At 67.2% G+C, this 227,178-nt stretch carries 209 protein-coding genes, 4 tRNA genes and 2 pseudogenes (2 of these 215 cut by a window edge); 140 read left to right on the top strand and 75 right to left on the bottom strand.

The genetic code is table 11. The annotated features are described in order from the left end of the window. A protein-coding gene (gene paaZ, locus ACZYZE_RS04930; protein WP_463906536.1) for a phenylacetic acid degradation bifunctional protein PaaZ crosses the window boundary here: on the top strand, nt 1–1,138 show its 3' portion. Its footprint begins 974 nt before the window's first position; only the last 1,138 of its 2,112 coding nucleotides appear in the window; the start codon falls outside the window, past its left edge; the stop codon is at nt 1,136–1,138. 900 nt (nt 1,139–2,038) lie between these two features. Next, the gene (locus tag ACZYZE_RS04925; RefSeq protein WP_459317462.1) at nt 2,039–2,446 is read left to right on the top strand and encodes a VOC family protein; all 408 of its coding nucleotides are present in this window, start codon (nt 2,039–2,041) and stop codon (nt 2,444–2,446) included. A 141-nt stretch (nt 2,447–2,587) separates the two neighbouring features. Here ACZYZE_RS04925 and ACZYZE_RS04920 read toward each other — a convergent pair whose 3' ends face one another. The 4 genes from ACZYZE_RS04920 to ACZYZE_RS04905 form a co-directional block, all read right to left on the bottom strand. Continuing rightward, complete coding sequence (locus ACZYZE_RS04920) at nt 2,588–3,436, bottom strand: DUF427 domain-containing protein (protein ID WP_463906533.1); 849 nt, start codon at nt 3,434–3,436, stop codon at nt 2,588–2,590. Nucleotides 3,437–3,500: 64 nt separating this feature from the next. Beyond that, complete coding sequence (locus ACZYZE_RS04915; RefSeq protein WP_459317464.1) at nt 3,501–4,106, bottom strand: TetR/AcrR family transcriptional regulator; 606 nt, start codon at nt 4,104–4,106, stop codon at nt 3,501–3,503. An 86-nt stretch (nt 4,107–4,192) separates the two neighbouring features. Continuing rightward, on the bottom strand, nt 4,193–5,521 hold the full coding sequence (gene paaK, locus ACZYZE_RS04910; RefSeq protein WP_463906530.1) for a phenylacetate--CoA ligase PaaK: 1,329 nt from the start codon (nt 5,519–5,521) through the stop codon (nt 4,193–4,195). Nucleotides 5,522–5,537: 16 nt separating this feature from the next. Then, nucleotides 5,538–6,056: a hotdog fold thioesterase gene (locus ACZYZE_RS04905; RefSeq protein WP_459317466.1), complete on the bottom strand. Its 519-nt coding sequence runs from the start codon at nt 6,054–6,056 to the stop codon at nt 5,538–5,540. Between the two features lie 219 nt (nt 6,057–6,275). Between ACZYZE_RS04905 and pta the strand changes: the two genes are divergently transcribed. Further along, a complete protein-coding gene (pta, locus tag ACZYZE_RS04900) occupies nt 6,276–8,402 on the top strand; it encodes a phosphate acetyltransferase (RefSeq protein ID WP_459317467.1) in 2,127 nt (708 codons plus the stop codon). Here pta and ACZYZE_RS04895 read toward each other — a convergent pair whose 3' ends face one another. Next, nucleotides 8,403–8,681 carry a hypothetical protein gene (locus tag ACZYZE_RS04895; RefSeq protein WP_463906528.1) on the bottom strand — a complete coding sequence of 93 codons (279 nt, stop codon included), beginning with the start codon at nt 8,679–8,681 and terminating at the stop codon, nt 8,403–8,405. A 194-nt stretch (nt 8,682–8,875) separates the two neighbouring features. Here ACZYZE_RS04895 and ACZYZE_RS04890 point away from each other — a divergent pair, with 194 nt between their 5' ends. Then, a complete protein-coding gene (locus ACZYZE_RS04890) occupies nt 8,876–10,045 on the top strand; it encodes an acetate kinase (protein ID WP_459317469.1) in 1,170 nt (389 codons plus the stop codon). A 90-nt stretch (nt 10,046–10,135) separates the two neighbouring features. Then, nucleotides 10,136–10,705, top strand: coding sequence for a GNAT family N-acetyltransferase (locus ACZYZE_RS04885; RefSeq protein WP_459317470.1), 570 nt, complete (start codon nt 10,136–10,138; stop codon nt 10,703–10,705). Between the two features lie 451 nt (nt 10,706–11,156). On the opposite strand, the gene ACZYZE_RS04880 is transcribed toward ACZYZE_RS04885, so the two are convergent. From ACZYZE_RS04880 to ACZYZE_RS04865, 4 genes are read right to left on the bottom strand one after another with little or no spacing between them, the layout of a single operon-like run. Next, nucleotides 11,157–13,361 (bottom strand): S9 family peptidase, encoded by a 2,205-nt coding sequence (locus ACZYZE_RS04880; protein WP_463906524.1) that lies wholly within the window; start codon nt 13,359–13,361, stop codon nt 11,157–11,159. Nucleotides 13,362–13,420: 59 nt separating this feature from the next. After that, nucleotides 13,421–14,503, bottom strand: a complete 1,083-nt coding sequence (locus ACZYZE_RS04875) for an LCP family protein (RefSeq protein WP_463906521.1) — start codon at nt 14,501–14,503, stop codon at nt 13,421–13,423. A gap of 53 nt (nt 14,504–14,556) precedes the next feature. After that, entirely contained in the window at nt 14,557–15,150 is a 594-nt protein-coding gene (locus ACZYZE_RS04870) for an arsenate reductase/protein-tyrosine-phosphatase family protein (protein WP_459317473.1), read from the bottom strand. 6 nt (nt 15,151–15,156) lie between these two features. Then, nucleotides 15,157–16,278: an LCP family protein gene (locus ACZYZE_RS04865; RefSeq protein ID WP_459317474.1), complete on the bottom strand. Its 1,122-nt coding sequence runs from the start codon at nt 16,276–16,278 to the stop codon at nt 15,157–15,159. 217 nt (nt 16,279–16,495) lie between these two features. On the opposite strand from ACZYZE_RS04865, the gene paaA reads away from it, so the two are divergent. The 7 genes from paaA (at nt 16,496) to galU (ending at nt 22,381) form a co-directional block, all read left to right on the top strand. Continuing rightward, nucleotides 16,496–17,527, top strand: a complete 1,032-nt coding sequence (gene paaA / locus ACZYZE_RS04860) for a 1,2-phenylacetyl-CoA epoxidase subunit PaaA (protein WP_463906518.1) — start codon at nt 16,496–16,498, stop codon at nt 17,525–17,527. Then, entirely contained in the window at nt 17,524–17,841 is a 318-nt protein-coding gene (gene paaB / locus ACZYZE_RS04855) for a 1,2-phenylacetyl-CoA epoxidase subunit PaaB (RefSeq protein ID WP_459317476.1), read from the top strand. Before paaA ends, paaB begins: the two co-directional genes overlap by 4 nt. After that, the gene (gene paaC / locus ACZYZE_RS04850) at nt 17,838–18,779 is read left to right on the top strand and encodes a 1,2-phenylacetyl-CoA epoxidase subunit PaaC (RefSeq protein WP_463906515.1); all 942 of its coding nucleotides are present in this window, start codon (nt 17,838–17,840) and stop codon (nt 18,777–18,779) included. The genes paaB and paaC overlap by 4 nt, the downstream gene beginning before the upstream one ends. A 2-nt stretch (nt 18,780–18,781) precedes the next feature. Beyond that, nucleotides 18,782–19,324 carry a 1,2-phenylacetyl-CoA epoxidase subunit PaaD gene (gene paaD, locus ACZYZE_RS04845; RefSeq protein ID WP_463906513.1) on the top strand — a complete coding sequence of 181 codons (543 nt, stop codon included), beginning with the start codon at nt 18,782–18,784 and terminating at the stop codon, nt 19,322–19,324. 10 nt (nt 19,325–19,334) lie between these two features. After that, a complete protein-coding gene (gene paaE / locus ACZYZE_RS04840) occupies nt 19,335–20,555 on the top strand; it encodes a 1,2-phenylacetyl-CoA epoxidase subunit PaaE (protein ID WP_463906511.1) in 1,221 nt (406 codons plus the stop codon). 58 nt (nt 20,556–20,613) lie between these two features. After that, a complete protein-coding gene (locus tag ACZYZE_RS04835) occupies nt 20,614–21,393 on the top strand; it encodes an enoyl-CoA hydratase/isomerase family protein (protein ID WP_463906508.1) in 780 nt (259 codons plus the stop codon). Between the two features lie 97 nt (nt 21,394–21,490). Next, nucleotides 21,491–22,381 carry a UTP--glucose-1-phosphate uridylyltransferase GalU gene (gene galU, locus ACZYZE_RS04830; RefSeq protein WP_463906506.1) on the top strand — a complete coding sequence of 297 codons (891 nt, stop codon included), beginning with the start codon at nt 21,491–21,493 and terminating at the stop codon, nt 22,379–22,381. Here the strand turns inward: galU and ACZYZE_RS04825 are convergent. Further along, nucleotides 22,374–23,480 carry an acyltransferase family protein gene (locus ACZYZE_RS04825; protein ID WP_459317482.1) on the bottom strand — a complete coding sequence of 369 codons (1,107 nt, stop codon included), beginning with the start codon at nt 23,478–23,480 and terminating at the stop codon, nt 22,374–22,376. The two genes, galU and ACZYZE_RS04825, sit on opposite strands and share 8 nt — an antisense overlap. A gap of 192 nt (nt 23,481–23,672) precedes the next feature. Next, nucleotides 23,673–24,137, bottom strand: a complete 465-nt coding sequence (locus tag ACZYZE_RS04820; protein ID WP_459317483.1) for an Lrp/AsnC family transcriptional regulator — start codon at nt 24,135–24,137, stop codon at nt 23,673–23,675. Between the two features lie 159 nt (nt 24,138–24,296). On the opposite strand from ACZYZE_RS04820, the gene pdhA reads away from it, so the two are divergent. The 7 genes from pdhA (at nt 24,297) to ACZYZE_RS04785 (ending at nt 34,135) form a co-directional block, all read left to right on the top strand. After that, nucleotides 24,297–25,490, top strand: a complete 1,194-nt coding sequence (gene pdhA, locus ACZYZE_RS04815) for a pyruvate dehydrogenase (acetyl-transferring) E1 component subunit alpha (protein ID WP_459317484.1) — start codon at nt 24,297–24,299, stop codon at nt 25,488–25,490. After that, the gene (locus tag ACZYZE_RS04810; RefSeq protein ID WP_459317485.1) at nt 25,487–26,599 is read left to right on the top strand and encodes an alpha-ketoacid dehydrogenase subunit beta; all 1,113 of its coding nucleotides are present in this window, start codon (nt 25,487–25,489) and stop codon (nt 26,597–26,599) included. Before pdhA ends, ACZYZE_RS04810 begins: the two co-directional genes overlap by 4 nt. 2 nt (nt 26,600–26,601) lie before the next feature. Next, nucleotides 26,602–28,077 carry a dihydrolipoamide acetyltransferase family protein gene (locus ACZYZE_RS04805; RefSeq protein WP_463906504.1) on the top strand — a complete coding sequence of 492 codons (1,476 nt, stop codon included), beginning with the start codon at nt 26,602–26,604 and terminating at the stop codon, nt 28,075–28,077. A 230-nt stretch (nt 28,078–28,307) separates the two neighbouring features. Then, nucleotides 28,308–29,123: an MBL fold metallo-hydrolase gene (locus ACZYZE_RS04800; RefSeq protein ID WP_459317487.1), complete on the top strand. Its 816-nt coding sequence runs from the start codon at nt 28,308–28,310 to the stop codon at nt 29,121–29,123. 569 nt (nt 29,124–29,692) lie between these two features. Further along, the gene (locus ACZYZE_RS04795) at nt 29,693–31,399 is read left to right on the top strand and encodes an alkaline phosphatase D family protein (RefSeq protein WP_459317488.1); all 1,707 of its coding nucleotides are present in this window, start codon (nt 29,693–29,695) and stop codon (nt 31,397–31,399) included. A 178-nt stretch (nt 31,400–31,577) separates the two neighbouring features. Continuing rightward, nucleotides 31,578–32,885 (top strand): MinD/ParA family ATP-binding protein, encoded by a 1,308-nt coding sequence (locus ACZYZE_RS04790; RefSeq protein ID WP_459317489.1) that lies wholly within the window; start codon nt 31,578–31,580, stop codon nt 32,883–32,885. A 35-nt stretch (nt 32,886–32,920) separates the two neighbouring features. Continuing rightward, the gene (locus tag ACZYZE_RS04785; RefSeq protein WP_459317490.1) at nt 32,921–34,135 is read left to right on the top strand and encodes an MFS transporter; all 1,215 of its coding nucleotides are present in this window, start codon (nt 32,921–32,923) and stop codon (nt 34,133–34,135) included. A 201-nt stretch (nt 34,136–34,336) separates the two neighbouring features. Here the strand turns inward: ACZYZE_RS04785 and ACZYZE_RS04780 are convergent, their stop codons facing one another. Beyond that, nucleotides 34,337–35,341 carry a phosphatase PAP2 family protein gene (locus ACZYZE_RS04780; RefSeq protein ID WP_459317491.1) on the bottom strand — a complete coding sequence of 335 codons (1,005 nt, stop codon included), beginning with the start codon at nt 35,339–35,341 and terminating at the stop codon, nt 34,337–34,339. A gap of 60 nt (nt 35,342–35,401) precedes the next feature. On the opposite strand from ACZYZE_RS04780, the gene ACZYZE_RS04775 reads away from it, so the two are divergent. From ACZYZE_RS04775 to ACZYZE_RS04735, 9 genes are all read left to right on the top strand, one after another. Further along, nucleotides 35,402–36,757: a glycoside hydrolase family 32 protein gene (locus ACZYZE_RS04775; RefSeq protein WP_459317492.1), complete on the top strand. Its 1,356-nt coding sequence runs from the start codon at nt 35,402–35,404 to the stop codon at nt 36,755–36,757. A gap of 247 nt (nt 36,758–37,004) precedes the next feature. After that, entirely contained in the window at nt 37,005–38,084 is a 1,080-nt protein-coding gene (locus ACZYZE_RS04770; protein WP_463906500.1) for an o-succinylbenzoate synthase, read from the top strand. After that, on the top strand, nt 37,993–38,619 hold the full coding sequence (locus tag ACZYZE_RS04765; protein WP_463906499.1) for a DUF6993 domain-containing protein: 627 nt from the start codon (nt 37,993–37,995) through the stop codon (nt 38,617–38,619). The genes ACZYZE_RS04770 and ACZYZE_RS04765 overlap by 92 nt, the downstream gene beginning before the upstream one ends. Before the next feature lie 76 nt (nt 38,620–38,695). Further along, nucleotides 38,696–39,433 carry a class E sortase gene (locus ACZYZE_RS04760; RefSeq protein ID WP_463906498.1) on the top strand — a complete coding sequence of 246 codons (738 nt, stop codon included), beginning with the start codon at nt 38,696–38,698 and terminating at the stop codon, nt 39,431–39,433. Further along, the gene (locus ACZYZE_RS04755) at nt 39,434–39,589 is read left to right on the top strand and encodes a hypothetical protein (protein ID WP_459317494.1); all 156 of its coding nucleotides are present in this window, start codon (nt 39,434–39,436) and stop codon (nt 39,587–39,589) included. 150 nt (nt 39,590–39,739) lie between these two features. Then, nucleotides 39,740–41,824: a PhoX family protein gene (locus ACZYZE_RS04750; RefSeq protein WP_463906496.1), complete on the top strand. Its 2,085-nt coding sequence runs from the start codon at nt 39,740–39,742 to the stop codon at nt 41,822–41,824. Between the two features lie 154 nt (nt 41,825–41,978). After that, a complete protein-coding gene (argS, locus tag ACZYZE_RS04745) occupies nt 41,979–43,775 on the top strand; it encodes an arginine--tRNA ligase (RefSeq protein WP_459317496.1) in 1,797 nt (598 codons plus the stop codon). Beyond that, the gene (gene menD, locus ACZYZE_RS04740; RefSeq protein WP_463906494.1) at nt 43,772–45,490 is read left to right on the top strand and encodes a 2-succinyl-5-enolpyruvyl-6-hydroxy-3-cyclohexene-1-carboxylic-acid synthase; all 1,719 of its coding nucleotides are present in this window, start codon (nt 43,772–43,774) and stop codon (nt 45,488–45,490) included. Before argS ends, menD begins: the two co-directional genes overlap by 4 nt. Before the next feature lie 409 nt (nt 45,491–45,899). Next, the gene (locus ACZYZE_RS04735) at nt 45,900–46,853 is read left to right on the top strand and encodes a hypothetical protein (RefSeq protein WP_463906493.1); all 954 of its coding nucleotides are present in this window, start codon (nt 45,900–45,902) and stop codon (nt 46,851–46,853) included. Nucleotides 46,854–46,975: 122 nt separating this feature from the next. On the opposite strand, the gene ACZYZE_RS04730 is transcribed toward ACZYZE_RS04735, so the two are convergent. From ACZYZE_RS04730 to ACZYZE_RS04715, 4 genes are all read right to left on the bottom strand, one after another. Further along, entirely contained in the window at nt 46,976–47,773 is a 798-nt protein-coding gene (locus tag ACZYZE_RS04730) for an amino acid ABC transporter ATP-binding protein (RefSeq protein ID WP_459317499.1), read from the bottom strand. Between the two features lie 8 nt (nt 47,774–47,781). Then, on the bottom strand, nt 47,782–48,573 hold the full coding sequence (locus ACZYZE_RS04725) for an amino acid ABC transporter permease (RefSeq protein WP_463906492.1): 792 nt from the start codon (nt 48,571–48,573) through the stop codon (nt 47,782–47,784). A 116-nt stretch (nt 48,574–48,689) separates the two neighbouring features. Beyond that, entirely contained in the window at nt 48,690–49,496 is an 807-nt protein-coding gene (locus ACZYZE_RS04720) for an ABC transporter substrate-binding protein (RefSeq protein WP_463906491.1), read from the bottom strand. Between the two features lie 223 nt (nt 49,497–49,719). Then, nucleotides 49,720–51,180, bottom strand: coding sequence for an isochorismate synthase (locus ACZYZE_RS04715; protein ID WP_463906490.1), 1,461 nt, complete (start codon nt 51,178–51,180; stop codon nt 49,720–49,722). Nucleotides 51,181–51,303: 123 nt separating this feature from the next. On the opposite strand from ACZYZE_RS04715, the gene ACZYZE_RS04710 reads away from it, so the two are divergent. From ACZYZE_RS04710 to ACZYZE_RS04695, 4 genes are all read left to right on the top strand, one after another. Next, complete coding sequence (locus tag ACZYZE_RS04710; RefSeq protein WP_459317503.1) at nt 51,304–52,089, top strand: demethylmenaquinone methyltransferase; 786 nt, start codon at nt 51,304–51,306, stop codon at nt 52,087–52,089. A 13-nt stretch (nt 52,090–52,102) separates the two neighbouring features. Next, on the top strand, nt 52,103–53,518 hold the full coding sequence (locus ACZYZE_RS04705) for a geranylgeranyl reductase family protein (protein WP_463906488.1): 1,416 nt from the start codon (nt 52,103–52,105) through the stop codon (nt 53,516–53,518). Beyond that, nucleotides 53,515–54,615 carry a polyprenyl synthetase family protein gene (locus ACZYZE_RS04700; protein ID WP_459317505.1) on the top strand — a complete coding sequence of 367 codons (1,101 nt, stop codon included), beginning with the start codon at nt 53,515–53,517 and terminating at the stop codon, nt 54,613–54,615. Before ACZYZE_RS04705 ends, ACZYZE_RS04700 begins: the two co-directional genes overlap by 4 nt. Before the next feature lie 365 nt (nt 54,616–54,980). Then, complete coding sequence (locus ACZYZE_RS04695) at nt 54,981–55,817, top strand: DUF559 domain-containing protein (protein WP_463906487.1); 837 nt, start codon at nt 54,981–54,983, stop codon at nt 55,815–55,817. Between the two features lie 137 nt (nt 55,818–55,954). On the opposite strand, the gene ACZYZE_RS04690 is transcribed toward ACZYZE_RS04695, so the two are convergent. Together ACZYZE_RS04690 and ACZYZE_RS04685 are read right to left on the bottom strand one after the other, a co-directional pair. After that, nucleotides 55,955–56,383: a hypothetical protein gene (locus ACZYZE_RS04690; protein WP_463906485.1), complete on the bottom strand. Its 429-nt coding sequence runs from the start codon at nt 56,381–56,383 to the stop codon at nt 55,955–55,957. 14 nt (nt 56,384–56,397) lie between these two features. Beyond that, a complete protein-coding gene (locus ACZYZE_RS04685; protein ID WP_463906483.1) occupies nt 56,398–57,069 on the bottom strand; it encodes a trimeric intracellular cation channel family protein in 672 nt (223 codons plus the stop codon). A gap of 62 nt (nt 57,070–57,131) precedes the next feature. Here ACZYZE_RS04685 and ACZYZE_RS04680 point away from each other — a divergent pair, with 62 nt between their 5' ends. The 8 genes from ACZYZE_RS04680 to ACZYZE_RS04645 all read left to right on the top strand — a co-directional run bounded on the left by ACZYZE_RS04680 (nt 57,132) and on the right by ACZYZE_RS04645 (nt 66,127). After that, a complete protein-coding gene (locus ACZYZE_RS04680; RefSeq protein ID WP_463906482.1) occupies nt 57,132–57,842 on the top strand; it encodes a sirohydrochlorin chelatase in 711 nt (236 codons plus the stop codon). A gap of 154 nt (nt 57,843–57,996) precedes the next feature. Beyond that, on the top strand, nt 57,997–59,745 hold the full coding sequence (locus ACZYZE_RS04675) for a nitrite/sulfite reductase (protein ID WP_463906480.1): 1,749 nt from the start codon (nt 57,997–57,999) through the stop codon (nt 59,743–59,745). Beyond that, on the top strand, nt 59,742–60,452 hold the full coding sequence (locus ACZYZE_RS04670; RefSeq protein WP_463906478.1) for a phosphoadenylyl-sulfate reductase: 711 nt from the start codon (nt 59,742–59,744) through the stop codon (nt 60,450–60,452). Before ACZYZE_RS04675 ends, ACZYZE_RS04670 begins: the two co-directional genes overlap by 4 nt. An 89-nt stretch (nt 60,453–60,541) precedes the next feature. Next, entirely contained in the window at nt 60,542–61,504 is a 963-nt protein-coding gene (gene cysD, locus ACZYZE_RS04665; protein ID WP_463906707.1) for a sulfate adenylyltransferase subunit CysD, read from the top strand. Further along, the gene (locus tag ACZYZE_RS04660; protein ID WP_463906476.1) at nt 61,504–62,958 is read left to right on the top strand and encodes a sulfate adenylyltransferase subunit 1; all 1,455 of its coding nucleotides are present in this window, start codon (nt 61,504–61,506) and stop codon (nt 62,956–62,958) included. Before cysD ends, ACZYZE_RS04660 begins: the two co-directional genes overlap by 1 nt. A 315-nt stretch (nt 62,959–63,273) precedes the next feature. After that, nucleotides 63,274–64,431, top strand: coding sequence for an ABC transporter substrate-binding protein (locus ACZYZE_RS04655; RefSeq protein ID WP_459319706.1), 1,158 nt, complete (start codon nt 63,274–63,276; stop codon nt 64,429–64,431). Nucleotides 64,432–64,476: 45 nt separating this feature from the next. Continuing rightward, nucleotides 64,477–65,202: an ABC transporter ATP-binding protein gene (locus ACZYZE_RS04650; RefSeq protein WP_459319705.1), complete on the top strand. Its 726-nt coding sequence runs from the start codon at nt 64,477–64,479 to the stop codon at nt 65,200–65,202. Beyond that, complete coding sequence (locus tag ACZYZE_RS04645) at nt 65,192–66,127, top strand: ABC transporter permease (RefSeq protein WP_459319704.1); 936 nt, start codon at nt 65,192–65,194, stop codon at nt 66,125–66,127. Before ACZYZE_RS04650 ends, ACZYZE_RS04645 begins: the two co-directional genes overlap by 11 nt. Before the next feature lie 114 nt (nt 66,128–66,241). Here ACZYZE_RS04645 and ACZYZE_RS04640 read toward each other — a convergent pair whose 3' ends face one another. Continuing rightward, the gene (locus ACZYZE_RS04640; protein ID WP_459319703.1) at nt 66,242–67,183 is read right to left on the bottom strand and encodes an IclR family transcriptional regulator; all 942 of its coding nucleotides are present in this window, start codon (nt 67,181–67,183) and stop codon (nt 66,242–66,244) included. A gap of 140 nt (nt 67,184–67,323) precedes the next feature. Here ACZYZE_RS04640 and ACZYZE_RS04635 point away from each other — a divergent pair, with 140 nt between their 5' ends. The 17 genes and pseudogenes from ACZYZE_RS04635 (at nt 67,324) to ACZYZE_RS04555 (ending at nt 83,943) form a co-directional block, all read left to right on the top strand. Continuing rightward, nucleotides 67,324–67,989 (top strand): ABC transporter permease, encoded by a 666-nt coding sequence (locus tag ACZYZE_RS04635; RefSeq protein ID WP_459319702.1) that lies wholly within the window; start codon nt 67,324–67,326, stop codon nt 67,987–67,989. Next, nucleotides 67,982–69,091: an ABC transporter ATP-binding protein gene (locus tag ACZYZE_RS04630; RefSeq protein ID WP_463906474.1), complete on the top strand. Its 1,110-nt coding sequence runs from the start codon at nt 67,982–67,984 to the stop codon at nt 69,089–69,091. The genes ACZYZE_RS04635 and ACZYZE_RS04630 overlap by 8 nt, the downstream gene beginning before the upstream one ends. Continuing rightward, entirely contained in the window at nt 69,088–69,873 is a 786-nt protein-coding gene (locus ACZYZE_RS04625) for an ABC transporter permease (protein ID WP_459319700.1), read from the top strand. Before ACZYZE_RS04630 ends, ACZYZE_RS04625 begins: the two co-directional genes overlap by 4 nt. Nucleotides 69,874–69,954: 81 nt before the next feature. Then, a complete protein-coding gene (locus tag ACZYZE_RS04620; protein ID WP_459319699.1) occupies nt 69,955–70,890 on the top strand; it encodes a glycine betaine ABC transporter substrate-binding protein in 936 nt (311 codons plus the stop codon). A 2-nt stretch (nt 70,891–70,892) separates the two neighbouring features. Beyond that, nucleotides 70,893–71,447, top strand: a complete 555-nt coding sequence (fae, locus tag ACZYZE_RS04615) for a formaldehyde-activating enzyme (protein ID WP_459319698.1) — start codon at nt 70,893–70,895, stop codon at nt 71,445–71,447. 5 nt (nt 71,448–71,452) lie between these two features. After that, a complete protein-coding gene (locus tag ACZYZE_RS04610) occupies nt 71,453–72,556 on the top strand; it encodes a mandelate racemase/muconate lactonizing enzyme family protein (protein WP_459319697.1) in 1,104 nt (367 codons plus the stop codon). Between the two features lie 10 nt (nt 72,557–72,566). Beyond that, nucleotides 72,567–74,087: an aldehyde dehydrogenase gene (locus ACZYZE_RS04605; protein WP_459319696.1), complete on the top strand. Its 1,521-nt coding sequence runs from the start codon at nt 72,567–72,569 to the stop codon at nt 74,085–74,087. Nucleotides 74,088–74,112: 25 nt separating this feature from the next. Continuing rightward, complete coding sequence (locus ACZYZE_RS04600; RefSeq protein WP_459319695.1) at nt 74,113–75,093, top strand: NAD(P)-dependent oxidoreductase; 981 nt, start codon at nt 74,113–74,115, stop codon at nt 75,091–75,093. A gap of 1 nt (nt 75,094) precedes the next feature. Continuing rightward, the gene (locus tag ACZYZE_RS04595) at nt 75,095–76,282 is read left to right on the top strand and encodes an iron-containing alcohol dehydrogenase family protein (RefSeq protein WP_463906470.1); all 1,188 of its coding nucleotides are present in this window, start codon (nt 75,095–75,097) and stop codon (nt 76,280–76,282) included. A gap of 12 nt (nt 76,283–76,294) precedes the next feature. Next, entirely contained in the window at nt 76,295–77,779 is a 1,485-nt protein-coding gene (locus ACZYZE_RS04590; RefSeq protein WP_459319708.1) for an NAD-dependent succinate-semialdehyde dehydrogenase, read from the top strand. After that, nucleotides 77,779–78,456 (top strand): SDR family oxidoreductase, encoded by a 678-nt coding sequence (locus ACZYZE_RS04585; RefSeq protein ID WP_463906467.1) that lies wholly within the window; start codon nt 77,779–77,781, stop codon nt 78,454–78,456. The genes ACZYZE_RS04590 and ACZYZE_RS04585 overlap by 1 nt, the downstream gene beginning before the upstream one ends. Before the next feature lie 211 nt (nt 78,457–78,667). After that, nucleotides 78,668–78,964, top strand: a complete 297-nt coding sequence (locus ACZYZE_RS04580) for a putative quinol monooxygenase (protein WP_459319692.1) — start codon at nt 78,668–78,670, stop codon at nt 78,962–78,964. A gap of 71 nt (nt 78,965–79,035) precedes the next feature. After that, a pseudogene (locus tag ACZYZE_RS04575) lies at nt 79,036–79,392 on the top strand (DNA alkylation repair protein); the annotation flags it as partial. 133 nt (nt 79,393–79,525) lie between these two features. Beyond that, a complete protein-coding gene (locus ACZYZE_RS04570; protein ID WP_459319691.1) occupies nt 79,526–79,807 on the top strand; it encodes a DNA alkylation repair protein in 282 nt (93 codons plus the stop codon). 91 nt (nt 79,808–79,898) lie between these two features. Continuing rightward, nucleotides 79,899–81,185: a uroporphyrinogen-III C-methyltransferase gene (gene cobA, locus ACZYZE_RS04565; RefSeq protein ID WP_463906465.1), complete on the top strand. Its 1,287-nt coding sequence runs from the start codon at nt 79,899–79,901 to the stop codon at nt 81,183–81,185. Nucleotides 81,186–81,283: 98 nt separating this feature from the next. Continuing rightward, on the top strand, nt 81,284–82,738 hold the full coding sequence (locus ACZYZE_RS04560) for an FAD-dependent oxidoreductase (protein ID WP_459319689.1): 1,455 nt from the start codon (nt 81,284–81,286) through the stop codon (nt 82,736–82,738). A 158-nt stretch (nt 82,739–82,896) separates the two neighbouring features. Continuing rightward, complete coding sequence (locus ACZYZE_RS04555; RefSeq protein ID WP_459319688.1) at nt 82,897–83,943, top strand: DNA topoisomerase IB; 1,047 nt, start codon at nt 82,897–82,899, stop codon at nt 83,941–83,943. Here the strand turns inward: ACZYZE_RS04555 and ACZYZE_RS04550 are convergent. Continuing rightward, nucleotides 83,923–84,765 carry a DUF1206 domain-containing protein gene (locus ACZYZE_RS04550; RefSeq protein ID WP_459319687.1) on the bottom strand — a complete coding sequence of 281 codons (843 nt, stop codon included), beginning with the start codon at nt 84,763–84,765 and terminating at the stop codon, nt 83,923–83,925. The genes ACZYZE_RS04555 and ACZYZE_RS04550 overlap by 21 nt on opposite strands. Nucleotides 84,766–84,901: 136 nt before the next feature. Here ACZYZE_RS04550 and ACZYZE_RS04545 point away from each other — a divergent pair, with 136 nt between their 5' ends. Beyond that, nucleotides 84,902–85,438, top strand: coding sequence for a hypothetical protein (locus ACZYZE_RS04545; protein WP_459319686.1), 537 nt, complete (start codon nt 84,902–84,904; stop codon nt 85,436–85,438). Nucleotides 85,439–85,566: 128 nt separating this feature from the next. On the opposite strand, the gene ACZYZE_RS04540 is transcribed toward ACZYZE_RS04545, so the two are convergent. The 10 genes from ACZYZE_RS04540 to ACZYZE_RS04495 all read right to left on the bottom strand — a co-directional run bounded on the left by ACZYZE_RS04540 (nt 85,567) and on the right by ACZYZE_RS04495 (nt 103,802). After that, nucleotides 85,567–86,142, bottom strand: coding sequence for a hypothetical protein (locus ACZYZE_RS04540; RefSeq protein WP_459319685.1), 576 nt, complete (start codon nt 86,140–86,142; stop codon nt 85,567–85,569). A gap of 160 nt (nt 86,143–86,302) precedes the next feature. Further along, on the bottom strand, nt 86,303–86,983 hold the full coding sequence (locus ACZYZE_RS04535; protein ID WP_459319684.1) for a FadR/GntR family transcriptional regulator: 681 nt from the start codon (nt 86,981–86,983) through the stop codon (nt 86,303–86,305). Next, on the bottom strand, nt 86,980–88,239 hold the full coding sequence (locus ACZYZE_RS04530) for an MFS transporter (RefSeq protein WP_459319683.1): 1,260 nt from the start codon (nt 88,237–88,239) through the stop codon (nt 86,980–86,982). Before ACZYZE_RS04530 ends, ACZYZE_RS04535 begins: the two co-directional genes overlap by 4 nt. Next, nucleotides 88,232–89,050, bottom strand: a complete 819-nt coding sequence (locus ACZYZE_RS04525; protein ID WP_459319682.1) for a 4'-phosphopantetheinyl transferase family protein — start codon at nt 89,048–89,050, stop codon at nt 88,232–88,234. Before ACZYZE_RS04525 ends, ACZYZE_RS04530 begins: the two co-directional genes overlap by 8 nt. Then, the gene (locus ACZYZE_RS04520; RefSeq protein ID WP_463906461.1) at nt 89,047–89,847 is read right to left on the bottom strand and encodes an ABC transporter permease; all 801 of its coding nucleotides are present in this window, start codon (nt 89,845–89,847) and stop codon (nt 89,047–89,049) included. The genes ACZYZE_RS04525 and ACZYZE_RS04520 overlap by 4 nt, the downstream gene beginning before the upstream one ends. After that, complete coding sequence (locus ACZYZE_RS04515) at nt 89,844–90,824, bottom strand: ATP-binding cassette domain-containing protein (protein ID WP_459319680.1); 981 nt, start codon at nt 90,822–90,824, stop codon at nt 89,844–89,846. Before ACZYZE_RS04515 ends, ACZYZE_RS04520 begins: the two co-directional genes overlap by 4 nt. Further along, complete coding sequence (locus tag ACZYZE_RS04510; RefSeq protein WP_459319679.1) at nt 90,821–91,033, bottom strand: MbtH family protein; 213 nt, start codon at nt 91,031–91,033, stop codon at nt 90,821–90,823. Before ACZYZE_RS04510 ends, ACZYZE_RS04515 begins: the two co-directional genes overlap by 4 nt. A 63-nt stretch (nt 91,034–91,096) precedes the next feature. Further along, nucleotides 91,097–101,770, bottom strand: a complete 10,674-nt coding sequence (locus ACZYZE_RS04505) for a non-ribosomal peptide synthetase (RefSeq protein WP_463906458.1) — start codon at nt 101,768–101,770, stop codon at nt 91,097–91,099. Nucleotides 101,771–101,918: 148 nt separating this feature from the next. Continuing rightward, nucleotides 101,919–102,179, bottom strand: coding sequence for a hypothetical protein (locus tag ACZYZE_RS04500; RefSeq protein ID WP_459319677.1), 261 nt, complete (start codon nt 102,177–102,179; stop codon nt 101,919–101,921). Nucleotides 102,180–102,359: 180 nt separating this feature from the next. Continuing rightward, nucleotides 102,360–103,802, bottom strand: coding sequence for a PucR family transcriptional regulator (locus tag ACZYZE_RS04495; RefSeq protein WP_463906455.1), 1,443 nt, complete (start codon nt 103,800–103,802; stop codon nt 102,360–102,362). Between the two features lie 142 nt (nt 103,803–103,944). Here ACZYZE_RS04495 and ACZYZE_RS04490 point away from each other — a divergent pair, with 142 nt between their 5' ends. Together ACZYZE_RS04490 and gabT are read left to right on the top strand one after the other, a co-directional pair. Beyond that, nucleotides 103,945–105,375: a gamma-aminobutyraldehyde dehydrogenase gene (locus ACZYZE_RS04490; protein ID WP_459319675.1), complete on the top strand. Its 1,431-nt coding sequence runs from the start codon at nt 103,945–103,947 to the stop codon at nt 105,373–105,375. 51 nt (nt 105,376–105,426) lie between these two features. After that, a complete protein-coding gene (gene gabT / locus ACZYZE_RS04485) occupies nt 105,427–106,791 on the top strand; it encodes a 4-aminobutyrate--2-oxoglutarate transaminase (RefSeq protein ID WP_459319674.1) in 1,365 nt (454 codons plus the stop codon). Between the two features lie 99 nt (nt 106,792–106,890). Here the strand turns inward: gabT and ACZYZE_RS04480 are convergent, their stop codons facing one another. Next, nucleotides 106,891–107,670, bottom strand: a complete 780-nt coding sequence (locus ACZYZE_RS04480; RefSeq protein WP_459319673.1) for an AMIN-like domain-containing (lipo)protein — start codon at nt 107,668–107,670, stop codon at nt 106,891–106,893. A gap of 202 nt (nt 107,671–107,872) precedes the next feature. Between ACZYZE_RS04480 and ACZYZE_RS04475 the strand changes: the two genes are divergently transcribed. Further along, a complete protein-coding gene (locus tag ACZYZE_RS04475; protein ID WP_459319672.1) occupies nt 107,873–108,745 on the top strand; it encodes a universal stress protein in 873 nt (290 codons plus the stop codon). 54 nt (nt 108,746–108,799) lie between these two features. On the opposite strand, the gene ACZYZE_RS04470 is transcribed toward ACZYZE_RS04475, so the two are convergent. The 4 genes from ACZYZE_RS04470 to rarD form a co-directional block, all read right to left on the bottom strand. Next, entirely contained in the window at nt 108,800–109,621 is an 822-nt protein-coding gene (locus ACZYZE_RS04470; RefSeq protein WP_459319671.1) for a methyltransferase domain-containing protein, read from the bottom strand. Continuing rightward, the gene (locus tag ACZYZE_RS04465) at nt 109,618–111,201 is read right to left on the bottom strand and encodes a putative bifunctional diguanylate cyclase/phosphodiesterase (RefSeq protein ID WP_459319670.1); all 1,584 of its coding nucleotides are present in this window, start codon (nt 111,199–111,201) and stop codon (nt 109,618–109,620) included. The genes ACZYZE_RS04470 and ACZYZE_RS04465 overlap by 4 nt, the downstream gene beginning before the upstream one ends. Then, nucleotides 111,188–111,592 carry a DUF7793 family protein gene (locus tag ACZYZE_RS04460; RefSeq protein ID WP_459319669.1) on the bottom strand — a complete coding sequence of 135 codons (405 nt, stop codon included), beginning with the start codon at nt 111,590–111,592 and terminating at the stop codon, nt 111,188–111,190. Before ACZYZE_RS04460 ends, ACZYZE_RS04465 begins: the two co-directional genes overlap by 14 nt. Nucleotides 111,593–111,705: 113 nt before the next feature. Further along, a complete protein-coding gene (rarD, locus tag ACZYZE_RS04455) occupies nt 111,706–112,743 on the bottom strand; it encodes an EamA family transporter RarD (RefSeq protein ID WP_459319707.1) in 1,038 nt (345 codons plus the stop codon). A gap of 175 nt (nt 112,744–112,918) precedes the next feature. Here rarD and ACZYZE_RS04450 point away from each other — a divergent pair, with 175 nt between their 5' ends. The 8 genes from ACZYZE_RS04450 (at nt 112,919) to ACZYZE_RS04415 (ending at nt 121,663) form a co-directional block, all read left to right on the top strand. Further along, nucleotides 112,919–114,361, top strand: a complete 1,443-nt coding sequence (locus tag ACZYZE_RS04450) for an FAD-dependent oxidoreductase (RefSeq protein WP_463906451.1) — start codon at nt 112,919–112,921, stop codon at nt 114,359–114,361. Nucleotides 114,362–114,453: 92 nt separating this feature from the next. Then, complete coding sequence (locus ACZYZE_RS04445; protein WP_459319667.1) at nt 114,454–114,582, top strand: hypothetical protein; 129 nt, start codon at nt 114,454–114,456, stop codon at nt 114,580–114,582. A 255-nt stretch (nt 114,583–114,837) separates the two neighbouring features. Beyond that, entirely contained in the window at nt 114,838–116,214 is a 1,377-nt protein-coding gene (locus tag ACZYZE_RS04440) for a GAF domain-containing protein (protein WP_459319666.1), read from the top strand. A gap of 133 nt (nt 116,215–116,347) precedes the next feature. Further along, the gene (exaC, locus tag ACZYZE_RS04435; protein ID WP_459319665.1) at nt 116,348–117,871 is read left to right on the top strand and encodes an acetaldehyde dehydrogenase ExaC; all 1,524 of its coding nucleotides are present in this window, start codon (nt 116,348–116,350) and stop codon (nt 117,869–117,871) included. A 163-nt stretch (nt 117,872–118,034) separates the two neighbouring features. Further along, entirely contained in the window at nt 118,035–119,045 is a 1,011-nt protein-coding gene (gene adhP / locus ACZYZE_RS04430) for an alcohol dehydrogenase AdhP (RefSeq protein ID WP_459318252.1), read from the top strand. A gap of 16 nt (nt 119,046–119,061) precedes the next feature. After that, complete coding sequence (locus ACZYZE_RS04425; RefSeq protein WP_459318247.1) at nt 119,062–119,469, top strand: DUF779 domain-containing protein; 408 nt, start codon at nt 119,062–119,064, stop codon at nt 119,467–119,469. 174 nt (nt 119,470–119,643) lie between these two features. After that, nucleotides 119,644–121,230, top strand: coding sequence for an amino acid permease (locus tag ACZYZE_RS04420; RefSeq protein WP_459318246.1), 1,587 nt, complete (start codon nt 119,644–119,646; stop codon nt 121,228–121,230). A gap of 211 nt (nt 121,231–121,441) precedes the next feature. Beyond that, nucleotides 121,442–121,663 (top strand): hypothetical protein, encoded by a 222-nt coding sequence (locus tag ACZYZE_RS04415; RefSeq protein WP_459318245.1) that lies wholly within the window; start codon nt 121,442–121,444, stop codon nt 121,661–121,663. A gap of 5 nt (nt 121,664–121,668) precedes the next feature. On the opposite strand, the gene ACZYZE_RS04410 is transcribed toward ACZYZE_RS04415, so the two are convergent. The 3 genes from ACZYZE_RS04410 to ACZYZE_RS04400 form a co-directional block, all read right to left on the bottom strand. Continuing rightward, the gene (locus tag ACZYZE_RS04410) at nt 121,669–122,304 is read right to left on the bottom strand and encodes a DUF2461 domain-containing protein (RefSeq protein ID WP_459318244.1); all 636 of its coding nucleotides are present in this window, start codon (nt 122,302–122,304) and stop codon (nt 121,669–121,671) included. A gap of 126 nt (nt 122,305–122,430) precedes the next feature. Beyond that, complete coding sequence (locus tag ACZYZE_RS04405; protein ID WP_459318243.1) at nt 122,431–123,936, bottom strand: catalase; 1,506 nt, start codon at nt 123,934–123,936, stop codon at nt 122,431–122,433. A 16-nt stretch (nt 123,937–123,952) separates the two neighbouring features. Continuing rightward, the gene (locus ACZYZE_RS04400; RefSeq protein ID WP_459318242.1) at nt 123,953–124,429 is read right to left on the bottom strand and encodes a Fur family transcriptional regulator; all 477 of its coding nucleotides are present in this window, start codon (nt 124,427–124,429) and stop codon (nt 123,953–123,955) included. A gap of 135 nt (nt 124,430–124,564) precedes the next feature. Between ACZYZE_RS04400 and ACZYZE_RS04395 the strand changes: the two genes are divergently transcribed. Together ACZYZE_RS04395 and htpX are read left to right on the top strand one after the other, a co-directional pair. After that, nucleotides 124,565–125,836: an MFS transporter gene (locus tag ACZYZE_RS04395; protein WP_459318241.1), complete on the top strand. Its 1,272-nt coding sequence runs from the start codon at nt 124,565–124,567 to the stop codon at nt 125,834–125,836. An 87-nt stretch (nt 125,837–125,923) separates the two neighbouring features. Beyond that, nucleotides 125,924–126,790, top strand: a complete 867-nt coding sequence (gene htpX, locus ACZYZE_RS04390) for a zinc metalloprotease HtpX (protein WP_459318240.1) — start codon at nt 125,924–125,926, stop codon at nt 126,788–126,790. Between the two features lie 111 nt (nt 126,791–126,901). Here the strand turns inward: htpX and ACZYZE_RS04385 are convergent, their stop codons facing one another. After that, a complete protein-coding gene (locus tag ACZYZE_RS04385) occupies nt 126,902–127,393 on the bottom strand; it encodes a YajQ family cyclic di-GMP-binding protein (RefSeq protein ID WP_459318239.1) in 492 nt (163 codons plus the stop codon). Nucleotides 127,394–127,594: 201 nt separating this feature from the next. On the opposite strand from ACZYZE_RS04385, the gene ACZYZE_RS04380 reads away from it, so the two are divergent. Both ACZYZE_RS04380 and ACZYZE_RS04375 read left to right on the top strand, forming a co-directional pair. Continuing rightward, nucleotides 127,595–127,849: a hypothetical protein gene (locus tag ACZYZE_RS04380; RefSeq protein WP_459318238.1), complete on the top strand. Its 255-nt coding sequence runs from the start codon at nt 127,595–127,597 to the stop codon at nt 127,847–127,849. A gap of 150 nt (nt 127,850–127,999) precedes the next feature. After that, nucleotides 128,000–128,081, top strand: a tRNA-Tyr gene (locus ACZYZE_RS04375). A 448-nt stretch (nt 128,082–128,529) separates the two neighbouring features. On the opposite strand, the gene ACZYZE_RS04370 is transcribed toward ACZYZE_RS04375, so the two are convergent. Next, nucleotides 128,530–129,210 (bottom strand): haloacid dehalogenase type II, encoded by a 681-nt coding sequence (locus ACZYZE_RS04370; protein ID WP_459318237.1) that lies wholly within the window; start codon nt 129,208–129,210, stop codon nt 128,530–128,532. A 218-nt stretch (nt 129,211–129,428) separates the two neighbouring features. On the opposite strand from ACZYZE_RS04370, the gene ACZYZE_RS04365 reads away from it, so the two are divergent. Continuing rightward, complete coding sequence (locus ACZYZE_RS04365) at nt 129,429–129,848, top strand: MarR family transcriptional regulator (RefSeq protein ID WP_459318236.1); 420 nt, start codon at nt 129,429–129,431, stop codon at nt 129,846–129,848. A gap of 99 nt (nt 129,849–129,947) precedes the next feature. Here ACZYZE_RS04365 and ACZYZE_RS04360 read toward each other — a convergent pair whose 3' ends face one another. The 3 genes from ACZYZE_RS04360 to ACZYZE_RS04350 form a co-directional block, all read right to left on the bottom strand. Then, on the bottom strand, nt 129,948–130,445 hold the full coding sequence (locus tag ACZYZE_RS04360; protein ID WP_463906443.1) for an SRPBCC family protein: 498 nt from the start codon (nt 130,443–130,445) through the stop codon (nt 129,948–129,950). A gap of 13 nt (nt 130,446–130,458) precedes the next feature. After that, on the bottom strand, nt 130,459–130,791 hold the full coding sequence (locus tag ACZYZE_RS04355) for an ArsR/SmtB family transcription factor (RefSeq protein ID WP_463906703.1): 333 nt from the start codon (nt 130,789–130,791) through the stop codon (nt 130,459–130,461). 66 nt (nt 130,792–130,857) lie between these two features. Continuing rightward, a complete protein-coding gene (locus ACZYZE_RS04350; RefSeq protein ID WP_459318234.1) occupies nt 130,858–131,124 on the bottom strand; it encodes a hypothetical protein in 267 nt (88 codons plus the stop codon). Nucleotides 131,125–131,342: 218 nt separating this feature from the next. Between ACZYZE_RS04350 and ACZYZE_RS04345 the strand changes: the two genes are divergently transcribed. The 3 genes from ACZYZE_RS04345 to ACZYZE_RS04335 all read left to right on the top strand — a co-directional run bounded on the left by ACZYZE_RS04345 (nt 131,343) and on the right by ACZYZE_RS04335 (nt 133,455). Then, entirely contained in the window at nt 131,343–131,936 is a 594-nt protein-coding gene (locus ACZYZE_RS04345; RefSeq protein WP_459318233.1) for a DinB family protein, read from the top strand. Between the two features lie 191 nt (nt 131,937–132,127). Further along, nucleotides 132,128–132,304: a DUF1059 domain-containing protein gene (locus ACZYZE_RS04340; protein WP_459318232.1), complete on the top strand. Its 177-nt coding sequence runs from the start codon at nt 132,128–132,130 to the stop codon at nt 132,302–132,304. A gap of 68 nt (nt 132,305–132,372) precedes the next feature. After that, nucleotides 132,373–133,455 carry an EAL domain-containing protein gene (locus ACZYZE_RS04335; protein WP_463906440.1) on the top strand — a complete coding sequence of 361 codons (1,083 nt, stop codon included), beginning with the start codon at nt 132,373–132,375 and terminating at the stop codon, nt 133,453–133,455. 40 nt (nt 133,456–133,495) lie between these two features. Here the strand turns inward: ACZYZE_RS04335 and ACZYZE_RS04330 are convergent, their stop codons facing one another. Beyond that, the gene (locus ACZYZE_RS04330; RefSeq protein WP_463906438.1) at nt 133,496–133,972 is read right to left on the bottom strand and encodes a DUF4188 domain-containing protein; all 477 of its coding nucleotides are present in this window, start codon (nt 133,970–133,972) and stop codon (nt 133,496–133,498) included. A 72-nt stretch (nt 133,973–134,044) separates the two neighbouring features. Between ACZYZE_RS04330 and ACZYZE_RS04325 the strand changes: the two genes are divergently transcribed. Then, the gene (locus ACZYZE_RS04325; protein WP_459318228.1) at nt 134,045–134,683 is read left to right on the top strand and encodes a MerR family transcriptional regulator; all 639 of its coding nucleotides are present in this window, start codon (nt 134,045–134,047) and stop codon (nt 134,681–134,683) included. A gap of 17 nt (nt 134,684–134,700) precedes the next feature. Here the strand turns inward: ACZYZE_RS04325 and ACZYZE_RS04320 are convergent, their stop codons facing one another. Continuing rightward, nucleotides 134,701–135,336 carry an ANTAR domain-containing protein gene (locus ACZYZE_RS04320; RefSeq protein ID WP_459318227.1) on the bottom strand — a complete coding sequence of 212 codons (636 nt, stop codon included), beginning with the start codon at nt 135,334–135,336 and terminating at the stop codon, nt 134,701–134,703. Between the two features lie 54 nt (nt 135,337–135,390). Next, entirely contained in the window at nt 135,391–136,116 is a 726-nt protein-coding gene (locus tag ACZYZE_RS04315) for a GAF and ANTAR domain-containing protein (protein WP_459318226.1), read from the bottom strand. 251 nt (nt 136,117–136,367) lie between these two features. Between ACZYZE_RS04315 and ACZYZE_RS04310 the strand changes: the two genes are divergently transcribed. The 7 genes and pseudogenes from ACZYZE_RS04310 (at nt 136,368) to ACZYZE_RS04280 (ending at nt 139,293) form a co-directional block, all read left to right on the top strand. Then, the gene (locus ACZYZE_RS04310) at nt 136,368–137,090 is read left to right on the top strand and encodes a GAF domain-containing protein (RefSeq protein WP_459318225.1); all 723 of its coding nucleotides are present in this window, start codon (nt 136,368–136,370) and stop codon (nt 137,088–137,090) included. A 16-nt stretch (nt 137,091–137,106) separates the two neighbouring features. Continuing rightward, a complete protein-coding gene (locus ACZYZE_RS04305; protein WP_459318224.1) occupies nt 137,107–137,424 on the top strand; it encodes a hypothetical protein in 318 nt (105 codons plus the stop codon). A gap of 58 nt (nt 137,425–137,482) precedes the next feature. Next, nucleotides 137,483–137,590, top strand: a pseudogene (locus ACZYZE_RS04300) (MgtC/SapB family protein); the annotation flags it as partial. 27 nt (nt 137,591–137,617) lie between these two features. Further along, nucleotides 137,618–137,917, top strand: a complete 300-nt coding sequence (locus ACZYZE_RS04295; RefSeq protein ID WP_463906436.1) for a hypothetical protein — start codon at nt 137,618–137,620, stop codon at nt 137,915–137,917. 4 nt (nt 137,918–137,921) lie between these two features. Next, nucleotides 137,922–138,320: a hypothetical protein gene (locus ACZYZE_RS04290; RefSeq protein ID WP_459318223.1), complete on the top strand. Its 399-nt coding sequence runs from the start codon at nt 137,922–137,924 to the stop codon at nt 138,318–138,320. Then, complete coding sequence (locus ACZYZE_RS04285; RefSeq protein ID WP_459318222.1) at nt 138,317–138,856, top strand: GNAT family N-acetyltransferase; 540 nt, start codon at nt 138,317–138,319, stop codon at nt 138,854–138,856. The genes ACZYZE_RS04290 and ACZYZE_RS04285 overlap by 4 nt, the downstream gene beginning before the upstream one ends. A gap of 32 nt (nt 138,857–138,888) precedes the next feature. Continuing rightward, nucleotides 138,889–139,293, top strand: coding sequence for a VOC family protein (locus ACZYZE_RS04280; RefSeq protein WP_459318221.1), 405 nt, complete (start codon nt 138,889–138,891; stop codon nt 139,291–139,293). Nucleotides 139,294–139,343: 50 nt separating this feature from the next. Here the strand turns inward: ACZYZE_RS04280 and ACZYZE_RS04275 are convergent, their stop codons facing one another. Further along, nucleotides 139,344–139,832, bottom strand: a complete 489-nt coding sequence (locus tag ACZYZE_RS04275; RefSeq protein ID WP_463906433.1) for a GNAT family N-acetyltransferase — start codon at nt 139,830–139,832, stop codon at nt 139,344–139,346. 72 nt (nt 139,833–139,904) lie between these two features. Between ACZYZE_RS04275 and ACZYZE_RS04270 the strand changes: the two genes are divergently transcribed. Both ACZYZE_RS04270 and trxA read left to right on the top strand, forming a co-directional pair. Beyond that, the gene (locus tag ACZYZE_RS04270; protein ID WP_463906431.1) at nt 139,905–140,450 is read left to right on the top strand and encodes an acyl-CoA thioesterase; all 546 of its coding nucleotides are present in this window, start codon (nt 139,905–139,907) and stop codon (nt 140,448–140,450) included. Between the two features lie 389 nt (nt 140,451–140,839). Continuing rightward, nucleotides 140,840–141,253, top strand: a complete 414-nt coding sequence (gene trxA, locus ACZYZE_RS04265; RefSeq protein ID WP_459318217.1) for a thioredoxin — start codon at nt 140,840–140,842, stop codon at nt 141,251–141,253. Nucleotides 141,254–141,374: 121 nt separating this feature from the next. Here trxA and ACZYZE_RS04260 read toward each other — a convergent pair whose 3' ends face one another. Beyond that, nucleotides 141,375–141,653, bottom strand: a complete 279-nt coding sequence (locus tag ACZYZE_RS04260) for a putative quinol monooxygenase (protein ID WP_459318216.1) — start codon at nt 141,651–141,653, stop codon at nt 141,375–141,377. A 101-nt stretch (nt 141,654–141,754) separates the two neighbouring features. Between ACZYZE_RS04260 and ACZYZE_RS04255 the strand changes: the two genes are divergently transcribed. Further along, nucleotides 141,755–143,431, top strand: coding sequence for an AMP-binding protein (locus ACZYZE_RS04255; RefSeq protein WP_463906429.1), 1,677 nt, complete (start codon nt 141,755–141,757; stop codon nt 143,429–143,431). A 145-nt stretch (nt 143,432–143,576) separates the two neighbouring features. Next, nucleotides 143,577–144,506 carry an endonuclease domain-containing protein gene (locus ACZYZE_RS04250; protein WP_463906426.1) on the top strand — a complete coding sequence of 310 codons (930 nt, stop codon included), beginning with the start codon at nt 143,577–143,579 and terminating at the stop codon, nt 144,504–144,506. Between the two features lie 79 nt (nt 144,507–144,585). Here the strand turns inward: ACZYZE_RS04250 and ACZYZE_RS04245 are convergent, their stop codons facing one another. After that, on the bottom strand, nt 144,586–145,566 hold the full coding sequence (locus ACZYZE_RS04245; protein ID WP_463906424.1) for a DNA-3-methyladenine glycosylase family protein: 981 nt from the start codon (nt 145,564–145,566) through the stop codon (nt 144,586–144,588). 163 nt (nt 145,567–145,729) lie between these two features. Between ACZYZE_RS04245 and ACZYZE_RS04240 the strand changes: the two genes are divergently transcribed. The 10 genes from ACZYZE_RS04240 to ACZYZE_RS04195 all read left to right on the top strand — a co-directional run bounded on the left by ACZYZE_RS04240 (nt 145,730) and on the right by ACZYZE_RS04195 (nt 154,899). Continuing rightward, nucleotides 145,730–146,116 (top strand): VOC family protein, encoded by a 387-nt coding sequence (locus ACZYZE_RS04240; RefSeq protein WP_463906422.1) that lies wholly within the window; start codon nt 145,730–145,732, stop codon nt 146,114–146,116. 56 nt (nt 146,117–146,172) lie between these two features. Further along, nucleotides 146,173–146,601, top strand: a complete 429-nt coding sequence (locus ACZYZE_RS04235) for a VOC family protein (protein WP_463906420.1) — start codon at nt 146,173–146,175, stop codon at nt 146,599–146,601. Between the two features lie 166 nt (nt 146,602–146,767). Beyond that, nucleotides 146,768–148,153: a cystathionine beta-synthase gene (locus ACZYZE_RS04230; protein WP_463906418.1), complete on the top strand. Its 1,386-nt coding sequence runs from the start codon at nt 146,768–146,770 to the stop codon at nt 148,151–148,153. Nucleotides 148,154–148,220: 67 nt separating this feature from the next. After that, nucleotides 148,221–149,438 carry a cystathionine gamma-synthase gene (locus ACZYZE_RS04225; RefSeq protein ID WP_463906416.1) on the top strand — a complete coding sequence of 406 codons (1,218 nt, stop codon included), beginning with the start codon at nt 148,221–148,223 and terminating at the stop codon, nt 149,436–149,438. 6 nt (nt 149,439–149,444) lie between these two features. Further along, nucleotides 149,445–150,722, top strand: coding sequence for a glycosyltransferase 87 family protein (locus ACZYZE_RS04220; protein ID WP_463906414.1), 1,278 nt, complete (start codon nt 149,445–149,447; stop codon nt 150,720–150,722). Between the two features lie 133 nt (nt 150,723–150,855). Beyond that, a complete protein-coding gene (locus tag ACZYZE_RS04215; RefSeq protein WP_463906412.1) occupies nt 150,856–151,404 on the top strand; it encodes a winged helix-turn-helix transcriptional regulator in 549 nt (182 codons plus the stop codon). Further along, nucleotides 151,401–152,753 (top strand): MFS transporter, encoded by a 1,353-nt coding sequence (locus ACZYZE_RS04210; RefSeq protein WP_463906410.1) that lies wholly within the window; start codon nt 151,401–151,403, stop codon nt 152,751–152,753. The genes ACZYZE_RS04215 and ACZYZE_RS04210 overlap by 4 nt, the downstream gene beginning before the upstream one ends. Nucleotides 152,754–152,822: 69 nt before the next feature. After that, nucleotides 152,823–152,978: a hypothetical protein gene (locus tag ACZYZE_RS04205; RefSeq protein ID WP_463906407.1), complete on the top strand. Its 156-nt coding sequence runs from the start codon at nt 152,823–152,825 to the stop codon at nt 152,976–152,978. A gap of 15 nt (nt 152,979–152,993) precedes the next feature. Beyond that, nucleotides 152,994–154,094 (top strand): glycosyltransferase 87 family protein, encoded by a 1,101-nt coding sequence (locus tag ACZYZE_RS04200; RefSeq protein WP_463906701.1) that lies wholly within the window; start codon nt 152,994–152,996, stop codon nt 154,092–154,094. A gap of 22 nt (nt 154,095–154,116) precedes the next feature. Beyond that, nucleotides 154,117–154,899 carry an SDR family oxidoreductase gene (locus tag ACZYZE_RS04195; RefSeq protein WP_463906406.1) on the top strand — a complete coding sequence of 261 codons (783 nt, stop codon included), beginning with the start codon at nt 154,117–154,119 and terminating at the stop codon, nt 154,897–154,899. A gap of 46 nt (nt 154,900–154,945) precedes the next feature. Here the strand turns inward: ACZYZE_RS04195 and ACZYZE_RS04190 are convergent, their stop codons facing one another. Further along, nucleotides 154,946–156,154, bottom strand: a complete 1,209-nt coding sequence (locus tag ACZYZE_RS04190) for an acyl-CoA dehydrogenase family protein (RefSeq protein ID WP_459318204.1) — start codon at nt 156,152–156,154, stop codon at nt 154,946–154,948. A gap of 217 nt (nt 156,155–156,371) precedes the next feature. Between ACZYZE_RS04190 and ACZYZE_RS04185 the strand changes: the two genes are divergently transcribed. From ACZYZE_RS04185 to ACZYZE_RS04160, 6 genes are all read left to right on the top strand, one after another. Continuing rightward, entirely contained in the window at nt 156,372–157,025 is a 654-nt protein-coding gene (locus tag ACZYZE_RS04185; protein ID WP_459318203.1) for an MOSC domain-containing protein, read from the top strand. A gap of 412 nt (nt 157,026–157,437) precedes the next feature. Next, a complete protein-coding gene (locus ACZYZE_RS04180; protein WP_459318202.1) occupies nt 157,438–159,579 on the top strand; it encodes a DEAD/DEAH box helicase in 2,142 nt (713 codons plus the stop codon). A gap of 230 nt (nt 159,580–159,809) precedes the next feature. Further along, nucleotides 159,810–159,881: transfer RNA gene (locus ACZYZE_RS04175), tRNA-Thr, on the top strand. Between the two features lie 62 nt (nt 159,882–159,943). Then, nucleotides 159,944–160,020 (top strand) — tRNA-Met (locus ACZYZE_RS04170). Nucleotides 160,021–160,316: 296 nt separating this feature from the next. Then, nucleotides 160,317–160,979, top strand: a complete 663-nt coding sequence (locus tag ACZYZE_RS04165) for an SDR family oxidoreductase (protein ID WP_459318201.1) — start codon at nt 160,317–160,319, stop codon at nt 160,977–160,979. An 805-nt stretch (nt 160,980–161,784) separates the two neighbouring features. Next, a complete protein-coding gene (locus tag ACZYZE_RS04160; RefSeq protein WP_459318200.1) occupies nt 161,785–161,937 on the top strand; it encodes a hypothetical protein in 153 nt (50 codons plus the stop codon). 130 nt (nt 161,938–162,067) lie between these two features. Here ACZYZE_RS04160 and ACZYZE_RS04155 read toward each other — a convergent pair whose 3' ends face one another. Further along, nucleotides 162,068–164,581: an FG-GAP-like repeat-containing protein gene (locus ACZYZE_RS04155; protein WP_459318199.1), complete on the bottom strand. Its 2,514-nt coding sequence runs from the start codon at nt 164,579–164,581 to the stop codon at nt 162,068–162,070. A gap of 593 nt (nt 164,582–165,174) precedes the next feature. Then, entirely contained in the window at nt 165,175–166,365 is a 1,191-nt protein-coding gene (locus ACZYZE_RS04150; protein WP_463906401.1) for an ROK family transcriptional regulator, read from the bottom strand. A gap of 102 nt (nt 166,366–166,467) precedes the next feature. Between ACZYZE_RS04150 and ACZYZE_RS04145 the strand changes: the two genes are divergently transcribed. From ACZYZE_RS04145 to ACZYZE_RS04125, 5 genes are all read left to right on the top strand, one after another. After that, complete coding sequence (locus ACZYZE_RS04145) at nt 166,468–168,174, top strand: glycoside hydrolase family 13 protein (RefSeq protein WP_459318197.1); 1,707 nt, start codon at nt 166,468–166,470, stop codon at nt 168,172–168,174. Then, on the top strand, nt 168,171–169,151 hold the full coding sequence (locus ACZYZE_RS04140) for an aldo/keto reductase (protein WP_463906398.1): 981 nt from the start codon (nt 168,171–168,173) through the stop codon (nt 169,149–169,151). The genes ACZYZE_RS04145 and ACZYZE_RS04140 overlap by 4 nt, the downstream gene beginning before the upstream one ends. Nucleotides 169,152–169,323: 172 nt before the next feature. Then, complete coding sequence (locus ACZYZE_RS04135) at nt 169,324–170,187, top strand: HpcH/HpaI aldolase/citrate lyase family protein (RefSeq protein WP_459318196.1); 864 nt, start codon at nt 169,324–169,326, stop codon at nt 170,185–170,187. Nucleotides 170,188–170,213: 26 nt separating this feature from the next. Further along, on the top strand, nt 170,214–171,149 hold the full coding sequence (locus ACZYZE_RS04130) for a DUF2797 domain-containing protein (RefSeq protein ID WP_463906395.1): 936 nt from the start codon (nt 170,214–170,216) through the stop codon (nt 171,147–171,149). Nucleotides 171,150–171,277: 128 nt separating this feature from the next. Continuing rightward, nucleotides 171,278–171,502, top strand: a complete 225-nt coding sequence (locus ACZYZE_RS04125) for a DUF3188 domain-containing protein (RefSeq protein ID WP_463906393.1) — start codon at nt 171,278–171,280, stop codon at nt 171,500–171,502. Here ACZYZE_RS04125 and ACZYZE_RS04120 read toward each other — a convergent pair. Next, entirely contained in the window at nt 171,492–173,222 is a 1,731-nt protein-coding gene (locus ACZYZE_RS04120; protein ID WP_463906390.1) for a SulP family inorganic anion transporter, read from the bottom strand. The two genes, ACZYZE_RS04125 and ACZYZE_RS04120, sit on opposite strands and share 11 nt — an antisense overlap. Then, a complete protein-coding gene (locus ACZYZE_RS04115) occupies nt 173,219–173,641 on the bottom strand; it encodes an ArsR/SmtB family transcription factor (RefSeq protein WP_463906387.1) in 423 nt (140 codons plus the stop codon). Before ACZYZE_RS04115 ends, ACZYZE_RS04120 begins: the two co-directional genes overlap by 4 nt. A 137-nt stretch (nt 173,642–173,778) precedes the next feature. On the opposite strand from ACZYZE_RS04115, the gene ACZYZE_RS04110 reads away from it, so the two are divergent. The 4 genes from ACZYZE_RS04110 to ACZYZE_RS04095 all read left to right on the top strand — a co-directional run bounded on the left by ACZYZE_RS04110 (nt 173,779) and on the right by ACZYZE_RS04095 (nt 177,112). After that, complete coding sequence (locus ACZYZE_RS04110) at nt 173,779–174,240, top strand: FAS1-like dehydratase domain-containing protein (RefSeq protein ID WP_459318191.1); 462 nt, start codon at nt 173,779–173,781, stop codon at nt 174,238–174,240. Between the two features lie 2 nt (nt 174,241–174,242). Continuing rightward, nucleotides 174,243–174,695 carry a MaoC family dehydratase gene (locus tag ACZYZE_RS04105; RefSeq protein ID WP_459318190.1) on the top strand — a complete coding sequence of 151 codons (453 nt, stop codon included), beginning with the start codon at nt 174,243–174,245 and terminating at the stop codon, nt 174,693–174,695. Between the two features lie 85 nt (nt 174,696–174,780). Next, entirely contained in the window at nt 174,781–175,992 is a 1,212-nt protein-coding gene (locus ACZYZE_RS04100; RefSeq protein WP_463906699.1) for an MFS transporter, read from the top strand. Between the two features lie 52 nt (nt 175,993–176,044). After that, nucleotides 176,045–177,112 (top strand): UDP-N-acetylmuramate dehydrogenase, encoded by a 1,068-nt coding sequence (locus ACZYZE_RS04095; RefSeq protein ID WP_463906384.1) that lies wholly within the window; start codon nt 176,045–176,047, stop codon nt 177,110–177,112. A gap of 23 nt (nt 177,113–177,135) precedes the next feature. Here ACZYZE_RS04095 and ACZYZE_RS04090 read toward each other — a convergent pair whose 3' ends face one another. Further along, complete coding sequence (locus ACZYZE_RS04090; protein WP_463906380.1) at nt 177,136–177,621, bottom strand: hypothetical protein; 486 nt, start codon at nt 177,619–177,621, stop codon at nt 177,136–177,138. A gap of 106 nt (nt 177,622–177,727) precedes the next feature. Here ACZYZE_RS04090 and ACZYZE_RS04085 point away from each other — a divergent pair, with 106 nt between their 5' ends. Continuing rightward, nucleotides 177,728–178,828, top strand: coding sequence for a winged helix DNA-binding domain-containing protein (locus tag ACZYZE_RS04085; protein WP_463906379.1), 1,101 nt, complete (start codon nt 177,728–177,730; stop codon nt 178,826–178,828). A 20-nt stretch (nt 178,829–178,848) separates the two neighbouring features. On the opposite strand, the gene asd is transcribed toward ACZYZE_RS04085, so the two are convergent. The 12 genes from asd to ACZYZE_RS04025 form a co-directional block, all read right to left on the bottom strand. Then, nucleotides 178,849–179,991 carry an aspartate-semialdehyde dehydrogenase gene (gene asd / locus ACZYZE_RS04080; protein WP_463906377.1) on the bottom strand — a complete coding sequence of 381 codons (1,143 nt, stop codon included), beginning with the start codon at nt 179,989–179,991 and terminating at the stop codon, nt 178,849–178,851. Nucleotides 179,992–180,107: 116 nt separating this feature from the next. Then, complete coding sequence (locus ACZYZE_RS04075; protein WP_463906376.1) at nt 180,108–180,509, bottom strand: hypothetical protein; 402 nt, start codon at nt 180,507–180,509, stop codon at nt 180,108–180,110. Continuing rightward, a complete protein-coding gene (locus tag ACZYZE_RS04070; RefSeq protein ID WP_463906375.1) occupies nt 180,496–181,149 on the bottom strand; it encodes a hypothetical protein in 654 nt (217 codons plus the stop codon). Before ACZYZE_RS04070 ends, ACZYZE_RS04075 begins: the two co-directional genes overlap by 14 nt. A 9-nt stretch (nt 181,150–181,158) precedes the next feature. Beyond that, nucleotides 181,159–182,256, bottom strand: coding sequence for a WXG100 family type VII secretion target (locus ACZYZE_RS04065; protein ID WP_463906372.1), 1,098 nt, complete (start codon nt 182,254–182,256; stop codon nt 181,159–181,161). Between the two features lie 189 nt (nt 182,257–182,445). Then, complete coding sequence (locus ACZYZE_RS04060) at nt 182,446–182,664, bottom strand: NF038396 family protein (protein ID WP_459318182.1); 219 nt, start codon at nt 182,662–182,664, stop codon at nt 182,446–182,448. A 2-nt stretch (nt 182,665–182,666) separates the two neighbouring features. Further along, the gene (locus ACZYZE_RS04055) at nt 182,667–183,254 is read right to left on the bottom strand and encodes a dihydrofolate reductase (RefSeq protein WP_459318181.1); all 588 of its coding nucleotides are present in this window, start codon (nt 183,252–183,254) and stop codon (nt 182,667–182,669) included. Beyond that, entirely contained in the window at nt 183,251–184,054 is an 804-nt protein-coding gene (locus ACZYZE_RS04050) for a thymidylate synthase (protein WP_459318180.1), read from the bottom strand. The genes ACZYZE_RS04055 and ACZYZE_RS04050 overlap by 4 nt, the downstream gene beginning before the upstream one ends. A 50-nt stretch (nt 184,055–184,104) precedes the next feature. After that, nucleotides 184,105–185,088: an NUDIX hydrolase gene (locus ACZYZE_RS04045; RefSeq protein ID WP_463906369.1), complete on the bottom strand. Its 984-nt coding sequence runs from the start codon at nt 185,086–185,088 to the stop codon at nt 184,105–184,107. A gap of 11 nt (nt 185,089–185,099) precedes the next feature. Then, complete coding sequence (locus ACZYZE_RS04040) at nt 185,100–187,364, bottom strand: RNA degradosome polyphosphate kinase (protein WP_459318178.1); 2,265 nt, start codon at nt 187,362–187,364, stop codon at nt 185,100–185,102. A 114-nt stretch (nt 187,365–187,478) separates the two neighbouring features. Beyond that, nucleotides 187,479–188,465, bottom strand: coding sequence for a mycothiol synthase (gene mshD, locus ACZYZE_RS04035; RefSeq protein ID WP_463906367.1), 987 nt, complete (start codon nt 188,463–188,465; stop codon nt 187,479–187,481). Nucleotides 188,466–188,715: 250 nt separating this feature from the next. Then, complete coding sequence (locus ACZYZE_RS04030; protein WP_463906364.1) at nt 188,716–189,096, bottom strand: VOC family protein; 381 nt, start codon at nt 189,094–189,096, stop codon at nt 188,716–188,718. A 72-nt stretch (nt 189,097–189,168) separates the two neighbouring features. After that, nucleotides 189,169–189,867, bottom strand: a complete 699-nt coding sequence (locus ACZYZE_RS04025) for a winged helix-turn-helix transcriptional regulator (protein WP_463906361.1) — start codon at nt 189,865–189,867, stop codon at nt 189,169–189,171. Between the two features lie 228 nt (nt 189,868–190,095). Here ACZYZE_RS04025 and ACZYZE_RS04020 point away from each other — a divergent pair, with 228 nt between their 5' ends. From ACZYZE_RS04020 to ACZYZE_RS03990, 7 genes are all read left to right on the top strand, one after another. Then, the gene (locus ACZYZE_RS04020; RefSeq protein ID WP_459318174.1) at nt 190,096–190,830 is read left to right on the top strand and encodes a permease; all 735 of its coding nucleotides are present in this window, start codon (nt 190,096–190,098) and stop codon (nt 190,828–190,830) included. 173 nt (nt 190,831–191,003) lie between these two features. Then, the gene (locus ACZYZE_RS04015) at nt 191,004–191,618 is read left to right on the top strand and encodes a nitrobindin family protein (RefSeq protein ID WP_459318173.1); all 615 of its coding nucleotides are present in this window, start codon (nt 191,004–191,006) and stop codon (nt 191,616–191,618) included. Nucleotides 191,619–191,722: 104 nt separating this feature from the next. Beyond that, nucleotides 191,723–192,433, top strand: a complete 711-nt coding sequence (locus ACZYZE_RS04010) for a flavodoxin family protein (RefSeq protein ID WP_459318172.1) — start codon at nt 191,723–191,725, stop codon at nt 192,431–192,433. 22 nt (nt 192,434–192,455) lie between these two features. Beyond that, entirely contained in the window at nt 192,456–193,538 is a 1,083-nt protein-coding gene (gene ygfZ, locus ACZYZE_RS04005) for a CAF17-like 4Fe-4S cluster assembly/insertion protein YgfZ (protein WP_459318171.1), read from the top strand. Further along, nucleotides 193,535–193,942 (top strand): ankyrin repeat domain-containing protein, encoded by a 408-nt coding sequence (locus ACZYZE_RS04000; RefSeq protein WP_463906356.1) that lies wholly within the window; start codon nt 193,535–193,537, stop codon nt 193,940–193,942. Before ygfZ ends, ACZYZE_RS04000 begins: the two co-directional genes overlap by 4 nt. 129 nt (nt 193,943–194,071) lie before the next feature. Beyond that, nucleotides 194,072–194,635 carry a PadR family transcriptional regulator gene (locus tag ACZYZE_RS03995; RefSeq protein WP_463906354.1) on the top strand — a complete coding sequence of 188 codons (564 nt, stop codon included), beginning with the start codon at nt 194,072–194,074 and terminating at the stop codon, nt 194,633–194,635. A 64-nt stretch (nt 194,636–194,699) separates the two neighbouring features. Next, nucleotides 194,700–196,223, top strand: a complete 1,524-nt coding sequence (locus ACZYZE_RS03990) for a DHA2 family efflux MFS transporter permease subunit (protein ID WP_463906352.1) — start codon at nt 194,700–194,702, stop codon at nt 196,221–196,223. A gap of 27 nt (nt 196,224–196,250) precedes the next feature. Here the strand turns inward: ACZYZE_RS03990 and ACZYZE_RS03985 are convergent, their stop codons facing one another. The 5 genes from ACZYZE_RS03985 to ACZYZE_RS03965 all read right to left on the bottom strand — a co-directional run bounded on the left by ACZYZE_RS03985 (nt 196,251) and on the right by ACZYZE_RS03965 (nt 200,468). Further along, on the bottom strand, nt 196,251–196,961 hold the full coding sequence (locus tag ACZYZE_RS03985) for a GNAT family N-acetyltransferase (RefSeq protein WP_459318167.1): 711 nt from the start codon (nt 196,959–196,961) through the stop codon (nt 196,251–196,253). 78 nt (nt 196,962–197,039) lie between these two features. Next, on the bottom strand, nt 197,040–198,065 hold the full coding sequence (locus ACZYZE_RS03980; protein ID WP_459318166.1) for a 6-phosphofructokinase: 1,026 nt from the start codon (nt 198,063–198,065) through the stop codon (nt 197,040–197,042). Nucleotides 198,066–198,232: 167 nt separating this feature from the next. After that, nucleotides 198,233–198,487: a PspC domain-containing protein gene (locus ACZYZE_RS03975; protein ID WP_463906349.1), complete on the bottom strand. Its 255-nt coding sequence runs from the start codon at nt 198,485–198,487 to the stop codon at nt 198,233–198,235. Nucleotides 198,488–198,490: 3 nt separating this feature from the next. Next, nucleotides 198,491–198,811 (bottom strand): hypothetical protein, encoded by a 321-nt coding sequence (locus tag ACZYZE_RS03970; protein WP_463906347.1) that lies wholly within the window; start codon nt 198,809–198,811, stop codon nt 198,491–198,493. A 1-nt stretch (nt 198,812) separates the two neighbouring features. Beyond that, the gene (locus ACZYZE_RS03965; RefSeq protein ID WP_463906345.1) at nt 198,813–200,468 is read right to left on the bottom strand and encodes a PspC domain-containing protein; all 1,656 of its coding nucleotides are present in this window, start codon (nt 200,466–200,468) and stop codon (nt 198,813–198,815) included. A 124-nt stretch (nt 200,469–200,592) separates the two neighbouring features. Here ACZYZE_RS03965 and ACZYZE_RS03960 point away from each other — a divergent pair, with 124 nt between their 5' ends. Together ACZYZE_RS03960 and ACZYZE_RS03955 are read left to right on the top strand one after the other, a co-directional pair. Continuing rightward, complete coding sequence (locus ACZYZE_RS03960) at nt 200,593–201,960, top strand: ATP-binding protein (protein ID WP_463906344.1); 1,368 nt, start codon at nt 200,593–200,595, stop codon at nt 201,958–201,960. Continuing rightward, nucleotides 201,957–202,631: a LuxR C-terminal-related transcriptional regulator gene (locus tag ACZYZE_RS03955; RefSeq protein ID WP_463906342.1), complete on the top strand. Its 675-nt coding sequence runs from the start codon at nt 201,957–201,959 to the stop codon at nt 202,629–202,631. The genes ACZYZE_RS03960 and ACZYZE_RS03955 overlap by 4 nt, the downstream gene beginning before the upstream one ends. A 117-nt stretch (nt 202,632–202,748) precedes the next feature. Here ACZYZE_RS03955 and ACZYZE_RS03950 read toward each other — a convergent pair whose 3' ends face one another. Beyond that, nucleotides 202,749–203,966, bottom strand: a complete 1,218-nt coding sequence (locus ACZYZE_RS03950; RefSeq protein ID WP_459318160.1) for a pyridoxal phosphate-dependent aminotransferase — start codon at nt 203,964–203,966, stop codon at nt 202,749–202,751. Nucleotides 203,967–204,241: 275 nt separating this feature from the next. On the opposite strand from ACZYZE_RS03950, the gene ACZYZE_RS03945 reads away from it, so the two are divergent. From ACZYZE_RS03945 to ACZYZE_RS03900, 10 genes are all read left to right on the top strand, one after another. Beyond that, nucleotides 204,242–204,314, top strand: a tRNA-Trp gene (locus tag ACZYZE_RS03945). Nucleotides 204,315–204,408: 94 nt separating this feature from the next. Next, nucleotides 204,409–204,681: a preprotein translocase subunit SecE gene (gene secE, locus ACZYZE_RS03940; protein WP_459318159.1), complete on the top strand. Its 273-nt coding sequence runs from the start codon at nt 204,409–204,411 to the stop codon at nt 204,679–204,681. Between the two features lie 115 nt (nt 204,682–204,796). After that, the gene (gene nusG, locus ACZYZE_RS03935; RefSeq protein ID WP_459318158.1) at nt 204,797–205,681 is read left to right on the top strand and encodes a transcription termination/antitermination protein NusG; all 885 of its coding nucleotides are present in this window, start codon (nt 204,797–204,799) and stop codon (nt 205,679–205,681) included. Nucleotides 205,682–205,810: 129 nt separating this feature from the next. Beyond that, entirely contained in the window at nt 205,811–206,242 is a 432-nt protein-coding gene (gene rplK, locus ACZYZE_RS03930; protein ID WP_024365990.1) for a 50S ribosomal protein L11, read from the top strand. Nucleotides 206,243–206,427: 185 nt separating this feature from the next. After that, nucleotides 206,428–207,135, top strand: a complete 708-nt coding sequence (gene rplA, locus ACZYZE_RS03925) for a 50S ribosomal protein L1 (RefSeq protein WP_326966684.1) — start codon at nt 206,428–206,430, stop codon at nt 207,133–207,135. A 92-nt stretch (nt 207,136–207,227) separates the two neighbouring features. Next, the gene (locus ACZYZE_RS03920; protein ID WP_463906339.1) at nt 207,228–208,322 is read left to right on the top strand and encodes a GNAT family N-acetyltransferase; all 1,095 of its coding nucleotides are present in this window, start codon (nt 207,228–207,230) and stop codon (nt 208,320–208,322) included. A gap of 125 nt (nt 208,323–208,447) precedes the next feature. Next, nucleotides 208,448–209,557 (top strand): GNAT family N-acetyltransferase, encoded by a 1,110-nt coding sequence (locus tag ACZYZE_RS03915; RefSeq protein WP_459318156.1) that lies wholly within the window; start codon nt 208,448–208,450, stop codon nt 209,555–209,557. Between the two features lie 326 nt (nt 209,558–209,883). Then, complete coding sequence (rplJ, locus tag ACZYZE_RS03910) at nt 209,884–210,501, top strand: 50S ribosomal protein L10 (protein WP_459318155.1); 618 nt, start codon at nt 209,884–209,886, stop codon at nt 210,499–210,501. A gap of 73 nt (nt 210,502–210,574) precedes the next feature. Further along, a complete protein-coding gene (rplL, locus tag ACZYZE_RS03905; RefSeq protein ID WP_459318154.1) occupies nt 210,575–210,949 on the top strand; it encodes a 50S ribosomal protein L7/L12 in 375 nt (124 codons plus the stop codon). 223 nt (nt 210,950–211,172) lie between these two features. Beyond that, nucleotides 211,173–213,023, top strand: coding sequence for a bifunctional metallophosphatase/5'-nucleotidase (locus ACZYZE_RS03900; RefSeq protein ID WP_459318153.1), 1,851 nt, complete (start codon nt 211,173–211,175; stop codon nt 213,021–213,023). Nucleotides 213,024–213,106: 83 nt separating this feature from the next. Here the strand turns inward: ACZYZE_RS03900 and ACZYZE_RS03895 are convergent, their stop codons facing one another. Together ACZYZE_RS03895 and ACZYZE_RS03890 are read right to left on the bottom strand one after the other, a co-directional pair. Beyond that, complete coding sequence (locus ACZYZE_RS03895) at nt 213,107–213,607, bottom strand: aminoacyl-tRNA deacylase (RefSeq protein WP_463906337.1); 501 nt, start codon at nt 213,605–213,607, stop codon at nt 213,107–213,109. A 13-nt stretch (nt 213,608–213,620) separates the two neighbouring features. Continuing rightward, nucleotides 213,621–214,820 (bottom strand): acetyl-CoA C-acetyltransferase, encoded by a 1,200-nt coding sequence (locus ACZYZE_RS03890; protein ID WP_463906336.1) that lies wholly within the window; start codon nt 214,818–214,820, stop codon nt 213,621–213,623. Between the two features lie 377 nt (nt 214,821–215,197). Between ACZYZE_RS03890 and rpoB the strand changes: the two genes are divergently transcribed. From rpoB to tuf, 6 genes are all read left to right on the top strand, one after another. After that, nucleotides 215,198–218,713, top strand: a complete 3,516-nt coding sequence (gene rpoB, locus ACZYZE_RS03885; protein WP_459318150.1) for a DNA-directed RNA polymerase subunit beta — start codon at nt 215,198–215,200, stop codon at nt 218,711–218,713. 105 nt (nt 218,714–218,818) lie between these two features. Further along, the gene (locus ACZYZE_RS03880; RefSeq protein ID WP_463906333.1) at nt 218,819–222,718 is read left to right on the top strand and encodes a DNA-directed RNA polymerase subunit beta'; all 3,900 of its coding nucleotides are present in this window, start codon (nt 218,819–218,821) and stop codon (nt 222,716–222,718) included. Nucleotides 222,719–223,139: 421 nt separating this feature from the next. Then, nucleotides 223,140–223,514, top strand: coding sequence for a 30S ribosomal protein S12 (gene rpsL / locus ACZYZE_RS03875; protein ID WP_011692814.1), 375 nt, complete (start codon nt 223,140–223,142; stop codon nt 223,512–223,514). Between the two features lies 1 nt (nt 223,515). Then, entirely contained in the window at nt 223,516–223,986 is a 471-nt protein-coding gene (gene rpsG, locus ACZYZE_RS03870; protein WP_011692813.1) for a 30S ribosomal protein S7, read from the top strand. A gap of 69 nt (nt 223,987–224,055) precedes the next feature. After that, nucleotides 224,056–226,170: an elongation factor G gene (gene fusA, locus ACZYZE_RS03865; RefSeq protein ID WP_459318148.1), complete on the top strand. Its 2,115-nt coding sequence runs from the start codon at nt 224,056–224,058 to the stop codon at nt 226,168–226,170. A 242-nt stretch (nt 226,171–226,412) separates the two neighbouring features. Then, a protein-coding gene (tuf, locus tag ACZYZE_RS03860) for an elongation factor Tu (protein WP_459318147.1) crosses the window boundary here: on the top strand, nt 226,413–227,178 show its 5' portion. It continues 425 nt past the right edge of the window; the window shows 766 of its 1,191 coding nt (coding positions 1–766); the start codon lies at nt 226,413–226,415; the stop codon falls past the right edge of the window.

The following is a 227,178-nucleotide window of genomic DNA, read 5'->3' as shown; positions in this document are numbered from 1 at the left end:
GGTGCAGGACGTCATCGCCGCCGTGGGGGAGCGGATCCGGGAGCGCGTTGTCCTCGGTGACCCGCGCGCGGACGGCGTCACCATGGGCGCCCTGGCGTCCCTGGATCAGCTCGCCGATGTGCGCGCAGCCGTCCAGTCCATGCTCGACGCCGGCGGCGAACTCGCCTACGGCACGCTCGATTCGCCGAAGGTCACCAGCGCGGACGGGACCGTCGGCGTCGTCGAAGGCGGCGCGTTTATGTCCCCCGTGCTGCTGAGCTGGGCCGATCCGGAAACCGACGAGGTCCACTCGCTGGAAGCCTTCGGTCCGGTGTCCTCGGTGATCGGCTACACGGACCTGCCCGACGCCGTCCGTCTCGCCGCCCGCGGCGGCGGCTCTCTCGTCGCCTCGGTCTGCACCAACGATCCTGCGGTTGCCCGCGAACTGGTCACCGGCATCGCGGCCCACCACGGCCGGGTGCACATGCTCAACCGTGAGGACGCCCGCAGCTCCACCGGCCACGGCTCCCCGGTCCCGCACCTGGTCCACGGCGGCCCCGGCCGCGCCGGCGGCGGCGAGGAACTCGGCGGCATCCGCTCGGTCCTTCACCATATGCAGCGCACCGCCATCCAGGGCTCGCCCAACATGCTGACCGCCGTCACCGGAGTCTGGCACATGGGCGCGGACCGCAACTTCACGCTGGACACCGAAGGCCAGCACCCGTTCCGGAAGCACCTGAGCACGCTGCACATCGGGGACGCCATCCGCTCCGGGCTGCGCGAAGTGAGCCTGGACGAGATCACCAAGTTCGCCAACTCCACCGGCGACACCTTCTACGCCCACACCAACCAGGAGGCCGCCGCGGCCAACCCGTTCTTCCCGGGCATCGTGGCGCACGGCTACCTGCTGCTGGCCTGGGGCGCCGGGCTGTTCGTGGAGCCCGCTCCGGGCCCCGTCCTGGCGAACTACGGACTGGAGGGCCTGCGCTTCATCACCCCCGTGGCTGCGGGCGACTCCATCCGTGTCACCCTGACCGCCAAGAAGATCACCCCGCGCGAGACCGACGAATACGGCGAGGTGGCCTGGGACGCGGTCCTGAGCAACCAGAACGACGAAATCGTCGCCACCTACGACGTCCTCACCCTCGTGGAGAAGTAACCCCCGGGCGCGCCCTCACTTCCTGAACGGTTCACCCGGATGATCCCTCATGTGGGATGCAGCCCCGAGGCGAGGACATGGTCGCGGATTCTTCTGGTCGCTGCTGCAATGAGGCGTTCCAGCGGTCCCCTCCCTTTGATTTCTGCCAGACGACGGCGAACACGGCCGCGGCTGCCACCTGGATACCCCAGGAGAGGGAGGTCCGCCAAATAGCCGGTGGCAAGGACCAAAAGATGGGTTGAGTAGAGGTCCGGGCCATTGTGCCGGCGGCAGCCAGGGGTATGGGGACGCCGGGGATGCCACGGCCGTATCCAGGCCCATTGGGCGCCGCTTGATTCGGGTCCCGCCGGTTGCCTGCGGAGCGAAGTCTGAGCCTGCACTTCGGGAAACTCGTGGATCGGCTGTGGATGACGCCGCCATGGGCGGCGGATGGCTGTCCTGCTGGCTTACCCGCGGGCCCCGGCGTAGCCCCGCCATCTATTCCTTTCATGTTCAGGCAGGTCTTCCCAAGGCAGAGCAGGGGGCATGAAGAGGCCAGCCAGATGGCTTGACCGTTCCGCATATAGCTCCCGGCCAGGATCTTTTTGCGTGCCAATTAGCGGTTGGCGCTCCGCGGCCGTTGCCGGCTCCGGAGGGAGGCAGGCGGGACTATGTTCCAAGGTATGCACTTTCATTCCGTCCATTCCGTCCAGCAGCTTCAGATATTCCATATCCTCCGCGGGCAGGCTGTGGGGCTGCATTTACCTTGCTGTGGCGCGGCTGTGAATCGGCGGCGCCCGGAAGGCTCCTGCGGCAGTTCCCTGACGGCGTACGCCGGCGTGATCGGAGCTCCGGCGTTTCTATGCGCCGGCTCTTTCACTCCCGCACCGGCGTAAAATCGTCATCGTAGGAGGTGGCGAAATGAACCTAGTACTCAACAAAGCCACAACAGTCCTCCCAGTCGATGATGCAGAGCGTGCCCGGCATTTCTATGCCGACACCCTTGGGCTCCCGCACCGTGGAGTGACGGACGATGGAAGTGAACTATTCGGCAGCGACGGCGGCCCTCTGCTGCAGCTGATGCCTGTCAGGGACGGAAAGCATTCCGAGCACACCACCCTGAGTTTTGAAGTCAGCGAGATCGAGCGCACTGTCAGGGAGATGGAAGCCAAGGGCGTTATGTTCCAGGACTACGATCTCCCGGATCTCAAGACGGAGAACCACATCTGTACAACGGATTCGGAGAAGTGCGCCTGGTTCATGGACTCGGAGCACAATATCCTCTGCGTTCATGAGGACATCACGTCGGTAGCTGATTACCAGCTCTGACCGGCAGTTGAACCCAGCCTGAGGAACGGCGTCCCGGCCTGCCGGGGCGCTGTTTCGTGTTTCTGGCTGGGGCGCCGGCCGGGCGGGGGCACATTGACACGGACACGCCGGTATTCGTCGGCGGAACGCGTGCCGCGGCCCTCAAAGTGCCCCCGGGCCGGACCAGGGCGTTACAGGGCGGGGCTGGAGCACGCCGTTGACCGTTAGGTCGATCCGCTCATTGAAGAAACTGATCAGGCCGTGGATCTGGGCAGCATCCACGAAGCGCCTGTCGTAGCTCCAGGCGATGTTCCGGCCGGCCTCCGGGCCGGGATAGCTCCAGTAGCTGGCCTGGCCCTTGTACGGACAAACGGTCCGCTTCGAACTCTCCTCCATACGATCCAGCCGCACGTCCGCCGGCCGCAGGTAGTAGCGGACCGGGAGCATCGTCTCGTACAGGAGCTGCGCGCCGTTCGCGCGGGCCAGCATCACGCCGTCGAGCGCCACCTCCACCTCTGCGGACGAGGCCCGGATGTCGACACGGTGGAAAGGGTCGCGGGGGTGGCCGATGATCTCCTCGTCGTCCTCGAGCCACTCGAAGGCGCGGAAATCCAGTACGACATAGCCTGCCAGATCCGGATCTTCGGGGCGGAAGGCGGCCCTGGGGGCGGTGGCCCCAGCCGTTACGACGTCGAGCTCCTCGCCGGCGGCGGTGTGCTTCCCGAAGCCGGTGCCGGGGTCGAACGACGTCGGGGCCAGGCCTTCCCGCACGGCGAACGGATGCTCCTCGACGGGCGCCGCCGGGAGTCCCGGAACGGCGAGGTCAGCCCGCAGTTCCTGCTCCGGCACGGCGAAGACCGGGGTGATCCGGCGCGGCTCCCAGATGAGGAACGCATTCAGGGTGTCGACGACGGTCTTCCCGGCGAGGCTGGCACGGATTCGCTTGGCGGTGGGTTCGTAGCGCAGCTGGGGAAAGGTCCCAAAGAGCACTTTGGATAGTCTCGTGGCCATGCTCCAAGAGTGGGCGCCGGCCAGCACGCCGTCAATGGGATTCCGCGGGAAGTGGGCGCGCGCCTCAGTCGGGCACGTGGAGGCCGTTGAACGCCATGGTGATAATGTCGTCGGCCAGCTTTTCCGGAGACAGTGAGCCGCCGGGCTTGTACCATTCGACGATCGAGTTGATGGTGCCGAAGAGCAGCCGGGTAACGGTGCGGGGGTCGATGTCCTGGCGGAGCGAGCCTTCGTCGCGGGCGGCCGAGATCAGGGCCGCGACTTTGTGGTCAAAGGTGCGCCGGCGGGCCATCGCATCCGTTTCGATCTCCGTGTTGCCGCGCAGGCGCAGCAGCAGGGTGACGAAGGGGAGCCGCTCCACGAGGACCGAGATGGTCTCCCGGAGGACAAACTCCAGCCGGGCCTCGGCGGTGCCGGACTGCGCCCGGGGCTGCTCCAGGACGGCTTCCAGGCCGCCCAGCGCCTGCTCGAGGGCGAGCTTGAGGAGATCACCCTTCGAGGGCACGTGGTGGTAGATCGCGGACTTGGAGATGCCCAGGTTCTCGGCGAGGATGCCCATGGATGTGGCGTCGTAGCCGTGACGGTTGAAGACGTCGACGGCGATCAGCAGTACCGACTGCTGGTCATAGCCGGGGCGGCCGCGCTTGGTGGTGGTTGCTGAGCTGGGCATACTCGCTAGTTTCTCACGATCAGGAGGTTAGCCGGCCCGGTCTGCCGGCCCAGGAGGGGCGGCAGGCCGGGCCGGGCATGATGCGGTCAGGCCTTGGGGCGCATGTCGTAGATCCGGCGGAGCTTGCCGTTGGAACGCTCCAGGGTGCCGGGCTCCACCACATCCACAGAGCAGGATGATCCGACATGGATTTTGATCTGCTGCTGCAGCACCTTCGCTGCCGCCGCGACGCCCTCGATGGTGACGGACTCCCGGCGTTCGATCTTGACGGTGAGCTGGTCCATGCGCTGGCCCTCGGGGCGGGTGAGTTCAAGCTGGAAGTGCGGGCTCAGTTCCGGGATCCGCAGGGCGATTTCCTCGATCTGCGACGGGAACAGGTTCACCCCGCGCAGGATGATCATGTCGTCGCTGCGGCCGGTGATGCGGCCCATGCGGCGGTGCGCCGGGCGGGCGGTGCCGGGCAGCAGGCGGGTGAGGTCCTTGGTGCGGTACCGGATGATCGGCAGTGCTTCCTTGGTGAGCGAGGTGAAGACCAGTTCGCCGTGTTCGCCGTCGCCCAGGACCACGGAGGGGTCGAAGGCATCGATGATTTCCGGCCGGAAGTGGTCCTCCCAGATGTGGCTGCCGTCCTGCGTCTCCACGGCTTCGCCGGCGACGCCGGGGCCCATGACCTCGGACAGGCCGTAGATATCGCAGGCCTTGATGTTCATCATGACCTCCAGCTCGTGGCGCATTTCCTCGGTCCACGGCTCGGCACCCAGGACGGCGTACTTGAGCGAGGTGGAGGCCGGGTCGATGCCCTGCTTGACCATGGCGTCGGCGATGGTCAGGAGGTAGGTCGGGGTAGCCAGGATGGCGTCCGGCTTGAAGTCCTGGATGAGGGTGATCTGGCGTTCGGTCTGGCCGCCGGAGATCGGGATGACAGTGCAGCCCAGCGCCTCGGCGCCGGCGTGGGCGCCCATACCGCCGGTGAACAGGCCGTAGCCGTATGCGTTGTGGACCTTCATGCCAGGGCGGACACCGGAGGCGCGCAGCGAGCGGGCCACGAGCTTGGCCCAGTCGGCGAGGTCCTTCTTGGTGTAACCCACCACCGTGGCGCGGCCGGTGGTGCCGGAGCTGGCGTGGATCCGCGCGACCTCGTTCTGCGGCACGGCGAACATGCCGAAGGGGTACTCCATGCGGAGGTCTTCCTTGGTGGTGAAGGGAAACTTTGCCAGGTCCGAGAGTTCGCGGAGGTCCGTGGGGTGGACGCCGGCCTCGTCGAACTTGCGCTTGTACAGGGGAACACGGGCGTAGGCGTAGGCCAGGGTGTGCTGGAGGCGGCCGAGCTGCAGTGCCTCGAGCTCGTCGCGGGACATCATTTCTTCGCGGTCCAGGACAGCATCACTGGTGGGGGCGACGGTTTCTTGGGTCATCTGGGGTTCCCTGTTTCTATTTCTTGGAGATGGTGCGGCTGCGGCCGCGGAACTCGGCGATGAGTTCGCCCGGGAGGGTGTCGGTGGGGAGTTCGCCCGGGAGCGTGGCTGCGGGAGCCGTGCCGGGAGGGGACGCTGCGGCCGGCGGGGTTCCGGGATCGGCGGCATAGATCTGAATGTCGTACAGGCCGCTGCGCCCGGTGCTGGCGCGGCGGTTGGCGACCGCGGTCAGGACCTGGCCGCGGAACGCCGGCTTGATGAAGTTGATGTCGACGCCGGAGGCCACAGTAATGTTGCCCTCGTCGGCCGGGCCCGGGCTGGCCGGGTTGCAGGCCAGCGCGAAGGCGGTGTCGCCGAAGGCGAAGATCATTCCGCCGTGGGCCATGCCGAAGCCGTTGAGCATTTCCTGCCGGAGCGCCATGCGGATCGTGGCGTGTCCGTCGTCCAGCGCCACTACTTCGATGCCCATCCACTCCGAGGCGTAGTCGCCTTTAAGGATGGGGTGGGTGTCACCGGAAATCGTCAGTTCAGCCATGCGTCATTGCCTCCAGCTTTATTTACCGAATGTTCATTAGGTAATCCCATTTGGGTGCCTTCTGTCAAGAGCTGGCGCGGTATTAAACTGTGGCCGGAGCCGGCGAAGCAGCCGGAAAACGGCCGGAAAGCGGGCGAAAATCACGCTGCAGGCGGGCTGTCCGGGAAGAGAAAGTAGGCTGGGAGTGAAGCAGCACCACTTCACAGCAAAGGGCGGGTCATGGCCAAAGGAATCTACGTCAGCGCGACTACACCGGGCTCCGGCAAATCACTTATAGCCCTGGGCCTGGCGGACACCCTGCACCGGCATGCGGACCGGATCGGCTTCTTCAAACCGGTGGTCAACGGCCAGGACGCCTCCTCGGACCCGATGGTGGCCCTGATGAAGACCCGCTTCGACCTCGACGACGACCGCTGCCGCGGCGGCCTCACCTTCGCCGAAGTCCGCAGCCTCCTCGCCGAGGGCAAACGCGAGGAAGTCGACTCCCGCTGCGTGGAGATCTTCGCCGAGATGGCCCGGCACTGCGACGTCGTGATCGTGGAGGGGACCGATCTGACCGGCCAGGACGCCGCCGTCGAATTCGATCTCAATGCCCGGCTCGCCAACAACCTTGCCGCCCCGGTGGTCGCCGTCGTCGGCGCGAAGGGCCGCACCGTTGCTGAAACCGCGGACGCCGTCGAGGTGGCCCGCAAGGAACTGCTCGCCGAACGCTGCGCGCTCCTGGCCATCATGGTCAACCGCGCGGACCCGGAAGATCTGGAGGCCATCGCCGCGGCGGTCCGGCCCGGCGCCTCCGGTCGCCCCGTGTACGTTTTGCCGGAGCTGGAGGCGATCGCCCGGCCCACCACCGGTGAGGTGGCCGCGGCCCTGGGGATCGGCCAGGTGGCCGGGCTGCCGGATCTGGAGCGCGATGTGCACTCGGTCAAGGTGGCCGCCATGAACGTGGCCAACTTCCTGCATGTGCTCGACGACGGCGCCCTGGTGATCGTTCCCGGCGACCGGGCCGACGTGCTGGTGGCCTGCCTCGCGTCATCGTTCTCGCCGGAGTTCCCGGTGCCCTCCGCGCTGATCCTGACCGGCGGACTGGCCCCGGACCCCACCATCTATTCCCTGCTGGCGCAGGCGCCGTTCCCGATCTTCGCCGCCCCGGACGATACCTACGTCACCGCCAAGCGGGTCTCCGAGGTGCGCAGCGAGATCTGGTCCGGACACCGCCGGAAGGTGGCCTCCGCCCTGGGTCTGTGGGCTAAGAGGGTGGATGAGGCGGAACTGCTGGAACGGCTGCACCTGCCGCGGCCGGAGCGGATGACGCCGCTGCGCTTCCTGCACGACCTGATCGAACGGGCCAGGTCCGAACGCCGGCACATCGTCCTGCCGGAGGGCACGGACGTGCGGATCCTGCGCGCCGCCGAAATCCTGCATCGCCGGGATGTCTGCGAGCTCACCGTGCTGGGCCGCGAGGCCGACGTCCGCGAACTCGCGGCCACGCAGGGCATCGACCTCAACGGCATCAACATCGTGGACCCGGCCACCTCGGAGCTGCGGCGGGGCTTTGCCCAGAAGTACGCGGAGCTGCGGGCGCACAAGGGCGTGGACCTGGCCAAGGCGCTGGAGGTCATGCAGGACGAGAGCTACTTCGGCACCATGATGGTCCAGCTCGGTGTGGTGGACGGCATGGTCTCCGGCGCCGCCCACACCACGGCCCACACCATCCGTCCGGCGCTGGAATTCGTCAAGACCCGCGACGGCGTCAAGATCGTCTCCTCGGTGTTCCTGATGCTGATGCCGGACCGGGTGCTGGTCTACGGCGACTGCGCCGTGAACCCGGAGCCCAATGTGGAGCAGCTCGCGGACATCGCGCTGGCGTCGGCGGAAACCGCAGCCCAGTTCGGCGTCGAGCCGCGGGTCGCGATGCTCTCCTATTCCACCGGCGGCTCCGGCGCCGGGCAGGCCGTGGACGCGGTCCGCCAGGCGACCGAGCTGGTGCGGTCACGCCGTCCGGACCTGGCGGTGGAAGGGCCTATCCAGTACGACGCCGCCGTCGACGCCGCGATCGCCGAGTCCAAGATGCCGGGCTCCTCCGTGGCCGGGCAGGCGACGGTCTTTATCTTCCCGGACCTTAACACCGGCAACAACACCTACAAGGCGGTCCAGCAGTCCTCCGGTGCGGTCGCCGTCGGACCCGTGCTGCAGGGGCTGCGCAAGCCGGTGAATGACCTCTCCCGCGGCTGCACGGTGGAGGACATCGTGAACACCGTCGCCATCACCGCGATCCAGGCCCAGTCCGCCGAAAAGCACTCCGGGTTGGCGCCCGCGGACGCCCCGTCCTCGGCTGCCCGTGCCTAGTCAGCTGTTTTCCGGCTTCGCCGGGCTGTCCGGATCTTCCTGCTGGGCGGGCTCATCGGACAGGCCGGCCGGTGTGAGATCCAGGTCTTCCAGATTCTCGGGGGCCTCGGGGGCTTCTCCGGTCTCGGCGGCCTTGGAGTTTCCCGTGTCGTCCAGGGCCGGGTTCGCGCCCTCGACGCCGGTGGGATCCGGCTTCCCTGACCCGCTGGCCGGCTCGGTGCCCTCCGGCTGGGTGCCCTCCGGCTCGGTGCCCTCCGGCTGGGTCGCTTCGTCAGTCATGGAAATCCCTTCGTGAATGGTCCAGTTGGTCAGCCGACTCTAGGCGCCCGCCGCGGCTTTCGCAACGGATTGGCGGCACTGTCCGCCCGGCAATTTATAGTGGTTCCCATGGAGCGCTCCGCCAGGCTCCGGCGTGATTCCAGTCCCGACGCGCCCTCCGGGGTCAGCGCCGAAGCCAAGGCCTAGGAGGCCCCATGCTCGTGCTCGTCATCAACGCAGGCTCGTCGTCGCTCAAGTACCAGGTCCGCGACGTCGAGGCCGGCAGTGTGCTCGCCGAAGGGCTGGTCGAGAAGATCGGGATGGGCAACGGCGGCGACGGTGACGGTGAAATCGAGGGCCCGCGGGACCACGCGGAGGCGCTGGAACAGGTCGACGCCGCCCTCCACCAGGCGCTGGGGGGCCGTGCCCTCGACGCCGTCGGGCACCGCGTGGTGCACGGCGGGGAACGCTTCGCCGAGCCGGTGCTGGTCAACAACGAGATCATCCGGGCGATCGAGCGGCTGAACCCGCTGGCGCCGCTACACAATCCCGCCGCCGTGCTGGGCCTCCGCGCGATCGCCAGGAAGTGGCCGGAACTGCCGCAGGTGGCCGTCTTCGACACCGCGTTCCACCGCACCCTTCCCGAGCATGCCTGGCGCTACGCGGTCCCGGACGAGCTCTACACCAACCACGGGATCCGCCGCTACGGCTTCCACGGCACCTCCCACGAGTACGTCGCGCACCGGGCCGCGGCCCTGCTGGACGTTCCGGTGGAGGAGTTCGACGCCGTGATCGCCCACCTGGGCAACGGCGCCTCCGTCACGGCAATCCGCGGCGGCGAGTCCGTGGACACCTCGATGGGCTTCACCCCGCTGGAGGGCCTTGTCATGGGCACCCGCTCGGGCGACCTGGACCCGTCCATCCTCGTCTTCCTCGGCCGGGCAGGCTGGTCCCCGGAGGACCTCGATTCGATGCTCAACCGCCAGTCCGGGCTCAAGGGCCTCGCCGGCAACAACGACATGCGTTCGGTGGTGGAGGCCGCGGAGGCCGGCGACGCCAAGGCAGCCATGGCACTCGCGGTTGCGTCCTACCGGCTCGCGAAGTACATCGGCGGCTACCATGTGGCGGTCGGCGGGGCGAAGGCCCTCGTCTTTACGGCCGGGATCGGCGAGAACTCGCACCAGTTCCGCACCCTCGTGGCGGATCGGCTGGGCGCCCTGGGCGTGCAGCTCGACGCCGGACTGAACCGTGAGCGGTCCAGGGAACCCCGGGTGGTTTCCACGCCGTCGTCGGCGATCCAGGTGCTCGTGGTACCCACCGACGAGGAACGTGCGATCGCCGAGGCCACGGCCGCCGTCGTGAATCACCCGTCAATTGCTCCGTAACCTTCCCAACTAGCTCGCAGCAGGGGCCGTTTTGAGCGCCCAGAACGGCCCCTGCTGCGACTCGGATGGGCGACGGGTAGCGTTGGGGGCATGAATCCCAGGCCCTTTCCTCCGCTGCCCATCCGCACCGAGCGGCTGGTGCTGCGCCGCTTCGAGGCCGCGGACCTGGACACCTTCCACGCCTACCAGTCGCTGCCGGAAACCGCGCGCTTCCTGCCGGGGGAGGCGAAGAGCTACACCAAGTCCATGGAGTCCGTGGGCAAGTACGCCAACTTCGTCTTCGAGAAGGAGGGCGACTGGGTCTGCCTGGCCATCGAGGCCGCGGAGGCCCCCGGGCTGCTCGGCGAGGTGGTGCTCAAGTGGCTTCCCGGCTGCGGACAAGGCGAGATCGGCTGGAGTCTGGCCCCGGCAGCGCGCGGCCGAGGCATCGGTACGGAAGCGGCCGCGGCCCTGCTGAAGCTCGGCTTCGAGGAGCTGGGCTTCCACCGGATCGACGCCAAGCTCGACGCACTCAACACGGCCTCCGCGGCATTGTGTGAACGCCTCGGCATGCGGCACGAGTCCATCCAGGTGGACAAGTGGCACTACAAGGGCCAGTGGGCCACCGAGGTGGTCTACGCCATCCTCGCGGACGAGTGGAAGTCCCGGCAGCCAGCCTAAGACTCGGCGATTCGCCAAAGATGGCCGCTATGGAGGTTCCCGGGCTCCGGCGCGACGCTCCCGCCCAGTTGCTTCCATTCGCACCTGGCCGCACCCGCGGAATCCCGCGGTTTCTGGTCGCTGAAACGGGACCCTGCGCCGAGTAACTGGGATGGAGCGTCGCCGCGGGACGAAAGGATGCAAGGACGAACACGGAAAGCCCGGCCACTGAGCATGCTCAGCGGCGGGGTTCGTGGTTGGGCCTGGGCAGATCCTTCGGGACATGGAAACCGATGATGCGGCCACGATGTCAATGATTCGCCAAGAATGGCCGCTATACGGGTCCCATAGCGGCCATCTTTGGCGAATGGGCCACCGCCCGGCGCGGGCGAGCCAGCCGGGACCATCGACTGCTCGGTGACTGCCCCCATAGGGGTTGAACATGGCTGTGACGGAGCCGTGCCCAGCCCCGCTACTTCAGCCCGGCCCCCGGCAGCAGCTCCGTGGCAGCCAGGGAATCGGCGACGAAGGCGTAGTCCCAGGCCCGTTCCTTCCACTGCACGTAGCGGCCGGAGGCGCCGCCGTGGCCGCCTTCCATCTCGATCTTCATGACGATCGGCTCGCTGCCGGTATTCAGCTCGCGCAGCTGCTGCACCCACTTGGCGGGCTCAACGTAGAGCACCCGCGTGTCATTAAACGAGGTCACAGCGGCAATCTTGGGGTACGCCACCTTCCGGACGTTTTCGTACGGTGTGTAGGACTTCATGTACGCGTAGACCGCCGGGTCTGTGATGGGATTTCCCCATTCCTCCCACTCCAGCGCGGAGAGCGGCAACTCGGGGTCCAGGATGGTGGTCAGGGCGTCCACGAACGGGACGGCCGCGACGATCGCCGCGTACTTTTCCGGCGCGAGGTTGGCGACGGCGCCCATCAGCAGGCCCCCGGCGGAACCGCCCATCGCCGCGATCCGGGCCGGGTCCACCCAGCCGGACTGCGCCAGCCAGTCGGTGGCCGCGATGAAGTCCGTGAAGGTGTTCTTCTTGTACAGCTTCTTTCCGGTGTCATACCAGTGCCGGCCCAGCTCGCCGCCGCCGCGGATGTGGGCGATCACGAACACGATGCCCCGGTCCAGCAGGGACAGGCGGGGGATGCCGAAGCCCGGATCCATGCTCAGCTCGTAGGAGCCGTAGCCGTACACCAGGCCCGCCGCCGCCGAGTCGCGCGCAACCGAAGCGTGCCGCAGCACGGACAGCGGGATCCGGGTCCCGTCCGCGGACACAGCCCATTCCCGGGTGGCCACGTAGTCGGACGGGGAGTAGCCGCCGAGCACCGGGCTTTCCTTGCGCAGCAGCAGTTCGCCCGCCGGAAGCTCCGCCGTCGGCAGCACAAAGTCGTAGACCCGCGACGGCGTGAAGTAGGAGGTGTAGCCCATCCGGATCAAGGGGGCCTCGTAGTCCGAGCCCGCGACGCCGGCGGTGTACAGCTCCTCGTCGAAGGCGGGCTCCACCGGCGCGCCCTGTTCCGGCGTTCCGAGCCCGGCCAGCGGCAGGACCTGGACACGTTCGATCGTGTCCTTGCGTACCGAGACCACCAGGTGCGTGGACGTAACGCCGGCGCCGTTGACCCGCACCTGATCGGAATGTTCGACGACGGTGGTCCAGTGCTGCTCGGCGAGCGGCTTGGCGAGTTCGGCCGGGTCCACAAGCGAGACCATGGAGTTGATGGCGTCCTTGTTGTGGCTCAGCAGGAGCCGTTCCTGCGGAGTTCCGGAGCCGTCATCGAGCAGGAAGGGCTCGGCCTCGTAGAGGATGCGCTCGTCGCGGGAGATTACGGTGCTGAGTCCGGCGTCGGGCGCGTCGAAGCGCAGCAGCCGGGTTTCGCTGAACTCCGAGCAGCCGATTCCCAGTACCAGGTGGCGCCGGTCGGCGGAGAGCTCGAAGCCCAGCCACATGGCGACGTCGTCCTCCTGGTAGATCACCTCGTCCGCGCTGACCGGGGTGCCCAGCAGGTGGGATTTCACCTGGTACGGGCGCCAGGAATCATCCACCACGGTGTAGAAGATCCGGCTGCCGTCGGGGGAGAAGGAGATGCCGTAGAAGACGTTCTCGATCACGTCCGGCAGGAGTTCCCCGGTGCGGAGATCCTTGATGCGCAGCGTGAACCGCTCGTCTCCGGCGTTGTCCACGGCGTAGGCGTAGAGGTTCCCGTCGATGGTCACGGCGGCGCCGCCGATGGCGAAGAAGGGCTTGCCCGTTGCCTCGAGGTTCCCGTCGAGCAGGATTTCCTCGCCCGGAATTGCAAGGCCGACCTCGACGGCGGGGGGAGTCCAGTCCGCCACGCGGTCCCCGGTGTCCCGGGCGCGGAGGCGGCACTGGATGCCGTATTCCTGGCCCTCGACCGAGCGGGTGTAGTACCACCAGCCGTCCTTGCGGTTGGGGACGGAGAGGTCCGTCTCCTGGGTGCGGCCCTTGATTTCCTGGAAGATGGCCTCGCGCAGCGGCTCCTGGTGGGCGGTCACCGTCTCCTGGTAGGCGTTTTCGGCCTCGAGCAGTTCAACGACTTCCGCCGATTCCCTGTTGCGCAGCCACTCGTAGTTGTCCTCGAACGAGTCGCCGTGGTGCGTGCGGACGGTGGGAACTTTCTTGGCGACGGGGGGCTGCGCGGGAGTCTGGGTCATGGCTCCAATCTACCGTCAGGCGCGCCGGCACAGGGTTCCGCGGCTGTGTCCCGGGGGCCTCAGTTCCCGTTTTGCAGGTTGTTGGCCGCCACGTAGTCCCCGAGCGTCCCCGAGCCGAGCGCTGCGGCCACCGCGGCGGTGGCGGCGGGGTCCTGCACGACGATCGACTGGCCGTCGCGGCTTGTGCCGGTGCCGGCCGTGGGAAGCGTGAAGAACACGCCGCTGCCGGGAGGGGTGCTGCGCAGGCTGAAGGCGAGCCGTTCCAGGGTTTCCAGGGTAAGTCCGGGATCCACCGTGACGTGCGGCAGTACCGTCGTGACCAGTTGCCGGGCCGTGGCGCGGTCCGCCAAAACGCCCTCAGTGGCCACCTTGGCCAGCACGGACTTCAGGAAGATCTGCTGGTTCCGGACACGCTGGTAGTCGCCGTCGGCGAAGGCTTTGCGCTCGCGGACGAAGTCCAGGGCCAGGGCACCGTTGAGCCGGTTCACGCCTGGCGCGAAGTAGTGCCGGGACTCAATGGTGCCGGTGAACGGCCGCGTCACGTCGACGTCAATTCCGCCGACGGCGTCCGTCAGGGCGGCAAAGCCTTCGAAGTCGACCATAACGGTGTGGTCGATGTGCGTACCGAACAGCGCCGCCACGGTCTGGGTCATGAGGGGTAGCCCGCCCACCTCAAGTCCGGCGTTGACCTTGGCCGCGCCGCGCCCCGGGACGTCCACCCACAGGTCCCGCATGATGGAGATGCCGTAGACGCTCTGCCGGTCCGCCGGGAGATGGATGAAGACCAGCGTGTCGCCGCGTTGGTCAGAGACGTTGCCGGCGGCTGCCTCCGCCCGCGCGTTCACACGGCTGTCGCTGCCCACCAGCAGGATATTGAGAGCGACGGCGGGGGGATCCGGCGTCGGCGTCGGGGTGGGGGCCGGCGTGGCGGGCGTGGTGGCCGGTGCCGGGGCGGTCGACGCGGCGGGAGCCGCGGTCTCGGCCTTCGGGCGGGACAGGACGTACGCTGCGGCCGCGACGGCGATCAGCAGCAGGGCAGCCACGACTGCCGCGATCACGGCACGACGGCGGCGCTTGCCAGCCGGCCCGCCGGGCCGCGGAGCTGGTGAATCTGTTCCTGCTGAATCCGGTGTGGTTCCCATGGGCGGACGCTACCACCCCGCGGCGCCGGCGGAAGGTAGGCGCAAGGTGCACGTCAGCTGTGGCGGCGGGCGAAGCGCAGGATGGTGAGGATGGCGGGGGCCAGCTCATCCTCCATCCGGTGGTACATTTCCTCGCCGCGGCGGTAGGGGTCCACGACGTCGTTGTCGGCTGCGTCCTGCGCCAGCGCGAGGTGCCGGACGGAGGCCGCCCGGGCCGGGAGGGCCCGCCAGAAGGCCGGGACGTCGGTTGGTGGTGGACTGTTGCCGTCCCGCTGCTCAAGGGCTTCGATCATCCGGGCGAACTCGCGGATGGTAAAAGTCCGCTTCAACAAAGAGGCATCCATCTGCATGACTTCCCCGCGGTGCGTAGCGGCCATCGCCAGGACCAGATCGGTATCCCGCAGCAACTGCTGGGTCAGCTGGCGCGCGGCAAAGCCGTCGGGGCTTCCGCCGTAAGTCCTGATCATGTCTGCCGACATCGGCTGGACAGGGTCGCCCACCATGGCCCGGGTGCCGGCGCTCCGCACCCGGAAGGCGCCGGGCCTGACTTGGTCGAGCCCGGTCTGAAGGAGCCGTTCGGCCACCGGCGAGCGGCAAATTTTTCCGGTACAGACGGTCAGAATACGAATGCTTGAGGACGAGTCCAAAAGCTCCTAATTTCCTTTGCCGAGTTCCTTGGCGGCCACGTAGTCACCGAGTCTATCTTCGGTAAGGGCGGCTTTTATCTCCTCGATGGCGGCCATGTCCGGCAGGACGATGGACTGACCATCCGGGGACCTTCCGACGCCGGCGGTGGGCAGGGTGAAGAAGACGGTGTCGCGGCTGCGGAGGTCCCGGAGGCTGAAGGCCAGGCGGCCCACCTCCATGGAGTCCAGGCCCGGCGCGACGCTGAGGTACGGGGAGACGGCGCTGAGAACCTTGGCGAGCGTGACCGGGTTTCCCAGCGTGCCGCCGTCGAACGTCTTGGCGATGACCGCCCGAAGATAGCTTTGCTGGTTGCGGACCCGCTGGTAATCGCCGTCGGCGAACGCATAGCGCTCGCGGACAAATGCCAGCCCCTCGGTGCCGTTGAGGGTGTTGAGCCCTTCGTTGAAAACATAGGTCTTGTCGCCGCGGACCGAGGTGAACGGGACCTTGACGTCCACCTCCACACCGCCCAGGGCATCGGTGAGTCCCTTGAAACCGGCGAAGTCGAGGCTGACCACGTGGTCGATCCGCTGCTGGAGCAGGGATTCCACCGTCTGGACCATCAGCGGGACGCCGCCGAAAGCGAGGGCGGCATTGATCTTGGCCTGGCCGTGGCCCGGAATGTCCACCCAGGTGTCCCGCATCAGCGAAACGCTGTAGACATGGGCGCGATCGGCGGGGATATGGAGCAGCATAAGGGTGTCGGCCCGCTGGTTCGACGCCGCACCGGCCGCGGCCTTGGCGGACGCCGCACCCTCGGCCTTGTCGCGGCTGTCGCTGCCCATCACCAGGATGTTCATCGGCTTCGGCACACCGGCGGGGGTGGCGGGGGCCTGGACCCGGGCTGCTTCCGGCGGGAAGGCTTCCTCGATCTTGGTGGTCTGGGTGTCGTAGATGGTGGCCAGGGAGAACAGATAGGCCCCCATGGAGCCGGGAACCAGCAGGATCATGATCAGCAGGGCTACCAGCAAGACCCGCCTGGACCGCGTCTTGCGGCGCGGCTGGACCCCAGTATCCAGCTGCGCGGGCGCCTTTACGGCCCCGTGCTGCGGTGCAGGTTCGCGGTCTACTTCGAATCGATTCGACATGCGGGTCCTTGGTATCGGTGCAGCTCCCGGCGCCGAACACCGGAAAGTGGAGTTCACTACCGGTGGCGGCGTGATCCAGACGATACCACCAAGGTCCCCGGCAGAACTGGAATTTCCCTGTGACTGGTGGCGGCATGGTGCTTGACGCATCTCCCGACTTCCGCATATCCTGAACGAACGGTCGGTAATTATTTATCGGAAATGCATAGGAGCAACCATGGCATCGCAGACCCTGCAGTCAGTGCCCGGAGAGCCAACATCGGCGCGGCACGGACAGAGCCCCCAAGACGTGGCCCGGCGTGACGCTGAAGGCCAGGCTTACTTCGACAAAGTCATGGCGGATGACTCGCGGATCGAGCCCCGCGACTGGATGCCCCCGGCATACCGCAAGACCCTGCTGCGCCAGGTCTCGCAGCACGCGCACTCGGAGATCATCGGCATGCAGCCGGAAGCGAACTGGATCTCCCGCGCCCCGAGCCTGAAGCGCAAGGCCATCCTGATGGCGAAGGTCCAGGACGAGGCCGGCCACGGCCTGTACCTGTACTCCGCAGCCGAGACCCTTGGCCAGCCGCGCGATGAGATGATGCAGGCCCTGATGGACGGCAAGGCAAAGTATTCCTCCATCTTCAACTATCCGGCCCGGACCTGGGCGGATATGGGAGCCATCGGCTGGATGGTCGACGGCGCCGCTATCGCCAACCAGGTGCCGCTCTGCCGCGCCTCCTTCGGCCCCTACGGCCGTGCCATGGTTCGCGTCTGCAAGGAAGAATCCTTCCACCAGCGCCAGGGCTTCGAGATCCTGCTTGAACTCTCCCACGGCACCCCGGAGCAGAAGGAGATGGCCCAAGATGCGGTCAACCGCTGGTACGCCCCGTCACTGATGATGTTCGGGCCGCCGGATGACGATTCACCCAACTCCAAGCAGTCCATGGCCTGGAACATCAAGCGTTTCAGCAACGACGAACTGCGCAACCGGTTCGTCGGCATGATGATGGAGCAGGTCAAGGTCCTGGAGCTCACGCTCCCGGACAAGGACATCCGTTTCAACGAAGAAACCAAAAAATGGGAGCACGGGCCCCTGGACTGGGATGAATTCCACGAAGTCCTGGCCGGCCGCGGACCCTGCAACGCCCAGCGCCTGGAAAGGCGCCGCGAAGCACACGCCGACGGCACCTGGGTGCGCGAAGCCGCCGCCGCGTACGCGGCCAAACAGAGCCGCAAGCGAGCAGAAAAGGAATCCGCAGCATGAACCCCAACGACGCCCCCGCCACAGCACACGCCGGTAACGTCTGGCCCATCTGGGAAGTGTTCGTCCGCTCCAGCCGCGGCCTGTCCCATGTCCACGCCGGATCCCTGCACGCGCCGGACGCCGTCATGGCACTGCGCAACGCCCGCGACCTGTACACCCGCCGCAACGAAGGCGTCTCCATCTGGGTTGTCCCGGCCGACGCCATCGCCTCGAGCGATCCCGATTCCAAGGGCTCCTTCTTCGAGTCGCCCCAGGGCAAGGACTACCGGCACGCCACGTATTACACCAAGAGCGAGGGCGTGAAGCACCTGTGAGCACAACACCTGAAGCCGCAGCGACGGCAGAAGAAGCAGAAGCGGATACCGGCGGCCACGGGGACATCTCCGTCGGCGTCAAGAGCTCCGGAAACAGCGGCGAGGCCACGGCCAGCGCCACCCGCATCACACCCGGCAACGCCCTCCGCCCCGAGGACATCGCCCTGGCCGTCAGCCGCGGCACCGCCAAGCCGAGCGAAGACGCCGCCGAGTTTGCCCTGCGCCTGGGCGATGACGCCCTGATCCTGGCGCAGCGCCTGGGTCACTGGATCTCCCGCGCACCGGAGCTGGAGGAGGACATCGCCCTCGGCAACATCGCCCTGGACCAGCTGGGCCACGCCCGGTCCTTCCTGAGCTACGCGGGTGGCCTCGACGGCCGGAGCGAGGATGACCTCGCGTACTTCCGACGCGAACCCGAGTTCCGCTCGGTGGAGATCTTCGAACTCCCCAATGGTGACTTCGCCGTCACCATCGCCCGCCAGTTCGTGGTGAGCTACTACCAGTTTGAGCTTTACAGCCGGCTGGCCGCCTCCACCGACGCCACCCTGGCCGGGATCGCCGCCAAGGCCGTCAAGGAGGTGGACTACCACCGCGACCACAGCGCCCAGTGGGTGCTCCGCCTGGCCCAGGGCACCGAAGAGTCCCGGGAGAAGATGATCCACGCCTTCAAGGTCATCTGGCCCTATGTGGATGAGCTGTTCCGCGATGACCAGCTCACCGCCCGCCTCAGCGAGTCCGGTGCCGCCGTCGAGCCTTCCAGCCTGCGCGCGGACTTCGACCGTCTGACCGGTGAAGTTCTCGCCGCGGCGGAACTGGAAGTTCCGAAGGTCCAGCCGGCCCCGGGCGGCGGACGCCAGGGGCTGCACTCCGAATACCTCGGATACATCCTGGCCGAAATGCAGGTGCTCGCCCGCGAGTACCCCGGAGCAAGCTGGTAGCCATGCCTGACACCGACGTAAGCCAGGGAACGGCCACCACGGCGTCCGAGCAGAAGGCCTGGGACATCGCGGCCACGGTCTGCGATCCGGAAATCCCCGTCCTCACGGTTGCGGATCTGGGGATCCTGCGGAACGTCCAGCTGTTCGACGACGGCGGGCAGGTTCCCGCCGTCCAGGTCACCATCACGCCCACTTACTCGGGTTGCCCTGCGATGGACGCCATCCGGGACGACCTCAAATCGGCGTTCGGGCGCGAAGGCTACCCGAACGTCCGGGTCGAGCTGGTGCTGTCCCCGGCGTGGACCACGGACTGGATGACGGAGTCCGGCAAGGCCAAGCTGCAGGAATACGGGATCGCCCCGCCCAGCGGCCACTCCAACGCAGTGCGGCACGCCGGACCGGTCCGGCTGTCCCTCGCCGTCAAATGCCCGCAGTGTTCATCGTTGAACACCAAGGAACTCACCCGCTTCGGTTCCACCTCCTGCAAGGCGCTGTATGTCTGCCAGGACTGCAAGGAACCGTTCGATTACTTCAAAGTTCTGTAAGGAAGCACCCATGCCTGTTGTCCGCCAGACTGCCGCTGAAACGGCCGCCGCCACCGGGCGCCGTCGTGCGTCCTTCCACACCCTGACCGTGGATGAGGTGCGCCGGCTCACCGACGACGCGATCGAGGTGACCTTCGGCGTGCCGAACGATCTCACCGGACAGTTCGATTACCTCCCGGGCCAGTACGTCGCCCTGCGCACCACGCTGCCGGACGAGAACGGCGAGCCGAAGGAGATCCGGCGCAGCTACTCGATCTGCGCCGAACCGCGAAGCTTCGCGGACGGCAGCAGCGAGATCCGCGTCGCCATCAAGAAGGACCTGGGCGGGCTGTTCTCCACCTGGGCCAACGCCGAGCTGAAGGCCGGGGATGTCCTGGACGTCATGAGCCCGATGGGCGCGTTCGTGTCCAAGCACGGCCGGGACGGCAAAGAGCAGAACCTGATGAACTCCATGAACCATCCGGAGGACCTGGCGGGGGATCCCGGCTCCTTCGTGGCAATCGCCGCCGGCTCCGGCATCACCCCGGTGATCGCGATTGCCCGCACCCTGCTGGCCGCCCACCCGGAAACGCGCTTCGACCTGGTCTACGCCAACAAGGCCGCCATGGATGTGATGTTCCTCGAGGAACTCGCGGACCTCAAGGACAAGTACCCCGCCCGGCTCGCGCTGCACCACGTGCTCTCCCGCGAACAGCGGATCGCCCCGCTGCTCAGCGGCCGGATCGACGCCGAGAAGCTCCAGGCCCTGCTGGGCACCGCCATCCACGCCGATGACATCGACGAATGGTTCCTCTGCGGGCCGTTCGAGCTCGTGCAGCTGTGCCGCGACACCCTGGCCGCCCGCGGCGTCAAGCCGGAGCATGTCCGCTTTGAGCTGTTCACCTCGGGCAAACCGGACCGCCCCGAGGGCAACGCCGGGCGTCCCGTCATCGTCGATGAGTCCCAGGCGACGTACAAGATCACCTTCAAGCTGGACGGGCTTCAGGGCGAGGTTGCCAGCCCCACCCACGCCCGCGAATCGATCCTCAATGCGGCCTTGCGGGTCCGCCCCGACGTGCCCTTCGCCTGTGCCGGCGGGGTCTGCGGGACCTGCCGCGCCAAGGTGGTCACCGGTGCCGTCACCATGGACGAGAACTACGCGCTGGAACAGGACGAACTGGACAAGGGCTACGTGCTGACCTGCCAGTCCCACCCGACCACGCCGGAAGTCACGGTCGACTTCGACGTCTAAGCAACGGTGGTCGAGCCTGCGCGAGACCCCTGACCCGCCCCGAACCTCTAGGAGCCCCATGATTTCCCTCTCCATCGCCCACGGCATCGCCGAGGTTGTACTCAACGCACCCCACAAGCTGAACTCGCTGGACGGGCAGGCCCTCAGGGATCTGGCACAGGCGTACGACGACGCCGCTGACGCCGCCTCACGCGGCGAAGTGCGGGCGCTGCTGCTCCGCGGTGAGGGCCGCGCCTTCTGTGCGGGCCGGGACATCGCCGGGGTCACCCCGGAGACGGATGACGTCCAGGCCTACCTGGGCGGGCTGCTGCAGCCGCTGCTGAAGAAAATGAGTGCCTTCCCGGCACCCACCTTCGCCGCGGCGCAGGGGGCCTGCCTCGGGGTGGGGCTCGGGCTGCTGCTGGCCACCGACGTCGTGTACGTGGCGGAGAATGCGAAGTTCGGTTCTCCGTTCGCCAACCTCGGCGCCACCCTCGATTCCGGCGGGCACTGGTACTTCACCGAACGCCTCGGCATGCACCGCACTCTGGACCTGATCTACACCGCCGAACTCATGAGCGGCACCGACGCCGTGGCGCAGGGACTCTTCAGCAGGGCCATGCCCGCGGCTGAACTCCTGGCGAACACCCGCACCATCGTGGCGAAGGCCGCCACGGGTGCCACCAGCGCGTTCAACGCCAGCAAGGAACTCGTGGCGCACATCCGGGACCAGCGTCTGGGCCTCTGGGAAGCCATGGAAGAGGAAAACGCCGAGCAGGCCCGCCTCTGCAAGACCGGGGACTATGCCGAGGGGTTCCGCGCCTTCCAGGAGAAGCGGAAACCGGTTTTCAAAGGCTAAGGGCCCTATTGGCGGGTCAAAAGAGACCACATTGTCTCGGTACTCGTCTTTTGTTGCTGCCATTCTCATTTCGAAGGGGCGCTTGTAGTGTTCGTCTATGACTTTGGGGAAACCAGTAACTAAAGCTGTCATTCCTGCCGCCGGACTGGGAACTCGCTTCCTGCCGGCCACCAAAGCGATGCCCAAGGAAATGCTGCCGGTGGTGGACCAGCCGGCCATTCAATATGTGGTGGAAGAAGCCGTCCGGGCCGGCCTGACCGATCTGCTGATGATCACCGGCCGGCAGAAGCGCGCGCTTGAGGACCACTTTGACCGCGAGCCCAGCCTGGAACGCACCCTGGAACTCAAGGGTGATCTGGACCGCCTCGAAGCCGTCCGGCATGCCTCCAGCCTCGGGCCGCTCTACTACGTCCGCCAGGGCGATCCAAAAGGCCTCGGCCACGCCGTCCTCTGCGCCCGGCAGCACATCGGCGACGAGCCCTTTGCGGTGCTGCTCGGTGATGACCTGATTGACGAACGCGACGAGCTCCTCAGCACCATGATTGAGGTACAGGCCCGGACCGGCGGCTCGGTCATCGCCCTCATCGAGGTGGACCCCGCCGAGATCAGCGCCTACGGCTGTGCCGACGTTTCCGTTGTGGATGGCCAGGACCATGTGCGGGTCAATTGCCTCGTGGAGAAGCCGGCCGCCGCCGATGCACCCTCCAACCTGGCCGTCATCGGCCGCTATGTGCTCCACCCGGCTGTCTTCGACGTGCTGGAAGAAACCCTGCCCGGCCGCGGCGGGGAAATCCAGCTGACGGACGCCCTGCAGACCCTTGCCACCTCCGGCTGCGAGGGCGGCGGCGTGTACGGCGTTGTGTTCAAGGGCCGCCGCTACGACACCGGCGACAAGCTGAGCTACCTCAAGGCGGTCATCTCGATCGCCTCGGAACGGGTGGAATTCGGCGAAGAACTCAGGGCCTGGATGAAGGCGTTCGTCAGCTAGGTTTTGCCAGGGCCTTCGCCAGCGGTGCCTTCGCCCCCACCAGGGCCTTCGGGGCCTCCATCAGCCACCACAGCGGACCCGAACGGATCCGCGTCCCAAGCCACACCGTGCCCAGCACAACGGGAACCGTTATCAGGGGCGGAAGCAGGGCATTGGAGATCTGCAGGTCTGACTGGAGGACATGGATGAACCCGGTGATCTTCACCAGGGCGCTGATCAGCGAGATCAGGAAGATGTGGAAGATGTAGACGGGCAGGGTCTGGCTGCCCAGTCTCTGGAGAAGGCCGGGAACCAGCGAATCCATCCGGACCAGGGCCACCAGCTGGGCCACGGCGTAGAGCGCCACGCAGGACAGCAGTACCCTCAGTTCGAGGTCCAGGTCGAAGAAGAACAATGCCAGGCTCAGGATGACGTAGGCGGCTCCCGCGAGGGCCAGCTTCACGTGTGTTGCCGCGGCCATGACCTCGTCCCACAGCTTCCTGCCGTGGACTCCCAGGTAGAACCAGACGAAGTGGGTGGCCATCGAGGGGAGTTTGGAGGCATCCATCGGTGCCGACAGGATGGGCTCTGCGACGTCGTGCAGGAGGGGTGAGAGCGTGCTGAGGATCCCCAGTGGTATCAGGGCGTAGGCGCTGTACCCGCGGAGAGCCCGGATCATCAGCCAGGAGGCCAGGAAGAAGACCGGCAGCGCATAGAGGTACCAGAACGACGTCGGCAGCACCAGGCTGAGGATGATGTCACCCGGCGTCGGGGCCGGGGCCCCGTTCCGCGAAAGGGGCAGCCACAGCCTGGTCAGGAAGAGGAACGTCCAGATGGCGTAGACGTAGTAGAGGCCGATGGTCCGTCCTCTGGAGTGGCCCAGGCCCTTGGCCAGGGCGCTTACGCTCAGAAGCCCGGAGATGAAGAAGAACAGCGGCATCCTGAGCGGGCTCAGCGCCTCGCTGACGGGCCACCAGAATCCTTCGAAGTCATCCTGGATATTGACCTGTGTTTCCATGAACAGTGCTGAGTGGAAGAGCACCACCAGCACCATGCAGAGGCCCTTGGAGAAGTCGACCCACTGGAGCTTCACTTTTCGCGGCGCGTCGTCAACAGGCATGCTGGTCCCCCAATGCCGCCGATCGCCCCGTGGCTGGATGTTCGACCCGATCAGGAATCAGGGTCCGAGACTCGCCAACGAAGCCGGCGGCGCTGAAAGCCCTGCTTCATGAGCCGCGGCCGCCTGAGCCGTCAGCCTACGGGATGGGGGTAGCCGCGTCCAGAGTAGTGGCGGCCGGAAAAATCCAAGTAGTCAACGCGTATCCAGGTCCTCAAAAACTAGGAACGTCTGCGTGTCCAGCACCCCAGGCATGGACTGGAGCTGGTCGAAGATCACCCGGCGCAGGTCGATGTTGTCCACGGCGCGCACCAGCAGGATAACGTCGAAGTCCCCGCCCACCAGGGCGATGTGGTGCACCTCCGGGATGGCGCGCAGCAATTCGCGCAGTTCCCGCCACGAGTGCTGGCGCACCTTGAGCGTCACGTACGCGGATGACTTCAGGCCGGCCTTGATGGGGTCCACGAGGGCCGTGAACTTGGTGAGGACACCCTCGCCGGTCAGCCGGGAAATACGGGTATAGGCGTGGGCGCGGGAGATGTGCACGTTTTCGGCCACCTGGGTGACGGACATCCGGCCGTCCCGGGTCAGCTCCGCAATGATGTTCCGGTCCACATCATCCAGCGGCACCGCCGCCTGGTCCGCCTCGGCCTCTGCCATTTGTCCACAACCCCTGCCAGTAATCCAGCTCACATTTACGATTTGTCTTCCAGAATAGGCCAAAATTCTGGACTTCTCCACGATTTCGCCCAGAGGTGGATACGAAACATCGTCCGGCACCATACTTGGAGGGAATAGTGGCTACAGAAGGACGGACCAATGACGATCTCCGCAGACCACACTGCGCAGCACCCGGCAGCAAATGACGCAGCCAGCGAGGCCGTGCGGAAGTTCGGCATCACGGTGGAGGACTACATGCTGCCCGCACGGCACCAGATCCAGATGGTGGGGCCGGACGGCGCCTTAAACCCGCACACCGAGCAGGGCACCCAGCCCGGCCACGAGTACAGCGTCCCCGGCGATGACGAACTCATGGCAGCCTACGAGCAACTCGTCATCGGGCGCCGCGTCAATGACCAGAACTCCGCGCTGGTCCGGCAGGGCCGGATGGCCGTCTACCCCTCCAGCCACGGCCAGGAAGCCTGCCAGGTGGCCGCCGCCCTCTGCCTGTCCGAGGGCGACTGGATGTTCCCCACCTACCGCGACTCCGTGGCCGTGATGGCCCGCGGTGTCGACCCCGTCCAGACCATGACACTCTTCCGCGGCGACTGGCACGGCGGCTACGACCCCACCAAGCACAAGGTCGGCACCCAATGCACCCCGCTGACCACGCAGCTCCTGCACGGCGTCGGCGTGGCCCACGCCGCTAAGCTGCGCGGCGAGGACACGGTCGTCCTGGCGATGTGCGGCGACGGCGCCACCAGCGAAGGTGACTTCCACGAGGCCCTGAACTTCGCCGCCGTCTTCCACCTGCCCGTGGTCTTCTTCGTCCAGAACAACCAGTACGCCATTTCGGTCCCGCTGGCCCACCAATCCGTCGCGCCGTCCCTAGCCCACAAGGCCGTGGGCTACGGCATGGCCGGTGAGCGCGTGGACGGCAACGACATCGTCGCCCTGCTCGCCGTGCTGGGCCGCGCCGTGACGCTCGCCCGCGAAGGCTCCGGCCCCCTCCTGGTTGAAGCCCACACCTACCGTATGCAGGCCCACACCAACGCAGACGACGCCACCCGCTACCGCCAGGACAGCGAAGTGGCCGAATGGGTGGCCAAGGACCCGCTGAGCCGGATGAAGGCCTATCTCACGGACCGCGGACTGCTCGACGACGGCCACTCCGCCGCGATTGCCGAAAAAGCCGAGGCCGTAGCCGCACAGCTGCGCGAAGGCCTCAGCGAGGACGTCCCCGTCGATCCGCAGGACCTCTTCAAATACGTCTTTTCCACCCCCACTCCGCAGCTGAAGGAACAGTCCGCCATGCTCGCCGACGAACTCGCCCGGGAAGAGGCTGCGAAATGAGCCCCACCATCACCACCTCCTCTGAGGCGAACGGCAACGTCAGCGCAGCCACCGCCCGTGCGGCCGCCACGGCCGCAGCTAGGTCGGAGCAGACCGGCCCGCAGACCATCACGCTGGCCAAGGCCCTGAACACCGCCATGGCCGACGCCATGCACGCGGACCCCTCGGTCCTGGTCTTCGGAGAGGACGTCGGCATGCTCGGCGGCGTCTTCCGGATCACCGACGGGCTCACCAAGACCTTTGGGAAGAGCCGCTGCTTCGACACCCCGCTCGCCGAGTCCGGCATCGTTGGCATGGCCGTGGGCATGGCCATGAACGGCATGCGGCCGGTCATCGAAATGCAGTTCGACGCGTTCGCCTACCCGGCCTTCGAACAGATCGTCAGCCACGTCGCCAAGATGCACAACCGCACCAAAGGCGCCGTGAAACTGCCGATGGTCATCCGGGTCCCGTACGCCGGCGGCATCGGGGGAGTGGAGCACCACTGCGACTCCTCCGAGGCCTACTACGCCCACACCGCCGGCCTGAAGGTCTTCGCCCCGGCCACTGTGGCGGACGGCTACCGGATGCTCCGTGAAGCCATCGATTCCAACGATCCCGTGATGTTCATGGAGCCCAAGAAGCTCTACTGGTCCAAGGACCAGGTGGACCTGGACGCGCTGCGCGCCGAACACGCCGCCAACACCGAACGCGGCACCTCCTCCGAGGGACGGGCCGCCGTCGCCCGCCCCGGCACCGACGCCACCCTGATCGCCTACGGACCCTCCGTCCCTACGGCGCTCGCCGCCGCCGCCGCGGCCGCCGAGGAAGGCCGCTCGCTCGAAGTGATCGACGTCCGCTCGATCGTGCCGTTCGACGACGAGACCGTCTGCGCCTCGGTCCGCAAGACCGGCCGCGCCGTGGTCATCGCCGAGGCCCACGGCTTCGCCTCCGTCTCCTCCGAGATCGTGGCCCGGGTCCAGGAACGCTGTTTCCACTACCTCGCCGCCCCGATCCGCCGCGTCACGGGCTTCGACGTACCGTACCCGGCGCCGAAGCTCGAGCACTACTACCTGCCCGGCGTGGACCGAATCCTCGACGCCGTTGACGACCTCCAGTGGGAGAACTGACCATGAGCGAACCGAAAGTCTTCCTCCTTCCGGACCTTGGTGAAGGACTGACCGAAGCCGAACTCGTGCACTGGCTCGTGGCCGTGGGTGACGAGATCCGTGTGGACCAGCCGATCGCCGAGGTGGAGACCGCCAAGTCCATGGTGGAGGTGCCGTCGCCGTACGCCGGGACCGTCGCCGTGCTGCACGGCGAGCCCGGCCAGACGCTCGACGTCGGCAAGCCGCTGATTTCTGTGACGCCGGTTGGGGCGGCCGCTTCGCCGGCAGCCGCCAGTGGGGCCGCCGCGGATGATGCCGCTGACTCGCCGGCTGCTGTTGCGGCCGAGATTTACCGTGAGGAAGAAAAGGCCGGGTCCGGGAATGTCCTAATCGGGTACGGGACTCCGGGCGGGCATGGTGTTGCGCGGCGGACGCGGGCTCCTAAACGGGCCGCGATGGCTGAGCCTGTCAGTGAGGTATCTGCTGCCGTGAAGGCTGCCGACGACCTGGTGCTGCTGCGGACCCGGGTGCCGGGGAAGCTGGGCGCTGTTATTTCTCCGCTGGTCCGCCGGATGGCGCGCGATCATGGAGTTGATTTGGGGGAACTCCAGGGATCAGGGGCCAGCGGGCTCATCATGCGCCGCGACGTCGAGGCGTTCATCAAGCCGGCTCCGGCGGTTGAGCCTGTCGAATCCAGGCCGATCGATTCCGCCGCGGGTTCGACGGTGTCGACAAGCGCAGCCACCGGAACCAGCGGTGACACCGATGCCCGCACCGGGCTGGGGATCTCCGGACGCACGGCCGTCCGCGGTGTACGGAAGGCTGTTGCTGCGAACATGGCGCGCAGCCGGTCGGAGATCCCCGAAGCCACCGTCTGGGTGGACGTCGATGCCACGGCCCTCGTGGAGATGCGCGCAGCGCTGAAACAGGCTGACCCGAACAACACCCCGGGGCTCCTGGCCTTCATCGCACGCTTCGTCACGGCCGGGTTGAAGAAGTACCCGGAGCTGAACACACGGATCGTCACCACCGAGGACGCAGCCGGCGGAGCGACACAGGAGATTGTGGCCTTCGACGGCGTCAACCTCGGCTTCGCGGCCCAGACCGACCGCGGGCTCATGGTGCCGTCGGTGCGCAACGCGGACAAGCTCAGCGCCCGCCAACTGGACGCCGAGATCCGCCGGCTCACCGCCGTCGTCCGCGACGGCAAGGCCAGCCCCGCGGAACTGGGCAGCGGCACCTTTACGCTGAACAACTACGGTGTCTTCGGCGTCGACGGCTCCGCCGCGATCATCAACCACCCCGAAGTCGGAATCCTCGGCGTCGGGCGGATCATCGACAAACCCTGGGTGGTCAACGGCGAGCTCGCGGTCCGCAAGGTCACCGAACTGACGCTCACCTTCGACCACCGGGTGTGTGACGGCGGGGCCGCGGGTGGGTTCCTGCGCTTCGTGGCTGACGCGATCGAAAATCCGGGGTCTGTCCTGGCTGACCTGTGAGTCTGGGCGGCGCAGCATCGCGCCTGCGTCAAGCCGTATTTTCTCGGCCCTGAGCACCGGCTGGCTGCTCCTGGCGCCCGGCAGCCACAAATTCCGGGCGCTCCGGGCGGCCCACGGTTTCGTGCCCGCGACGGTGTTTACTGCCAGCCTCCGGTCAGCTCCGGTGGGTACAATCGAGGGCAGAACATCGCACCAACGACGGCGGAACAGTGCCGGAACACGGAGATTTAATGTCACGATGGCTCGAGGTTGGCCCGGACAACTACGTCCTGACAACCCAAGGTTCCCTGCTCAACACCGGCCTGGTGGTCGGTACCGAACGCGCCATGGTGATCGACACCGGCGGCGGACCCCGGCAGGGACGCGAGATCCTGGACGCCGTACGCGAAAAGACTGACTTGCCGATCGTCGTCGTCAACACCCATGCCCACTATGACCACTTCTTCGGCAACGCCGTGTTCGCCGACGACGGCGTCACCGAATTCTGGGCGCATGAGAACTGCGCGGCCGAAATCGAAGAAAATGGTGACAGCCAGCGCCGCCTCGTGACGGCACTCGAGCCCGAGATGGCGGCCGGTATAGGCAGCAACATCGAACTCGTGGTGCCGAACGCGATCGTGAAGGACCAGCCGGTCCTGGTGGACCTCGGCGGCCAAAGCGCCACGCTCTTCTACCTCGGCCACGGTCACACCGACGGGGACCTCCTCGTCGGGACGGCCACCACCCTCTACGCCGGTGACCTCGTGGAACAGGGCTCGCATCCGTCCTTCGAGGATTCCTACCCCGAGGACTGGGCCAACGCCCTCCGTCACCTCTCGGCGCTGCGCCACCGCTACGAATTCCTGATTCCCGGGCATGGGGAACCCTGCAGCGACCAGTTCGTCAAGACCATGGCCAACACCATGACCACGGCTGTCCGGCAAGCCACCCAGGCGACGCGGGAGACCCCGGATGACGCCACGAAGGCCATCCCGATCCTGCCCTACGGCCCGGAACAATCCCGCTGGTTCATCAAGCGGCTGCAGGAGACCCGGGCGCACCGCTGAGGCCTGCGGAAAAGCTGCGCAAGAGCTGCGGTAGCGCCCGGCCCGCCGAATGGACAATGCCGGTTGTCTCTCAGTCACCTCCACAAGGGCCCCGTTCCAGGGGTCACACTCGCTAGCGACCAACATGCCCGGAGGGTGGGGATCCCGAGGCGCGTCAACGATGTCGCTGCTCCCAGGAGGTCTCACCTGTGACGTTGCCCGGCTATGTGCTTGCGTTGTGCGTTCTGTTGGGAAGCCTCGTGCTTCTCGCGGCAGTTTTCTACACGGTGCTTCGCTTCAAACGCAAAAAGCAGGCGTCCGCCCCTGCAAATCCCGCCCCGACAAACCAGGTGTTGTAACTGTGCCCTACTTCGACATCAACCCTCACCGCACCAAGCCCAAATGGCGGGCCTACGTGGGCCTGGGGATCCTGGCCGTGGCGGCCGCCTGCGCCGTCTATCTGGTGCTGTCACGCTTCTAGCGGTATGTCTCAGGTTTGCCTGACGGTTGGGAACTTTTGGCAACGACCGGCCGGGTGCTTTTCCGCCCGGCCATGGTGGTAGCCGTGCCGGAGCGGGTACAACTGAATGATGACCACCTCACCCCTAGTGCTCGGCCCCATGATGCGGTACGTCGATGAGACCTCGGCCAGTATCTGGGTGGAGACCCGGACTCAAGCGCGGGTCTCGGTCCGGGCCGGAGGCCGAGACTGGGTGGGACGGACATTCGCGGTGCACGGGCATCACTATGCGCTGGTGGAGTTAGACGGACTGGAGCCTGGAACGGTCACGCCCTACACCCTTGCGGTCAACGGATCGCAGGTTTGGCCCGACCCCGCGTCCGGGTTCCCGCCGTCGATGATCCCCACGCTGAAGCCCGGCAAACCGCTGCGGATGGCTTTCGGCTCCTGCCGCACCAGTGTCCCGCACGATGAAACGGGCAACCGGACCCACGGCGTCGACGCCCTGCGTGCCTACGCGCTGCGGATGGCCTCAAACAACGACCAGGCCTGGCCGGATCTGTTGTCCTTCCTCGGGGACCAGGTGTACGCCGACTTAACCAGCGAGCAGATGCAGCAGTTCATCCGCACCCGCCGGGACATCAACGAGCCGCCGGGCGAGGAGCTTAAGGACTACGAGGAGTACGCCCACCTCTACTCCCTGGCCTGGTCGGACCCCGCGAACAGGTGGCTGCTGTCCACCTTGCCCAGCGCCATGATCTTTGACGACCATGACATCCGCGACGACTGGAACTCCTCGCTGACCTGGAAAAAGGGCATGGAGGTTACCTCCTGGTGGCGTGAACGGATCGTCGCGGGACTGGCCTCGTACTGGGTCTACCAGCATCTGGGGAACCTCTCACCGCGGGAACGCGCCGAGGATCCCATCTGGCAGCGGATCGCCCGGCACACCGGCGAGACGGAGCCGGACCTGACCGCGGATCTGGATAGCTTCGCGGAACGGGCGGACCAGGACCCGACATCCTACCGGTGGAGCTTCTGCAGGGACTTCGGGGACACCCGGCTGATCGTGATCGATTCCCGCGCCGCCCGGAACCTGGCGCCGGCAAACCGCTCCCTGCTGGACGAAGCGGAAATGGCCTGGCTCGACGGCCGGATGCGCGGCGGTTTCCGACACCTGCTGCTGGCAACGTCGCTGCCTTTCCTGCTGCCCATGGGCCTGCACCACGTCGAGGCCTGGGATGAGGCCGTGTCCGAAGGTGCCTGGGGGAAACTGGCCGCCAGGGCCGCGGAGAAGCTGCGCCAGTCGCTGGACCTGGAACACTGGGGCGCCTTCCAGCAGAGTTTCCAGAAAGTGGCGGCCATGGCGGCCGACGTCGCCGACGGCAAACGTGGCCCGGCGCCGGAAACCGTCACGTTCCTCTCCGGAGACGTCCACTTCTCCTACGTTGCGGAGGTGGAACGCTCCTCGGGCAGCCGGATCGTGCAGGCAGTCTGCTCCCCGATCCGCAACCCGCTGCCGCGGATTATGAGGTCGTTTTCGGCCGTCCTGTCCTACGGCCTGGGCGCGGCTGCAGGTTCCCTGGCCGCCCGCTCCGCGAAGGTTCCGGATCCGCCGTTCCGCTGGACCGGCCTCCGGGGGCCGTGGTTCGACAACAACCTGGCCTTCCTCGAGGTGGCGCCGGAGGGACTGAAACTCTGGTGGCAGGCGGGCGTGGTGAACCACGGTAACCATCTTCACCCGGGTCTGGAACGGGTCGCCTCCGTCATCCTCGCTCCCCGGGGCGCGTTCAAACCCGGCGTGAGCCCCGACTCAGCAGAGCCGAAGAAGGAATAGCAGCCGCCTCCGGAGGTCTTCACTCTGCGCGCCGCGGGCCAGTCGAATCGGCGGCCGGATCCGCCCGCGTTTCCGCGTGCTGGTCGGCCAACGGCGGTGCCTGCGCCTAGAATTGCTGTTTGGACCATTTCAAACGAGCACCGCAGCGGCCCTCGCTGTGACTCCTAGGGGAACAAACATGCCCGAACCGGTGGACAACAACACAGCCGACGCTGCCGTCGAGGCAGAACAACCGGAACTCCTGCGCCGGCGCGACCGCCGCCGCAGCGAGGACACCGACGCCCGGACAGGAACTATGCCGATCATCAGTCCCGAGGACATCGACAACCACACGCCGCGTTCGGTGCGTAGCGGTTCCTGGGCCGAGGCGGCCGCCGCGGCGGACGCCCCCGCGGCGCCGGGCCGCTCCCCGCTGGACGTACCTCCCATCGAGTCAATCCCGCCGCTTCCCCCGCGTGCGGCCGTGCCCGCGGCCCCGGAGACCGCGCCCTCCGTGCCGGCCCTGCCCTCCCGGTCCACACGCTCGGCCAGCCGTGCAGCAGCCCTGGCCGCCCCGGCTCCTGACTTCATCAGCTCGCCCGGCCTCTTTGTCCGGGAGCAGAAGCCCCGGCCGGTGGGCGGCCTCCGCGGCGCGCTGTTCACGATGACCGGCGGAGGGCTGAACCTTGGCCCCAGCGCCCGGCAGCGCGAGGAAGACGAACTCGCCCGGCGCATCTCGCGCCAGCTCCAGGGCAGCTACAACACCGCGGTGCTGAGCCTCAAGGGTGGCATCGGCAAAACGTCCACCACGGTGGGCGTCGGACTGACGCTGGCGGAATTCCGTGGTGATCCGCCGTGCGCGATTGACGCGAACCCGGACTCCGGCGACCTCGTGGAGCGCGCCCTCGGCGAGGGCATCTACCAGCAGCAGAGCCCGCGGACCATCACGGATCTGCTGCAGAACGTCGAATCCGTGGATTCCCTTACCGCCCTGGCCCGGTACATGCACCACGCCGGCCGGCTCCACCTGATCGCCGGCGAGCAGGATCCCGAGGTCTCGGACTCCCTGACGGCCGAGGAGTACCTGCGGATCCGCAAACTCATCTCCGGCTACTACTCCGTGGCCCTCACGGACTGCGGGACAGGCGTCACGCACAACGCCATGAGCGGCATCCTGCAGTCCGCGGACAACCTGATCATCGCGGCAGGCTACGCTGTCAGCGGCGCCAAGCGGGCCCGCAGCACCCTGCACTGGCTGGCCGGGCACGGTTATGAGGAACTGGCCCGCAACGCGATCGTGGTCATCACCGACAAGGACGAGGTTTCCTCGCGGGTGGATAAGGACGCGATCGAGGACCACCTCTCCGGCATCTGCCGGCAGCTGATCGCCGTCCCGCATGACCGCGGTGTGGCCGACGGCGACTTGGTCACCCTGGACGTGCTCCGCCCCGAAACGCGCCGCGCGTACCGGGAAATCGCAGCCGCGATCGTGGACGGGTACGTCTAGGCGCTCCCACCTGGCCGGGCCCTAGGATGAAGGGGATGACCACCACACGCCCCGCACCGTTCAGCCTGCGCAGCATCGCCGTCCCCGCCTTCGGGCCGGCCCTGCTGTTCAGCATCGGTGAGGGCGCGATCCTCCCGGTGGTGGCCCTGTCCGCCCGTGACCTGGGCGCCTCGGTGGCCGTCGCCGCCCTGGTGGTGACGCTGATCGGGCTCGGCTCCTGGCTCTTCAACCTCCCCGCCTCGCTCATCACGCTGAAGTTCGGCGAACGCTGGGCGATCGTCGGGGCCGCCGCCGCCAGCGCCATCGCCCTGGCCGCCGCGGCGGTATCCCCGATGATCCCGGCCGGACTCTGGCTGCTTGCCCTGGCGATGCTGGTCGTCGGCATGGCTGCCAGCGTCTTCAGCCTCGCGCGGCAAAAGTACCTGACCGAGGCCGTCCCGGTGATCCTCAGGGCCCGGGCGCTGTCCACCCTCGGCGGGGTCAACCGGATCGGCATCTTTATGGGCCCCTTCATCGGTGCCGCCGTGATGCAGTTCGCCGGCATCACGGGCGCCTACTGGACCGGCGTCGTCGCGATGGTTGCCGCCGCGGCCCTCTCCGTGACCATCCCGGACCTCGTCGCGAAGCCCGCATCGGCGGACGGTGTTCCGGTGCGGCAGGCGACGCTGCGCAGCGTCGCCGTCTCCCACGCCGGGGTGTTCCTGTCCGTCGGGGTGGGGGTGCTGCTGCTAAGTGCGCTGCGCTCCTCCCGCCAGGTGGTGATCCCGCTCTGGGCCGAGCATCTGGGGATGGACGCCACCCAGGCGTCGCTGATTTACGGGCTTTCCGGGGCAATCGACATGCTGGTGTTCTATCCTGCCGGCAGGCTGATGGACCGCAAGGGCAGGCAGTGGGTGGCGGTGCCGTCCACCCTCATCATGGGAACGGCCATGCTGCTCATCCCGCTCAGCACCGGCTTTGTGGGCCTGCTGCTCGCCGCGCTCCTGATCGGCTTCGGCAACGGCATCAGCTCCGGCCTGAACATGACCCTCGGCGCCGACTTTTCGCCCGACAACGGCCGCGGCCAGTTCCTGGGGATCTGGCGGTTCATGGCCGACGCCGGCGCGACCGGCGGTCCGGTGCTGCTCTCCGGTGTGACCGCCGTGGCCTCGCTCGGGGCCGGAGTGGGAGCCACCGGCGTTCTCGGCTTCGCTGCCGCCGCCGTCTTCGCCGTCACCATTCCCCGGCTCAAACACCGCCGGAACTACTGACCGCCTCGGCCGCTCCAGCCGTGGCGCGCTCCGCCGTCGCCGAGTACCCAACTGGCTCGCAGCAGGGGCCGTTCTGGGCGCCCAAAACGGCCCCTGCTGCCAGTCACTTGGGCGGGCCGGACGCAAGCGGTGGCTCCACGGCGCGGCTCAGTGCGGCGGGTCAAGGGCGCGGCTCCACGGCGCGGCTCAGCGCGGCGCGGGTCAGCGGCGCGGCGCGCTCCGCCGTCGTGCCGCATGCCCGAACAGCCAGATGCCGGCCACCGTGGCGAGGTAGCCGGCGATGACGATCAGCGAAGTTCCGGCCCAGAAGTAGTTAGTGGTGCTGCCTTCCTGGCCCGGTCCGGGCGCGATCTTCAGCAGCGAGTAGCCGGCCACCCCGGCCGAGGCGAGCCCCGCGAGCACCGGAAGCGCAAGCCACAGCCGTGACGCCGCCCAGTGCTCCCCGTAGCCGTCCCAGGTGTTCCAGCGCGGTCCCGTGCCGATGATCAGCCACCCGGCCGGGAGCATAAACGCCGCCACCACGAGGATGGCCGCGACCACGTCGGCGGGGCGGTGCCACTGGTTGATGAGGGTGGACAGCCCGGTGGCGACGGTGAAACTGCCGCCGAGGAAACCGGCCAGCGGCCGCCACCGCGGCGAAACCATCAGGAACACGGCGGCCGCGGCGGACGCCGCCATCGTGGTGTGCCCGGAGGGCAGGGAATTCAGCTCCAGCGTCTCGATCCCGCGGTACGGCCGGACCGGGACCAGATCCTTGATGAGCTGCGTCGCCAGATTGGCGCCCACACAGGCTGCAATGGCGATCCCGGCCGCCACCCAGCGCCGCCGCATCACCGTGACGAAGAGGACCACCACGCTGGCGATCAGCACCGACAGGGCGGGCAGCCAGTCCAGGAGCTTGTTGGCGGCCTTGCCGGCCGTGCCGTGAATCTCGACAGCTTCGACCAGCGCCGATTCGTCGATGAACTGGCCCGTGGTGGTGCGGACAAAGTAGTAGTACGTTGCGGCGAGCGCGGCCAGGCAGGCGAGGGTGGCCAGCAGGAACAGCAGCCCGGTTCCCTTGCCGGCAATGACGCCGTGGTTCTTGCCCGGGGCGCCCTCCGGGCGTGGTGCGGCGCTGTCCGGGCGTGCCGCGGCACGGCGTTGCTGCGTCTGCCGGTACTCCGCCGACGGGTGCCTGCTGGTGCGCTCCTGCCGAAAACTCATCGCTATCAGGTTCCCACAGAACTCTGCGAACCGCCTGAGCGGCGGGGGTAGGGTGTGGCCATGGACACCGTGGCCAATCATCCGGACCCCGCCTTCCCCCGCTTCCATCCCCGGCCGGCGAAGGGATGGATCAACGATCCCAACGGCGTCAGCTACGTGGACGGCCGCTACCACGTGTTCTTCCAGTACAACCCGGACTCTGCGCGGCACCACCGGATCTGCTGGGGGCACCTGAGTTCCCCGGACCTGGTCCGCTGGGAGGAAGAACCAATCGCGCTCACGCCCCAGCCGGGCGGCCCCGACGAGCTCGGCTGCTGGACGGGCGTGGTGACGGACGACGGCGGTGTCCCCACCGCCGCCTATTCCGGCGTCGACACCCGGGGCGGCCGCTCCCGCGTGGTGCTGGCCCGCGCGGTCGGGGGAATGAGCACGTGGAGCCAGACGGGACACGTCGCGGCGGAGGTGCCACCGGACCCGCAGGTCACCGCGGTCCGGGATCCGTTCATCTTCCGCTTCCGGGGCCGCCGCTTCGCCCTGCAGGGGGCCGGGCTGGCCTCGGGCCACGCGGCGCTCCTGCTGTACAGCGCCGATGACCTGCGCAGCTGGCGGTACGAGGGGATCTGGTTCAGCTCGGAGGATTCGCTGGCGGCCGAACATCTTCCCGCGGAGATCTGGGAATGCCCGCAGCTGGTCCGGGTCCCGGATTCCTCCGGGGCGGAAACCTGGCTGCTGATGGCCTCGCTCTGGCTCCCCACGGACCAGCACCAGCACCCCAACGGCGTCGGCTATCTCCTCGGGCGGCTTGCCCCGGGGATGGCGGGCCTGCCGGTCTTCACCCCGGAGTCGGGAGGGAAGGCGGATCGCGGCCCCGACTTCTACGCCCCGCAGATCCTGGCCCTGCCGGACCGGGCGCTGCTCTGGGGCTGGTCCAACGAGGTGGAGAGCGCCGGGGGACGGCCGGGGCGCAGCCAGCAGGAGACCGATGACGCAGGCTGGGCCGGTCTCCTGACGTTCCCCCGGCAGCTGTCCGTGCACGGCGGCGCGCTCGCCGTCGAGCCGGCACCGGAACTCCGTGCCTACCGCGGCGGGCAACTCCACCGGGGCGCCGCCGGGTCCCTGGCCCTGCCGCGGCAGGCCGAGGCCCGTGTAACCGGCGGCGAGGGCCCCCTGCGGCTGGTCCTCCGCTCCGGCGGGGGCCACCGCGCCGTCTTCAGCGACACGGTTGCCGGCGGCGACGGGCTCCGGATCTTTGTCGATGCCTCAATAGTCGAGGTCTACCGCCACGGCTCCGTGCCGACGACACTCCGCGCCTACCCCGCCGCAGGGGAGGAGTGGCGGCTTGAACTGCCCCACGGCGCAGCGGCCGACGTCTGGGAGCTCCGGCCCCCCGGCCAGGGGCAGCGGGACGAGGGGTAGACGGACGAGGGGTAGCGGGCCGTGCAAAAGCAGGTAGCCGGTACTCGTGCCCGGCCGGAGGCAGCTTCCTAGACTCGTACGTACCGGTTGGTTGATCCGCCGGATGGTGCTCATTGAGCAGGGCCGGCGAAGACGAGTTTCCTGGACCAGGGACTCACCCCCAGTCAACGCCGGCCCATCAATGTGCCCGGTTCCTGCCACGGGCCGGTTTCCGGACCCGGTCTGCCGCCACGGGTACAGTAAATTCATGCTCAGCAACTCGGTCCCGCCGACTCCGGTCCCGTCCGGAAACCTTTCCCACAACCCTGCGGCACATCCTGCCGGGCAGCTCCCTGGCCTGGCAGAACTCCTCGCCGGCGCCCATGTGGTGAGCCTGCCGATGCGGGTGAAATTCCGCGGCATTGTCCAGCGCGAGGCCCTGCTGATCCGCGGCCCGCTGGGCTGGGGCGAATTCTGCCCCTTTCCCGAGTACGGCGATCCCGAAGCATCCCGCTGGCTCGCGTCCGCGATCGAGGCCGGCTGGCAGGGGTTCCCCGAGCCGCTTCGGAACAGCATCCCGGTCAACGCCACGGTGCCCGCCGTTGCCGCGGACCGTGTGCCGGAAATCCTGGCCCGCTTCGGCCGGGTCGATGCCGTCAAGGTCAAGGTGGCCGAGCGCGGCCAGAGCCTTGACGACGACGCCGCGCGGGTCGCCGCGGTCCGCGAAGCCCTCCCGGACGCCGCGATCAGGGTGGATGCCAACGGCGGCTGGGACGTGCGAACCGCCGTCGAGGCACTCACCCGGCTCGCCGCCGTCGGGCTGGAATACGCCGAACAGCCGGTGCCGGACATCGCCGGCCTCGCCGAGGTGCGCCGCCAGTTGCGGGCCTCCGGCGTCCCGGTGCTGATCGCCGCGGACGAAAGCGTGCGCAAAGAGGAGGACCCGCTCAAGGTGGCCCGCTCCGGCGCCGCGGACCTGATCGTCGTGAAGGCGGCGCCGCTCGGGGGAGTGCGCCGCGCCCTCGCCATCGTGGCGCAGGCCGGACTCCCCGCCGTCGTCAGCTCGGCACTGGACACCTCCGTGGGGATCCGCGCCGGGCTCGCGCTCGCCGCCGCCCTGCCCGAACTGCCGTACGCCTGCGGGCTGGGGACGGTGTCCCTGCTCGCCGCCGATGTCACGCGGGACTCCCTGGTCCCCGACGACGGCGCCATCCGGCTCCGCGAGGTCGCCGCAGACCCGGAACTATTGGCAGAGCATGCCGCCGCGCCGGAGCGCCGGGACTGGTGGCTGGACCGGCTGCGCCGCGTCCACGCGGAGCTGGTGTCCGGCCAAGACGGGACGGCGTAGGCGGGGACCTACCGCATGGCAAGATGTTGGAATGACCCCTCACATGCCCGTCCGGTTCCGCAGGCGCGTCCGCCGGTGCCAACTTGGCTTGCTCGGGGTGACGCTGACGTTGCTGCTCAGCGTGTCCGGATGTTCTGCTGCACCTGGCCCGGCGTCAGCGGCGCCGTCGAGCGCTCCGTCTGGGGCGGCGTCAGCGGCGCCGTCGAGCGCTGCGGCTGGGGCGGCGCTGTCGAGTGCTGCGGAGCCCGATGCCCGCCAGAAGGTGCAGGCGGCTCTTGAACCGGTGGCTGCTTCCACTCCGAAACCGAGTCGGGAGCAGATACGGGCGGCCCTTGCGGCAGCCGGCTATGGCGCGGAGGCCGTGGAGGTGTCGGCTTCGCGGACGCCGACCGGGTTGGCCGTGGAGGCCGTGGAGGCCGGCGTCCTGAGCGGCGGGCAGTGCGTGATGGCGCAGTTGCGCGGGGGCAGCCTGGAGTTGTCCGTGTTGCCGGTCCTCTCGAACGGGAGGTGCTTCGTTGGCAGTACCGACAAGTAGCCGGTTGGACGGCGGGGCAGGGGTTCCGCTCCGTCCAAACCCAGCGCGGCGCAGCCCGTGGCTGCTGATTTTCCAGGTGGCGGGCGAACTCCTGATGACCGGGGGCGTGCTGGCACTGCTCTTCGTCGCGTGGGCTCTGTGGTGGACCAATGTGGAGGCCGACGCGGGTCAAGCAGTCGCCGTGAAGCAGTTCATCCAGCAGCACGCCGTTCCCCCGGCTCCGGCCGCTCCCGCTCCCGCGACGGGAGCCCCGCCGGCGCCATCGGCTGGCCTCGGTGCGGCGGGATCGGCTCCTCCGGTGGGGCAGGCGCCAGCCCGCGGACAGGCGATCGGGGTCATATATGTTCCCCGGTTCGGGTCGGACTACAGCAGGCCGATCGTTCAGGGGACCAGCCAGGAGGTCCTGGATACCCTCGGGCTGGGCCACTACGAAGGCACCGCCATGCCGGGCGAGCTGGGGAACTTTGTGGTTGCAGGTCACCGCCAGACGCACGGAGCCGTGCTCGACGAGATCCACACCCTGGTGCCCGGGGACAAGATCTATGTCCAGACAGCCGAGGCCTTCATCACCTACGTGTACCGCAACGCGGAGATTGTCCTGCCGGATCGGGCGGACGTGTTGTTGCCGGTACCCGGCGAGCCCAATGCCAAACCGGCCGACAGGATCATGACCATGACAAGCTGCAATCCGCGATTCGGCTCTGAGGAGCGCTTCATCTCGTACTCCGTTTTCGAATCGTGGCAGCCCCTCAGTGCCGGGCCCCCGGCAGCCATTGCGAAACAGCTCGCTGAGCTGCAAGGACAGGGCAAGTAGATGTATGCATGGCTATTCCGGCACCTCCCGGGGCCCCTGTGGCTGCGGACGGCCATTTCCCTGGTGCTGCTCGCGGCCGTGTTAGTCGCGCTGGTTGAGTTCGTTTTTCCCTGGGTGGCCCAGGTGACCCACCTGAACGAAAACACGGTGGGGTAACGTCCGGGGCCGTGCTTCGGCAGGTCCCTAAGGTGCTGGCCACGCCCTAAGCCGTCGAGTTCACCCGGATTTCACCCGGGGGACAGTTCCGTGTGGTCCGCGGCTGGCAGGGTGGGCAGGCCCGCTACCCGCCCCATGGAAGGTCTCTCCATGTCTGTTTCCTCCGGACGCACGTTTTCCCTGCTCCCGATGCTCGGCCACACCAAAGGCAAACGAAGCCCCGTCACCTGCGCGCTGAAGTGCGACAACGCCTGCTCAGGTGAGGTGTGCAACACCAGCTCCAACAGCTACTTCCGCGACATCGCCTCCGCCACGATGTCCCGCCGTGCGGCACTGGGCTTCGGCGCCGCCGGTGCCTTCGCCATCGCGTTCGGCGGAGCGCTGACATCGGCCGATTCCGCGGTGGCCGACGGCGGTCCGGGGCTCGCTCCGGCGGCCAAGAACGGCTACGGCACCTCCAAGCTCAAGTTCACCGCCATCGCGCCGGTTGACGCCGCCGTCGACGCCTTCACCGTGCCGGAAGGCTTCACCTGGCAGCCGGTCATCCGCTGGGGCGACCCCCTGTTCAAGGACACACCGGACTTCGACCTCCAGCACCAGAGCGCCGCGGCCCAGGCAGGCCAGTTCGGCTACAACAACGACTACACGGACATCCTCGAGCTCCCGGGCAGCAAGGGCCGCCGCGCGGTGCTGTTCGCCAACCACGAATACACCAACGAGACCATCATGTTCCCGGCCTCGCTGGCCGCCGCCGAGGTCCGCGCGATCGGCGCCGCCGCGCACGGGCTCTCCGTTGTGGAGCTGGAGCGCAAGAACAAGAACAAGCCTTGGAGCTATGTCCGGGGCGCAAAGCTCAACCGCCGCTACCTCAACGACACCGCGTACGAGCTCACCGGACCGGTGGCCGGCTCGCCGCTGGTCCGCACGAAAGCGGACCCTGCCGGCCGCACCATTCTGGGTACGCTGGGCAACTGCGCCGGCGGCACCACCCCATGGGGCACCATCCTCTCCGGCGAGGAGAACTTCAACGGCTACTTCGTCTCGCCGGGCACATCGGCCGAGGACAAGCGCTATGGGCTCACTTCGAAGCCGACAGCCCGCAAGTGGGAGCTGGACGATCCGCGCTTCGATACCCGCAACGCCGACTCCGCCAACGAGGCGAACCGCTTCGGCTGGATCGTGGAAGTCGACCCCTTCGACCCCACCTCCACCCCGAAGAAGCACTCCGCCCTGGGCCGCTTCAAGCACGAAGGCGCCAATGTGATCGTGGCCGAGTCCGGCAAAGTCGTGGCCTACTCGGGCGACGACGAGCGATTCGACTACCTCTACAAGTTCGTCTCGGCTGGCACGTACCGTGAAGGCGACCGCAAGCACAACATGACCCTGCTCTCCGCCGGCGACCTCTACGTGGCCAAGTTCACCGGTAACTCCTCGGCTTCCGAGATCACCGGGAGCGGCGCAGTGCCGTCCGACGGCGGGTTCGACGGCACCGGCGAATGGCTCCCGCTCGTCGTCGGCGGGGCCTCTGCAGTGCCCGGGATGTCCGTCGAAGAGGTGCTCGTGTACACGCGGCTGGCCGCGGACAAGGTGGGCCCCACCAAGATGGACCGCTGCGAGGACGTCCAGCCCAGCCTGCACACCGGCAAGGTCTACGTCGCCTGCACCAACAACTCGGACCGCGGCAAGGCCGGCAAGGAAGGCGCCACCGAGATCAACCCCCGCAACGAAAACCGCGACGGCCACATCGTGGAAATCACCGAGACCGGCGACCAGACCTCCACGAAGTTCACGTGGAACCTGCTGATGGTCTGCGGCGATCCCGCCCAGGGCGACGTCACGTACTTCTCCGGCTTCCCGGCGGACAAGGTCTCGCCCATCTCCTGCCCGGACAACCTCGCGTTCGACTCGGTGGGCAACCTCTGGATCTCCACCGACGGAGCCCCCTCCGGCATCGGCAAGGCGGACGGGCTGTTCAAGGTCACGCTCGACGGCGCCGAGCGCGGCCGGGTGGAGCAATTCCTCGCCGTCCCGCGCGACGGCGAAACCTGCGGCCCCATCATCCACGACGAGGAACGCACCGTGTTCGTCTCCGTGCAGCACCCGGGCGAGGATGGCACCTTCGATGCGCAGCTGTCCTTCTTCCCGGACTACGTAGCCGCCGGCACGACGCCGAAGCGGGGCCAGGCGCGCGCCCCGCGCCCGTCCGTGGTGCAGGTCTACCGCACGGACTCGTAGGCCGCTCCCGTTCCCGGAAAGCAACGCGGGGTCACATCGCGCCCATGTTGGGCCCCGGCATGGGCGCGATGTGACCCCGCGTTGCTTCTGACGGCGGGGGAGGGGCGGGGGCGGGGGAACTGATAATTTGGAGAGTGTGAATAATCCGGCCGAAATGGTTGTCCCCAGAGTCCAGGCAGCGATTGCCAGCGCGTTCGGCGAAGAGTACCGCGGGACGGATCCTGTGATCAGGCCCTCGCAGTTCGCTGATATCCAGATCAACGCCGCCATGGCACTGGCCAAGAAGGTCGGCATGCCGCCGCGGGACGCCGCTGCCAGGATTGTCGAAGCCCTCGAGCTGGACGGCATCTGCACCGCGGTCGAAATCTCCGGGCCCGGCTTCATCAACCTCACCTTCGACGGCACCTGGATCGAAGAGCTGCTCAACACCGAGTCCCGCGCCGCCTCAGTCCCTGACGCCCCGGCCGCGCAGCCGGCGGAAGCCCGGCGTGTCGTCGTCGACTATTCCTCCCCGAACGTCGCCAAGGAAATGCACGTCGGGCACCTGCGCACCACGGTGGTGGGCGACAGCCTCGTCAAGGTGCTCGAGGCGCTGGGGGACACCGTCATCCGGCAGAACCACATCGGCGACTGGGGCACGCCGTTCGGCATGCTGATCGAGCACTGGCTGGAGATCGGCGAGGACTCCCCGGAGGCGGCGCTGCTGGTCGATGACCCCAGCGCCTTCTACCAGGCGGCCCGGGCCAAGTTCGACGCCTCCGCCACAGACGAGGACGGGTTCGCCACCCGCGCCCGGCTAAGGGTGGTGGCGCTGCAGGGCGGCGACCAGGAAACGTTCGCGGTCTGGCAGCGGCTCGTGGCCCAGTCGAAGCGCTACTTCAACGCCATCTACTCGATGCTGGGCATCAGCCTCACCGACGACCACATCGCCGGCGAAAGCTCGTACGACGCCGATTTGGCACGCCTGTGCCAGGAACTCGAGGACCTCGGCATCGCCCGGGTCAGCGACGGTGCCCTGTGCACTTTTCCGGCCGGGTTCACCGGCCGCGACGGCCAGCCGCTGCCGCTCATCATCCGCAAGTCCGACGGCGGCTACGGCTACGGCACCACCGACCTCGCCACCATCCGCTACCGGGTCCGCGAGCTCCAGGCCGACCGCGTCCTCTACGTCGTGGGCGCGCCGCAGAACGTCCACCTGCGCATGGTCCTGGCCACGGCCCGCGACGCCGGCTGGCTCCCGGACAGCGTTGAGGCATTGCACGTGCAGATCGGCAACGTGCTGGGCGAGGACGGGAAGATCCTGAAGTCCCGCTCGGGCGCCCCGGTGAAGCTCATGGCCCTGCTGGACGAGGCCGTGGACCGCGCCCGCGCCGTCATCGATGCCAGCCGGCCCGAGCTCACCGAGGAGGAGCGCGCCGTCACCGCACGCCAGGTGGGGATCGGCGCCGTCAAGTACGCGGACCTCTCCGTGGGCCACGACACCGAATACGTCTTCGACTTCGATCGAATGCTGGCCCTCAGCGGCAATACCGGACCCTACGTGCAGTACGCCGCCGCGCGAATCCGCTCGATCCTGCGCAAGGCCGGGCTGCTTGAACAGCCCGCCGCCGGAACCGGCACAGCCGGAACCGGCACAGCCGGAACCGACACCGACGGCGGCACACCGGCGACGCCGATCGCCGTCGTCGAACCGGCCGAACGCGCCCTGGCCCTGCACCTGCTCGAGTACGGCGCCACGCTGAGCAAGGTGGGCGAAGCGCTCGAGCCGCACCGGCTGTGCACCTACCTCTTCGAGCTCGCGCAGCTCTTCACGTCCTTCTACGACCAGTGCCCCGTGCTGAAGTCGGAAGATTCGGTCCGTGAATCGCGGCTCGCGCTCTGCGCGCTGGTGCTGCGGCGGCTCTCCGGCGGACTTGAGCTGCTGGGCATCGAGACTCCGGAGAACATGTGAGTTCGGCGGGCCCGGGCTCCAACAGCCTGAGCGCGCTGGACGCCGCGCGGATCGCCGTCGCCACGCTGCTGGACTCCGGCGTGCGCTACGCCGTCGTGGCGCCCGGTTCGCGCTCCGCCCCGATGGCCTACGCCCTCGCGGAGGCCGACGCGGCCGGGAGGGTGGAGCTGCTGGTCCGGATCGACGAACGCGACGCCGGCTTCACGGCCCTCGGCCTGGCACTCGCCACCGGGACGCCCGCGGCCGTGCTCACCACCTCCGGAACCGCCGTTGGGAATCTTATGCCGGCCGTTATGGAGGCCGACCACGCCGCGGTGCCCCTCGTGGTCATCTCGGCCGACCGGCCCGAGGAACTCCGCGGCACCGGCGCCAACCAGACCACCGCGCAGCTGGACCTCTTCGGTGACCACGTACGCTTCGCCGCCGATGTGCCCGCGGGCAGCGATCCGCGGCGCGCCGTCGAGACCGCGCTGAGCGCCGCCACCGGAGCCTTCGAGGACACCGCGCCCGGACCCGTCCAGCTCAACCTGGCCTTCCGTGACCCGCTGGTTCCGACCCCCGGCGAGGGGCTTCCCGCCGAGTCCGGCCGCCGCGTCTACCGCGCCGCCCGGGGTCCGCTGGCCCTCGATTTCCCGCCTGCGGAACCCCGGCTGCCGGAACGGTGCACCGTGGTGCTCGCCGGGCACGACGCCGGCCCGGTGGCCGAGGCTTTCGCCCGCGCGCACGGCCTGCCGCTCCTTGCCGAACCGTCCTCCAACGCACGGTTCGGGCCGAATGCGGTGGGGCCCTACCGGCTGCTTCTGGAACACTTCGGCCCGGAATCCGCGCAGCCGATCGAGCGTGTGGTCCTGTTCGGCCGGCCCACCCTGTCCCGGCCGGTGAGCGCCCTGCTGGCCCGCGCCCACGTACCCTCTGCCCTCTACCAGCCGGTTCCCGTGGCCTGGTACGAGCCCGGCCGCCGCACCGAGCTTCCGCTGGAGACCCTGGCGGACCTCGCCGACTTTGCCGGCCGCGGCTCTGCGGCCTGGCTGGATGCCTGGCTCCTGGCCGGGGCCGCCGCCCAGCACGCCGTGGACCTCGCCCTCGCCGGGACCGCCGCCACCGGCCCCTCAGTTGGTGCCCTGGTCTGGGCGAAGTCGCAGGGGCAGTTGATGCTCGGCTCCTCCAATGGCATCCGCGACGTCGACCTCGCAGGCGGCCCCACGCCCGAACCGCTCGCCACCGTCTTCGCCAACCGCGGCCTCTCCGGGATCGACGGCACCATCGCCACGGCCACCGGCATCGCCCTGGGTGGCCGGCAGGAGACCACGGCGCTGATGGGCGACGTCACGTTCCTGCACGACGCCGGCGGGCTGCTGCTCGGTGCCGGGGAATCCGAGCCGTCGCTGCGGATCGTGGTGCTGAACGACGCCGGCGGGGCCATCTTCGGGCTCCTCGAGCACGGCGCCGTCGAGGCTTCCGGCCGCTATGGCGACGCCGTCGAGCGCCTTTTCGGGACCCCGCACAGTGTGGACATTGCGGCACTTGCTACGGCGTACGGCGTCGCGCACCTCTCGGTCAGCACGACGGCGGGGCTCGCCGAGGCGCTGGCGGAGCCGTGGGAGGGCCGCCGCATTATCGAGGTGCGCACGGACCGGCGACACCTGCGGGAGCTGCACGCACGCATCAGGTCCGCCGTGGCCGCCGCCGTGTCCGGGGTCCTGGCCGCGGAGTAGCCCCGGCGACGCGCTTTGTGCCCGGCGACGCGGAAAATACCCTGCGAGGCTTGAATACCCGCCGCGCCAGGGCTTTCGCGCCGCGCACAACGGGAAGCGCCTCGCACAGCCTGCCCGGCGACGTGCCACGTGCCCGGCGACCCGCTTTCTGCCCGGCGACGCGGAAAATACCCTGCGAGGCTGGAATACCCGCCGCGCCAGGGCTTTCGCGCCGCGCACGACGGAAAGCGCCTCGCACAGCCTGCCCGGCGACCCGCTTCCTGCCCGGCGACGCGGAAAATACCCTGCGAGGCTGGAATACCCGCCGCGCCAGGGCTTTCGCGCCGCGCACGACGGAAAGCGCCTCGGGTTGTCCACATGGCCGCGCCGCTGCATGGTGTGGCCGCCGATCGGCTGCGATCTTCGTTCCATGAACGAATTGCCAAAGCTGATCCTCACCCGCGAGCACATCCAACAAGGGCTGACCCCCAAGGAGCTGGCCAGCCGATGCCGCTCGGGCGCACTAGTCCGGGTGCGCCAAGGTGTCTACGTCGACGGCGGCGTCTGGCGGGCCTTGAATCCTTGGGACCAGTACCGGGTCCGGGTCAGTGCGGCCGCGGAGACCTTTGTGGCTCCGACGATCTTTGCCCGGCACTCCGCCGCTTCCGTGTGGAGAATTCCGACAATCGGACTCCGGCATCCCGTGCACGCCCTGACCCTGCAGAACGACGGCGGTCGCTCCCGCGTGGGGGTGCTGCGGCACTACGCCCCTCCGGCCGGATTGAAGTGTGTCCGGCGGGACGGGCTCCTGGTGACCGGCAGAGTCCGCACGGTTCTGGATCTCGCCGCCTTCACACCGTTTACCGAGGCCGTGGTGCCCCTGGACCACGTGCTCAAACCGGACGTTGTCCAGCGCCTGCCGGCCCTCACCAAGGAATTGCTTTTGGCCGGAATCGAGGGTAATTACACAACGGCTGCCGCGCGGCGGATCCGGACGGCGGTGGAGTTTGCCGATCCGCGGTCCGCCTCAGCCGGCGAATCCTACTGCCGGGCGCTCATGTGGGTAGCCGGGTTCCAGGCGCCGGACCTCCAGTACGAAATCCGCGATGGTTCAGGGCTCGTGGGCTGCACGGACTACTACTGGGACGGCGTGCGGGTTGCCGGCGAGTTTGACGGCGTCGAAAAGTATGTCAGGCCCGAATACCTGAAGGGCCGGACCACCTCGCAGGCCGTCGTCGACGAAAAGGACAGGGAGAACCGGATCCGGGCACTGGGAAACGGTGTGGTCCGCTTGGTCTGGGCCGATTTGACGGCGCCCGGGCAACTCGAAAGGAAGCTTGCAGCGGCGGGCGTGCCCCGGCGTCGTGCCCGCTCCGCCCGGTGAAGGCGACGCGCAACCCCGCTCATGACACGGAAAAGCCCCGGCGCTACCGGAATTCCAGCAGCGCCGGGGCTTTTGCGCGTCGGCAGGTAAAATCCGCCGCGCAGGAAAAAGCGCGCGGAAGCCTACTCCGCGATGTCGATGTGCGTCGGGTCCAGGACGCGGCGGAGAAATTCCTTGGTGCGGGCCTGGGTGGGGGCACTGATGATCTGCTCCGCCACGCCCTCCTCCACCACAACTCCGCCGTCCATGAACACCACCCGGTCGGCGACTTCGCGGGCGAAGCCCATCTCATGGGTCACGACGAGCATCGTCATTCCTTCCTTGGCCAGGTTCCGCATGACGGAGAGCACATCGCCCACCGTCTCCGGGTCCAGGGCCGAGGTGGGCTCGTCGAAGAGCATAAGCTCGGGGTCCATGCTCAGCGCGCGGGCAATGGCCACACGCTGCTGCTGCCCGCCGGAGAGCTGGTCCGGGTAGCGGTCGGCCAGGTGCTCCAGGCCCACGCGCGCCAGGTTCTTCATGGCTGCCGCGGCGGCGTCGGCCTGGCTGCGCTTGAGGACCTTGGTCTGCGCGATGGTGCAGTTCTGCAGGGCACTCAGGTGCGGGAACAGGTTGAACTGCTGGAACACCATGCCCACCTTGCGGCGCATCTTGTCGATGTCCACGTCGGGGTCGGTGGATTCGAACCCGCCAACGTGGATGGTGCCCTCATTCGGCTGTTCCAGCAGGTTGACGCAGCGCAGCAGGGTGGACTTGCCGGAGCCCGAGGGGCCGATCAGGCATACCACTTCGCCGGGTGCGACCTCCAGATCGATGCCCTTGAGGACCTCGTTGGAACCGTAGGACTTCCGGAGGTCCTTGATGGACACCCCGGCGGCGTTGATCTGCCTCTCGGCAGCCGATGACGTTGATTCAGTCATGGTGACTCCTAGCGCTTCGTCTTGGAGGTGCGGGATTCAAAGCGGCGAGCCAGAATTCCGAGCGGGACGGTGATGACCAGATAGCAGGCGCCGGCGATCACGAGCGGGGTCAGCCCGGCGTTCGGCTGGGTGATGCCGTCGCGGCCGAACTTAGTGAGCTCGTACTGCGAGGCGGCCAGGCCCAGCAGGTACACCAGCGAGGAGTCCTTGGTCAGCAGGATGACCTCGTTGGTCAGCGGCGGCAGGACGATCTTGAAGGCCTGCGGGATCACGATCGAGACCATGGCCCGCCAGTGGGGCATGCCCAGTGAGCGGGCGGCCTCGAGTTGGCCCTTTGGCACGGCCTGCAGGCCGGCACGCAGGGTCTCGGCGATGTACGCCGCGGCCACCATGCCCAGGGCCAGCATCACGGTGACGTAGATGTCGAAACGGACACCGAACGCCGTCGGGATGCCGAAACCGAAGGCGATGAAGACCAGCAGCGCCGGGACACCGCGGAAGAACTCGATGTACAGCGTCGCGATCCACCGCCAGACGGCCACCGTGGAGAGCTTCATCAGCGCCAGCAACAGGCCGCCCGAGAGGCCCACCACAAAGCTGAGGGCCGTGTAGATCAGGGTGTTCTTCAGCGCGAGGGTGATGACCGCCGGGAACTGTGCAACCGCCACGTCCCAGTTGAAGAAGGCCTTGCCGATGGCGGCCCAGTCGGCGAAGAGGATGAAGAGTACGACGGCGAGTCCCAGGAGTCCGTACTGAGCGGACCTGCTGACCCGGGCGCGTTGGCGAACAGTCAGTGCCATTTATCTACCTTTGACATGAAGCGGGGCGGTTCCGGTTCAGGACCCGGCGGAGAGCCGGGCTTCGATCCGGAACCACCCTGCTGTGTGGTCGGTCGTGCGAGGGGTCTTAGGACCGGTTACTTGGCGGCTGCGCCGAACCAGGTGGTCTTCAGCTTGGTCATGGTGCCGTCGTCGGCAAGGCGCTTGAGCGTCTTGTTGACCGAGTCCGTCATGGACTTGTTGTCCTTCTTGACCGCGACGCCGAGCTGCTCGCCGGTCTTGTAGGTTTCCGCGAACACGAGCGTGTCGTCGCCCTTGGCCGCGAAGCCCAGGACGGACTGGTTGTTGATGGCCGCGTCCACGCCGCCGGTCTTGATCGCCTGGATCAGCAGGCCGGTGTTCTCGTACTGGATGGTCTCCAGGCCCTTGCCTTTGGCGTACTCCTCGCCCGTGGTGCCCTGCTGGACGCCCACCTTCTTGCCCTTGAGGTCGTCCAGGCTCTTGAGGCCGGAGGCCTTCGTGGCGAGCAGGGAGAGGTCGTCGTCGAGGTACGGGGTGGAGAAGTCCATGACGGTCTTGCGTGACTCGGTGATGGAGATGCCGGAGACCGCGACGTCGCACTGGGCGGTGTTGAGGGCCTGGCCGGACTGGATGCCCTCGAAGGCAACGGTCAGGACGTTGGGCTCCACCTTGAGGTCCTTGGCGATCTCGGATGCCAGATCCATGTCGAAGCCGACGTTCTTGCCGTCCTTGACGAATTCGAACGGCTCGTAGGGGATGTCCGAGCAGACCGTGAGCTTGCCGGACTCGATCAGCTTGACGCCGGATTCGGTGGTGGTGGAGCCGCCAGTGGAGCTGCAGCCGGTGAGGGCAAGGGCGCCCGCGGCCAGCAGGACAGCGGCCTTGGCCGAGGAACCGGCCAGGAAGGAACGGGGAATCAGCATTTTCATAACCTTTTGTTGCAGGGGCATGCGTGACTAAGACGGCTTATAGTGTAACGCCGTTCACGAGATGTGCATCACAGAAAACTTAGTTTCACTATTGGATAACTAAACCAGAGATCAAAACAAGTCCTTCACCGCCGGTCGTGTCTGCAATCCCGGAAAGTGATCCCGCGGCAATACGCGGCGCCCGCAGCAATACACGGTGATCCGCGGCAGCCCGCGGTCAGCTGCTGATGCCGAGGGACTCCAGCATCGGCCGGAACTTGGCCCACGTCTCGGCGAGCTCGGCTTCGGGCACGGAACCCTCCACGATGCCGCAGCCGGCGTAAAGCCGCACCGTCTCCGCGGATTCGATGACCGCGCCGCGCAGCGCGATACCCCATTCGCCGTTGCCGGCCGCGTCGAGCCAGCCGACCGGACCGGCGTACGGACCGCGGTCGAGGTGCTCGAGCTTGCGGATCAGGGCCCCGGCCACCGTGGTGGGGGTGCCGCACACAGCCGCCGTCGGGTGCAGCGCGTTGATCAGGGCGAGGCAGGTGGGCACGTGGCCCTCCACCTCGGTCAGCTCCGCCTTCACATCCGAGGCCAGGTGCCACACGTTAGGCAGCTCCAGGATGAACGGCTCGCTGTGCGCGTTCATCGCCTCCGAGAACGGGGCCAGCTGGGTGGTCAGCGACTGGATCGCGATGTGGTGTTCGTGGCGCTGCTTCTCGGAGCCCGCGAGGACCCGCTCGGCGAACTCGAGCGGCGAACCGGCCATTCCCTCGGCATCGCGGCGGTCCAGGGTGCCGGCCAGGACGCGCGCCTGGGCCGTGCGGCCCTCCACCTGGATCAGCATCTCCGGGGTGGAACCGACCAGGCCGTCGACGCCGTAGGTCCAGCATTCCCGGTAGCGCACGGCCAGCTGGCGCAGGATCTCCGCGGCATTCACGCCGGCCGGGACGGTGGCGACGATGTCGCGGGCCAGCACGAGTTTCTCGAGCGCCCCGGTCCGGATTTCCGCCACACCCGCGGCGACGGCGGCCATCCAGTCCGCCTCGCTCAGTGAGCCGGTCTGCAGTGTCGCCCCGGCAGTCAGCGGCAGAGGAGGTACGACGGCGGCACCGGCCTGAGCGGCTACGGTCCCGGCGCTGCCGTTCCCGGCGTTCCCGGCTCCCGACGTCGGGCCGTCGGCCACGGTGCCGTCGACCACGGTGCCGTCGACCAAGGTGCCGTCGGCCAAGGTGCCGCCGGCGCTCCCGCTCCCCAGCCAGCGGTCCAGCGCGGCGCGCGCCCCCGCTTCGGTGAGGTCGCCGTCGTCGAACGTCAAATGGGTGAGCCAGGCCTTGCCGTCGCGCAGGCCCACCACGATTTCGGGGACGATCAGCCGTGAGGCGTGCGCGGAAACCTTGGAGAAGGCGAAGGAGCCGAAGGCGACGGGACCGGTGCCGGGACATTCCACGGCGTCGGTGATATCCGCCTCGATGACCAGATGGCGCCACCAGATGTCAGCTTCGAGAAAACGCTCGGGGCCGGTGGCGGTGAACCGGGCGATCTCGCCGAAGCCCACGAGGCCGGCTTCGCGGCGGGTCCAGCAGAGGACATCGTCCCGGACCAGAAACGACGGCAGCCCCCCGGGGAATGATTCTGCATCGAGGGGGAGTGTCAGAGTCCTGACAATTCGGGTACGGAACGCGCTGGTCATGATTGCACAACACTACCGCGTGCAACTGCGTGGCTTCAGTGATGCGCAGTGACTTCCGCCGCGCCTGCGGGCCTGATCAGGGTGTGGTTAGTGGGTGCGCCGAACATTTGAGACAATGTCATGGTGAACCGAGCATCCTTGGATAAGCGTCCGGACGAAGTAGCCACGATGTTTGACGACGTCGCCCCCAAATACGACGTCGTCAACGATGTCCTGTCCATGGGACAGACGCGCCGCTGGCGCCGGATTGTGGTCGAGGCCATGGGTATGTTGGCCGGCCAGCGTGTGCTCGATCTCGCCGCCGGCACCGGAACCTCCAGTGAGCCGTATGCCGACGCCGGCATCGACGTGATCGCCTGCGATTTCTCCCTCGGCATGCTCAAGGTGGGCAAGCGCCGCCGCCCTGACATCAACTTCATTGCCGGGGACGCCACCCGCCTGCCGTTCGCGGACAACAGCTTTGACGCGTGCACCATCTCCTTCGGCCTGCGCAACGTCAACGAGCCGAAGAAAGCCCTGGCCGAGATGCTGCGGGTCACCAAGCCCGGCGGCAAGCTGGTCATCGCCGAGTTCTCCCAGCCCGTGGTCCCGCTGTGGCGCACCATGTACACCGAATACCTCATGCGCGCGCTGCCGGCCATCGCGGTCAAGGTCTCCTCCAACCCGGATGCCTACGTCTACCTCGCCGAGTCCATCCGCGCCTGGCCGGACCAGGACCACCTCGCGGCCTGGCTGCAGGAAGCCGGCTGGGACGCCGTCACCTACCGGAACCTCAGCGGCGGCATCGTCGCCGTGCACCGCGCCGTCAAGCCCGCGGGCCCGGCTGCCGGCTCGGGCGCCGCGGCGCTGGCCGCCCACACCGGACCCGTCGCCAAGCTGCGCCGCAACATCACCCGACCCGCGCGCTAAGAAGACAGCTGCCGTGAATGTACTGATCGTCGGAGCGGGTCCGGCAGGATCCACTGCCGCCTACTACCTGGCGCAGGCGGGCCTCGACGTCACGGTGCTGGAGAAGACCAGCTTCCCCCGCGAGAAGGTCTGCGGCGACGGGCTCACCCCCCGCGCCGTCCGCGAGATCCAGAAGCTGGGCCTCCCGCACCCTGAAGCCGACGGCTGGCGGCGGAACAAGGGCCTGCGCCTGATCGCCGGCGGCCGCAGCATCGAACTTCCCTGGCCCGAGGTCTCCGACTTCCCGCAGTACGGCCTGATCCGCACCCGGCTCGGCTTCGACGAGGAACTGGCCCGGCACGCCCAGTCCGCCGGCGCCGTCGTGCTCGAACGCCACAGCGTCACCGAAGCCCTCCGCTCCGAGGACGGGCGCGTGACCGGGGTCCGCGCCGCCCTGCTGGACGAATCCGGCCGCAAGACCGGCGAAACCCGCGACTTCACCGCCGACGTCGTCCTGGCCGCGGACGGGAACTCCAGCCGCACCGCGGTGTCCCTCGGCATCCGGAAGCGCGACGACCGGCCGCTCGGCGTCGCTGTCCGCACCTACTTCACCAGCCCGCGCCACGACGACGAGTGGATGGAAGGCTGGCTGGAGCTCCGTTCGCCGGCTTCCCACGCCTCGCAAGCCCGGCGCGGGGCCCGCGCCGGCTCTCTTGGCCGCGACGGAAAGCTGCTGCCCGGCTACGGCTGGGTGTTCGGGGTCGGCGACGGCACCGCCAACGTGGGCCTGGGCATCCTGAACTCATCCAAGGAATTCGGCAAGCTGGACTACAAGCAGGTCCTCCGCGAATGGACCGCCGGCATGCCCGCCGAGTGGGGCTTCACCCCGGAGAACCAGGTGGGCGAGATCCGCGGCGCGGCGCTGCCCATGGGTTTCAACCGCACCCCGCACTATTCGCCCGGTCTGCTGCTGCTCGGCGACGCCGGCGGCATGGTCTCCCCGTTCAACGGCGAGGGCATCTCCTATGCCATGGAGTCCGCCCGTTTCGCGGCCGAATTCATCATCGACGGCGCCGCCCGCTCGGCCTCCGCCGGGTGGACCGCGGCCGACGCCGATGCGCACCTCGCCCGGTACGCGGACTACGTGCGGGACCAGTGGGGTTCGCACTTCACCCTGGGCCGCGCCTTCGCGGCCCTGATCGGCAAACCGGCCGTCATGAAACTGGCCCTCCGGACGGGCATGCCCATCCCTGTCCTCATGCGGTTCGTGGTGCGGTTGCTGGCCAACCTGACCGATCCCGCGGCCAGGGGCTTCGAGGACCGCGTCATCCGGGTCCTGGAATCGCTGGTCCCGGCGACGTCCAACCAGGCTCCGTCCAGGGCGGACGCGTCTTCGCACACCGGCGCCAACTCCGCGGATTCCGCAACAAAAGTTAGGGTTAACCCGTGACCAACTCTGCAGACCACAGCTGGACGCACGCCGGACACGGCCTGCCGAACTCCGAGCCCCACCTCAACACCACCGCCATCGCCACCGGATTGCAGCTGCCGGCCGGCTTCGCAGCGATCGCGGGGGACCCCGAACTTGGGCCCGCGATCACCACCAACCTGGCCCGCGTGGAGAAGAAGCTGCGCGAAGCCATCGCCAACTCTGATCCGCTGGCTGACGCAACGTCGCGCCACCTCGTGGAGGCCGGCGGCAAGCGCATCCGTCCTCTCCTGACATTGCTCTGCGCCCACCTTGGCGACGCTTCCCGGCCTGCCGTGGTGCAGGCCGCCGTCGTGGTTGAACTGACCCACCTGGCAACGCTCTACCACGACGACGTCATGGACTCCGCGCCGTTCCGCCGCGGCGCCCCCACGGCGCACGAGGTCTGGGGCAACTCCGTGGCTGTCCTGACCGGCGACCTGATCTTTGCCCGGGCCTCCATCCTGGTCTCCGAACTCGGTTCCCGCGCCCTCGGCATCCAGGCCCGCACCTTTGAGCGGCTGTGCCTGGGCCAGCTGCACGAAACCGTGGGCCCGCGCCCGGACGAGGACCCGGTTGAGCACTACCTGTCCGTCATCGCGGACAAGACCGGCTCGCTCGTGGCGGCGTCCGGACAGCTCGGCGCGATCTTCTCCGGCGCCGATGAAGCCTACGAGCCGATGCTGGTCGAGTACGGCGAAAAGGTGGGCGTCGCCTTCCAGCTGGCCGACGACGTCATCGACGTCACCGGCGTCAAGGTTAAGTCCGGTAAGTCCCCGGGCACCGACCTGCGCGAAGGTGTGCCGACGCTGCCCGTGCTCCTGCTGCGCAAGAAGGCCGACGACGGTGACCGGTCCGCCGTCGAACTCCTGAAGCTCATCGACGGTGACCTCAGCTCCGACGAGGCCCTCGCGGCCGCCGTCGCGGGCCTGCGGGAGCACCCCGTGACGGCGGAATCATGGGTGGTGGCCCGGGCCTGGGCCGACGAGGCCATTGCCGCCCTCGCACCGCTTCCCGAGGGTGTCGTGAAGACCTCGCTGGCAAACTTCGCGCTGGCCGTGGTGGACCGCGCCAGCTAGCGGGTTTCCATCCCGGCTCATTCGCTTAAACGGAATGGCCCCGGTTCCTCACAACGTTTCGCGTCATCCGTTGTGTCGAACCGGGGCCATTTCTCCGTTCGCATCAGATCCACCGGAGGCATTTGGTGAACCCATGAATGACACTATGACACATTTGTCATGCTGTCTACTGGGTCTGCAAATTTGATGTCACAGAATGTGAGGGGTGGCCCGGGCGGTGCAGGGGCACTTTGCCGCGGCGTGGGCTGTTGCCCTGGCCGGACCGCGGCGTGTCCGTGTCAAAGTGCCCCTCGGCCGTGCCGGGGGTTGTCCACATGGCGCAGCCGGGTGGACTCCGAGGACCGCCGGCGGGGCACATTGGCAGAATGAACCTTCCCACTTTCCTGGCCTCCCGGGGCGGAACGGCCAGCGCGGACGGCCTTGCCCGGGCCGGATTCAGCCGCAGTCAGCTCAACAGGGCCCTGGCCGAGGGGACCGTGATCAGGGTGCGGCGGGGACACTACGGCCTCGTGCAGGACGCCAGCGCCTACCGTGCCGCGCGCGAACTGGGGGCCAAGCTGACGTGTGTCTCTGCCGCGCCCAGCTACGGCTTGTGGACGCTGGTCCCCGCCCAGCGACTGCATCTGTGTGCCGGGCACCGGGCTGCCCCGCGGGGATCGGTGGCCCACGGGCGCTGCCGGCATCCCCGGCACCCGTGGCTCCCCGTGGCCGGACTGGCCGACGTCCTGATCCACGCCGTGCACTGCCTGCCGGAATTGGAAGCCCTCGTTATGCTCCAGTGCGCCGTGGGGAAGGGCGACATCAGCCTCGGCTTCCTGCGAAGCAAGCTCCGGGGCAACCGGAACGGGCGGGCCAGAGGGGTCCTGGACCTGCTGATTCCCCGTGCCGATTCGGTGCTGGAAGTTCTGGCCAACGTCGCCTTCCGCCGGGCCGGGCTGCAGGTGCGCAGGCATGTCGAGATCCCCGGCGTAGGGGAAGTGGACTTCCTGGTTGAGGATTGCCTCGTCGTGGAGACCGATGGTGCCTCGCATCTGGAACCGCGTCAGGTCAAGAAGGACCGCCGGCGCAACAATGCGACCGTCGTCGGCGGCTACCTGGCGCTCAGGTTCGGCTACGACGACGTCGTCCATCACCCGGAGCGGATGGTTGCGGAGGTCACGGCAGTGCTGGAGCTGCGCCGTCGGGGTCACTTTCAGCCGTGATGAGCAGCCCGCAGCCGCCGTCGGGGGCTACTTTGAAGCCTCAGCCGGGTGTTCCCGGGCCGGGCGGCGGCGTGTCCGTGTCAAAGTGCCCCCGGACCGGCGAGGCCCGGCCGGGAACGGGGGTGGTAAGCCGGGGCTTAGTCCTCGTCTTCGTCGTTGAAGGCCCACTCGAACATGTCGAAGACGAACTCGGAGAAGGTGCCCTCTTCGTTCTTCCACTGGCCGCGGGAGTTGTTGCGGCGCCACACAATGGGGTCCGGCACGCTGAGGTCGCCCACGCGGAAGCCCCAGGTGAACTGTTCTTCCTCGTCCTCGAGGAACATCAGGAAGCCTTCGTCATCAACTTCGAGCTCTTCGGGGTCCCAGAAGTAGTGGTAGGCCTCCATAAGGTCTTCGCAGCCGCCGAGGGCCAAATAGAATTCGCGCAATACCAGCGGGACCTGGAACTGGTGCTCGGCGAGGGCCGCCACCAGCTCGTCTGCCGGCAGCCCATCATCTTCCTGCCATTCGTCTTCGAGATACTTCGGAACAAGCGCGCGGAATTTCTCGAGGAACATGTCAGTCATGGTTCTTATCCTAGCTAATCCTTAGCCCCACTTTCCGCCGTGTCCAGTCCGAGGCGGTGCCAGCCGCGGACCGCCAGCGGAACGTGCCAGTGGCGCCGCCAGGCGGTGACGCGGAAGGCGAAAACGACGGCGGCCACGGCACCGGCCGTCACCGCGTTGAACGTTCCGGTGACGGAGAGGAGCACCGTCAGGGCCGCCCCCGCGAAGGCCGGCAGCGCATAGAGGTCCTTGGGATCGAACAGCTGCGGCACTTCATTGGCGGTGATGTCCCGCAGCAGTCCGCCGCCCACCGCCGTCGTGACCCCGAGGAGCACCGCCGCAATCGGGTGCATCCCGGCAGACAGCGCCTTGAGGGTTCCGGTGATGCAGAACAGCGCCAGGCCGCCGGCGTCGAACAGGACCAGCAGCGAGGTGTAACGCTGGACGCTCGAGAACAGGAAATACACGAGCACCGCGGCGAGCAGCGGGGGCGCCAGATACGCCGGGTTGGTGAAGGCCGCGGGCGGGCCGGCATTGATGATGATGTCGCGGATGACGCCGCCGCCCAGGCTGACCACCGAGGCCAGCAGCAGGGAACCGATGATGTCGAACTGTTTCCGCGCCGCGAGAAGGGAGCCGGAGACCGCGAAGAAGAAGACGCCGGCCAGGTCCAGCCAGACCAGAACAATGCTGAAGGAGAAGGTCATGGGGCGTCCCGGCAGGTATCAAGGGGGGCGGATAGGGCGGCTCCAAGGCTACGCTAACGGCTATGAATAGACCCATCCTGATCGCCTGCGCCCACGGAACCTCCAGCGACCTCGGTGCAGCGGAGGTCAACGCACTCCGCGACGGGATCGCGGCCCTGCGTCCCGGGCTCAAGGTCCGTGAGGCCTACGTCGACGTGCAGGACCCCGAACTGCCCGCCGTGGTGGCGGGGCTCCCGGCGGGGGAGGCCGCCGTCGTCGTGCCGTTGCTGCTGAGCGTCGGCTACCACGTCAAGGTGGACATCGCCCGGGCGGTCACGAGCCGGCCCGGCACCCTGGCGGCCGCCCCGCTGGGGCCCGATCCGCGGCTGGCGGCCCTGCTGGACCAGCGGCTGCGGGAGGCCGGTGTCATCGACAGCGACAACGTGATCCTCGCCGCCGCCGGCTCCTCCGACCCCACCGCCGCGCAGAACGTGGAGGAGCTTGCAGGACAGCTGCGGGCACTGCGGCCCAACCGGATCATTGCAGCGTACGGCGCTTCGGCCAGGCCCTCGGTGCAGGACGCCGTGCACGCGGTGCGCGAGGAGGGCGCTCTGGTAGCCGCAGGGCCGCAGGGGAGGGTGGTCATCGCCGCCTATTTGCTGGCCCCCGGTTTCTTCCACGACCAGCTGGCCAAGGCCGGCGCGGACCTCGTCACGGCGCCCCTGCTGCCCTCCCCGGTACTCGCCGAGATCGCCCTGGAACGCTACGACGCAGCCGTGGGCGCCGCGTCCTGAACACTGCCGGGCTGCCGGCCTGAACGGCCGGAACCATGCACAGCAGCCGCCCCGGTTCAAGGCTCGCCGGGGCTTCGTGACGAAATGTTGCCCTAGGTGACCTGTTGTTTCTGACCCTTTGTGACGGCAAGACGGCCCGCCCTACAGTCGATCCATGACTGATACAGCTCTAGCCGGAGCGTCCCCGGACCAGGCTGCCCCAGGCCGCACCAAACGCCCCACCTCCCGTCCCGCCGCCAAGCCGCACGGGCAGTGGAAAGTGGACGGCACCGCGCCGCTGAACGCCAACGAAACCTGGAAGCAGGAAGACAACGGCCTCAACGTCCGCGAGCGTATCGAGTCCGTTTACTCCAAGCACGGCTTCGACTCGATCGAAGGAACGGATTTGCACGGCCGCTTCCGCTGGTGGGGGCTCTACACCCAGCGCAAGCCAGGGATCGACGGCGGCAAGACCGCCACGCTCGAGCCGCACGAGCTCGAAGACAAGTACTTTATGCTGCGTGTCAGGATCGACGGCGGCGCCCTCACCACCGGGCAGCTGCGCGTCATCGGCCAGATTTCGGTGGACTTTGCCCGCGACTCGGCCGACCTCACCGACCGCCAGAACATCCAGCTGCACTGGATCCGGGTCGAGGATATGCCGGAAATCTGGCGGCGCCTCGAGGCCGTGGACCTCTCCACCACGGAAGCCTGCGGCGACGTTCCCCGCGTCATCCTCGGCTCCCCGGTCGCCGGCATCGCCAAGGACGAGATCATCGACCCCACGCCGCTGATCCACGAACTCGCCAAACGCTTCATCGGCGACCCGGAACTGGCCAACCTGCCACGCAAATTCAAGACCGCCATCACCGGCCACCCCAGCCAGGACGTGGTCCACGAGATCAACGACATCGGCCTCGTGGGCATGGTCCACCCCGAACTCGGGATCGGCTACGACCTCTGGGTGGGCGGCGCGCTCTCCACGAACCCGATGCTGGGCAAGCGGCTCGGCGCGTTCGTCCGGCCGGACCAGGCCGCCGACGTCTGGCTCGGCGTCACCAGCATCTTCCGCGACTACGGCTACCGGCGGATGCGCACCAAGGCCCGGCTGAAATTCCTGCTGGCCGACTGGGGGACGGAAAAGTTCCGCCAGGTCCTCGAGGACGAATACCTCGGCTACAAACTCGACGACGGCCCCGCCGCGCCCAAGCCCTCCAGCCCCGGTGACCACATCGGCGTGCACGAACAGAAGGACGGCAAGTACTTCATCGGCGCCACACCGGTGGCCGGCCGGCTCTCCGGCAGCCAGCTCGTGACGCTCGCCGACACCCTGGAGGCCCGCGGATCGCAACGGCTGCGCACCACCCCGCACCAGAAAATCGTGGTCCTCGACGTGCCCAAGGACCAGGTGGAACCGCTCGTCGCCGAACTGGACGCACTGGGCCTCTCCGCCCGGCCGTCCGTGTTCCGCCGCGGCACCATCGCCTGCACCGGCATCGAATACTGCAAGCTGGCCATCGTCGAAACCAAGGTCACCGCCGCCACCGCCGTCGCCGAGCTGGAACGCCGCCTCGCCGACCTGGTCGAGCGCAATCAGCTGCCGCAGGCGCTGTCGCTGCACATCAACGGCTGCCCCAACTCCTGCGCCCGGATCCAGACCGCGGACATCGGGCTCAAGGGCATGATGCTGCCCACGCCCGACGGCGACCCCACCCCGGGCTTCCAGGTCCACCTCGGCGGCGGGCTGGCGTCCTCCGACCGCGAAGAGGCGGGGCTGGGACGCACCGTCCGCGGCCTGAAGGTTACGGCCGATGACCTGCCCGACTACGTCGAACGGGTGGTCCGCAAGTTCGTGTCCCACCACACCGAAGGCCAGACCTTCGCCGAGTGGGCCTTCGCCGCCGAGGAAGGTGATCTGCAGTGACCACTGCCGTCCGCACCCACGACGAGCTCAAGATCCTCGCCGAAGCCGGCGCCGCCGAGCTCGGCTGGGACGCCCCGGCCCGCGAGGTGATCGCGTGGGCGGTGCGCAACTTCGAACTGCCCGCCGTCGCCGTGGCCTGCTCCATGGCCGACGCCGTCCTCCCGGCGCTCGTCGCGGACCAGCTTCCCGGCGTCGACGTGCTTTTCCTGGAGACCGGCTACCACTTCCCGGAAACCTATGCGACCCGCAACGAGGTGGCCGCGAACCTCCGCGTCAACGTCGTGGACGTGCTGCCGGAGAACACCGTGGAGCAGCAGGACCGGCTGCTCGGCAAGGACCTCTTCGCCCGGGACGCCGCCCAGTGCTGCGCGCTGCGCAAGGTGGCCCCGCTGCGCCGCACCCTCGCCGGCTACGAACTCTGGTTCACCGGGGTCCGCCGTGACGAGGGCCCCACCCGCACCAACACCCCGCTGGTGACCTGGGACGAAACCAACGGCCTGGTCAAGGTCAACCCGGTGGCGGCCTGGAGCTTCGACCAGCTGGTCCAGTACTCGGACGCCTTCCTCATCCCCGTCAACCCGCTGCTTTCACAGGGCTACCCGTCCATTGGCTGCCAGCCCTGCACCCGCAAGGTGGCGCCGGGCGATGACCCCCGCGCCGGCCGCTGGGCAGGAACCGACAAGACAGAATGCGGACTACACGTATGAGAACCCAATTCACCACGACGACGGACGGCTACGCCTCAGCAGCAAATGCCGCCCCCGCCCCTCCGCTGGACGGCAATGCTGCAAGCAGCATGCCGTCCAGCTACGGCAGGCCCGATGCCACGCCCGGGGCGGCATCTGCTGCTGCGGCTATGCGTTCGGCCCGCCTTTCGTCGCTGGACACCCTCGAGTCCGAGGCCATCCACATCATCCGCGAGGTTGTTGCCGAGTTTGAGAAGCCGGCGCTGCTGTTCTCCGGCGGCAAGGATTCCGTGGTGATGCTGCACCTGGCCACCAAGGCGTTCTGGCCCGGCAAGGTTCCGTTCCCGGTGCTGCATGTGGATACCGGGCACAATTTCCCGGAGGTCATCGAATTCAGGGACCGGACCGTGGAGCGGTTGGGGCTCAAGCTCGTCGTCGGCTCCGTCCAGGAGTTCATCGATTCCGGCGAGCTGGCCGAGCGGGCCGACGGCACCCGCAACCCGCTGCAGACCGTCCCGCTGCTGGACGCGATCCGGCGCAACAAGTTCGACGCCGTCTTCGGCGGCGGCCGCCGGGACGAGGACAAGGCCCGGGCCAAGGAACGGATCCTGAGCCTGCGCGACGAGTTCGGCCAGTGGGACCCGCGCAACCAGCGCCCCGAGCTGTGGAACCTCTACAACGGCCGGCACACCGTGGGCCAGCACGTCCGTGCGTTCCCGATCAGCAACTGGACCGAACTGGACATCTGGCGCTATATCGAGCGCGAGAACATCGACCTGCCCGGCCTCTATTACGCGCACCGCCGCGAGGTCTTTGCCCGCGACGGCATGTGGCGCGCGGTGGGCGAGGTCTCCCAGCCCCGCGAGGACGAACAGGTCATCACCAAGACGGTCCGCTACCGGACCGTCGGCGACATGTCCTGCACCGGCGCCGTCGAATCCGCCGCCGCCACCGTGCGCGACGTCGTGATCGAAGTTGCCGCCTCCACCATCACCGAACGTGGCGCCACCCGGGCCGATGACCGGATCTCCGAGGCAGCCATGGAAGACCGCAAGAAGGACGGCTATTTCTAATGAGCACCGACATCGACACAGTCCGCGCGGCCGCCCTCCTCGACGAGGCCCCGCTGGCCTCTGCGACCCTTTTCCGTTTCGCGACTGCCGGTTCGGTCGACGACGGTAAATCCACCCTGGTGGGCCGGCTCCTGCATGACTCCAAGGCGATCCTGGCAGACCAGCTCGACGCCGTCGCCCGCACCTCCGCGGACCGCGGCTTCGGCGGCTCCGGGGCCACAGACCCCAACGGGAAACAGCGGATCGACCTGGCCCTGCTCACCGACGGCCTGCGCGCCGAGCGGGAGCAGGGCATCACCATCGACGTCGCCTACCGCTACTTCGCCACGGACCGGCGCAGCTTCATCCTCGCGGACTGCCCCGGGCACGTGCAGTACACCAAGAACACGGTGACCGGCGCGTCCACCGCGGACGCCGTCGTCGTGCTCATTGACGCCCGCAAGGGTGTCCTGGAGCAGACCCGCCGGCACCTTTCCGTGTTGCAGCTGCTGCGTGTGGCGCACGTGATTGTGGCCGTGAACAAGATCGACCTGGTGGACTTCAGCGAGGACGTGTTCCGCGGGATCGAAGCCGACGTGCAGAAAGTGGGCCGCGAGCTGGGGCTGGGCGCCGATGGGGTTACCGATTTGCTGGTCATTCCGGTGTCCGCGCTCGACGGCGACAACGTGGTGGACCGCTCGGACCGCACACCCTGGTACGGCGGCCCTGCCCTGCTCGAAGTCCTCGAGACGCTGCCGGCCGCGGACGAACTCGAAAGCCATCTGGAAAGCTTCCGGTTCCCCGTCCAGCTGGTCATCCGGCCGCAAGGCGCGCTGGCGCCCGACGCGATGGCCGGCGGGCTCGACGCCGAGGCGTACCGCGACTACCGCGCCTACGCCGGCCAGATCACCGAGGGCGCGGTGACACTGGGGGACCAGGTCAGCGTGCTGACCCCGGGACAGGCCCCGCGCACCACCACCGTGGCCGGCATCGACTTCGCCGGGCGGGAACTGACCGAGGCGGTGGCCCCGCAGTCCGTGGCCCTTCGCCTGGCGGACGAGTTCGACGTCGCCCGCGGCGACACGATCGCGGCGGCGGGGACTTCCGGGGGCAAAATACCGGAGGCCTCGGCGGACCTGTACGCAGCGCTGTGCTGGCTGTCGCCGAAGCCGCTCCGGGAAGGTTCCAAGGTGCTGGTCAAGCACGGCACCCGCACCGTCCAGGCCCTGGTCCGGAACGTGACGGGAAAGCTGGACCTCGCCACCTTCCAGCTGGAGCCCACGTCCACCCTGGATCTCAACGACATTGGACATGCCCAGTTGCGGCTCGCCGCGCCGCTGCCGCTGGAGAACTACCTGCACCACCGCCGCACCGGCGCGTTTCTGGTGATCGATCCGATGGACGGCAACACCCTCGCCGCCGGCCTGGTCAAGGACCACCCCGGCGACCACGAGGACGAGCGCTACTCCATCTGAGCGGCCATGGTCGCCGGAAACGCGCGGGGTCGCCGTCACCGTGCGGCGACCCCGCGCGGGTCCCGCGAATTCGCCGGTGGAAGGCACCGCGATTGGATCCCTGAGCCGGATGGTGGGCCCGAATATGACGCTCCATGAACCCGCGTGACCCCGGGTTTCCGTGCCGTTGAACCCCCTATATGACACTCCCTATGGTGAATCCATGACCACCACGGAACGGCTCAACGGCAGCTCCCGCCGGGCAACCCAGAGACGATGTCGCCGGCGCTGATCATCGCCCGACCAGATTCAACGCCCACGGACAGGACCCAAGCCATGTCAATCCCTGAACTGCCCCAGCCCGGCACCACCCGGATCGTCGCCGGTGAATCTGCCAGGCCCACACGCAAGCGCACCCTGGAGATCAGCCTGGCCGCAGGACTAGTCCTGCTGATCGGCGCCGGCGCCGCCGTCGCATCCACGGCGTCGCGCGGCAACGAGGCCGCGGCCGCCCCCGCCGCAGCATCCCCCGCTACCGAACTCAAGCTCGGCTACTTCGGCAACATCACCCATGCCCCGGCCCTCGTCGGGGTTAACAAGGGCTTCATCGCCGAGGACCTCGGCGGGACCAAGCTCAGCACCCAGGTCTTCAACGCCGGCCCCGCCGCCATCGAGGCCCTCAACGCCGGCGCCATCGACGCCGCCTACATCGGCCCCAACCCGGCCATCAACTCCTACGTCAAGAGCAAGGGCGAATCGATCAGCATCATCGCCGGCGCCGCCTCAGGCGGGGCGCAGCTGGTGGTTAAGCCCGAGATCGCCTCGGCCGCGGACCTGGTGGGCAAGAAGCTCGCGACGCCGCAGCTCGGCGGCACCCAGGACGTTGCCCTGCGCGCCTGGCTCGGCAAGCAGGGCTACAAGACTTCCCCGGACGGCAGCGGCGACGTCGCCATCAACCCCACCGAGAACGCCCAGACCCTGAAACTGTTCCAGGACGGCAAGCTCGACGGCGCATGGCTGCCGGAACCGTGGGCCTCCCGGCTGGTGCTCCAGGCCGGCGCGAAGGTCCTCGTCGACGAGCAGGACCTCTGGGAGAGGGGGGAGTTCAGCACCACGGTCCTGATCGTCAACAAGAAGTTCGCCGCCGAACACCCTGACACGGTAAAGGCACTCCTGAAGGGCCACGCCGCATCCGTCGACTGGCTCAATGCGGCACCGGCGGCGGAGAAAGCCACCGTCCTCAACGCCGCGCTCAAGGAATCCGCAGGGGCGGCCCTGCCGTCGGACGTGATCGACCGATCGCTCAAGAACATCGTCTTCACCGTTGACCCGCTCGCCGGGACGTACCAGAAGCTGCTCCAGGACGGCGTCGACGCCGGCACCACCAAGCAGGCCGACATCAACGGCATCTTCGACCTCACCGCGCTCAACAGCGTCTCGGGTCAGGGTGCCACCGGCAAGAAGACCTCCGCGCAGGGGCTGGGCAAGGACTAACCCGTCCAGCCGCTCCCCTCCCGCCAGACAAGTTAGGACGTGACCATGCCAGTGGTACTGGAACACCTGGGCAAGCGCTTCGGCGACGGCGCCCCGGTGCTGGACGACGTCAACGCCAGTATCGGGCAGGGCGAGTTCGTCGCCCTGCTCGGTGCGTCCGGCTGCGGCAAGTCCACCCTGCTGAACATCATGGCGGGACTGGAGGCCCCGACGTCGGGCGCCCTGGAAGTGCCCAGCGACGGCGCCGCCTTTATGTTCCAGGACGCGGCGCTCTTTCCCTGGCTCACGGCCCGGGAAAACATCGAGCTGGCCCTGAAGCTGCGCGGCGTCGGGAAAGCTGAACGCCGGGTGAAAGCCGACGAGCTCCTTGATCTCGTGCACCTGGCCGAGGCGGGGGACAAACGCCCGCACGAGCTCTCCGGCGGCATGCGCCAGCGTGTGGCCCTGGCCCGCTCGCTGGCCCAGGACCGGCAGCTGCTCCTGATGGATGAACCTTTTGCGGCCCTGGATGCGATCACCCGAGACCTGCTGCATGACGAGCTGGAGCGGATCTGGAAGGAAACCGGCCGCACCATCGTCTTTGTCACCCACAACGTCCGCGAAGCCGTCCGGCTGGGCCAGCGTGTCCTGTTGCTCTCCTCCAGGCCAGGCCGTGTGGTGCAGGAATGGAACGTCAGCGAGGAACACCGCACGGACGCCGGACTGGCCGGACAACTCACCGGCGCTATCACTGCCCGGCTACGCGAGGAGATCCGCCGCCATGCCAAATAAGCACACTCCGCTGATGGAGCCCGCCGAAGCCCGCCACATCACCGCAGCCCTGACCCGGTCCTCCACCGGCTCTGCCGACCTGCGCGAGCTCGAGGCCGGGCTGGACTCGCTCCAGTCCGACGCCGTGCACAAGTCACGGATCGACTGGAGCCGGATACTGCTTCCCGTCGCGGCGCTGGCCGTCCTGCTGGTCGCCTGGCAGGTCTACGTGTCCCTGGGCTTCAAGCGGCGCGACCTTGTACCCGGCCCGCTGGATGTCCTGGGCCAGATCGGAATCCTGTGGGGTGAGGGGAAGCTGCAGGAAGCCGTGTGGACCTCCCTGCAGCGCGGCCTCGTGGGGTTCCTGATCAGCGTTGCCATCGCGACCCCCGTGGGACTGCTGCTGGCCCAGGTCGCCCCGCTGCGGCGTGCGTTCGGGCCGCTGATCTCCGGACTCCAGGTGCTCCCGTCCGTGGCCTGGGTGCCGGCGGCCATCATCTGGTTCGGCCTGACCGACGCCACCGTGTACTTCGTGGTGTTTATGGGCGCCATCCCGTCGATCATCAACGGGCTGGTTTCCGGTGTGGACCAGATCCCGCCGCAGTACCGCAGGGTGGGGACGGTCCTGGGCGCCTCCCGGCTCCAGATGGCGCTGCAGATTGTTCTCCCGGCCGCGCTGCCCGGCTACCTTGGCGGCCTCAAACAGGGCTGGGCCTTCTCCTGGCGGTCCCTCATGGCCGCGGAAATCATCGCCGTCGGCGGCACCATCGGATTTGGCCTCGGCTCGCTCCTGGACCAGGGCCGGGTCCTGTCCGACATGACCACCGTGATGGCCGCGATCCTGCTGATCCTCGCCGTCGGCATCCTGATCGAACTCCTCGTCTTCGCCCCGATAGAGAAGCGCCTGCTCCGCCGCCGGGGCCTGCTGGCCGGCAGCACCCGGTAGCGCCAGCCACCCGACAAAGCAACGCGGGGTCACTTACGGCCCATAAACCTCGGGTTTATGGGCCGTAAGTGACCCCGCGTTGCTTTCTTCGGGAGGTCACTCGACCGCGCTCGTCTACGGTGCAGAAGTCCGAAGGCCCGGCCGCGGCGCGCGTCCGGGAGAACCGGTCATCTGGTCCAGCGGTGCGCCCAGCGTGGCGGAGAAATCCAGAGCCACCTCGGCAGCGAGGGCGCCGGCCCGCTCCAAGTGTTTGCCGAACCGTTGCTTGGGCGCACTGACGTTGAATGCCGCGACGATTCGCTGTTTGAAGTCGTAGACGGGAGCGGATACGCCCACGACGCCGAGTTCGAACTCCTCGTCCACCACGGCGTAGCCGCGGCGGCGGATCTGGGCAATTTCGGCGCAGAGCTCTTCGAAGGTCTCGATCTTGAACGGAGCGTGCCCGGCGGACGCGACCTGCTCTGACTCCAGGGCCAAGGGCGAGAGATCCCGGGTGCCCCGCTGGGCCGAGATCTTGGCCGCATGGACGTCATACCAGTCCCGGAGCGCCGTGGTGTCCCAGTCGCTGACAAGCACACGCCCCGAGGACGTACCCCAGGCATCCACACTGACGCCCTCCCATCCGAGGGCACGGTAGGTGTGGTTGGACATTTCGCTCTTCAGTGTCAGCACGGTGCCGCCTCGCAGCACGCAGAGGTGGGTGGTTTCGTGTGTGGCTGCGGAAACACGCTTCAAATAGGGTGCAGATGCGCTGACCATCCGGGCCTCGGCGGTTCTGGCCGCCAGCGCATATAGCCCGTACCCCAGACCGTAGAGCAGGCTGTCGGGGTCGCGGCTAACCAGTCCCGCCTCCGCGAGGGTGGCAAGTGTGCGGGACACCTGCGCTTTATCCCTGCCGGCGATCTCGGCAACCTTGCTGACACCCAGCCCGGATGCTTCAACTGCTTCCGGTGAGCCAAGAATTTCGAGTAGTTCCAGATCGCGGCGCAGACCGGAGGAGTTCCGCCGCGCCGGCTGGCCAGCGGTGCCTCTTGCGGCTTTGGGAGAGTCGGTCATGGAAAGACCATAACAATATGGCGTTGACATATCAACAACTCGTATTGCGCAAAAGGGAACCAGGGTTCTACGGTTGTGGCATGGCTCACGTCGATGTGAGCCGCGATCCTTGACCCGACGAAGTGAAAAGGAGGATCACGTTGAACGACTCGTTCTTCTCGGACTTCGGTTTGTTCCTCACGAAGAGAGCGGCAGATATCGCCGAATCCGCCGCCCAGCACCTTGCGGTGGTTTTGGTGTCCCTGCTGATCGCCACGGTAGTCGGCGTGGGCATCGGAGTGCTGGTGTGGGATAAGCCCATCAGCCGCTCGGTGGCAATCGCCGGCGCCGGCGTGGGTCTGACCATCCCGTCCATGGCTTTGCTGGCGCTGCTCATCCCGCTACTCGGGCTCGGCTGGACCCCCACCGTCGTGGGACTGGCCTTCTACGCGCTGCTCCCCATCATCCGCAACACAGTGGTGGGCCTGCGCGAAGTACCGCCCGCCGTCTCTGAATCGGCCCTCGGCATGGGGATGGGAAGAGTCAAGACCCTCATCCGCGTCCAGCTGCCCATGGCCTGGCCCGTTGTCCTCACCGGGGTGCGGGTCTCCGCCCAGCTCTCCATGGGCATCGCCGCCATCGCCGCCTACGTAGGCGGCCCGGGCCTGGGCGAAATGATCTTCAAAGGCCTGTCCAGCCTCGGCTCCAAAAACGCCCTCAACTTCGCGATCGTCGGCACTGTCGGCGTGATCGTCCTTGCCCTTCTGCTGGATGGAGCGTTTGTACTCATCCGCCGCCTCACTACCTCAAGGGGACTTCGTGTCTGAATCATTCTCCCGTCCGGCCGCCGGCGCCCGGATCGTCCTGCAGGACGTCACCAAAACGTACCCGGGGCAGGCCGGCCCCGCCGTCGACTCCTTCTCCCTGGACATCGCACCCGGCGAACTGATCATGTTCGTGGGGCCCTCCGGTTGCGGCAAAACCACCACCATGAAGATGATCAACCGCATTATCGAGCCCACCTCCGGGTCCATCACCATCGACGGCGAGGACATCCTGTCCCTGAACCCGAACGAACTCCGCCGGCGGATCGGCTACGTGATCCAGCAGATCGGGCTTTTCCCGCACATGACCATCGCCGAGAACATCTCGGTGGTTCCCAAACTGCTCGGCTGGGACAAAAACAAAACCCGGGCCCGCGTTGAAGAACTACTCTCGGTGGTCGAACTCGACCCCAAAATGTACGCCTCCCGCTACCCGCGGCAGCTCTCCGGCGGCCAGCAGCAGCGCGTCGGTGTGGCCCGCGCCCTCGCCGCCGATCCTCCCGTCATGCTCATGGACGAGCCCTTCGGCGCGACGGACCCCATCACCCGCGAAAAACTACAGAGCGAATTCCTGCGCCTCCAGGAAAAGATGAGCAAAACGATCGTCTTTGTCACCCACGATTTCGACGAAGCCGTACGCCTGGGCGACAGGATCGCCGTACTGTCCGAACGCTCGCAGATCGAGCAATTCGACACCCCCGCGAACATCCTGGCCAACCCGGCCAACGACTACGTCTCCCAGTTCGTCGGCCACGGCGCCGCCCTGAAGCGGCTGGGACTTATACCGGTGCACCAGGCACGACTGGGCCCCAACGTCGCCATCCGCGGAGCCATCGAAGTCAGCGTCAACGATTCCCTCCGTGATGCCCTGGACTCTCTGGTCCTCTCCGGCGGAACCCCGGTGGCCGTGGTCAACGAGCAGGGCCGGGTGGTGGGGTCCATCGACATCGAGAAGATCTCCGCCGTCCTGGGCGCTGAGATCCCTGCAGCACCCGGGGGCGGAGCGCTCGACGGCGGACCGTCCGACGGCGGCGCCCTCACCAGTGGTGCCCGCACCAGTGGAGCCTCTACCAGTGGAGCCTTCACCAGTGGAGCCCGGCCATGACAGCCCAGGCCACGCGGGACCTCGCCACCGCCTTCGGAACAGCATCCAACCGGCGCGGGAAGTACTTCTCCGTCAAGCGGTTCGGCACGCCGATCGTCATTGTTCTGGCCCTTCTCGCCCTATACCTGTGGGTTTCCTCGCTCCAGTTGGACTCAATTGAGCTGCGGACCCTGAATTGGGCCTACCTGCAGGACCGGACCGTGGAACACCTGAGGCTTACGGTGGTTGCCTCCGCGATCGTGGCGGCCATCGCCATCCCGGCCGGCATCGCGCTCAGCCGCATCCACTCCAAGGCCGTGCACGCCATAGTTTTCGGCATTGCCAACGTGGGCCAGTCCACGCCGGCAATCGGTCTGGTGATCCTGCTCGCCATTGTCTGGAAACTCGGCTTCGAGGTGGCGCTGGTGGGCCTGGTGGCCTACTCCGTCCTGCCGGTCCTGCGGAACACCCTGGTGGGCCTGGAACAGGTGGACTCAAGCCTCACCGAAGCGGCCCGCGGGATGGGTATGCGCCCGCTGCAGATCCTCACCCGGATCGAGCTTCCGCTGGCCATCCCGGTGATTGTGGCCGGGCTCCGGACCGCCCTGGTGTTCTGTGTGGGCGTGGCTACCGTGGCCACCTTCATCAACGCCGGCGGCCTGGGAGACATGATCGTCAACGGACTCAAGCTCCAGCGCTGGCCGGTCCTGATCACCGGCGCAGTGGTGGTCTCGTGCATCGCCCTCACTATCGACTGGCTCGCCGGCCTGGCCGAAGACCTCCTCAAGCCCAAAGGCCTCTGACCACCCTCCACCCACCAACTTCTTCCCCGCTGCCAGGCTTTTCCGGCTCTGGCTCCTGCCCGCTCCAGCAAAGGACACACCATGAAAAAACCTGTTCTCGCCCTCCTGGCCACCGGCGTCGTTGCCGCACTGAGCCTTACCGCCTGCGGCGGAGCCGCGTCCTCCTCCACCAGCGATGCCAAGGGCAAAGAGCTCGAAGGACTGACCGGCGTCTTCGGCGCCAAGGACTTCTCCGAGCAGTTCATCCTCTCCCACATCACCAGCCAGCTGCTGAACGCGCACGGCGCCCAGACCACCACCAACACCAAGGTGGTGGGCTCTGCCAACGTCCGTACCGCCTTCGAAACCGGCCAGTTCGCCGGCTACTGGGAATACACCGGAACGTCCTGGATTACCTACAACAAGCAGACCACTCCGCTCAAGGACAAGAAGGAAATGTTCGACGCCGTGAAGGCCGTCGATGCCAAGAAGGGCATCGCGTGGCTGGAACCGGCTCCCCTGAACAACACCTACGCGTTCGCGATCCGCGAAGACAAGGCCAAGGAGTTGAACGTCAAGTCCCTCTCCGACGTCGCCAAGCTCCCGGCAAAGGAACAGACCTTTTGCATGGAAAGCGAATTCTCCACCCGTGATGACGGCTGGCCCGGCCTGAAGAAGGAATACGGCCTGAGCCCGGATGCCAAGGTTGCGATGCTGGACACCGGCGTCATCTACACAACCACCCAGAAGGGCCAGGACTGCAACTTCGGCGAGGTCTTCGAAACCGACGGCCGCATCCCCTCCCTGAAACTCCAGGTCATGGAGGATGACAAGCACTTCTTCCCCATCTACCAGGGGGCGCTGACCATCAAGGCGGACATGCTCGCCAAGTACCCGGCCATCGCCGACATCATGGCCAAGGTCTCCCCGAAGCTCACCACCGAGGTCATGCAGAAGCTCAACGCCAAGGCAGACGTCGACGGCGACGATCCGGACCAGATCGCCAAGGAATGGCTCACCTCGGAAGGGCTGATCTAGGGATGGCCGAGCAGCAGGCACTAGCCCCGTCCAAGGCCCGGAATGCGGGTCAGCAAGCGGTCCAGATCGGCGAATCTTTCGTCGGCGACGGCGTCAACGCGGCCCACGTGAACACCGTCCTGGGCCACCGGGACGGACCGGCAGGAACGGCCTGGGCCACCGCCCTGGCAACGCCGAGTGCAGGCCACGTCCCGTTCGTCACCGTGCTCCGGCCGTCGCTGCCGGTCAAGCCGCTCACGCTCTTCGTCACCAAGGCCGCACCGGTCAACGACCGGCACGGAACCCTGATCTGGGGCGCCGCCCAAGCTGGCATCGCCGCCGGCGTCGCCGATGCCCTGGCCAGCGGTACTGTCACCGAAGAGCAGGCCGATTCGCATGTCGTCATCGCCGCCGTCTGGGTCAACCCCGACGCCGACGACGAAGAGACCGTGTACGGCAACAACCGCGAATCCGTCCGCACCGCCCTGGAAAACGCTGCCAGGCAGCTGCCCTCCACGGCTGCGGTGATCGCGGCACGCAACTCCCCGTCCAACCCCTTCTTCACTCCGAGAGGCTGACAGCAATGAAGATCACCGCAATCCGGCTGACCCGCATGGTCCTGCCCCTAGACCCGCCGTTCAACGCAGCCTGGGATCCGGAGCCCCGCACCTCTTTCCCGGCCACTCTGGTGGAGGTGGATACCGACGAAGGCATCACCGGTGTGGGCTCCGGCGACACCATGGACGGCTTCGAAGCCTACGAGCACCTCTTCATCGGCACCGATCCGCTGGCCATCCTCAACCAGGTCCGCCGGATCGAGACCATCAACTTCCACGGCGGCCGCTACTGGCCGCTCGAGGCAGCGCTCTGGGACATCATCGGCAAGGTGGCCGGGCTTCCGGTCGCCACCCTGTTCGGCGGCGCCCGCGACCGGCTCGTTGCGTATGCCTCCTCCGGCGAACTGAAGTCCCCGGCGGCGCGTGCCGAGTCCGCGCTCGCGGCCAAAGCCCGAGGCTTCAAGGCCATGAAGATCCGCATCTCCCGGGACCACCTGCAAGAAGGTGTGGAATCCGTCCGGGCCGCCCGTGAGGCCGTGGGAAGTGGCTTTGACCTGATGGTTGATCTCAACCAGATGTGGCGCATGAGCGGGGACATCGAACCTGCCCTGGAACTCGCCAAGGTGCACAGGCTGGCCGCCCAACTGGCCGAACTGGACGTCCGCTGGCTGGAAGAACCGCTCCCGCAGGCCGACATTGTGGGCGCCCGGCGCGTCCGCGAACAGACCGGGATCCAGGTCTCCGGTGGCGAAATGGTCCGCAGCATGGCCGAAATGATGGCCTTGATCGAGGCTGACGCCTATGACATCTACCAGCCGGACGTCGCCCTGGCCGTGGGCATGTACCGGGCACGGCAGGTGGCCGAAGCCGCGAACCTCAAGCATCGCTTCTTCACCCCGCACACCTGGAGCAACGGCTTGGGCCTGCTGGCCAACCTGCACGTAGCCGCCGGCGTGGACGCAGGCCCCTACCTGGAATTCCCCTACGATCCACCGGGATGGACCCCGGAGCGGCGGGACTTCTTTATGGAACCGCTGGACATCGACGGCGACGGGACCCTCAGAGTCCCCGATCTTCCAGGCCTGGGCGCCGTCATCGACTACGACGCCGTCAAAAAGTACTCGGTCTAAGGAACAGGCAATGACAGCAACAAAGAACGACTGGATCCGCCGGGCCGCCGCCCAGCGTCCGTCCACCGGCCTCTACATCGCCGGAGGTTTCCGGGACGCCCGGAACGGCGCATTCTTTCCCACCGTCTCCCCGCGGGACGGCGCCGTCTTCGCCCAGGTGTCGGCGGCCGGGGAGCAGGACGTGGACGACGCCGTCCAGGCTGCGCACCGGGCCTTCGAATCCGGCACCTGGTCCCGGACTGACCGGCGCCACCGGCAGGAGGTGCTCACCCGCCTCTCCGAGCTCATCCTCGAAAACCTCGAGGAGCTCGCGCTGCTCGAATCCACCGACAGCGGCCACCCGATCGGCGACGCCCTCGGCGTTGACGTCCCCAGCTGCGCCCGGACGTTCCGCTGGTACGCCGAGGCCCTGGACAAGGTCTACGACGACGTCGCGCCCACTCCGCGCAACGCCCTGGCGATCATCTCGCGCGAACCCCTCGGCGTGATCGGCGCCGTCGTGCCCTGGAACTACCCGCTGATCATCTCCGCCTGGAAGGTGGCTCCGGCCCTCGCGGCAGGCAACTCGGTGGTCCTCAAACCGTCCGAGCAGACCAGCCTCAGCGCCCTCCGGCTGGCCGAACTCGCCAGCGAGGCCGGGGTGCCGGACGGCGTCTTCAATGTCATCCCCGGTCTGGGCGGGGTGGCCGGCGCCGCGCTGGGCCGCCACCCGCTGGTGGACAAGATCACCTTCACCGGATCGCCGGAGGTTGGCCGGTTCTTCCAGCGCTACGCCTCCGAATCCAACGGCAAGCAGGTGGCGCTGGAGCTCGGCGGCAAATCACCGCAGGTGGTCCTGCACGACGTCGGAGACCTGGCCGCCTGCGCCTCCGCCGTCGCCTGGGGGATCTTCTACAACGCCGGCCAGACTTGCCACGGCGGTTCCCGCCTGCTGGTGGACGAACGGGTGCACGACGAACTACTCGAAGAGGTCATCAAGGTGGGCCGATCGCTCCAGCTTGGCGACCCGCTGGACCCGGCCACACAGATCGGAGCCATCATCGATGACCGGCAGCTGGAGAGCATCCTGGGCTACTACCGGATCGCCGAATCCGAAGGCATCAGCGTCGCCACCGGCGGCACCCAGGTCCGTCCGGCCGGCGTCGAAAATGGGTTCTACCTGGAGCCGACGGTCCTGGACCGCGTCAACAACGCCGGACGCATCGGCCAGGAGGAAATCTTCGGTCCCGTCCTGGCCGTCAGTACCTTCCGCGGAGCCGCCGAGGGGGTCCGGATGGCCAACGACACCAAATACGGGCTCGCCGCGAGCGTCTGGACGCAGGACATCACCAAGGCCCACACCGCGGCCAGGGAACTGCGCGCCGGCACCGTCTGGGTGAACACCTTCGACGTCGCGGACATCATCACCCCGTTCGGCGGCTTCAAGGAATCCGGCTTCGGCAGAGACCGTTCCCTCCACGCCCTGGACGCCTACTCCGCACTCAAAACCACCTGGATCAACCTCGGCGACGACGCCCTGGACGACGCCTGACTCCCCGGAAACGAGACCTGGACCTATGACCGCAACAACTCACGCCCCCTCCGCCGCCCCCACGCAACTGCTGCCCGGAACCGCCCGCATCGGCTTCATCGGCCTGGGCAACATGGGCTCCGGGATGACCCGGAACCTGCAGGCCGCCGGCTTCCAGCTGATCGTCAACGACGTCCGCAGGGAATCCGCTGACGGGCTCATCGCCAACGGCGCCGAATGGGCGGACAGCGCAGCGGCCGTCGCCGCCGGCTCCGACGTCGTGATCACCATGCTGCCCACGCCCCAGCATGTGGAGGCCGTCGCACTGGCGCCCGCCGGCATCCTCGCCGGGCTGGCCGACGGCGGCATCTGGGTGGACATGTCCACCTCCGTCCCCGAGGTGGCCAACCGCGTCCGCGAGGCCGGTGCCGCCCGCGGCATCCGCGTCCTGGACGCCCCTGTCAGCGGCATGTCCGTGGGCGCGGCGAACGGCATGCTGCAGATTTTCATCGGCGGCGAGGCTGCCGACGTCGAACACCTCCGCCCGGTGTTCGAAGCGATGGGCGACCCCGAGCGGATTCTGCACGTGGGCGGTCACGGAGCCGGCTACGCCGTGAAGCTCATGATCAACCAGTTGTGGTTCTCACACCTTGTGGCCACTGCGGAAGTCCTCAGTACCGGCGTCAAGGCAGGCGTGGACCTCGAAGTCCTGCGCCAGGCACTCATCGCGAGTCCGGCCAACTCCAACTTCCTCCAGAACGATGTGCTTTCCATCCTCAACCACGGCGACTACGACGAAGGCTTTGCCATTGCCCTGGCCTGCAAGGACCTGGGCCTTTCGGTGGACCTCGCCCGTTCCGTCGGCGTTCCCGTTGAGCTTTCGTCCCTCGTGGAGCAGCTCTACCGCCGGGCGAGGGCGCTCTACGGCGACACAGCCGGCGAAATGACGCCCGTGAAACTCTACGAAGACGCCATCGGCGTCCAGCTGCGGACCGCAGCGACCAAAACCGCAGCAGCAGGAGCCTGACATGCACACACGGATACAGATCCACGCGGAGCTCGCCTCCACCGAACTGACATTGGATCCCAAGCCCACCGCCTATTTCGGCCGTGGCCGGGTGGCCGAGGTCGGCGGGATCGTGGCCGCGCTGGGAGGCAGGCACGCGCTGATCGTCACCGATCCCTTCCTCGCCACCACCGCGGTGGTGGCCGCGGTCCGCGCCTCTATTGAAACCGCGGGACTCTCCGTCACCGTCTTCGACGGCGTGACCCCGAACCCCACCACGACCTGTGTGGATGCAGGCTCCGACCTCGCCGCCGAATCGGCAGTGGATGTCCTGGTACCGGTGGGCGGAGGCTCCTCCATGGACGCGGCCAAGGGGATCTCCCTTGGCGCCGTAAACCCTGCCCGCGGCGCCGGACTGGACTACAGAAATCACTTCGCCAATCCGGCGCTGCCCATCGTAGCGGTCCCGACGACCGCCGGCACCGGCGCTGAAGTCAACGCCTTCGGCGTGGTCACTGACATCGACGCCCACCGCAAGTTCTACGTGGGACACGAATCGGCGTTGCCCAAGGCCGCGGTATTGGACCCCGAGCTGACCATAGGCCTTCCGCCCAAGGCGACCGCAGCCACCGGCATGGACGCGCTCACGCACGCGATCGAGTCCTACTGTTCGATCCGGCAGAACCCGTACTCGGACGGCATTGCCCTGCAGGTGGTGTCTATGGTGTCGGAGTTCCTGCCGCGTGCAGTTGCGGACGGCACGGACATAGAGGCCCGGTCCCAGCTGCTCCTTGCCTCCCACATCGCGGGCGTCGGCTTTTCGCACACCGGATTGGGCCTGGTGCACGCCATCGCCCATCCTCTCGGCGGCCGATTCAACATTCCGCATGGCCTGGCCCTCTGCCTGGTGATCGAGGATGTACTGCGGCTGAACCTGCGCGCCCGCCTGGACCGGACAGCCCGCCTGGCCTTCGCACTGGGCGTGGGGGATACCGCGGCCGGCTTGCAGCAGAACGCCGAGGCCGCCGTCGCTGCTGTGGCGTCCCTCGCCCGGGAGGTGGGCATGACCGCCCGGCTGACCGATTTCGGCGTTACCGGCGCGGACCTCGACTCCCTCGTCGAAGACACCCTGGCCGACTCTGTTATCAACAACACCCCCGTGCCGCCCACCGCCGTCGAAATCCGCACAATCCTCGAGAAAGCACTCTAAGTGGACACCACCCTGCAGCTTGACACCCCGATCACCGACGCCGAGCGGGAATTCATCGGGACCCTGCCGACTCAGCTCTTCATCGACGGCGAATGGACTGATGCCTCCGACGGCGCCATATCTGCCGTCGAGGATCCCTCCACGGGTGCCACGCTGGCGTGGATCGCAGACGCCGCGCCGGCGGATGGCGACCGGGCCCTCGCGGCGGCGGCCCGGGTCCAGGACTCCTGGGCCGCGACCCCGCCCCGCGAACGCGGCGAAATCCTGCGCCGCGCGTTTGAGCTGGTCACGGCCCGGGCCGACGACTTCGCGATGACGATGACCCTGGAAATGGGCAAGCCCCTCGCAGAATCCCGCGGCGAAGTAGCTTACGGTGCCGAGTTCCTGCGCTGGTTCTCCGAGGAAGCCGTCCGCATTTCCGGCCGCTATTCCACCGCGCCGGACGGCAAGTCGAGGCTGCTGGTGACCAAACGTCCCGTGGGCCCGTGCCTCTTCATCACGCCGTGGAACTTCCCTCTGGCCATGGCGACGCGCAAGATCGCCCCGGCCATCGCGGCAGGCTGCACCATGGTCCTCAAGCCGGCCAATCTGACACCTTTGACGGCGCTGCTGCTGACCGAGGTGCTCCTGGAGGCCGGCCTTCCCGCGGGCGTTCTCAACGTTATACCCACCACGAGGCCCGGCGAGGTCACCGGTCCCCTGATCCGGGACGGCCGCCTGCGGAAACTCTCCTTCACCGGATCAACCGGGGTGGGAAGGCAGCTCATCGCCGATTCCTCCCATCAGGTGCTGCGTACCTCCATGGAGTTGGGCGGCAACGCGCCCTTCCTCGTGTTTGAGGACGCCGATCTGGACGCCGCGCTGGACGGCGCAATGCTGGCCAAGCTGCGGAACATGGGAGAGGCATGCACCGCCGCCAACCGCTTCATTGTGCACGAGTCCCTGGCCGGCGAATTCAGCTCGCGCCTGGCGGACCGTATGGGTTCGCTCATCCTGGGCCGCGGCTCGGCGGAGGGAACCAACATCGGTCCGCTGATTGATGCCAAGAGCCGGGCCAAGGTGGACGAACTCGTGCAGGACGCCGTCGCAGGGGGAGCCACGGCGCTCACGGGAGGATCCCCTTCCGCCGGTGTTGGCCATTTCTACCCGCCCACGGTGCTCACGAACGTGCCGGCAACCGCACGGATCCTCAAGGAGGAAGTCTTCGGGCCGGTGGCGCCTGTGGTCAGCTTCAAAACTGAGGCCGAAGCGATCGCCCTGGCCAACGACACGGAGTTTGGCTTGGTGGCCTACGCCTACACCCGGGACCTCAACCGGGGATTGCGGCTTTCCGAAAAGGTGGACGTCGGCATGTTCGGCTTGAATACCGGCATTGTGTCCAACCCTGCCGCGCCGTTCGGCGGGGTCAAACAGTCCGGTATGGGCCGCGAAGGCGGCACCGAGGGCATCGAAGAGTACCTCGAGACCCGCTACATCGGCATCGCTGACCCGTCCTGATGCGGATTTTGGTGACGGGCGGCACCAGCGGAATCGGTGCCGCCCTGGTCCGGGAATCCCTCCGCGCCGGTCATACCGTCTCCACAACAGGAAGGGACGCCGGGAGGCTGGAGGCGTTCCTGGCGTCCTGCTCCGGACTCGGCCAGGTTCACGGCACGGTGGCCGATGCGGGCCACTGGGACCAGACCCGTGACGCCGTTGCCGCGGCCGTCGGGGCTCTCGGAGGCCTGGACGTTGCCGTGGCCAACGCCGGGTTCTCTTCACCCGGAGACCTCGCAGACGGGGACCCGGAGACGTGGCGGGACATGGTGCTGACCAACGTCTTTGGTCCGGCGATTCTGGCCAAGGCGGCGTTGCCTCAGCTCATTGCCAACCGCGGGCACTTTGTCCTGACCGGCAGTACAGCCGGCCGCAAGGTGTATCCAGGCAATCTCTACACGGCCACCAAATGGGCAGTGGCCGGGTACGCCGAATCACTGCGCCAGCAGCTGGTGGGGACAGGCGTGCGGGTGCTGCATATCGCCCCCGGGCACGTGGACACGCCGCTGTGGAAGAAAGCGCCCGACGCCGCCGTCACGCCTGGAGCAGTTGCAGGCGCCATCCTCTGGGCGCTCAACCAGCCGTCCGGTGTGGACGTTTCCGAAATCACGATCCGGGCCACCGGCCAGAGATTCTAGCCACCCCACCACAAGACCAACGCGGGGTCACTTACGGCCCATAAACCTCGGGTTATGGGCCGTAAGTGACCCCGCGTGGGTTTTTCCGGTTGACGGGAGCCCCTCCTCCCGGCTCCTTGTCCCGGCTCCTTGTCCCGGCTCCGGTACCGGCCTAAACTCACGGCTATAGGCCGGTGTGCGGCCGATCCAGCCCAATCGTGAGGAGACAGCCGTGGCGCCAAAATACGGAGTGCTGGCACTGGTCGAGGCCAAGCCGGGGAAGGAACAGGAGGTCTGGGACTTCCTCAACGGCGGCCGCGAGATTGTGCTCAGCGAACCAGGCACCCGGACCTGGTATGCCTTCCGGGTCAACGAGAACACCTTCGGCATCTTCGACACCTTCGATACGGAGGAGGGCAGGCAGGCCCACCTCAACGGTGCCATCCCCGCGGCCCTTGGCGAACACGGCCCGGCACTGCTCGCCAAGGACCCGGACATCAAGCTAATAGAGCTCATTGCAGTGAAGTAGGCGCGTTGCCCGCCCCGCAGAATCCGGAACGGGGGCTCATTGACACGGACACGCCGGCATTACTGTCCGACGTGGCTGCTCCGGCCGTCAAAGTGCCCCCGGACTGCACGGTGCTGACCCCGCCCCCGGATCTTTCCGCCGCCCGATTCCTCGAGCGGCTCGACGCGCTGCGCTCGGACGCAGAGCAGAGCAAGTACGTGCGCTACTTCAAGTCCGGCCCCGGCGACTACGCCGAAGGCGACTTCTTCACGGGCGTCCGGATGGGCGAAGTCTTCCAGCTGGCCAAGGAATTCGCGGCGCTGGAGCTGCCGGAAATCGAGGCTCTGCTGGAACAGGACATCCATGAGGCCCGGGCCGGGGCCGTCAAGATCATGGCCCTGCGGGCTTCGGCAAAGACGACCCCGGCGAACCGCCGTCGGGAACTCTATGAGCTCTACCTGCGCCGGCACGACCGGATCAACAACTGGGACCTTGTGGATCTGGGCGCCCCCGGGTGGTCGGCGGCTGGCTCGGGGACAAGCCGCGGGACATCCTGTACGCCCTCGCCCGCTCGCGGGACTTGTGGGAGCGGCGCACCGCATCGTTGCCACGTCCTGGTTCCTCCGGGACGGAGACCTGGACGACACCTACGCGATCGCCGAACTCCTGCACGAGGACCCCCAAGACCTCATCCACAAGGCCGTGGGCGGCTGGGTCCGGGACGCGGGCCGCAGCGACCGGCCGCGGATGCTGGACTTTCTGGATGCCCACGCCGCGACGATGCCGCGTGTGGCCCTGCGCTACGCGATCGAACATCTGGACAAGGCCCAGCGCCAGCACTACCTCGCTCTGAAGGCCCGTTGACGGCGACAACTATGTGACGCGGCGTTACCCCGCGTGAACGGGTGTTTCCGGTCCGTTGTTCCGCCCTGTGGCGCCGCCCTATCGTCGATGCATGGCAATTCAGGACATTTACCCCACGGCCCTGCGCCTCCTCGGCCGCCCCGTGCTGGTGGTCGGCGGCGGCCCGGTCGCCGCTCGCCGCGCCAAGGGACTGCTCGACGCCGGCGCCCGCGTCACCGTCGTCGCGCCCCTGGCCTGCCCCGCCCTGAGCGGACTTTTCGACGCCGGCCACCTGGCCTGGGAGCCGCGCCGATACCGCACGTCCGACGTCGACGGCGTCTGGTTCGTCCAGACCGCCACCGGCGACTCCGCTGTTGACGCGCAGGTTGCCGCCGACGCCGAGGCGCAGCGCGTCTGGTGCGTCAACGCCTCCGACCACGAAGCCTCGGCCGCTTGGACGCCCGCCGTCGCCGTCGTCGACGACATCAAGATCGCCGTCAACGCCGGGGGAGACCCGCGCCGCGCCATGGCAGTGCGCGACGCAGTGGCCACCGCCCTGGACACCGGGGACCTGCCGCTGCGCCGGCGTCGCGCCTCCACCGGTGCAGGTTCCGTGGCCCTGGTCGGCGGCGGACCCGGCGACAGCGGGCTCATCACGGTCCGCGGCCGGCGGCTCCTCGGCCAGGCCGACGTCGTCGTCGCGGACCGCCTCGGCCCCCGCGAACTCCTCAGCGAACTCGCCCCCGACGTCCGCGTGATCGAGGTCGGCAAGACGCCCGGCCACCACCCCGTCCCGCAGTCCGGGATCAACCGCATCCTGGTCCACGAAGCCCTGCAGGGACACCGCGTGGTCCGGCTCAAGGGCGGGGACCCATACGTCCTGGGCCGCGGCGGCGAGGAAGCCGACTACTGCCGGCAGCACGGCGTCGACGTTGAAGTGGTTTCCGGCGTCACCTCCGCCATCTCGGTCCCGGCCGCCGCCGGCATCCCGGTCACGCACCGCGGGCTGGCCAAGGGCTTCAGCGTGGTCACCGGCCACGAGGAGCTCTCCGAGGTTCCGGCCCGCGCCGACCACACCGTGATCCTGCTCATGGGGGTGGGCCAGCTGCGCGATTCCGCGGCCTCGCTGGCCCGCGCCGGTTTGCCAGCGGGGACGCCGGTTGGCATCGTAGAGAATGGTTACCTGCCGAACCAGCGGGTGACCATCGGAACCCTCGGGACCATCGCGGACCAGGCGGAGGCCGCGGGCGTCGCGAACCCCGCCGTGATCGTGATCGGTGACGTGGTCCGCGTCAGCCCGTACGCGCCGTCGCACTTCAAGACCGCCGATTACAGCACCACCACCCCGAACGCGCCCCGCACCACCCGCATCACCAAGACCCGCGTAATGACCCCGTAGACCCCACCCAAGTAGCTCGCAGTTAAGGCCGTTTTGAGCCCTCATAACGGCCTTAGCTGCGTATTAGTTGGGCCGTGACAGAAAAAAGGAACACAGCCGTGTCAACCAACACCCCTGCAGGAACTGCTGCCCGCCCGCTGCGCATCGCCGTCGTCGGCTCCGGACCGGCCGGCGTGTACGCCGCGGACATCCTGACCAAGAGCGAGGCCGTCAAGAGCGGCGAGCTCACGGTCAGCATCGACCTCTTCGACCGCTACCCGGCGCCCTACGGCCTGATCCGCTACGGCGTGGCCCCCGACCACCCGCGCATCAAGGGCATCGTCAACGCCCTGCACAAGGTCCTGGACCGCGGCGACATCCGCTTCTTCGGCAACGTCGACTACGGCACGGACCTCTCGCTCGAGGACCTCCGCACCCACTACGACGCCGTCATCTTCGCCACCGGGGCCATCAAAGACGCGGACCTGAACATCCCGGGCATCGAACTGGCGGGCTCCTACGGCGGCGCCGACTTCGTCTCCTGGTACGACGGGCACCCCGATGTATCCCGCGAGTGGCCCCTGGACGCCAAAGAAATCGCCGTGATCGGCAACGGCAACGTGGCCCTGGATGTCGCCCGGATGCTCTCCAAGCACGCCGATGACCTCCTGGTCTCCGAAATCCCGGACAACGTTTACCGCGCGCTCAGGGATTCACCGGTCACGGACGTGCACGTCTTCGGCCGGCGCGGGCCGGCCCAGGTGAAATTCACGCCGCTGGAGCTGCGCGAACTCTCCCACTCCAAGGACGTGGACATCATCCTCTACGCCGAGGACTTCGAGTTTGACGCCGAATCGGACCGGCAGATCCAGGGCAACAACCAGACCAAGACCATGGTGGGCACCCTCACCAACTGGATCGCCGAGCAGCCCGAGGACCTCTCCGAGCTCACGGCCTCCCGCCGCCTGCACCTGCACTTCCTGCACAGCCCGGTGGCGGTCTACGACGACGCCGAGACCCCCGGCCGCGTCGCCGGGATCAAGTTCGAGCGCACCGAGCTGGACGGCACGGGCAACGCCCGCGGCACCGGCGAGTTCGTGGACTACCCGGTCCAGGCCGTGTACCGCGCGATCGGCTACTTCGGCTCCTCGCTGCCGGAGATCGAGTTCGAGCACAGCAAGGGGGTTGTCCCGAACGACGCCGGCCGCGTCCTGGACGCAGCCGGTACCCACGTGCCGGGCATCTACGCGACCGGCTGGATAAAACGCGGCCCGGTCGGCCTGATCGGCCATACCAAGGGTGACGCCCTGGAAACGGTGACCTGCCTGCTTCAGGACCGCGAAAACCTGCCGCCGGCCGCGGCACCCGCCCCGCAGACGATCGTCGAACTCCTGCAGAGCCGCGGCGTGCAGTACACCAGCTGGGAGGGCTGGCTGGCGCTGGACGCGCACGAGCGGTCCCTCGGCGAGAAGGCGAGTGGCGGTGCGGACGGCATCCAGCGCGAACGCATCAAGGTGGTCCCGCGCGACGCCATGGTGGAGATCTCCCGGGACGGGGTGGCTGCCGAAGTCTGATTCTCCCCACAAAGAGCAACGCGGGGTCACTTAGCGCCCATCCCAGAGAGGATTATGGGCGCGAAGTGACCCCGCGTTGTATGGTGGGTGGCGGAAATCCGGCGGGTAGTCAGTAGGCTTACCGTCATGGAGGAGCAGCACATGCCAGGACCCCGCCCATGAGGCTCCGCCACAGCAACGCGTCCGGCCGCGGCTACCGCCGGGTCGCGGCAGGGTCCGGCTTCAGCTACAAGGACCTGGATGGCTCCACCCTGCCGCCCGGGCCGGTGCGGGAGCGGCTGGAAAGCATCGGCATCCCGCCGGCGTGGACGGACGTCTGGATTGCGCCGTACGACAACGGGCACATCCAGGCCACCGGACTCGACGCCGTCGGCCGGCGCCAGTACATCTACCACCCGGGCTGGCGTGAGAAAAAGGACCGGCTGAAGTTCAACCGCGCACTTCAGCTCGCCGAAACCCTGCCGGCCGCGCGCCGGCTCGTCACCATGGACCTTCGCTCCGAGGGCCTGGCCCGGGAGCAGGTGCTGGCCGCCGCCTTCAGGATGCTGGACAGCGGCTCGCTGCGCGTCGGCTCCGAGCGCTACACGAACGAAAACGGCAGCCACGGCCTCGCCACGCTGCTCTGCGCCCACGTAGGCGTGCGCAAGCACGAGCTCCGGCTCAGCTTCCCCGCCAAGAGCGGCAAGACCTGGGAATCGCGGATCAACGACGCCGACCTGGCCGCCGTCGTGCGCCAGCTCAAGCGCCGCGGCGGCAACGCCCGCCTGCTGGCGTACAAGGAGGGCCGGAGCTGGCACCCGGTGACCAGCGCGGACATCAACGAATACGTCAAGGAGCGCACCGGCCAGGACTTCACCGCCAAGGACTTCCGCACGCTGCGCGGGACGGTGGCTGCGGCCGCCAGCCTGGCGCGGAGCGGCCCGCAGCCCAAGGTGTCGGCACGGAAGCGGGCCGTGAGCCGCGCCATGGTGGACGCGTCCGAAGTCCTCGGCAACACGCCGTCGATCGCCCGGAAGAGCTATGTGGATCCCCGGGTCCTGGATCATTTTTCCGCCGGGGAGACCATCGACCCGAAGCGGCTGGACTCCGCCGAATCCGAGGTCCGGGCCCTGCTGTACCGCGAGGGTGGCGTGGTTTCGCTGCGGAAAGCCGCGGGCTCGCCGCCGCCAAATACTGCGGGCCGGCTACATCCGCCCGAAGCGTGACCGCACCAGCGCGAACGCCCCGTAGGCGACGAAGCCGGCCCCGATCGCCAGGAGCATGGCGGGACCGAAGGGGTGATCCTGCAAGGCCTTGAGGCTGCCGTCCAGTCCCGTGGACGAGCCGGGGTTATGGGTGGCTGAGGCGATCACGAACAACAGCCCCGTCAGGATCAGCGCCACACCTTTGGCGATGTGGCCGGCCATGCCCAGGCCGCTGATGAGATGGCCCCGGCGCGTCCCCTCGAAATGGCCCAGCTCATCCTTGAACTTTTTCGCCATGCCCTTGACGATGAAATACACGCCGATCCCGATGATGGCCAGGCCTAGAGCAACCAGCACCGGCACCCCGAACGGACTGTGCATCAGAACGGTGCTGAAGTCCCTCGTGGAATCGCCCGAATCGCCGCGGCTGCCCAGCGCGAAACCGGCGAAGCTCAGCCCCACGCTGCCGTACGCGATGCTGAGGAAGCCGGAGGAGACCAGCTTCCTCAGCCGTGCGCCTCGGGGCAGGTGCCGGGCGCGCAGCGTCGCCTCACTCAGCTGCCAGAGCGAGAGGCCGGCACAGCCCATGAAGCCGGCCCACATAACCGCCGGGCCCCACGGGTTGGCGGCGAGCTGCTCAATCGCGCCGGTGGGCTCCGCCTGGCCCGGGGCGCCCAGCACCAGGGCTACGGCGATGGCCCCGATGACGATGTGCAGCAGCGCCATCACAGCGAAACCCGAACGCGCGACGACGTCGAGCACCCTGCTGTTCGAGGCCGCCTCGGCGGCGTCGGCTACCTCGCCAGCGGCCGATTGGTCCTCCCCGGCCCCGGATGATTCCATGCCGCCGATTCTACGCAGCGGATAAGCCTCCGATCCACGGACTACCAACTTTTTGCTAAGTGTGCTTACTATGGCCGAGTTGTGGCCTTCTGTGGGCCACCGCAATTCCCGATTCGACTACACGATAGGAACCACCATGGCAGGTAATCTTGTTGCCCGATCCATTCACGACCTGACGGCAGGCGCCTGGTTCGGCGGTTCGCTGATGGGTGCCATTGGGCTGAACGGTGCGACGGCGGAGGCCAAGGACCCGGCCGAGCGTACCCGGCTGTCGAGCCTTGGCTGGAAGAAATGGGCCCCGTTCCAGACGGCTGCTTTCGGCGCTCATTTCCTCTCCGGCCTTGCGGTCGTGTGGGAGAACAAGGGCCGGATGGCCAAGCAGGACGGCGTCACCCGCCTGACCGTGTACAAGTCGGCTGTCACCCTCGCCGGTGCCGCCGTGAGCCTGTACGCCGGTGTCCAGGGCGCCAAGGTGGACAAGCTGGCCAGCGAAGGTGCCGACGGTGCCACCGAGCCCAAACCCGGTGCCTCCGAGGAACTCCGTTCCGCCCAGCAGCAGCTGAAAATCCTGCAGTGGGCCATTCCGGTGTTTGCCGGCTGGGTCATTGTCCTGGGCGCCAAGCACGGCGAAATGCAGCGCCCCAGGAACGTCTTCAAGGGTCTCGCACGCTAATAAGCGGGCTCCGCTGGTCTCATGCTCCAGATCGGGACCAGGTACAAAGGCCTCCGGGCCGGACCGAAAAGGTTCCGGCCCGGGGCCTTTGCCGTGCCGGACCATGCTGCTGGGCGCATGGCCGGCCGTCAGAACTCGGCGTTGACGAAGCCGATGATAATCGCCGTCCACCAGCTCAACTGGGACACTGTCAGGCAGCTGAGCATATGGATCCGGTGGCCGGCCGTGAGCCCGGCGAACGAGGTGGTCGGCGGCATCACAACGAGGCGGCGCATGAGGGGGAGCAGCATGATGCCGTTGAGGATCAGCACGAGCACGGCCACGAGTTTGACCACGGTCAACGGGTTGCCCAGATCCGGGCTCAGGAAAGCCCCGGTGGTGAGCATGGTCGCGATGCCGATCCAGATAAGCGGGGTGGCGGCGCCGTCCAGCCGGATCGTCTCGGACAGCTCGCGGCGCCCCAGCAGCCACGGGAAGCCGTGCCAGTCGACCAGCATGATGGCGCCGAAGGACAGCACCATGGCCGGGATGTGCAGGATCAGCGCAATAGTCCGGGGTGGTCCGTCAACCCTGAGCGAGGTTGCCACGACCAGCGCCAGGGACCACGCGACGACGGCGCTGATGCTCAGGACTGCGACGATTCGCCGGGAGGAATCGTGTACAGCGCGTCCCCCCGCGGCGGATCCAGCGGCGCTTTGACTCATGGCGTACCTCCGGCGGCTTGAAGGACTAGATCCGCAGCGCCGTCCCGGTGAGGCCGCCGGAGGCTCCGCTGGGATTGAGCATCTTCCCGCTGCCTTGGGAAAACCCTGTGAAGCCGCTGGCAGCCTCCTGGGTCTTGGAGGGCCCAGGCCGCCGGGTCCGTTAGGCCTGGATCCACTCCGCACAGGAGTTCAGGTTCCGGTGGACACTTTCGACGGCGGCCGTCTCGTCGTGTGCCTCGATCGCCTCCACGAGTTGGCCGTGGCCCTCGTGCGGAAGGCCCTGGAAGCCGTCCTTGCCCTGCTGCCGGAGGAGGTCGTTGTGGAAAACCTCGCCGAAACTGACGTAGAGCTCGTGCAGCAGGGGATTGCCCGATGCCTGGGCCACGAGCACGTGAAAGGCCCAGTCCGCATGGGCCCAGCCGGCGAAGTCCCCGGCGAGCCAGCCTGCGCGGCGCGCCGCCAGGAGTCCGCGCATGGCGGCGACGTCGTCGGCGGTGGCATGACGGGCGGCGAGCCGCGCCGCCTGGGTGTCCAGCCCCACCCGGACCTCAAGAATGTGGACCTGCGAGTGGTCCTGGTACATCCGCTGGGCGGCGCCGGAGATCTCGCTGGTGGCACGGACATAGGTGCCGTCACCGCGGCGGACTTCTAGCATGCCGCTGTGCGCGAGTGCCTTGATAGCCTCACGCAGGGTGCCCCGGGAGACACCAAGGGCGTCCATCAGTTCCGGTTCGGCCGGAATCCGCTGCTGCAGTTGCCATTCCCCCGAATGAATCAGCTCACGCAGCTTGGCGGTGACTTCGTCCACCAGGTGCGGCCGGTGTGACGTCGTCAGGCTCACGGCCGCACCTGGGCGGCCGGCGTCCCCGCGGGCTGGATTCCAGGCCTCGCCGTAAGCAGATGGCCGACCGCGATCTGGCCCACGGCTACGGCCAGCAGCAGGATCAGGGGAAGCGTCCAGGACCCGGTGGCGCTGTGGAGCAGGCCCATGCCGAAAGGGCCCAGTGTCGCGAGCAGGTAGCCCGCGGACTGCGCCACCGTGGAGAGTGCAGTGGTGTCGGCGGTGGTGCGGCCGCTGCGGCTGATCATGACCATAACGAGCGGGAAGATGCCGAGCCCGAAACCGAGCAGCACCGCCGTCAGCGGGGCCCAGGGGACCGGCAGCACGAGCATGGACAGGACGCCCAGGGCCATGGTCACGGTGGCCAGGTAGAACGCGGTGCGCTGCATCCGGGGGCGTGAACCGATGGCGACCAGCACCATGCCGGCCGGGACGGAGACAAGCTGCATGAGCCCGAACATCACTCCGCTCTCGGAAGCGGTGAGTCCGAGCGTGACCAGCATGTACGGGAACCAGCTGAGCACGGCATAGGCCAGGAGGGCCTGCACCGTAAAGCCGGCGGTGATCAGCACGCCGGTGCGGGTCCGCAACAGCGGCCACGGGGAGACTATGCCGGCCTTGACGGCGGGCGCGTTGCGGTGGGCGTGCAGGGCAATCGGCAGGAAGCCGAGGCAGGCGCACAGGGCCAGGAATCCGATTGAGCCCACCCCTGCGGAGGGCGAGCCGAGCTGCTGCGCCACGGGGACGATCAGCACAGCGACCGCGGTGGCTCCGGTCGTCATGGTCAGCGTATAGAGCGCCGTCATGAGGGAGGTCCGGTCCGCGAAGTGGACCCGGATGAAGGACGGCATCGCGACGTTGCAGATGGCCAGCCCGGACATGCCGACCACCGTGCCCGCGAGTAGCATCCCGGTCGAGGGGATGCCGCGGAGCAACAGGCCCGCAGCAAGCAGCACGAGGGAGAGCAGGATGGCCTTCTCAAGGCCCAGATGCCGGGTGAGCCAGGACGTCGCCGCCCCCGCCACCGCGAAACACAGGGTGGGAATCGAGGGGATGATCGCGGCGATCAACGCCCCGTAGCCCAGGACTGCCTGCAGATCGTGAAGCAGGGCCGCGGCCCCGGTGATCCCGGCGCGCAGGTTGAGTCCGATCAGCACGATCGCCACGACTCCCGCGATGATAACGCCACGCGGTGCGCGCACGCCGGCGGAAGGTGCTGTCTCGGGGAGGGCGGACGATGCCGTGCTGCTAGCCATTCCTAAAGGTTAGACGTTTGATGTTTGCGCCTGAGCCTTTTGTGCTGAATATCTCGGAAAGAGACAATGATTGCGCCGGCACCCCGGACCGAGCCGACACGGCCGCCGCGTAGCCGGGCGGAGCAGACACGGCGCCGACCAGGAGGCCGTGGACGGCCGGGGTCCCAGGGCTTTCCGCACGAAGTACGTTGTGGGCACCTGCCGGGACAAGCCGCACGGCGGAGGGATCCACCGCCAGCCCGACGCCCGCGGCCTTCAGGACGGCCTCCTTGGCCACCCAGAGCCGGATCCGGTCCGCGTCGGATGCGTCCGACACGTCGAGGCCGTCTTGCCCAAGCCCTTCCCCCGGGGCGACGGCAAAGCCGTCAAAGCCGTCGAACACCTGAGTCGGCGCCTTCTCGATGTCCGCGCCGAGGCTGGTCCCGGCGGGCCCGGCGGCGGCCATCACGGTTCCGTGACTGCGGGACATGCTCATTCCGACGCCCTCAATGGAAGGCTTGCCGTGCTCGATGCTGCCGCAGCTGGCGCATGTCCGCCGGACTTCCAGTCCCGCGGCGTCGTGTGGCTCCAGCCCCAGCCGCCAGGCGGCCAGGAGCCGGAAAAGGGAGTGCGAAGCGGGGTAGTCCAGCCGGTCCTCCTCGCGGCGGAAGCGGAGCGAGGCGTCCCGTTCCTGCGGGGATAGGAACGCGCCGAGGCCGCCGAACAGGCCGCCGTACAGCCCGTCGCCGGTCTGGGCCGCCGCTGCTTGAACGGCGGCGGACGGAACCGCTACGTACCAAATCCCGGCAGGGCCGCCGTCGGGCGCGGTCATCTCTTGCTGATCCGGCGGTACTGCGCGATCGCCAGCGGGGCGAAGACGGCGATGATGCCGACGCTGCACATCACCGAATAGAGGACGGCATTCTCGGCGGGCCAGCCGCCGGGGACACCGAAGCCGGCAGGTGCCGCGTTGCCGAAGAGTTCCCGGGCGGCCGTTGCCACGGCGGTGACCGGATTCCATTCGGCAATCACCCGGAGCGGTCCGGGCAGGGAGTTGACGGACACAAAAGCGCCGGAGACGAAGGTGACCGGGAACAGCCACACGAGGCCCAGGCTTTGGGCGACCTCCACGCTCCGGGCCGTCAGTGCGATGACCGCCCCGATCCAGGAGACGGCAAAGGCAAACAGCAGCAGCAGCGCCAGCGCGCCCAGGGCCTCGGCCGGGCCGGTGGTGATCCGCCAGCCGATGGCGAGCCCGCAGAGCAGCGTCACCACGACCGACAGTACGCTCGTGAACAGGTCCGAGGACGTGCGGCCCAGGATGACCGCCACGCGTGACATCGGCAGGGACCGGAAACGGTCGATCAGCCCCAGCTGGAGATCCTTGGCCAGGTACACGGCCGTGAAGGAGGCGTTGAAGGTCAGCGTTTGCGCCAGGATGCCGCCGATCAGGTAGCTGCGGTACTGGTCCCCGCCGAGCGTCCCGCCGAAGACGAAGCCCAGCAGCAGCACGAACATCACCGGCTGCACGATTCCCGTCACCAGCGCGCCGGGCGTGCGGACAACGTTGATGAGGTTGCGCCGGGCAATGACGGAGCTGTCCCGGGCTGCGGCGGTGATGGCGCTCATGCGGCAACCTCGACTTTCTGGTTTTGCGCTGCCTGGCCAGCCGCGGCGGCGTGGCCGGTCAACTGCAGGAAAACATCATCCAGGGTGGGGCGGCGCAGCGAGGCCTCCTCCACCTGCAGGGACAGGGAATCCAGTTCGGACAGCACCCGGACCAGCATCCGGTGCCCGTCGGGGGCGGCGATGGAGACGCTCAGGTTCTGCGGGTCCAGTTCCGGCCGGGCGTCCGGTCCGGCAGCCCGATCCAGAACGGCGGCGGCCGCGGAAAGGTCCGCGGCGTGGTGCATTACGACGTCGATCCGTTCCGTACCGGCGCTCTGCTTCAGTTCCGTCGCGGTTCCCTCGGCGATGACGCGTCCGTGGTTGATGACGGCGATGTGGTCCGCCAGCCGGTCGGCCTCCTCGAGGTACTGCGTGGTCAGCAGGACGGTGGTGCCGTCCGCCACGAGGCCGGACACAACGTCCCAGGTGTCGAGGCGGCCGCGCGGGTCCAGTCCGGTGGTGGGCTCGTCCAGGACAACCACCTTGGGCCGGGCCACGATGGCTCCGGCGAGGTCCAGCCGCCGCCGCATGCCGCCGGAGAAGGTGCCGGAGCGTTTGCCGGCGACGTCGGTGAGCCGGAAGCTTTCGAGCAGTTCGTTTGCCCGGGCTGCGGCGGTCCGCCGGTTCATGCCGTACAGCCGGCCCACCATGTGCAGGTTTTCGAAGGCCGTCAGCTTTTCATCCACGGCGGCGTACTGCCCGGACAAGCCCAGGTTCCGCCGCACCAGCTCCGGGTGGCTCAGCACGGAATGTCCCGCGATACGGGCGTCACCGCTGTCCGGGGACAGCAGGGTGGTGAGTACCTTGACGGTGGTGGTTTTGCCGGAGCCGTTCGGTCCCAGCAGGCCCAGGACGGTCCCTTCGCCGGCCTGCAGGGAGAGCCCGTCCAGGGCCTTGAAGCTGCCGAAACTCTTGCTGACGTCCTCGACCCGGATCACTGCGAAGCGGCGAGTTCGGCGACTTTACGCGGAGCCATGTCCGTCCATGTCCGGGATACGTAGTCCAGGCACGCTTCACGGCTGTCCGGTCCGAACATGGTGACCCAGCCCTGCGGCGCGGCGGCGAAGGCGGGCCAGAGGGAGTGCTGCTGATACTCATTCACGAGTACGGAGAACGTTGCGGACTTGTCATCGAATGGATTCGTCATGGTGACCTTTCCTGTCTGTTCTGGCGTGCGGAAAGCCCCTCTCGTGGATCAGGGCATCATTTGCTATTCGTCCCGGCCGCCCAGTTGGATGGCCAGCGCGGGCATGATTGCACTGAGAGCCCGGTCACTTAATAGCTGCGAATGACGCTCATCCACCGCAACTTCGGTGATGCTGCCGGTGACAAACGGCTGCCAGGACTCGCTTCCGGGCGTGCCGGCCGGTACCTCGCGGGTGGCCCGGAAGAACAGCAGATCGCCGCTGAACAGCTGCGGCTGCTCATCCCGGATCAGCCGCGCCAAGTCAGGGAAGTTCCGCACCATCGCGTTGACAGAATCCAGCGGGACACTGCCCAGCGGATTGTGGTGCTCGCGCAGGATTTCCAGCGCGCGGGTCCCGTCCAGGCCCGCGGTGTCCTGGTCCGCCAGCTCGTAGCCCTGGGCCTCGAGGTAGCTGGCCCACACTGCCGGTCCGGTTCCCACATCGGCGTTGTGCGCCTGGTTGCCGGGGAACGCATCGAGGATGGCCAGGGACGCCACGTCCTCGCCGAGTTCCTGCAGCCGGGTGGCCAGCCGGTGGACGAGGTATCCGCCGAAGGACCAGCCCATCAGATGGTAGGGGCCCTGCGGCTGGACAGAGCGGAGCTGTGCGATGTAATCGTCGGCCAGTTCGGTGAGGGTGGCGGCCCCCACCGGACGGGTCCGGCCCGGCTCCATCCCGGGCATCTGCAGCCCGATCAGCGGGCGTTCGGGATCCAGCCGGCCCAGCATCGAGGCATAGCCCCAGCTGATCCCCGAGGCAGGGTGGACCGCGAAAACGGGCGGCTTGGTCCCGGCCGTCCGCAAGGGAAGCAGCTGGCGAAGACTGTCCGCGGCGCTCTCGTCCGCACCCTTGCCAGCCTCCCGGAGCAGGCCTTCCACGGTGGGGGCCCGGAATAGCGACTGGACCTGGAGGGAAGTCCCCAGGGCCGCGTTGATCTTGGCAATGAGCGGCTGGGCGAGGAAAGAGTGCCCGCCGAGTTCGAAGAACGACTCGTCGACGCCGGCGCGTTCCAGCGAAAGGACTTCGGCGTAGATCCCCGCGACGGTCTTTTCCCTCGGGGTCCGGGGTGCCAGCCCCGCGCTGCGGGCCACGCTTCCGGGATCCGGCAGCGCCGCCGCGTCCACCTTGCCGTGCGGCGTCAGCGGCACCTCATCGATGACAACGACGGCGGCCGGCACCATGTAGTCCGGCAGCAGTCCCCGCACATGGCTGCGGACGGCGTCGGGCAGGCTGCCGTTTCCGGCGCCGTTCGCCGGACCTGACCCGGCCGGCACCACGTAGGCGATCAGACGGACCCCGTCGCCGCTGCCGCCGTCGGTTCCAACGGCACGCACCACGGCCTCGCGGACGCCGGGGGCACCGCGGAGGGCGTTTTGCACCTCGCCGGGCTCCACCCGGAAGCCGCGGATCTTGAGCTGGTCGTCGTTGCGGCCGGCGAACACGAGCCGGCCGTCGGCGTGCCGGTAGACGACGTCGCCGGTGCGGTACATCCGCTCGCCGCGTCCGGTGAAGGGATCGGCGACGAACCGCTCGGCCGTGAGCTCGGGACGGCCTCGGTACCCGCGGGCGAGCTGGCGTCCCGCGATGTAGAGCTCACCGGCCGCGCCGGGGAGGGTGTGCTGCAGCCTGTTGTCCAGGACGTAGAGCCGCGTTCCCGCGGTGGGCGCGCCCAGGACGGGTTCGGCGGTGTCGCCGACCCTGGCCAGGACGGTGTCCACGGTGGCCTCGGTGGGTCCGTAGAGGTTCCAGGCCTCGATGCCGGGGTGCGCGGCGACGCTGTCCCAGAGTCCGGCGTCGAACGCTTCCCCGCCGAGAGCCAGGCTGAAGGTGTTCTCTTCGGCGGCATGCCCGTCCAGGAGCGCGGTGAACACCGGCTCGCCGAGGAGCTGCCGCAGGTAGCCGGGGGTGCTCTCCCAGACCGAGACGCGGTGCTGTTCGAAGTAGGCGGCGAGCTGCCGGGAGTCGCGGCGGGTCCGGTCATCGATCATATGCAGTTCATGGCCCTGCACCATCCACAGAATCGGGTCCCAGGAGGCGTCGAAGCCGACGCCCGTGGTGTGGGCGACCCTCCGGCGGCTGACGCCGGACATCAGCGTTTCCCGGTGCGAGGCGAGCAGGGCCGCGAGGGCGCCATGGCTGACCTCGACGCCCTTCGGCCGGCCGGTGGAGCCCGAAGTGAACATCACGTAAGCCAGCTCGCGGGCGTCCGGGTGCGGCAGTAGGGCCGCCGGATCCGCGACATCCTTACCATCCGGGGCAGTCTCCGGGCTGGCTTCCAGGTCCTCGGACAGTTCGTCCAGCAGCAGCACCCGGGGCCGGACGGCCAGGACCGCAACGAGCTGCTCAACCCGGCCGGCCACGGCGCGGCTGGTGAGGATTACCGGCGGTGCGGCGTCCTCGATGATGGCGGCGGCGCGCTCGTCCGGGTATTCGGTGTCGATGGGGTTGTAGACGGCCCCGGCGGCCAGGACACCGAACATGCTTTCCACCGTTCCCAGCGATCGGGGGAGCATCACGGAAACCACGTCGCCGCGGCTGACTCCCGCCGCCGCCAGGGCGGCGGCGATCCGCGAGGCCGAAGCGGCCAGCCCGGCGAAGCTCAGGGACTCTCCGTCTGCCACCAGGGCGGTGGCGTCCGGCGTCGCACTGACCGTTGCGGCGAGGGCCGCGAGGACGCCGGGTTCCGCGCCGGCGGCTGCTGCCACGGTGGCTGGGGCTGCCGAGCGTGTTCCGGCGGTGGCTTCCATCAGCCCGCGCGCTTCATCGTCCCCGATCATCGGGAGCAGCGCGACGGGGGTGTCCGGCGACGCCGCGGCCAGCTCAAGGAACCGGCCAAAGCTGTCCGCAAGCCGCCGGACGGTGCCGTCGTCGAACATCGCCGCGTTGTAGTCGATGGTGCCGGCCAGTCCGCCGCCGCCGCCATCGCCGTCGCCATCGTCGGGCCGGAAGGTGAAGGAGAGATCGAACTTGGCCTCGCCCGACGCCGTCTCGGGCTCGGCCGCCACCCGGACCCCGGGCAGCTGCGGGACCGCCGGTGCCTCGTTGTCCACGGTGAGCATGGTCTGGAACAGCGGGTGCCGGCCCAGCTCACGCTCGGGATTCAGCGCTTCGACGAGCCGTTCGAAGGGCACGTCGTCGTGGTCAAAGGCGGCCAGGATACTGTCCCTGGACCTGCCGAGCATGGTCCTCAGGCTGGGGCCCCCGGCGGCGTCCACCCGCAGCGGCAGGGTGTTGACGAAGAAGCCGACAAGCCCGCGCAGTGCCGGATCCGTGCGCCCGGCCGTCGGGGAGCCGATCACGAGGTCATCGCCGGCACCGGTGCGGTGCAGGAACGCTGCCAGCCCGGCGTGGAGGGCCATGAACAGGCTCGCGTTCGACGCCGAGGCGAGGCTGCCCAGCGCCCTGACGCCGGCAGGATCGAGCCGGAACTGCAGCTGCCGCCCGGGCTGGCGCGATTCGCGCGGCCGGCGGTGGTCCGCCGGCAGCATCAGTTCGGCCGGGATGCCGGCCAGCGTGTGGCGCCAGTGCTCCAGCTTGGCGGTCAGGGCCGCGCCGTCGAGCTGTTGCCGCTGCCAGTTGGCGTACTCGGCATACTGCAGGGGGAGCGGAGCCGGATCGGCGGCCGGATCAGCGCCGAGGGCGGCCTCGTAGGCGGCGGACAGGTCACGCGCCAGCGGGGCGAGGGAGGCGCCGTCGCTCGCGATGTGGTGCATCACGAGGTGCAGGACCCACGCCGTCGCGGCCTCCGCGGATCCGATCCGGATCAGCCGCGCCCGCAGCGGGAGCTCCGAACGCACATCGAAGCCGCGTTCGGCGTCTTCGCGCAGCAGGGCCGGAACCTCCGCCTCCGAGCCGGCCGTGGCGGCGGCCAGCCGCATACCGGCGGCGGCGGGGGCGCCGTCGTCCGGAGCCAGGATCAGCTGCTCCGGCACGCCCCCGGTTTCCGGGTAAACGGTCCGGAGGACCTCGTGGCGTCGGAACAGTGATCCGACCGCGGCGGCCAGCGCCCGCTCGTCGAGGTCGCCGGTGAGGCGGACGGCCAGGGAGATGTTGTAGTCGGAGGCGCCGGGATCCAGCTGGTTGAGGAACCACATGCGGGACTGCGCAAAGGAGAGCGCCAGGCGGTCGGGGCGGACCGAATCCGGACCGCCCAGCCAATCAGTCAGGGAAGTCGGGGCCGCGGCGGGCCCGGAAGTGGCCCCGGCCGCCCCGGCCGCGCCGGAGGCCCCCGGGGAGCCTGTACCGGCCTGCCGGTGCACGGCTGCCAGCAGGCCGGCGGGGGTGGGCGCATTAAAGAGGGTGCGCAGCGGCAGCTCCGTGCTGAAGGCCTCCCTGATGCCGCCCATCATCGAGACCGCGAGCAGGGAGTGCCCGCCGAGGACGAAGAAATCATCATCCATGGCGACGGTGTCCACGCCCAGGACCCCGGCGAAGATCCCGCACATGGCGCGCTCCTCTGCGGTCGTGGGGGTGGTGCCTCGTTCCTTCCCGACGCCGGCGGAGGGCGCCGGAAGCGCCTTACTGTCCAGTTTTCCGTGTGCCGTCAGCGGGATGGCAGGGACCTGCATAAAGATGGCCGGGACCATGTAGTCCGGCAGCATGGCCGCGGCCAGGCTGCGCAGTTCCCCGGGGTCCGCTGTGCCTGCGTAGTAGGCCACCACCCGGTGGGCCGGCTCGCCGTCGGCCAAGGCCACGGCGCGGTGAACTCCGGCGTGGGCGGCAAGGACCGCCTCGATCTCGCCGAGTTCGATCCGGAAGCCGCGGACCTTGACCTGCTCGTCGGTGCGGGACAGGAACTCCAGCGCGCCGTCCCGGGCCCGGCGGACCAGATCGCCGGTGCGGTACATCCGGCTTCCGTCGGCCGCGAAGGGGTTGGCGACGAAGCGTGAGGCCGTCTCGGCCGGGCGCCGGTCGTAGCCGTGGGCCATGCCGGGACCGGCGAGGTACAGCTCGCCGGGAACACCGGCCGGGACCAGTGCCAGATAGGGGTCCAGGACGAACGTGTCGGTGTTGGCGATGCCGCGGCCGATCGTTGGTGCGTCGCCGCTGATTTCGGCAATCACCGAGTCCACGGTGAACTCGGTGGGGCCATAGAAGTTGTAGGCCGAGACCTCCGGCGTCGACGCGAGCCGGGTCCACAGCTCGGCTGTGACGGCTTCGCCGCCCAGCGCAAGGATCAGCGGCTGCTCCCGGGAACCGTCCAGCAGACCGAACTGCAGCAACTGCCCGGCGTAGGACGGAGTGGTCTCCAGCACGTCGATACCGTGGCTGCGGCAGTAGCCGGCCAGGGACTCGGCTTCGCCACGGACCTCGTCGGCCACCAGGTGCAGTTCCGCTCCGGCGATCATCCAGAGCATGGGATCCCAGGCGGCGTCGAAGCCGAGGCCCGCGATGTGCGCCACGGACACGGTTCCGCCCGGGGCCGCAGCCTGGAACCGCGGGGCGTACAGGGTGCGGTGGTGGTGGCTGTAGAGGTTGGCCAGGGCGCCATGGGGCACGGCGACGCCCTTGGGCCGCCCGGTGGAACCGGACGTGTACAGCACGTAGGCCGGGTCCGCTGCGGCCGGCCGGCGGGCGGCCAGGGCGGCGTCGGAAATCCCAGCACCCGCCGCCAGCAGCGCATCGACGCCGAGGGTCCGCGGTCCGGCGGAATCGGCGGCGGCGGGCACTGCGGAGATGACGACGGCGGGGGCGCCGTCCTCGAGGATGATCCGGATCCGCTCGGCGGGGTAGGAAAGATCTACGGGGATGTAGACCGCGCCGGCCGCCAGCACCGCCAGTGCGGCAGCGACGACGTCGGCCGTGCGCGGCAGTGCCACCGCGACCCGGTCGCCGGGTTCCACGCCGGAGGCCATGAGGCCCTTGGCGAGGGCCCGGACCCGGCCGTGAAGCACGGCGAAACTGGCGGCTTTGTCCGCACCGGCGGCATCAATGAGCGCTCCGGCGTCCGGCGTCCGCGCCGCCGTGGCCTGGAAGGCATCGACGACGGTCTCCGGCAGGACCGTCCCCGTCCCCGGATCCGCCCGGAAGCTCTGTTCCAGGGCACGGGCATGCTGCTCCGGGGACTGGATCCGCAGCCGGTCCAGCGTGACATCGGGGTCCGCGGCGAACTGCTCCACCACGGCGAGGAAGCCCGCCACGAGCTGCTCGGCGGTGGACCGGGAGAACAGCGCAGGGTTGTAGGCGAGCGAGCCGCGGATGCCGGCCCCGGCATCGCCGGAGGCAAGCTCCGCCCCGGCATCTTCCTGTTCAACGGCGTCAACGGAGCTGTCTTCCACCAGGTCCAGCAGCAGGTCGAACTTGGCGCCGCCCGGTTCCTGGCTGAGATCGGCGGTGGCCTCAACGCCGTCCATCGAGAGACCGGCGGCTGCCGTGTTCTGAAGCGTGAGCATGACCTGGAAAAGCGGGTGGCGGTGCTGGGACCGGGCCGGATTGAGCTCCTCGACCACCCGCTCAAAGGGTGCGTCCTGGTTGGCGTAGGCGTGCAGGTTGGTATACCGGACGCTCTCCACAAGCTCCGCGGCGCTCGGGTTCCCGGAGGTGTTGGTGCGCAGCACCAGGGTATTCACGAAGAAGCCCACAAGCTCGTTGAGTCGGGTGTCGGTCCGGCCGGCGACGGGGGTGCCCAGCGGGATATCTTCACCCGCGCCGGACTTGGTCAGCAGCGCCGCGAGCGCGGCCTGCAGCACCATAAAGAGGCTGGCGTTGTGGTTCCGGGCCAGCGCATTGAGGCGGGCGCCGGTTTCCCGGCGGATTGCCAGGGGAACGGACGACGCCGGTTCGGCGGCGGTCCGCGCGCCGCGGATGAAGTCGAACGGCAGCCGGAGCTCCTCGGGGGCACCGCGCAGTTCGCGGGTCCAGAACTCAAGCTGGCGGGCGATGGCGCTCGCCGGGTCGTCCTCGCTGCCGAGCTCCTCCCGCTGCCAGAGAGTGTAGTCGGCGTACTGGACCGGAAGCGGGGCAAGCGGGGTGTCCGTGCCGGCCGCCAGCGCGTTGTAGGCCTGCGAGAGGTCCTGCGCGAGCGGGGCCAGGGACCAGCCGTCGGCGGCGATATGGTGCAGCGTTATCGCGAGCACATGGTGGTCCGGGTCCAGCTGGAAGAGGACGGCGCGAAGCGGCAGCTCCCGCGTGACGTCGAAGCCGCGGCGGGTTTCCGCGGCGAGGGCGCCGGTCAGTGCTGCGGCGGTGCACTGGACGCCAAGCAGCTCCACGGGGCGGTCGCCGTCGGCCAGGATCTGCTGGGCGGGTTCGCCGTCGACCAGCGGGAAGATGGTCCGCAATGTCTCATGGCGGCCGGCCAGCCGGTTGATGGCCTCCTCAAGCGCCCGGACGTCCAGGGCGCCCTTGAGATCCAGCACCACGGGGATGTTGTAGGCGCCGGATTCGGGATCGAAGCGGTTCAGGAACCACAGCCGGCGCTGGGCGAAGGAGAGCGGAATGACGTCCGGGCGTTCCACCGGCTTGAGCGGGCGGGCATTGACGGCACCGAGCTCAATGGTCTCGGCGAGGGCGGCCACGGTGGCCTGTTCGAATACCGTGCGCAGTGCCGGTGCCACGCCGGTCCGGTCCCGCAGCAGCGCCACGAGCCGGGTGGCCAGCAGCGAGTGTCCGCCGAGTTCGAAGAAGTCGTCCTCCAGCCCGACGGCCTCAAGTCCCAGGACTTCCTTGAAGGCCTCGGCCACGATCCGCTCCCGCACGCTGCGGGGCTCCGTGGCCGACGCTTCCTGGCTCGGAGACGGCAGCGCCCGGGTGTCCAGCTTGCCGTTGGCGGTCAGCGGAATGAACGGAATCTGCTGGACGGCGGTCGGCACCATGTAGTCCGGGAGCTGCCGGCGGGCCCGCTGGCGGAGCTCCGAGGTATCCAGTTCGTTGCCGGAGGTGACGTAGCCCAGCAGCTGGTCGTAGCCTGCCCGGTTCTTGGAAACCGCGACGGCGGCATGCTCGACGCCGTCGAGGGACCGGAGGACCTCTTCGATTTCGGCGAGCTCGATCCGGAAGCCGCGGATCTTGACCTGGGCGTCCATGCGCCCGCGGAACTCGAGGGTTCCGTCCGGAAGCCGCCGGACGACGTCGCCCGTGCGGTACATACGGGAGCCGTCCGGGACGAAGGGGTCGGCGACGAAGCGCTCGGAGCTGAGGCCGGGCTGGTCGAGGTAGCCGCGGGCCAGGTTGATGCCGGCGACGTAGAGCTCGCCGATGGCGTTGACGGGGACCGGGTTCAGGCCGGAGTCCAGGATGTAGTGGCGGCTGTTGGCCACCGAGTCGCCCAGTGTTGGTTCCGTGCCGGGCTGCATGACGGCGGTGAGGGAGTCCACGGTCGTTTCGGTGGGGCCGTAGAAGTTGTAGGCCACCACCCCCTCCTGCTCGGCGAGGGAGTTCCAGAGCACAGGATCCACGGCCTCGCCGCCGAGGGCCACCACCGTCGGGTGGGTCTCCTGGCCGAAAAGGCCGCCGGCCAGCAGCACCTTGGCGAAGGACGGGGTGGTTTCGATCGAGTCGATGCCGGTACCGGCCAGGTACTCGCTGAGCGCTTCCGGGTCGCGGCGGGTCTGGTTGTCCACGAGGTGGAGCTCATGGCCGGCGATGAGCCAGAGGATCGGATCCCAGGAAGCGTCGAAGGACAGGCCGGCGGTGTGTGAGACCTTGAGCTTGCGCCCGAGCCGCTCTTCCGCGGGAAGGAAGACGCTGTCCCGGTGGGAGGTGTACAGGTTCAGCAGGGCCAGGTGCTCGACGCCGACGCCCTTGGGCCGCCCGGTGGAGCCGGAGGTGAAGATGACGTAGGCCAGATCCTGCTGCCCGGCCGAGGGCGCCGGCGCCGCCCCGTCCTTGCCAGACAGGCAGGAGACCATCAGGGCGGAGTCCAGCACGGTGACGGGGACCGTGGTGGCGAGTTCCTCGTGGCCGGCGTCGCCGCCGGTGAACGCCGAGGAGGTCAGCAGGCGGACGGGGGCAGCGTCCTCGAGCATGCCCTCCACCCGTCCGGCGGGGTAGTCGGGATCCAGCGGGAGGTAGGCGGCCCCGGACTTCAGGATCGCCAGGAGCGAAACGGGCAGCAGCACGCTGCGGTCCAGCCGGACGGCAACGGTCTTCCCCGGGCCCGCTCCGTGGCTGCGGAGGAACCGGGCCAGCTGGTTCGAGCGGGTTTCGAGTTCGCTGAAGGTCAGTTCGCCGTCGGGCGCGACGACGGCGGTGCGGGAACCGGCGTCGCGGGCGCTGAGCTGGAATTCCTCCACGATGGTGTGCTGCGGAAGCGCCGTATCTCCGGCGTCGCCGGCGGCCAGCAGTGAGCGCTCTTCCTCGGCGGTGGTCACCGAGAGCGAGGCCAGGAGCGCCTCGGGCCGGGTGGCGACGTCGTCGATGAGCCGGACAAAGCGGTCCAGATGTTCTTCCAGCTGCTGCGTGGTGTACAGGGCGGCGTTGGCTTCGAACTGGATCGTGGCGGTGCCGGCAGGGGTGCCGCCGGGGCTGCCGGCGGGGGCGGCGCTGCCGGCGTCGAGGCCGTGGATGACGATCGAAAGATCGTCGATCGGGCCGGTGGACAGGATGTTCATGGTGCCGCGGGCGGGGCCGAAACGGATGTCGTCCAGGACGGGCAGGATGTTCACCGAGGGGCCCAGGTATCCGGTCTGCGTAGCTAGGTCCTCAAAGCGGGAACGCTGGTGGATCAGGGCGCCGCGCAGGGTGGCGCCCATGGTGGTGAGGGTGTCGCGGACCGTCGCGCCGGGATCGACACCGATCCGGACCGGCAGGATGTTGGAGAGCATCGACGGCGTGGATTTCGCGAGCTTGCCGCGGCGGGCGGTCACGGGCAGCGCCACGGAGACCTCACGCTCGCCGGTGATCCGGTGCAGATACAGCGCGGCTGTGGTGAGGACCAGCGCCGGCGCGGAGCCGGCGGCGGACGCCAGTGCGGCGGCGGCCGTGGCGGGCAGCGACCTGGCCGCGCGGACCAGCGAGGTGGCGGTGCCCTCGGGCCGGCCGGCCAGTCCTGCCGCAGCCGGGGAGTCCCGCAGTTGCGCTTCCCAGTAGGCGCGGTCGGTTCCGGCGGCGTCGGATATTGTGTAGTCCGCCTCTGCGGCCAGGAGCTCCGTCAGCGAGCCGAAGCCGGCAGCGCCGGGCCGCTCGGCGTCGTCCGGCACACCGCCCAAACGCCGGTTATCCCGCACACCGCCCAAACGTCCGTTGTCCAGCAGTCCGTTATACAGCCCGGCGATGCGCTTGAGTACCAGCACCGCCGAATAGCCGTCCAGCATCAGGTGGTGGACCCGCTGGTAGAAGTAGTGCCGCTCCGCGGAGAGCCTGATGAGTTCGATGTGCAGCAGCGCGTCGCGGACGGCGTCGTGCGGGAGACCGAGATCCGCGTCCATCAGGGTCCGTGCCTCGGCGTCCGGGTCCCTGACGGCGCTCAGGTCCGTGACTTCCAGCCCGGCCGGGTTCGGCCTATGACGCTGGAACGGACCGGTTTGGTCCTCCCCGAAGGCCATATTGAGCGCATCGGTCCCGGCGACAGCCTGCGCCACCGCCTCGGCCAGCACGGACATGTCCAGCGGCCCGGAAATCTCGACGAACTGGCCGATCTGGTACATCGGGTTCTCCGGTGCGAGCTTCTGGGCGTACCAGATGCCTCGCTGCGCGGGGGTCAGTTCGAGCCTGTCGGCGGAGTTGTTTGACTGGGCGTTCAGGGGATTCGGGGACATATTCCTTCTCGGGTATCTCGAGGGGGCTGCAGACGCATCAGGGCACAAAAAAAGAACCCGCGCGGTGGGCCCAGGCAGGATGACCTCCGGCAGGCGGCCGTGTGCGGCCGGCCTGCCGGAGGATCAGGGGAGGATCGTCAGTGGGAGGTTACTGGAACTGGCCGAACTGGAACGGCCCGGTCTGGCCGGTGTCCACGAGGGGGCCGTCAACGAGCGGTCCGTTGACCAGCCCGCCATTGATGAGCGGGCCAAAGCTGAGCTGGTTGTTTGACGCCGAAGGCTGGGTAACCACGGTGGTTGCGTCGGGGCCGGCGGCGGCCTGGGCAGGCATTGTGGCGACGCCGAGGGCTGAAAGTGCCAGGGCTGATCCTGCGGCGATCCGGGTTGCGGTCTTGAAGGTCTTCTTCACTTTTCATCTCCAGTTACGTAGCCGTATGGTTTCCACGCACCAAAAAGGTGCCATAGAGCTATTCGGATCTGCCCGGAGCCCGGATGGGAACCCGCCCGCCGGAAAGCAACGCGGGGTCACATCGCGCCCATCCCGGGCCCCACAATGGGCGCGATGTGACCCCGCGTTGCTCTGGAGGGGTCAGCGCGGGTGGCGGGCTCCGAGACGCTGCACGGCCAGCGCCAGCCAGAGCTGCACCCGGTCCGCGGTCTGGGCAGGGTCGTAACCGGTGAGTTCGGTGATCTGCGCCAGCCGGTAACGGACGGTGTTCCGGTGCAGCGTGAGCTCCTCGGCGACGGAGGCCACCGAGCCGTTGTTGTTCAGGTAGCTCTCCAGCGTCGTCATCAGCCCGGCCCCGTGGGTGGCGTCAAAGCTGCGCAGCGGATCGAGGGATTCATTCGCCATGTCCGCGAGCGGCACGTCCTCGCTGGCCAGCAGCAGCGAGGTCAGGCTCAGCCGCTCGGGTTCGTTGACGGGCAGGCCGTGGCTGGCCGCATCACGGGCCTCGAAATAGCTCCAGCGCAGCCCGTTCGGTTTCGTATACGCGCCGCCGATCCCGATCGTGGCGTGGATCCCGGCCTCGGCCAGGTGGTCGCTGAGGCTCCGGGCCAGCGCACTGGCGCCCCTGCCGTCGTCGTGGACCACCGCGATCAGGTCATTTCCGACGACGGCGCTCACTGCCGTCGTCAGCGGCAGCGGCAGCGAGGAACTCCCCAGCTGCTTGTGGTGGGCGGCGGACTCGGCCAGCAGGACAACGTTCTTTCGGGTGCTGTTGATGCCGATGCCGGCGAGCCTGCGCGTGGCTTCGCTGGGCTCGAGCGTCCCGTGGATCACGTCCCCGAGGACCTGCCCGGCCAGGGCGCGCTGGGACTGGCGCTGCTTGACCATGTTGTTGAGCTCGACGCTGATCAGGTTCTGCGCGTAGCCGACGATGCCGGAGTCCTCGAAGGGCAGCTTCACCCACAGCGTGCACGCATCCCGGCGCCCGGTCGGGATGGGGTAGGACGTCCAGCCCTCGGCACGGGGCGGCGGATTCCCGGCCACGCTGTTGTAGAGCTGGGCGGTGAACTGGGTCAGCGCGATCTCGGTGCGCAGCATGGAGCCGAGGTGCTTCAGGAGCTCCGCGAGGCCGCCGCCGGTGAGCAGGGCGCGGGCAAGGATCTGGTGCCCGGCGATCAGCCGTTCAAGTTTGGCGAAGTGGTCCGTTGCCTGGGCATCGGCCACGAGCTTGCCGATCGCGATGAACGGGGTCTCATAGGGCACCTCCACAATGGGCAGGCCCCAGCGGTTGGCCTCGGCAATCAGGGCCGGCGGCACGGCGTCGTGCGTCAAACCGATCCCGAAGCCGATCCCCACCGCGCCGGCACGCTGGACCTGGCGGACGAAGCGGCGCTGCTCCGGGGCGCTCCTGAGCCTCATCCCGGTGGTGAGGACCAGCTCACCGCCGTTGAGGAAGCGCTGCGGGTCTTCCTGCTCGCTGACGGCAACCCAAAGAATGTCCTGGTGCCATGTGGTCTCCGCGAGGCCGGCCTTGGTCAGTTTGAGTGACGGCACCCCAAGCAGGGCGGCTAGTGAAATGGCCATGGATTCAGGATAGCGGTGGCTTGGTCAACCGCACTAAAGTATGGCGGCAAGGGTGTGCAGGTGACTATTCCCTGCCTTGCCTCCCTGGCATAGGCTCGGAGCAGTCTCATTGGGTCCATCAGCGTGAAAGAGGTTGTACACCGTGGTTCAAACCTTGCAGAACTTCATCAACGGCGAGTTCGTCACTCCGGCCGGAACCGGGATGCTGGACATCGTCAATCCCGCCACCGGCGACGTGGTGGCGACGTCACCGGTTTCGGTGCAGGCCGACGTCGACGCCGCCATGACGGCCGCCCAGAACGCCTTCAAGACCTGGAAGCACACGACGCCGGGGCAGCGCCAGCTTATGCTGCTCAAGCTCGCCGACGCCGTGGAGGCGAACAGCGACGAACTCGTCGAGGCCCAGCACCGCAACACCGGCCAGGTCCGCTCCCTGATCGCCTCCGAGGAAGTCGCCGCCGGCGCGGACCAGCTCCGCTTCTTCGCCGGGGCCGCCCGCATCATGGAGGGCAAGTCCGCCGGAGAGTACTTCGAAGGGCACACCTCCTACGTCCGCCGCGAACCGATCGGCGTCGTGGCCCAGGTTGCGCCGTGGAACTACCCGTTCCTGATGGCCATCTGGAAGATCGGCCCGGCACTGGCCGCCGGCAACACCATCGTGCTCAAACCCTCCGACACCACCCCGGAATCCACCCTGGTCCTGGCCCGCCTCGCCGGTGACATCTTCCCGGCCGGCGTCCTCAACGTGGTCCTCGGCACCGGCGAGACCGGCGCCATGATGGTGGCGCACAAGGTCCCCGGCCTCGTATCCATCACCGGCTCCGTCCGCGCCGGCATCGCCGTCGCCTCCGGGGCAGCGAAGGGGCTCAAGCGCGCCCACCTGGAACTCGGCGGCAAGGCTCCGGCCATCGTCTTCAAGGACGCCGACATCAAGAAGAGCGCCGCGGCAATCGCCGAGTTCGCCTTCTTCAACGCAGGCCAGGACTGCACCGCCATCACCCGCGTCCTGGTCCAGGACGAGGTGCACGACGACGTTGTGGCGGCAATGGTGGAACACACCAAGACCCTGCACACCGGTTCGCAGAACGACGAGGACAACTACTTCGGCCCGCTGAACAACGTCAACCACTTCAACGCGGTGACCTCGGTGGTGGAGCACCTGCCGGCGAACTGCAGGATCGAGACCGGCGGCCACCGTGCCGGGGACAAGGGCTTCTTCTTCGAGCCCACCATCATCACCGGCGCCAAGCAGACGGATGACATCGTCCAGAAGGAAACATTCGGCCCGGTCATCACGGTGCAGAAGTTCAGCACCGAGGACGAGGCCGTTGAGCTGGCCAACGACGTCGACTACGCCCTCGCCTCCAGCGTCTGGACCACCGACCACGGCACGGCCATGCGGGTCAGCCGCGACCTTGATTTCGGTGCCGTCTGGATCAACACGCACATCCTGCTCACCGCCGAAATGCCGCACGGCGGCTTCAAACAGTCCGGCTACGGCAAGGATCTCTCCATGTACGGCGTCGAGGACTACACCCGCATCAAGCACGTCATGTCTGCGTTGGACGCGTAGCACAGTCGCACAACCCGCACGCATATCCCGCACGCTGAGAAAGGCTTCCCCATGACCACCACCGCCAACGACATCACCTACCGTCTTGAGCAGAAGCGCCGCGTCCAGGCCGACTTCCCGGGCCCCAAGTCCCTGGCCCTGACCGCCCGCCGTAAGGCCGTCGTCGCAGCCGGCGTCGCCTCAAGCGTCCCCGTCTTTGTCGCCGACGCCGACGGCGGCATCATTCACGACGTCGACGGCAACTCGTTCATCGACCTCGGCTCCGGCATCGCCGTGACGAGTGTCGGCGCCTCGGACCCCGCCGTCGTCGGGGCCGTCAAGGAAGCAGTGGAGCACTTCACCCACACCTGTTTTATGGTCACCCCCTACGAGGGCTACGTCGCCGTCGCCGAGCAGCTGAACCGTCTCACCCCGGGTGACCACGAGAAGCGCACCGTGCTCTTCAACTCCGGAGCGGAGGCCGTGGAAAACGCCGTGAAGGTGGCGCGCCTGGCCACCGGCCGGGACGCCGTCGTCGCCTTCGACCACGCCTACCACGGCCGCACCAACCTGACCATGGCACTGACCGCCAAGGCCATGCCGTACAAGACCAACTTCGGACCGTTCGCGCCCGAGGTCTACCGCATGCCGATGAGCTACCCCTTCCGCGAGGAAAACCCGCAGATCACCGGTGCCGAGGCCGCCAGGCGCGCTATCACCATGATCGAAAAGCAGATCGGCGGCGAGTCTGTTGCCGCGATCATCATCGAGCCCATCCAGGGCGAGGGCGGCTTCATCGTCCCCGCCGACGGTTTCCTGCCCGCACTGGCCGCCTGGGCCAAGGAGAAGGGCATCGTCTTCATCGCCGATGAGGTCCAGTCCGGCTTCTGCCGCACCGGGGAATGGTTCGCCGTGAACCACGAAGGCGTCATCCCGGACATCATCACCATGGCCAAGGGCATCGCCGGCGGCATGCCGCTCTCCGCCATCACCGGCCGCGCCGAACTGCTCGACGCCGTCCACCCGGGCGGCCTGGGCGGCACCTACGGCGGCAACCCGGTGGCATGCGCCGCCGCACTGGCCTCCATTGGCTCGATGGAACAGTACAACCTCAACGCCCGCGCCCGGCACATCGAGGAGATCGCCCTCGGCAAGCTGCGCGAGCTCGCAGCAGAGCTTTCCGAGCGTTCCGTGATCGGCGAAGTCCGCGGCCGCGGAGCCATGCTGGCGATCGAACTGGTCCACGCCGGCTCGAAGGAACCGAACCCGGAGCTGACCAAGACGGTGGCCGCAGCCTGCCTCAAGGAGGGTGTCATCATCCTCACCTGCGGAACCTATGGCAACGTCATCCGGCTGCTGCCGCCGCTGGTGATCAGCGACGAACTGCTGCTGGACGGCCTCGCGGTCCTGGCCTCGGCAGTCAAGGCCAACGCCTGACGGTCCAACGCTAAACGGGCCAACGGAGCCATACGAGGAGCCGCGGACGATTTTTCGTCCGCGGCTCTTCCCTTTGCCGGGCGCTTTGGACCGGGCACGCTACTTCCAGGAAGCCGCGTCGAGCTGGATCGCGACGACGTAAAGGTGCTGGCCCTTGTCGATCTTCTCGACCTCGTAGACCCGGATCTTGGTCTCCGGCACCGGACTGAGGATCCTGCCGACGCCTATCCCGTAGCTGAGCAGGCCTTCGAAGTCGCCGGCCGGGGCGTAGCTGGTGAGGGCCGGGTAGCCGATGGCCAGTGCCGGCGCCCTTTCTATCGTGCTGGCCGTGCCGTCGGCCGTGTGGGCCTGCGCGCCCCGGAAGACGACTTTGAGAATGGCCCCGGCACCAGGCAACAGAACCGGAAGTCCGCTGCCGTCCGCAAGCAGTTCCGGGACGTATTCGATGTCGTAGCCGGGGAAGCCGCCGGTGAACCGGAAACTCAGCTGGTCATACGGCGGCGTCTCGGACGGGTGCCGGCCCGAGCCGATGGCGGACAGGGCGGGCAGGGGAGCGGCCGGTGGCGGCGCAACCGGTACGGGGTTCCCGTGCGCCATCTTGAACGCCCTTCCCGGGCCTGGCCACGCCCAGTCAAGGGTGACCTTGGCCGAAATCACCTTGTCGCCGGTCTGCGGCGGCCCCGTTTCGTCGGTATCGCCCGGCACGCCGGCAGTTGCCGAAGGGCCCGCCGCCGTGGACTGCGCGGGGGACGACGTGCCCTGGCTGGTTCCGCCGGGCTGCGGGGCGGCGGGCGTACAGGCTGTGAGGACCAGCAGGAGCGTCAGCAGGCCCAAGCCGGTATTCCTCGCGCCAAGTTCCTTGGTCCTGATTGCTCTCATGATGGGTTCCCCTCGACTCTCCCAGCCTAGGAACGGATGATTGCCCTGCTCAGGGCCGAAAGTCACCAAACTGTCGCGAGCCATTCCGGCCGCCGCTGGGCTAGAGTCGTTCCTACCACTGCAGGAACGCAGACCGGCCGATGTCGCCCGGAACCCCCGGAGCACAGCTGGCTTCTGCCCCAGACCCATAAGGGGTTCATACATGCGATACGTAGTTGGCTACACACCCAACGAGCGCGGTGCCGACGCCGTTGCGCTGGCCTCCGCCATGGCCCGCGCCCAGGACGCGCACCTAGACCTGGTCTACGTGGTGGACCGGCGTACCCCCTATGTCGCCATGAACCCGGACGGCAGCCGAGTCAGCGCCGCGGAGCAGGAAGTGCTTAGCGCCGAACGGGCGGGCCTGGCCCTCGTCCCGAAGGGCCTCGAGGCGCGGTTCCATGTCCGCCAGGCGGACTCGCACGCGGCCGGTCTCATTGATGCCGCCGTGGAATACAAGGCCGGCCTGATCGTCGTGGGTGCCGCCAGCGCCGGACTGTTCAAGCGGTACACCATTGGCAGCGCGGCCAACGCCCTGCTCCATGCCTCGCCCGTTCCGGTGGCGCTGGCTCCCCGCGGCTACCGCCGTACCGAGCCGATCACGCGGCTCACCCTCGCGGTGGGCCAGCGCACCGGCGCGGAGGCGGCGATCGACGTCGCGATTGAATCCGCCGAACGCCGCGGTGTCCCGCTGCGGCTTGTCTCCCTGGTGGAACTCGACGCCGAGGGGGACAGCGGCGAGAACATCAACGCGGCGCATGTCCACGCCAACACCGTCCTCACGGCGGCCGCCCACCGGCTCCCGGCCGGGCACCAGGCCAGCGTTGAAGTGGCCCACGGGCGCACCATTGAGGAGGCGATCGACGACCTCGAATGGGACGAGGGCGAGATCATGATCGTGGGTTCCTCGCGGCTCGCGGAAAAGAACAAACTGTTCATCGGCGGCACAGCCCACAAGGTGCTCCTGGCCCTGCCGGTACCCATGGTGGTGGTCCCGCGCGACTACGAGCGGATCAACACCAGCCCCGAGGACTGACGACCCGTACCGGTCCCGCCCCTGCCGCGCTGGGGCGGGACCGGCGAGGCGACGCTAGTGTTGCCGGCGGCCCATGACCGCCCAGTACGCCGGAATCCGGATGCCGGGGCCGCCCGTGTACATGGGAACGGTTTCCAGGGTCGTGGACCCTTCGGCAACCACTAGCCATTCTTGGGCGGGGAACACCACCCTCCGCTGCGGGGCGCCGAAATGTCCAGGCTTCGGGAGGGCCGAGATGGCCTGCCGCAGAGGACCTGGGATGCTCCGTCCGGTGGCTCCCAGCCCCCGCAGATAACGCAGGGCCCCGCCGGGGACATTTGACTCGACAAGGTAAACGCGGCCGCGGACTCCAAGGAGCGGTGCTATTGCCTTGGCCAGGGACGCTTGACGCCGACGGCTCAGGACGTGGAACACGCCGCGGATAAAGACGTTCGACTCTCCCAGCTCCCGGGAGAGGGCAGCGACAGCCTCCGGACGCGTGGCATCGAGAACCACAAATCTCAGGCCCGGTACGCCCTCGCAGGCCGAGCGGGCTGCCGCCACGGCCCCGCGCGACACATCAGCCCCCACCACCGCGGGAAAGACCCCGGCAAGCCGCCGGGACACGGCACCGCTGCCGCAGCCGATGTCCACGACCGTGAGGCCGGTATCCAGGATGTTGGCTGCCCGCTCCAGGTGCCGGTCTATCTCGTCTCCCTGAGGAGCCTCCCAGATGACGGGTTCCCCCAGCGAGCCCGCGGAGATGCCGCGCCAGAATTCGTCCCACCGGACGTCGGGGTGCCGGGGGAGCCGGAGGGACAGCGCCGCCACCCGAACCACGAGGCGGGCGCTGTCGGCGGACTTCACGAAGGCGTCTGCCACGCCGCGTGCCCTCATGTGCCCTCCGGGACGGAACCGGCCGAGCCGGCGGCAAGAGACGCGGTTCCGTCCAGCTTGCCGCCAGCGGCCAGAATCGCTGTCATCTCCGGAACCGTCACGGGCCTGCTGAAAAAATAGCCCTGCCCAAATTCACAATTCAGGTCTGTCAATCTTTCGGCCTGCGCCTGGTGCTCGATTCCCTCCGCGACGGCACCCAGGCCTGCCGAGTGGATCAATTGCAGGATGGCAGCCACAAAATGCTCCTGCCGGTTGTCCGTCACCAGACCATCAATAAGCGACTTATCGATTTTTGCGTTACGTGCCGGGAGGGTGCGCAAATAGCTGATGGACGAATATCCGGTGCCGAAATCGTCAATCTCAATCGGGATTCCGAGCTCGGTGAGCGCCTTCATGGTGTCGGAAACCTCCGGTCCGCTCCTCATGATCGCCGTCTCGGTTATTTCTATCGCGACCTGCCCAGGCGCTACCCGGTGCTCTTCGAGCAGCCCTTTGACATACCGGGCCAGATCGGTGTGCTGGAGTTCCACTGCCGAAAGGTTGATGTGGACGCGGAAGTCCGGGGGAAGTCCCGGCGAATTCCGCCAGCGGCCGGTCTGTTCGATGGCGTTGTTCAGAACCCACCGGCCAATCTCGACCGTAAGTCCGCCTTCGTCCGCGGCATCGAGGAATTTATCCGGTGCCAGTAAGCCCTGTCTCGGATGATGCCAGCGAATGAGGGCCTCAGCCCCGGCGGCCAGTCCCGTGCCCAGGTCGACGATGGGCTGGTAGTGGAGTTCGAACTGCCCTGCGGCGAGCGCAGCCCTGAGCTCGGAAACCAGGTGGACCCGTTCTTTGGCGGTCTCATGCATGGCCTGTGAGAAAACCAGCATGTTGTCCTTGCCCAGTTTCTTGGCCTCGTGCAAAGCAATGTTGGCGTCGCGGATGAGCTCTTCGCCGCGGAGCCCGGGCTCGCCGAGCCGCACTCCGGTTCCGGCTGTTACGCTGACCCCGATCCCGCCAGCGGGAATCCTGCCGCTGATCGCCGTCAGCAACCGGGTAGCAAGCCGCAAGACATACTCAGGTTCACAGTCCGTCACGAGCACCGCGAACTCGTCCCCGCTGAGCCGGGCCACCAGGTGCGGTTCGCCGACCGCCGCCCGCAGCCGCCGTGCGACTTCGACGAGCACGGCGTCGCCTGCCGAAGTCCCCAGGCTGTCATTGATCAATCTGAAGGAATCCAGGTCCAAAAGGATGAGCGCCGGTTGGACTCTGCAACCCTCGGCTGCCAGGACTGCGTCCGAGACCATCTCCCGCAGCAGGGAGCGGCTTGCCAGGTCCGTCAGTTCGTCGGTGTTGATGGCCCGGCGCAGTTCGGTCTTCGCACTTTCCAGCAGCGCCGTGCGTTCGGCCACGCGGACTTCCAGGCTGTCGTACATGCTTTGAAGTTCTTCGGCCAGCAAATTGATTCCGGTGGTAACAGCGTCAATGCCGTCCCGCGCCGGGGAGATGTCCAGGCGGTTGGAGAGGTCTCCGGAGGAGAGGACAACTATGCCGGCGACAAGTTGCTCAAGGCGCCAGTCATTGTCAGTCCCCGGCATGAGCCTGGGACATCAACCAGCTGACAGCCAGGTCGTGGCTGGTGAAGAACTTCGTCGGAACCGGGGCAGCATGGACGCCCAGGAAGAAATTGGCGAGGACACGGTCCACGGGGGAGGCGCCGAGCAGCGCGATGGCCGAAGCGTCGCAACGCTTGGAAAAGACCGCCCGGGCCGGCCTGCTCACCGACTCGGTCGTGGCCATGTCGATCAGGAGCGGTGCCTGCTTTCCCCGGCACATCTCGTTGACCCGGTCCATGGCCAGCTGTGCGCCGTGCGCGTCGATAACGACCCCCCTGACCCACACCAGCCGAAGAATCCCGTTGCTTTCGAAGCCAAGGGACGCAATACCCGACCCGCCGGGGGTTTCAAGGTCCAGATCAGGCACCGGCATTCCTCAACTTCCGACTCACATCGTCCAATGCCACGACACTAACGCACGGGGTGGCTTTTCGTGACCAACGGTCCAGGGGCTCGTGTTCCGAGACGGATCCGCCGGCAACTGAGTCAGGCGGCCGCGCGGGCCAGTTTCCGTGTCAGGGAATTCTTCCGCGCGGTCAGCAGCATGTCCACCGTCAGCACCAGCAGCGCGAGCCACACGACGCCAAAGCCGATCCAGCGGTCCGTCGTCATGGTCTCCTTGAACACGGCCAGTGCCACGATGAACTGCAGCACCGGGGCAAAATACTGGAGCAGGCCGATCGTGGTCATCGGCAGGCGTCGGGCGGAGGCGCCGAAGAACAGCAGCGGCACGGCGGTGATGATCCCCGACGCCGCCAGCAGCCAGAAGTGCGTGGGGCCGTTCGTGCCCAGCGTCGCCGACCCGCTGACCGCGAGGAAGAGCATCGTGGTGGCGGCCAGCGGCGCAAGCACGATGGTCTCCACCGTGAGGCTAGTGACGGCGTCGGCCCGCGGCCCCACGCGCTTCTTGACGAAGCCGTACAGGCCGAAGCTCAGCGCCAGCGTCAGGGCGATCCACGGCAGCTTCCCGTAGGAGGCCGTCAGCACGCCCACGGCAATGAACCCGATGCCGACGGCGGCCCACTGCAGCGGCCGCAGTTTCTCTTTCAGGACGACGACGCCCAGCAGCACGGAGACGAGCGGGTTGATGAAGTAGCCCAGCGAGGCTTCCACTGCCTGCCCGGTGGTCACACCATACGTGTAGGTCAGCCAGTTGACCGCGATGAGGCCTGCGGCCATGGAGAGCGGGACGATCACCGTCCGGTTTCGGAACGCCGCCCCGAGGACCCGCCAGGAGCGCGTGATCGTGATGAGCAGTACGCAGAAGAGCAGGGACCAGACCACGCGGTTCGCCACGATTTCGACGGCGCCGGCCGGTGCCAGCACGAAGAAGTACAGCGGAAGCAGCCCCCACAGCCCGTAGGCGCCGATGCCGAGCAGGATCCCCGCCGTCGTGTCCTTGTCCACTGCCTTGAGCGCCGACGCCGGCGGCCGGGTCGACGGGCCTCCGGCGGGCGTCGCAACACCGGTGGCGGTCAGCGTGGCTGGGGCGAGGGATCCGTCGGGAGTAGGCACAAGATCCATAACACCACCCCGGACGGCCCTATTCCTGCGTTGTGCCGCCATCGTGGGCAGCGCCGCTGTGCAGATCACTGCGATCTCGGTCACGGCAGAGCCACAAGGTTCCCGCGGACATTTAGAATAGGGGACTGTGCGCTGTGTCAACGGGCGCAGCCGCCAAGACTCAGAAGGGCTCCCGGTGTCCAACTCGGCCGAAACCACGTCCAAACGTCCGCTCCGCGTCGCCATCGTCGGCGCCGGGCCGGCCGGCGTCTACGCCGCGGACATCCTGACCAAATCCAACGAGGTCAAGGGCGGCGACTTCGAGGTCAGCATTGACCTCTTCGAGGCGTACCCGGCACCCTACGGGCTGATCCGCTACGGTGTGGCGCCGGACCACCCACGGATCAAAGGGATCGTGAACGCCCTGCACAAAGTCCTGGACCGCGGGGACATCCGGTTCCTCGGCAACGTCACCTACGGCCGGGACCTGACCCTGCATGACTTCCGCGCGTTCTACGACGCCGTGATCTTCTCCACCGGGGCCATCAATGACGCGGAACTGGGCATCCCCGGCGTCGGGCTCGAGGGCTCCTTCGGCGGGGCGGACTTCGTCTCCTGGTACGACGGGCACCCCGATGTTCCCCGCGACTGGCCGCTGGACGCCAAGGAAATCGCGGTGATCGGCAACGGCAACGTGGCCCTGGACGTGGCCCGCATGCTGGTCAAACACGCTGACGAACTGCTCGTCACGGAAATCCCGGACAACGTCTACCGGGCTCTGAAGAACTCCCCGGTCACCGACGTGCACGTGTTCGGCCGCCGCGGCCCGGCCCAGGTGAAGTTCACCCCGCTGGAGCTGCGCGAACTTAGCCATGCCAAGGACGTCGACATCGTCCTGTATCCGGAGGACTTCGAATTCGACAAGGCCTCGGATGAGGCGATCCGCAGCAACAACCAGATCCGGACCATGGTCAACACCCTGACGAACTGGCTCGTCGAGGAGCACACCGAGGCCGAGGAGCCGTCCTCCCGCCGGCTGCACCTGCACTTCCTGCACAGCCCCGTCGAGATCTACGATGACGCCGCCAGCCCCGGCAAGGTCGCCGGTATCAAGTTCGAGCGCATGCAGCTGGACGGCACCGGCCGAGTCTTGGGCACGGGGGACTTCGTCGACTACCCGGTCCGGGCCGTCTACCGCGCCATCGGCTACCACGGCTCGCCGCTGGACGAACTGGAATTCGATGCCCGCCGCGGCGTCATCCCCAACGAGGGCGGCCGCGTGCTCGACGCCGAGGGCAAACCCGTCCCGGGTATCTACACCACAGGCTGGATCAAGCGCGGGCCGGTGGGCCTGATCGGCCACACGAAGGGCGACGCACTGGAGACCATCGGGTTCCTGCTCGAGGACCGGCTGACCCTCCCGCCGGCGCAGAACCCGGACCCGCACGCCATCATAGAACTCCTCGAAGAGCGCGGGATCGAATACACCACGTGGGAAGGCTGGAACAAGCTCGACGCGCATGAACTGGCACTCGGCGCGGAGTGGTCCGCTTCCTCAACCGCCGCCGGCGCTGGCGTCGTCCGGGAACGCGTCAAGGTGGTGCCCCGCGAGGACATGGTGAAAATCTCCCGCGGCTAGTTCTTCGGCCCGTCCGCGGCGCAAATTTTCTCGCGACGCGCAAAAACGCTGGCGCCCAGGGTATTCCGGCGTCGACAGCGCTTTGGCGCAGCGTGGAGCCGATTGCGCAGCGTGGAACCGACGGCGCGGAGTGGTCCGCTTCCTCAACCGCCGCCGGCGTCGTCCGGGAGCGCGTCAAGGTGGTGCCCCGCGAGGACATGGTGAAAATCTCCCGCGGCTAGTTCTTCGGCCCGTCCGCGGCGCAAATTTTCTCGCGACGCGCAAGAACGCTGGCGCCCAGGGTATTCCGGCGTCGACAGCGCTTTGGCGCAGCGTGGAGCCGATTGCGCAGCGCGGGGGGAGCGTCGCCGAGCCGGCGGGGCCCTGAGGTTCGGCCGCCGCCGGCGCGAGCTCTGGCGGGCACCCGGCCCGCCCACTAGACTTGGCTGGACGTGGCTGCCTCCGGCACGCCGTCGCGCCCGTCCGGTGGGAGTTCAATGAGGAATGTGGTCCATCCGGCAGCTCTGTTCGCGCCCGATGGCGCGGTCACCGCGGAGCTGCGCCAGCAGTATGCCAGCGCCGGCCATGAGCAGCTGGACTCCCGGGGACTCGTGTTCCCGGCCGACTTGCAGCTGCCCGGCCTCAGCAACCTGATCCAGGAATCGTGGCGGCGCTCGGCGCAGCTGCAAGCCAACCCGGACAATCCCGAGGCCCCGCTGGCCATGGATAGCGAGGAGCTTGAAGAGTACCGGCGGCAGCATCCGCTGGCCGCCATTATGCCGGTGATCCACAAGCTCCTGGTCCTGCCGAGCCACGACAGCGGAATGCTGGTGGCCGTGGGCGATGAGGTGGGGCGGCTGCTCTGGGTCGAAGGCGACGCCGCGATGAGGAGCAAGGCCGAGGGCATGATGTTCGTCCCGGGGGCCGACTGGTCCGAGGCCACCGTGGGCACGAGCGCCCCGGGCACCGCCCTGGCCCTTGGCCGCGGCATCCAGATCTCCGGTGCCGAACACTACAAGCGCTCCGTCCATCCGTGGAGCTGCACGGCCGTGCCCTTCCACGACCCGGATTCCGGCGCCTTGCTTGGCGTCGTGGACATCACGGGCACGGAATCGGCGGTGGCCCCGCACACCCTGTCCCTTGTCGAGGCCACTGTGGCGGCAGCCCAGGCGCACCTTCGGGTGGAACGACTCCAGCTGGCTGCCACCCGGCAGGCTTCGCCCGCCCGACGACGAAGCCCGGCCGCCGCTTCGGCCGGCCGCGCCGGCGCCAGCCTGTACCGCAATAGCCTCCAGCTTCTCGGCCGGGATCAGGCCCTGCTCAGCATCGACGGCCGGACCGTGGCGCTGTCAGCCCGGCACAGCGAAATCCTGGCCCTTCTCAGCGCGCACCCGGAAGGGCTCAACGCCGAGGAACTCTGCACCCTGCTGTACCCCGGCGACGCTTCCACCATGACGCTGCGGGCCGAGATGGTCCGCCTGCGCAGGGTCCTCCAGCAGCTCAACGCGGACGCGGTCCCGGAATCCCGCCCCTACCGGCTGCCGCTGGATCTGCTCCCGGATTCCGGCCAGGTCCTGAACTGCCTGCAGCGCGGCGCCCACCGGATCGCCCTGGAGATCTACCGGGGTGCCGTCCTGCCTCGCTCGGAGTCTCCCGGCATCGCCGAGCTGCGGAACCGGGTCTCCTCCCTGCTGCGCGAAGCCGTGCTGACGGACGGAAGTGCCGAGTCGCTCCTGAGGTACGCCGAACTGCCGGAGGCGAGGGACGACGTCGAGGTCCGCGTCGCGGCGCTGAAGCTGCTGCCGCCCCGCTCACCCAAGCGGGCCGCCGTCGTCGCCGATCTGGAACGGCTCGAGACGGAACTCAGCGCCTGACCGCCATAGCCCGCTGGAGTGACCCGGATCACTCCGGTTGCAACCTGACTGCAACCTCCCGGCTCCTAGGCTGAACGCAACGGTGGCGCCGACATCTGGCCGCCATCAATCTTGCACAGCAAAGGAGCTAGCAATGACTGTTTACGCACAGCCCGGTACCGAGGGCTCGAAGGTCACCTTCAAGGACCGCTACGAGAACTGGATCGGCGGCGAGTGGGTTGCCCCGGTCAAGGGCCAGTACTTCGAGAACATCACCCCCGTCACCGGGAAGGCCTTCTGCGAGGTCGCCCGCGGCACCGCCGAGGACATTGAGCTGGCGCTGGACGCGGCCCACAAGATTGCCCCCTCCTGGGGCAAGACGTCGGTCGCCGAGCGCGCCGCCATCCTGAACAAGATTGCAGACCGCATCGACGAGAACCTCGAGATGCTTGCCGTCGCCGAGTCGTGGGACAACGGCAAGCCGATCCGCGAAACGCTCAACGCGGACATCCCGCTCGCCGCGGACCACTTCCGCTACTTCGCGTCCGCCGTCCGCGCCCAGGAAGGACGGCTGTCCCAGCTCGACGACGACACCACCGCCTACCACTACCACGAGCCGCTCGGCGTCGTCGGCCAGATCATCCCCTGGAACTTCCCGATCCTGATGGCCGTCTGGAAGCTCGCCCCGGCACTCGCCGCCGGCAACGCCGTCGTCCTGAAGCCGGCCGAGCAGACACCGTCCTCGATCCTGGTCCTGATGGAACTCATCGGCGATTTGCTGCCGGCCGGCGTCCTCAACGTGGTCAACGGCTTCGGCGTGGAGGCCGGCAAGCCGCTGGCATCCAGCCCCCGCATCCGCAAGATCGCTTTCACCGGCGAAACCTCCACGGGACGGCTGATCAGCCAGTACGCCAGCCAGAACCTGATCCCGGTCACGCTGGAACTGGGCGGCAAGAGCCCCAACATCTTCTTCAACGACGTTGCCGACACCAACGACGCGTTCTACGACAAGGCACAGGAAGGCTTCACGCTTTTTGCCTTCAACCAGGGCGAAGTCTGCACCTGCCCCTCCCGCGCCTTGATCCAGGAAGATATTTACGATTCCTTCATGGCCGACGCCGTGGCCCGGGTGGAGAAGATCATCCAGGGCAACCCGCTGGACACGGAGACCCAGCTGGGCGCCCAGGCCTCCAACGACCAGCTGGAAAAGATCCTCTCCTACATCGACATCGGAAAGCAGGAGGGCGCCAAGGTGCTCACCGGCGGAGCCCGGGCCGAACTGCCCGGAGACCTGGCCGGCGGCTACTACGTCCAGCCGACCATCTTCGAGGGCCACAACAAGATGCGGATCTTCCAGGAGGAAATCTTCGGCCCGGTGGTGTCCGTGACCCGCTTCAGCGACTACAACGACGCCATGGGAATCGCCAACGACACCCTTTACGGCCTCGGCGCCGGCGTCTGGTCCCGCAACGGCAACGTCGCCTACCGCGCCGGCCGCGAGATCCAGGCCGGCCGCGTGTGGGTGAACAACTACCACGCCTACCCGGCAGGCGCTGCCTTCGGCGGCTACAAGTCCTCCGGCATCGGCCGTGAGAACCACTCGATGATGCTGGACCACTACCAGCAGACCAAGAACCTCCTGGTCAGCTACAACGAAAACAAGCTCGGCTTTTTCTAAGCCGTACTGAACCCGGGCGGGGCGGATCACGATTGATCCGCCCCGCCCGCACCACTTGTGCACCTATGCGGAAGGACGCCGGCCCAGTGCACAACCCCTAGCTCCACCCACGCTTTGATGACGCAAGGATTTCGCTATGACGACGACAACGACGACGACGACAATGCAAGCCGCAGTAGTAACCGAATTCGGCAAGGACCTGCAGATCCAGACCCTCCCCGTTCCAGTGCCGGGACGGGGCCAGGCACTCGTCAAGGTACTGACCACCGGTGTCTGCCACACGGACCTCCACGCGGCGGAGGGCGATTGGCCGGTGAAGCCGACCCCGCCGTTTATCCCCGGCCACGAAGGAGTGGGCGAGGTGGTTGCCCTCGGCGAGGGCGTCACTGACCTTGCCGTCGGAGACCTCGTCGGCAACGCGTGGCTCTGGTCCGCCTGCGGCGATTGCCAGTACTGCCGCACGGGCTGGGAAACCCTGTGCGAGGCGCAGCAGAACGCCGGTTACAGCGTTGACGGCTCCTTCGGCGAGTACATGCTGGTGGACACGCGCTTCGCGGCCAGGATCCCGGCCGGCTCGGACCCCGTGGAGGTGGCCCCGGTGCTCTGCGCCGGAGTGACCGTCTACAAGGGACTCAAGATGACCGAGGCCCGGCCCGGCCAGTGGGTCACCATCTCGGGCATCGGCGGGCTCGGCCACATCGCCGTCCAGTACGCGGTGGCCATGGGTCTCCGTGTTGCTGCGGTGGACATTGCCGATGACAAGCTCGCCCTGGCTAAAAAGCACGGAGCGGAACTGACTGTCAACGCACTGCACGAGGATCCCGCCGAAGTCATCCAGCGCGAAACCGGAGGTTGCCATGGAGTACTGGTCACGGCTGTGCACCCGTCAGCATTCGGCCAGGCGATCGGGATGGCCCGCCGCGGCGGAACGATTGTGTTCAACGGCCTGCCGCCGGGCGACTTCCCGGCGCCGATCTTTGAGATTGTGCTCAAGGGCCTGACAGTCCGCGGCTCCATTGTGGGAACCCGGCAGGACCTGGAGGAAGCCCTGGAATTCTATGCCGAGGGAAAAATCCACCCGACGGTCTCCACCCGGGAACTTTCCGAAGTGAATGCTGTTCTTGACGAGATGAAGCACGCCAAGATCGATGGCCGCGTGGTCATCAAGTACTGATGAAGAAAGGACTCTGATGCCAGCGACAAAACTCGACGCCGCCGTGACCCTTCCCGGGGAGGACTTCTCCCGGGTGGCGCTCACCACCGAGGCGGTGGAACTGCTGCGCAAAATGTGGATCCAGCACGGACCGCTGATGTTCCACCAGTCCGGCGGCTGCTGCGACGGGTCCTCGCCCATGTGCTACCCCGCAGGGGAGTTCATCACCGGGGACTCGGACGTGCAGCTGGGGCTGTTCGACATTTCCGACGGGCTCCAGCCGCAGCCGATTGAGTTCTGGATGTCGAAGGAGCAGTTCAACTACTGGAGCCACACGCACTTGACCGTGGATGTGGTTCCGGGCAGGGGGAGCGGGTTTTCGGTGGAGGCGCCTGAGGGTAAACGGTTCCTGATCCGGTCCAGGCTGATGGATTGGCCGGTCTGAATCCGTCCGGATCCGGTCCGATCGAAGCGCACCAGGCCGAAGCGGGCTGTGCAGGAAGACCTGCATAGCCCGCTTCGGCGTCTCACTATGTGGGACAAATCTGGCTGTCCAGTGGATGGACACTAATATGGATAGGTCTGTTTCCAACAAGCTAAAAAGATTGTGGACTTTCCTATGAACCTATTCCGGACCAAATCAATCGAGCAGTCGATGTCCGACGCCGATGAACCCGGACGCCAGCTGAAGCGCTCGCTCAGCTCCTGGGACCTGATGATCATGGGTGTCGCCGTTGCCGTCGGCGCCGGTATCTTCTCGGTCGGGGCCAAGGCTGCCGCGAATTTCTCCGGACCGGCCGTGACTGTCTCCTTCGCTATTGCGGCGGTCACCTGCGCGCTCGCCATCATGTGCTACGCCGAGTTCGCTACTGCCATCCCGGTAGCCGGCTCCGCCTATGTCTTTACGTATGCCACGATGGGTGAACTGCTGGCCTGGATCATCGGCTGGAACCTGATCCTCGAACTCTTCACCGCCGGCGCCGTGATCGCCAAGTACTGGGGCATCTATCTCAGCAAGGTGTTCGCGCTGATGGGTGTGGATATTCCGCCCTCCATCAAGCTCGGAAGCGTGGACCTGTACTGGGGCGCCTTCCTGGTTGTGGCAGTCTTCACCGTGCTGCTGGTGCTCGGAACCAAGCTCTCCGCGCGGGTCGGCAATATCTTCACGCTGATCAAGATCGCCGTTGTGCTCTTCGTGATCGTGGTGGGCTTCAGCTACGTCAAGTTCGAGAACTACGCCCCGTTCGTGCCCGCCTCCGTGCCGACCGGCGGCACCGGAGCCTCGGACGTCCTCAAACAGTCGTTCTTTGGCTTCCTGACCGGCGCGGCTCCCGCGCAGTACGGCACGCTGGGCATATTCGCCGGCGCGGCCCTGGTGTTCTTCGCGTTCATCGGCTTCGATGTTGTGGCGACTTCCGCCGAAGAGGTCAAGGACCCGCAGAAGACCCTGCCCCGAGGCATCTTTGGCGGCCTCGCCGTCGTCACGGTGCTCTACATCCTGGTCTCCCTTGCCCTGACCGGCATGGTGTCCTACACCGAACTGGCCGCGGCCGAGAATCCGACCCTCACCACGGCATTTGAGGCCGTGGGCAACACCGACGCCGCCAAAATCATCGCCTTCGGCTCCCTCGTTGGCTTGACCACGGTGATCATGGTGCTGCTGATGGGACTCTCCCGCGTGGTCCTGGCAATGAGCCGCGATGGCCTGTTGCCGCGTTCGCTGTCCAAGACCAGCACCATCCGTGCGACGCCGGTCCGCCTCCAGGTGATCTGCGGCGCCGCGGTTGCCGTGGTCGCCGGCCTGACCAATGTGGACCTGCTGGAGGAGATGATCAACATCGGCACGCTGTCCGCGTTCGTAACGGTCAGCATCGGTGTGATCGTGCTGCGGAAGAAGCGCCCGGACCTCAAGCCGGCGTTCCGGGTGCCGTTCGGCAAGGTGCTGCCCATTGTTTCGGCGGTCCTCTGCCTGTACCTGATGACCAACCTCGCCGTCGAGACCTGGATCTTCTTCGCCGTGTGGCTCGTGATCGGCATCGTCATCTACTTCTCCTACGGCCAGCGTCACTCCCGGCTCAACGAGAAGTTCGCAGAGGCCAAAGCCTCGGTTGATGGCCCCGCCGGCAAAAGCGCTGCCACGGCCGGGTCCAACGCCGAGGCCGTGGCCGGGGCCCAAGAGACCGAGGACACCCTCACCCGCTCCTGACCGGGGAATGGTCGGTCCCTGACCAGCGAAAGAATTGGAGTCGCCGGAGACGCGCGATTTCGCCGGAAACTTCCTGCGAAATCGCGCGTCTCCGGCGACTCCGGCGTTTGCCGCCCAGCGCAACCTACACCCGGCCAGGCTCGAGTTTGAGGCGACCGCGCAGGACGTGGTGGCGGCGTCACCCAGGGGCGCAACGCAGGATCATTTCCGGATGCTCCATGAAAGGGCCCGGGACTGGCTGGAGATCCAAGGTATCCACTCGGAGTTTGCGGAGACCGACGCGCGGCTCTTCACCGCCGCGTTCTGTGGGCTGCAATTCGACTTCGTCGTGAACAACCAGCCGCAGGAAGCCAGCCAGGCCTTTGACCTGATGCTGCTGGCCTTCTTCAGCAACCTCGACCGGCGCCTCGGCACCGAGGGCCTGCGCGTCTGACCGGCTCACGCCGGCGCGTACCGGCCGATCCATTCCACGAGGGGCCGCAGCTGCTCCCAGCGCCGGGCCACCTCCCCGGCTGCTTCCGGGGTGGAGAGCCAGCCAGGCCGGCCCACGTGCATTCCGGCGGCGAGCGACTTGTGCTTCAACAGCTCCGCGCGGGGATGGTCCTTGTCGAATCCCCGGGGGACAGCCTTGAGTCTCTCGCCCTCCACAGCGAAGCCCAGCGCCTCAACGTCCTGCACGATCGCCTGCAGGACTTCGCCGCTGGACGGGGCATCGACGGCGCTGCGGAAGCGTGCCAGCTGTGCCGGTGTGTGGGTGTGGTGGCCGCCGCCGAGGAGCAGGCCGTCGGCGCCGAGCTGGACGTAGAAGCCGGTATCCTCGGCAACGGACGCGAAGGCGCCTTGCGCGGTCTTGTAGGGAGATTTATCCAGGGAAAACCGGATATCCCGGTTGGGGCGAAAAATTTTGGCCTCGCCGAACTGCGGTGCCAGCTCGGCAAGCAGTAAGGTCAGCGGCACTTTCACGGCGGCGTCGTAGATTTCCTTGTGTTCCAGCCACCAGGCGCGGTTGTTGTTGTGTTCAAGATCGGAATAGAACCGGAAGGCCGCATCAGGAATCCCTGCAAATTGGGTCATGAATGAATCCTAGGGACACGGCTGTTTCCTGACGAGAGCTCTGGGGCGTATGTGGAAAAACAAACAAAACACCCCGCCACGGACAATCCGTGGCGGGGTGTTTTGTTGTCCGTTGGACGGCAGCTATCAGATCTTGTTGGCCGCCTCGGCGTCCGAGACCGTCACGGAACCCAGGTTGGCGCGCAGCTTGGCGCCGAGTTCGGCGTCGACGTTGGTCCAGTACTGGATGGCGCGTTCCTTGATTTCGGCGTTTTTTACGCCGCCCACGGCACCGCTGATGGTGTCGAGGAAGCGGGCCTTGGCTGCGTCGTCGAACACGTCGCGGTACAGCGTGCCGGCCTGGCCGAAGTCGCTGTCCTCGGAGTGCAGGGTCGCCGCGGTGCGGACCAGGGCGCCGTCGAACTCCCAGGAGCCCTCGCCGGCGCGCGCCGCGTCCGCCACCGGACCGCCGAAGGAGTTCGGGGCGTAGACCGGAGCCGATGCCGGCTTGTAGCCGTGGCGCAGGGAGCCGTCCTGGGAGTAGTTGTTCACCGGGGAGATCGGGCGGTTAACCGGCAACTCGTTGAAGTTGGTGCCGACGCGGTAGCGGTGTGCATCCGGGTAGGAGAACACACGTGCCATCAGCATCTTGTCCGGGGAGATGTCGTGGCCCGGAACGACGTTCGCCGGCGACAGGGCGATCTGCTCGATCTCGGCGAAGAAGTTCTCCGGGTTGCGGTTCAGCTCAAAGCGGCCCACCTCGACCAGCGGGTAGTCCGCGTGCGGCCACACCTTGGTCAGGTCGAACGGGTTGAAGCGGTACGTCTTGGCGTCCTCATACGGCATAACCTGCACGTGCAGGTTCCAGCTGGGGAAGTTGCCCTCGCCGATGGCCTCGTACAGGTCGCGGCGGTAGTAGTCGGCGTCGGCGCCGGCAAGCTGCTCGGCCTGTTCGTTGGTGATGTTGTGCTCGCCCTGGTTGGAGCGGAAGTGGTACTTGACCCAGAAGCGCTCGCCCTCGGCGTTCGTCCACAGGTACGTGTGCGAGGAGAAGCCGTGCATCTCGCGCCAGGAGCGGGGCAGGCCGCGGTCACCCATGAGGTAGGTGACCTGGTGGGCCGACTCCGGCGAGAGCGTCCAGAAGTCCCACTGCATGTCCGCGTCGCGCAGGCCGGAGCCCGGGAGGCGCTTCTGGGAGTGGATGAAGTCCGGGAACTTGATGCCGTCCTTGATGAAGAACACCGGGGTGTTGTTGCCCACGATGTCCAGGTTGCCCTCAGGAGTGTAGAAGCGGGTCGCGAAACCGCGCACGTCGCGCCAGGTGTCGGGGGAGCCCTGCTCGCCGGCCACGGAGGAGAAGCGGATGGCGGTGCCAACCTGGGCGCCGGGCTGGAATGCCGCCGCGCGCGTGTACCGGGATACGTCGCCGGTCACCGTGAAGGTGCCGAAGGCGCCGCCGCCCTTGGCGTGCACGATGCGCTCCGGGATCCGCTCGCGGTTGAACTGTGCCAGCTTCTCGACCAGGTAGCGGTCGTGGAGCGCGGTGGCGCCGTCGGCGCCGGTGGTCAGCGAGTGCTCGTCGGACGCGACAGGGGTGCCGGTCTGGCTTGTGGTCGCGGTATGCACGATGGGCGCAGAAAGGTTCGCAGTCATCATTCTCCTTTGTTGATTACTTTGCTTGCTTCGATATGGAGGGAAGTGTTTGGGTGTGCTGGCAGTCCTGGCAGATGCCCTGGTACAGCACATCGGCGATCTGGATGGTCATTGGCCTGGCGTTGTCGTCCCAGTGCGGGGTGAGGCATGGTGCGTGGCCCACGGCGCATTCGACGTCCTCGACGCGGCCGCAGCCGATGCAGATGGCGTGGTGGTGGTTGTCCCCCACGCGTGTCTCGTACAGGGCGGGGGAGTGCGGGGGCTCGAAGCGCCGCAGCATCTGCAGATCCGTGAGGTCGCCCAGGACCACGTAAACGGACTGGGCGGTCAGCTCGGGTAATTCCTTGCGGGCGGCGGTGAGGATGTTCTCGGCCGGGGAATGCGGGTGATGTTCGACGGCGGCGAGCACGGCCAGGCGCTGTTTCGTCACCCGGCGGCCGTGGGCACGCAGGGCGGCAGCCCATGCTTCGTGGGTGCCCGAGGAATCCGTCATGCCTCCATTCAACCATTTATTGTGAATCGCTCATAATAAGACGGTACCTTTTGTGCCGCCCGCTGTGCCGCGCAGGCGCCGCCGTGACGTCGGCTGCGTCCCTCAGCCGGCGTCCGGCGCTATTAGAGTTGGCCGGTGGGGAAATTACTGGCGGACATCACGCCATTGCGCGAAAGCCCGGCCTTCCGCCGCCTGTGGCTTGGATCCGCCGTCGCGGCGCTGGGTAGCCAACTGACCCTTGTTGCCGTGAGCCTCGAGGTGTACCGGCTCACGCAGGACAGCCTTTATGTCGGCCTGCTGAGCATTTTCGCCCTGGGTCCGCTCGTCGTCGGCGGCCTGCTGGGCGGCTCGATCGCGGACGCCCACGACCGCCGCATGGTCGCACTGCTGGCCTCCTCCGTGCTGTGGGTGACCGCCGCCTGCCTTGCGCTGCAGGCCTGGCTCCAGGTGGGGAATGTCTGGCTGTTGTACGTCCTTGTCGCGGTGCAGAGCGGTGCACAGGCCATCAATCAGCCGGCCCGCAGCGCCATCATCCCCGTTCTGGTCCGCAAGGAACTGCTGCCCGCGGCCAACGCTCTGAGCATGATCAGCTTCGGGCTGACCCTGACGGCCGGGCCGCTGCTGGCCGGGGTGCTGGTGGCCTCGATCGGTTTCGCCTGGACTTACACGATCGACGTCGCCACGTTCGCCTTCGCCTTCTGGGCGCTACTGAAGCTGCCGGCCATGCCGCCGGGAGAACACGCCCGGCCCGCGGGGCTGCGCTCCGTCATCGAGGGCTTCCGCTTCCTCGGCACCCGGCCTAACCTGCGCATGACCTTCATCATTGACCTCGTCGCCATGATCTTCGCCCAGCCGAGGGCCCTGATGCCCGCGATCGGCGCACTGATGATCGGCGGCGGCGAAGCCACCGTGGGTGTCCTGCTGGCCTCCACCGCTGTCGGCGCCTTCCTGGCGGGCCTCTTCTCCGGTCCGCTCGGCGCGGTCCGGAGGCAGGGGGCCGCCGTCGTCTGGTCCGTGATGGGCTGGGGCGCCTCGATTGCGGGCTTCGGCCTCGTAGTGCTGCTCGCCGGCCGTTCCGGCGCCGACGGCGTCACGCTGTGGCTCCTTCCCGCCGCCCTGTGCTGCGGGCTGGCCGGAATCGCGGACTCCGTCAGTGCCGTGTTCCGCACCACCATGCTGCAGGCGTCCGCCCCGGACCACCTCCGCGGCAGGCTCCAGGGCGTGTTCATTGTGGTGGTTGCGGGCGGGCCAAGAGTGGGGGACATGCTCGCGGGCGGTGGGACTAGGATTCTGAGTGAAGGCTGGGTCCTGCTTTTGGGCGGCTTGCTGTGCATTGCGGTGGCCTGGACGGTGGCGCACCTCCAGTCGGGCTTCCTGCGGTACGACGCACGGCATCCGGTCCCATAGCGCTTCGTCTTCTGCGCGTGGGTCCGCGGATTGTGGACGGGCCCTGGTGGGTCAAGTTTTTGGAGGCACACGTTTGTTGGAGGCACAATGCACCAGCACCATAACGGGCTAAAGACCGCGGCGCTTTTCGGCGTACTCTGGGCGGTGCTCCTGGGCCTCGGTGCCCTGATCGCGTCCGGCACGCGCAGCGCCGCGCCGATCTGGATCATGGCCATGGTTGGCGTCGCCACTACCGCCTACGGCTACTGGAACAGTGACAAGATCGCCATCCGGTCCATGCAGGCGTATCCCGTCACGGAGGCCGAGGCGCCGCAGCTGCATCAGATCGTCCGGGAGCTCTCGGCCCGGGCCAGGCAGCCGATGCCGCGGATCTATCTCTCACCCACGATGGCGCCGAACGCCTTCGCCACCGGCCGGAACCCGCAGACCGCGGCAGTCTGCTGCACCGAAGGGATCCTGCGGATGCTGGACGCGCGTGAGCTGCGCGGCGTGCTCGGCCACGAGTTGATGCACGTCTATAACCGGGACATCCTGACAGCGTCGGTGGCCGCCGCCGTCGCGGGCGTCATCACCTCCGTGGGGCAGATGCTGCTCTTCTTCGGCGGCGACCGCAGGAACGGGAACCCGCTCGCCACGATTGCCATGGCTCTGCTGGCACCCTTCGCCGCCTCGCTGATCCAGATGGCCATCTCCCGCACCCGGGAGTACGACGCCGACGAGGACGGTTCCGCACTCACCGGAGACCCGCTGGGGCTCGCCTCCGCCCTGCGCAAGATCGAGCAGGGCGTGCAGCTGGCGCCGTTGCCGCAGGACCAGAAGCTGGTCAATGCCTCGCACCTGATGATCGCCAACCCGTTCCGCGGGCGCGGCATGGCGAAAATGTTCTCGACGCATCCGCCGATGAGCGAGCGGATCTCCCGGCTCGAGCGGATGGCGGGCCGGTCGCTGGGCTAGTTCCCCGACGCGCAAAGGGGCCAGCGACGCGCAAAAGGGCTGTCGACGCGGGAATACCCGGTGCGACAGCCCATTTGCGCGTCGTGAGGAATTCTGCGCCGCGGCCAGGGGCTAGCTGCGGAAGTTCACGAACTGCAGGTCGGCCTCGTCGAAGCCCTTCAGCAGGTTCATGGTCTCCTGGAGGTCGTCGCGGGACTTGGACGAAACCCGGAGTTCGTCGCCCTGGATCTGGGATTTGACGCCCTTGGGCCCTTCATCGCGGATGAGCTTGTTGATCTTCTTGGCCAGGTCCTGCTCGATGCCTTCCTTGATGGTGGACTCGAGCCGGAACTCCTTGCCGGAGGCGTAGGGCTCGCCCGTGTCCAGGGACTTCAGCGAGATGCCGCGGCGGATGAGCTTGGACTGCAGCACGTCCAGGACCGCGAGGACGCGCTCTTCGGAGTTGGCCTTCATGAGGATCTGTTCGCCGCTGAAATCGACCTCGGCGCCGACGCCCTTGAAGTCATAACGTTGGACAAGTTCCTTCTGCGCCTGGTGGAGCGCGTTGGCGACTTCCTGCTTGTCTACCTTGCTGACGACGTCGAATGTGGATTCGCCTGCCATGACTGTCCTCCTGATGGTTGCCGGGGGCCGAGGTGTTGGGCCGTGATGTCTGCAATCCAGCCTAGTACGGATGCCCTCGTTGTGGCGGCTGGGAGCGCATGCTGTGGGTTCACAGTCCGCTCAAAGCTGACGCAGGGCGGGAACGAAGGTTGGGCGCCCAGAGTTGCAAGGGTTGGGAGATTTCCTCGAAAGGCACAGCACATGCACCGCAAAGCAGTCCGTTATGTCACCCGTTCCACCGCAGCCGCCGCCGGCGGCATTGCCACGGCCGCGACCTCGGTGGCCGCCGCGGCGCTGGCCGCCTCGATCATCTTCAGCCCGGCTGCCGACGCCTCATCCCGGCTCGACGGCGTCCATGCGGACCTGGCGCGCGCAGTGCAGCTGAATCAGATAACGGAGGAGCAAGCCGCGAGGTTCGAGTCCAAACTTGCCGGACGTATCCTCGGAGAAGCCTGATTTCCCGGGCTTTTTGGGGCGTTGGGGCGCCGATTCGATTCTTCGGCGGAAGTTCTGTAAAGTTGTCTTGCCCGCGGTTACTGGAAGCGGAACGGACTGGAAACAGGCGTTCTGAAGACGGAGGCCGCGAGTGATCTTCTTATGAAGTTCGGCAGATTACCCGAGCGGCCAAAGGGGGCTGACTGTAAATCAGCTGGCAACGCCTACGGGGGTTCGAATCCCTCATCTGCCACCCTTGAGAGAGTCTCCGGAACCAACAGGTTCCGGAGACTTTTTCTTTGCCCGGATGCGGGACCCGGGCAGTTCGCCGGGATGCCGGGCTTAGGCAAGGACGCGACCGGCTCCGCTGCGTCATCCGCGCGGGCTCAGCGGCAATCGAGCCCGGCTTTCGTCCCGCGAATCGATCATGTTGAACCGTCGTCATGAGGCGGCAAGAGGCGCCTCGACAATTCCGCTCCGTACACGCCGACAGCAACATGGAGCCCGTGTACTTGCGATGGGCCGCGGTGCGGCACGGGGCCGTGGAAGGTGCTGCTGCCGGCGGCATGAGGGGACTTCACCGCGGCGGCGTAGCCCACAGGATTTTCCTCATCTCCGGTGAGAGCCTCCTCGGTGGGTTCGGCGCGAACGTCGGCGGCGCCGTGTTGCCGCTGCCTGCGAGACGCAGAAGCCCACTTCGCCTACGCCCGAGCGGGGCCCAGGGCCGCGGACAGGTCCCTGAGGTCGCCGATAACAAGGTCGGGTGCGATGAAGTACGAGGGGTACGCCTCCTGCGAGCGGTTCAGCCAGACGGTGCCCATCCCGGCACGGGATGCCCCGTGGACGTCCCACGGATGCACCGCGACCAGGATCATCCGGCCAGGGTCCGCGTCACAGGCCGCGGAGGCGTAGTCGTAGGCCGCACGGGCGGGTTTCCAGGCGGCTGCGTCCTCCACGGTCAGCAGCCGCTCGAAGCTGCTCCTGATTCCCGCGTCGGTGAACAGCTTCTGCGCGAGCTGGGAGGACCCGTTGCTCAGGGTCAGCAGCCGGTATCCGCCCGACTCCAGCCCCAGAATGCCCTCGCGGACATCGGGATGCAGGGCCAGGGAACTCATGCCGTCGAGGACATGCTCCACCGCCTGGTCCGGGTCCATAAGCAGTGACGTGCGCCCGAGCAGCCCGCGCAGGACCTCGGCGCCGACGTCCCGGAAGCCGGCGTTGTCCCCGGCTGCGGCAAGGGCAAAACCATCCCGGAGCAGGGTTGCGAACCAGAGCCTGGCCATGACCTCGGGCGCACCGACGTCCGCGAACCGGGCGGCCATCGGGGACATGTCCGAGAGGGTTTCGTTGACGTCAAAAAGGATGACGGATGGTGAACTCATGGATGCTCCTTCGGCGCCAGAGAGTACGTCGGCTGCTATCAAGCTATACCGGGGCGTACCGCCGGCCGAACAGCGCGCGGACCCGCGGACCGGTCTGCGCCACCTCATCCGGGCGCCGGCCTGTTGCGGCCGTGGCAACATCCCGGATTCATGCGGGTATCCCCTCGGCGGCGTCCGTTGAGGTTGCCCGGGCTGGAGGTGCCTGCGACCATGGCATGGTGAATAGGCCTATTGGATACTGGGTCAAGCGGCTGGATGCGTCGCTGGAGACGCAACTTGATGCCACACTCGCCCGTCTCCGCCTGAGTAGACGGCAGTGGTACCTCCTGAGTGCGCTGAGATCGGGCCCCGCCACGCCCGTGGAGGTGGCCGATATCCTGCGCCCCTTTCAGGCGGCCGACGGCGGTGACGCGCAGGAGCGGGACATGGCCGCGCTGGTTCTGAATCAGCTCGTGTTCCTGCTGGACGGTCGCCTCACGCTCAGCGATAGCGGTTCGGCCCTGTATTCCGAGGCGTCCGGGCTGTTGGAAGCCACCCGCCATGAGCTCACGGCGGGCATCGGAGCGGATGAGTATGCCATGGCCGTAAGCGTCCTCGAGCGCATGAGCAACAATGCAGACCGGCTCGGCACACGCTGAGCCTCCATGCCCGAGCTTGCGTGCGCCAGGTACGAACTCACCGACCCGCCGTCCTCGGACTTCCCGAGGCAGGTTCCGCGGCGGCCGGGCCGCCGCGGTTCAGGCTGCCGAGGCCTCGGAAAGCATGGCGTCGATCTGGCCCATCGCCTGTTCCATCCCCTCTTGCATGCCCATGGCAACCATCTGCTCCAGCTGGTCCGCCGACTCGAACGTCGACACGACGGTCATCCGGGTGCGCCGCTCGATGGCTTCGAGCGTGACCACACCGTGGGTCGTGCCCATCGCGGCCACCGGGGCGCCGCGTTCGTCGGCAAAACCGTCGTCGAACTCCAGACGGTGCGGTGCCTTGATGGCGGTGAAACGCCACCAGCCGCGGCTCTTCTCGCCTTCGGGGCCCGTCATGTAATAGCTCGCCTTTCCGCCGGGCACGAAGTGGTGCTCTTCGAACGTTGCAGGCCAGGTGGGCGGGCCCCACCAGCGCTCAAGCTGGCGCGGGTCTTCCCAGACCTGCCAGACGCGCTCGACGACGGCGTCGAACTCGGCGACGACCGTGAAGCTCAGGGCCTCGGCATTCTTGTGCGAACTGATGACGGTCATAACGGAACTCTTCCTATCCCTCAGCGAGAATTTCTGCGATCCGGTCAGCCCGCTGCCGCCAGATCGTCTCGTACTCATCGAGCAGAAGTCGAGCCCTGTGCAGGCCGTCGTGGTGGGCCCGCACGATCTGCTCCCGTCCGCGCTTTTCCTTCGTAATGAGGGACGCGCGCTCCAATACCGCCACATGCTTCTGTACGGCGGCAAAACTCATGGCGTAGTGCTCCGCCAGCCCTGACACCGAATACTCGCTGGCCGTCACCCGGGTGACGATGTCCCGGCGGGTCGAATCGGCGAACGCCTGGAAAAGGCGGTCAAGCTCGTCGCTGTCCGTCTGACCTACAACCATCTGATCTACAACCATTTGGTTGTAGAATAATCCGCCTCGTTGACCGTGTCAATGGATTTTCGGCAGCTATCCGGCCATTCCGGGGTGGACCGCGACAAACTCGATCTTGTTCGCGGGCTGGACCGTTTTTTTCGGTGCCCGCGAGTATCCCTTCGCATCCAGGTGATTCTCCGCCCGGTAGACGGCTAGGGCCTCATCGTAAATCTGGTTGAGCCGGTGGCCGAAGAATTCCTCCGAGGACCCATCGTTGAACGTGACGGAGACGAGGGTGCTGCCAGGAAAGTGCCGGTTCATGCGGATGAAGCCTTCGGCGTCCTGCTGGAGATTGATCAATGTGGATCCTGTCTACTTTTGTTGATTCCTCCCAGTCTCCCGTACCTTGGCGCGCTCGCAGTACCAGCGTCAGGACGAAGGGGAACGCCCCTCGCCGACGAGTCTTCCACCGTGTTACCGCGGCTAACCCTTCTCGCGGGTCCGGTCAACCGCCCCGGGCCGCCCGTCGATACCTGGCAGGCCAATAGCCGCCGCTGGCCTTCGGTATAGTGCGCCTCATGGATGAAAAAGCGATTCTGCACGGTTATCTGCGTACCCGGCGAGCCGACCTGCTCGGAAAGCTCGACGGGCTCAGCGAGTACGATGTGCGCAGGCCGCTCACGCCCACCGGCACCAACCTGCTCGGCCTGGTGAAACATGTCGCGAGTGTTGAACTCGGGTACTTTGGCGAGGTCTTCGGAAGGCCCAGCGGCGTGGAACTGCCGTGGTTTGCCGACGACGCCGCCCCGGACGCTGACCTGTGGGCGACCGCTGACGAAACCCGTGAGCAGATCATCGAACTGCACCGCGTCTCGGCCGCACACAGCGACGCCACCATCGAGGCGCTCCCGCTTGTCGCACCCGGCGAGGTGCCATGGTGGGCGGGGGAGCGGCGCCACGTCACGCTGCACCAGATCCTCGTGCATATGTGCGTCGAGACGGCCCATCACCTCGGCCACGCCGACATCCTCCGCGAACTCATCGATGGAACGGCCGGTCAGCGCCCGGGCGACCCCAACCTCTCACAACGGACCGCTGCTGAGTGGGCCGGGCACCGCGCCAGGATCGAAGCGGCGGCCGGTGAGGCGGCGTCGTCGGCCGGGCGGCCGTAGCCGGGCAGCACTACCCGACGGGACAACGCCAGCGCGGAAGCGGAGGCGCTCCGTAGCGGCGGGGATCACGTAGCCCGAGTCGGCGTGCCAGCCGTTGCCAACACCGGCCTACTTGCGGGCGCATAATCGGCGTGTTCGGGGGGCCGGCACAGTAGGGTTGTGCCGTTCGCCGTCGAAAATAAGGAGCCTTAGTGAAATCGTTTGCATGTGGTGACGTAGTGCCCGGTTGCGAAGCACGTTGGGTATGCAGCACGGACGATGAAATCCTGGTCAACGTCGCCGCGCACGCCGCGGCCAGCCACGGGCTGGTGGAACTGCCTGCCGACCTCGTCCAGTCGGTTCACAAAGCCATCGTCCCGGTTAGTTGAGCGGTCCCGCGGCAGACGGACCGCCTCCCACCGCCCCCGCGTCAGCGGCCCCGGACTGGGAAAAGCTTTTGGCGGCCGCCTGCCGCGGTGAAGGCCTCGCTGCGGCGTACCAGCCGATCGTCGATACCGCCCGGGGAACGGTTGTCGGGTACGAGGCGTTGGCGCGTTTCCCGGGATTCAACGAGAAAAATCCCGAGGTCTGGTTCTCCGCTGCGCGTGCGCACGGCAAGTCGGCGGAGCTGGAATCGGCGGCCCTGCGGACCGCGCTCGCGGCAAGGTCCACCCTGCCGCAGAACTGCTTCCTGACCCTCAACGTCTCGCCTGAGCTGCTGTCCGCCGAGGAAATCCGGAGCGTCTGGCGGCATGAGGGTGACCTGGGCGGTCTCGTCGTCGAACTGACCGAGCAGACGCCCATCGACTCCTACCTCGAGCTCGAGCCGGACCTGAACCAGCTGCGTGCTGCCGGGGCGCTGATCGCCGTCGACGACGCCGGTGCCGGCTATGCGGGGCTGAGGCACCTGCTGGCCCTGCGGCCCGCACTGATCAAGATTGACCGGGAACTTATCCAGGACGTCGACCGGGATGAAGCGAAACGCGCCCTGATCGGGATGCTCGGCTCCTTCGCCAGCCACGTCGATGCGTGGATCCTGGCGGAGGGCGTGGAACGGGTGGAGGAGCTTGATGCGCTGGTCTCCCTCGGCGTCCCGCTGGTGCAGGGCTATTGCCTGGCCAGGCCCGCGCCGCCGTGGGCGCAGATCGATCTTGATCTGGCCCACCGGCTCGCCTCGACACGGCCGGTAGCCCATAAGAGAGTCATCCGCGATGTCCTGGAAACCGCGACGACGGCCACCAGTGCCGCTCTCGCCGCGGGCTCCTTCGCAGAGAACCCTTCCCTGCAGTCGGTGGTCCTGATCGGGGATCACCGGCGGCCCATCGCGGTGCTGGATGCGGCCGCGGCGGGACTCGGAATGGTCACCCCGGGGATGCGGGTGAATTTGGATACGCCCATTGGCGAAGCCCTTTCCCGGTCCATGACACGGCCCCGGTCCAGCCGCTTCGAGGCCCTGCTCGTCACAGACAACGCCGGTCGGTACGCCGGCGTCGCACGGATGGAACGGATGATTACGGCGCTGACGCTGGGCGGCGGGTAGCTCGAGCAGCTGGGGCCGTGAGCAGCCGTCGTCGAATTGCCTACTGCGCGCCTGCCAGCCGGTCCTTGGCCCGGTCTCCCCGCGGCCCGACCGGCACCAGCTCGGTGGCCTGGGCGAGTCCCTGGCCGGGCATCGAGACGTACATGCTTTCGGCCCGGCTCACCTGGAAGGTCTCGTGCCAGATGCCAACGGCGCCGGGGGCCTTCCTGGCGCGGCGGTTGAACGCCGTCCACGCGGGCCGGTGCCCGGACTCCGGCGCGCTCGCATAGGCGTACAGCTTGTCCACAGAGTCCCAGTACTGCACGATCACGGGACCGCCCGGGCCCACGCTGAAGCGGTAACCAAGGAGGCCGGAACCGGGCTCGGCCAGGAGCTCCGCCAGCATCTTCGGCATGGCGAGGAAGGCCGGCAGCCAAAGGTCCGGCCGCCAGGGGCGGTTGATCCTCATGCCGATGAGGAACACCACCAGTTCGCCGGAATGGCGGTGCGTGAATCGTCCAGCATTGATGCGTGCCATACTCTTCTCCTCACTAGATACCATTACTCCCCAATAATGGAGAGTAGTACTATCTAAGTCAAGGAGAATCTTGTGCGCATCTCGCAGCTGGCAGTGACCACGGGGGTTCCGGTGGCCACCATCAAGTACTACCTCCGCGAGAAGCTGCTGCACGACGGTGTGCTGACCTCCGCCACGCAGGCGCGCTATGACGACTCCCATGTCCGCCGGCTGAAGCTGATCCGTGCGCTCATCGGCACGGCAGGGCTCAGCGTGGCGGCCACCCGCGAGCTGCTGCAGGGGCTGGAAAACCCGCCGGAATCAGGGCACGATCTGCTCGGGCTGGCCCATCGTGCCGTTACCCGTCCGGCGGCCAACGAGGTTGACCTCGCACCCGCGCAGGAACTGCTGGGCCGCTGGGGCTGGGGTGAGCAGGCCTGCGACCGCAACTCACAGGCCGCCCTCGTGGAAGCCCTCGACGGGCTCTCCAGCGCTGGTTTCGAACTGCCACCGGACATGCTGGACCGCTATGCCCAGGCCATGCGGGATGTTGCCGAGGCCGACGTCGAAAGTGTTCCCACAGACTCTCCGGAAGCCGCGATGCGGTACGTGGTCCTCGGGACGGTGCTGGTGGAGCCGGTCCTGCTGGCCATGCGCCGGCTGGCCCAGCAGAATGCCTCCTTCGAGCGGTTCGGCGACGCGACGCTTGGCCAGGGGAACGGGCCCGTCTGAACGGCCGCCGGGGCCAGTCACTCGTCGAACCGCGCCGAGGTGTCCGAATCGCCGGCGATGGCCGAAATGACTGTTGCCGCGACGTCGCGGATCTTCATGTTCCTGTTGTTGGAAGTGTTCCGCAGGATCTTGAACGCGGCGTCCCGCCGGCAGCGGTTTTGGGCCATGATGGCACCGATGGCCATGTCGATGATGGTCCTGGACTGCATGGCGGCGGCCAGATCATCCCTGGAATCGCTGAGCTGGGAGATCCGCAGGGCAAGCAGCAGCGCGTTCGAGGACTCGGCCGCGAGCTGCTGTGCTTCCGCCAGGTCCCCGGCGGAGAAAGCCTCGGTTCGGGGCGAGTACAGGTTGACGACGGCGGAGGTCTCATCGTCCAGGGTGAGGTGGATCCGAAGGCTGGAGCCGGCTCCCTCCAGGATGGTGCCGCCTTCAGCGGGGGGCCGCTTCCGCCGCATGACGGTGATCGCGCAGGTCACCTCTCGGCCGGCACACGATAGTTCTTGCCCCGTCACGGCGGCGAGTTTCGTCAGGAATTCCTCGACCCCGGAACCCGCATCGGTGCTCTCGAGTACAAGGCCCAGCAGTGTTCCGGTGGAACTGGTCCCGCCCTGCAAAGTCGATGCAGGTGCACTGGCAAGGTAGTCACGCATCTCGGCCCCCAAATCCTAGCCGGCCGCTGGACACACCGACGGCCTTGTCCGATCCTATTCCGGGCGCACCGTGGACGGAAGAGCGGCGCCCCGCAGGATGTCGGTGGCGATGGAGTGGAGCCGGGCGTCCGTTGCCCTGGCAGCAAGGTGAAGCAGTTCCATAGCCTGTTCCCTGCTGCACCGGTTCTGGACCATGATCAGCGAGACGGCGGCGTCAATGATTGCGCGGGACTTTAACGCGGACCGGAGATGAACCGGGTAGATTTCCGCCGGATGGACCCGCAACGCCAGGCGCAGGACCCGCGAGATCGACTCTGCATGGAGCTCCACCCCGGCGATGGTGGCCTCGTCAAAAACGCCGGTGGTGCGGGCATAGCAGTTCAGCGCTGCGGCGGAGCCCGGATCGGTGGCGATCGGCACGGCCAGGACCGAGCGGATGCCCTCGCCGGAGATCTCCGACGCGTAGTGCGCCCAGCGGTCATCGGACTCCAGATCGGGAACCAGGATGGTCCTTCCGTGCCGGAGGGCGGTGAGACAAGGGCCGTCGTCGAACACGTACTGCATTTCGTCAAGCCGCCGCGCGTCCTCGCCGCTGCTGGCGACAGTGGCAGGGGCGCCGTCCCGTTCCACGGTGATGGCGCAGAGCATGGGCTCCGTTCCACCCAGGCGGGTTGCGGTGATGGTGGTCAGGCCCAGAAGGAATTCGGTGAACCCGGGGCTTTCCAGCAGGAGATCCTGAAGTTGCTCGGGGGTGGCGGATATGCCGGTACCGGAGTTCATGCCGGCCTCGATCCTAAGAACGCCTGGACGCTGGAGATGCCCCGGCTCAATGGCTGCGCGCTCTTGATCGCCCGTAGCCCAAATAGCGAAGCACATAGACCAGTGAAGGCTCTCCGAGAACTCCTTCAATTGACACTACTCCTTGGGATGGACACTGAATACCGGCGCCCGCGGCCGGGCCGCCGTATGCTAGAACCCTGCGGCGATACACGTCGGCTGGCGAACCGCCGGTACGGAATTCCGAGGTGAAGATGAGCGTTGACCTGCCGCTGGCTGATGAGATCACTGCTGTTTTTGCCAGGGCCACACGGTTATTGCTGACCGAGGACACCGTTTCGCACGCCCTCCGGCTGATCACGGATGCCGCCACGGCCGCGATTCCGGGCGCGATCGGCGCCGGCGTAAGTCTCATCGACGGCTCGGGACAGCGGCAGACGGCGGCCGCTTCCGACGCTATCGTCGCCGCGGCCGATGCCCTCCAATATGAGCTTGAAGAAGGCCCCTGCATTACAGCCTGGGCGATCGGGGAAACCGTCCTCGTCGAAAACGTGGCGTCGGAACGACGATGGCCGCGCTGGGCCCCTGCCGCGGCAGCGCTCGGAATTTCATCCTCCGTGAGTTGCCCGCTGTTGTCCGGCGGGCTGGCGCTCGGCGCCGTCAAGATCTACTCGGACGGGGGCCGGCCGATGGGGAACGGCTCGGTCCGACTTGCGGAGCTGTTTTCCCAGCAGGCTGCTCTCTTCGTTATTCATTCGAACGCCCGTGAGGCGGCCCGGACACTGAGCGACCGCCTGCAGGAATCCCTTGCACAGCGGGACACCATCAGCATGGCCAAGGGGCTGCTGATGGCACGGAATCGCAGTACCGATGAAGCGGCCCTGCGGAACCTGATGATGATTTCGCGGCAGACCGGGAAGCCCCTGGTCCAGGTCGCGGCAGGCCTGCTGGCTGCGGCCAGGCCATCCGAAAACTGAGCGCAGGGACGAAGGCATGGTCCTGGGTGGCGAGGAGAGCGAGCAACGGCGGCAGTTTGAGGCATCCCTGCGCCGCGCCGACGTCAGCATGGAAGAGGTCTGGCTGAGGTACTTCACCCTTGGCGGGGAGGCCGGACAGCTCGAGGTCGAGGCCTACATCCATGGCGCCATGGCCCTGCCCGCACTTCAGCGGGACATCCTTGCCCACGCGCTGAACGAACGGCTGGACGAGCTGCACTCCGATGCCCCGCGGGCGCCGTACAGCCGGCTGCTCGAGGACGGCATCCTGGACGGGGCGGACGATGATCCCCGTCAGGAGCCTGACGACGGCTGAGCGCAGTATCTGTACAGTCGGCGCCAGGGGGTAACGCCCGCGGGCCGGTCCCGCCACTGCCGCGACCATCTGGGTAGCCGCCGCGGTGGGCATGGCCTGCGGCGCCGGAATGGTCTCCCTGGCCGTGATGCTGACAATTTTCCATCTCATTACGCTGTTCGTAGTTACGCCGACGGTCCGAAAAATCCCCACCGTGAACAGGAACCGCGTCATGCACGTCGACTACGTCGACGGTCAGGGAGTGTTGCGGCACATCCTCGAAATCGCGACCACCATGGGGTTCAGCTCTTCGATCCTGCGCACTCGCAGGACCGGGGATGAGAAGAAGCCGATGGTCTCGATGGAGGTCCGGTTCTTTGGACGCCATCCGCTGCGCAACCTGATTCCTCCCCTGATGGATCTGCACGGCGTCGAAAGCGTCATTGTCCGGGGTAACGACGCCAGCGAGGACGACGACGAGGGCGACGACGACGACGACGACGATGAAGCGTGAGCAGTTGCCGGCCACAAATCCGCGCGTCGGCGCCTACATCGACGCGCTGCCGCAGTGGCAACAGGCGATCTGCCGCGAAGTGCTGCGGCTCGTCCATGCCGTCGACCCGGAGGTCGAGGAGACCATCAAGCGCACCACCCAGCCCTGCTTCGTCCTGGCCGACGGCGGGATCGTGCCGGATCCGGACGCGATCATCACCGCCGGCCATGGCAACACGACGGCCCGCATGGTTGCCTTCCAGCAGGGGGAAGCGGTCACCGCGCCGGCGGCTGACGCAGGCTCAAAGCGGGGGGCTGGGACAGCGGTGACCGCAGTCCGCACGGTTTGCTTTACTGGGGACATGGAATCTCCTGACTACGCCGACGCCCTGGCGCCTTCGATCCGGCGCGGCGCACCCGGATGACCGGGATTGCCACCCTGATGGGCGGCGTCCGCGCACGGGTGCTGCGCCTCTCCGACGCCGAGCGGATGAGCGCCGCGTACCAGCGGAACCGTGAACACCTTGCTCCCTGGGAACCATTGCGGGCCGAGGAGTTCTTCACGGCGGACAGCCAGAAGGCAGGCATTGAGTCCAAGCTCGCCATGTTCGTCGCCGGCACCGATGTCCCCTGGGTGCTGCTGGACGGCGGCATGGTGGTCGGTGTGCTGAATATGACCGGCATCGTCCGTGGGCCGTTTCTCAGCGCCCACCTCGGGTACTGGGTGGACAAGGATTACAACGGCCGCGGGATCGGCTCGGCGGCGGTCGCTTTCGCCGTCGAACAGGCGAGGACGGAACTGGGGCTTCACCGGCTGCAGGCCGCGACGCTGGAGCACAACAGCGCTTCGCAGAAGATCCTGAAGCGCTCCGGCTTCGAGGAAATCGGCCTGGCCCCGGCGTACCTCAAGATTGCCGGAGCCTGGCAGGACCACATCCTGTACCAGCGCACCTTGTTCTGAGGCGAGCCACCCAAGCATGCGAGACTCTCTGGGTGAATGCTGATTCCATCGGTGCCCTGCACCATGTCGAGCTGTGGGTGCCGCAGCTTCAACGCGCCAAGGACGAGTGGGGCTGGCTGCTGGCCAGGCTCGGCTATATGGCCTACCAGGACTGGCCCGACGGCTGCAGCTGGCGGCGCGGGGCCACCTACATCGTCGTCGAGGAATCCCCGGCCCTCAGCGGCCGGCTCCACGACCGGACCGCGCCGGGGCTCAACCACCTGGCCTTCAGCGCCGGGAGCCGGGAGGATGTGGCTGAACTGGCGGCAGACGCCGTCGAGCACGGCTGGAGGGAACTCTTCCCGGAGCAGTATCCCCACGCCGGCGGGCCGGACCACTTCGCCGCGTACCTGGTGAATTCGGACGGCTACGAAGCCGAACTGATCGCCACGGACTGACCGTGCGCCGGCCGTGCGCCCGCCGTGCGCCCGCCGTGCGCCGGGTGGACTCAGCGCACCATCCGCAGAATCCGGACCGGCGTGCCCAGCAGCTCGTGCGTTGCGGTGGCACCGTCGGGGACGAATCCGTTGCGCCGGTAGAAGGCCAGGGCGCGGGGATTCTCGTCCGCAATCCAGAGGTAGGCACCGCCCTCGCCCACGGCCGCGTCCAGGAGCAGCTGCCCCGCCCCTGAACCGTAGTGGCTGGCGAGCACGTAGATCCCTTCCAATTCCCTGGACCGGGGTGTGTCGTCATCGCGGCCGGCGCCCGCGGACGCCCAGCCAACAATCTCCGCTCCTTCGCACGCGACCCGGACCTCCGATGTGTGGGCGGCGATGATTTCGCACCATTTGGCCTCCCGCGGGCCCTGTTGGAGCCGCGCCAAGGCCTCCGCTGGCAGCAGGTGGGCGTACGTTTCCCGCCACGCCTGGATGTGAACCCGGGCTATGCTCTCGGCATCTTCGATTGCGGCGGTCCTGACGGCAATGTCCATTGTCATCCGGCAAGGCTAGTACGCGGAGGGCCGCCGGCACTATTGGCCCTCTTGTTACTCTTGGGTAACATAGTCCTCATGCACCTGCTGCTTCGCACCCTCGTCCTGCTGTTCACGTCCTCCCGGCGCTCGCGGCTGAGCATCTGGGACACCTCCTCCCTGCCGCTCCGGGTCCTGCCGACCGACATCGACATAGCGATGCATGTCAACAACGGCATGTATTTCTCGCTCATGGACCTGGGCCGCTTCGACCTCATGGCCCGCAGCGGAACGTGGCAGGCCATGCGCCGTCGCGGCTGGAGCCCGGTAGCCGCGGGGGAGACCATCGCCTTCCGCCGCTCGCTGCAGCTCTGGCAGCAGTACACGATCGAATCGAAGATCATCGGCCTCGATGCGAAGGCCATCTATTTCGAGCAGCGCATTGTGGTGGACGGTGAGATCTACGCCCGCGCCTACATCGCCACCAGGCTGGTCGGCAAGGGCGGGCCGGTCAGCCAGGAAGAGATTATCCGCGAATTCGGGGCACCCCCGGCGGACCTGGTTCTGCCCGAGTGGATCCACGAATGGCGCGAAACGAACGCGCTGCCCGGGGCGCGGCGCCCGGCGCCGCACGTCTGGAGCTGAGCGCGGCCGGGTCTGGATCAGGTGCCGATGTCGGGCTTCCAGCGTCAGGTGCCGACGTCGCGCTCGGCCAGCGCGACGGCACTGAGCGCCACAAGTACCACCGAAATTCCCCACAGCCAGCCGGCGGCCGCCCAATCCGCCCCGTTGACCACCTGGTTGTTGCCGAAGGCCCAGTTGTAGGGGAGTCCACGACGATGGCTTTGCTCATGATGTTCCCGGGTCTGGGGGTATGGCTCCGATGCTAGGCTTCGACGCCGTGGTGGGCTAGAGTCCGACGGCCCGGACGGGAGTCAACGAGGCCGTTGCTGCGCCGTCGGCCCGGCGTAACAGTGGTGTGCCAACAGCGAAATGCAGGGGACAAGCCAGGGCTGCTCGCGTACCGTTGACCCATGGCTACCGTAGACATTACAGGTGAACAGTTCGCATCGACCGTCGAGGACAATGACATTGTCCTCGTCGACTTCTGGGCCGAATGGTGCGGCCCCTGCAAGCAGTTCGGCCCCACATACGCCGCAGTTTCCGAGAAGCACCAGGACGTCGTCTTCTCCAAGGTGGATACCGAGGCCGAGCAGCAGCTCGCCGCCGAGGCCGGCATCACGTCCATCCCGACGCTGATGGCTTTCCGCGAGAAGGTGCTGGTGTTCTCCCAGCCGGGCGCGCTGAACGCCCAGCAGCTGGAGCAGATTGTCGACGCGGTCAAGGCCCTCGACATGGAGGAAGTCCACGCCCACGTAGCTCGTTCCCAGGCTGAGGCTGCCGCGGCGGCGGCCACGCAGGACGGCACCCAGATCCCCGAGGTCTAAGCCTTGGCCCGGCCGGTTTAACGCCCGGCGCTTAACGCAACGCGGGGTCACTTCGAGCCCATAATCCTCGGATCGATGGGCGCTAAGTGACCCCGCGTTGTTTTAGTCTCGGGCCGTGCGGCTAGAGCTTTTCCAGCTTGACAGGCTCGGCCAGCAGTGCGCTGAGGGACTCGTTGAGATCCTGAACGGCGGTGCCCCTGGAGTGCTTGTCCAGGTCATCCTGGGAGGCCCACTGCTCGGTCAGGACGAGCCTGTCCTCGCTGGCCGCGGTGAGCTCGTACCGGATGCAGCCGGGTTCGGCCACCACCTCGTCGATCGCGATCTCCAGGGCGAGCTTCACACGGAAGAATTCGCCCTCGTTGGGGATGAAGGTGGCCTGCAGATCAATGGGTGCACTCATGGTTTTCACAATACTCGGGACGCGGCTTCCGATCCGAAGATTTCGTAGGACTTCCAAGCTTTAGTCTTCTCTTGCCGGCCGAGTGTTGGTAGCGTCACACCATGCTTGCATACACAGCCGGGGACACTGACGTCCCGCTGCTCGAGGAAACCATCGGCGACAACTTCGAACGGATCGTGGCCAGGTTTCCCTACCAGGACGCGCTGATCGAGGCCGCGGCGGTGCCCGGCGACGAGGCGCGGCGGTGGAGCTACACCAAGCTGAACGACGACGTCGACCGCGTCGCCCGCGCGCTGCTCGCCCTCGGCGTCGCCAAGGGCGACCGGATCGGTATCTGGAGCCCCAACTGTGCGGAGTGGACCATCCTGCAGTACGCGACGGCGAAGGTCGGGGCGATCCTGGTCAACGTCAACCCCGCCTACCGCAGCCATGAGCTGGAATTCGTGGTCAAGCAGAACGGCATGCGGATGCTGGTCTCGGCGCCGTCGGACCGGAACAGCGACTACACCGGCATGGCCCGGCGGGCGCTGGCCGAATGCCCCGAACTGCGCGAACTCGTGTTCCTCCCTGACTCCGGCCTGCCAGGGCTCACCGCCGGCGTCCCCGAGGCGTCGGCGGAGCGGACCTTCGCCGAACTGCTCAAGCGGGCCGACGACGTCGCCCATTCCGCCCTCAAGGCGCGCATGGCCGAACTGGACCCTTACGACGCGATCAACCTGCAGTACACCTCCGGCACCACGGGGTTCCCCAAGGGCGCCACGCTGTCGCACTACAACATCCTGAACAACGGCTACTCGATCGGCGAGCTGCTGGAGTACACCGAGCATGACCGGGTGGTGCTGCCGGTGCCGTTCTACCACTGCTTCGGCATGGTGATCGGGAACCTGGCCGCCCTGAGCCACGGCGCCGCCACCATCATTCCGGGCCGGGGCTTCACCGCCGCGGCGGCGCTGGAAGCCGTGCAGGACTTTGGCGGAACCTCTCTCTACGGGGTACCGACGATGTTCATCGCGGAGCTTGCCCTGCCGGACTTTGCCTCCTATGACCTCGCCACCCTGCGCACCGGCGTGATGGCCGGATCGCTGTGCCCTATCGAGGTGATGAGCCGGGTCATTTCGGAGATGAACATGAGCGATGTGGCGATCTGCTACGGGATGACGGAGACCTCACCGGTTTCCACCATGACCCGCAGCGTGGACACCATGGCCCAGCGCACCGAGAGCGTCGGCCGGACCATGCCGCAGCTGGAGAGCCAAATCGTGGATCCGGTGACCGGTGCCGTGATGCAGCGCGGCGGGATCGGCGAACTGTGCACCCGCGGCTACTCCGTCATGAAGGGCTACTGGAACCAGCCGGACAAGACTGCCGAAGCGATCGACGCCGAGGGCTGGATGCATACCGCGGACCTGGCCCGGATGGACGAGGACGGCTACATCGTGATCGAAGGCCGGATGAAGGACATGGTGATCCGGGGCGGCGAGAACGTCTATCCGCGGGAAATCGAGGAGTTCCTGTACACCCACCCGGACATCCAGGATGTGCAGGTGATCGGGGTTCCGGACGCCAAATACGGCGAGGAACTGATGGCCTGCGTCATCCTCAAGCCGGGGGCGGGGCCGCTCGACGCCGAGAGCCTGGCCGAGTTCTGCCGCGGACGGCTGGCGCACTACAAGATCCCGCGCTACGTGGACGTCCGCGAGAGCTTCCCGATGACGGTCTCCGGCAAGATCCGGAAGGTGGACATGCGCCAGGAAGCGGTGGCCCGGCTGGGCTTGTAGCTCCGTCGTCTGAAAGCAACGCGGGGTCACTTAGCGCCCATGTTGGGGCCTCCAATGGGCCGTAGATGACCCCGCGTTGTGGTGATTCCTGAGAGCCTGTGGATAACCTCTGCACTGGGGGCGATACGCGGCCACAATGGTGCGCATGGTCCGCATTCAGCCACTGCCCGAAAGTCTCGTCCAGGCAACGTTCACCGTCTATGAGTCCCGCGCCCTGGGGGTCCGGCCCAAACGCCTGCGGGCGAAGGACCTGTCCGACGGCGGCCGCCTCATCTATCTGCCCGCCGGCCGGCACCTTGAGATCGTCGAACGTGCCCGCGTGCTGACCGCTGCCACGCCTGGCGCCTGGGTGTCCCACGAAACCGCCGCCGTGCTGACCCTGCTGGGCCTGCCGCCGTGGCTGGGGGACTGTTCGGGCATCCATCTCAGCAAGCCGCATGAGCTGCCCAGGGTCCGCCGGGCCGGGGTCACAGGCCACCGGGTGCGGTGCATCCCCGGTGAGCTGACCGACGTCGACGGCATCCCCGTGACGGCACCGCCGCGGACCTGGCTGGATCTGGCTGCGGACCTGCCGCTCAACTACCTCATTGCCCTGGGCGATCAGATCATCCGCGTACCCCGGCCTGGCCTCGAGCAGCGGGCCGAGCCATATGCGCACAAGGAGGGGCTGCGGCTGCTCATCCGCCAGCACCCCAACATGAAGGGTGTCGGGAAGGCCCGGCTTGCCCTGGATGAGATGCGGGTGGGAGCAGACTCCTTCCCGGAGACGTTCCTGCGCCTGGCGCTGCTGGACGCGCGGCTCCCCGAGCCGGAGTTGCAGGTGAGTCTCGATCCGGATGACAGCGGCTCGCCGGCTGCCGACCTGGGCTACCGGAGGTACCGGATCGCTGTTCAGTACGACGGCGCCCACCACCTCACGCGGGAACAGCAGTCCCGGGACAACCGGCGGGACGAGGCGTTCCTCAGTGCGGGGTGGGCGTATTTCAAAGTCAACGCCGATGACCTGGCCGACGGTTTCGAAGGCGCCATCGCCCGGATCAGGCGGGCCGGGATCCGCTCAGCACGGCACGGCTGAGCAACACGGGGTCACTTAGCGCCCATAAAGTGGCTCCGGATGGGCCGTAGGTGACCCCGCGTTGCTTTCGGGGGAGGTGCTAGTAGCCGCGGTGGTCCTGGATGGTCATCCGCGGACCGAAGGTCGGTTTGCGGAAGCCGCTGAGGCCGATCATCCGGACAACGCGCTGCCGGTGGCCGGCCCACGGGGCCAGCAGCCGGAGCATGCCGGCGTCGTCAGTCCTGCGGCCGGTCAGCGCCGCTCCGACGTATGCCGCAAGGTGGTAGTCGCCCACGGCAATGGAGTCCGGGCAGCCGTGCGTACGCTGCACCACCTCCGCCGCGGTCCACGCACCGATGCCGGGAATGGTCTGGAGCTTAGCGGCGGCCTCCGCGGCAGGGAGCGCGGCAAGCCGTTCCAGCGCGACGGCGGAGCGCAGCGCGCGCATGACGGTCGCCGAACGCTGCGGACCCACCCCGGCCTTGTGCCATTCCCAGGACGGGATGCGCAGCCACTGCTCGGGGGTGGGCTGGACCATCAGATTGGCCGGCGCCACGGTGCCGGCGCCGGGGGCCGGGGTTCCGTACCGGTACATCAGATAGCGGTAGCCGCGCCGGGCCTCGATCACAGTGACCTTCTGCTCCAGGATCGTCGGCACGAGGGAGTCGATCATCCGGCCGGTGGCGGGCAGCCGGACGGCGAGGTTCCGGCGTCGTGCCTCAACAACCATCCGGGGGAGGGTGGCGTGGAACACAGGCTCGTCAAAGCCTGACCAGTCGTCGTCGCGGCCCAGCAGCCGCGGCGCGGAATCGACGGCATCGGCGGCGCCCGGCCCCCAGGCGTGGACCTCGACGGCGGGATCCGCCGGCGGACCGGCCGCAGCCAGGCAGAGTGTGGCCGGCCCAGTCGGCGTCGTGAGCGCCAGCCAGAGGCCGCCCGGCGCGGTGCGGATGGACGGGTCGCCGTGCCCGCGCAGGAGCGGCCCGACCGTCCGGAACAAATCGAAGGGACCGGGCGGGTGCCACCGCAGTGAGGCGTCCGCCGCGGTGGCGAAGCCGGCGGGGAGGTCTGCAATGGTCACCCGACCATGATTCCACGAACGCCTGACAGCGGCCCTGCCGGCGGCACTCGGGCATGGGCCGTAGGGCCCTTATCCTCCCGCGCTGCCGGGACTAGACTCCGGCTGTGGCGTGGGGCGCCCGCGCCCGCCCGCAGGTCCGGATCCTTGTTCTTAGGAGAGTGTAATGACTGGTGGAGTGGTTCATTTCGAAATCCCCGCGGACGACGAGGGACGGGCGCGCGAGTTTTACGGGTCGATCTTCGGCTGGGAATTCCAGGTGCTGCCGGAGATGGACTACAGCCTCGCCATGACGACGCCGATGGACGAGCAGGGCCGGCCCACGGTGTCCGGTTCCATCAACGGCGGGCTGTTCCGGCGTACCGGCCAGCTCACTGCCCCGGTGGTGACGGTGGATGTGGCGGACATCGACGCCGCACTGGAGCAAATCGTGGCGCGGGGCGGTGCCGTTCAGCGGGAAAAGATGGAAGTGCCGGGAGCTGGCTGGAATGCGTACTTCAAGGACTCCGAGGGCAACATCGTGGGACTGTGGCAGGACGCGGCAGGGGACTAAAATCTCACCATGGCGTGGACCGCCCGCGCCATGGTTGTAGAGAACAGGTGACTCAAATGGCCGGGCGCGTTGTGCACTTCGAAATCCCCGCCGATGACAAGGAACGGGGGCAGGAATTCTACAAATCGGCATTCGGCTGGGCCATCGACACCATGCCGGAAATTGGCTACATCATGGTGACGACCACTCCCACCGACGAAACCGGCATGCCCATGGAGGCCGGCTCGATCAACGGCGGAATGTTCCTTAGGGAAGGCGAGTTGAGGTCGCCCGTCATTATGGTGGATGTGGAGGACATCGACGCGGCACTGGAGAAGATCGGAACCCTCGGGGGCAGCACTGTCCTGGCCAAGCAGGCCGTGATGAACATGGGATTCGCCGCCTACTTCAGGGATACCGAGGGCAACATTGTGGGACTGCGGCAGAACGCGGTGCCGGAGGATGGCGGGGCCGGGGCCGCCGGCGCGAACGACATCGGCGCCTGATGCGCCTGACGCTTCCGGCGGGCGCGCCGGCGTGGCCAGGGACGCCCACGGGGGCACCCGCGGGCCGAGGCCCGACCGCACGATCTTCGCATTCCGCGGGCGCCGGAATGCCGCGCCGACGTGCCTGAATCCGCCCCTGGCGGGTGGAGACGGTAACTTTGTACCTATGAAGTACGCCCAGTCCGTTCTGGACCTCATCGGCAATACGCCGCTCGTCAAACTGAACCACGTCACCGACGGCATCGGGGCCACGGTCCTGGTAAAGCTCGAATACCTGAACCCCGGCGGTTCCATCAAGGACCGCATCGCGGTGAAGATGATCGAGGAGGCCGAACGCAGCGGCCAACTCCTGCCCGGCGGCACCATCGTGGAACCCACCTCCGGGAACACCGGCGTCGGCCTGGCCCTCGTGGCCCAGCAGAAGGGCTACCGCTGCATCTTCGTGGTGCCGGACAAGGTCGGCGAGGACAAACGGGCCGTGCTCCAGGCCTACGGCGCCGAGGTGGTGGTGACCCCCACCGCCGTCGCCCCGGACAGCCCGCAAAGCTACTACGGAGTCTCGGACCGGCTCGTCACCGAGATCCCCGGCGCGTACAAGCCGGACCAGTTCTCCAACCCCGCCGCCCCGGCAAGCCACTACGAATCCACCGGCCCGGAGATCTGGCACGACACCGATGGCCGGGTCACGCACTGCGTGATCGGCGCCGGCACCGGCGGCACCATCACCGGCACCGGCCGGTACCTCAAAGAAGTTTCCGCCGGCCGGCCGGCGTCCGACGGCGGCGTCGTCAAGATCATCGGAGCGGACCCCGCCGGGTCGGTCTACTCCGGCGGCACCGGCAGGCCGTACTTCGTCGAAGGCGTCGGCGAGGACATGTGGCCCGCCAACTACGACAAGGCCGTCCCCGACGCCGTGATCGCCGTCAGCGACGCCGATTCCTTCGAGATGACCCGCCGGCTCGCCCGCGAAGAGGGTCTGCTGGTGGGCGGATCCTCCGGCATGGCCGTCGTCGCCGCGCTGCAGGTCGCTGCGGACCTGCCGGCGGACGCCGTCGTCGTGGTCATCCTGCCGGACTCCGGCCGCGGCTACCTGGCGAAGATCTTCAACGACCAGTGGATGCGCTCCTATGGCTTCCTCGCCAGCGGCGACGAAGCCTCCGTAGGCGAAGTGCTCAAGGCCAAGACCGGAGAACTGCCGGACCTGGTGCATATCCACCCGAATGAGAGCGTCCGCGATGTCATCAACATCATGAACGAGTACGGCGTCTCGCACATCCCTGTGCTGTCCCAGGAGCCTCCCGTGGTGATGGGCGAGGTGCTGGGCGCCGTCGACGAACGCACCCTGACCGCCAAGCTTTTCCGCGGCGAGGCGAAGCTGACGGACAAGATCTCCGAACACATGGAGGCCAGGCTGCCCGTGATCGGCTCGCTCGAATCGATCTCGACGGCCCGCGAACTCCTCTCCGACACCGACACCCTGATGGTGACGTTCGTCGGCGCTCCGGTGGGGATCCTGACCCGCCACGACCTGCTCGCCTACCTCAGCAACTGACCGCACACTGACCCGGACACCGGACCGCCCTCCCCTGGCGCCCGGCCGCCGGCCGAAAGGAACGCACATGTCTTTGCCAGAAAGCTCCTCCTCAAAAAACTCCGGCTTCAACACCCGCGCCGTGCACGCCGGCCAGGCCTTCGAGCCGCGGACGGGCGCCGTGGTGCCTCCCGTGCACTTCTCCTCCACCTACGCGCAGGAAGCGATCGGCGTGCTGCGCGCCGGCTACGAATACGGGCGCGGCACCAACCCCACCCGAGACTCGCTGCAGGAACAGCTCGCGGCGCTGGAGGGCGGGTCCGCCGCGTTCTCCTTCAGCTCAGGCCTCGCCGCCGAGGACTCGATGATCCGCGCGCTCACCCGCCCCGGCGACCACATCGTGCTCGGCAACGACGCGTACGGCGGCACCTACCGGCTGATCAGCCGGGTCCTGGGGGAGTGGGGCATCGGCAACACCCCGGTGGACATGTCCAATCTTGACGCCGTGGCGAAGGCCGTCGCGGCCGGGGGTGCGGCCGACGGCGGGGGCAAGACCCGGCTCGTGTGGGTGGAGACGCCGTCGAACCCGATGATGAAGATCACCGACATCGCGGCCCTCGCCAGGCTGGCGCACGACGCCGGCGCCCTCCTCGTGGTGGACAACACCTTCGCATCGCCGTACCTGCAGAACCCGCTGGCCCTCGGCGCCGACGTCGTGGTGCACTCCACCACCAAGTACATCGGCGGGCACTCCGACGTCGTCGGCGGCGCCATCATTGTCAACGACGCGGAGCTGGCCGAGAAGATCGGCTTCATTCAGTTCGCCGTGGGCGCCGTGTCCGGCCCGATGGACGCCTTCCTCACCACCCGCGGCCTCAAGACCCTCGGCGTCCGGATGGACCGGCACAGCGACAACGCCCAGGCCGTGGCCGAATGGCTGCTGGAGCGCCCCGAGGTGGAAGCCGTGCTGTACCCGGGCCTGCCCTCGCACCCGGGCCACGAGCTGGCCAGGAAGCAGATGAAGAAGTTCGGTGGCATGATCTCCGTGCAGTTCAAGGGCGGCGAGGCGGCGGCACGCAAGGTGGCCGAATCGACCTCCGTGTTTACCCTCGCTGAGTCCCTCGGCGGCATCGAATCCCTCATGAACTACCCCTCGGAAATGACACACGCCTCGGTCAAGGGCACGGAGCTGGCCGTTCCGGTCAACCTGATCCGGCTCTCCTGCGGCATCGAGGACGTCGAGGACCTCATCGCCGACCTCGAGCAGGCCATGTCCAGCCTCGCCGCCCTCGAGACGGGCAGCTAGCCACCAGTGACAACCACCACCAGGGCCCTGTCCTCCACTGCCCGCGGCTGGGTCGCGACGGCGGCCGGTGCGCTCGCCGTCGTCGCCGCCCTGGTGGTGCTCTACACCGCATACATCCCGCTGATGAACGACTTCGAGGTCTACTTCTACGGCGGCAGCCGGGTGCTCCAGACCGGCGAGACCGGCGTGAACGAACTCTATGCGCCGCGCGACGGACTCCCGTTCACCTACCCGCCCTTCGCCGCGCTGATTTTCGCGGCGCTGGCCACCCTGGGCCAGGGCATCGGGAGCCTGGTGTTCATCACCACCGCGCTGCTCGGGGCCGCGATCGTGTCCGCCTGGCTGGCGCGCCACTACTTCCGGCTTGGCACCTGGCGGAACGCATTCGCCGACTGGCGCTTCCGGGCCGTGGCCCTCGCCGGAACCGCCGCGATCCTGCTGCTGGGACCCTGGCGGGACACCTTCGATTTCGGCCAGATCAACATCATCCTGATGGGCCTGATCCTGGCCGACTTCGCGCTCTACGGGAAGGTGCGCGCCGGGCAGATCCGCTGGCCCGCGGGGCTCCTGATCGGGATCGCGGCGGGCATCAAGCTCACACCGCTCGCCTTCGGACTCTATTTCCTGGTCCGCCGCGACTTCAAGGCCCTCGGCTGGATGGCCGCGGGCTTCTTCGGCTCCATCGCCGCGGCCTGGGCCATGCTGCCCACGGCCTCACTAACATTCTGGACCAAGATCCTGCCGGACACCGGGCGGATCGGCGGCCCGGCCTACATGGACAACCTCTCCGTCAAAGGTCTCCTGCTGCATCTGGGTATGCCGGACTCCGGCCTGACGTCCGTGGTGTGGCTGGTGATCTCGCTGGCCCTCATCTCCGTGGCCGCGCTCGTAATCAAGTGGGCGGTAGACGCCGACGAGAACTTCGTCGCCGTGTCCGCCACCGCCCTGCTGATGCTGCTGATCAGCCCTGTGTCCTGGTCCCACCATTGGGTGTGGATGGCCGTGGCGCTGCCGTCGCTGGGCTTCGCCATCCACCGGGTGCCGTCGCGGGACGGGAAGATGCGGCTGGCCGGCTGGGCCGTTGTGGCGTTCAGCGCGGTCGCCTTCTACCTGACGCCCAAGTACCTCGCTGTTACGGCCGGCGCGCACGAGTGGGGCAAGGACCCGCAGACGCAGTGGCAGCTCATTGTGGCAAGCCTGGGCGTGGTGTGCGGCATCGCCATGCTCGTCTATTGGGCGCTGGCTTACCGGCCGTCCCGCGCCGTGCTGCGCCCGGGAGCGTAGCGCGACTGCTTTTTCTCTTCAAGCCATTCGCGAGTACACAGTTCGCGGCAGTGTTTTCGAGCAACATTGCCGCGAACTGTAGTCTCGGCAGAGCACCTAGCTTTCCTGAAGATAGTCAGCTAGGGTTTTCCGCATGGCACTTCGATCCGACTGGTCCCAGCGGGACTGCAGCCTGGCCCGGGGCCTGGACATCCTCGGCGACCCGTGGGGCATGCTCATCCTCCGCGAGGTCTTCTTCGGCAACGGGCGCTTCGACGCAATGAAGACCCGGCTGGGGGCAGCGGATTCCGTGCTGAGCAAAAGGCTCGCGGCGCTCCTCGACGCCGGGCTGCTCGCCCGCCGGCCCTACGACGACGGCGGCCGCGCCCGCCAGGAGTACGTGCTCACGGCGAGAGGCGAGGACGCCCTGCCGGTGCTCAACGCCGTCGTCATCTGGGCCGAAAAGCACCTCCCGGCGCCGTCCGGGCAGGCCCACATGTTCGTCATCCACTCAACGTGCGGGCAGCGCACCTCGTCCGCGGACAGCTGCACGGCCTGCGGGGAGCGGCTCACGGCCCGGAACACGAGCTGGCACAGCCTCACCCGCACCGCGGAGCCGATGCCACTGGCCATGGCATCCCCGAAGGGCCCAGGATCTTCCCCCCAGGCTTCGGCCACCGGACCGAAGGGAACCGCGGCATGAGCGCCCCCGAAACAACTCTCCTCCCGGCTCCCAAGCGCCGCCTCCACCCGGCCTGGATCGTCGCCGCCGTCGCGTTCGTGGCGCTGGTCGGCGCCGCGGGCTTCCGCGCCGCGCCCGGCGTGCTGATGGTGCCGCTGCAGAACGAATTCGGCTGGTCCACCACGGTGCTTTCGGCCGCGGTCAGCATCAACCTTGTGCTGTTCGGTCTCACCGCGCCGTTCGCCGCGGCCCTGATGGAGCGTTTCGGGATCCGCGCCGTCACCTCCGTGGCACTCGTGCTGATCGGGGCCGGCAGCGCCCTGACCGTACTGGTCACCGAGTCCTGGCAGATCCTGCTGACCTGGGGTTTGCTGATCGGGCTCGGGACCGGGTCCATGGCGCTGGTCTTCGCGGCAACTATTGCGAACACCTGGTTCGCGAAGAGCCGCGGGCTGGTGATCGGCATCCTCACCGCGGGCAGCGCCGCCGGGCAACTGGTCTTCCTGCCGTTCATCGCAGCCCTTGCCCAGGACCCGGGCTGGCGCCAGGCCTCGCTGCTGATTGCCGCCGGCGCGCTGGCGGTGGTCCCGCTCGTGCTGAGGTTCCTGAAGAACTCACCGGCTGACGCCGGCGTCCTGCCGTACGGTGCCGAGCCCGAGGATCCGGCCGTCGGTGTGGACGGTGCCGCCTGCCCCGGAGCGGCCGCCATCCCCGCCGAAGCCGCGGACGTTGCGGAACCCCGACGGAACGCCGCAGTGCGGGCTGTGCAGGTACTCAAACGGGCCAGCAAGGTGCGGACCTTCTGGGCCCTCGTGGCCGGGTTCGCGATCTGCGGCGCCACGACCAACGGCCTGATCGGCACCCACTTCATCCCCTCCGCCCACGACCATGGCATGGCCCCGACGACGGCGGCAGGCCTGCTCGCCGTCGTCGGGATCTTCGACATTGTGGGGACGATTGCCTCCGGCTGGCTCACCGACCGCTACAACCCGCGGATCCTGCTCGCCGTGTACTACCAGTTCCGCGGGATCGGGCTGCTGGTGCTTCCGCTGCTGCTCAGCGCCACCGTGCAGCCGAGCATGATCGTGTTTGTGGTGATCTACGGGCTGGACTGGGTGGCCACCGTGCCGCCGACCGCGGCGATCTGCCGCCAGGTCTTCGGCGCCGACGGCAGCGTGGTCTTCGGCTGGGTGTTCGCCGCCCACCAGCTGGGCGCCGCCGCCGCCGCCCTGGCGGCCGGCGCCATCCGCGATACCACCGGCCAGTACACTTACGCCTGGTTCGGCGCCGCCGCGATGTGCACCATCGCCGCCGTCATCAGCGCCACGATCCGGAAAGACGCGGCCAAGAAGGAAGCGGTCCCGGTCTAGCGCCTCTGTAGGATGAACTGCGAGGTTGGCCGCCAACCTCGCACCAGCAGTCAATATTGGGGGATACACATGTCACTGCCTGGGGGCCGTTGTGTCCTGGTCTGGACGTGGGTCGCGGGCTGGGCCACTCAAGGCCTTGACTTCAGCGTCTATTGGTACGGCGGCAAGATCCTCAATGACGCCGGTGCGGCGCCGTCGGACCTCTACGGGCCTTCCGTCGCCTAGGCCGGCGGGCCCGGGCTGCCGTTCACCTACCCGCCCTTCGCCGCGCTGATCTTCAGCCTCCTGGCCCGGCTGCCCCAGCAGTCCGCGCTTACACTGTTCAACACCGCCGGCGTCGTTGTCGCGGTCTGGACGGCCATCCGCGGCGTCCGCTACTGGAACGCCAAGACGGACTGGCGTAGCACCTTCCGCACCCCGGCCAGGCGGTGGGCCGCCGTCATCATGGTCTTGGCCGTCCTGAACCTCGGGCCGTGGCGCGAAACCCTGGCCTTCGGCCAGATAAATATCCTGCTCATGGGCCTGATGGCGGCAGACCTCATGGCGCGAAATCCGTGCTGGACCATGGGAATCCCCGGCAGCGGGTTCCTGGTGGGCGTCGCCGCCGGCATCAAGCTGACGCCGCTGGTTTTCGGGCTCTACTTCCTGGTGCGCAAGGACTGGCGCGGGCTTGTAAACATGGCCATGGGCTTTGCCTCTACAGTGCTCCTCGGCTGGCTCCTGCTGCCCTCCGAGTCACTGCAGTTCTGGCTTGCGATCCTGCCCGACACCTCCCGGATCGGCGGCGCCGGTTATGTCGACAACCTGTCCCTCAAGGGTGCGCTGCTGCACTTCGGCGTCCCAGAAACCTCAGTCACGGTTCCGTGGCTGCTGCTGAGCCTTGTGGTAGTGGCGTTGGCTGCCGGAGTCATCAAAACCGCCAGCGAACAGGGATCCCGCGTTGTGGCCATATCGACGGCGGCGCTCACCATGTTGCTCATCAGCCCCGTCTCGTGGTCCCACCACTGGGTCTGGGCGGCTGCTGTCCTTCCGACGTTCGCCTGGACCCTGCGCGAAACCCCGCTTCGCTACCGCGGCACCCGCTGGCTTATGGGCGTGGTGCTGGGTATCTCCACAGTGGTGTTCCTCTTCTCGCCGAAGACGATCGGCACTGCCCTCGGAGCGCAGAACCTCGACATCCAGACGCCCGGGCTCTGGATCATGGCGTCGAGTTCCGGAGTGTTCTGCGCCCTGGCCATCATGGTGTGCTGGCTTGTGGTCCTCCGGCGCGGCTCCCTGACGCCCGCGCCTGACCTCCAGCCGGACGAAGAACGGTCCGGTCCCCGGGTCCTGCAGCCGTAGCGCCGCCGCTAGGCTGATCCGCATGAGTCTTCCGAACCTTCCGGAGCCGCCCGCGGCCCAGCGTCAGACCGCCCTCATTACCGGCGTCGGCCGGCTGGCCGGAATCGGCGCAGGGATTGCGCGCCGGCTCGCGGCCGACGGCTGGGACCTCGTGCTCACGTACTGGCAGGACTACGACGCCCGGATGCCGTGGGGCGTCCAGCCCGACGACGTCGAACGCCTCACCGCGGAGCTCCACGCCGCCGGCGCCGCCGTGGTTGCGCTGCCGGCCGATTTCGAAGACCCGGCGGCCGTGGACCGGCTGATGGCCGAGGCCGCGCAGGAGGCAGGAACCCTGCATGCCCTCGTGCTCAGCCACGCCGAATCCGTGGACTCCGGCATCCTGGACACGAGCCTGGAAAGTTTCGAGCGGCACTTCGCCGTGAACACCCGGGCCAGCTGGCAAATGATCGCCGACTTCGCGCGGCAGGCCCCGGCCGAGGGCGGCGCGATCGTGGCCCTGACGAGCGATCACACCGCCTTCAACCTGCCCTACGGGGCGTCCAAGGGCGCGCTGGACCGGATTGTGATCGCGGCGGCCCGGGAGCTGGGTCCGCTCGGGATCAGCGCCAACGCGCTCAACCCCGGCCCGGTCGACACGGGCTGGATGGACCGGCAGCTGCGCGAAAACCTGGCCCGGCGCCAGCCCGGCGGCCGGCTCGGCACACCCGCGGACGTGGCCGCTACGGTGGCGTTTCTGCTCTCGCCCGAGGGCCGCTGGGTGTCCGGCCAGCTGGTCAAGGCCGACGGCGGCTTCTCGGCCTGAGGCGCCCACGGCCCCCGCGAGTTGGCATTTCACGGCAGGCGCGGGCCTACCGGAACGCGGCGAGCCCGGTGATGTGCTGGCCCAGGATCAGGGTGTGGACCTCGTCCGTGCCCTCGTAGGTCCGCACCGATTCGAGGTTGGCTGCGTGCCGGAGCGGGGAGTAGTCCAGGGTGATGCCGTTCCCGCCCAGGATGGTTCGGGCCTCGCGGGCAATCTTGATCGCCTCGCGCACATTGTTCAGCTTGCCCAGCGAGATCTGCTCCGGCCGCAGCTTCCCGGCGTCCTTGAGCCGGCCCAGCTGGAGCGCCAGCAGGGTGCCCTTCTGGATCTCCAGCAGCATGTTCACCAGTTTCTCCTGCGTGAGCTGATACCCGGCGAGGGGTTTGCCGAACTGCAGCCGCTCCTGCGAGTACTTCAGCGCCGCCTCATAGGAGTCCCGGGCGGCGCCCATCGCGCCCCATACGATCCCGAACCGTGCTTCGTTCAGGCAGCTGAACGGCCCCCGCAGACCCCGGGCTGCCGGCAGCAGGGCACCGGGGCCCAGCCGGACGCCGTCGAACGTGACATCGCACTGGATAGAGGCGCGCATCGAGAGCTTCTGCCCGATCGGCGTCGCCGCGACACCGGGCGTTGCGGCGGGCACCAGGAAGCCGCGGACGCCGTCGTCGGTCATGGCCCACACCACCAGCACATCCGCCACCGAGGCGAGCCCGATCCAGCGTTTGGCGCCGTCCAGGATCCAGCCGGCGCCGTCGCCCGGTCCGTCACGCCTGGCAAAGGTCTTCATCGAGGCCGGGTCCGAGCCGGCGGTGGGCTCGGTCAGTGCGAAGCTGCCGATGAGCTCGCCGGCGGCCATCCGGGGGAGCCACTCCTGTTTCTGCTCCTCGGAACCCCACTGGTGGATCGCCGTCATTGCCAAGGAACCCTGCACGGAGACGAAGGTGCGGATGCCCGAATCGCCCGCCTCCAGTTCCATCGCGGCCAGGCCATACTCGACGGCGGAGCGGCCGGGGCACCCGTAGCCCTCCAGCTGCATGCCGAGGACCCCTAGTTCTCCGAGTTCCGGGGCCAGATCGAGCGGGAATACACCCTCGTCATACCAGCGGGCGATGCCCGGGCGGATCCGCTGGTCCGTGAAATCGCGGATCCGCTCCCGCATGGCAAGCTCCCCGGCGCTTAACAAGGAGTCGATCGCCAGGACATCGGAGACGTCAGGACCTTCAGGCCCATCAGGAAAACCAGCCTCGTTGCTCATTCCAGCATCCTACGGTCTTGGCCGGACGCTGGCACCGGCCTTCCCGCCCAGTTGCTTCCGGACCCAGGCACGGATTGCGGCCGGCTCGCCGGTGTCGCCGGACTGCCGGGGCGTGGTGCGAAAGCAACCGGGCAGGAGCGTCGCACGCACTCTGGTGTCCTGAGCGGGACATGTCCGTCGGAGCCCCGCCGGAAGGGCACAGGCCTAGACTGGTGCCATGGACACCGCATCTGTGCTTGCCGTCTGCCGCGTACACCAGCTTCTCAAGGACCCCGGCAGCGTCGGCGTGACGGCGATCGACAAACGCCCTGTCGACGGACCGGTCCGGGTGCACACGCTGGGGCTGCACGGCGATATCCAGGCCAGCCGGATCCACCACGGCGGCGAAGACCAGGCCCTCTACGCATACTCCCAGGCCGACGCAGACTACTGGGCCGGGGAACTGAAGCGCGAACTGCCGCCGGGCATCTTCGGCGAAAACCTGCGCGTCTCCGGGATCAGCGCCACCGACGCGATCATCGGCGAACGCTGGAAGATCGGGCTGGACGTCGAAGTGGAGGTGACCTCGCCGCGGACGCCCTGCGCCACGTTCCAGCGGCGGATGGACGTGCCGCACTGGATGAAGCGGTTCGGCGAGGCCGGCCGGGTGGGTGCCTACCTCCGGGTGATCCGCACCGGCAGTATCCAGGCGGGGGACCACATCCACCGGATCTTCGTCCCCACCCACGGTGTCACCATCGGCAAGTGGTTCACCGACCCCACTTTTGCGGATATGGAGGCGCTGCGCGACGCCGACGCCGACGGTGAGATCCGCCTCCAGCCCGAGTATGACGGGGAATTCGAGAAGCTGCAGCGACGGCTCGGCGTCTAGCGGACGGGCTGCCGTCCCGCACGGCCGGAGGGCCCGTGTGCGCAAGCTCACCGCCGTCGTGAGCCATTCGGGTTACCCTTGCGTGCATCAATGCCCTACACTTGAAACATCCCCCACTCCGGAAATCCCTTATTCCTGCCCAATTCTTGAGGCAGGACTGGCAAGTGTTGGGGCCCGCAAATTGTGATGCGGGCATTTTCATAGGGAGAGCCGGCTAAAGAAAACGCTGTACAGACTGCTGGGATAGCAGCCAAGAGATGCAGCGGGAAGTCCTGCCACGGGATTGCGAAAGCGCCGGGCTTCTATGTGACCGGCCGGTCAAAGTATGCCCGGCACTTCCGGTCACGCGTACTGCGGCTCCGCTCACCTCGGGTTGTGCCGCTTGGCCCCTATGGATGAGGAAATTTCACCTATGCCCGAAAATCAGAACAACTCCGTCGACACCGAACTCGCCACCGAGAATAGCCAGGTCGACGTCGAGACTTCTGAAACGGCTGCCCCGGCAGCCGGCTCCGCCCCGGTATTCACCGAGGCTCCTGCGACGACCGACGCACCCGCCGAGATCCCGGCGACAGCCGAGACCGCGCCGCAGGCTGACACCCAGTCCGCCGGCAAGGCCGAGTCCAAGGCCCCGGCCAAGGACGAAGAGCCCGAAGATGAAGGCGTCAAGTTCGTTGACCTCGGCATCGATGCCCGTGTCCTGGCTGCCCTGCAGGACGTCGGCTACGAGAAGCCGTCCCCGATCCAGGCAGCAACCATTCCGCTGCTGCTCGAAGGCCGCGACGTCGTGGGCCTGGCCCAGACCGGTACCGGTAAGACTGCAGCATTCGCAGTACCGGCGCTGTCCCGCCTGGCCGAACTCCATGACCTCAACGGCCCGTCCCGCAAGACCCAGGCCCTGGTGCTCGCTCCGACCCGCGAGCTCGCGCTCCAGGTCGCCGAGGCCTTCACCTCCTACGCCAAGCACATCGACGACTTCACCGTCCTCCCGGTGTACGGCGGCTCCGCCTACGGCCCCCAGCTCGCCGGCCTGCGCCGCGGCGCCCAGGTTGTAGTCGGCACCCCCGGCCGAGTGATCGACCACATCGCCAAGGGCTCCCTCGACCTGTCCGAACTCCAGTACCTGGTGCTGGATGAGGCTGACGAGATGCTTCGCATGGGCTTCGCCGAAGACGTTGAGCAGATCTTCCAGCAGACCCCCGAGGGCCGCCAGGTTGCACTGTTCTCCGCCACGATGCCGAGCCAGATCCGCCGGCTGTCCAAGCAGTACCTGAACAACCCGGCCGAGGTGCAGGTCAAGTCCAAGACCACGACCGGCGCCAACACCCGCCAGCGCTACCTGCAGGTCATGGGCCCGCACAAGCTCGACGCGCTGACCCGCATCCTCGAGGTCGAGCCGTTCGAAGGCGTCATCGCCTTCGTCCGGACCAAGATGGCCACCGAGGATCTGGCCGACAAGCTGCGGTCACGGGGCTTCCAGGCTGCTGCCATCAATGGCGACATCCCGCAGCAGCAGCGTGAGCGCACGGTTGAGGCCCTGCGTGACGGAAAGATCGACATCCTGGTCGCCACCGACGTCGCGGCCCGCGGCCTTGACGTTGAGCGCGTCAGCCACGTGGTCAACTACGACATCCCGCACGACACCGAGTCCTACGTCCACCGCATCGGCCGCACCGGCCGTGCAGGCCGTTCCGGTGACGCGATCCTCTTTATGACGCCGCGGGAGAAGTACCTGCTGCGCTCCATCGAGAAGGCGACCCGCCAGCCGGTGGAGCAGATGCACCTGCCCACCGCCGAATCGGTGAACACACTGCGCCTGGGCAAGTTCGCCGAGAAGATCACCGAGACGCTTGCATCCGAGGATGTTGCGGCCTTCCGCGACCTCATCTCCTCCTACGAAGAAGAGCACAACGTCCCGGCCTCGGAAATCGCTGCCGCACTGGCCGTCATGGCCCAGGGCGGTCAGCCGCTCCTGGTCAAGGAACTGCCTGCGGCTCCTGAGTTCCAGAAGCGCGAGCGCGCCAAGGACGGCTTCGGTTCACGCGGCCCGACCCGCACCCTGACCGAGGGCAACGCCACCTACCGGATCGCCGTCGGACGCCGTCAGCGCGTTATGCCGGGTTCCATCGTTGGCGCCATTGCCAACGAAGGCGGCATCTCCTCGGCCCAGATCGGCGGGATCGACATCCGCTCGGACCACTCCCTCGTGGAGCTTCCGGCGGACCTTAGCGCAGACCAGCTGAAGGCTCTCTCCCGCACCCGGATCGGCGGCGAGCTGATCCACCTCGAGCTGGACAAGGGCCGGTCACCGGCGAGCGACCGTGGCGGTGACCGCGGCGGCTACCAGGGTGCCAGCCGTGGCGGCGACCGTGGCGGATACTCCGGCGGCGGCGACCGTGGCGGAAACTTCAAGGGCAACGGCGGCTTCAAGCGCGAATTCCGCAAGACCGACGGCGAGCGGTCCTCCGCGGACCGTGGCGGACGCTCGTTCAGCGACCGCGCCGAGCGTGGCGTCGGCTCCGACGCGGCGCGCAAGCCCCGCACCAAGTGGTAACCACCGCTGCTAAGCACTGAATCACCCTGAGATCGGGCCGGCTCTTGAGCCGGCCCGATCTTGCTTAAGTTCCCTTCGTCACATCCGTGTCCGGGTGCGTCGTGCCGGACCTTGGCCGGGGCCCGCCAGCTGCCCCGAAAGCCCGGATTTCCGCCGGTTTCGCCGTCTTCGGGGCTTATCGCGGGTCGATTTGTTGGGAGCGCAATGTTCCGGTAGAGTATTTACTCGTTGCCCCCCTAGCTCAGTGGTAGAGCGCGTTCTTGGTAAGAACGAGGTCACCGGATCGATTCCGGTGGGGGGCTCGCAATGAGGGCCTGTGTCAAGGCGGTTTTTGACCGGCTAGGCACGGGTTTTCCTCATTTATGGCGGCGTAGCTCAGTTGGTTAGAGCGCACGACTCATAATCGTGAGGTCGGGAGATCGAGCCTCCCCGCCGCTACCAGATGAAACCCCCGGAATCCTTGAGATTCCGGGGGTTTTCCTGTGTACAGGGTCGCCCGCTGATCCTCGGCCCGGGACTTCCGCGCCACGGCAACAGCCTGGCGACGCGCAAATGCCCTGTCGCTACGGGTTTTTCGCTAGCGACAGGGCATTCGCGCGTCGCGGGCCGGGTTTCGCGTCGCGGAAGCCACCCCTTCCCCGCAATCCTGGGACGTGACGGGCATTGAGATGTCTCGGAACGGGAAGAACTGCGAGCCAGTTGGGGCGCGGCGCAAGATTCTGGGACAGAATGGGTCCATGACTCGAATCGCAATCATCGGCGGCCACGGCAAGGTGGCTTTGGAACTCTCCCGCATCCTCGCAGCGGACGGGCAGGATGTCACGTCCTTCATCCGCAATCCGGACCACCAGGCCGACGTCGACGCCACCGGTGCTGCGCCGGCCCTGCTGGACGTTGAACATTCGACGACGGCGGAGATCGCCGAGGCGCTGCGGAATCACGACGCCGTGGTGTGGTCCGCCGGTGCCGGCGGCGGCGGCAGCGCGGAGCGCACCTACGCGGTGGATCGTGATGCTGCCATCCGTTCGATGGACGCGGCGGCCGAGGCCGGCGTCGGCCGCTACATAATGATCTCCTACCTCGGCGCAGGGCCGGACCACGGGGTTCCCGAGGACAACGGCTTCTTTGCCTACGCCGAGGCCAAGGCGGCCGCGGATGCCTACCTGCGCGGCACCGCCCTGGACTGGACCATCCTGGGCCCAGGGGCCCTCACCGACGGGCCCGGCAACGGACTGATCGACGTCGACCCCGCGGACACCACCGGGGGCCAGGGAACGGCACGGGCCAACGTGGCACTGGTGGCCGCAGCGGTGCTGGGCCTGCCCTCGACCGGCCGCCGCACCATCGAGTTCCGGGACGGCACCTTGCCGCTGGCGGGGGCCCTGGCGGCGCTGGGCTAGCCCAGCGGGACGTCGCCCGACGTGGGTCCATCGGCGCCCACGGTGTGCCCCTAGAGTGGCGGGGCGCCCAGCTCCTCCAAAAGAGTGGCCTGCCCCGATTGCTCCCGGGGAGAGTGAGTGTATGGACCAGTTGGCCCGCATTGGCTGGCTCCTGCTGGCGACGCTGGCGGCCGTGGGCGACGGGCTACACTTGCCGGACGCTGTGGTGCCGGTCGCCGCCCAAATCCCGGCCGAAGAGGTGCGTGCCTCCAGCGTCATCGCCGGCGTTATTGCCGTCGTCGTTAAGGCACTGGACGTGCAGTGGTCCTCACAACCCCCAGGATGCCGCCTAGCGGCTCACCTGGGCCGACTTCAGGGACGTCGTCGTACGGCTGGTCGCCCGGCTGACCTCCGGCCGGGTGGTACTGGAAGTGCGGCAGGTTTGCCGGGATGAACTCGCCGACATTTTCGACACTATGGGCGCTGCGGTCGTGGTCTGCGTATTGGTGTTCGCGGTCCAGTTCTCCTGGCCATGATGTCCGTTTGGGGCGCACTACGAAGGACACGCGGCGCGCAACTCCGCCAGGGAGGTTCTGATCCTCACCTCGTCCGGTATGCGCGGCTTGGCAACCCTCGCGCTAACCGCGCCCTTCCGCTGGCCCCGGCCGACTGAGGTAGGTTCCCGGCAAGGGCCGGGCTCGTTGAGATCGCCTGCGTGGTGCTGTTTCGGCACTCAAGGACAATGAACTCATCAAGCAGTGGTCGCCCGCGAATGTGGCGCTGGTGCACGCTGATCAGTTGGCAGCATGCGCAATGTACGTGAGGGGTGAGGCGCGAGCGTGGGCGAAAACTCGCGATCGCCGTGCGGACCATTGCGGTCAACGCGGCCCGCCAGGAAGATGTGACGGCGCGCAACGAGCCGGAAATGGATATCGAAGTCGCCGGCGAGTGCTCCACAAGTTCGGCCTGCGCACCTTGATCATGCTGGAATTGGCGGCGGCGGCCCGGGCGTTCGACTCGGCGTGCAATCGCGAGGAGGGCCGGACTCCATGGGTCCGGCCCTCCTCCAGCTATCAGATTTTCACTGCACGGCGAATTCGCCTGCCGGCCTAGAGGGCTGCGGCAAATACACGCCCGAGATACCCCTCGTTCGGCTGCATTCCCGTCCCGGAGTATGCCCAGAGCGATCCGTCGGGCCGTCGGGCCACGAGGTCCGGGTAAATGTCCCCGTTCAAGTTTCCCGCACCCAGCACCGCGTTAAAGATATTCCATCCGGTGCCGATCTTCCGGGACGCCGACACCCTGCCGTTGCCGTCGCCGGGGTAGAGCCACAGGGTGCCGTCCTGCATCCGGGCGACGACGTCATTCTTGCCGTCCGAGTTGAAGTCACCGACGCCAAGCAACTGGTCGAATACTTCCCATCCGAAGTTGCCGATCTTTCGTCCGCTGAGGTAACCGGTGCTCGAGTAATCCACCCGTCCGGTGCCCGCGTACAGCCAAAGTGATCCATCAACGTTGCGGGCAAGGAGGTCGTTTTTTCCGTCGCCCGTGAAGTCGCCTGTTCCGGTCAAAGATATGAAGGACTCCCACCCGAAGGCGCCGATTCTCTGGGCGCCTGAAAATCCCGAACTTGTGCCGTCTACCCGGCCGGATCCTGCATACAGCCACAGGGTGCCGTCCGGTTTGCGGGCAACGATGTCATTCTTGCCGTCGCCGTTGAAGTCCCCCACGCTGACGAGTGAATCAAAAACCTCCCAACCGAACTTCCCGATCTTCGTTGGCGCCCCATAAGTGCCGTTGCCAGCCCCCGGGTAGAACCACAGGCTACCGTCGGGCATCCGTGCCAGCAGGTCCGCAACAGCATCGCCGTTGAGGTCTTTCGTGGCGGACAGATAATTGAAAGCGTCCCAGCCGAAGTCACCGATCTTGCGGGCACCGGTGTAGCCCTGGTCCCGCATGGCGGTTCCGGCGTAGAAATAGACGCTGCCGTCTGCCTGGCTCGCCACGATGTCGGCCATTCTGTCGCCGTTGGCATCGCCGGGGCCCAAAATGTGGTCGTAGATGTCCCAGCCGGTGCCGATCTTTTGAGCGTTGACCAGCTTCGCCTTCCCCGAATTGGAGTAGAGCCAAAGAGTCCCGTCAGGGCGGCGTGCAGCCAGGTCGTTGGTTCCGTCGCCGTTGAAATCCTGGATAGCGATCAGCCGGTCAAAGATCTGCCAACCAAAATCGATCTCGCGGGACACGCCTGGCCAGCCGGTGCCAGTCCCGGGATAGAAGACCAGGACGCCGTCGGGCCGCCGGGCCAGAATGTCTGCTTTTCCGTCACCGTCGAAGTCACGCACGCCCAGCAGCGCGTCAAAGGCATCCCAACCGAAGTTGCCGATCTTGACGCCGGCGGAGTACCCCTCATTTCTGCCGGATACTACTCCGGTGCCCGGATAGAACCACAGAGACCCGTCGTGCTTCCTGGCCACCAGGTCACCCTTGCCGTCACCGTTGAAGTCCCCGGCGCCAAAAATGCTGTTGTAGACTTCCCAGCCTGTACCGATCCTCTGGCCGGTCCGGGACTTGCCGGTGCCGTCGCCCGGGAAGAGCCACAGCTCGCCGTTTCCCTTGCGCTGAATAAGGTCGGCGATTCCGTCGCCGTTGAAATCGCCGGGAGAGATCAGCAAAGGTTTGGCCGGCGGCAGCGCATCAATCGTGATGCCTGCAGCAGAATTAGAGATCCAGTCGATGCTTACCTTGGTCCCTGAATGAGTGGTAAACGTCTGGCCTGCCTGCCATGCCTGGTTGTAGCTGTAGTAGCCGTTGAATGTTGTGCTGCTGGGCTGAAGGGCGATGGAACCTGCGCCGAAAGCTTGGACGACCTTGACTCCGCGGTTGCCGCCGACCGACGTCGCCGCGTCATGGCCCACCGGGAGTCGAAGCTCGAGGTTGTAGGCCTCCCCACTGATGGGATCCGTGAACTTGATGGCGCGGTTGTCGTCCGCGCTTCCCCAGGCCCTCAACTCATAGGAGTTCTTGCCCACCGCTTTCCCCAGGTTTCTGACCTCGTTGCCTGAGCCGAATCCGCCAAACTCATAAATGGGGGAGCTCACCACCGGCTGGCTAGGCTGAGATACACCCATCAGGTCAAGATTGTCCTTGTATTCTTCGATGCTGCACGAACCGTTGGCGAATGACCCGTCTGCGTTGCTGGCGGTGTCCACGGCTCCATTTGTGCAGCGAAGTCTGTTGGCGTGCATCAGCCCCAGGACGTGCCCGAATTCATGGGTTAGGACGCTCTTGGTCAGCGTCGCCGGGAGCGGCATGAGGACGCGACCGCTGGTTCCGTTGTAGCTCCAGCCCGCCCCGTATGCCCCGTCCGAGAGTGTGGGTGTGGAAACGAACACCACGAGTGCCGTGTAGGAACTGGGGACCCACCCGATTTCTCCGGCGATCGTGTTCATCATTGATGAATAGCTCTGCGTAGAGGTTGCCCTGCTCGTTCTGTTTTCGACGCTGGAAACGCTCATGGACAGCCTGCCGTTCGACATGGCCCGCCAGTAGTCGCTGCTCGTGTTGATCGCGGCCCGGGCTTCCGCTTCCGGGATAGTCGCTTTCCGGTCGGCCAGCTGAACCATGACCAGCTTCACCTTGATATCGCCTTCGCGGGCAATTGAGTAGGCCTCGGTGGAACTCTTTCGAGCCGTGGTGCCCTTGGGTCCAGTGGGAAGTGGCGTTTCAAACGTATGGGCAATTAACGGCAGGTCTCCGGACGCCTCGGAATAGACAGAATGGCTGTGCGTGGACTCGGGGCTCGCACCGACCGGGGCAGGCGCGGGACTGGTCGTGGCCGGTATTACCGGAGTCGGAGTCGGCGTCGCTGTGGCCGCGGCCGTCGGCGCCGACGTCGTCCCCGGCGACGAGGTCGACGTGGGGGCCGGCGTCGGATCAGCGAGGGCAGGCGAGAGCGTCACAGCAGTAAGCGAGGCAAGAGTAACGACAAGCGCCGTCAGAAGCGCTGTCGTCTTCCGTATTGAGTTCACTTTTTGTCTTTCATGAGACCGCCGTCATGCTGAAGCCTCAGCATGACGGCCGGGGGAGACCGGGAAGTGAGGTCAGTCTACGGATGGCATGCCGCCAGACCCGGCAAGCTGTAGCAATCTTTCGGCTTAGGTAGCGAATCGTTGCCGAATCTTGAGCAAAGCCTGTGTCACCGCAGGTGGACGCGATGCTAGCCAGCGGGGCCGCGCAGCTCCAGCTCCAGCGCGTTCTTCTCGACGTAGTCCAGGGCATGCCGGATGGCGCCGACCGTGACAATCGCATCTCCCAGCGGCGAGACCGTCACCTGCGGGGGAGTCGCCGTGAACCGGGGGAGCAGGGCAGCAATGGCGGGCAGCAGCACGCCCGCGGATTCCGCCACGGCGCCGCCGATCACCACCTGCTCGGGGTTGATGAAGCTCGCCACCGAGGCGATGACGCGCGCCATCCGCTCCGAGATCCGGTCCAGGATCGCCAGCGCCGCCGGATCGCCGGCGTCGGCATCCTCAAACACCCGCCGCGCACTCGCCGCGCCTCCCGCCCGGGGTCCGCCGCCGGCCGCGGACCATTGCCGGGCCAGGCTCGCAATGCCATCGCTTGAGCCGACACCCTCGACCATATCCAGGTAGCCCATTTCGCCGGCGGCGCCGCCGCGGCCGTGCAGCAGCCGGCCGGACTCCAGCACCCCGGCGCCGAGGCGTTCACCGGCCAGGAGTACAACAAGGTCGTCCACGCCGGCGCCGGAACCCCGCCAACGTTCGCCGAGGGCGGCGAGGTTCGCGTCGTTCTCCAGCAGCACCGTCCAGCCGTGCAACTCCTTGAGGGCGGCGCGGAGCCCGACGTCGAACAGGCTCCAGAAGTGCTGGGTCAGCAGCACGTTGCCGTCGCGGTCCACCGGGGCCGCAATGCCTGCCCCGGCCGCCAGCACCTGGCTTGCGTCGGTCCCGGCGGCGGCCAGTGCCTGCCGGCAGACCCGGTCCACGACGTCGATGCGTTCCGCCGCGGGGATGTCGGCGGCCCGGAAGCTCTCGCTGGACCGTCCGAGGATGCTGCCGCGGAGGTCCGCGACAGCCGCGGAGGTGGTCGCGGCGCCGATGTCGATCCCGAGGACAAACCCGGCCCGTGAATTGAGCTCGAATCGCCTGGCCGGGCGGCCCTTCCGCGGGCTGCCGGACTGTTCCTCCTCCCGGGCGTCCAGTTCGCGGATCCAGCCCCGCCGGATGAGGTCCTCGCAGACGGCGATGACCGACGCCCGGGTGAGCCCGGTCCGGTCCATCAGCTCGGTCCCGGTCGCAACGCCCGTGGTCCGGATGAAGCCCAGCACGGCCTGGGCATTTACCCGGCGCAGCAGCTGGGGCGTGGCGGCGGCGGCCTTCGGCTTCAAATCTTGACCTCTTCCGGATCCGGACCCATAATTGTTCAGGCAATATATTTAGCTTGTATCTAAAATAACAGAAACCCGTTCCGAGCTCCGAAGGATCATCCCTTGTCCAACACCGCCACGCTGGCAACCCTGTCCGGTTCCGACCTCGCCGCCGACCCCAACTGGTGGCGCCAGGCCGCCGTGTACCAGATCTACCCGCGCAGCTTCGCCGACTCCAACGGCGACGGCCTTGGCGACATCAAGGGCATCACGGCCAAGGTGCCGTACCTGTTGGCACTCGGGATCGACGCCGTCTGGCTCAGCCCGTTCTACCCCTCGGCGCTTGCCGACGGCGGCTACGACGTCGACGACTACCGTGACGTGGACCCCAAGCTCGGCTCCCTGGAGGACTTCGCTGAAATGTCGGCCGCCCTCCACGCGGCCGGCATCAAGCTGATCGCGGACATCGTCCCGAACCACTCCTCGAACCGCCACGTGTGGTTCCAGGAAGCCCTCGCGTCCCCGCGCGGCTCCGATGCGCGGGAACGCTACATCTTCCGTGACGGTAAAGGCGAGAACGGTGAGATCCCGCCGTCGGACTGGGAGTCCGTGTTTGGCGGCCCGGCCTGGGAACGCATCACCGAGCCGGACGGCACCCCCGGCCAGTGGTACATGCACATCTTCGCCAAGGAACAGCCGGACCTGAACTGGTCCAACCGGGAAATCCGCGACGACTTCCTCAAGACCCTGCGCTTCTGGTCCGACCGCGGCGTGGACGGCTTCCGGGTCGACGTGGCGCACGCCCTGACCAAGGACCTCACCGAGCCGCTGCTGTCCAAGGTCGAGCTCAGCGAGGCCAACAGCGGCACCGACGGCTTCGACGACGGCTCGCACCCGTTCTGGGACCGCGACGAGGTTCACGAGATCTACGTCGAGTGGCGCGAGGTCTTCAACGAATACAACCCGCCGCGCACCGCCGTCGCCGAAGCCTGGGTCCACGCCAGCCGCCGCGGCCGCTACGCGAGCCCGGAGGGCCTGGGCCAGGCGTTCAACTTCGACCTCCTGCAGGCCGACTTCGACGCCGACGAGTTCCGCGAAATCATCACCCGGAACCTCGCCGAGGCCACCGAGTCCGGTGCCTCCTCCACCTGGGTGTTCTCCAACCACGACGTCGTCCGCCACGCCACGCGCTATGGGCTGCCCAAGGGCGGCGGCAAACATGCCAAGGGCCAGGACGGGAAGGGCTGGCTGCTGGCCGGCGCCCCGGCCGAGGAGCTCGACGTCGAGCTGGGCCTGCGCCGTGCCCGCGCGGCCACACAGCTGATGCTTGCACTGCCGGGCTCCGCGTACCTGTACCAGGGCGAGGAACTCGGCCTGCAGGAAGTTGGCGAGATCCCCGACGCACAGCGCCAGGACCCCACCTTCTTCCGCAACAAGGGCGTCGAGATCGGCCGGGACGGCTGCCGCGTGCCCCTCCCCTGGGCCGCCGAGGGCACCTCCTTCGGATTCGGCGACGGCGGGGCGCACCTGCCGCAGCCGGCGTGGTTCAGCCGCTACGCCGTCGCAGCCGAGGACGGGGTGGAGGGTTCCACCCTCGAGTTCTACCGCCAGGCCCTGACGCTGCGCCGCGGGCTGCAGACCTCGGAGGAACTCGAATGGCTGGAATCCGGCAGCGCCCACGTGCTGCACTTCAGCCGGCCGGGCGGCTGGCAGACCGTGACCAACTTCGGTGACATGCCGGTGGAGTTGCCCGCCGGTGAGGTGCTGCTCAGCAGCGGACCGCTCGAGGAGAACCTCCTGCCGGGCAGCACCACCGTCTGGCTGCGGTGAGCGCCCCCGAAAGCAGCGCGCGGGCCCCACAGCCTGGCCAGGAACTGGTGTACGGCTGCATGGGTCTGGGCGGCAGCTGGTCGTCGGAGCCGCACTCGTCCATGCACGTGGACGAGGCGGCTGCCGCCGTCGCCGCCGCCCTCGAAGCCGGCATCACCCTGTTCGACCATGCCGACATCTACCGTGGCGGCAAGTCCGAGGCGGTGTTCGGCGAGGTGCTGGCAAATACCCCGGGGCTGCGGGAACGCATCCGGCTGCAGACCAAGTGCGGCATCCGGCTCAACGAACAGGGCCTGGAGACGCACTACGACCTGAGCCGGGTCGCCATCCTGGAGCGGGTCAACGAAAGCCTGGCGCGTCTCCGGACGGACTACGTCGACGTGCTGATGCTGCACCGGCCCGATCCGCTGATGGACCCCGCCGAGGTGGCCTCCGCCGTCGGGCAGCTCATGGCTGAAGGCAAGGTGCGGGCCCTCGGCGTGTCCAACATGTCGGGGGCGCAGATCGAGGTGCTGCAGGACCGGCTGGAGACTCCGGTGGTCGCCAACCAGCTGGAAATGAGCCTGCTCAAACGCGCCTGGCTGGAAAGCACCGTGCTGGTCAACCACGCCGAGGGAGCGGACTACATCTTCCCGCACGGCACCGTGGAGCACTGTGTCCGGCACGGGATCACCCTGCAGGCCTACGGCGCCCTGGCCCGGGGCCTCTATACAGGGGCGCCGGCGGCAACGCCCACCGACGCCGAGGAGGCCACCGCCGCGCTCGTGGCCAAGCTGGCCGCGGAGAAGAACACGACGGGGGAGTCGGTCCTGCTGGGCTGGCTGATGAAGCACCCGGCCGGGATCGCTCCCGTGATCGGCACCGCCAACCCGGAACGTATCCGGGCCTGCGCCGGCGCCGCGGACGTGGCCGCAGCCATGACCCGGGCCGAGTGGTACCGGCTCTGGGTTACGGCGCGGGGCAGCAACATCCCGTAGCCGGACGCCATCATGCCCCGCCGAACCGGCTCGCAGCAGGGGCCGTTTTGAGGGCCCAAAACGGCCCCTGCTGCGAGCTGGATGGGATGCGGGACGTGATCTTGGTCGTAATGGTCGCCACGAGGGCGGGCTGGCTTAGCGGGAGGCCCCCCTCTACGGCTAGCGTAGATACATGACGTCTACCACCACTGCCGGGACCGTCCGGCCCCAACGCAATATTCCAGCTGAAATCGCCCGCTCATGGCTCCTGGTTAATGCGATGAAACCCGAGCTCTTCGACCCCTCCGCAGTGTCCCGCGCGGACGCCATCATCCTGGATATCGAGGACGCGGTGGATCCTTCCCAGAAGGACGCCGCCCGCGCGCACGTTGTCGAGTGGCTGGCCGCCGGCGGCAACGCCTGGGTCCGGATCAACGACGCCACGAGCCCGTTCTGGGCCGATGACCTCGCCGGTCTCCGCGGCACACCGGGGCTGCTGGGCGTGATGCTGGCCAAGACCGAGTCCGCGGACCAGGTCACCGAAAGCTTCCACCGCATGGACGGTAAGACCCCGGTCATCCCGCTCGTCGAGTCGGCCGTCGGGATCGAGGAGGCCAACCACATCGCCAAGGCCCAGGGCGCATTCCGCTTGGCCTTCGGTTCCGGCGACTTCCGCCGCGACACCGGCATGGCGGCCACCGCCGAGGCCATGGCCTACCCGCGCGCCAAGCTTGTGGTGGCCAGCCGGGTCGGCAATCTTCCGGGCCCCGTCGACGGACCCACGGTGGGCACCAACCACCCGATCCTGCGCGAGCAGACCGGCATCACCGTGATGATGGGCATGACCGGCAAGCTCTGCCTGGCCACCGACCAGACCAACGTCATCAACGAGGTCATCAGCCCGACGCCGTCCGACGTCGCCTGGGCCACGGACTTCATGGCCGACTTCGAGGCCAGCGGCCGTGTCATCCGGGACGGCTCGGACCTGCCGCGCCTGGGCCGCGCCGAGAAGATCATGAAGCTCGCGATAGCGTTTGGGGTGCAGCCGGCCCTGTAGCCGCCACCAGAAGCCAAGGAGACCCCGTGACCGATCCCTGTTATCTGGTCCACGGGGTCTTTTGGGACGGGCCCCCGGCCGTAGCGCCCGATGCCGGCCGCCCCGTGATGCGGCTGCAGGACCGGTCCGGAACGCTTGCCGAGGTGGTGCTCGACGCCGGCGTCCGGCTAGGCTTCCGGCTCGCCGCCGACGGGAAGTCCTGCCTGGGGCACCACAAGGTGCACGGACCCGCGGACCGCGACCACATCCTCTGCCCTGCCCGGGCTGCAGCCACGAGGGGGAGCCAGTGCGGGCGCTGCTTCGTGGTGGACGATTCGCGGCTTATCCACGACTTCCACCGCGGAGGCCGCGTCCCGCCGGGTCTGCGCGCCTACCTGATGCAGCCGCACTGGCTCTACGTCGCCACCTTCGCCAGCGGGGCCAGCAAGGTGGGGACCGCAGCACACGTGCGCAAGTGGAACAGGCTCGCCGAGCAGGGGGCCGTCGTCGCCCGCTATATCGCCCGCGCCGACGACGGCCGGGTGGTCAGAATGCTGGAAGACCTGGTGACCCGCGACGCCGGCCTGCCGCAGCAGGTCCGCTCGGCCGCCAAAGCCACCGCCCTGGCGGGGCCGGCGCCCGCCGTCGAACTGGACGCCCTGAACAGACGGCTGGCCGGCGGGGCCAGGGAACTGCTGGCAGGCGCCGGGATCGGCGGCTTCGAGGCGGTGGATGAGCGGTGGGTCCGGCCCGGACTGGCGGACACCGCGTGCGCGCCGGCAGCACGGCACGCATACCCGCATAACCTCGGCGCTGGGGCCCACGGGTTCCGGATCGCCTCGCTGAGCGGCAGCATTGCGCTGGCCTCCCTCGACGGCACGGAACTGGAATTCGTCGTCGACCTCGGTCAGCTTAAGACCAGGACCATCGCGTTCGGCCGCCATGGCTCGGGCGTCCCGGCGGTGCAGGAAGCGTTGTTCTGACGCCTGAATTACCCAGCGACGCGCAAAATACCGGACGCGCCCGTATAACCGCGTCGGCAGGTAATTTGAGCGTCGCCAGGGGGTTTGCGCCTCGCGGCGTTTCCCGCGCGCCCCGGTAGACTGGCCCGGTGCTGAAAGAATTCTGGGACTCCGCGCCAACCGCCTACAAGGTGCTCGTTTTCAGTGCCATGGCCCTGATCGCCACCGGCATCGTCCTGAACCTGGTGGGAAACTCCACGGGCAACCAGGCCCTCTCCGTTGCCTCGCTGCCGGTCATCGGCCTGGGCCTGGTCCTGCACATCGCCGGGATTGTGGTGCGCGGCCAGACTATCCGGAAAAACCTCAAGCGCTAGCTTCGGCGTTCCGCCGGACATGGCTCCGGGCATGCTCCACGGCGTCGGGCAGGGACGAGAACAGGTGCTTGTGATGCCGCAGAGAGCGGATCACCCCGACATTCGTCACAAGGTCCAGGTGCTGCGGCTGGACACCCTTGAGCAGGACCGTGATGCCCCGCAGTTCAAGCGCCGAGATGACTTCCACCAGGGTGTGGGCGCCCGTTGCATCAAGCATTCTGACCTGCGAGAGCCGGATGATCGCGACCTGGATGTCCCTGACCTGGCTGATTTGCTGCAGGACGCGTTCCGCGGCGCCGAAGAACATTGCCCCGTCCAGGCTGAAGATGGTGATGTGCTCGTCCCCGGCGACGGGTGTCCCGGGAATCTCCTCGCGCCGGACCCCGCTCAGGGAGGCGAACTTGCGCAGGGTGAAGACGGCCGCGGCAACAAACCCGATCTCGATGGCGACGATCAGGTCGAAGGCCACGGTGATGATGGCAGTCAGGACAAACACGAAGGCGTCGGCGCGTGTGGATCGCATGATGGCGGTGACCGTGTGCCGTGAAACCATGCGGGTTGCCGTGACCATCAGGATACCGGCCAGGACCGCCAGCGGGATCCGGCCGACCAGCCCGGCCGCGAGGTAGATGATGGCGAGCAGCACGAGCGCGTGGACAATCGCGGAGAGTCGTGTCTTGGCGCCGGAACGGACGTTCACGGCAGTCCGCGCGATGGCGCCGGTGGCAGGCATGCCGCCGAAGAACCCTGCCACGACGGATGCGAGGCCCTGCCCGGTGAGCTCCCGGTCCGGGCTGTAGGCCCCGGAGGGCCTGCCGTCCGGGCCCACCATACCGGCGGCCACCCGGGCCGAGAGCAGGGATTCTATGGCGGCGAGTGTCGCGATGGACACCGCGGGCATGAGCAGCCCGCCCAGCGCACCCGGATCGAGGGAGGGCATCGACGGCGCGGGCAGGGAATGCGGCAGGGCGCCGATCCTGGGGATGTCGAGCCGAAGCAATTCGGCGGCGACGGTGGCCAGCAGCACCGCGATCAGGCTCGCGGGCAGGGACTTGTGCAGCTTCGGGAGCAGGTACATCACGGCGGCAACCCCCACGACGACGGCGAGCGTCTGCAGCACAGTTGGTAAGGTCGCGTGCGAGGCACTCTCGATGGCGGCCAGCAGAGTGTTGTGGCCGGGGATACCCTCGGTGCCGGTCGCCATGGGCACCTGCTGGAGGAAGATGATCAGGGCGATGCCGAGGGTGAAGCCCTCCACTACCGGCCAGGGGATGAAGGCCACGGCACGGCCCAGCCCGCTGATGCCAAGAAGGATGACCAGCAGGCCGGCCATCAGCGAGACCAGGGCGATGCTGCTGACACCGTGGGTTGCGACCACCGGGGCCAGGACCACCACCATGGCGCCCGTCGGGCCGGAGACCTGGACATGGGAACCGCCCATGACGGCGGCCACGAGGCCGGCCACCACGGCGGTGATGAGGCCGGCCTCGGCGCCCACGCCGGAACTGACCCCGAAGGCGAGGGCCAGCGGCAGCGCCACGATGCCGACCGTGATGCCGGCCACCAGGTCAGCCCGCCAGGACGAGCGCAGTCCGTCGTAGTCGCGGCGGGACGGCAGGAAGGTCCGGAGCGAGAACCGCCGGCCCGGGCCGGGCTGCACCGTGCTGGCGTCTTTTTCGGCGGGTCTGCCGGCGACACGGGGTTCTGGCGGAATGCTCATGATGCCGGTCCTTCCATGGGGGATGCGGCGGTGCGCGGGGCCGCGCCGCGGCGTGCTGCGAGGTGCCCGCCGGGAAGTTCCTGGGCGAGCCTGAGTTGTTCACCGGAATCGGCCAGGGAGTCCAGAAGGAAGGTCCGGGAAATGGACAGGAGCTCCGAAATCATCGGATGCGCCAGCCGGTAGGTCACAGCATTCGCTGTCCGCACGGACGTCACCACCCCGTGCCGGCGGAGCGTGGCCAGGTGCTGGGACAGGTGCGAGGCCTCAAGCCCCGTTTCTGCCAGCAGGTAACTGACCGGCGCCGAGCTGTCCGGGGCGGCGGCCAGGAGTTCCAGCACCCGAATTCGGGCCGGGTGGGCGAGAGCCTTGAACAGGTTGGCCTTGATCTCATACAAAGGGCTCTGTGCTGCTGAAATCACGGCTGGCCCGCTCCTTCTCTGTGCCGCGGGATGGAACGGGACCCGCATGAATTGATGAATTGATGTTTTCATCATACCGCGTTGGCCGGCTGGTGTCACGAAGGATGACCCGCGGGCAGGCCCGATAGGCTGGAACCATGACTATCAATCCGGATCTGCAGGGCCGAAGCTACCCTGCCGCAGAGGTGTACGACGTTGGCCGCGAGAAGATCCGCGAGTTCGCGCGCGCCGTCAAAGCCACTCATCCCGCCCACTTCGATGTCGACGCGGCAGCGGCCCTGGGCCACCGCGACCTTGTGGCGCCGCCGACCTTCGCGATCATCGTCGCGCAGCGGGCCGACGCCCAGCTGATCGAGGACCCGGACTCCGGCATCGACTTTTCCCGCGTGGTCCACGCAGACCAGCGCTTCGTCCACCACCGGCCGATCGTCGCCGGCGACCGCTTGGTCGCCGAACTGCACGTCGACGGCGTCCGCGCCATGGGCGGCGGTGCGATGATCACCACCCGCTCGGAAATATTCGCCCTGGCCGGCGCCGATTCCCGCGAGGCCGTCGCCACGGCCACGTCGTCCATCCTGGTCCGCGGAGAGGGACAGTGACTATGAATACGCAGCGCGTTACACCCAACCTTGCAGAACTCACGGTCGGCCAGTCCATCGGCAGCCGCAGCATCGACGTCACCCGCACTGACCTGGTCAAATACGCCGGCGCTTCCGGTGACTTCAATCCGATCCACTGGAACGGGTCGTTCGCCACCGGCGTCGGGCTGCCGGGCGTGATCGCACACGGCATGTTCACCATGGGTGCGGTCGTCCAGCTCGTGACGGACTGGGCAGGCGACCCCGCCGCCGTCGTCGACTTCCAGACCCGCTTCACCAAGCCCGTCCCGGTGGCCGACACCACCGGGACGCCGGACGCCGGCGCCGTGATCGAGGTCAGCGGCGCCATTGGGGCGCTCGACGCCGGGGCCGGCACCGCCCGCGTCGACCTCACGGTCCTCTCGGCAGGACTGAAGGTCCTGATGAAGGCCCAGGCCGTCGTCAGGCTGGCCTAAGCCGCATGTCGCTGCTGTGAGCGCAGGCACGGCATCGGCCGCAGAGACCACCCGGTGGCGCAACGCCGTCGTCGCCGCCTACACGATGAGCGGCGTTGCCTTCGCCAGCTGGGTGTCCCGGCTCCCGGCCATCCGGGACGGCCTGGACCTCACCCCGGGAAACATTGGCCTGCTGCTGCTCTGCATGACGCTTGGCTCGTTCATCTCCGTGTCCGCCTCCGGGCTGATCGTGCTGCGCTTTGGGTCCAAGCAGACCATCCGGATCGGCAGCATCATGGTCGGCGCCGGCCTGGTCCTGGCCGGGTTCGGCACCTCGGTACTGGTCAACCCGCTGGTCGTGGCAGCGGGACTCGCGGTAATCGGCCTGGGCACGGCCAGTTGGAACACGGCCTCCAACGTCGAGGGCGCCGCAGTGGAACGGGCTGTGCGCCGGCACATCATGCCCCGGCTGCACGGAGCCTTCAGCCTGGGCACCGTCGCGGGCGCAGGGGCCGGGGCATGGGCCGCCGGCGCGAGTGTTCCGGTCTTCTGGCATCTCGCCGCTGTGGGGCTGCTCGTGGCCTTCACCGTGGCGGCCGCGGCCGGGTGGTTCCGGGCAGACATCACTCCGGTGGAGGCCACACAGAACTTCAAGCCGGCCACTCCGGATACCTTCGAGGATCCCTCGACCGGCCCGCTGGCCATCATCACGGCCTCCGCCCGCCCCGAGGAGCCGCTGGACAGCAAACGCCAGATCGCGCACGCCTGGCGGGACCGCCGGACCCTGCTGCTCGGCGTCCTGGTCCTGGGGCTTGCCCTGGCCGAAGGGGCGGCGGGGGACTGGGTGGCGCTGGCGCTCGCCGACGGCCACGGCCAGTCCGACGCCGCGGGTGCCGCCGGGTATGGCCTCTTCGTCACCTTCATGACCGTGGGCCGCTTCGCCGGGACCCTGGTCCTGGACCGCTTCGGCCGCGTCCCGGTGATGCGCTGGTGCGCGGCACTGGCCGTATTCGGCCTTGGCCTGTTCGTCTTTGCCCCGGCGCCGTGGCTGGCCTACGTGGGGCTGGCCATTTGGGGGCTGGGCGCCTCGCTGGGCTTCCCGGTGGGCATGTCCGCTGCCGCCGACGACCCCGTCAAGGCAGCCGCACGGGTCTCCGTGGTGTCGACGATCGGCTACGGCGCGTTCCTCTGCGGGCCGCCGTTGCTGGGCCTGCTCGCGGAACACGTGGGCATCCTGCACTCGCTGCTGGCCGTCATGGTGATGCTGGTGGCCAGTTTCCTGCTGTCCCCGGTATCGCGGAAGATCAGCCCGGCGTAGCCCGGGCTGCGGGGAAGGCACTGAACTGGCCCATCCCGGTTAGGCTGGTCAGGTGACCCAGACTCTGCTTTCTGCCCTGACCACGGCTGCCGTCGGCGGCCCCGCCGGGACTTTCGTCGAAGCCCGCACCGAGGCCGAAATCATCGACGCCGTCCGCTCGGCGGACGCTGCCGGTGAGCCGCTGCTCATCATCGGGGGCGGCTCCAACTTGCTGGTGTCCGACGACGGGTTCCCCGGCACTGTGCTGAAGATCGCCTCTGCGGGGTTCACCGTCACCGCGGAGGACTCCTGCGGCGGCGTCGCCGTCGTGGTCCAGGCAGGCCACAACTGGGACGACTTCGTCGGACACTCCGTGCTGCACGCCTGGTCCGGCATCGCTGCGCTGTCCGGCATTCCGGGCGCCACCGGTGCCACCCCGGTGCAGAATGTCGGCGCGTACGGCTCAGATATGTCCCAGACGATCGCCGCGGTGCGGACCTGGGACCGGGAGCGCGCTGCCGTCCGGACGTTCACCAACTCGGAGCTGAAGTTCGGCTACCGCGACTCCATCCTCAAACAGACCACGGTCAACGGATCCCCGCGCTATGTGGTGCTCACGGTCGAGTTCCAGTTGCCGCTGGGCCGGATGAGCGCTCCGATCCGTTACGCCGAGCTCGCCCGGGTGCTCGGCGTCGAGGCCGGGCAGCGGGCCTATTCGAACGAGGTGCGCCGCGAGGTGCTGCGGCTTCGGGCGTCCAAGGGCATGGTCTGGGATGCGGCGGACCGGGACACCTACTCCACCGGTTCCTTCTTCACGAACCCGATTGTGCCGGCCGGTGTGGCCGCGCAGTTGCCGGCGGACGCTCCGAGATTTCCGGAAGGCGCGGACGGGCTGACCAAGCTCTCCGCGGCCTGGCTGATCGACCAGGCCGGCTTCGGCAAGGGCTTCGGCCTCGAGCCGGGCAGCATCTCCGGCGGCCGGGCGTCGCTGTCGACCAAGCACACCCTGGCCATCACCAACCGCGGTGGTGCCAGCACTGCGGACATGCTGGCGATCGCACGCGAGGTGCGCCGCGGCGTCGTCGAACGCTTCGGAATTGAACTGCACCGGGAACCGCTGCTGATCGGCGTCGAACTCTAGGAAGCGGAGCCGCGCCGGCGGACTCAGTCGCTGCTGCCGGGCGGGGCTACCTTGCTGAACAGCATAAAGGTGAAGCCGGAGGCCGCGGCGCCCAGCAGGAAGACCTGGCAGAACGCCACGGACTGGGCACTGGGACCGCTCCGGAGCAGCAACCCGGCGCAGGCGAAGGCGACCGCCCCGGCAAGCAGCGCGAGGGAACCGAACAGGAAACTCTGCACCGTGGCGGGAAAATCCGCGGTGGATTCAAAATGGAGTTCCCCGTCGCGCGGCTGGGTGTTGTGCGGTGTCTCGGTGCGGGGCTGCAGCGTGGCGGCCGTGACGAAGCAGGCCACCGACACCGCCATGCACACCCCGGCAACCAGCTGCATGGTGCTCATCATCGGGGAGAGCCGGGTGCCGCTGGCGATTGCGACGGCGAGCCCGGCGGCCATGCCGGCTGCGCTGGAGGCCCAGCCCAGCAAGGCCAGCCTCCTGCTCAGGGGCCGCAACTGCGGCCACATCTCACTCATGGTCATCCATCAAGGGTAGATAGCTCTGCTGGACGATGGCTGGGAACGGCCCGGACACGAGCCGGACCGGGCCGGAAATGCCGGTCCCCGGACCTAGGATAAGTCCATGGCAGCAGTTCGTGCCCGGCTCAGCAGGGGCATCATCGGCCGGCTCCGCCTGGTCTCGCAGGGCCTGATCGGGCCGGGCTTCAACAGCGCCGCGGACGCCGTCCGGTGGATGACGGCCATGCAGGGCCAGGATCTGCAGGCCGCCCTCTGGGCTGTCGGGCAGCGGGTCCCGGGCTCGCGCCTCGGTGACGTCCGTTCGGCGCTTGACCGGGGCGAGATTGTCCGGTCCTGGCCGATGCGCGGCACGCTGCACTTGCTTGCGCCCGAGGACCTGTTGTGGATCCTGGACATCACCGCCGATCGGCTGATCCGCGGTATGGCCGGGCGTCACCGGCAGCTCGGGATTACTGCGGCCGACGTCGGCGCTGCCGCTGAAGCCGCCCGGCAGCTGGTTGCCGGCGGGGCGCCCGCCAGCCGGGCGGAGCTGTTCCGGGCCTTCGAACGGGCCGGACAGTCCAGCGCCGGCCAGCGCGGCATTCACCTGCTGGGGATCCTTTGCCAGCGGGGGTGGCTGGTGCAGGGGCCACTGGCCGGCAACCAACAGCTCGTGGTGGCCTTTGACGACTGGATCACAGGGTCGCGGAGCCTGGATCGGGCCGAGGGCATCGCCGAGTGGCTGCTGCGGTACCTGCGCAGCCACGGCCCCGCCACCGAGCGTGACTTCTCCTGGTGGGCGGGCATCCCGCTCGCCGAGGTCCGGGCAGCACTGGCCGAAATCAAGGGCCAGCTGGTGGAGCTTGAGTTCGAAGGGACCAGCTACTGGCTCTCCCCGGAGTGCGCGGAACTGCTCGACGACGGTGTCCCCGGTGCGCGGACCGTGCTCGCGCTGCCGGGCTTTGATGAGTTCCTGCTGGGCTACACCGACCGGTCGCTGGTATTGCCGCCGGAGCATGCGAACAAGATCGTGCCGGGCGGCAACGGCGTGTTCAAGAAGACCATTGTGGCCGGCGGTGCGGTGATCGGCACCTGGGCGGGTTCCGCGTCCGGCCGGGGCGCCGCCGTGCCCGAGCCTTTCGACAACGTTAACGGGCTGCGGCCTGCGGCTCAAAAGTCCTTTGAGGTGCAGGCCGCGAAATACCGGAGATTCCTGGGCGCCTGAACGGCGCCGGGCGAACGTCCCTAGAGGGTGCCTGTCGCGATGTTGAGCATACGCCGCAGCGGCTCGGCCGCGCCCCACAGCAGCTGATCTCCGACCGTGAAGGCGCTGACGTACTGCGGGCCCATCTCCATCTTCCGGATGCGGCCCACCGGGATGTCCAAGGTGCCGGAGGCCGCCACCGGGGTGAGGTCGGCCATCGAGGCCTCCTTGGTGTTGGGCACCACCTTGGCCCACTCGTTGTCAGCAGCGAGGAGATTCTCGATCTCGGCGACGGTGAGGTCCTCGCGGAGCTTGAGCGTCAAGGCCTGGGAGTGCGAGCGCATGGCCCCGATCCGGATGCACAGGCCGTCCATGATGATGTGCTCATCGCCGGCGGTGCCCAGGATCTTGTTGGTCTCCACCCCGGCCTTCCACTCTTCCTTGGACTGGCCGTTGCCGAGGTCCGCGTCGATCCACGGGATCAGGGAGCCGGCCAGCGGCACCCCGAACTGGCTCGCGTCAATGTTGGTGCGCTGGTGGGCCAGGACCTTGCGGTCAATCTCGAGGATGGCCGACGCCGGGTCGTCCAGTTCGGTGCTGACCTCGGCGTTGAGTGTGCCGAACTGGCTCAGGAGCTCGCGCATGTGGCGGGCGCCGCCGCCGGAGGCCGCCTGGTAGGTCATCGAGGTGCCCCATTCGACGAGCCCGTTCTTGAACAGCCCGCCGAGGCCCATCAGCATGCAGGAGACCGTGCAGTTGCCGCCGATGTAGTCCTTCACGCCGCCGGCGAGGCCGGCGTCGATCACGTCGCGGTTGATCGGGTCCAGGACGATGATCGAGTCGTCGTTCATCCGCAGGGTGGAGGCGGCATCGATCCAGAGGCCGTCCCAGCCGCGGCTGCGGAGCTCGCCGTGGACCTGCTTGGTGTAGTCGCCGCCCTGGGCGGTGACGATAATCGGCAGCTTGGCCAGGGTCTCGACGTCGAACGCGTCCTCGAGCCTGCCGGCGTCGCCGGCCGCAGAACCGGCAAGGACCGGGGCGGCACCACCGGCGTTCGAGGTGGAGAAAAATACCGGGTTGATGGTGGCGAAGTCGCCCTCGTCCTGCATGCGCTGCATCAGGACGGAACCGACCATGCCACGCCAACCGACCAGTCCGACGGACGGAGTAGCTGCTGTAGTCATTGGGCCAGTTTAGACTTTTGCCGGCTCCGGGGCGCAGTCGGTTACGTCACCGCTCACTTCAACGGGTCCTGGCCGTTGGACGTGACGACTCACCTGTCACCGTAAACGGCCCGGGGCTACTCAACAGGCCGGGGTAGGTTGCGGGCTTTGCGCAGCTTTTCGGCCCGGCGTTCCTTGGCGTAGCTCGTCCAGGCGACCAGCGGCACCAGGATTCCCACCGGGATGGTCCACCAGATGTCGGCCAGAATCTCCCAGGTGCCGTCCAGCGCGATGCGGGCCAGGCCGTAGGCCACTCCGCCGGCGAACAGCGAGGCGAGGATGGCCAGGAAGAGCAGGCCGCCGGAGGAGTTGACCGGTTTGACCAGCCCGTGGCCGTCATCCTTCCGGACCCCGTATTCCTCGGCGGTGTAGGCAACCAGTTCGCCGTTCTCGGCCCGGCGCTGGACCACGCCGTCGTTCCCTGGCCGGGCGTGCGGGTAGCCCGGTTCCTGGGGCACATCCGGACTACGCCTGGCCACGGGTCTCCTCGATGGCGCGCAGCAGCCCGGCGTCGTCCAGGCCCCCGGTTTCCGCGACCTCATCGGCACCAAAGTCCGGGATGCCGGTGGTCCACAAGCTTGCCTCTCGGCGGACCAGCAGGTGCTGTTCTGCGTCGAGGGTCTTGAAGACGAGGTAGGCGGAGCCGCCGGTGTTTTGTTCGACGTGCTGGCGCACCACGCGGAGCGTCGCTTCGGCGGAGCTGATAGCGGGGTCCTGGGCGAAGACGAACCAGGTTCCCAGCAGCCGCGGCTGCAGCATGAGGGCCACGCCGGGAGCCTCGATCAGCACAACGTTGTCCATGGTGTCCCCGGTGAGCAGGGACACTTCGGTCCACCGGGTTGCCTGGCCGAGGGCCGTGGCAACGGCGGCCGCTACCCCGGTGACTCCAAGGTCACCGTCATCATCGATGGTGGCCATGTCCCGCGCCATGAGGGACGATGCCCCGGCCGTGGACAGCGTGACATCGTCCACCATGTCCTGGGCACGGAAGACGCTGACCGAACGGTCCCGGGAGGGCCCCTCGAACACATTGAGCAGGTAGGCGAATTCGCCCACGCCAAAGCCGATCACGTCGACGCCGAGCCGCGGCTCCTGCTGTGTCTGATCCTGGATAGTCATGTTGGTCTCCTAATCCCCGAAGCCGAAGAACTTCGCCACGGATTTGCCTGCATCTTTGGCGGTATCTGCCGCGTCACTGACGAACTCGCCGGGATCCTGCACCGCGTTGACGATACCCTCGCCGATGTTCTTCCCGACGCTGGAGATGGTGTCCCAGTTCTCGTAGACGGCGATCCCGACGCTGGCGACCTGGCAGACGGTTCCGGCGGGCGGCGGCAGGAAGCAGCCGACGCCGAGGAGTCCCTTGCCCGCGCTGGCCATACCGCCCTTAACGTCGCCGTCGGCGAAACTCCGCACGGAGTCGACGGCGCTGAAGCCGACACCGGCCCAGCCAAGGCCGCGAGCGAGGCCGGATTTGCCGAGCCACTCGAGTTTGGTGCCGGCGCCAAGCCAGGCTTTCTCCTCCAGCAACGGCCCGAACCTGGCCAGCGGCCCGATGTGCCGGTTGAGGTTCTTCAGCGATGCGATATCTGAGACCCTGTCGATCGCGGCGAGGCCGCGGTTCGCTGCTGCGGAGCCCTTGAGCAGGTTGTCAAGGGCCGGATTGCTCATCAGCCGGTGCGGGGCGAACCCGGGCCCGCCGATCCGGTGCTTCCCCTGCGTGAACGATTTGACGAAATCCGCGCGCTGGTTCTTCAGCACCCAGCCCAGCTGGCCGGTGTGCCTGGCCAGGGTCAGGGGCCCCTTGATGAGCTTTTGCACGCCCATGGCGGCCCTGAGCCCGCCGGCTCCGCCCACCAGGGCTCCGCCGAGCAGCGCCCAGCCGCCGGCACCGTTTCGGGCCCCGCCGATAGTCCCCGGCCCGCCGGCGGATCCGGTGGTACCTTGCCGCCCGGCGGTGCTGGCCTTCTCCTGCTGGTCCGCGTGCGTCAGGAGCCGCTTGGACTCTTCCCTGAGTGCCTGTGCCGTCTTCTGGATGAGCGCGCGGTGGCTGCCGTTCCATTCGGCCGTGAACCGTGCGCCGTCGGCACCCTTCCAGGATGAGGTGCTGTTGATGGCCGAGGTCAGGGTGGATGACTGCCGCAGCAGCGTCTCGGACGTCTTGCCGAACTGCTGTGCGAGTGTGCGCAACTGGGCCACGTCGGCACCCCACAAATTTCCTGCCATAGCGGCTCCCCCTTATCCGTGCATCAGCCTAACCGGCCGCGACCGAGGCCGACCGCATTCCGACGTGAAATTCCAACCCGCCCAATCTAACCGGAACGGCCGAATCCGGCGATGGGGTGATCTCCCCATCCCCTGCTCTGGTGCCGCGCGCGGCGGACGGCCGCCGGAACGGGGCGGCACCGCAGGGCGCTACTCGCCGTCGTGCTCCTGCAGCAGCGCGCTCTTGCGCTTCCGCAGCGCCAGCACCGCTCCGAAGACGAACACCTGGGTTACCACCACGAGCACGATCGCGCCGACGATCTTCTTGTCGCCCAGGATCATGGTCAGTCCGACGATCGCGGATAGCAGCGCCAGCAGGGGCAGGAGCATGTAGCCGAGGACAAAGAGGGTTTCGGGTTTCTTCAGCATCCCTAGGCCTCCGTCCGGCGCCACAGGTTGATCCTGTAGCGGGTGCCGTTGGCCGACGTCAACCAGCCGTCGGCCGGCAGGGATACTTCCGCGGTCCAGTCATAGCCGAGGTCCGGGGCGAACGTGTCGCCCTCCGTGGTGGTGTCGATCGTGGTGATGACGGCAACGTTGGCGAGGTCCATGGACTGCGCATAGATGTTGCCGCCGCCGATGATCCAGACCATTTCGTTGCCCGGTGCGAACTGGGACTCCAGAAGCGCGTCGTCCAGGGACTTGACCGCGATGGCGCCTTCCGCCGCCGATGTCCCGCCCCAGCCTTCCTGGCGGGTGATGACTATGTTCGTCCGGCCCGGCAGGGGGCGGTATTTCTCGGGAAAGGATTCCCAGGTCTTGCGGCCCATGATCACCGGGTGGCCCGTTGTGAGCCGGGTGAAGTGCGCCATGTCCTCGGGAAGGCGCCACGGCATGCCGCCGTCCTTGCCGATGACACCGGTGCTCGTCTGGACCCAGACGACGCCGAGCCCGGTGAGGGCGGCCAGCTTGCCGGTAAAGTCAGCGGGCTGTACGCCCTGCATTTTGTCGTTGCTCATACGGCTATCGGGGCCTTAATCGTCGGGTGGTGCTGGTATCCGACCACCTCGAAGTCTTCGAGGGTGTAGTCGAAGATGGACTCCGGCTTGCGGTTGATCAACAGCCGCGGGTACTCGTACGGGGTGCGGGTGAGCTGCTTGAGGACCTGGTCCATGTGGTTGTCGTAGATGTGCACATCGCCGCCGGTCCAGACGAATTCGCCGGGTTCAAGACCGGTCTGCTGGGCGATCATGCAGGTCAGCAGGGCGTAGGAGGCGATGTTGAACGGCACGCCCAGGAAGGTGTCCGCGGATCGCTGGTACAGCTGGCAGGAGAGCTTGCCGTCGGCCACATAGAACTGGAAGAAGGCGTGGCACGGCGGCAGGGCCATGTCCTTGAGCTCGGCGACATTCCAGGCCGAGATGATGTGCCGGCGCGAGTCCGGGTTGGATTTGAGGTTCTCCACCAGCTCCGCGATCTGGTCGATGTGACCGCCGTCGGGCGTGGGCCAGGACCTCCACTGGACGCCGTAGACCGGGCCGAGCTCACCGTCGGAGTCCGCCCATTCGTTCCAGATGGTGACGCCTTGCTCCTGCATCCACTTCACGTTGGAGTCGCCACGGAGGAACCACAGCAGCTCCACGGCCACAGACTTGAAATGCACGCGCTTGGTGGTGATCAGGGGGAAACTCTTGCCCAGATCGAAGCGCAGTTGGCGGCCGAACACGCTGAGCGTGCCAGTCCCGGTACGGTCCGATTTGTGCGTGCCGTGTTCCAGGACATCGCGCAGCAGGTCTTCATAGGGCGTAGGGATGCTCACCGTCACAGTCTACTGAGCTATGACGGGCGCCCTGCCCACTGTTAAGGACATCAGTCGTCGAAGGGCCTGAACCGCTCCACTGCGACCACCTGGTTCTTGCTGCCGCGCGCCACATGGCACACCACCACCTCGCCGGGGGCCAGGAACGGATCGGCGTCCGGCAGCAGGGCACGCAGCCGGGAACTCATGTGCTTCCCGAGCTGGGCAAACACTGTCTGCAGGGCCGGCCGGTGTGTGCAGAGCGCCACAGCCCGCTGCTTATCGAACAGGCCCTCGACGGCGGCGGCCGTCTTGTGCGGGTGCCGGCCGTGCCGGTGTTCCGTGAGGGCATCATTCAGCTTGACCTTGGCCTCGGCGGCCTTGGCATAGGGCGCGATAGTGGCCACACACCGGCGCCAGGGGCTTGAGACGATGCGCAGGGGTTTCCAGACCTGCAGGAGCCGCCCTACCGCCTGCGCCTGCCGCATCCCGGTGGCGGCCAGCGGCCGGTCCCCTTCGGCCTTGGTCCAGGAGGAACGCGGCTTGGCTTTGGCATGCCGCACGATCACGAGCGGCCAGGTTTCCAGTTCGCCGCGGGCATGGGCGGCCGCCAGATGCTCCAGCGGGCCGACGTCGCTCGGGTTGCTCAGCAGCCGGGCGGCCTTTTCCGGCGAACACCACATCACGCTGTCCACTTCCTTGCCGTCCGGCACCAGGGTGGCGCCGTCGACGTCGGCCGCCCAGTAGTGGACGACCTTCAGCCCGGCCGGGACGTGGTAACGGATGGGCGGGAGGGGGATGCCCAGAGTGGTTTTCAGCCCGATTTCTTCCTCCACCTCGCGGATGGCACATTCGGGAACCGTCTCCCCGGCGTCGATCTTGCCCTTGGGCCAGGACCAGTCGTCATAGCGGGGGCGGTGGATCAGCAGGACCTCAAGCTTGCCCTTGTCGCTCGAGTTCGCAGTGCGCCGCCACGGCAGGGCGCCCGCCGCGGTCACGGCAATCGGCTCGCCGGGATGGTCTGTCTGGTCGGCGAGCGGGGAGTCGCTACTCAACGCCAGAGCCCCTACCGCAGGCCGGTCGAGCGTTGCCGCGAGCGGGACGCCAGCAGCCAGGACTGGATGTCCGCCAGGTTCCGGCCGTCCTCCGCAAGGTGGTGGCGGGTCCATTCCCCGCCGTTGTCCAGGTGCCAGCTCGCCGTGGCCGGATCCATGTACCGGCGCAGCAGGTCCATAACATACGTCGTGTCGTCCCCGCTGGTGAGCTGAACCAGGGCCTCCACGCGGCGGTCAAGGTTACGGTGCATCATGTCTGCCGAACCGATGTAGACCACCGGATCCCCGCCGTTGGCGAACGCGAAGACGCGGGAGTGCTCCAGGAAGCGGCCAAGGACGGAGCGGACCGTGATGTTCTCGCTGAGGCCCGGAATCCCGGGGCGCAGGGAGCAGATGCCGCGGACGATGATATCCACCGGAACACCGGCCTGGGACGCCCGGTAGAGGGAATCGATGATGGCCTCGTCCACGATCGAGTTGACCTTGATCTGGACCCGGGCGGCGAGGCCCGCCTTGGCGTTGCGGATTTCGGTTTCGATCCGGTCGATGAGACCGGAGCGCACTGAACGGGGTGCCACGAGCAGCCGCTTGAAGGTCGACTTCGGGGCGTAGCCGGAGAGCTGGTTGAAGAGCTTGGACAGGTCCTCACCCACCTGCTCGTTCGCCGTCAGCAGCCCAAGGTCCTCGTAGTAGCGGGCCGTCCGAGGGTGGTAGTTGCCGGTGCCGATGTGGCAGTAGCGGCGCAGGCCATCCACTTCCTGGCGCACCACGAGGGAGAGCTTGCAGTGGGTCTTCAGGCCCACGATTCCGTAGACCACATGGACGCCGGCCTGTTCCAGTTTCCGGGCCCATGAGATGTTGGCCTGCTCGTCGAACCGGGCCTTGATCTCCACGAGGGCCAGGACCTGTTTGCCGGCCTCGGCGGCGTCGATCAGGGCATCGACGATCGGGGAGTCACCGGAGGTCCGGTACAGGGTCTGCTTGATGGCCTGGACCTTCGGATCCGAGGCGGCCTGCTCGAGGAACGCCTGGACCGAGGTGGAGAAGGAGTCATAGGGGTGGTGCAGGAGGATGTCCCGGCGGCGCATGGCCGCAAAGACGTTGGCCGCCTTGGAAGTCTCCGACTCATTGAGGTAGCGCGAGGTGTGCGGGACGTGCTTTGGATAGTGCAGGTCCGCCCGGTCGATCCCGGAAATGACCGAGAGCCCGCGCAGGTCCAGGGGTGCCGGGACGGAGTAGACCTCGGATTCCTCGACGCCGAGCTCGCGGATCAGCAGCGCCCGGATGTTCGGATTGATGTCAGTGGTGACCTCGAGCCGGACCGGAGGGCCGAAACGGCGGCGCAGCAGTTCCTTTTCCAGCGCCTGCAGCAGGTTCTCGGCGTCGTCCTCTTCCACCTCGACATCTTCGTTGCGGGTCACCCGGAAGGTGTGGTGCTCCAGCACCTCCATGCCGGCGAACAGCTGGTCCAGGTGGACGGCGATGACTTCCTCGAGGGCGATAAAGCGGGCCACCCGTCCCGGAATGGAGCCGGCGCGGGGACCGTCGATGGAGATCAGGCGCGGGAGCTGGTCCGGGACCTTGAGGCGTGCGAAGAGTTCCTTGTCGCTGACCGGGTTGCGGACCACCACGGCCAGGTTCAGGGACAGCCCGGAGATGTAGGGGAAGGGGTGCGCGGGGTCCACGGCCAGCGGTGTCAGGATGGGGAAGACCTTCTCGGCGAACATGGCGCTGAGCTGGTCTTTGGCCTGGGAATCGAGCTCATCCCAGTGCATGAGGTGGATGTGCTCGTAGGCCAGCGCGGGGCGGATCTGCTCGGCGTAGACCCGTGCGTGGCGCTGCTGCAACCGGTGGGCCTCCTCGCCGATCTGCTCCAGCACCTGCACCGGGCTCAGCCCGGCGGGGGAGGGCACGGCGAGGCCGGTCGCGATCCGGCGCTTGAGCCCGGCCACCCGGACCATAAAGAATTCGTCCAGGTTCGACGCGAAGATGGACAGGAAGCTGACCCGCTCCAGCAGGTGCAGATCCGGGTCTTCGGCCAGTTCCAGGACGCGGGAGTTGAAGGCGAGCCAGCTGAGTTCCCGGTCCAGGAAACGGTCCGGGCTGATGTCGCCTTCCGGTGCCAGGTTGGGGGCGAACTCGGGGATGTCGATCCGGTCCTGGGTGGCGCGTGAGGCCGGCACTTCGGAGGAGCCGAAACGGGCACGCACCGGAAGGGCTCTCTTATCCGAGGTTGCGGGGTCAGACGTGGCGGTCCGGGCAGCGTCCGGTTGCATGGTCTCTCCTAAGGCTGGCGCGATTTAGTTTCAACCATACAAGCATTCGCCGTGCGGTCATCTTCCGGAGAGTCCAGATTTCGGCCGGCGCGGAGCGGCGGTCTGCCGATTGGTTTAGCGCCCCTCCAATGGTGCGTACATAACGTCGACGTCCCAGCGGGCGAAGCCGAGCTTGCGGTACAGCGACACGGCCGGGATGTTGTCCGCGTCGACATACAACATGACCGCGTGCAGGCCCAGGTCCTGGAGGTACCTGATGCCGGCGACGGTGAGTGCCGTGCCCAGCCCGGTTCCCTGTGCTGCCGGGGCGACGCCCACGGCGTAGACCTCGCCGATGGCCGGGTGCTCGCCGTGCCGGGGGTGCACCTTGGTCCAGTGGAAGCCGAGGAGTTGGCCTGAAGCGTCCACGGCCAGCAGGAAGCCGGCGGGATCGAACCACTGCTCGGCCATCCTGGCGTCGAGGTCGGCGCGCGACATATTGCCCTGTTCCGGGTGGTGCGCAAACGCGGCCTTGTTCGCCGCGAGCCAGGCGTCCTCGTCCTGGCCCGGGACGAAGGGGCGCAGGCTGGCGCCGTCCGGCAGGGCAATGTCCGGGAGGGCGGCGTCGGACGGGCCGGCCGCCGCGGTGGTGAGCCGCATCTTCCACAGTTCACGGACCGGGCCGTAGCCGTAGTGGGCAGCCAGATCCGCGGCGGCCTCGTGGTTGCCATGAGACCACGCGTTGAGCCCGGCGAAACCGCGGGTGTCCCGGAGTTCGGCCACGAGCCGGCCCGCCGCACCCTGGTTGCGGTAGCTGGGATGGACAGCGATTTCCAGCACCCCCGTGCCGTCCGGTTCCCCGACGACGACGGCGACGCCCGCCAGATCCTGCGCTGTGGCGGGGTCGGACTTGTCGTCTGGAGAGTAAAGGGCGAGGGTCAGCACGGTATGTTCGCCGGTGTCGGCCGCCCGGAGCGTCACCAGGGTCTGCTCGGAGAGCGGCGGGTTGCCGTCGGACTCCTCGGCGGCGGTCACGAGGGCTTTGACGTCCCGCCACAGCTGTTCATCCACAGCTCCGACGGCAGCGAGTACGGGCCAGTTTTCCGGATGCGCAGGACTCATGGTGCAAGGCTATACGCTGGGGCCGCGGCGGGGCCGATTTTGATGTTTCCGGGACTGTTCCGTATAGTCGTTAACTCATCCGGCCTACGGCACTTGCTGCGCCGGATGCGAGGGGGATCCACCACTGGGGTGGCCTCGATACGTTCGACCCGTATGTCCTCCACTAGCGAATTTCAGCAGTGAACACAGCGAAAGCCCCGGACGTAAAAGTCCGGGGCTTTCGCTGTGTTCGAGGTGTGGCCGATGAACATCAGAGTGGGTCCAGGCGGGCCTTGAGCAGGCAGAACTCATTGCCTTCGGGGTCGGCCAGGACATGCCACGGCTCTTCCCCTGTCTGGCCGATGTCGGCCGGGCGCGCACCGAGCTTCAGAAGGCGTTCGAGCTCGGCGCCCTGATCGCGGTCGGTGGCGCTGACGTCGATGTGCAGCCGGGATTTCCCCTTATCCGGCTCATCATGGCGACTGAGGATGATGGTCGGTTGCGGACCGCCGAACCCTTCGCGCGGCCCGATCTCCACCGAGCCGTCGTCCTCGCGATCGAGCACCACGAAGTCCAGGACCCCACACCAGAACCGCGCCAGCACCTCAGGGTCACGGCAACCGAGCACGAGCTCACTGATACGACATGCCATGAACGAAACCTGCTTTCAGTCTGGGGCAAGGCCGTTGGCCATGCACTAGGAAAGCTGACGTTGAGGCACGCCCTAGGCCTCGGTCAGCTCTTCCTCCGGGTGGCGGACCAGGGTCAGGCGGTAGCCGACATTGCGCACGGTGCTGATCAGGTTCTCGTGGTCGGCGCCGAGCTTCGCGCGCAGGCGCCGGACGTGGACGTCCACAGTGCGGGTGCCGCCGTAGTAGTCGTAGCCCCACACCTCGGTGAGCAGTTGCTGGCGGGTGAAGACGCGTCCGGGGTGCTGGGCGAGGTACTTGAGGAGCTCAAATTCCTTGAACGTCAGGTTCAGCGCCGCGCCGTTGACACGCGCCGTGTAGCTTGCCTCATCGATGACGACGCCGGCGGCCCGGATTTCCGTCGGGGCATCGTCCTTATCCGGGACGGCGCGCGCCACGCCCAGACGTATGCGGGCTTCGACCTCGGCCGGTCCTGCGGATTCCAGCACGATGTCATCCACGGCCCAGGCCGAGGAGACCGCCGCCATGCCGCCCTCGGTGAGGATCAGCATAAGCGGTGCGCTCAGGCCGGTGGCCTTGAGCAGCTGGGTAAGGGAGCGGGCGCCGACAAGGTCCTTGCGGGCGTCCAACAGGACGATGTCACAGGGATCGGTGTCCAGCAGGGCCGTGGGCTCGGCCGGAAGAATGTGCACCCGGTGGTTCAGCAGTTCCAGAGCAGGCAGAACATCCACCGATGAGCCGGTGCTGTTCGTCAGGAGCAGGATGTGCGACATGGTTCCTCCAAGGGGTGTCCGCGCATCTTTGGGCGTCTGTAGCTGATGCTGAGTATACCCAAAGGCCCCTTTCCAGACACGGTCCCGTCACCCGGAGCCGGTTCTTTTGCGACATAAAACGGTCACATAGGGCAGGATTGATCCGTCAGGGCCCGCAGTCCTCCGAGGTTGACCAGGTCGAATTGGGGTCCGCAGTGAGCGAAGGTACGGATTAATGGCGGGTACACAATGAAGTCGTGGAGCATAGGAATCATCGGCCTGGCCGGGCTCACGGCCATTGTCGGCGCCGCCTACTCCTCGCCTGCGGCACTGCTTGCCGTCGCGGTGCTCACGGCCGCCGGCGTCGGCATCGGCTGGCCGCATTTCCTCGGTATCCCGGCCAAGAAGACACTGGCCGCCCTGATCGCGCTCCCCGGCATCGGCTCCGCCGTCGCCGCCACATATCTTCCCGCCCCGGGCTTCCTGAACTGGACCCCGCCGTTGATGGCCGCCGGCGTCATGGCGATCTTTGTTATGCAGCTGATCCGCGGCACCGGCCAGGCCCAGCGGCTCGAATCGACGCTCGGCTCCAGCGCCGGAGTGATGCTGTCCTGCCTGGGTGCGGGCTGGATCGCCTGCTCCCGCTTCAACGGCGTTCGGGAAATGCTCCTGGTCGCGGCCATCAGCTCCGCGATCGCGCTGATGGCCGGCCTGATCCGCTGGCCGGACCGGATTGTGGCGCCGCTGGGCATCCTCGGAGCCGGGCTGGCCGGACCTCTCGCGGGGCTCGTGTTCTCCGATATCGCCGTCCTGCCGGCGGCCCTCGTCGGCGTAGTGGTGGGGGCCGTGCTGGTGAGTTTCCGCCGCCTCGTGATCCTCCGCGGCGACACGCTCAACCTCGCGGCCGCCGTGGGCATGGGTCTGGGGCCGGTCTCCGCCGTCGGTTCTTTGGCTTACTTCATAGACAAACTCCTCATCTACTAAGGCGTTAGGATGGCATCATGTCCGTACTTGCATATGAAATCTTCTTCCTTGTTCTGCTTGGCATCGCCAGTATTTCCATGGCCTGGTTCGCCGGCTTTGTGGTGTACCGCCTCTTCAAGGGTCAGAAGTAAAGACCCCACAATTTCCACCCGTCGTTTCCAAAGGTAGTTGCTGTGCCGATTGAAATACCTACAGATCTGACCCCCGAAATCGTTCCGCTGTCCTGGCTCATAGGCGAGTGGGAGGGCGGCGGCCGGCTGGGCGCCGGGGAAGAGGATTCCGAGCACTTCGTGCAACGTGTCTCCTTCACCCACAACGGCCTGCCGTACCTGCAGTACCGGGCCGAGAGCTGGCTGACCGATGACGAGGGCACCAAGCTTCGTCCGCTGACGGTCGAGACCGGGTTCTGGGCGTTGGAACGCAAACAGCGCGAAGAGGACGGCGGCCCCGGCCTGGTGCCGGCCGACATCGTTCCGGTACTCAAAAGCGCCGACGAGGTCGAGGCCCTGCGCAACAAAGACGGCGGGTTCGATATCGCGGTTTCGATCTCCCACCCCGGCGGTATCTCCGAGCTGTACTACGGCCAGATCAAGGGTCCGCAGATCCAGCTCAGCACCGACATGGTGATGCGCGGCAGCCACTCCAAGGAGTACACGGCGGCCACCCGGATCTTCGGACTCGTGGACGGGCAGCTGCTATGGCGCTGGGACGTGGCCGCCGGTAAGGGCACGACGCCGGGCGGCGGCCTGGAAGCCCACGCCTCCGCCATCCTCAGCAAACTCAGCTGACCCGGCCGGGCGCGTCCCGACGCCGGGTTGGAGGTCCCACTGTTTGTCCGTTGTCCGCAGCGACCGCAAGGAGCACTACAGTGAATGCCACACCGACTGAGGCTGTGAAAACAGCCGATTACAGCGATCTCAAGGCCGTGTACTTCAACGGCACCCTCAAAAAGTCGCCGGAGACCTCCAACACCCAGGGGCTGATCGACGTCAGCCGCCGGATCATGGAGAAACAGGGCGTTGCCACCCGCGTCATCCGGACGGTGGACCACGACATCGCCAGCGGCGTCTACCCGGACATGCGCGAGCACGGCTGGGAAACCGATGATTGGCCGGGCCTGTACCCCGCCGTCCTGGACGCCGACATCGTGATCGTCGCCGGACCCATCTGGCTGGGCGATAATTCCTCGCAGACCAAGAAGCTGATCGAACGGCTTTACGCGCATTCGGGCCAGCTCAATGCCAAGGACCAGTGGGCGTTCTACCCGAAGGTGGGCGGCTGCCTGATCACCGGCAACGAGGACGGCATCAAACACTGCGCCATGAACGTTCTCTACAGCCTCCAGCACGTCGGCTTCACCATCCCGCCGCAGGCCGACGCCGGCTGGATCGGCGCCGTCGGCCCCGGGCCCAGCTACCTCGACGAAGGCTCCGGCGGCCCGGACAGCGATTTCACCAACCGCAACACCACCTTTATGACGTGGAACCTGCTGCATCTGGCCCGGATACTCAAAGACGCCGGCGGCATCCCGGCCTACGGCAACCTGCCCGAGGCCTGGAAAGCCGGCACCCGGTTCGACTTCGAAAATCCGGAATACCGCTAGCCCCTGAGGACTTCTACTACATATGACTATCCTGAGCCCCCTGCTGTCGCGCCCCGGCGCCGTCGAAGCCGGAGGCGCTGACACCGGCGTCGCCTCCCACTATGGCGAGCCGCTGCGCGAGCAGCGGGCGCTGGCCGCCGGCACCGCCGTCGTTGATCTGTCCCACCGCGGTGTGGTCACCGTCAGCGGTCCGGACCGGCTGAGCTGGCTCAACACCCTGTCCTCCCAGCAGCTCACCGGCCTGGCCCCGGGCCGGTCCACCGAACTGCTCCTGCTCAGCGTGCAGGGCCGGATCGAGTTCGACGCCGGCGTGGTGGACGACGGCGCCACCACCTGGCTGATCGTCGAGGCCGCCGAAGCAGCCCCGCTGGCCGAGTGGCTCAACAAGATGAAGTTCATGCTCCGGGTCGAAATCAGCGACGTTTCCGACCACTGGGCCGTGCTCGGCTGCACCCGGCGGATTCCGGAATGGTCCGCGCTGCAGGCCTGGGAAGACCCCTGGCCGCACGTCGGGGCGGGCGGCTACTCCTACGCCGTGGTGGGGGAGGAGTCCCACCCGGGCCTCGAACGGCCCTGGTTCGAATACCTCGTTCCCGCCGCCGATCTCGAGGCCACCGTGGGCGAACGGCCGCTGGCCGGCGTCTGGGCAGCCGAGGCGCTGCGCATCGCCGCCTGGCGGCCCCGCTGGGGAGCCGAAACCGATGACAAGACCATCCCGCACGAACTGGACCTGCTCCGCACCGCCGTGCACCTGAACAAGGGCTGCTACAAAGGCCAGGAGACCGTGGCCCGCGTCCACAACCTGGGCCACCCGCCCCGACGGCTCGTGTTCCTGCAGCTCGACGGCTCCCAGCATACGATGCCCGCCGTCGGCAGCGAGGTCCGCGTCGGCGGACGCAAGGTGGGCACCGTGACCTCCGTGGCCCAGCACCACGAGATGGGCCCGGTGGCCCTGGCCGTCGTCAAACGGTCCGTCGCGCCGGATGAAGTACTGACAGTCCTCGACGGCGAGGAGCCTTATACCGCGGCGCAGGAAGTCATCGTGGCTCCCGACGCCGGCCAGGTGGTGGGGCGCCAGACCGGGTTCCTGAGGGGGACACGATGACCGGCGACAACACCGCACCGGGCACAGCACCGGATGAAGAGACGCTCGCCCTGGCCCATCAGCTCTTCGACGCGGCGCGCGAGGGGAACTCCACACTCCTTGGCGGTTACCTCGCCGCTGGAGTGCCGGCCACATTGACCAATGATGCCGGGGACACCCTGCTGATGCTCGCCGCCTACCATGGCCACGCCGGCACCGTCCGGCTGATCCTGCAGCACGGCGGCGACGCGAACACGGCCAACGACCGCGGCCAGACACCGCTGGCCGGCGCCGTGTTCAAGGGCTATCCGGAGGTCGTGCAGGCGCTCGTGGAGGCGGGGGCGGACCCCGACGCCGGGACCCCCTCCGCGCGGGCGGCCGCCGGGATGTTCGAGCGCAAGGACATCCTCGCACTGTTCGGCTGAACGCGGCGCAAGCCGTTCCCCGGTCATCTTGCCCCTGAATACTCCATGTGGAATAGTTCTTGTGGAATAGCAGCATTGTGGGAACGCCGCGATTGACCGAGCATTGGACACCACGAAGGACCCCGCACCATGGCCCGAGCCGCGCCCCTGACACCACTTGGTGTCGCCGCACTCTCCCTGCTGGTTGAAGAGCCGATGCATCCGTACGAGATGTATCAGCTCCTGATGACCCGGCACGAAGACCGTCTCATCAAGGTCCGGCCCGGAACGCTGTACCACGCGGTAGGGCGGCTGGAGGAGCAAGGACTCGTTGACGCCACGGGAACCGACCGGGAAGGCAACCGCCCGGAACGCACCACCTATGAGATCTCCGAGGCCGGCAGGGAAGCCCTGACCCTGCGGCTGCAGGACATGCTCGCCAACCCGGTCAATGAGTACCCGTCCTTTCCGCTGGCCGTCTCGGAGGCCTACAACCTGCCAGCCGGCGTCGTCGTGGAGCTCCTTGACCGTCGGCTCACCGGCCTGCAGGAGCAACTCGGCTTCCTTGACGCGGGGGAGGCCCTGGTCCGGGCCAAGGGCGTCGACCGCAAGTACTGGATCGACATCGAGTACCAGCAGACCATGCTGCGCACCGAGATCGCCTGGATCCGCGGCCTCCAGGGGCAACTCGGCAGCGGAAAACTGCCATGGTAGGCCGTCACCGGGCCCGTCACACCTTTGACCGAATCGCAACCACCCCGGCACTTAAGGAATCTCCATGGAAAACGTAGCGAGGCCGTGGCCGGCCCTCTGGTCCCTGGTGATCGGCTTCTTCATGATCCTGATCGACACCACCATCGTCTCGGTGGCCAACCCCAAGATCATGGAGGGCCTGGACACTGACATCAACTCGGTGATCTGGGTGACCAGCGCCTACCTTCTTGCCTACGCGGTCCCGTTGCTTATCACCGGCCGGCTGGGTGACCGCTTCGGCCCGAAGAAGCTCTACCTCTCGGGGCTCGTCGTCTTCACCCTGGCCTCGCTCTGGTGCGGGCTGTCCGGCGACGTCCAGGCCCTCATCGGGGCCCGGGTACTCCAGGGCTTTGGCGCGGCCATGATGACGCCCCAGACGATGGCCGTCATCACCCGGATTTTCGCGCCGGACCGGAGGGGAGCCGCCATGGGCATCTGGGGCGCCACCGCCGGCGTTGCCACCCTCGTCGGACCGATCCTCGGCGGCGTCCTTGTCGACGCGCTCGGCTGGGAATGGATCTTCTTCATCAACGTCCCGGTGGGAATCGCCGGCTTCATCCTCGCGGTGCGCTTTGTGCCGGCGCTCAGTACCCACCCGCATAAGTTCGACATCCCCGGTGTGCTGCTCAGCGCCGTCGGGCTCTTCCTGGTGGTGTTCGGCATCCAGGAAGGCGAGACCTACGACTGGGGCACCATCACCGGGCCCATCACCGTTTGGGGGCTCATCATCGCCGGGATCGCCGTGCTAACGGTGTTCGTGGTGTGGCAACGGTTCAACACGGGCGAGCCCTTACTGCCGCTGTCCCTGTTCAAGGACCGCAACTTCTCGCTCGCCAACATCGGCATCACCACGGTCGGCTTCACCGTGACCGCCTTCAGCCTGCCGCTGATCTTCTACTACCAGATGGTCCGCGGTCTGACGCCCACCCAGTCCGCGCTCATGATGGTGCCCATGGCCGTGATCTCGGGAGGGCTGGCCCCCGTCGTAGGGAAAACTATCGACCGGGTCAACCCGAAGTTCATCACCGCGGCCGGCCTGGTCCTCATGTCCGTGGCGCTGTTCTGGAATGCCGCCCTGATGCACCCGGACACGCCCATCTGGTTGTTCCTGCTGCCGAGCGCGGTCCTGGGCTTCGCCAACGCCGGCATCTGGGCGCCGCTGAGCACAACCGCTACCCGGAACCTGTTGCCACGGCAGGCCGGCGCCGGCGCCGGCGTCTATAACACCACCCGGCAGATCGGGGCCGTCCTCGGCAGCGCCGCCATCGCCGTGCTGATCCAGGCGCGGCTCGCGGCGGAACTCCCCGCAGTTGCGGGGGGATCCGAAGGGGCGGGTCCGATGTCGTTTGGGGGCACCCTGCCCGTGCCTTTGCACGAGGGCTTCTCGACGGCGATGGGCCAGTCCATCATGCTCCCGGCCGCGGTCATCCTGCTGGGGGCCGCGGTGGCCTTGTTCTTCGCCAAGCCGCAGCCGGTGCACGGCTGGGGAATGCCGGGCGCCGTGCCGGCGACTTCAGCCGGGGCGAAAACCGGCCTCAATCCGGGCTGATCCGGGCCCTTCCCCGGGGCTGGCGGGTCAGCCCAGCAGCACGCTGGTCTGGATGCCGCCGGCGGCAAAGCCGAGGCTCCGGGCGATGGCCAACGAGCCCTTGTTGCTGACTTCGGCGCGCCACTGCAGCGTCAGCCCGGAGGCAAGGGCCTCGTGGGCCGCGATGGAGGCAGCCAGCGATCCCAGCCCGCGGCGCCGCCAGTCCGGAGCGACCAGCACCCCCATGTGCGCCAGGATGCCTTCCCACTCGGTGTAGGCAGCGCACGCCACCGGTGACCGGCGGCCGTCCTCCACATGCATGATGGTGAAGCGGTGCTCAAGCTCCGAGAGGCCGACTTCGTTGACGTCATCCGGCGGGCAGGCCGCTTCCAGCTCGATCGCTTCCGGATTGCCGTGCGAGACGGTCAACTCCTCCGACGGCTGCCGCAAGGGCAGATCGTCAGCAAAGAACAGTGCGGCGGCGCCGTGCCCGTGGCCGCCATGGCTCCGGGTGATGGTTAACAGCGTGACATGCTGCGCGAGTTCCTCGTCGGGCAGCCCGACGGCGGCATCCAGTGCCCATTGCGGGCCGACCAGGGCGGAGTTGCCGAACAGGCGGACGAACTGGACGGCGCGGGCCGCGTCGTCGGCCCGGGTGAGGCGTTCGCCCGCGGCGGCAGCAAACGCGCCGTCGTCGAACCCCAGGCGACGGGACCACGCGAGCTGGATGATGTCGGCGGAACCTGGCTCAAGAGTCATGACTTAACCCTACCCACGCCCGCCGGCGCCCGGCCGACGGCTCAGCCGGAGACTCACCGCCTGAGGCCCGGCGGCGGCTCAGCCGAAGAGGACGGCGGCCTCGTCGTAGCGGTGCTGCGGTACGGTCTTCAGGTTGCCCAGGGCCGCCTCGAAGCCCACATGGACGATGTCCGTGCCGTTGAGGGACACCATGGTGCCCCAGCGCCCTTCCACCACGGAGTCGATAGCAGCCATGCCGAGGCGGGTGGCCAGCACCCGGTCGAATGCCGTCGGGACCCCGCCGCGCTGGATGTGGCCGAGCACGGTGGCGCGGGTCTCGATGCCCGTCATGGCCTCCAGCTCGGGGGCGAGCCGTTCGCCGATGCCGCCAAGACGGGGCCGGCCGAAGGTGTCCAGGCCGCGTTCGGAGTGCGGCGATTCCTTGCCATCGGGGACGAAGCCTTCCGCCACGACGACGAGGGGAGCGCGGCCACGGTCGCGGGCCGAGAGGACCCACTCCGCGATCTGGTCCATCGAGGCTTTCTGCTCGGGAATCAGGATGGCGTGCGCGCCGGAGGCCATGCCCGCGTGCAGCGCGATCCAGCCCACGTGCCGGCCCATGACCTCGGCGATCATGCAGCGGTGGTGGGACTCTCCGGTGGTGCGCAGGCGGTCGATCGCCTCGGTGGCGATCTCCACGGCGGTGTCGAAGCCGAAGGTGTAGTCGGTCGCGTCGAGGTCGTTGTCGACCGTCTTGGGGACGCCGACGATCTTGAGTCCGGCGTCGGTGAGGCGCTTGGCCGCGGCCAGGGTGCCTTCGCCGCCGATCGCGATGATGGCGTCAATGCCCAGCCGGTCCATATTGGCCTTGATGACCTCGGGGCCGCCGTTGTTTTCGAACGGATTGGTGCGGGAGGTGCCAAGGATGGTGCCGCCCTGCTTGGCGATGCCGCGGACCATGGCCCGGGGGATCTCGATAGTGTCGCCCTCGACGACGCCGCGCCAGCCGTCCAGGAATCCCACGAATTCGTGGCCGTGGACGGCGATGCCCTTGAGGACGGAGCCGCGGATGACGGCGTTCAACCCGGGGCAGTCTCCGCCGCTGGTGAGGATTCCAATTTTCATGTCTCGGCTCAAATCCTGGTTCGAAGGGGTTCAGGCAGAGCGCCACACTGAGCTCACCAAGAGTCTAATGGGGCATGTGGGGAAGGACACAAATGGTTACAGCGCGAAATGCCCCCGCCCGTGCGGCAGGGGCACTTCGCGTCGCTAGGGGGCCTGGCGGGCGGGCCTCAGGGCCGTACGGACCGCTTGGCCAGGAAGGACTCGAGGGCTATTGCGTTCTGCTGGTCCGGAAGGAGCAGCCACGCCGCGAGGTAGACCACGAACGCGGGTCCGGGGAGCAGGGCGAAGAGCAGGAAGGCGATCCGGACGAACGCCACATCGACGTTCAGCCTGGCGGCGATGCCGCCGCAGACACCGCCCATCCAACGCTGCGGACCACGTTTCAGGCCGAGGCCCCTGACGGTGCTGAAGAATTTATCCATGGTTCAAGACTTCCCTGTTGATGACTCTTTGTCACGTCCGCGGGCGGAGAGGAGCCCGCCGATCACAAGTGCTGCCCCGGCGCAGATCATCAGGCCGATCAGCACATAGGTGCCGTTCAGGGCGACCAGGCCGAGCCGGGAGATGATGATCAGTGCTGCGAGGGCCAGCACGATCAGCCCCCAGACGACGGTTCCCACACGGGCCGGGAAGCGTTCCGGCTGTTCCGGTTTCCCGGACTGCAGCGGAGCGGTTGGCACGCTGCCCGTCGATTTGCCGGCGGCGTTGGCTGTCGACTTGCCTGCCGGTGCGTCAAAGCTGCTCATGTCAGTTCCCTTCCCGGATGGTGACGTTGCTGGCGGTGCCGGAGATCTTGAGGATCAGCCGGGCCCCCGGCATTCCGGTGTTGTAGTCGCTTTGCTGGGTAGTCATTCCGCCGTGGCTCCGGCCGCCCTCATTGAGGTTGCCCATCGTCATGTCCGCCTGGATCTGCACGGGGACGGTGCCCGGGATGATCACGGTGAGGTTGCTGGCGGTCGCGTCGATGGGTACGACGACGTCGGTGCCCAGCGGCGGGTTGAGCGCCAGCGCCCTAAGATCCGCGGTCCCGGTGCCTCCGGTGATCTCGAACCCGTTCCGGGCCTGCTCAATGCTGGCCGGGGACCAGTCGGCGTTCTGGAAGCGGAAGCTGTCGCCGTTGGGGACCACATTGAAGATGGCCCCGATGATCAGGGCGACCACGGCGAAAAACCCGAGGACTCCCGAGGTGCGGCCCCTGAGCCCGGAGATGAGGATTCCGAGGCCGAGGACCGCCGCACCGCTGGCCCAGACGATGGCGTTGCCGGAATCGCCGAGGGCGATCACATTGGCGGCGTCGAGGGCCTTGATGCCGCCGCCCACGAGGAGGGCGACGCCGGCGGTGACGGCCACTGCGGGAGCGCCCGGGCCGAGGTTCCGGGCTTTGGCCGGCGGTACCGGACCCCAGCCGGGGTCGGGGCGGTAGCCGCCGCCTGGCGGGGGCACAGGACCCGACGGCGGCGGTGGGCCCCACGCCGGGCCGGGCACGGTGGAGTGGTCCTTGCCGGACGGGGCATACCCTGACTGGCCATAGGCGGGAAAGGGACCGGTGCTGCCGTAAGGGGTATGGGCGAAGGCCGCTGTGTTGGCGGCGGTCGGTGGATTTGCCGGGCCGGCCGGGTCGGCGGAGGTTGCCGGCCCGCCGTAGCTCGGGGAGTGCGAGGACATGGCAAGGTGTCCTTTCCGAGTCTTGTTGCGCTGGGTCAGGTAGTAGATGAGGTAGATGGCACCGCCCACCCAGAACACGGTCCAGATGAAGCCGCCGAAGCCGTAGCGGTCCCAGCCCCAGACGCCGCTGCCCAGGCTGGGGAGTCCGATGATCGTGGTGATCAAGGCACCGGTCATCCCGGAGGTCCACCGGCCTGCGGCGGCTTCCTGGACGTGGATGCGCCCGTCGGGTTCGGGCAGCAGCGCCCAGGCGAGACCGTAGAGGAGTACCCCGACGCCCGCGAAGACGGTCAGGACAATCAGGATGCCGCGGACAATCAGGGGGTCGACGCCGAGCCGCTGGGCGATGCCGGTCGCGACGCCTCCGATCCAGCGTTCGCGTCCGCGGTGGATGCCGTGGCTGCGGATCCAGTCGAAGAAATTCTGCGGCTCCGCCCCGGCATGCGGAGGGTTGGGTCCGTAGTAAGGCGGAGGCGGCGGGGGGGAGGGGTCGCTGCCCGGAACATTCGGTGCGCCGTGGGCGCCGGTGGCCGCCGGAAAATCCAGCGGGACGGTGGCGGAAGTAGCCGCAGCGGGCACCTCACCCGCAGCCGGGTTGCCGGAGGCATCGGCGGGCTGCTCAGCCGGCTGTCCACCGATCTGGCCGGTGGATTGATCGGTGGATTGCCCGCCGGACTGCCCTGCCGGGCGGCCGGAAGGGTCGTTGCTTTCATCGGGGTGCGGAGTGTGCGGATTCATACTTCGATCCTCCCGTCCGCGGCGGTTCCGCTCTACTGGGGAACACCCTGAACTGTCCCTGAGTCAGCCCCGGTTAGGGCCCCAAATCGGTCCGGGGAACCCTGATCCGTGCTTGGATTGATTCATGACAACCGCCGTACCCCGCCCGCCGCTGGTCCGCGGCGGCGACCGTGTGATTGCCGGCGTCTGCGCGGGCCTCGCCAGCCATCTGGGCTGGCCTGTGCGGATGATCCGGATCGGCATGGTGGTCGCCGCCCTCGCCGGCGGCGCCGGCGTCGCGTTCTACGCCTGGCTCTGGATCATGGTCCCCACCGCCGATGAAAGCGCCAAGCGCGACGCCCGCCGGCCGGCGTCGCCCATTGCCCCCGCGGTGAGCGCCCCGTACCCGGGCTTCCCCGCACCCTCGACACCGGGGCCGCAACCGCCGGCCCCGGTGCGGCCAGGCCCGGCCGCACCGGCACCGGAGGCCATCACAGAGTCTTGGCGGAGCCGGGTCACCGGCCTGCGGTACGGCAAGGAGATCCTGCTCGGCGCGGGGCTGCTCCTGGCGGCCGGGATCCTGAGCGCCCGGTTGCTCGGTTTCGACATCCCGCTCGGCACCCTCATCCCGGTTGCGGCGATCCTCGGTGGCGCCGCCATCGCCTGGATGCAACTGGACGAAACCCGGCGGGCGGGGCTCGTGGACAAGACCAAGGCCGATCAGGCCGGCGGCTGGGCCCGGCTTGCGGCCGGGCTGGCACTGGTGGTGGCCGGGGTGCTCGTGATGGTGTCGGGTTCGGGGTCCTGGGAACAGACCTGGCTGGCACTGCTCTCCTCCGTGGCGGTTCTGGGAGGCGTGGCCCTGGTGCTGTTCCCCTGGGGGCTGAAGTTCTGGCGTGATCTGGAGACTGAGCGCGCCGGCCGCGTCCGCGCCACCGAACGGGCCGAGATTGCCGCCCATCTGCACGACTCCGTCCTCCAGACTCTGGCCCTGATCCAGCGGCGTGCCGGCAGCGAGCACGACGTTCTCCGCCTGGCCCGCGCCCAGGAACGCGAGCTGAGGGGCTGGCTGTACCGGGACCCGGGCAAGGAAGCAGGCCAGTTCTCCGAAGCTGTCAGGGCCGCGGCCGCAGAAGTCGAGGACTCGCTCGGCCACGCTGTCGAAGTGGTGAGCGTAGGCGACTGCGCCTTGACCGAACGGCGCGAGGCCCTGGTCCAGGCTGCCCGCGAGGCCATGCTGAACGCAGCCCGTCACGGCGGAGGCGCGGTCTCCGTGTACCTTGAAGTCACAGACGACGCCGCTGAAGTCTTCGTCAAGGACCGCGGCCCCGGCTTCGATCCGGACGCCGTCCCCCCGGACAGGTTCGGCGTCCGTGAATCTATCATCGGCCGGATGAGCCGGCACGGCGGCACCGCCGCAATCACCAGCAGCCCGGACGGCACCGAGGTGCGCCTGCGGCTGCCGCTGTCCGCCACCACGGCCGCCGCCGACAATGGAGAGGTAAGACTGTGAATCACGCAGACGCAGGGAGCCCGGCCCCGGGAATCCGGGTGGTGATCGTGGATGATCACGCCATCTTCCGGTCCGGCCTGAAAGCCGACCTGGATCCGAGCATCGTCGTCGCGGGGGAGGCCGGAACGGTCGAAGAGGCCATCGCGGTCATCGCCGCCGTGCGCCCCGACGTCGTGCTGCTGGATGTGCACCTGCCCGGCGGGCTCGGCGGCGGAGGGCGAGAAGTGCTGGCCGGATCGGTGCCGCTGCTGGGCAGCACCCGGTTCCTTGCCCTCAGCGTCTCCGACGCGGCGGAGGACGTCGTTTCGGTGATCCGGGCCGGGGCCCGCGGGTATGTCACCAAGACCATTTCCGGCGCGGCAATTTCCAATGCAGTACGCCGCGTGGCCGGGGGCGACGCGGTCTTTTCGCCCCGGCTGGCGGGCTTTGTGCTGGACGCGTTCGGCACCGCGCCCGCGGACATCGCAGACGATGAGCTGGACCGGCTCTCCGCCCGTGAGCTCGAGGTAATGCGGCTGATTGCGCGCGGGTACAGCTACAAGGAAGTCGCGAAAGAGCTGTTCATTTCGATCAAGACGGTCGAAACCCATGTCTCGGCGGTGCTGCGCAAGCTCCAGCTCTCCAGCCGGCACGAACTCACCCGCTGGGCCGCCGAACGCCGCCTGCTCTAGCGGTTCCTCACCATGGACATGCTCATTCTTAAAGACCAACAGTGGGCGGAAGGGCATTCTGTCCACTGTTGGTGATTGCCGCTGGACATGTCCAGCGGTGCGTAGTGCGGGAGCGCCCTACTTCGCCTTGCCCAGGAAGTCCTGCAGGCGGGCGACGCCGGTGGCCAGGTCCTCGTCGCCGAGGGCGTAGGACAGCCGGAGGTAGCCGGAGGGGCCGAACGCCTCGCCCGGAACCACGGCCACCTCGACCTCGTCCAGGATCAGGGTGGCCAGCTCGGCCGACGTCGAGGGCCGGACCGGACCGCTAACGGACGGGAATTCCTTGCCCAGCAGGGCGCGGACGTCGGCGTAGACGTAGAAGGCACCCTTCGGCGTCGGGCATTCAAGTCCTTCGATCGCGTTCAGGCCGGCCACGATCGCCTTGCGGCGGCGGTCGAAGGCCAGTTTCATCTCGTCGACGGCGGTCAACGGGCCCGAGACCGCGGCCAGGGCTGCCATCTGCGGGATGTTGGAGACGTTGGAGGTGGCATGGGACTGCAGGTTCGTGGCGGCCTTGATAACGTCGGCCGGGCCGATCATCCAGCCCACCCGCCAGCCGGTCATGGCGTAGGTCTTGGCGACACCGTTGAGGATGACCACCTTGTCTCCCAGCTCCGGGACAGCCGTGGCGATCGAGGTGAAGGGCACACCGTCGTAGGTCAGGTGCTCGTAGATCTCATCGGTGACCACCCACAGGCCCCTGGCGGCGGCCCACCGGCCGATCTCCCTGACCTGTTCCGGCGGGTACACGGCACCGGTGGGGTTGGACGGGGAGACGAAGAGCAGGATTTTGGTGCGGTCCGTCACAGCGGCGTCGAGCTGGTCGACGGTGACCAGGTAGTCCTGGTCGGGACCGGCGAACACCTCCACCGGCACGCCGCCGGCGAGCCGGATGGCTTCCGGGTAGGTGGTCCAGAACGGCGTGGGGACGATGACCTCGTCGCCCGGATCGAGCAGCGTGGCGAAGGTGTTGTACACGGCCTGCTTGCCGCCGTTGGTGACCAGCACCTGCGATGCCTCGGCCTTGTAGCCGGAATCCCGGAATGTCTTGTCCGCGATGGCCTGCTTCAGCTCCGGCAGGCCGCCGGCGGGGGAGTAGCGGTGATACTTGGGCTGGCTGGCGGCCTCGATGGCGGCCTGCACAATGTAACCGGGGGTCGGAAAATCCGGCTCGCCGGCGCCGAAGCCGATGACGGGACGACCAGCCGCCTTCAGCGCCTTCGCCTTGGCATCAACTGCCAGTGTGGCGGATTCGGCGATGGCGGAAATACGCTGTGAAATGCGGGCGGCAGGCATGACGGGTCCATTCTTCGCTTGCAGCTTCGGTAGCTGTTTGTGGGATTCGACGAAATCTACTCTATGCTGTTCAGCGGATCGTCCGGGGTGACCGCGGGGAATTGTGACTGCAGGCAGTCAGATGCTTTTCGCGGCGCGCCAGAGGGTCCGGGAGGGCCGGTTCGACGTAGGCGCAGTTGTTGCGTAGACTGGTTCTCCGGTGTTGAAAACACGACGATGGCCTGCGCCTCAGGGAAGTCTGGGGCTCAAGCGGCCGGAATTGGTTTTCGATCCATAGGGTAGTGGCGCAATTGGTAGCGCAGCGGTCTCCAAAACCGCAGGTTGCAGGTTCGAGTCCTGTCTGCCCTGCGCAAGCTGTTCCGGGCAATCCGGAGCAAGCGCAGCAACCATGGTTCAGTTCAGAGCCGGGGATCCGACATTGCGAGGATGAGTGAGGGACCAGGTGACCGAAACAGCTGCCAGCAGCTCCAAAGGCCGCCCCACTAAGAATGCCGCCAAAAAGGCAGGCTTCTTCGCTCGAATTGCGCTCTTCGTCCGCCAGGTCATCGGCGAACTGAAGAAGGTTGTCGCACCGACCCGCAAAGAACTGATCAACTACACGCTCGTGGTGCTGGTATTCGTGGTCATCATGATGATCATCGTCACCCTGCTGGACCTGGCCTTCGGGACCGGAGTGAGCTGGGTCTTCGGCGGCACGGGCCCCACGGACCGCTAAGGGCGGCCGGTCCGCAGACTGCGTGGATTTCCCCGGAATACCGGAGGCTCTGCGGGGTGTGCGGAATTGAGTCATTTAAATAGGCATGTTAGGCAATGAGGAAGCAGGAGACCAAGTGTCTGAGCAGGAGCTCGAGGTAACTGAGACTGAGCTGGATAAGAGCCAGGACGCCGCGGTGGAAGCCGGGGAAGAGTCCGAGGCCGTGTCTGCTGCGCCCGAATCCGACGTCGCTGACGAGGCCGCTGACACGGCTGAAGCCGGGGAAGCCGCCGTCGAAGAGTCCGACGCTGCAGAAGATGCAGACGCCGGGGAAGAAACTGAAGGCGACGCCGCCGAGTCTGACGAAGAGTCCGCCGCCGAGTCCGACGACGCGCTGGCCGCTGCTGCCGCCGCCGCCGAGGTGGATCCGGCCGATGAGTTCAAAGCCAAGCTGCGCCGCCAGGAAGGTGACTGGTACGTCATCCACTCCTACGCCGGTTACGAAAACCGCGTCAAAGCCAACCTTGAGACCCGCATCCAGACCCTGGACATGGAAGAGTACATCTTCGAAATCCAGGTCCCGATGGAGGAAGTCGTTGAGATTAAGAACGCTCAGCGCAAGGTCATCAACCGCGTCCGCATCCCCGGCTACGTCCTGGTCCGCATGGACCTGACGGATGCCTCCTGGGGCGCCGTCCGCCACACTCCCGGTGTGACCGGTTTCGTGGGCAACGCCCACAACCCGGTTCCGCTGCGCCTCGACGAGGTCTTCTCCATGCTCGCCCCGGTCTTCGAAGAAGAGCAGGCCGAGAAGGGCAAGCCCATCAAGCACGCTGCCGCGCATGTCGACGTCGACTTCGAGGTCGGCGAGTCGGTGATCGTCAAGGAGGGCCCGTTCGAGACCCTTCCGGCGACGATTTCCGAAATCAAGGTGGACTCGCAGACCCTCGTGGTGCTGGTCTCCATCTTCGAGCGCGAGACCCCGGTTACCCTGGCGTTCAACCAGGTCAGCAAGATCTAGCTTCCGCAAAGAATTCGCTCCGGGGCTGCCCGCTTAGCAGCCCCGGATCGGCCGGCCGCCTCGCCATGGCGGCCACCAACCTGAGTCACGCTCCTGTGTCCCAGGACGTATTTGAGAGAAGGACCTACATTGGCTCCCAAGAAGAAGGTCACCGGCCTCATCAAGCTGCAGATCCAGGCAGGTGCCGCTAACCCGGCCCCGCCGATCGGTCCTGCGCTTGGCCAGCACGGTGTCAACATCATGGAATTCTGCAAGGCGTACAACGCTGCGACGGAAGCCCAGCGCGGCAACGTTATTCCGGTTGAAATCACGGTTTACGAGGACCGCTCGTTCACGTTCATCACCAAGACCCCGCCGGCCGCAGAGCTCATCAAGAAGGCTGCAGGCGTTGCCAAGGGTTCACCGACCCCGCACACCGTCAAGGTTGCCAAGCTGACGCAGGCCCAGGTCAACGAGATCGCCACCACCAAGATGGAAGACCTCAACGCCACAAGCCTCGAAGGCGCCGCGAAGATCATCGCCGGCACCGCCCGCTCCATGGGTATCACCGTCGAGGGTTAGTTCCCCACCGCTGGGGCGAAGGGTTCGGGAAACCGAGCACGACGCCGGTCAGCACCGCCGGGAAACCGGCACCACCCAATCATTGAAAAATGTCGGAACCGGCACGGATATTCCGGCCGGAATCCCGACTGTGGCAGGGCCCAGCGCGGTCCGCAGACCACAACTGCACAAGGAGAATAAGCAGCATGGCAAAGCGCAGCAAAGCATATGAGGCAGCCGCAGCCAAGATCGACGCGGAGAAGTTCTACGCGCCGTTCGAGGCAGTGACGCTGGCCAAGGACAGCAACCCGTCCAAGTTCGACGCCACCGTAGAGGTCGCTTTCCGCCTGGGTGTCGACCCGCGCAAGGCTGACCAGATGGTCCGCGGCACCGTTATCCTGCCCCACGGCACCGGTAAGACCGCCCGCGTCCTCGTCTTCGCAACGGGCGTCAAGGCTGAGGCAGCAATCGCTGCCGGCGCCGACTTCGTCGGTTCCGATGACCTGATCGAAAAGATCGCAGCCGGCTGGACCGACTTCGACGCCGCCGTCGCCACCCCCGACCTCATGGGCAAGGTTGGCCGCCTCGGAAAGGTCCTGGGTCCGCGTAACCTGATGCCGAACCCGAAGACGGGCACCGTGACCGCTGACGTCGCCAAGGCTGTCAACGACATCAAGGGTGGCAAGATCGACTTCCGCGTCGACAAGCACTCGAACCTGCACTTCATCATCGGCAAGGTTTCGTTCGACGCCCTCAAGCTGGCCGAGAACTACGCGGCCGCCCTGGAAGAGGTTCTTCGCCTCAAGCCGTCCGCTTCCAAGGGACGCTACATCCAGAAGGCCACCGTCGCCACCACGTTTGGCCCGGGCATCTCGGTTGACCCCAACGTCACCAAGGTCCTGACCGAGGTCTAATCCTCGGCGGTTGTACAGCAAGCAACAGAGAGACCGTCCCGCATCCGCGGGGCGGTCTTTTCTGCATTCCGGCGCCCGGTTAGGCTGACCCGGTGACTACAGCGCCGTTCCGCATCGAACCCCTGATCCTGCCGGAATCCATCGACGCTCCGGACGCCGTTGACTTCCTGGCTTTCAGTCAGCTCTGCGACGCTCTGGTTCTGGAGGGCTGGGGGAACCTCGACCGGGCCGCGCCGCCCGGTGCCCGGCTCCGGGTCTGGCGGGACGACGCCTACACCCGGATACGGCTTTTCTTTGTCCGCGTCGATGGCCGGATGGTCGCGCGGTCCTGGATCAGTTGCGAACTGCAGGAGAACCTCGGCAGTGCACTCCTGCACGTTGCAGTGCTGAAGGCCTACACCGGCCACGGGATCGGCCGCGCGCTGCTGCACCACGGTGAGTCCCTGGCCGTGGCTGACGGCCGCACCGTCCTGATGAGCTTCACGGAACACCCGGCCGACTTCGACGTCGACGGCCCGGACGTGATCACGCCGTTGACCGGCTCCGGCGCCCTGCCGACGGCGGCCCGCGGCGTCCGCTTCGCCACGGCGGCGGGCTACCAGTTGGAGCAGGTGGAGCGGTTCAGCAGCCTGGATGTCGCCGCTCCAGTGCCGGAACTCGACGTCCTGGAGCGGGAGGCGCTGGCCAAGGCGGAGCAGTACGAACTGGTTTCCTGGACGGACCGTTGTCCGGATGAGTACGTGGAACAGCTTGCCGTACTGATGTCCCGGATGAGCACGGACGCGCCGACGGGAGGACTGAGCTACGAGGCAGAGACGTGGGATGTTGCCCGCGTCCGGCATGTTGAGGACATCTGGAAGCAGGCCGGAAACATCTCGCTCGTCACTGCCGCCCGGCACCGGGAACACGGCGAATTGGCCGCCTACTCCGTGCTGGAACTGGCACCCAGCAAACCCTGGCTGGCCGACCAGGACGACACCCTCGTCGCAGCCAGTCACCGCGGCCACCGCCTCGGCATGCTCGTCAAGCTCCTCAATCTCCGCCGGCTCCGCGCCGAGTACCCTGCGGTGGAGCGAGTGATCACCTTCAACGCCGCGGAAAACGATCACATGCTGGCCATTAACATCGCGCTCGGCTTCCGGCCCGCAGGGTACGACGGCGAATGGCAGCGGGTCATCACCGCGTAAAGCATGGCCGGCCTAACCGATGGAACGGCGGCGCAATCAGGCATATGCTGTGGCTTGAAAGCCCGGCCAAAGCCGGGTTTCCGTAACCCGTAATGGATGGCCGAACGGCGGGGACAATGCCCTCTATGGCAAGCGATGTGCGGATTGAACAGCTGTGGATTCCCGATTCCGTGGACGGGCCGGACGCGGCGGACTTCGTTGCCGCCGTCGAAGTCGGCCGCAAGGTGCGGATGCAGACCTGGGGAAGCGACGACCTCGCGTACGCCCCGGCGGAAAAGCTGCTCGAGATGGCGGACCCTTACGAACGCCAGGTGATCCTGGTGGCCAAGATCGGCGGGGAAATTGTCGGGACGGTCGACATTGCGCTGCCCCTCGCTGACAACCTCGACCTGGCGGAATTCACCCTCGACATCCTGCCCGAGTTCCAGCGTCAGGGCGTCGGCCGGCAGCTGCTCGAGGCCGCTGAACACTTTGCCCGCGACGAAGGCCGGCACACCATCCTGATCGACACGAACCATTCGGGTGCGTCTCTCAGCGCCAGCGGGTCCGGCCAGCTGGTGCCCGGAAGCGGCCTTGGCTTCGTCCCGTTGGGAAGTCGGGAGGTGGAGTTCGCCCGGCACACCGGCTACACCCTGCAGCACATCGAACAATTCAGTGCCTGCCGGCTTCCCCTCGACAGCAAGCTCGTCGTCGAGCTGGAGGCCGAGGCCGACGAGGCCAACGGGGGCCGCTACCGCCTGCACCACTGGACGGACCGTTGCCCGGAGCAGTGGCTCGAGGCCGTCGCTGCGCTGGAAAACAGTGCCGGCGAGGATGGTGTGCCGGGGGTCGAGGACCCGGACATGGTGCTCGACGGCGGCATCCTGCGCCACGCCGAAGACGTCGCCATCGCGCAGGGCCGCCGGACGGTGGTGACCGCCGTCGAACACCTCGCCACCGGTATGCTCGTTGGCCTGACCACCATCAGTGTCCTTGCGTTGCGCCCCGACGTCGTTTTCCAGGACGACACCGTGATGCTCCAGACCCATCGCGGCAACAAGCTGGGCCTGCTGATCAAGGTCGCCAACATGGAGCGGCTCACCGAACAGTTCCCCGACGCCAGGGTCCTCTACACCTGGAACGCCCCGGAGAACCGCTACCTGCTCAAGGTCAATCAGCAGCTCGGTTTCACGACGGCAGGCGTGACGGGCATCTGGCAGAAGGAACTGCCGGACTTCGGGCCGAGCGTCAGCTAACGCTGGTCCCCGGCCGGGCCCCCGCGCGGGCCCGATTTGGCGGCGGCGCACGGTGTCCCGTAAGCTGGGGAAACCAAAGACCGTCGGTTGTTGGAAATCCACTCTCCCAAGCAAGACTCACTTCTGCAGTCGCGCCGGGGAGAGCCAGTGGATCTCCGGACGAAGGACCCTGAACATAGGGCGGCCGGCGCAGGTGAACGAAGCAAAGCTCCGTGGTCATGAACCGCGTCGAGACAAGCCCCGTGCATCTGCGCGGGGCGTTTTTTTGTTTTAGCTCATCTGAGCGGGGACCCGGAAACACCGGCACTATCCCCGGAAGGAGGGTTATGGCAACGCCTAGCAAGGTTTCAGCAGTAGCTGAGATCACTAACGATTTCAAGGAATCGAACGCCGCTGTCCTGACCGAATACCGTGGGCTCACCGTTGCACAGCTCAAGCAGCTGCGTGTCTCTCTCGGCCAGGACACCAAGTTCTCGGTCGTCAAGAACACCCTGACCGCTATTGCAGCCAAGGAAGCCGGTGTCGAAGCATTCGACGGCCAGCTCGCCGGCCCCACTGCAATCGCGTTCATCAAGGGTGACGCAGTTGCCGCTGCCAAGAGCCTGACGGATTTTGCCAAGACCAACAAGCAGCTGGTTATCAAGACCGGTTACTTCGAGGGCAAGGCACTGAACGCCAGCGAAGTCGCTGCCCTGGCAGCACTCGAGTCCCGCGAGCTGCAGCTCGCCAAGGTTGCAGGCATCCTCAAGGCTCCTGCTGCCGCTGCTGTACGCATCATCGACGCACTGCGCCTCAAGCTTGAAGAAGAGAACGGTGCACCGGCAGAAGCCGAAGCACCCGCCGCTGACGAAGCCCCGGCCGACGCTGAAGCTCCGGCTGAGGCTCCCGCAGCAGATGCAGCAGCTGAGGCTCCCGCCGACGCCGCAGCCCCCGAAGAGAACTAACTCTCTAAACCAGACTCCGGTGCGAAGGCATGGCCCCGGCCGCCGAGCACCACTATAGGAAGGACGCCACACCATGGCGAAGCTCACCAACGAAGAGCTCATTGAAGCTTTCAAGGAACTGACCATCATCGAGCTCTCCGAGTTCGTTAAGCTCTTCGAAGAGACCTTCGAAGTTACGGCTGCTGCTGTTGCAGTTGCTGGCCCCGCCGCCGGCGGTGCTGCAGAAGAAGAAGAGCAGACCGCATTCGACGTCATCCTGGAGCACCCGGGCGACAAGAAGATTGCAGTCATCAAGGAAGTTCGCGCCATCACTTCCCTGGGCCTCAAGGAAGCAAAGGACGTTGTTGACAGCGCTCCGAAGGCCATCCTCGAAGGCGTCACCAAGGAAGCTGCCGAGAAGGCTGTTGCACAGCTCCAGGAAGCCGGCGCTCGCGTTACCCTCAAGTAACTCGCTGCTCCGGCAGGACGGGAACTTTCAGTTCCCGTCCTGCTCCGGGAACCCCGTCCACTCCGGTGGGCGGGGTTTTCTGCGTCCCGGGCGATACCCGGGCAGAAGCCAACGGACCGTGAAGCTTCCAGAAAAGATTGCGAACTCTCTGTTCCATGGTGTGCCGGCGCCCCTAGACTCAGGCTTTGTGCCAACAGGCCGCCAATGTTGAGGAGTTCACACCATGACAGACCCCAATCCTTCACTCTCCCGCCGCGCCATGCTCAGTGCTGCCCTCGTCGGTGGCAGCGCCGCCGCTGCGACCCTCGCCGGAACCCCCGCCGCCCATGCCGGGCCCGCCGTGCCTGGCACCCCGGCGAACGGCAGGAAGCAGTTCACCCTGACGGTGCTCGGCACCACAGACCTGCACAACAACGTCTTCAACTGGGACTACTTCAAGAACGCGCCCTATGCCGATACGGCCGGGAACAAGATCGGCATGGCTCAGGCCGCCACCCTCATTAAGGCCATGCGGGCCGAGCGTGGTGCGGCGAACACCCTCACCATCGACGCCGGCGACACCATCCAGGGCACGCCCCTGGCCTACTACTTCGCCAGGATCAGGCCCATCTCCGCAACTGTTAAGCACCCCATGGCGCTGGCCATGAACGCGGTGGGCTATGACGCCGTTGGCCTCGGCAACCATGAATTCAACTACGGCATCCCGCTGCTGCGCATCTGGGAAGATCAGCTCGACTTCCCGCTGCTCGGTGCCAACGTCCACGACGCCGTGACCGGCCGGCGCGCGTTCACCCCCTACGTCCTCAAACGCGTGAAGACGGATAACGGCTGGTTGACCGTGGGCCTGGTCGGCTTTGTCACCCCCGGCTGCGCGCTCTGGGACCGCGACAACGTCCAGGGCAAGCTGGACTTCAACGGCATCGTCGAGGAAGCCAGGACCGTCATCCCGCAGATGAAGGCGGCCGGGGCCGACGTCGTGATCGTTTCCAGCCATTCAGGCGCGACGCAGGGCTCCTCCTACGGTGACGCCCTGCCCTTCCCCGAGAACGCCTCCACACAGCTGGCCGAAGAGGTCCCCGGTATCGACGCAATCCTGGTCGGCCACGCCCATCTGGAGATCCCGGAACGTTTTGTCACCAACAAGGCCACCGGCCGGCCGGTGCTCCTGAGCGAACCGCTCAAGTGGGGCATGCGGGTGTCCGTCATGGATTTGGAGCTGGCCAAGGTGAAGGGTTCCTGGACCGTCACCACCTCGCGCGCGCACCTGCTGGACGCCAGCACGGCCGACGCCGATCCCGCCGTCGTCGGCGCCGTGCAGGCCGGGCACGAGGCCACGGTGACGTACGTGAACGAGGTGATCGGCACGTGTACGGCTCCGCTGAGCACCGCCACCGCCTGCTGGGAGGACTCGGCCGCAATCGACGCCATCAACTACGTCCAGGCCAGCACCATCAAGGCGGAACTGGCCGGCGGACCGGATGCCGGGCTGCCCGTGCTGTCCATCGCGGCGGCCTTCTCGCGTTCGGTGGACGTCAAGGCCGGTCCGCTGACCATCCGCGACGTGGCCGGGCTGTACATCTTCGACAACACGCTGCTGTCCATCAAGGTCACCGGGGCGCAGGTCAAGGCCTATCTGGAGTGGTCCGCCCAGTACTTCAGGCCGGTCGGCACCACCACGGCCCGCGCCGCGGACGTCACCAACGCCGTCACGGCCATGGCGCCGGGCGGGACACCGGACTACAACTACGACGTCGTCTACGGCCTGGACGCGCCGCTGACCTACCAGATCGACCTCGCCAGGCCGGTGGGGGAGCGGATCGCCAAGCTCACGTACGGCGGCGCAGCCCTGCGCATGGACCAGGAGTTTGCCCTGGCCATCAACAACTACCGCCAGAGCGGCGGCGGCAACTTCCCCGGTGTGAAGACGGCGCCGGTGCTCTCCAACAGCCAGCAGGAGATCCGGCAGCGCATCATCGACTACGTCGTGGACCACGGGACCCTGGACGTGGCCGTATTCAACCAGGACAACTGGCGGCTCACCGTCAACGGCGAGGCTCTCACCGTGACACCCTAAGCCCCGCCCCCAACAGCAACGCGGGGTCACTTACGGCCCATCCGGCCGGGTGGGATGGGCCGGAAGTGACCCCGCGTTGCTTCTTAACCCGGTTCGGAGATGTCCGCGACGACGGCGTCCAGCGCGGCCGTGAGGGCATCGGCGTCGACGAAGGCGCTGTAGCCGTGCTCCCCGGCCCCCATCGAAACCCGCTTGCCCGCGATGCTCCGGTCGGCGTACACCGGCCACGCCACGGTGCTGCCGAGAGGCGTGATGGTGCCGCGTTCATAGCCGGTGGCCTGCAGGGCGACCTCCGCGGCCGGGAGCGAAAGCTTGTTGACGCCGATAAGCGCCCGGAGCTTGGGCCAGGAGATCTGCCGGTCGCCCGGAATCAGCGCGAAGAGGAAGCTGCCGTCCTTGTGCTTGACCACGAGGGATTTCACGATGTCGGCAGGCTGGAGCCCCAGGATCCGGGCCGCTTCCTCGAGGCTGTCGGCGGCGGGGCGCTCGACGAGCCGGACGTCGAGCCCCCGCACGGCGGCGTCGGCCAGGAAGCGCTGCCGTCCGACGCCGGCGGGGCCGGTCCCTGCCGCGGCTTCTGTCACGGCGTCGTCCGGTTCAGTCGCGGAACAGCAGCAGGGCTTCGCCCTGGCCGCCGCCGCCGCAGAGGGACACGGCTGCCTTGCCCGTGCCGCGCCGCTTCAGCTCGTGCGCAGCGTGCAGGGCCAGGCGGGCACCGGAGGCGCCGATCGGGTGTCCCAGGGCGATCGCGCCGCCGTGGATGTTGCATTTTTCCAGCGGGTAGTCGAGGTCCTTGAGGGACTGGACGGCGACGGAGCCGAACGCCTCGTTGATCTCGATGAAGTCCAGGTCGGCGGCGGACCAGCCCGCCTTCTCCAGCGCGCTCGTGATCGCGTTCGACGGCTGCGAGTGCAGCGAGTTGTCCGGTCCGGCAACCTGCCCGGGCTTGCCCACGACCGCCAGGTAGTCCAGGCCGTTGTCCTCGGCGAACTTCCGCGAGGACAGCACGAGGGCGGAGGCGCCGTCGGACAGGGGAGAGGAGTTGCCGGCGGTGATGGTGCCGTCCGTGACGAACGCTGCCCGCAGGCCGGCGAGGGACTCGGCCGTCGTGTCGGGCCGGATGCCCTCGTCCTTGGCCACAACCACCGGCTCGCCCTTGCGCTGCTTGACGCTGATGGGTGCGATCTCGCCGTCGAAGACCCCGTCCTTGGCGGCCCGGGCGGCGCGCTGGTGGGACATGGCCGCTACCTCGTCCTGCGAGGCGCGGTCGATGCCGAGAGTGAGGTTCTTGGTCTCCGTGGACAGACCCATCGACTGCCCATCGAAAGCGTCGGTCAATCCGTCGTGGGCGGCGACGTCGAGCGCCTGGACGGCGCCGTACGTCCAGCCCTGCCGGGATCCCGGCAGGATGTGCGGGGCACGGGTCATTGACTCCTGGCCGCCGGCGACGACGACGGTGGCGTCACCGCTGCGGATCATCCGGGCCGCGTCGATCACGGCAGTGAGGCCGGAAAGGCAGACCTTGTTGATGGTGACGGCAGGGACGTTCCAGCCGATGCCGGCGCCGATGGCGCCCTGGCGGGCGGGGTTCTGGCCGGCGCCGGCCTGCAGGACCTGGCCCATGATGACCGCGTCCACCCGCTCTGCCGGCACTCCGCTGGCGGCAAGGGCCGAGCGGATGGCATGGGCGCCGAGTTCAACGGCCGTGAAGCTGGCCAGCTGACCGTTGAGGCGGCCCTGGGGTGTGCGGGCGGCGGCGAGGATAACAACATCATTGTTGTCTGCGGGGCTGGTCATGGTTGGTCTCTTCCGATCTATGACGATGTAGGACAAGGCTATCGTGAGCCCCGTCACCTGGCCATTTCGGCCCCTGCCCGGCGGTCCTTCGGCCAAACCCGGTGCTTGCAATCGCGCCGGAAGTGGGGTAGACAAGTAGGTTACTTTGCCGTATCGTAGATATTTGCGTCTTCCCTGTTTACCTTCAGCCTTCATATAGCGGTGGGCTTAGCCTGGCAGCTGCGCCATCAATGTGCCGTCTACAACGCGCACCACCATGGCCAGCGCGGGTCCCGGGTCATATAGCGGAACCGGACTGGTAGCACTGCGGAGTCACTCTGCAGGGTGCATAACGGGGGAGATCTGAAAACGCCTGAAGGTCTGTGGAAGGATCCCTCTTGGTCGCCTCGAGCACCTCTAATGTAAACAACGCTACCGCTATCAATGCCGACAGCACCGACGGTGCAACCCGCCGGCTCTCATTCGCAAAGATTCACGAACCTCTTGACGTTCCGAATCTGCTTGCCCTGCAAACGGACAGCTTCGACTGGCTGGTCGGAAACGAACGCTGGCAGGCACGCGTGGCGAAGGCCACCGAAGAAGGCGACCTCAGCGTCGCCACCTCCTCGGGTCTGTCTGACATCTTTGAAGAGATCTCCCCGATCGAGGATTTCCAGGGCACCATGTCCCTGAGCTTCTCCGAGCCGGAGTTCGCTGATCCGAAGTACACCATGGCTGAGTGCAAGGACCGGGACGCTACGTACTCGGCTCCGCTGTACGTCAAGGCCGAATTCATGAACAACAACACGGGTGAAATCAAGCAGCAGACCGTGTTCATGGGTGACTTCCCGCTGATGACCGAAAAGGGTACCTTCGTCGTCAACGGCACCGAGCGTGTTGTTGTCTCCCAGCTGGTCCGTTCCCCGGGCGCCTACTTTGAGCGCACCGCGGACAAGACCAGCGACAAGGACATCTTCACCGCGAAGATCATCCCGTCCCGCGGCGCCTGGTTCGAACTCGAAATCGACAAGCGCGACCAGGTCGGCGTTCGCCTCGACCGCAAGCGCAAGCAGTCCGTCACGGTACTGCTGAAGGCCCTCGGCTGGACCGAAGGCCAGATCCTCGAAGAGTTCGGCCAGTACGACTCCATGCGCGCAACGCTGGAGAAGGACGCCACCGAGACCCGCGAAGATGCTTTGCTGGACATCTACCGGAAGCTGCGACCGGGCGAGCCGCCCACGGTCGAGGCTGCCCAGTCCCTGCTGGACAACCTGTACTTCAACTCAAAGCGCTACGATCTGGCCAAGGTTGGCCGTTACAAGATCAACCGCAAGCTCGGCATCGACCGCTCCCTTGGTGACAAGGAAGCGTCCGTCCTGCACGTTGAAGACATCGTTGCCATGATCAAGTTCCTCGTTGCGCTGCACGCCGGTGAGAAGACACTCATGGGCAAGCGCGACGGCCAGGAGCACGAGCTGCGCGTCGAGATCGATGACATCGACCACTTCGGCAACCGCCGCATCCGCGCCGTCGGCGAGCTCATCGAGAACCAGGTCCGCACCGGCCTGTCCCGGATGGAGCGCGTCGTCCGCGAGCGTATGACGACCCAGGACGTCGAGGCCATCACGCCCCAGACCCTGATCAACATCCGCCCCGTCGTGGCAGCCATCAAGGAGTTCTTCGGAACTTCCCAGCTGTCCCAGTTCATGGACCAGAACAACCCGCTGTCGGGCCTGACCCACAAGCGCCGTCTGTCGGCCCTTGGCCCGGGTGGTCTGTCCCGTGACCGCGCAGGCATGGAAGTCCGGGACGTTCACCCGTCGCACTACGGACGTATGTGCCCCATCGAAACCCCTGAAGGCCCGAACATTGGCCTGATCGGCTCGCTGGCTTCCTACGGACGCATCAACCCGTTCGGCTTCATCGAGACCCCGTACCGTCTCGTCGCCGAAGGCGTCGTGTCCGATGAGGTCGAGTACCTGACGGCCGATGACGAGGCCGAGGTCCTGATTGCCCAGGCCAACGCTCCGCTGGACGCGAACAAGAAGTTCGCCGAAGAGACTGTCCTGGTCCGCGCCCGTGGTGGTGGAGGCGAGCCTGTGCTGGTTCCCGCCGCCGAGGTCGAGTTCATGGACGTCTCCCCGCGCCAGATGGTGTCGGTGGCTACCGCCCTGATCCCGTTCCTCGAGCATGACGATGCCAACCGCGCACTGATGGGTGCCAACATGCAGCGCCAGGCCGTGCCGCTGGTGCGTTCCGAGGCGCCGTTCGTCGGTACCGGCATGGAACGCGCCGCTGCAGTCGACGCCGGTGACGTGACTATCGCGAAGAAGGCGGGTGTGGTGACCGAGGTCTCCGCTGAGCTCGTCATCATGCTCAACGATGACGGTACGGAAACCAACTACCGCATCAACAAGTTCGCCCGCTCCAACCAGGGCAACTGCTACAACAACCGTGTCCTGGTGAACGAAGGCCAGCGCCTGGAGGTCGGCGGCATCATCGCTGACGGCCCGGCAACGGACCAGGGCGAACTGGCCCTCGGAAAGAACCTGCTCGTGGCATTCATGTCATGGGAAGGCCACAACTTCGAGGATGCCATCATCCTGTCCCAGCGCATCGTGGCCGAGGACGTTCTCTCCTCGATCCACATCGAGGAGCACGAGATCGATGCCCGCGACACCAAGCTTGGTGCCGAGGAAATCACCCGTGACATCCCTAACGTGTCCGAGGAAGTCCTGGCGGGCCTGGACGAGCGCGGCATCATCCACATCGGTGCCGAAGTTGAAGCCGGCGACATCCTGGTCGGAAAGGTCACGCCGAAGGGCGAGACCGAACTGACCCCGGAAGAGCGACTGCTGCGCGCCATCTTCGGTGAGAAGTCCCGCGAAGTGCGCGACACCTCCCTGAAGGTTCCGCACGGCGAGTCCGGCACGGTTATCGGTGTCCGCGTCTTCGACCGCGACAACGACGACGAGCTTCCCCCGGGCGTCAACCAGCTGGTACGCGTCTACGTCGCTGCCAAGCGTAAGATCACCGACGGCGACAAGCTCGCCGGCCGCCACGGCAACAAGGGTGTTATCTCCAAGATCCTTCCGATCGAGGACATGCCCTTCCTTGCCGACGGTACCCCCGTTGATATCGTCCTGAACCCGCTGGGTGTTCCGGGCCGTATGAACGTCGGCCAGGTGCTGGAAACGCACCTCGGCTGGGTTGCCAAGACTGGCTGGAAGATTGAAGGCGAGCCCGAGTGGCTCAAGCAGCTGCCGAACCTGCCGCGCGAGAGTGGCTCGACCACTGTTGCCACGCCGGTCTTCGACGGTGCTCGTGAAGAGGAAATCACTGGTCTCCTCGACTCCACGAACGTCACCCGCGACGGCGTCCGCCTGATCAACTCCTCAGGCAAGACCCGTCTGTTCGACGGCCGCTCCGGCGAGCCGTTCCCGGATCCGATCTCGGTCGGCTACATGTACATCCTGAAACTCCACCACCTGGTGGACGACAAGATCCACGCCCGCTCCACCGGCCCGTACTCCATGATCACGCAGCAGCCGCTGGGTGGTAAGGCACAGTTCGGTGGCCAGCGCTTCGGCGAAATGGAAGTGTGGGCGCTCGAAGCGTATGGCGCCGCCTACACGCTCCAGGAGCTCCTCACGATCAAGTCCGATGATATCCACGGTCGTGTGAAGGTCTACGAAGCCATCGTCAAGGGCGAGAACATCCCGGAGCCGGGCGTTCCTGAGTCCTTCAAGGTCTTGATCAAGGAAATGCAGTCGCTGTGCCTGAACGTGGAAGTGCTTTCCACGGACGGAACCACAATTGAAATGCGTGACTCTGATGACGCAGTCTTCACGGCTGCGGAAGAACTGGGCATCGATCTGTCTCGTGCAGAGCCCAGTTCCGTAGAAGAGGTTTAGCAGGTGGGGTTCGACGGCGGGTCACCACCCGCCGTCGAACATCACCTCCCTCTTCCCGTAACCCAAGACTTCAGAATTTAGAGAACAAGAGAGAACAGGGACCATATGTCCAGCGAATCCTCCTTCGGCCTCATGCAGATCGGCCTCGCCACCGCGGAAGACATCCGTGGCTGGTCTTACGGCGAGGTTAAGAAGCCGGAAACCATCAACTACCGCACGCTCAAGCCTGAGAAGGACGGCCTCTTCTGCGAGAAGATCTTCGGCCCGTCCCGCGACTGGGAGTGCTACTGCGGTAAGTACAAGCGTGTGCGCTTCAAGGGCATCATTTGCGAGCGGTGTGGCGTTGAGGTCACCCGTGCGAAGGTGCGCCGTGAGCGTATGGGCCACATCGAGCTGGCCGCACCGGTCACGCACATCTGGTACTTCAAGGGTGTTCCGTCCCGTCTGGGCTACCTCCTTGACCTGGCGCCGAAGGACCTCGAAAAGGTCATCTACTTCGCTGCCTACATGATCACGAGCGTCGACGCCGACAGCCGCCACGAAGAACTGCCCAACCTCCAGGTTGAGCACGACATCGAGAAGAAGCAGCTGATCGACAACCGCGACTCGGACATCGCCACGATCGCCCGCGACCTCGAGAACGAGATTGCCCGTCTCGAAGGCGAAGGCGCCAAGGCTGCCGACAAGAAGAAGGCCCGCGACTCCGCTGACCGCCAGATGGCTAACGTCCGCAAGCGCGCGGATGCTGAAATCGAGCGTCTCGAGCAGGTCTGGGACCGCTTCAAGAACCTGAAGGTCGCTGACCTCGAAGGTGACGAAGGCCTGTACCGCGAGCTGCGCGACCGCTACGGCATGTACTTCGAAGGCTCCATGGGTGCCGAGGCCATCAAGAAGCGTCTTGAGAACTTCGACATGCAGGCCGAGTCGGACATGCTGCGCGACATCATTGCCAACGGCAAGGGCCAGCGCAAGACCCGCGCCCTGAAGCGGCTCAAGGTTGTCAATGCCTTCCTGACCACCAACAACAGCCCGCTCGGCATGGTGCTGGACGCCGTCCCGGTCATCCCGCCGGAATTGCGCCCGATGGTCCAGCTGGACGGTGGCCGCTTCGCGACCTCCGACCTCAACGACCTCTACCGCCGTGTGATCAACCGCAACAACCGCCTCAAGCGCCTGCTTGATCTCGGTGCCCCGGAGATCATCGTCAACAACGAGAAGCGCATGCTTCAGGAAGCCGTTGACAGCCTCTTCGACAACGGCCGCCGCGGCCGTCCGGTCACCGGACCGGGCAACCGTCCGCTGAAGTCCCTGAGCGACATGCTCAAGGGCAAGCAGGGTCGTTTCCGCCAGAACCTGCTGGGTAAGCGCGTTGACTACTCCGGCCGTTCCGTCATCGTCGTCGGCCCGCAGCTGAAGCTGCACCAGTGCGGCCTGCCGAAGCAGATGGCCCTGGAGCTCTTCAAGCCGTTCGTGATGAAGCGCCTGGTTGACCTCAACCACGCGCAGAACATCAAGTCGGCGAAGCGGATGGTCGAGCGTTACCGTCCGCAGGTCTGGGATGTCCTCGAAGAGATCATCACCGAGCACCCCGTGCTGCTGAACCGTGCACCTACCCTGCACCGTCTCGGCATCCAGGCGTTCGAACCGCAGCTTGTTGAAGGTAAGGCAATCCAGCTTCACCCGCTGGTTTGCGGCGCCTTCAACGCCGACTTCGACGGCGACCAGATGGCAGTCCACCTGCCGCTGAGCCCCGAAGCCCAGGCTGAAGCCCGCATCCTGATGCTGTCCTCGAACAACATCCTGAAGCCGTCTGACGGCCGCCCGGTGACGCTGCCTTCGCAGGACATGATCATCGGCCTCTACCACCTGACCACCAAGCGTGTCGGTTCAGCTGGCGAGGGCCGGATCTTCTCCTCCGTTTCGGAAGCCATCATGGCGTTCGACCTGCACGAACTGCACCTGAACTCCCAGGTCAGGATCCGGCTTGAGGGCTTTGTCCCCTACGCCGGCTGGGAAGCTCCGGAAGGCTATGAGCCGGGTCAGACCGTCCTGGTCCAGACCTCGCTGGGACAGGTCCTCTTCAACGAGACCCTGCCTGCCGACTACCCGTGGGTTGAGAACGTTGCGGACAAGGGCGAACTGTCCACGATCGTCAACGACCTCGCCGAGCGCTACCCGAAGGTGGTCACGGCGGCAACGCTGGACAACTTGAAGGATGCCGGTTTCTACTGGGCCACCCGGTCCGGCGTCACCGTCGCCATCTCCGACATCGAGGTGCCCAAGGACAAGCCGCGGATCCTCGCCGGTTATGAGACCATGGCCGCCAAGATCCAGGGCCAGTACGACAAGGGCCTGATCGACGACGACGAGCGCCGCCAGGAACTGATCGAGATCTGGAACAAGGCAACGAACGAAATCGCCCAGGCGATGCGTGACAGCCTGTCGCCGATGAACACCATTAACCGCATGGTGTCCTCCGGTGCCCGTGGTAACTGGATGCAGGTCCGTCAGATCGCGGGTATCCGTGGCCTGGTGGCCAACCCCAAGGGTGAGATCATCCCGCGTCCCATCAAGTCCTCCTACCGCGAGGGCCTGTCGGTGCTGGAATACTTCATCGCCACGCACGGTGCCCGTAAGGGTCTGGCCGACACCGCGCTGCGTACTGCCAACTCGGGGTACCTGACCCGTCGTCTGGTGGACGTGTCGCAGGACGTCATTGTCCGTGAGGAAGACTGCGGCACCGAGCGCGGCCTCATCACCGCCATCGCTGTGGCTGACGCCAACGGCGAGCTGGTCCTCGACGAAAACGTCGAGAACAGTGCGTACGCCCGGACCCTGGCCGTGGATGTCGTTGACTCCAAGGGCAAGGTCCTGGCAGCAGCCGGCACCGACTGCGGCGACGTCGTCATTGCCGAGCTGTTCGCGGCGGGCATCACCGAGGTCAAGGTCCGTTCCGTACTCACGTGTGAGTCCGGCGTCGGCACGTGCGCCCTGTGCTACGGCCGTTCGCTGGCCACGGGCAAGACGGTGGACATCGGTGAGGCAGTCGGCATTATCGCCGCACAGTCCATCGGTGAGCCGGGTACGCAGCTGACTATGCGTACGTTCCACACCGGTGGTGCTGTTTCCTCCAGCGGTGGCGACGACATCACCCAGGGTCTGCCCCGTATCCAGGAGCTCTTCGAAGCCCGTACTCCGAAGGGCGTCGCACCGATTGCTGAAGCAGCCGGCCGCATCGCCATCGAAGAGTCCGAGCGCCAGATGCGCCTGGTCATCACCCCCGATGACGGATCCGAAGAGATCGCTTACCCGGTGCTGCGCCGTTCACGTCTTCTCATCGAAGACGGCGAGCACGTCAGCGTCGGCCAGAAGCTCATCAACGGCCCGGTCGACCCCAAGCAGGTTCTGCGCATCATGGGCCCCCGTGCCGCGCAGAAGTTCCTGGTTGACGAAGTCCAGGGCGTGTACCGCAGCCAGGGCATCGGTATCCACGACAAGCATGTCGAGGTTATCGTCCGCCAGATGCTGCGCCGCGTCACGGTCATCGAGTCCGGCGAATCGGATCTGCTGCCCGGCGAGCTCGCCGAGCGCAGCCGCTTCGAGGATGCCAACCGCCGTGTTGTGTCCGAGGGCAAGACGCCGGCTTCCGGCCGTCCCGAGCTCATGGGCATCACCAAGGCGTCCCTGGCGACCGAGTCCTGGCTGTCCGCAGCTTCCTTCCAGGAGACCACCCGCGTCCTGACGCAGGCGGCCATGGAAGGCAAGAGCGATCCGCTGCTCGGCCTCAAGGAAAACGTCATCATCGGTAAGCTCATCCCGGCCGGCACGGGTCTCCCGCGCTACACCGAGGTCACCGTGGAGCCCACTGAAGAAGCAAAGGCCAACCTGTTCACCGGCCCCAGCGCGTTCAGTGACTTCTCCTACGATTCCCTGGGCGGCGACGGGGCTCCCGAGTTCCACGCCATCCCGCTGGATGACTACGACCTGGGCAGCGACTTCCGCTAACGGACAGGGTCCCTTACAAGCAACGCGGGGTCACTTACGGCCCAATCCACCCTATGGATTGGGCTCAAAGTGACCCCGCGTTGCTTTTTAAGAGCCGTTCCCCGCCGATTAATGGCTGGGGGCCGCCCGTGTTAGACTTGGGACTAATTGTTTTTGTGGCAGTGGATGAGTGCGCCGGCTACAGCTGAAGAGCTGGGTCAGGACGACGTTTCCGGTTTGCACGGTTCTTGTGCAGCGTATGCCACATTTTCGCATGCCTAGGGGCACTACAGGATGCAAGTCCGTGAGTCCCGGCGTGCGGTCCGACTATTAAGGCTTCGCCTCAGCTGCCCTGGAGAGAATTTCACGGCTCGGGCGGCGAGGCGCAGCGACAAGAGAGCGGCTGCCAACGGCCGCTCCGGATAAAACGGAGAACACGAGAGTGCCTACGATTAACCAGCTGGTCCGCAAGGGCCGCACGCCGAAGGTCAAAAAGACCAAGGCTCCCGCGCTTAACGGCAGTCCGATGCGCCGCGGTGTTTGCACCCGCGTTTACACGACGACCCCGAAGAAGCCGAACTCGGCTCTCCGCAAGGTGGCACGTGTGCGCCTCAACGGTGGCGTTGAAGTCACCGCTTACATCCCCGGTGTAGGCCACAACCTCCAGGAGCACTCCATTGTGCTCGTACGTGGCGGCCGTGTTAAGGACCTTCCGGGTGTCCGCTACAAGATCGTCCGTGGCGCCCTCGATACCCAGGGTGTCAAGAACCGTAAGCAGGCTCGTAGCCGCTACGGCGCAAAGATGGAGAAGAAGTAATATGCCTCGCAAGGGTCCGGCCCCCAAGCGGCCGCTAGTTCTAGATCCCGTTTACGGCTCCCCGCTGGTCACCCAGCTCATCAACAAGGTGCTGGTTGACGGCAAGAAGTCCACCGCAGAGCGCATCGTTTACGGTGCCCTCGAAGGTGCCCGTGCCAAGTCCGGCGGCGACCCGGTTGCAGCCCTCAAGAAGGCTATGGAGAACGTCAAGCCTTCCCTCGAGGTCCGCTCCCGCCGCGTCGGTGGCGCCACCTACCAGGTTCCGGTTGAGGTCAAGCCGGGCCGCTCCACCGCCCTCGCCCTGCGCTGGCTGGTTGGCTACTCCAAGGCCCGCCGTGAGAAGACCATGACCGAGCGCCTCCAGAACGAGATCCTGGATGCCTCCAACGGTCTCGGTGCCGCTGTGAAGCGTCGCGAAGACACCCACAAGATGGCCGAGTCCAACAAGGCCTTCGCACACTACCGCTGGTAATACTTCCCGGACGCCGCCGGCTCAACCGAGCCGGCGGCGAACGTGCAGTCCATCCGAAAGGGAGACACCGTGGCACAGGACGTGCTTACCGACCTTAGCAAGGTCCGCAACATCGGCATTATGGCTCACATCGATGCCGGCAAGACCACTACTACCGAGCGCATCCTGTTCTACACAGGTGTGAACCACAAGATCGGCGAAACGCACGACGGCGCTTCGACCACTGACTGGATGGAACAGGAAAAGGAACGCGGCATCACCATCACGTCTGCCGCCGTGACCTGCTTCTGGGAAAACAACCAGATCAACATCATCGACACCCCCGGCCACGTCGACTTCACGGTCGAGGTGGAGCGCTCCCTGCGCGTCCTCGACGGCGCAGTTGCCGTGTTCGACGGCAAGGAAGGCGTGGAGCCGCAGTCTGAGACTGTCTGGCGCCAGGCTGACAAGTACAACGTCCCGCGCATCTGCTTCGTCAACAAGATGGACAAGCTCGGCGCTGACTTCTACTTCACCGTCGACACCATCATCAGCCGCCTCGGCGCCAAGCCGCTCGTTATGCAGCTGCCGATCGGCGCCGAGAACGACTTCATCGGCGTCGTCGACCTGCTCTTCATGCGCGCACTGGTTTGGCCCGGCGACTCCAAGGGTGACGTCACCATGGGTGCGAAGTACGAGATCCAGGAGATCCCGGCTGACCTCCAGGCGAAGGCCGAGGAGTACCGCGCAACACTCGTTGAGGTTGTTGCTGAGTCCTCCGAAGAACTCATGGAGAAGTACCTCGAAGGCGAAGAAATCACCGTCGAAGAGCTCAAGGCCGGCATCCGCAAGATGACGATCAACTCTGAGCTCTACCCGGTCTTCTGCGGCTCCGCATTCAAGAACCGTGGCGTCCAGCCGATGCTCGATGCAGTCGTGGACTACCTGCCGAACCCGCTCGACGTTCCGCCGATGATCGGTCTCGATCCCCGCGACGACGAGAAGGAACTGACGCGCAAGCCTTCCTCCGAAGAGCCGTTCTCGGCCCTGGCGTTCAAGATCGCTACGCACCCGTTCTTCGGTCAGCTGACCTTCATCCGCGTGTACTCCGGTCACGTGGAAGCAGGCTCCCAGGTGGTCAACTCCACCAAGGGCAAGAAAGAGCGCATCGGCAAGCTGTTCCAGATGCACGCCAACAAGGAAATGCCCGTTGACGGCGCTACCGCCGGCCACATCTACGCAGCGATCGGGCTGAAGGACACCACCACGGGAGACACCCTGTGCGACCCGGCCAACCAGATCGTCCTTGAGTCCATGAGCTTCCCGGAGCCCGTGATCTCTGTTGCGATCGAGCCGAACACCAAGGGTGACCAGGAGAAGCTCTCCACGGCCATCCAGAAGCTCTCCGCCGAGGACCCGACCTTCCAGGTCTCCCTCAACGTGGACACCGGCCAGACCATCATCGCCGGCATGGGCGAGCTCCACCTGGACATCCTGGTGGACCGCATGCGCCGCGAATTCAAGGTCGAGGCCAACGTTGGCAAGCCGCAGGTTGCTTACCGCGAAACCATCAAGAAGGCTGTAGAGCGTCACGACTACACGCACAAGAAGCAGACCGGTGGTTCCGGCCAGTTCGCGAAGATCCAGATCGCGATCGCGCCCCTGGACACGTCCGAGGGCGAGCTGTACGAGTTCGAGAACAAGGTCACCGGTGGCCGTATTCCGCGCGAATACATCCCGTCGGTGGACGCTGGCATCCAGGATGCACTGAACGACGGCGTCCTGGCCGGTTACCCGGTTGTCGGCATCAAGGCAACGCTGATTGACGGCGCGTACCACGATGTTGACTCCTCGGAAATGGCGTTCAAGATCGCCGGCCGTATGGCTTTCAAGGAAGCTGCACGCAAGGCGAACCCCATCCTGCTCGAACCGCTGATGGATGTCGAGGTCCGCACCCCTGAGGAATACATGGGTGAAGTTATCGGTGACCTCAACTCCCGCCGTGGCCAGATGCAGTCCATGGAAGATGCCCAGGGCGTCAAGGTCATCCGCGCGCACGTCCCGCTGTCCGGCATGTTCGGCTACATCGGTGACCTGCGCTCGAAGACCCAGGGCCGCGCTGTGTACTCCATGACGTTCCACAGCTACGCCGAGGTCCCGAAGGCGTTTGCCGACGAGATCATCCAGAAGAACCGCGGCGAATAGTCCCCAGGACTGACGCAGCGACAAACTCGGGTGCGTCTCCGATTCCGGAGATTCACCCGGTGCAGGTGGCCGGCTCCGGCCCGACCGGCCGGCCACCTGCACCGACAGGCTCGAGGGACTAGTATTAGTTCCTGAATCTGCAATTTCATCAATCCAAAGCCCCCCAAGTAGACTTACTGAAGTTTCGCCGCGACAAGCGCGGTCGAAGGGTAAGTCATTTGAAAACGTTCTAGGAGGAACCTGTGGCAAAGGCAAAGTTCGAGCGGACTAAGCCGCACGTTAACATCGGCACCATTGGTCACGTTGACCACGGTAAGACGACGTTGACGGCCGCGATTTCCAAGGTGCTGTACGACAAGTACCCGACACTCAACGAGCAGCGCGACTTCGCGTCTATTGACTCTGCTCCCGAAGAGCGTCAGCGCGGCATTACCATCAACATCTCCCACGTTGAGTACCAGACCGAGAAGCGCCACTACGCACACGTAGACGCTCCGGGTCACGCTGACTACATCAAGAACATGATCACCGGTGCTGCACAGATGGACGGTGCAATCCTCGTGGTAGCCGCCACTGACGGCCCGATGGCTCAGACCCGCGAGCACGTTCTGCTCGCCCGCCAGGTTGGCGTTCCCTACCTGCTGGTGGCACTGAACAAGTCGGACATGGTCGATGACGAGGAGCTCCTCGACCTCGTCGAAATGGAAGTCCGCGAGCTGCTTTCGGCTCAGGGCTTCGATGGCGATGAGGCTCCGGTTGTACGTGTTTCCGGTCTGAAGGCTCTCGAAGGCGACCCGATCTGGGTCAAGTCCGTCGAGGATCTCATGGAAGCCGTTGACAACTCCGTGCCGGACCCGGTGCGTGACCGTGACAAGCCGTTCCTGATGCCGATCGAAGATGTCTTCACGATCACCGGCCGTGGCACCGTTGTAACGGGCCGCGCCGAGCGTGGAACCCTCGCCATCAACTCCGAGGTCGAGATCGTTGGCATCCGCCCGATCCAGAAGA

The organism is Pseudarthrobacter woesei (assembly GCF_055412745.1).
The sequence above is the reverse complement of the archived record's forward strand: the minus strand, read 5'-3'. Positions and strand labels throughout refer to the sequence as shown.

What these genes read in the sequence shown, in the direction of transcription:
- ACZYZE_RS04925 (WP_459317462.1), top strand. Translation starts at nt 2,039, where the DNA reads ATGAACCTAGTACTCAACAAAGCCACAACAGTCCTCCCAGTCGATGAT.
- ACZYZE_RS04920 (WP_463906533.1), bottom strand. Translation starts at nt 3,436, where the DNA reads ATGGCCACGAGACTATCCAAAGTGCTCTTTGGGACCTTTCCCCAGCTG.
- ACZYZE_RS04915 (WP_459317464.1), bottom strand. Translation starts at nt 4,106, where the DNA reads ATGCCCAGCTCAGCAACCACCACCAAGCGCGGCCGCCCCGGCTATGAC.
- paaK (WP_463906530.1), bottom strand. Translation starts at nt 5,521, where the DNA reads ATGACCCAAGAAACCGTCGCCCCCACCAGTGATGCTGTCCTGGACCGC.
- ACZYZE_RS04905 (WP_459317466.1), bottom strand. Translation starts at nt 6,056, where the DNA reads ATGGCTGAACTGACGATTTCCGGTGACACCCACCCCATCCTTAAAGGC.
- pta (WP_459317467.1), top strand. Translation starts at nt 6,276, where the DNA reads ATGGCCAAAGGAATCTACGTCAGCGCGACTACACCGGGCTCCGGCAAA.
- ACZYZE_RS04895 (WP_463906528.1), bottom strand. Translation starts at nt 8,681, where the DNA reads ATGACTGACGAAGCGACCCAGCCGGAGGGCACCGAGCCGGAGGGCACC.
- ACZYZE_RS04890 (WP_459317469.1), top strand. Translation starts at nt 8,876, where the DNA reads ATGCTCGTGCTCGTCATCAACGCAGGCTCGTCGTCGCTCAAGTACCAG.
- ACZYZE_RS04885 (WP_459317470.1), top strand. Translation starts at nt 10,136, where the DNA reads ATGAATCCCAGGCCCTTTCCTCCGCTGCCCATCCGCACCGAGCGGCTG.
- ACZYZE_RS04880 (WP_463906524.1), bottom strand. Translation starts at nt 13,361, where the DNA reads ATGACCCAGACTCCCGCGCAGCCCCCCGTCGCCAAGAAAGTTCCCACC.
- ACZYZE_RS04875 (WP_463906521.1), bottom strand. Translation starts at nt 14,503, where the DNA reads ATGGGAACCACACCGGATTCAGCAGGAACAGATTCACCAGCTCCGCGG.
- ACZYZE_RS04865 (WP_459317474.1), bottom strand. Translation starts at nt 16,278, where the DNA reads ATGTCGAATCGATTCGAAGTAGACCGCGAACCTGCACCGCAGCACGGG.
- paaA (WP_463906518.1), top strand. Translation starts at nt 16,496, where the DNA reads ATGGCATCGCAGACCCTGCAGTCAGTGCCCGGAGAGCCAACATCGGCG.
- paaB (WP_459317476.1), top strand. Translation starts at nt 17,524, where the DNA reads ATGAACCCCAACGACGCCCCCGCCACAGCACACGCCGGTAACGTCTGG.
- paaD (WP_463906513.1), top strand. Translation starts at nt 18,782, where the DNA reads ATGCCTGACACCGACGTAAGCCAGGGAACGGCCACCACGGCGTCCGAG.
- paaE (WP_463906511.1), top strand. Translation starts at nt 19,335, where the DNA reads ATGCCTGTTGTCCGCCAGACTGCCGCTGAAACGGCCGCCGCCACCGGG.
- ACZYZE_RS04835 (WP_463906508.1), top strand. Translation starts at nt 20,614, where the DNA reads ATGATTTCCCTCTCCATCGCCCACGGCATCGCCGAGGTTGTACTCAAC.
- galU (WP_463906506.1), top strand. Translation starts at nt 21,491, where the DNA reads ATGACTTTGGGGAAACCAGTAACTAAAGCTGTCATTCCTGCCGCCGGA.
- ACZYZE_RS04825 (WP_459317482.1), bottom strand. Translation starts at nt 23,480, where the DNA reads ATGCCTGTTGACGACGCGCCGCGAAAAGTGAAGCTCCAGTGGGTCGAC.
- ACZYZE_RS04820 (WP_459317483.1), bottom strand. Translation starts at nt 24,137, where the DNA reads ATGGCAGAGGCCGAGGCGGACCAGGCGGCGGTGCCGCTGGATGATGTG.
- pdhA (WP_459317484.1), top strand. Translation starts at nt 24,297, where the DNA reads ATGACGATCTCCGCAGACCACACTGCGCAGCACCCGGCAGCAAATGAC.
- ACZYZE_RS04810 (WP_459317485.1), top strand. Translation starts at nt 25,487, where the DNA reads ATGAGCCCCACCATCACCACCTCCTCTGAGGCGAACGGCAACGTCAGC.
- ACZYZE_RS04805 (WP_463906504.1), top strand. Translation starts at nt 26,602, where the DNA reads ATGAGCGAACCGAAAGTCTTCCTCCTTCCGGACCTTGGTGAAGGACTG.
- ACZYZE_RS04800 (WP_459317487.1), top strand. Translation starts at nt 28,308, where the DNA reads ATGTCACGATGGCTCGAGGTTGGCCCGGACAACTACGTCCTGACAACC.
- ACZYZE_RS04795 (WP_459317488.1), top strand. Translation starts at nt 29,693, where the DNA reads ATGACCACCTCACCCCTAGTGCTCGGCCCCATGATGCGGTACGTCGAT.
- ACZYZE_RS04790 (WP_459317489.1), top strand. Translation starts at nt 31,578, where the DNA reads ATGCCCGAACCGGTGGACAACAACACAGCCGACGCTGCCGTCGAGGCA.
- ACZYZE_RS04785 (WP_459317490.1), top strand. Translation starts at nt 32,921, where the DNA reads ATGACCACCACACGCCCCGCACCGTTCAGCCTGCGCAGCATCGCCGTC.
- ACZYZE_RS04780 (WP_459317491.1), bottom strand. Translation starts at nt 35,341, where the DNA reads ATGAGTTTTCGGCAGGAGCGCACCAGCAGGCACCCGTCGGCGGAGTAC.
- ACZYZE_RS04775 (WP_459317492.1), top strand. Translation starts at nt 35,402, where the DNA reads ATGGACACCGTGGCCAATCATCCGGACCCCGCCTTCCCCCGCTTCCAT.
- ACZYZE_RS04770 (WP_463906500.1), top strand. Translation starts at nt 37,005, where the DNA reads ATGCTCAGCAACTCGGTCCCGCCGACTCCGGTCCCGTCCGGAAACCTT.
- ACZYZE_RS04765 (WP_463906499.1), top strand. Translation starts at nt 37,993, where the DNA reads ATGCCGCCGCGCCGGAGCGCCGGGACTGGTGGCTGGACCGGCTGCGCC.
- ACZYZE_RS04755 (WP_459317494.1), top strand. Translation starts at nt 39,434, where the DNA reads ATGTATGCATGGCTATTCCGGCACCTCCCGGGGCCCCTGTGGCTGCGG.
- ACZYZE_RS04750 (WP_463906496.1), top strand. Translation starts at nt 39,740, where the DNA reads ATGTCTGTTTCCTCCGGACGCACGTTTTCCCTGCTCCCGATGCTCGGC.
- argS (WP_459317496.1), top strand. Translation starts at nt 41,979, where the DNA reads ATGGTTGTCCCCAGAGTCCAGGCAGCGATTGCCAGCGCGTTCGGCGAA.
- ACZYZE_RS04735 (WP_463906493.1), top strand. Translation starts at nt 45,900, where the DNA reads ATGAACGAATTGCCAAAGCTGATCCTCACCCGCGAGCACATCCAACAA.
- ACZYZE_RS04730 (WP_459317499.1), bottom strand. Translation starts at nt 47,773, where the DNA reads ATGACTGAATCAACGTCATCGGCTGCCGAGAGGCAGATCAACGCCGCC.
- ACZYZE_RS04725 (WP_463906492.1), bottom strand. Translation starts at nt 48,573, where the DNA reads ATGGCACTGACTGTTCGCCAACGCGCCCGGGTCAGCAGGTCCGCTCAG.
- ACZYZE_RS04720 (WP_463906491.1), bottom strand. Translation starts at nt 49,496, where the DNA reads ATGCTGATTCCCCGTTCCTTCCTGGCCGGTTCCTCGGCCAAGGCCGCT.
- ACZYZE_RS04715 (WP_463906490.1), bottom strand. Translation starts at nt 51,180, where the DNA reads ATGACCAGCGCGTTCCGTACCCGAATTGTCAGGACTCTGACACTCCCC.
- ACZYZE_RS04695 (WP_463906487.1), top strand. Translation starts at nt 54,981, where the DNA reads ATGAACCTTCCCACTTTCCTGGCCTCCCGGGGCGGAACGGCCAGCGCG.
- ACZYZE_RS04690 (WP_463906485.1), bottom strand. Translation starts at nt 56,383, where the DNA reads ATGACTGACATGTTCCTCGAGAAATTCCGCGCGCTTGTTCCGAAGTAT.
- ACZYZE_RS04685 (WP_463906483.1), bottom strand. Translation starts at nt 57,069, where the DNA reads ATGACCTTCTCCTTCAGCATTGTTCTGGTCTGGCTGGACCTGGCCGGC.
- ACZYZE_RS04680 (WP_463906482.1), top strand. Translation starts at nt 57,132, where the DNA reads ATGAATAGACCCATCCTGATCGCCTGCGCCCACGGAACCTCCAGCGAC.
- ACZYZE_RS04675 (WP_463906480.1), top strand. Translation starts at nt 57,997, where the DNA reads ATGACTGATACAGCTCTAGCCGGAGCGTCCCCGGACCAGGCTGCCCCA.
- cysD (WP_463906707.1), top strand. Translation starts at nt 60,542, where the DNA reads ATGCCGTCCAGCTACGGCAGGCCCGATGCCACGCCCGGGGCGGCATCT.
- ACZYZE_RS04660 (WP_463906476.1), top strand. Translation starts at nt 61,504, where the DNA reads ATGAGCACCGACATCGACACAGTCCGCGCGGCCGCCCTCCTCGACGAG.
- ACZYZE_RS04655 (WP_459319706.1), top strand. Translation starts at nt 63,274, where the DNA reads ATGTCAATCCCTGAACTGCCCCAGCCCGGCACCACCCGGATCGTCGCC.
- ACZYZE_RS04650 (WP_459319705.1), top strand. Translation starts at nt 64,477, where the DNA reads ATGCCAGTGGTACTGGAACACCTGGGCAAGCGCTTCGGCGACGGCGCC.
- ACZYZE_RS04645 (WP_459319704.1), top strand. Translation starts at nt 65,192, where the DNA reads ATGCCAAATAAGCACACTCCGCTGATGGAGCCCGCCGAAGCCCGCCAC.
- ACZYZE_RS04640 (WP_459319703.1), bottom strand. Translation starts at nt 67,183, where the DNA reads ATGACCGACTCTCCCAAAGCCGCAAGAGGCACCGCTGGCCAGCCGGCG.
- ACZYZE_RS04625 (WP_459319700.1), top strand. Translation starts at nt 69,088, where the DNA reads ATGACAGCCCAGGCCACGCGGGACCTCGCCACCGCCTTCGGAACAGCA.
- ACZYZE_RS04620 (WP_459319699.1), top strand. Translation starts at nt 69,955, where the DNA reads ATGAAAAAACCTGTTCTCGCCCTCCTGGCCACCGGCGTCGTTGCCGCA.
- fae (WP_459319698.1), top strand. Translation starts at nt 70,893, where the DNA reads ATGGCCGAGCAGCAGGCACTAGCCCCGTCCAAGGCCCGGAATGCGGGT.
- ACZYZE_RS04610 (WP_459319697.1), top strand. Translation starts at nt 71,453, where the DNA reads ATGAAGATCACCGCAATCCGGCTGACCCGCATGGTCCTGCCCCTAGAC.
- ACZYZE_RS04605 (WP_459319696.1), top strand. Translation starts at nt 72,567, where the DNA reads ATGACAGCAACAAAGAACGACTGGATCCGCCGGGCCGCCGCCCAGCGT.
- ACZYZE_RS04600 (WP_459319695.1), top strand. Translation starts at nt 74,113, where the DNA reads ATGACCGCAACAACTCACGCCCCCTCCGCCGCCCCCACGCAACTGCTG.
- ACZYZE_RS04595 (WP_463906470.1), top strand. Translation starts at nt 75,095, where the DNA reads ATGCACACACGGATACAGATCCACGCGGAGCTCGCCTCCACCGAACTG.
- ACZYZE_RS04585 (WP_463906467.1), top strand. Translation starts at nt 77,779, where the DNA reads ATGCGGATTTTGGTGACGGGCGGCACCAGCGGAATCGGTGCCGCCCTG.
- cobA (WP_463906465.1), top strand. Translation starts at nt 79,899, where the DNA reads ATGGCAATTCAGGACATTTACCCCACGGCCCTGCGCCTCCTCGGCCGC.
- ACZYZE_RS04555 (WP_459319688.1), top strand. Translation starts at nt 82,897, where the DNA reads ATGAGGCTCCGCCACAGCAACGCGTCCGGCCGCGGCTACCGCCGGGTC.
- ACZYZE_RS04550 (WP_459319687.1), bottom strand. Translation starts at nt 84,765, where the DNA reads ATGGAATCATCCGGGGCCGGGGAGGACCAATCGGCCGCTGGCGAGGTA.
- ACZYZE_RS04545 (WP_459319686.1), top strand. Translation starts at nt 84,902, where the DNA reads ATGGCAGGTAATCTTGTTGCCCGATCCATTCACGACCTGACGGCAGGC.
- ACZYZE_RS04540 (WP_459319685.1), bottom strand. Translation starts at nt 86,142, where the DNA reads ATGAGTCAAAGCGCCGCTGGATCCGCCGCGGGGGGACGCGCTGTACAC.
- ACZYZE_RS04530 (WP_459319683.1), bottom strand. Translation starts at nt 88,239, where the DNA reads ATGGCTAGCAGCACGGCATCGTCCGCCCTCCCCGAGACAGCACCTTCC.
- ACZYZE_RS04525 (WP_459319682.1), bottom strand. Translation starts at nt 89,050, where the DNA reads ATGACCGCGCCCGACGGCGGCCCTGCCGGGATTTGGTACGTAGCGGTT.
- ACZYZE_RS04520 (WP_463906461.1), bottom strand. Translation starts at nt 89,847, where the DNA reads ATGAGCGCCATCACCGCCGCAGCCCGGGACAGCTCCGTCATTGCCCGG.
- ACZYZE_RS04510 (WP_459319679.1), bottom strand. Translation starts at nt 91,033, where the DNA reads ATGACGAATCCATTCGATGACAAGTCCGCAACGTTCTCCGTACTCGTG.
- ACZYZE_RS04505 (WP_463906458.1), bottom strand. Translation starts at nt 101,770, where the DNA reads ATGTCCCCGAATCCCCTGAACGCCCAGTCAAACAACTCCGCCGACAGG.
- ACZYZE_RS04495 (WP_463906455.1), bottom strand. Translation starts at nt 103,802, where the DNA reads ATGGCCATTTCACTAGCCGCCCTGCTTGGGGTGCCGTCACTCAAACTG.
- gabT (WP_459319674.1), top strand. Translation starts at nt 105,427, where the DNA reads ATGACCACCACCGCCAACGACATCACCTACCGTCTTGAGCAGAAGCGC.
- ACZYZE_RS04480 (WP_459319673.1), bottom strand. Translation starts at nt 107,670, where the DNA reads ATGAGAGCAATCAGGACCAAGGAACTTGGCGCGAGGAATACCGGCTTG.
- ACZYZE_RS04475 (WP_459319672.1), top strand. Translation starts at nt 107,873, where the DNA reads ATGCGATACGTAGTTGGCTACACACCCAACGAGCGCGGTGCCGACGCC.
- ACZYZE_RS04470 (WP_459319671.1), bottom strand. Translation starts at nt 109,621, where the DNA reads ATGAGGGCACGCGGCGTGGCAGACGCCTTCGTGAAGTCCGCCGACAGC.
- ACZYZE_RS04465 (WP_459319670.1), bottom strand. Translation starts at nt 111,201, where the DNA reads ATGCCGGGGACTGACAATGACTGGCGCCTTGAGCAACTTGTCGCCGGC.
- ACZYZE_RS04460 (WP_459319669.1), bottom strand. Translation starts at nt 111,592, where the DNA reads ATGCCGGTGCCTGATCTGGACCTTGAAACCCCCGGCGGGTCGGGTATT.
- rarD (WP_459319707.1), bottom strand. Translation starts at nt 112,743, where the DNA reads ATGGATCTTGTGCCTACTCCCGACGGATCCCTCGCCCCAGCCACGCTG.
- ACZYZE_RS04440 (WP_459319666.1), top strand. Translation starts at nt 114,838, where the DNA reads ATGAGGAATGTGGTCCATCCGGCAGCTCTGTTCGCGCCCGATGGCGCG.
- exaC (WP_459319665.1), top strand. Translation starts at nt 116,348, where the DNA reads ATGACTGTTTACGCACAGCCCGGTACCGAGGGCTCGAAGGTCACCTTC.
- adhP (WP_459318252.1), top strand. Translation starts at nt 118,035, where the DNA reads ATGCAAGCCGCAGTAGTAACCGAATTCGGCAAGGACCTGCAGATCCAG.
- ACZYZE_RS04425 (WP_459318247.1), top strand. Translation starts at nt 119,062, where the DNA reads ATGCCAGCGACAAAACTCGACGCCGCCGTGACCCTTCCCGGGGAGGAC.
- ACZYZE_RS04420 (WP_459318246.1), top strand. Translation starts at nt 119,644, where the DNA reads ATGAACCTATTCCGGACCAAATCAATCGAGCAGTCGATGTCCGACGCC.
- ACZYZE_RS04415 (WP_459318245.1), top strand. Translation starts at nt 121,442, where the DNA reads ATGCTCCATGAAAGGGCCCGGGACTGGCTGGAGATCCAAGGTATCCAC.
- ACZYZE_RS04410 (WP_459318244.1), bottom strand. Translation starts at nt 122,304, where the DNA reads ATGACCCAATTTGCAGGGATTCCTGATGCGGCCTTCCGGTTCTATTCC.
- ACZYZE_RS04405 (WP_459318243.1), bottom strand. Translation starts at nt 123,936, where the DNA reads ATGACTGCGAACCTTTCTGCGCCCATCGTGCATACCGCGACCACAAGC.
- ACZYZE_RS04400 (WP_459318242.1), bottom strand. Translation starts at nt 124,429, where the DNA reads ATGACGGATTCCTCGGGCACCCACGAAGCATGGGCTGCCGCCCTGCGT.
- htpX (WP_459318240.1), top strand. Translation starts at nt 125,924, where the DNA reads ATGCACCAGCACCATAACGGGCTAAAGACCGCGGCGCTTTTCGGCGTA.
- ACZYZE_RS04385 (WP_459318239.1), bottom strand. Translation starts at nt 127,393, where the DNA reads ATGGCAGGCGAATCCACATTCGACGTCGTCAGCAAGGTAGACAAGCAG.
- ACZYZE_RS04380 (WP_459318238.1), top strand. Translation starts at nt 127,595, where the DNA reads ATGCACCGCAAAGCAGTCCGTTATGTCACCCGTTCCACCGCAGCCGCC.
- ACZYZE_RS04370 (WP_459318237.1), bottom strand. Translation starts at nt 129,210, where the DNA reads ATGAGTTCACCATCCGTCATCCTTTTTGACGTCAACGAAACCCTCTCG.
- ACZYZE_RS04360 (WP_463906443.1), bottom strand. Translation starts at nt 130,445, where the DNA reads ATGACCGTCATCAGTTCGCACAAGAATGCCGAGGCCCTGAGCTTCACG.
- ACZYZE_RS04355 (WP_463906703.1), bottom strand. Translation starts at nt 130,791, where the DNA reads ATGGTTGTAGGTCAGACGGACAGCGACGAGCTTGACCGCCTTTTCCAG.
- ACZYZE_RS04345 (WP_459318233.1), top strand. Translation starts at nt 131,343, where the DNA reads ATGGATGAAAAAGCGATTCTGCACGGTTATCTGCGTACCCGGCGAGCC.
- ACZYZE_RS04330 (WP_463906438.1), bottom strand. Translation starts at nt 133,972, where the DNA reads ATGGCACGCATCAATGCTGGACGATTCACGCACCGCCATTCCGGCGAA.
- ACZYZE_RS04320 (WP_459318227.1), bottom strand. Translation starts at nt 135,336, where the DNA reads ATGCGTGACTACCTTGCCAGTGCACCTGCATCGACTTTGCAGGGCGGG.
- ACZYZE_RS04315 (WP_459318226.1), bottom strand. Translation starts at nt 136,116, where the DNA reads ATGAACTCCGGTACCGGCATATCCGCCACCCCCGAGCAACTTCAGGAT.
- ACZYZE_RS04310 (WP_459318225.1), top strand. Translation starts at nt 136,368, where the DNA reads ATGAGCGTTGACCTGCCGCTGGCTGATGAGATCACTGCTGTTTTTGCC.
- ACZYZE_RS04305 (WP_459318224.1), top strand. Translation starts at nt 137,107, where the DNA reads ATGGTCCTGGGTGGCGAGGAGAGCGAGCAACGGCGGCAGTTTGAGGCA.
- ACZYZE_RS04285 (WP_459318222.1), top strand. Translation starts at nt 138,317, where the DNA reads ATGACCGGGATTGCCACCCTGATGGGCGGCGTCCGCGCACGGGTGCTG.
- ACZYZE_RS04275 (WP_463906433.1), bottom strand. Translation starts at nt 139,832, where the DNA reads ATGACAATGGACATTGCCGTCAGGACCGCCGCAATCGAAGATGCCGAG.
- ACZYZE_RS04270 (WP_463906431.1), top strand. Translation starts at nt 139,905, where the DNA reads ATGCACCTGCTGCTTCGCACCCTCGTCCTGCTGTTCACGTCCTCCCGG.
- trxA (WP_459318217.1), top strand. Translation starts at nt 140,840, where the DNA reads ATGGCTACCGTAGACATTACAGGTGAACAGTTCGCATCGACCGTCGAG.
- ACZYZE_RS04260 (WP_459318216.1), bottom strand. Translation starts at nt 141,653, where the DNA reads ATGAGTGCACCCATTGATCTGCAGGCCACCTTCATCCCCAACGAGGGC.
- ACZYZE_RS04255 (WP_463906429.1), top strand. Translation starts at nt 141,755, where the DNA reads ATGCTTGCATACACAGCCGGGGACACTGACGTCCCGCTGCTCGAGGAA.
- ACZYZE_RS04250 (WP_463906426.1), top strand. Translation starts at nt 143,577, where the DNA reads ATGGTCCGCATTCAGCCACTGCCCGAAAGTCTCGTCCAGGCAACGTTC.
- ACZYZE_RS04240 (WP_463906422.1), top strand. Translation starts at nt 145,730, where the DNA reads ATGACTGGTGGAGTGGTTCATTTCGAAATCCCCGCGGACGACGAGGGA.
- ACZYZE_RS04235 (WP_463906420.1), top strand. Translation starts at nt 146,173, where the DNA reads ATGGCCGGGCGCGTTGTGCACTTCGAAATCCCCGCCGATGACAAGGAA.
- ACZYZE_RS04230 (WP_463906418.1), top strand. Translation starts at nt 146,768, where the DNA reads ATGAAGTACGCCCAGTCCGTTCTGGACCTCATCGGCAATACGCCGCTC.
- ACZYZE_RS04225 (WP_463906416.1), top strand. Translation starts at nt 148,221, where the DNA reads ATGTCTTTGCCAGAAAGCTCCTCCTCAAAAAACTCCGGCTTCAACACC.
- ACZYZE_RS04215 (WP_463906412.1), top strand. Translation starts at nt 150,856, where the DNA reads ATGGCACTTCGATCCGACTGGTCCCAGCGGGACTGCAGCCTGGCCCGG.
- ACZYZE_RS04210 (WP_463906410.1), top strand. Translation starts at nt 151,401, where the DNA reads ATGAGCGCCCCCGAAACAACTCTCCTCCCGGCTCCCAAGCGCCGCCTC.
- ACZYZE_RS04205 (WP_463906407.1), top strand. Translation starts at nt 152,823, where the DNA reads ATGTCACTGCCTGGGGGCCGTTGTGTCCTGGTCTGGACGTGGGTCGCG.
- ACZYZE_RS04195 (WP_463906406.1), top strand. Translation starts at nt 154,117, where the DNA reads ATGAGTCTTCCGAACCTTCCGGAGCCGCCCGCGGCCCAGCGTCAGACC.
- ACZYZE_RS04190 (WP_459318204.1), bottom strand. Translation starts at nt 156,154, where the DNA reads ATGAGCAACGAGGCTGGTTTTCCTGATGGGCCTGAAGGTCCTGACGTC.
- ACZYZE_RS04185 (WP_459318203.1), top strand. Translation starts at nt 156,372, where the DNA reads ATGGACACCGCATCTGTGCTTGCCGTCTGCCGCGTACACCAGCTTCTC.
- ACZYZE_RS04180 (WP_459318202.1), top strand. Translation starts at nt 157,438, where the DNA reads ATGCCCGAAAATCAGAACAACTCCGTCGACACCGAACTCGCCACCGAG.
- ACZYZE_RS04165 (WP_459318201.1), top strand. Translation starts at nt 160,317, where the DNA reads ATGACTCGAATCGCAATCATCGGCGGCCACGGCAAGGTGGCTTTGGAA.
- ACZYZE_RS04155 (WP_459318199.1), bottom strand. Translation starts at nt 164,581, where the DNA reads ATGGTTCAGCTGGCCGACCGGAAAGCGACTATCCCGGAAGCGGAAGCC.
- ACZYZE_RS04135 (WP_459318196.1), top strand. Translation starts at nt 169,324, where the DNA reads ATGACGTCTACCACCACTGCCGGGACCGTCCGGCCCCAACGCAATATT.
- ACZYZE_RS04120 (WP_463906390.1), bottom strand. Translation starts at nt 173,222, where the DNA reads ATGAGCATTCCGCCAGAACCCCGTGTCGCCGGCAGACCCGCCGAAAAA.
- ACZYZE_RS04110 (WP_459318191.1), top strand. Translation starts at nt 173,779, where the DNA reads ATGACTATCAATCCGGATCTGCAGGGCCGAAGCTACCCTGCCGCAGAG.
- ACZYZE_RS04105 (WP_459318190.1), top strand. Translation starts at nt 174,243, where the DNA reads ATGAATACGCAGCGCGTTACACCCAACCTTGCAGAACTCACGGTCGGC.
- ACZYZE_RS04100 (WP_463906699.1), top strand. Translation starts at nt 174,781, where the DNA reads ATGAGCGGCGTTGCCTTCGCCAGCTGGGTGTCCCGGCTCCCGGCCATC.
- ACZYZE_RS04090 (WP_463906380.1), bottom strand. Translation starts at nt 177,621, where the DNA reads ATGAGTGAGATGTGGCCGCAGTTGCGGCCCCTGAGCAGGAGGCTGGCC.
- ACZYZE_RS04085 (WP_463906379.1), top strand. Translation starts at nt 177,728, where the DNA reads ATGGCAGCAGTTCGTGCCCGGCTCAGCAGGGGCATCATCGGCCGGCTC.
- asd (WP_463906377.1), bottom strand. Translation starts at nt 179,991, where the DNA reads ATGACTACAGCAGCTACTCCGTCCGTCGGACTGGTCGGTTGGCGTGGC.
- ACZYZE_RS04070 (WP_463906375.1), bottom strand. Translation starts at nt 181,149, where the DNA reads ATGACTATCCAGGATCAGACACAGCAGGAGCCGCGGCTCGGCGTCGAC.
- ACZYZE_RS04065 (WP_463906372.1), bottom strand. Translation starts at nt 182,256, where the DNA reads ATGGCAGGAAATTTGTGGGGTGCCGACGTGGCCCAGTTGCGCACACTC.
- ACZYZE_RS04060 (WP_459318182.1), bottom strand. Translation starts at nt 182,664, where the DNA reads ATGCTGAAGAAACCCGAAACCCTCTTTGTCCTCGGCTACATGCTCCTG.
- ACZYZE_RS04055 (WP_459318181.1), bottom strand. Translation starts at nt 183,254, where the DNA reads ATGAGCAACGACAAAATGCAGGGCGTACAGCCCGCTGACTTTACCGGC.
- ACZYZE_RS04040 (WP_459318178.1), bottom strand. Translation starts at nt 187,364, where the DNA reads ATGCAACCGGACGCTGCCCGGACCGCCACGTCTGACCCCGCAACCTCG.
- mshD (WP_463906367.1), bottom strand. Translation starts at nt 188,465, where the DNA reads ATGAGTCCTGCGCATCCGGAAAACTGGCCCGTACTCGCTGCCGTCGGA.
- ACZYZE_RS04030 (WP_463906364.1), bottom strand. Translation starts at nt 189,096, where the DNA reads ATGGCATGTCGTATCAGTGAGCTCGTGCTCGGTTGCCGTGACCCTGAG.
- ACZYZE_RS04025 (WP_463906361.1), bottom strand. Translation starts at nt 189,867, where the DNA reads ATGTCGCACATCCTGCTCCTGACGAACAGCACCGGCTCATCGGTGGAT.
- ACZYZE_RS04020 (WP_459318174.1), top strand. Translation starts at nt 190,096, where the DNA reads ATGAAGTCGTGGAGCATAGGAATCATCGGCCTGGCCGGGCTCACGGCC.
- ygfZ (WP_459318171.1), top strand. Translation starts at nt 192,456, where the DNA reads ATGACTATCCTGAGCCCCCTGCTGTCGCGCCCCGGCGCCGTCGAAGCC.
- ACZYZE_RS04000 (WP_463906356.1), top strand. Translation starts at nt 193,535, where the DNA reads ATGACCGGCGACAACACCGCACCGGGCACAGCACCGGATGAAGAGACG.
- ACZYZE_RS03995 (WP_463906354.1), top strand. Translation starts at nt 194,072, where the DNA reads ATGGCCCGAGCCGCGCCCCTGACACCACTTGGTGTCGCCGCACTCTCC.
- ACZYZE_RS03990 (WP_463906352.1), top strand. Translation starts at nt 194,700, where the DNA reads ATGGAAAACGTAGCGAGGCCGTGGCCGGCCCTCTGGTCCCTGGTGATC.
- ACZYZE_RS03985 (WP_459318167.1), bottom strand. Translation starts at nt 196,961, where the DNA reads ATGACTCTTGAGCCAGGTTCCGCCGACATCATCCAGCTCGCGTGGTCC.
- ACZYZE_RS03980 (WP_459318166.1), bottom strand. Translation starts at nt 198,065, where the DNA reads ATGAAAATTGGAATCCTCACCAGCGGCGGAGACTGCCCCGGGTTGAAC.
- ACZYZE_RS03975 (WP_463906349.1), bottom strand. Translation starts at nt 198,487, where the DNA reads ATGGATAAATTCTTCAGCACCGTCAGGGGCCTCGGCCTGAAACGTGGT.
- ACZYZE_RS03970 (WP_463906347.1), bottom strand. Translation starts at nt 198,811, where the DNA reads ATGAGCAGCTTTGACGCACCGGCAGGCAAGTCGACAGCCAACGCCGCC.
- ACZYZE_RS03965 (WP_463906345.1), bottom strand. Translation starts at nt 200,468, where the DNA reads ATGAATCCGCACACTCCGCACCCCGATGAAAGCAACGACCCTTCCGGC.
- ACZYZE_RS03960 (WP_463906344.1), top strand. Translation starts at nt 200,593, where the DNA reads ATGACAACCGCCGTACCCCGCCCGCCGCTGGTCCGCGGCGGCGACCGT.
- ACZYZE_RS03950 (WP_459318160.1), bottom strand. Translation starts at nt 203,966, where the DNA reads ATGCCTGCCGCCCGCATTTCACAGCGTATTTCCGCCATCGCCGAATCC.
- rplA (WP_326966684.1), top strand. Translation starts at nt 206,428, where the DNA reads ATGGCAAAGCGCAGCAAAGCATATGAGGCAGCCGCAGCCAAGATCGAC.
- ACZYZE_RS03915 (WP_459318156.1), top strand. Translation starts at nt 208,448, where the DNA reads ATGGCAAGCGATGTGCGGATTGAACAGCTGTGGATTCCCGATTCCGTG.
- rplJ (WP_459318155.1), top strand. Translation starts at nt 209,884, where the DNA reads ATGGCAACGCCTAGCAAGGTTTCAGCAGTAGCTGAGATCACTAACGAT.
- rplL (WP_459318154.1), top strand. Translation starts at nt 210,575, where the DNA reads ATGGCGAAGCTCACCAACGAAGAGCTCATTGAAGCTTTCAAGGAACTG.
- ACZYZE_RS03900 (WP_459318153.1), top strand. Translation starts at nt 211,173, where the DNA reads ATGACAGACCCCAATCCTTCACTCTCCCGCCGCGCCATGCTCAGTGCT.
- ACZYZE_RS03890 (WP_463906336.1), bottom strand. Translation starts at nt 214,820, where the DNA reads ATGACCAGCCCCGCAGACAACAATGATGTTGTTATCCTCGCCGCCGCC.
- ACZYZE_RS03880 (WP_463906333.1), top strand. Translation starts at nt 218,819, where the DNA reads ATGTCCAGCGAATCCTCCTTCGGCCTCATGCAGATCGGCCTCGCCACC.
- rpsG (WP_011692813.1), top strand. Translation starts at nt 223,516, where the DNA reads ATGCCTCGCAAGGGTCCGGCCCCCAAGCGGCCGCTAGTTCTAGATCCC.